At 63.9% G+C, this 197,383-nt stretch carries 178 protein-coding genes, 3 tRNA genes, 7 pseudogenes and 1 riboswitch; of the genes and pseudogenes, 71 read left to right on the top strand and 117 right to left on the bottom strand.

The features are described from left to right. Window positions 1–199 precede the first annotated feature (199 nt). Genes F462_RS02310 through F462_RS02300 form a run of 3 tightly spaced genes read left to right on the top strand, consistent with a single transcriptional unit; the run spans window position 200 to window position 4,964 of the window. Entirely contained in the window at window positions 200–1,837 is a 1,638-nt protein-coding gene (locus tag F462_RS02310) for an alpha-D-glucose phosphate-specific phosphoglucomutase (RefSeq protein ID WP_018139960.1), read from the top strand. A 21-nt stretch (window positions 1,838–1,858) separates the two neighbouring features. Next, window positions 1,859–3,247, top strand: a complete 1,389-nt coding sequence (locus tag F462_RS02305) for a sodium-dependent transporter (RefSeq protein ID WP_038051294.1) — start codon at window positions 1,859–1,861, stop codon at window positions 3,245–3,247. Between the two features lie 49 nt (window positions 3,248–3,296). Then, the gene (locus F462_RS02300) at window positions 3,297–4,964 is read left to right on the top strand and encodes a Na/Pi symporter (RefSeq protein ID WP_018139962.1); all 1,668 of its coding nucleotides are present in this window, start codon (window positions 3,297–3,299) and stop codon (window positions 4,962–4,964) included. 98 nt (window positions 4,965–5,062) lie between these two features. Here F462_RS02300 and F462_RS02295 read toward each other — a convergent pair whose 3' ends face one another. The 19 genes from F462_RS02295 to F462_RS02205 form a co-directional block, all read right to left on the bottom strand. After that, window positions 5,063–6,259 carry an aminotransferase class I/II-fold pyridoxal phosphate-dependent enzyme gene (locus tag F462_RS02295; protein WP_208854119.1) on the bottom strand — a complete coding sequence of 399 codons (1,197 nt, stop codon included), beginning with the start codon at window positions 6,257–6,259 and terminating at the stop codon, window positions 5,063–5,065. Between the two features lie 8 nt (window positions 6,260–6,267). Then, window positions 6,268–7,725 (bottom strand): ribosome biogenesis GTPase Der, encoded by a 1,458-nt coding sequence (der, locus tag F462_RS02290; protein WP_038051290.1) that lies wholly within the window; start codon window positions 7,723–7,725, stop codon window positions 6,268–6,270. 49 nt (window positions 7,726–7,774) lie between these two features. After that, window positions 7,775–8,935: an outer membrane protein assembly factor BamB gene (gene bamB / locus F462_RS02285; protein ID WP_018139965.1), complete on the bottom strand. Its 1,161-nt coding sequence runs from the start codon at window positions 8,933–8,935 to the stop codon at window positions 7,775–7,777. Between the two features lie 45 nt (window positions 8,936–8,980). Then, complete coding sequence (locus tag F462_RS02280; protein WP_018139966.1) at window positions 8,981–9,595, bottom strand: YfgM family protein; 615 nt, start codon at window positions 9,593–9,595, stop codon at window positions 8,981–8,983. 33 nt (window positions 9,596–9,628) lie between these two features. Further along, window positions 9,629–10,900, bottom strand: a complete 1,272-nt coding sequence (gene hisS, locus F462_RS02275; RefSeq protein ID WP_038051286.1) for a histidine--tRNA ligase — start codon at window positions 10,898–10,900, stop codon at window positions 9,629–9,631. A 397-nt stretch (window positions 10,901–11,297) separates the two neighbouring features. Further along, entirely contained in the window at window positions 11,298–12,503 is a 1,206-nt protein-coding gene (locus tag F462_RS02270; protein ID WP_038051284.1) for a helix-turn-helix domain-containing protein, read from the bottom strand. Then, window positions 12,500–13,270, bottom strand: a complete 771-nt coding sequence (gene pilW, locus F462_RS02265; RefSeq protein WP_038051282.1) for a type IV pilus biogenesis/stability protein PilW — start codon at window positions 13,268–13,270, stop codon at window positions 12,500–12,502. The genes F462_RS02270 and pilW overlap by 4 nt, the downstream gene beginning before the upstream one ends. After that, on the bottom strand, window positions 13,267–14,400 hold the full coding sequence (gene rlmN / locus F462_RS02260; RefSeq protein WP_038051280.1) for a dual-specificity RNA methyltransferase RlmN: 1,134 nt from the start codon (window positions 14,398–14,400) through the stop codon (window positions 13,267–13,269). Before rlmN ends, pilW begins: the two co-directional genes overlap by 4 nt. 104 nt (window positions 14,401–14,504) lie before the next feature. Further along, a complete protein-coding gene (ndk, locus tag F462_RS02255) occupies window positions 14,505–14,936 on the bottom strand; it encodes a nucleoside-diphosphate kinase (RefSeq protein WP_018875048.1) in 432 nt (143 codons plus the stop codon). 364 nt (window positions 14,937–15,300) lie between these two features. Then, a complete protein-coding gene (gene iscX, locus F462_RS02250) occupies window positions 15,301–15,504 on the bottom strand; it encodes a Fe-S cluster assembly protein IscX (RefSeq protein ID WP_026181409.1) in 204 nt (67 codons plus the stop codon). Window positions 15,505–15,518: 14 nt separating this feature from the next. Further along, a complete protein-coding gene (fdx, locus tag F462_RS02245) occupies window positions 15,519–15,857 on the bottom strand; it encodes an ISC system 2Fe-2S type ferredoxin (protein WP_018139973.1) in 339 nt (112 codons plus the stop codon). A gap of 2 nt (window positions 15,858–15,859) precedes the next feature. Next, window positions 15,860–17,743 carry a Fe-S protein assembly chaperone HscA gene (gene hscA / locus F462_RS02240; RefSeq protein WP_038051278.1) on the bottom strand — a complete coding sequence of 628 codons (1,884 nt, stop codon included), beginning with the start codon at window positions 17,741–17,743 and terminating at the stop codon, window positions 15,860–15,862. Window positions 17,744–17,759: 16 nt separating this feature from the next. After that, a complete protein-coding gene (hscB, locus tag F462_RS02235; protein ID WP_038051276.1) occupies window positions 17,760–18,302 on the bottom strand; it encodes a Fe-S protein assembly co-chaperone HscB in 543 nt (180 codons plus the stop codon). 94 nt (window positions 18,303–18,396) lie between these two features. After that, window positions 18,397–18,720, bottom strand: a complete 324-nt coding sequence (gene iscA, locus F462_RS02230; RefSeq protein ID WP_018139976.1) for an iron-sulfur cluster assembly protein IscA — start codon at window positions 18,718–18,720, stop codon at window positions 18,397–18,399. A gap of 8 nt (window positions 18,721–18,728) precedes the next feature. Further along, window positions 18,729–19,136 carry a Fe-S cluster assembly scaffold IscU gene (gene iscU / locus F462_RS02225; RefSeq protein WP_018139977.1) on the bottom strand — a complete coding sequence of 136 codons (408 nt, stop codon included), beginning with the start codon at window positions 19,134–19,136 and terminating at the stop codon, window positions 18,729–18,731. A 55-nt stretch (window positions 19,137–19,191) separates the two neighbouring features. After that, on the bottom strand, window positions 19,192–20,415 hold the full coding sequence (locus F462_RS02220) for an IscS subfamily cysteine desulfurase (RefSeq protein ID WP_018875045.1): 1,224 nt from the start codon (window positions 20,413–20,415) through the stop codon (window positions 19,192–19,194). A gap of 6 nt (window positions 20,416–20,421) precedes the next feature. Next, window positions 20,422–20,934: an Rrf2 family transcriptional regulator gene (locus tag F462_RS02215; RefSeq protein ID WP_018139979.1), complete on the bottom strand. Its 513-nt coding sequence runs from the start codon at window positions 20,932–20,934 to the stop codon at window positions 20,422–20,424. A 58-nt stretch (window positions 20,935–20,992) separates the two neighbouring features. After that, window positions 20,993–21,820 carry a serine O-acetyltransferase gene (cysE, locus tag F462_RS02210; RefSeq protein WP_198005384.1) on the bottom strand — a complete coding sequence of 276 codons (828 nt, stop codon included), beginning with the start codon at window positions 21,818–21,820 and terminating at the stop codon, window positions 20,993–20,995. Between the two features lie 56 nt (window positions 21,821–21,876). Then, window positions 21,877–22,617, bottom strand: coding sequence for an RNA methyltransferase (locus tag F462_RS02205; protein WP_038051274.1), 741 nt, complete (start codon window positions 22,615–22,617; stop codon window positions 21,877–21,879). Between the two features lie 163 nt (window positions 22,618–22,780). On the opposite strand from F462_RS02205, the gene F462_RS02200 reads away from it, so the two are divergent. Then, complete coding sequence (locus tag F462_RS02200) at window positions 22,781–23,593, top strand: inositol monophosphatase family protein (RefSeq protein WP_038051271.1); 813 nt, start codon at window positions 22,781–22,783, stop codon at window positions 23,591–23,593. Between the two features lie 220 nt (window positions 23,594–23,813). Here the strand turns inward: F462_RS02200 and F462_RS02195 are convergent, their stop codons facing one another. Next, the gene (locus tag F462_RS02195; RefSeq protein ID WP_051918100.1) at window positions 23,814–25,724 is read right to left on the bottom strand and encodes a thioredoxin domain-containing protein; all 1,911 of its coding nucleotides are present in this window, start codon (window positions 25,722–25,724) and stop codon (window positions 23,814–23,816) included. A gap of 128 nt (window positions 25,725–25,852) precedes the next feature. Here F462_RS02195 and F462_RS02190 point away from each other — a divergent pair, with 128 nt between their 5' ends. The 6 genes from F462_RS02190 (at window position 25,853) to F462_RS02165 (ending at window position 34,725) form a co-directional block, all read left to right on the top strand. Further along, a complete protein-coding gene (locus F462_RS02190) occupies window positions 25,853–26,851 on the top strand; it encodes a MerR family transcriptional regulator (RefSeq protein WP_038051267.1) in 999 nt (332 codons plus the stop codon). A 27-nt stretch (window positions 26,852–26,878) separates the two neighbouring features. Beyond that, the gene (locus tag F462_RS02185; RefSeq protein WP_208854118.1) at window positions 26,879–28,441 is read left to right on the top strand and encodes a cryptochrome/photolyase family protein; all 1,563 of its coding nucleotides are present in this window, start codon (window positions 26,879–26,881) and stop codon (window positions 28,439–28,441) included. Then, entirely contained in the window at window positions 28,441–29,847 is a 1,407-nt protein-coding gene (locus F462_RS02180) for a cryptochrome/photolyase family protein (protein ID WP_018875040.1), read from the top strand. The genes F462_RS02185 and F462_RS02180 overlap by 1 nt, the downstream gene beginning before the upstream one ends. 17 nt (window positions 29,848–29,864) lie before the next feature. Next, complete coding sequence (locus F462_RS02175) at window positions 29,865–30,128, top strand: hypothetical protein (RefSeq protein ID WP_026181413.1); 264 nt, start codon at window positions 29,865–29,867, stop codon at window positions 30,126–30,128. A 155-nt stretch (window positions 30,129–30,283) separates the two neighbouring features. Next, window positions 30,284–30,775 carry a DsrE family protein gene (locus F462_RS02170; RefSeq protein ID WP_018875039.1) on the top strand — a complete coding sequence of 164 codons (492 nt, stop codon included), beginning with the start codon at window positions 30,284–30,286 and terminating at the stop codon, window positions 30,773–30,775. Window positions 30,776–30,906: 131 nt separating this feature from the next. After that, window positions 30,907–34,725, top strand: a complete 3,819-nt coding sequence (locus tag F462_RS02165) for an AAA family ATPase (protein WP_038051265.1) — start codon at window positions 30,907–30,909, stop codon at window positions 34,723–34,725. An 85-nt stretch (window positions 34,726–34,810) separates the two neighbouring features. Here F462_RS02165 and F462_RS02160 read toward each other — a convergent pair. From F462_RS02160 to gltX, 4 genes are all read right to left on the bottom strand, one after another. Next, window positions 34,811–34,886, bottom strand: a tRNA-Glu gene (locus F462_RS02160). Between the two features lie 18 nt (window positions 34,887–34,904). Then, entirely contained in the window at window positions 34,905–35,129 is a 225-nt protein-coding gene (locus F462_RS13585; protein WP_018139993.1) for a hypothetical protein, read from the bottom strand. A 26-nt stretch (window positions 35,130–35,155) separates the two neighbouring features. Continuing rightward, a tRNA-Ala gene (locus F462_RS02150) sits at window positions 35,156–35,231 on the bottom strand. A gap of 42 nt (window positions 35,232–35,273) precedes the next feature. Continuing rightward, window positions 35,274–36,680: a glutamate--tRNA ligase gene (gene gltX, locus F462_RS02145; RefSeq protein ID WP_038051263.1), complete on the bottom strand. Its 1,407-nt coding sequence runs from the start codon at window positions 36,678–36,680 to the stop codon at window positions 35,274–35,276. 147 nt (window positions 36,681–36,827) lie between these two features. Here gltX and F462_RS02140 point away from each other — a divergent pair, with 147 nt between their 5' ends. Next, window positions 36,828–37,277, top strand: coding sequence for a DUF4399 domain-containing protein (locus tag F462_RS02140; RefSeq protein ID WP_038051261.1), 450 nt, complete (start codon window positions 36,828–36,830; stop codon window positions 37,275–37,277). Window positions 37,278–37,347: 70 nt separating this feature from the next. On the opposite strand, the gene F462_RS02135 is transcribed toward F462_RS02140, so the two are convergent. The 7 genes from F462_RS02135 to F462_RS02105 all read right to left on the bottom strand — a co-directional run bounded on the left by F462_RS02135 (window position 37,348) and on the right by F462_RS02105 (window position 46,118). Continuing rightward, window positions 37,348–38,352: a cytochrome-c peroxidase gene (locus F462_RS02135; protein ID WP_038051259.1), complete on the bottom strand. Its 1,005-nt coding sequence runs from the start codon at window positions 38,350–38,352 to the stop codon at window positions 37,348–37,350. Window positions 38,353–38,513: 161 nt separating this feature from the next. Next, window positions 38,514–39,122 carry a cob(I)yrinic acid a,c-diamide adenosyltransferase gene (gene cobO, locus F462_RS02130; protein ID WP_018875034.1) on the bottom strand — a complete coding sequence of 203 codons (609 nt, stop codon included), beginning with the start codon at window positions 39,120–39,122 and terminating at the stop codon, window positions 38,514–38,516. A 66-nt stretch (window positions 39,123–39,188) separates the two neighbouring features. Next, window positions 39,189–40,040, bottom strand: coding sequence for an ABC transporter substrate-binding protein (locus tag F462_RS02125; protein ID WP_038051257.1), 852 nt, complete (start codon window positions 40,038–40,040; stop codon window positions 39,189–39,191). After that, a complete protein-coding gene (locus F462_RS02120) occupies window positions 40,007–40,567 on the bottom strand; it encodes a cob(I)yrinic acid a,c-diamide adenosyltransferase (RefSeq protein WP_018875032.1) in 561 nt (186 codons plus the stop codon). The genes F462_RS02125 and F462_RS02120 overlap by 34 nt, the downstream gene beginning before the upstream one ends. Window positions 40,568–40,573: 6 nt before the next feature. Beyond that, entirely contained in the window at window positions 40,574–42,424 is a 1,851-nt protein-coding gene (locus tag F462_RS02115; protein WP_038051255.1) for a TonB-dependent receptor domain-containing protein, read from the bottom strand. 139 nt (window positions 42,425–42,563) lie between these two features. Further along, window positions 42,564–42,804: riboswitch (cobalamin riboswitch) on the bottom strand. Window positions 42,805–42,864: 60 nt separating this feature from the next. After that, on the bottom strand, window positions 42,865–44,769 hold the full coding sequence (locus tag F462_RS02110; protein ID WP_018875030.1) for a hypothetical protein: 1,905 nt from the start codon (window positions 44,767–44,769) through the stop codon (window positions 42,865–42,867). A gap of 110 nt (window positions 44,770–44,879) precedes the next feature. After that, the gene (locus tag F462_RS02105) at window positions 44,880–46,118 is read right to left on the bottom strand and encodes an SAM-dependent methyltransferase (protein ID WP_026280170.1); all 1,239 of its coding nucleotides are present in this window, start codon (window positions 46,116–46,118) and stop codon (window positions 44,880–44,882) included. A gap of 262 nt (window positions 46,119–46,380) precedes the next feature. On the opposite strand from F462_RS02105, the gene fnr reads away from it, so the two are divergent. The 3 genes from fnr to F462_RS02090 all read left to right on the top strand — a co-directional run bounded on the left by fnr (window position 46,381) and on the right by F462_RS02090 (window position 48,552). Beyond that, complete coding sequence (fnr, locus tag F462_RS02100; protein WP_026181420.1) at window positions 46,381–47,112, top strand: fumarate/nitrate reduction transcriptional regulator Fnr; 732 nt, start codon at window positions 46,381–46,383, stop codon at window positions 47,110–47,112. Then, entirely contained in the window at window positions 47,105–47,611 is a 507-nt protein-coding gene (locus F462_RS02095) for a DUF2390 domain-containing protein (protein ID WP_018875027.1), read from the top strand. Before fnr ends, F462_RS02095 begins: the two co-directional genes overlap by 8 nt. A 371-nt stretch (window positions 47,612–47,982) precedes the next feature. Continuing rightward, window positions 47,983–48,552 (top strand): DUF2058 domain-containing protein, encoded by a 570-nt coding sequence (locus tag F462_RS02090; protein WP_038051253.1) that lies wholly within the window; start codon window positions 47,983–47,985, stop codon window positions 48,550–48,552. A gap of 48 nt (window positions 48,553–48,600) precedes the next feature. Here F462_RS02090 and F462_RS02085 read toward each other — a convergent pair whose 3' ends face one another. The 4 genes from F462_RS02085 to apbC all read right to left on the bottom strand — a co-directional run bounded on the left by F462_RS02085 (window position 48,601) and on the right by apbC (window position 51,521). After that, window positions 48,601–48,822 (bottom strand): hypothetical protein, encoded by a 222-nt coding sequence (locus F462_RS02085; protein ID WP_018875026.1) that lies wholly within the window; start codon window positions 48,820–48,822, stop codon window positions 48,601–48,603. Window positions 48,823–48,905: 83 nt separating this feature from the next. Beyond that, a complete protein-coding gene (locus tag F462_RS02080; RefSeq protein ID WP_018875025.1) occupies window positions 48,906–49,811 on the bottom strand; it encodes a carbamate kinase in 906 nt (301 codons plus the stop codon). Between the two features lie 28 nt (window positions 49,812–49,839). Continuing rightward, a complete protein-coding gene (dcd, locus tag F462_RS02075; protein WP_018140014.1) occupies window positions 49,840–50,406 on the bottom strand; it encodes a dCTP deaminase in 567 nt (188 codons plus the stop codon). 23 nt (window positions 50,407–50,429) lie between these two features. Beyond that, a complete protein-coding gene (gene apbC / locus F462_RS02070; protein ID WP_018875024.1) occupies window positions 50,430–51,521 on the bottom strand; it encodes an iron-sulfur cluster carrier protein ApbC in 1,092 nt (363 codons plus the stop codon). Window positions 51,522–51,979: 458 nt separating this feature from the next. Here apbC and metG point away from each other — a divergent pair, with 458 nt between their 5' ends. The 13 genes from metG to F462_RS02005 all read left to right on the top strand — a co-directional run bounded on the left by metG (window position 51,980) and on the right by F462_RS02005 (window position 63,108). Further along, the gene (gene metG / locus F462_RS02065; RefSeq protein WP_018875023.1) at window positions 51,980–54,019 is read left to right on the top strand and encodes a methionine--tRNA ligase; all 2,040 of its coding nucleotides are present in this window, start codon (window positions 51,980–51,982) and stop codon (window positions 54,017–54,019) included. 101 nt (window positions 54,020–54,120) lie between these two features. Then, window positions 54,121–54,741: a methylthioribulose 1-phosphate dehydratase gene (gene mtnB, locus F462_RS02060; RefSeq protein WP_038051251.1), complete on the top strand. Its 621-nt coding sequence runs from the start codon at window positions 54,121–54,123 to the stop codon at window positions 54,739–54,741. Then, complete coding sequence (locus F462_RS02055) at window positions 54,738–55,436, top strand: HAD family hydrolase (protein ID WP_038051249.1); 699 nt, start codon at window positions 54,738–54,740, stop codon at window positions 55,434–55,436. Before mtnB ends, F462_RS02055 begins: the two co-directional genes overlap by 4 nt. Before the next feature lie 403 nt (window positions 55,437–55,839). Continuing rightward, window positions 55,840–56,418, top strand: a complete 579-nt coding sequence (rsxA, locus tag F462_RS02050; protein WP_018140019.1) for an electron transport complex subunit RsxA — start codon at window positions 55,840–55,842, stop codon at window positions 56,416–56,418. Continuing rightward, complete coding sequence (gene rsxB / locus F462_RS02045; RefSeq protein ID WP_018875020.1) at window positions 56,415–56,999, top strand: electron transport complex subunit RsxB; 585 nt, start codon at window positions 56,415–56,417, stop codon at window positions 56,997–56,999. The genes rsxA and rsxB overlap by 4 nt, the downstream gene beginning before the upstream one ends. Window positions 57,000–57,031: 32 nt before the next feature. Further along, window positions 57,032–58,678: an electron transport complex subunit RsxC gene (gene rsxC / locus F462_RS02040; protein ID WP_038051247.1), complete on the top strand. Its 1,647-nt coding sequence runs from the start codon at window positions 57,032–57,034 to the stop codon at window positions 58,676–58,678. Beyond that, window positions 58,678–59,739 carry an electron transport complex subunit RsxD gene (rsxD, locus tag F462_RS02035; protein ID WP_018875018.1) on the top strand — a complete coding sequence of 354 codons (1,062 nt, stop codon included), beginning with the start codon at window positions 58,678–58,680 and terminating at the stop codon, window positions 59,737–59,739. Before rsxC ends, rsxD begins: the two co-directional genes overlap by 1 nt. Continuing rightward, complete coding sequence (rsxG, locus tag F462_RS02030; protein WP_018875017.1) at window positions 59,732–60,427, top strand: electron transport complex subunit RsxG; 696 nt, start codon at window positions 59,732–59,734, stop codon at window positions 60,425–60,427. The genes rsxD and rsxG overlap by 8 nt, the downstream gene beginning before the upstream one ends. After that, window positions 60,424–61,119: an electron transport complex subunit E gene (locus F462_RS02025; RefSeq protein ID WP_018875016.1), complete on the top strand. Its 696-nt coding sequence runs from the start codon at window positions 60,424–60,426 to the stop codon at window positions 61,117–61,119. Before rsxG ends, F462_RS02025 begins: the two co-directional genes overlap by 4 nt. 123 nt (window positions 61,120–61,242) lie before the next feature. Then, on the top strand, window positions 61,243–61,680 hold the full coding sequence (locus F462_RS02020) for a hypothetical protein (protein WP_018875015.1): 438 nt from the start codon (window positions 61,243–61,245) through the stop codon (window positions 61,678–61,680). Between the two features lie 66 nt (window positions 61,681–61,746). Then, the gene (gene nth / locus F462_RS02015; protein WP_038051246.1) at window positions 61,747–62,394 is read left to right on the top strand and encodes an endonuclease III; all 648 of its coding nucleotides are present in this window, start codon (window positions 61,747–61,749) and stop codon (window positions 62,392–62,394) included. A gap of 25 nt (window positions 62,395–62,419) precedes the next feature. Further along, on the top strand, window positions 62,420–62,845 hold the full coding sequence (locus F462_RS02010) for a DUF1841 family protein (protein WP_038051244.1): 426 nt from the start codon (window positions 62,420–62,422) through the stop codon (window positions 62,843–62,845). An 80-nt stretch (window positions 62,846–62,925) separates the two neighbouring features. Next, window positions 62,926–63,108, top strand: a complete 183-nt coding sequence (locus tag F462_RS02005; protein WP_018875012.1) for a hypothetical protein — start codon at window positions 62,926–62,928, stop codon at window positions 63,106–63,108. A 55-nt stretch (window positions 63,109–63,163) separates the two neighbouring features. Here F462_RS02005 and F462_RS02000 read toward each other — a convergent pair whose 3' ends face one another. From F462_RS02000 to F462_RS01990, 3 genes are all read right to left on the bottom strand, one after another. Beyond that, window positions 63,164–63,562 (bottom strand): SRPBCC family protein, encoded by a 399-nt coding sequence (locus tag F462_RS02000; RefSeq protein ID WP_018875011.1) that lies wholly within the window; start codon window positions 63,560–63,562, stop codon window positions 63,164–63,166. 23 nt (window positions 63,563–63,585) lie between these two features. Next, window positions 63,586–64,065 carry a VOC family protein gene (locus tag F462_RS01995; protein WP_018140030.1) on the bottom strand — a complete coding sequence of 160 codons (480 nt, stop codon included), beginning with the start codon at window positions 64,063–64,065 and terminating at the stop codon, window positions 63,586–63,588. Between the two features lie 87 nt (window positions 64,066–64,152). Beyond that, on the bottom strand, window positions 64,153–64,878 hold the full coding sequence (locus F462_RS01990) for a DUF3012 domain-containing protein (RefSeq protein ID WP_038051243.1): 726 nt from the start codon (window positions 64,876–64,878) through the stop codon (window positions 64,153–64,155). A gap of 294 nt (window positions 64,879–65,172) precedes the next feature. On the opposite strand from F462_RS01990, the gene F462_RS01985 reads away from it, so the two are divergent. From F462_RS01985 to F462_RS01965, 5 genes are all read left to right on the top strand, one after another. Continuing rightward, the gene (locus tag F462_RS01985) at window positions 65,173–65,868 is read left to right on the top strand and encodes an MOSC domain-containing protein (protein WP_038051241.1); all 696 of its coding nucleotides are present in this window, start codon (window positions 65,173–65,175) and stop codon (window positions 65,866–65,868) included. Between the two features lie 301 nt (window positions 65,869–66,169). After that, window positions 66,170–66,562 carry a sulfur globule family protein gene (locus tag F462_RS01980; protein ID WP_018140033.1) on the top strand — a complete coding sequence of 131 codons (393 nt, stop codon included), beginning with the start codon at window positions 66,170–66,172 and terminating at the stop codon, window positions 66,560–66,562. Window positions 66,563–66,866: 304 nt separating this feature from the next. Beyond that, a complete protein-coding gene (locus F462_RS01975; RefSeq protein ID WP_018140034.1) occupies window positions 66,867–67,367 on the top strand; it encodes an HIT family protein in 501 nt (166 codons plus the stop codon). 192 nt (window positions 67,368–67,559) lie between these two features. Further along, window positions 67,560–68,690 (top strand): GGDEF domain-containing protein, encoded by a 1,131-nt coding sequence (locus F462_RS01970; protein WP_244270839.1) that lies wholly within the window; start codon window positions 67,560–67,562, stop codon window positions 68,688–68,690. A gap of 394 nt (window positions 68,691–69,084) precedes the next feature. Continuing rightward, the gene (locus tag F462_RS01965; protein ID WP_244270838.1) at window positions 69,085–70,074 is read left to right on the top strand and encodes an HDOD domain-containing protein; all 990 of its coding nucleotides are present in this window, start codon (window positions 69,085–69,087) and stop codon (window positions 70,072–70,074) included. A gap of 162 nt (window positions 70,075–70,236) precedes the next feature. Here F462_RS01965 and F462_RS13925 read toward each other — a convergent pair. Both F462_RS13925 and F462_RS01955 read right to left on the bottom strand, forming a co-directional pair. Next, window positions 70,237–70,578: pseudogene (locus tag F462_RS13925) on the bottom strand (PAS domain S-box protein); the annotation flags it as partial. Window positions 70,579–70,654: 76 nt separating this feature from the next. Continuing rightward, the gene (locus tag F462_RS01955; protein ID WP_244270837.1) at window positions 70,655–71,953 is read right to left on the bottom strand and encodes a sialidase family protein; all 1,299 of its coding nucleotides are present in this window, start codon (window positions 71,951–71,953) and stop codon (window positions 70,655–70,657) included. 376 nt (window positions 71,954–72,329) lie between these two features. Here F462_RS01955 and F462_RS01950 point away from each other — a divergent pair, with 376 nt between their 5' ends. Then, entirely contained in the window at window positions 72,330–73,448 is a 1,119-nt protein-coding gene (locus F462_RS01950) for an alpha/beta hydrolase (RefSeq protein ID WP_038051235.1), read from the top strand. A 34-nt stretch (window positions 73,449–73,482) separates the two neighbouring features. Here F462_RS01950 and F462_RS01945 read toward each other — a convergent pair whose 3' ends face one another. Both F462_RS01945 and F462_RS14050 read right to left on the bottom strand, forming a co-directional pair. After that, on the bottom strand, window positions 73,483–74,262 hold the full coding sequence (locus tag F462_RS01945) for a nuclease-related domain-containing protein (RefSeq protein WP_038051233.1): 780 nt from the start codon (window positions 74,260–74,262) through the stop codon (window positions 73,483–73,485). 31 nt (window positions 74,263–74,293) lie between these two features. Then, window positions 74,294–74,485 carry a DUF2442 domain-containing protein gene (locus F462_RS14050; protein ID WP_081911341.1) on the bottom strand — a complete coding sequence of 64 codons (192 nt, stop codon included), beginning with the start codon at window positions 74,483–74,485 and terminating at the stop codon, window positions 74,294–74,296. Between F462_RS14050 and F462_RS13070 the strand changes: the two are divergent. Further along, window positions 74,448–74,561 (top strand): annotated as a pseudogene (locus F462_RS13070) (cytochrome c4); the annotation flags it as partial. The gene F462_RS14050 and the pseudogene F462_RS13070 overlap by 38 nt on opposite strands. 36 nt (window positions 74,562–74,597) lie before the next feature. Here the strand turns inward: F462_RS13070 and F462_RS01940 are convergent. The 9 genes and pseudogenes from F462_RS01940 to F462_RS01900 form a co-directional block, all read right to left on the bottom strand. Further along, window positions 74,598–75,341, bottom strand: a complete 744-nt coding sequence (locus tag F462_RS01940) for a TolB-like translocation protein (protein WP_081911346.1) — start codon at window positions 75,339–75,341, stop codon at window positions 74,598–74,600. Window positions 75,342–75,479: 138 nt separating this feature from the next. Then, window positions 75,480–75,911, bottom strand: a complete 432-nt coding sequence (locus tag F462_RS12940) for an adenylyltransferase/cytidyltransferase family protein (RefSeq protein ID WP_018875004.1) — start codon at window positions 75,909–75,911, stop codon at window positions 75,480–75,482. Continuing rightward, the gene (locus F462_RS01930; protein WP_156100386.1) at window positions 75,908–76,834 is read right to left on the bottom strand and encodes a LicD family protein; all 927 of its coding nucleotides are present in this window, start codon (window positions 76,832–76,834) and stop codon (window positions 75,908–75,910) included. The genes F462_RS12940 and F462_RS01930 overlap by 4 nt, the downstream gene beginning before the upstream one ends. Window positions 76,835–77,410: 576 nt before the next feature. After that, window positions 77,411–77,770, bottom strand: a complete 360-nt coding sequence (locus F462_RS01925; RefSeq protein WP_038051230.1) for an antibiotic biosynthesis monooxygenase family protein — start codon at window positions 77,768–77,770, stop codon at window positions 77,411–77,413. Between the two features lie 59 nt (window positions 77,771–77,829). Beyond that, window positions 77,830–78,014 (bottom strand): annotated as a pseudogene (locus tag F462_RS13065) (hypothetical protein); the annotation flags it as partial. 188 nt (window positions 78,015–78,202) lie between these two features. Beyond that, window positions 78,203–78,838 carry a hypothetical protein gene (locus F462_RS01915; protein WP_038051229.1) on the bottom strand — a complete coding sequence of 212 codons (636 nt, stop codon included), beginning with the start codon at window positions 78,836–78,838 and terminating at the stop codon, window positions 78,203–78,205. A 346-nt stretch (window positions 78,839–79,184) separates the two neighbouring features. Then, complete coding sequence (locus F462_RS01910; RefSeq protein WP_038051304.1) at window positions 79,185–80,246, bottom strand: hypothetical protein; 1,062 nt, start codon at window positions 80,244–80,246, stop codon at window positions 79,185–79,187. A 619-nt stretch (window positions 80,247–80,865) separates the two neighbouring features. Continuing rightward, window positions 80,866–81,702 (bottom strand): hypothetical protein, encoded by an 837-nt coding sequence (locus F462_RS13920; RefSeq protein WP_244270836.1) that lies wholly within the window; start codon window positions 81,700–81,702, stop codon window positions 80,866–80,868. 323 nt (window positions 81,703–82,025) lie between these two features. Continuing rightward, a pseudogene (locus F462_RS01900) lies at window positions 82,026–82,367 on the bottom strand (nuclease-related domain-containing protein); the annotation flags it as partial. A 263-nt stretch (window positions 82,368–82,630) separates the two neighbouring features. On the opposite strand from F462_RS01900, the gene F462_RS13060 reads away from it, so the two are divergent. Both F462_RS13060 and F462_RS01890 read left to right on the top strand, forming a co-directional pair. After that, entirely contained in the window at window positions 82,631–83,374 is a 744-nt protein-coding gene (locus F462_RS13060) for a histidine phosphatase family protein (protein WP_167549477.1), read from the top strand. Window positions 83,375–83,879: 505 nt separating this feature from the next. Further along, window positions 83,880–85,349, top strand: coding sequence for a metal-dependent hydrolase family protein (locus tag F462_RS01890; protein ID WP_038051223.1), 1,470 nt, complete (start codon window positions 83,880–83,882; stop codon window positions 85,347–85,349). A gap of 57 nt (window positions 85,350–85,406) precedes the next feature. On the opposite strand, the gene F462_RS01885 is transcribed toward F462_RS01890, so the two are convergent. Together F462_RS01885 and F462_RS01880 are read right to left on the bottom strand one after the other, a co-directional pair. Continuing rightward, on the bottom strand, window positions 85,407–85,661 hold the full coding sequence (locus tag F462_RS01885) for a DUF6868 family protein (RefSeq protein WP_038051221.1): 255 nt from the start codon (window positions 85,659–85,661) through the stop codon (window positions 85,407–85,409). Window positions 85,662–85,784: 123 nt separating this feature from the next. Continuing rightward, entirely contained in the window at window positions 85,785–87,782 is a 1,998-nt protein-coding gene (locus tag F462_RS01880) for a S9 family peptidase (protein WP_038051219.1), read from the bottom strand. Window positions 87,783–88,116: 334 nt separating this feature from the next. On the opposite strand from F462_RS01880, the gene F462_RS01875 reads away from it, so the two are divergent. After that, window positions 88,117–88,866 (top strand): lipoprotein, encoded by a 750-nt coding sequence (locus F462_RS01875; protein ID WP_038051217.1) that lies wholly within the window; start codon window positions 88,117–88,119, stop codon window positions 88,864–88,866. A 458-nt stretch (window positions 88,867–89,324) separates the two neighbouring features. Here the strand turns inward: F462_RS01875 and F462_RS01870 are convergent, their stop codons facing one another. The 9 genes and pseudogenes from F462_RS01870 to F462_RS01835 form a co-directional block, all read right to left on the bottom strand. Further along, the gene (locus tag F462_RS01870; RefSeq protein ID WP_038051215.1) at window positions 89,325–89,711 is read right to left on the bottom strand and encodes a cupin domain-containing protein; all 387 of its coding nucleotides are present in this window, start codon (window positions 89,709–89,711) and stop codon (window positions 89,325–89,327) included. A gap of 655 nt (window positions 89,712–90,366) precedes the next feature. Continuing rightward, window positions 90,367–90,957 carry a hypothetical protein gene (locus tag F462_RS01865; protein ID WP_018861575.1) on the bottom strand — a complete coding sequence of 197 codons (591 nt, stop codon included), beginning with the start codon at window positions 90,955–90,957 and terminating at the stop codon, window positions 90,367–90,369. Window positions 90,958–91,044: 87 nt separating this feature from the next. Then, a pseudogene (locus F462_RS14045) lies at window positions 91,045–91,143 on the bottom strand (transposase); the annotation flags it as partial. 128 nt (window positions 91,144–91,271) lie between these two features. After that, a pseudogene (locus F462_RS01860) lies at window positions 91,272–91,655 on the bottom strand (transposase); the annotation flags it as partial. A gap of 172 nt (window positions 91,656–91,827) precedes the next feature. After that, complete coding sequence (locus F462_RS13575; RefSeq protein ID WP_156100384.1) at window positions 91,828–92,022, bottom strand: hypothetical protein; 195 nt, start codon at window positions 92,020–92,022, stop codon at window positions 91,828–91,830. A 17-nt stretch (window positions 92,023–92,039) separates the two neighbouring features. Then, window positions 92,040–92,360, bottom strand: coding sequence for a hypothetical protein (locus F462_RS01855; protein ID WP_038051214.1), 321 nt, complete (start codon window positions 92,358–92,360; stop codon window positions 92,040–92,042). Between the two features lie 400 nt (window positions 92,361–92,760). Further along, window positions 92,761–94,656: an ATP-dependent nuclease gene (locus F462_RS01850; RefSeq protein ID WP_081911339.1), complete on the bottom strand. Its 1,896-nt coding sequence runs from the start codon at window positions 94,654–94,656 to the stop codon at window positions 92,761–92,763. A gap of 123 nt (window positions 94,657–94,779) precedes the next feature. Beyond that, window positions 94,780–96,018, bottom strand: coding sequence for a ribonucleotide-diphosphate reductase subunit beta (locus tag F462_RS01840; protein ID WP_038051208.1), 1,239 nt, complete (start codon window positions 96,016–96,018; stop codon window positions 94,780–94,782). A 109-nt stretch (window positions 96,019–96,127) separates the two neighbouring features. Next, entirely contained in the window at window positions 96,128–99,022 is a 2,895-nt protein-coding gene (locus F462_RS01835; RefSeq protein WP_038051206.1) for a ribonucleoside-diphosphate reductase subunit alpha, read from the bottom strand. 883 nt (window positions 99,023–99,905) lie between these two features. Between F462_RS01835 and trxB the strand changes: the two genes are divergently transcribed. From trxB to gloA, 5 genes are all read left to right on the top strand, one after another. Next, entirely contained in the window at window positions 99,906–101,036 is a 1,131-nt protein-coding gene (gene trxB, locus F462_RS01830; RefSeq protein WP_038051203.1) for a thioredoxin-disulfide reductase, read from the top strand. Between the two features lie 3 nt (window positions 101,037–101,039). Then, entirely contained in the window at window positions 101,040–102,284 is a 1,245-nt protein-coding gene (locus F462_RS01825; protein WP_038051202.1) for a GNAT family N-acetyltransferase, read from the top strand. Between the two features lie 135 nt (window positions 102,285–102,419). Next, window positions 102,420–103,175, top strand: a complete 756-nt coding sequence (aat, locus tag F462_RS01820) for a leucyl/phenylalanyl-tRNA--protein transferase (protein WP_038051200.1) — start codon at window positions 102,420–102,422, stop codon at window positions 103,173–103,175. A 413-nt stretch (window positions 103,176–103,588) separates the two neighbouring features. Beyond that, entirely contained in the window at window positions 103,589–104,263 is a 675-nt protein-coding gene (locus F462_RS01815; protein WP_038051199.1) for a transglycosylase SLT domain-containing protein, read from the top strand. A 483-nt stretch (window positions 104,264–104,746) separates the two neighbouring features. Beyond that, window positions 104,747–105,247 (top strand): lactoylglutathione lyase, encoded by a 501-nt coding sequence (gloA, locus tag F462_RS01810; protein ID WP_038051198.1) that lies wholly within the window; start codon window positions 104,747–104,749, stop codon window positions 105,245–105,247. Window positions 105,248–105,480: 233 nt separating this feature from the next. Here gloA and F462_RS01805 read toward each other — a convergent pair. The 9 genes from F462_RS01805 to F462_RS01765 form a co-directional block, all read right to left on the bottom strand. Then, window positions 105,481–105,571, bottom strand: a tRNA-Ser gene (locus F462_RS01805). A gap of 95 nt (window positions 105,572–105,666) precedes the next feature. Beyond that, window positions 105,667–105,921, bottom strand: a complete 255-nt coding sequence (gene csrA / locus F462_RS01800) for a carbon storage regulator CsrA (protein ID WP_038051196.1) — start codon at window positions 105,919–105,921, stop codon at window positions 105,667–105,669. Window positions 105,922–105,989: 68 nt separating this feature from the next. Next, entirely contained in the window at window positions 105,990–107,234 is a 1,245-nt protein-coding gene (locus F462_RS01795; protein ID WP_038051193.1) for an aspartate kinase, read from the bottom strand. A gap of 336 nt (window positions 107,235–107,570) precedes the next feature. After that, window positions 107,571–110,180 carry an alanine--tRNA ligase gene (gene alaS / locus F462_RS01790; RefSeq protein ID WP_038051192.1) on the bottom strand — a complete coding sequence of 870 codons (2,610 nt, stop codon included), beginning with the start codon at window positions 110,178–110,180 and terminating at the stop codon, window positions 107,571–107,573. Between the two features lie 390 nt (window positions 110,181–110,570). Continuing rightward, complete coding sequence (locus F462_RS01785; protein WP_038051191.1) at window positions 110,571–110,861, bottom strand: GIY-YIG nuclease family protein; 291 nt, start codon at window positions 110,859–110,861, stop codon at window positions 110,571–110,573. Between the two features lie 380 nt (window positions 110,862–111,241). Continuing rightward, entirely contained in the window at window positions 111,242–111,730 is a 489-nt protein-coding gene (locus tag F462_RS01780; protein ID WP_038051190.1) for a regulatory protein RecX, read from the bottom strand. Then, the gene (gene recA / locus F462_RS01775; RefSeq protein ID WP_018141554.1) at window positions 111,705–112,751 is read right to left on the bottom strand and encodes a recombinase RecA; all 1,047 of its coding nucleotides are present in this window, start codon (window positions 112,749–112,751) and stop codon (window positions 111,705–111,707) included. Before recA ends, F462_RS01780 begins: the two co-directional genes overlap by 26 nt. A 184-nt stretch (window positions 112,752–112,935) precedes the next feature. Next, window positions 112,936–113,469: a CinA family protein gene (locus F462_RS01770; protein ID WP_038051188.1), complete on the bottom strand. Its 534-nt coding sequence runs from the start codon at window positions 113,467–113,469 to the stop codon at window positions 112,936–112,938. Window position 113,470: 1 nt separating this feature from the next. Then, window positions 113,471–113,776 carry a PilZ domain-containing protein gene (locus F462_RS01765; protein WP_038051186.1) on the bottom strand — a complete coding sequence of 102 codons (306 nt, stop codon included), beginning with the start codon at window positions 113,774–113,776 and terminating at the stop codon, window positions 113,471–113,473. Between the two features lie 134 nt (window positions 113,777–113,910). Between F462_RS01765 and mutS the strand changes: the two genes are divergently transcribed. Continuing rightward, window positions 113,911–116,556 carry a DNA mismatch repair protein MutS gene (gene mutS / locus F462_RS01760; protein ID WP_051918098.1) on the top strand — a complete coding sequence of 882 codons (2,646 nt, stop codon included), beginning with the start codon at window positions 113,911–113,913 and terminating at the stop codon, window positions 116,554–116,556. A 212-nt stretch (window positions 116,557–116,768) separates the two neighbouring features. After that, entirely contained in the window at window positions 116,769–117,092 is a 324-nt protein-coding gene (fdxA, locus tag F462_RS01755) for a ferredoxin FdxA (protein WP_038051185.1), read from the top strand. Between the two features lie 70 nt (window positions 117,093–117,162). Here the strand turns inward: fdxA and F462_RS01750 are convergent, their stop codons facing one another. The 5 genes from F462_RS01750 to F462_RS01730 form a co-directional block, all read right to left on the bottom strand. After that, window positions 117,163–118,689: a methyl-accepting chemotaxis protein gene (locus F462_RS01750; protein ID WP_038051182.1), complete on the bottom strand. Its 1,527-nt coding sequence runs from the start codon at window positions 118,687–118,689 to the stop codon at window positions 117,163–117,165. 140 nt (window positions 118,690–118,829) lie between these two features. Further along, a complete protein-coding gene (locus F462_RS01745; RefSeq protein ID WP_038051181.1) occupies window positions 118,830–119,792 on the bottom strand; it encodes an arsenic resistance protein in 963 nt (320 codons plus the stop codon). 36 nt (window positions 119,793–119,828) lie between these two features. Beyond that, on the bottom strand, window positions 119,829–120,218 hold the full coding sequence (locus F462_RS01740; RefSeq protein ID WP_018141566.1) for a DUF4870 family protein: 390 nt from the start codon (window positions 120,216–120,218) through the stop codon (window positions 119,829–119,831). A gap of 60 nt (window positions 120,219–120,278) precedes the next feature. Next, complete coding sequence (locus F462_RS01735; RefSeq protein WP_038051179.1) at window positions 120,279–121,169, bottom strand: DMT family transporter; 891 nt, start codon at window positions 121,167–121,169, stop codon at window positions 120,279–120,281. Window positions 121,170–121,210: 41 nt separating this feature from the next. Then, entirely contained in the window at window positions 121,211–121,717 is a 507-nt protein-coding gene (locus F462_RS01730) for a hypothetical protein (RefSeq protein WP_038051177.1), read from the bottom strand. Between the two features lie 95 nt (window positions 121,718–121,812). Between F462_RS01730 and F462_RS01725 the strand changes: the two genes are divergently transcribed. The 6 genes from F462_RS01725 to F462_RS01700 all read left to right on the top strand — a co-directional run bounded on the left by F462_RS01725 (window position 121,813) and on the right by F462_RS01700 (window position 128,324). Next, complete coding sequence (locus F462_RS01725; RefSeq protein ID WP_256378269.1) at window positions 121,813–122,721, top strand: decaprenyl-phosphate phosphoribosyltransferase; 909 nt, start codon at window positions 121,813–121,815, stop codon at window positions 122,719–122,721. After that, complete coding sequence (locus tag F462_RS01720) at window positions 122,718–123,692, top strand: lysylphosphatidylglycerol synthase transmembrane domain-containing protein (RefSeq protein WP_038051175.1); 975 nt, start codon at window positions 122,718–122,720, stop codon at window positions 123,690–123,692. Before F462_RS01725 ends, F462_RS01720 begins: the two co-directional genes overlap by 4 nt. Before the next feature lie 375 nt (window positions 123,693–124,067). Beyond that, window positions 124,068–125,369, top strand: coding sequence for an FAD-binding oxidoreductase (locus F462_RS01715; protein ID WP_038051173.1), 1,302 nt, complete (start codon window positions 124,068–124,070; stop codon window positions 125,367–125,369). A 5-nt stretch (window positions 125,370–125,374) separates the two neighbouring features. Then, window positions 125,375–126,127 carry an SDR family oxidoreductase gene (locus F462_RS01710; protein WP_371180485.1) on the top strand — a complete coding sequence of 251 codons (753 nt, stop codon included), beginning with the start codon at window positions 125,375–125,377 and terminating at the stop codon, window positions 126,125–126,127. Between the two features lie 2 nt (window positions 126,128–126,129). After that, the gene (locus tag F462_RS01705; protein ID WP_038051169.1) at window positions 126,130–126,813 is read left to right on the top strand and encodes an HAD-IB family hydrolase; all 684 of its coding nucleotides are present in this window, start codon (window positions 126,130–126,132) and stop codon (window positions 126,811–126,813) included. Then, the gene (locus tag F462_RS01700; protein WP_038051167.1) at window positions 126,810–128,324 is read left to right on the top strand and encodes an ArnT family glycosyltransferase; all 1,515 of its coding nucleotides are present in this window, start codon (window positions 126,810–126,812) and stop codon (window positions 128,322–128,324) included. The genes F462_RS01705 and F462_RS01700 overlap by 4 nt, the downstream gene beginning before the upstream one ends. Window positions 128,325–128,352: 28 nt before the next feature. Here the strand turns inward: F462_RS01700 and F462_RS01695 are convergent, their stop codons facing one another. Beyond that, a complete protein-coding gene (locus F462_RS01695; RefSeq protein ID WP_038051165.1) occupies window positions 128,353–129,720 on the bottom strand; it encodes a sigma-54 interaction domain-containing protein in 1,368 nt (455 codons plus the stop codon). A 725-nt stretch (window positions 129,721–130,445) separates the two neighbouring features. Between F462_RS01695 and F462_RS01690 the strand changes: the two genes are divergently transcribed. The 4 genes from F462_RS01690 (at window position 130,446) to F462_RS01675 (ending at window position 134,998) form a co-directional block, all read left to right on the top strand. Next, window positions 130,446–130,760 carry a c-type cytochrome gene (locus tag F462_RS01690; protein WP_018141576.1) on the top strand — a complete coding sequence of 105 codons (315 nt, stop codon included), beginning with the start codon at window positions 130,446–130,448 and terminating at the stop codon, window positions 130,758–130,760. A gap of 13 nt (window positions 130,761–130,773) precedes the next feature. Next, window positions 130,774–132,069, top strand: coding sequence for an NAD(P)/FAD-dependent oxidoreductase (locus F462_RS01685; protein ID WP_018141577.1), 1,296 nt, complete (start codon window positions 130,774–130,776; stop codon window positions 132,067–132,069). 148 nt (window positions 132,070–132,217) lie between these two features. Beyond that, entirely contained in the window at window positions 132,218–132,769 is a 552-nt protein-coding gene (locus F462_RS01680; protein ID WP_038051164.1) for a methanogen output domain 1-containing protein, read from the top strand. 30 nt (window positions 132,770–132,799) lie between these two features. Further along, window positions 132,800–134,998 carry a putative bifunctional diguanylate cyclase/phosphodiesterase gene (locus tag F462_RS01675; RefSeq protein WP_244270835.1) on the top strand — a complete coding sequence of 733 codons (2,199 nt, stop codon included), beginning with the start codon at window positions 132,800–132,802 and terminating at the stop codon, window positions 134,996–134,998. 335 nt (window positions 134,999–135,333) lie between these two features. Here F462_RS01675 and F462_RS01670 read toward each other — a convergent pair whose 3' ends face one another. The 4 genes from F462_RS01670 to F462_RS13045 all read right to left on the bottom strand — a co-directional run bounded on the left by F462_RS01670 (window position 135,334) and on the right by F462_RS13045 (window position 139,766). After that, on the bottom strand, window positions 135,334–135,780 hold the full coding sequence (locus F462_RS01670; RefSeq protein WP_038051160.1) for a group I truncated hemoglobin: 447 nt from the start codon (window positions 135,778–135,780) through the stop codon (window positions 135,334–135,336). A gap of 10 nt (window positions 135,781–135,790) precedes the next feature. Continuing rightward, a complete protein-coding gene (locus F462_RS01665; protein ID WP_038051159.1) occupies window positions 135,791–136,606 on the bottom strand; it encodes a DUF3034 family protein in 816 nt (271 codons plus the stop codon). Between the two features lie 85 nt (window positions 136,607–136,691). Next, window positions 136,692–139,022, bottom strand: a complete 2,331-nt coding sequence (locus F462_RS01660; RefSeq protein WP_244270834.1) for a putative bifunctional diguanylate cyclase/phosphodiesterase — start codon at window positions 139,020–139,022, stop codon at window positions 136,692–136,694. Window positions 139,023–139,064: 42 nt separating this feature from the next. Further along, window positions 139,065–139,766 (bottom strand): methylamine utilization protein, encoded by a 702-nt coding sequence (locus F462_RS13045; RefSeq protein WP_244270833.1) that lies wholly within the window; start codon window positions 139,764–139,766, stop codon window positions 139,065–139,067. A gap of 1,652 nt (window positions 139,767–141,418) precedes the next feature. Between F462_RS13045 and F462_RS01650 the strand changes: the two genes are divergently transcribed. From F462_RS01650 to F462_RS01610, 9 genes are read left to right on the top strand one after another with little or no spacing between them, the layout of a single operon-like run. Further along, window positions 141,419–141,955, top strand: coding sequence for an invasion associated locus B family protein (locus F462_RS01650; RefSeq protein ID WP_038051155.1), 537 nt, complete (start codon window positions 141,419–141,421; stop codon window positions 141,953–141,955). A gap of 36 nt (window positions 141,956–141,991) precedes the next feature. Next, window positions 141,992–142,555: a Na+/H+ antiporter subunit E gene (locus F462_RS01645; protein ID WP_038051148.1), complete on the top strand. Its 564-nt coding sequence runs from the start codon at window positions 141,992–141,994 to the stop codon at window positions 142,553–142,555. After that, window positions 142,552–142,869 (top strand): MrpF/PhaF family protein, encoded by a 318-nt coding sequence (locus F462_RS01640; protein WP_038051146.1) that lies wholly within the window; start codon window positions 142,552–142,554, stop codon window positions 142,867–142,869. Before F462_RS01645 ends, F462_RS01640 begins: the two co-directional genes overlap by 4 nt. Next, the gene (locus tag F462_RS01635; RefSeq protein WP_018141587.1) at window positions 142,859–143,155 is read left to right on the top strand and encodes a cation:proton antiporter; all 297 of its coding nucleotides are present in this window, start codon (window positions 142,859–142,861) and stop codon (window positions 143,153–143,155) included. Before F462_RS01640 ends, F462_RS01635 begins: the two co-directional genes overlap by 11 nt. Then, on the top strand, window positions 143,152–144,147 hold the full coding sequence (locus F462_RS01630; protein WP_038051144.1) for a hydrogenase subunit MbhD domain-containing protein: 996 nt from the start codon (window positions 143,152–143,154) through the stop codon (window positions 144,145–144,147). The genes F462_RS01635 and F462_RS01630 overlap by 4 nt, the downstream gene beginning before the upstream one ends. After that, window positions 144,144–144,569: an NADH-quinone oxidoreductase subunit K gene (locus tag F462_RS01625; protein WP_038051142.1), complete on the top strand. Its 426-nt coding sequence runs from the start codon at window positions 144,144–144,146 to the stop codon at window positions 144,567–144,569. Before F462_RS01630 ends, F462_RS01625 begins: the two co-directional genes overlap by 4 nt. Further along, entirely contained in the window at window positions 144,566–146,050 is a 1,485-nt protein-coding gene (locus F462_RS01620) for a complex I subunit 5 family protein (protein WP_038051139.1), read from the top strand. The genes F462_RS01625 and F462_RS01620 overlap by 4 nt, the downstream gene beginning before the upstream one ends. Continuing rightward, window positions 146,050–147,570 (top strand): complex I subunit 5 family protein, encoded by a 1,521-nt coding sequence (locus F462_RS01615; protein WP_038051138.1) that lies wholly within the window; start codon window positions 146,050–146,052, stop codon window positions 147,568–147,570. Before F462_RS01620 ends, F462_RS01615 begins: the two co-directional genes overlap by 1 nt. Then, a complete protein-coding gene (locus F462_RS01610; protein ID WP_038051137.1) occupies window positions 147,567–149,282 on the top strand; it encodes a complex I subunit 5 family protein in 1,716 nt (571 codons plus the stop codon). Before F462_RS01615 ends, F462_RS01610 begins: the two co-directional genes overlap by 4 nt. A 78-nt stretch (window positions 149,283–149,360) precedes the next feature. On the opposite strand, the gene F462_RS01605 is transcribed toward F462_RS01610, so the two are convergent. The 5 genes from F462_RS01605 to F462_RS01585 form a co-directional block, all read right to left on the bottom strand. Then, on the bottom strand, window positions 149,361–150,263 hold the full coding sequence (locus F462_RS01605) for an alpha/beta hydrolase (protein WP_038051135.1): 903 nt from the start codon (window positions 150,261–150,263) through the stop codon (window positions 149,361–149,363). 136 nt (window positions 150,264–150,399) lie between these two features. Continuing rightward, on the bottom strand, window positions 150,400–151,446 hold the full coding sequence (locus F462_RS01600; RefSeq protein WP_038051134.1) for an HlyD family secretion protein: 1,047 nt from the start codon (window positions 151,444–151,446) through the stop codon (window positions 150,400–150,402). Next, window positions 151,430–153,490, bottom strand: coding sequence for a TolC family protein (locus F462_RS01595; RefSeq protein WP_038051132.1), 2,061 nt, complete (start codon window positions 153,488–153,490; stop codon window positions 151,430–151,432). Before F462_RS01595 ends, F462_RS01600 begins: the two co-directional genes overlap by 17 nt. Before the next feature lie 22 nt (window positions 153,491–153,512). Next, on the bottom strand, window positions 153,513–154,850 hold the full coding sequence (locus F462_RS01590) for a glycosyltransferase family 2 protein (RefSeq protein ID WP_038051131.1): 1,338 nt from the start codon (window positions 154,848–154,850) through the stop codon (window positions 153,513–153,515). Continuing rightward, window positions 154,847–156,280, bottom strand: coding sequence for a TackOD1 domain-containing metal-binding protein (locus F462_RS01585; RefSeq protein WP_038051130.1), 1,434 nt, complete (start codon window positions 156,278–156,280; stop codon window positions 154,847–154,849). The genes F462_RS01590 and F462_RS01585 overlap by 4 nt, the downstream gene beginning before the upstream one ends. 408 nt (window positions 156,281–156,688) lie before the next feature. On the opposite strand from F462_RS01585, the pseudogene F462_RS14040 reads away from it, so the two are divergent. Further along, a pseudogene (locus F462_RS14040) lies at window positions 156,689–156,799 on the top strand (isoaspartyl peptidase/L-asparaginase); the annotation flags it as partial. Window positions 156,800–156,876: 77 nt separating this feature from the next. Here the strand turns inward: F462_RS14040 and crcB (F462_RS01575) are convergent. The 3 genes from crcB (F462_RS01575) to F462_RS01565 form a co-directional block, all read right to left on the bottom strand. Then, the gene (crcB, locus tag F462_RS01575) at window positions 156,877–157,293 is read right to left on the bottom strand and encodes a fluoride efflux transporter CrcB (RefSeq protein WP_038051128.1); all 417 of its coding nucleotides are present in this window, start codon (window positions 157,291–157,293) and stop codon (window positions 156,877–156,879) included. Next, window positions 157,290–157,727, bottom strand: coding sequence for a fluoride efflux transporter CrcB (gene crcB, locus F462_RS01570; protein ID WP_038051127.1), 438 nt, complete (start codon window positions 157,725–157,727; stop codon window positions 157,290–157,292). Before crcB (F462_RS01570) ends, crcB (F462_RS01575) begins: the two co-directional genes overlap by 4 nt. A gap of 102 nt (window positions 157,728–157,829) precedes the next feature. Continuing rightward, window positions 157,830–158,735: a LysR family transcriptional regulator gene (locus F462_RS01565; protein WP_038051125.1), complete on the bottom strand. Its 906-nt coding sequence runs from the start codon at window positions 158,733–158,735 to the stop codon at window positions 157,830–157,832. 115 nt (window positions 158,736–158,850) lie between these two features. On the opposite strand from F462_RS01565, the gene F462_RS01560 reads away from it, so the two are divergent. The 3 genes from F462_RS01560 (at window position 158,851) to ettA (ending at window position 162,309) form a co-directional block, all read left to right on the top strand. Next, window positions 158,851–159,723: a pirin family protein gene (locus F462_RS01560; RefSeq protein WP_038051124.1), complete on the top strand. Its 873-nt coding sequence runs from the start codon at window positions 158,851–158,853 to the stop codon at window positions 159,721–159,723. A gap of 70 nt (window positions 159,724–159,793) precedes the next feature. Further along, entirely contained in the window at window positions 159,794–160,420 is a 627-nt protein-coding gene (gene ycaC / locus F462_RS01555; protein WP_038051122.1) for an isochorismate family cysteine hydrolase YcaC, read from the top strand. A gap of 221 nt (window positions 160,421–160,641) precedes the next feature. After that, entirely contained in the window at window positions 160,642–162,309 is a 1,668-nt protein-coding gene (ettA, locus tag F462_RS01550) for an energy-dependent translational throttle protein EttA (protein ID WP_038051121.1), read from the top strand. A gap of 150 nt (window positions 162,310–162,459) precedes the next feature. Here ettA and F462_RS01545 read toward each other — a convergent pair whose 3' ends face one another. From F462_RS01545 to F462_RS01415, 27 genes are all read right to left on the bottom strand, one after another. Then, complete coding sequence (locus tag F462_RS01545; RefSeq protein WP_018141606.1) at window positions 162,460–163,026, bottom strand: SgcJ/EcaC family oxidoreductase; 567 nt, start codon at window positions 163,024–163,026, stop codon at window positions 162,460–162,462. 158 nt (window positions 163,027–163,184) lie between these two features. Then, complete coding sequence (locus F462_RS01540; RefSeq protein ID WP_038051119.1) at window positions 163,185–164,162, bottom strand: LysR family transcriptional regulator; 978 nt, start codon at window positions 164,160–164,162, stop codon at window positions 163,185–163,187. Window positions 164,163–164,235: 73 nt separating this feature from the next. Beyond that, window positions 164,236–166,557 carry a nitric oxide reductase activation protein NorD gene (locus tag F462_RS01535; RefSeq protein WP_038051118.1) on the bottom strand — a complete coding sequence of 774 codons (2,322 nt, stop codon included), beginning with the start codon at window positions 166,555–166,557 and terminating at the stop codon, window positions 164,236–164,238. A 21-nt stretch (window positions 166,558–166,578) separates the two neighbouring features. Beyond that, window positions 166,579–167,382 (bottom strand): CbbQ/NirQ/NorQ/GpvN family protein, encoded by an 804-nt coding sequence (locus F462_RS01530; protein ID WP_018141609.1) that lies wholly within the window; start codon window positions 167,380–167,382, stop codon window positions 166,579–166,581. A gap of 59 nt (window positions 167,383–167,441) precedes the next feature. Continuing rightward, the gene (locus F462_RS01525; protein ID WP_038051116.1) at window positions 167,442–167,828 is read right to left on the bottom strand and encodes a hypothetical protein; all 387 of its coding nucleotides are present in this window, start codon (window positions 167,826–167,828) and stop codon (window positions 167,442–167,444) included. Beyond that, complete coding sequence (gene parA, locus F462_RS01520; protein ID WP_038051114.1) at window positions 167,828–168,460, bottom strand: ParA family partition ATPase; 633 nt, start codon at window positions 168,458–168,460, stop codon at window positions 167,828–167,830. The genes F462_RS01525 and parA overlap by 1 nt, the downstream gene beginning before the upstream one ends. Window positions 168,461–168,520: 60 nt before the next feature. Beyond that, on the bottom strand, window positions 168,521–168,802 hold the full coding sequence (locus tag F462_RS01515) for a 4a-hydroxytetrahydrobiopterin dehydratase (RefSeq protein WP_038051111.1): 282 nt from the start codon (window positions 168,800–168,802) through the stop codon (window positions 168,521–168,523). Window positions 168,803–168,836: 34 nt separating this feature from the next. Further along, window positions 168,837–169,259, bottom strand: a complete 423-nt coding sequence (locus F462_RS01510) for a ferritin-like domain-containing protein (RefSeq protein WP_038051109.1) — start codon at window positions 169,257–169,259, stop codon at window positions 168,837–168,839. Window positions 169,260–169,269: 10 nt separating this feature from the next. Then, complete coding sequence (locus F462_RS01505; protein WP_026181629.1) at window positions 169,270–169,584, bottom strand: BMC domain-containing protein; 315 nt, start codon at window positions 169,582–169,584, stop codon at window positions 169,270–169,272. Between the two features lie 67 nt (window positions 169,585–169,651). Then, window positions 169,652–169,945, bottom strand: coding sequence for a BMC domain-containing protein (locus F462_RS01500; protein WP_012982276.1), 294 nt, complete (start codon window positions 169,943–169,945; stop codon window positions 169,652–169,654). 31 nt (window positions 169,946–169,976) lie between these two features. Further along, window positions 169,977–170,276 carry a BMC domain-containing protein gene (locus tag F462_RS01495; protein ID WP_012982275.1) on the bottom strand — a complete coding sequence of 100 codons (300 nt, stop codon included), beginning with the start codon at window positions 170,274–170,276 and terminating at the stop codon, window positions 169,977–169,979. 41 nt (window positions 170,277–170,317) lie between these two features. Next, window positions 170,318–170,650 carry a carboxysome peptide B gene (locus F462_RS01490; protein ID WP_038051107.1) on the bottom strand — a complete coding sequence of 111 codons (333 nt, stop codon included), beginning with the start codon at window positions 170,648–170,650 and terminating at the stop codon, window positions 170,318–170,320. A 4-nt stretch (window positions 170,651–170,654) separates the two neighbouring features. After that, window positions 170,655–170,906: a carboxysome peptide A gene (locus tag F462_RS01485; RefSeq protein ID WP_012982273.1), complete on the bottom strand. Its 252-nt coding sequence runs from the start codon at window positions 170,904–170,906 to the stop codon at window positions 170,655–170,657. A 17-nt stretch (window positions 170,907–170,923) separates the two neighbouring features. After that, window positions 170,924–172,468 carry a carboxysome shell carbonic anhydrase gene (locus F462_RS01480; RefSeq protein WP_038051105.1) on the bottom strand — a complete coding sequence of 515 codons (1,545 nt, stop codon included), beginning with the start codon at window positions 172,466–172,468 and terminating at the stop codon, window positions 170,924–170,926. A gap of 24 nt (window positions 172,469–172,492) precedes the next feature. Then, on the bottom strand, window positions 172,493–175,432 hold the full coding sequence (locus F462_RS01475) for a CsoS2 family carboxysome shell protein (protein WP_208854120.1): 2,940 nt from the start codon (window positions 175,430–175,432) through the stop codon (window positions 172,493–172,495). 160 nt (window positions 175,433–175,592) lie between these two features. After that, entirely contained in the window at window positions 175,593–175,925 is a 333-nt protein-coding gene (locus F462_RS01470) for a ribulose bisphosphate carboxylase small subunit (protein ID WP_038051103.1), read from the bottom strand. Between the two features lie 68 nt (window positions 175,926–175,993). After that, the gene (locus tag F462_RS01465) at window positions 175,994–177,415 is read right to left on the bottom strand and encodes a form I ribulose bisphosphate carboxylase large subunit (protein WP_018141619.1); all 1,422 of its coding nucleotides are present in this window, start codon (window positions 177,413–177,415) and stop codon (window positions 175,994–175,996) included. A 313-nt stretch (window positions 177,416–177,728) separates the two neighbouring features. Continuing rightward, a complete protein-coding gene (locus F462_RS01460; protein ID WP_026181632.1) occupies window positions 177,729–180,827 on the bottom strand; it encodes an efflux RND transporter permease subunit in 3,099 nt (1,032 codons plus the stop codon). A gap of 15 nt (window positions 180,828–180,842) precedes the next feature. Beyond that, on the bottom strand, window positions 180,843–181,952 hold the full coding sequence (locus F462_RS01455) for an efflux RND transporter periplasmic adaptor subunit (protein WP_018141621.1): 1,110 nt from the start codon (window positions 181,950–181,952) through the stop codon (window positions 180,843–180,845). 78 nt (window positions 181,953–182,030) lie between these two features. Continuing rightward, a complete protein-coding gene (locus F462_RS01450; protein WP_038051102.1) occupies window positions 182,031–182,768 on the bottom strand; it encodes a TetR/AcrR family transcriptional regulator in 738 nt (245 codons plus the stop codon). A gap of 369 nt (window positions 182,769–183,137) precedes the next feature. After that, window positions 183,138–183,812: a type 1 glutamine amidotransferase domain-containing protein gene (locus F462_RS01445; protein ID WP_018141623.1), complete on the bottom strand. Its 675-nt coding sequence runs from the start codon at window positions 183,810–183,812 to the stop codon at window positions 183,138–183,140. Between the two features lie 160 nt (window positions 183,813–183,972). Further along, complete coding sequence (locus tag F462_RS01440) at window positions 183,973–184,980, bottom strand: NAD-dependent epimerase (protein WP_018874544.1); 1,008 nt, start codon at window positions 184,978–184,980, stop codon at window positions 183,973–183,975. A 4-nt stretch (window positions 184,981–184,984) separates the two neighbouring features. Then, window positions 184,985–185,242, bottom strand: a complete 258-nt coding sequence (minE, locus tag F462_RS01435) for a cell division topological specificity factor MinE (RefSeq protein ID WP_026181633.1) — start codon at window positions 185,240–185,242, stop codon at window positions 184,985–184,987. A 2-nt stretch (window positions 185,243–185,244) separates the two neighbouring features. After that, entirely contained in the window at window positions 185,245–186,054 is an 810-nt protein-coding gene (gene minD, locus F462_RS01430) for a septum site-determining protein MinD (RefSeq protein WP_018141626.1), read from the bottom strand. A 91-nt stretch (window positions 186,055–186,145) separates the two neighbouring features. Continuing rightward, window positions 186,146–186,916, bottom strand: a complete 771-nt coding sequence (gene minC, locus F462_RS01425; protein WP_018874545.1) for a septum site-determining protein MinC — start codon at window positions 186,914–186,916, stop codon at window positions 186,146–186,148. A gap of 138 nt (window positions 186,917–187,054) precedes the next feature. After that, complete coding sequence (locus F462_RS01420) at window positions 187,055–187,777, bottom strand: DUF1295 domain-containing protein (RefSeq protein WP_371180484.1); 723 nt, start codon at window positions 187,775–187,777, stop codon at window positions 187,055–187,057. A 54-nt stretch (window positions 187,778–187,831) separates the two neighbouring features. Continuing rightward, window positions 187,832–188,869: an SAM-dependent methyltransferase gene (locus F462_RS01415; RefSeq protein ID WP_038051100.1), complete on the bottom strand. Its 1,038-nt coding sequence runs from the start codon at window positions 188,867–188,869 to the stop codon at window positions 187,832–187,834. Window positions 188,870–189,014: 145 nt separating this feature from the next. Between F462_RS01415 and F462_RS01410 the strand changes: the two genes are divergently transcribed. Both F462_RS01410 and F462_RS01405 read left to right on the top strand, forming a co-directional pair. Continuing rightward, entirely contained in the window at window positions 189,015–191,171 is a 2,157-nt protein-coding gene (locus tag F462_RS01410) for a DUF1631 family protein (RefSeq protein WP_026280091.1), read from the top strand. Window positions 191,172–191,264: 93 nt separating this feature from the next. Next, window positions 191,265–191,795, top strand: coding sequence for a lipocalin family protein (locus F462_RS01405; protein WP_038051097.1), 531 nt, complete (start codon window positions 191,265–191,267; stop codon window positions 191,793–191,795). Window positions 191,796–191,805: 10 nt separating this feature from the next. Here the strand turns inward: F462_RS01405 and F462_RS01400 are convergent, their stop codons facing one another. Beyond that, complete coding sequence (locus F462_RS01400; RefSeq protein ID WP_038051094.1) at window positions 191,806–195,456, bottom strand: hydantoinase B/oxoprolinase family protein; 3,651 nt, start codon at window positions 195,454–195,456, stop codon at window positions 191,806–191,808. A 96-nt stretch (window positions 195,457–195,552) separates the two neighbouring features. Between F462_RS01400 and F462_RS01395 the strand changes: the two genes are divergently transcribed. Continuing rightward, entirely contained in the window at window positions 195,553–196,680 is a 1,128-nt protein-coding gene (locus F462_RS01395) for a metal-dependent hydrolase (protein WP_038051092.1), read from the top strand. 59 nt (window positions 196,681–196,739) lie between these two features. Further along, window positions 196,740–197,003: a hypothetical protein gene (locus F462_RS01390; RefSeq protein ID WP_038051296.1), complete on the top strand. Its 264-nt coding sequence runs from the start codon at window positions 196,740–196,742 to the stop codon at window positions 197,001–197,003. Window positions 197,004–197,383 lie beyond the last annotated feature (380 nt).

Raw genomic sequence — 197,383 nt, 5'->3', positions numbered from 1 at the left:
AAAACGGGCGTGGGAACGGCGTTGCGGTTCCCTTGTGCAGAATGACTGCACGGCAGTCACCGCGCCTTGTTCGCACGCAAAAGCGACTCGAGCGCGGACGAGCGATTAAGTCAGCGTCTACCTAGACTTTTTGGTAACTTCGAATTCGTAGACCCCCGTCCTCGCGGGCGGCCTCAGACCAACAAGGATGCGCGACCCCATGGACATCAGTGTCGTCACGACCCGCTCGTTCAGTGATCAGAAGCCCGGCACCTCCGGGCTGCGCAAACGTGTTCGGCAGTTCCGCCAGCCGCACTACCTCGAGAACTACGTGCAGAGCCTGTTTGATGCCTGCCCGGAACTCACCAATGGGGAGCTGCTTCTGGGTGGCGATGGGCGTTTCTACAATCGCGAAGCCATCCAGATCATCCTCCGTATGGCCATCGCCAATGGTGCAGAGAAGGTCGTTGTCGGCCTGGGTGGCCTGCTATCCACCCCCGCAGCATCGCATCTGATCCGAACCCGCGGGTCGAACGGCGCCTTGATCCTCTCCGCGTCGCACAATCCAGGCGGGCCAGAGGGCGACTTCGGGATCAAACTGAACACGGCCAACGGGGGACCGGCACCGCCGTCGGTGACCGATGCCGTTTTCGAGAAGAGCATGCAGATCCAGCATTATCGGATCGCCCAGGGTGCCGAGCATGTGGACATCGATCACCTCCACATGCAGACGATCGGCGACACCCAAATCGAGATCCTGGACCCGGTCGCACCCTACGCCGACTACATGGCCACGCTGTTCAATTTCGAACGTATCGGCGAGCTGCTGCGCTCGGATCACTTCGCCATGCGATTCGATGCAATGCACGCGATCACCGGCCCGTACGCCGAGGAAATCCTGGTCAATCGGCTGGGCGCCCCTATCGACACCATCCTCCGGGCCGAACCGCTGGCGGACTTCGGCGGCCGCCACCCCGACCCGAACCTGTCGCATGCCCGGGAACTGCGCGAATCCCTGTTCGGCCGCGACGCTCCGGACTTCGGCGCCGCCTCCGACGGCGACGGTGACCGCAACATGATTCTCGGCCGCCACTTCTTCGTGACACCCTCGGACAGCCTGGCGATCATGGCTGCCAACGCCCACCACATCCCGGCTTTTGCCGATGGGCTGAAGGGGGTTGCCCGCAGCATGCCCACCAGCCAGGCCGTGGATGTCGTCGCCGAGAAACTGGGCATTCCCTGCTTCGAGACCCCCACCGGCTGGAAGTTCTTCGGCAACCTGCTGGATGACGGCCGCATCCGCCTGTGTGGAGAAGAGAGTTTCGGTACCAGCTCGGACCACGTCCGCGAGAAAGACGGGCTGTGGGCCGTGCTGTTCTGGCTCGATCTGCTGGCCGCGCGCCGCCAGTCCGTGGAAGAGATCGTGCGCGACCACTGGCGCCAGTACGGCCGCCACTACTACACCCGACATGATTACGAAGGCGTGGAAAGCGATCGCGCCGAGCAGGTCATGGCCCGCATCCGAGAACAACTGTCGGTGCTGCCGGGGCAATCCCTGGCCGGCATGCGGGTCGCCCGCGCGGACGACTTCGCCTACCGCGACCCGGTCGACAATAGCCTGACGGAGCACCAGGGCCTGCGGGTCCTGTTCGAGGGTGGCGCCCGGATCATCTTCCGGCTATCGGGTACGGGTACCGAGGGCGCCACACTCCGCCTGTACTTCGAGCAACACGAAAGCCATCCGGATCACCTGGACGCCGATCCGCAGGAACTTCTGCGCCCGCTGATCGAGGCCGCCAGCCGGATGGGCGACATACCCGGCCGGACCGGACGCCAGGGGCCCGACGTCGTAACCTGAACGGTTACGCGTACCGGCTCGATGGACGTCATTGCCACCCGGCAGCGCTGGACGCACAGCTATGCCTTCGTACTCGCCGCCACGGCGTCGGCGGTGGGGCTCGGCAATATCTGGAAGTTTCCTTATATCCTTGGCCAGAATGGTGGCGGCGCGTTCCTGCTGATCTATCTCGGCTGCATCGCGCTGATCGGCATACCCGTAATGATGGCGGAGGTCATGATCGGCCGCCGCGGGCGCCGCTCACCCGGATATGCGGCCCTGGCGGTGGCACGCGAAAGCCATGCCCACGACACCTGGACCCTCGTCGGCTGGATTGGGATTCTCGCCCTGTTCCTCATCATGACCTTCTATGTCGTGGTCGCCGGATGGGTCTTCGCCTACATACCCCAGGCCGCCAGTGGTGCCTTCGCATCGGCCAGCCCGGATGACGTCAGCGCCACCTTCCAGGCGATCACCACATCAGGCTCGGGGATGCTGTTCTGGACCACGCTGGCCATTCTCGCGACGTCTGCGGTGGTCGCCCTCGGACTGCGTCGCGGCCTGGAACGCTGGGCAGGCTGGCTCATGCCGATCCTGTTCCTGCTGCTCCTGGTTACGATGGGTAGTGCCATGATCATGGGGGATCTCTCGCAGGCCCTAGGGTTCATGTTCTACCCGGATTTCTCGGCTCTCGACGGTCACAGCATCCTGATCGCGGTGGGTCACGCGTTCTTCACCATGACCCTGGCCTCCGGCGTGCTGATGATGTTCGGGGCTTATCTACCGCAGCAGACCTCCATCGCCGGCACCGCAATCGGCGTCGCGATCGCGGATACCCTGATCGCCCTGATCGCGGGGCTTGCAATCTTTCCCATCGTGTTCGCCTATGGACTGAATCCCGCCGCGGGGCCGGGTCTGATGTTCGAGGCTCTGCCCCTGGCACTCTCGGCCATCCCGGCGGGCGTGCTGCTCGCGACCGTATTCTTCGTGGTCCTGGGTATCGGGGTATTCAGCACCATGATTGCCAATGTGCAGGTCTTCGTGCACCTGCTAAGGGAGCGCTTCGGGATGCATCCGGCCGGGGCTGCGATGATCTCCGGACTCGCCATCTGGGGGCTCAGCCTGATCACCATTGCCTCGTTTACCGATGCCGAATGGGCACAGATCGAGCTCACCCTGCTGGGGCGGGAATTGCCCACGCTCTACCACCTGATCGAGCATGCCTCGATCAATATCCTGCTACCCATAAGCGGATTGCTGATCGCCCTGTTCGCGGGCTGGGTCATCCCCAACCAGATCGCCGCCAGCGAGATGGGACAGTGGCGAATCACCCACTCGGTATGGCGCACGCTCCTGCGGTATCTCGCGCCCGCGGCCCTGCTTGGCCTGTTTTGGCAGCTGTCGGACCTGAGCGGCCATCTGCCGCTGTGAACCGAAGCCCGCTGCACGTTGCATCCTCAGGCACCGTTAGAATACGCCCATGAATGATGAATGGATCGTCACGTTCGAGATCGCCGCCACCCTGTTCGCGGGACTCGGGCTGTTCTTCGTCGGCATCCGCCTGATTAGCGAACATCTGCGCCAGTTGGCGGATCGGCGCCTGCGCACCCTGGTCGGACGGGCAACTGCAAGCGATCGTTCCGCTGCAGCGCTGGGACTGGTAGGCGGCGCCATCAGCCAGAGCATCCACGCCGTAATCTTCGTGCTGATCTCGCTAGTGACCGCAGGCGTGCTGGATGCACGCCGTGCCCAGCCGGTCATCAACTTTGCCAATCTCGGGACCTCGCTGCTAGTGCTGATCGCCGCCCTGGACCTGAGCCTGATGGTGTTCATCCTGGTGGGGGTGACCGGTCTGCTGTTCTACTTCGATCGCGACCAGTCTGCTCGTCTGCGCCACCTGATCCGCGCGCTGCTCGGCATTGGGCTGCTGTTTCTGGGCCTGATCTTCATCAAGGATGGGGCCAAGCCGCTGGCCGACCTCCCCTGGATGACCGAACTCATGTCCCTCTCGGCGCAATCCCTCCTGATCGCGTTCGTGACGGGGCTGGTATTCGCGGTCATCGCCCACTCCGCCTCCAGCATCACCATCGTCACCATGGCCTTGGCCGCCAGTGGCGTGATCGATCTGGAGTACGGGCTGATGGTGGTCTATGGCGCGGGCTTCGGCACGGGCATCAGCACCCTTGTGCTAGCCGCCTCGCACAAGGGGCTCGGGCGTCAGCTAGCGCTGTACCAATTCATCCTCAAGGCCATGGGGTTAGCTCTGCTGCTCCCACTGTTCTGGATCGAGTTCTACGGCGGCATCCCGCTGGTCGCGGCCTTGCTGGCCGCACTCCCGGTCGGGATTGGCTTCCAGATCGCGTTCTCCTATGTGCTCTATCAGATTGCCTGCGACATGGTCATGCACCCGTTCCACCACCGCGTCGCCGACTATCTCGAACGCAAGGCCCCACCCACCGCGGAGGAGACCCTGGGGAAACCGAAGTACCTCTACGCCGGGGCCCAGAACGACGCGGGCAGTGCCCTGATGCTGGCTGAGCAGGAGCAGCTGCGCCTGCTGCGGCACCTGCCGGAATATCTCGACGGCGTACGCGACGAGATTCCGCAGCCCCGTCACGACCGCGTTAGCCTGCAGCGCGGCGGAACCCAGGTCGCGGACGCGACGGCACAATTCCTGGACGAAATCCTGTCGGGCGCCCTCAGCGGCGCCACCCTGGACCATGCGATCGTGTTAAAGAGCCGGAACGAACTGATCGCGTCGCTGCAGGAGACCCTCAACGACCTGGTCATCGAGGTCGAACGCGCGCGCACGGGCAAGGACTCGGCCGAGGCGCGTGCGCTGACCCATGGCCTGATCGAGACCCTCCACATGATGCTGCTGACGCTGAACGATGCGGCACGTACCGGGGATGCCGACGACATCGAACTGCTGCAGTCGCTGACCCATGATCGCTCGGAACTGATGGACTCGATCCGGCGCCGTCTACTGACCGGCGGCGAACTCGTCGGCAGCACGCGCGACGCAGTGTTCGGTGCCACCAGCCTGTTCGAGCGCGGGGTCTGGCTGCTGCGCCGCTACTCCCTGCTGCTGGCCTCCCCGGAGGGCGCCCGCTACGAGGCCCCTGAAACCGCCGCCGCCAGCGCATAGGAGCCGAGTACTTTCGGCGATCGCGGCCGCGCCAGCCCCCCTTCGGCCAGAGGGCTAGCCTCCTACAGTGCGATGGTCACCGAACCGCGAGCGCCGTGTCACCCGCGGGCGAACACGGTTTGCAGGCGCTCCAGCGCCTCGCGCAGGCGGGACTCGGACTGAGTGTAAGCAATGCGCACGTAATCGCGACCGCTGGTGGGGCTGAAGTCCGTGCCCGGAGTCAGGGCCACTCCCGTCTCGTCCAGGATTCGGGCACACAGGGCCTCGGAATCCACTCCATGCGCCCGACAGTCGGTCCAGACATAGAACGCCCCCTCCGGGCGTGCCTGCACTTCCAGGCCGAGCCTCGGCAACGCATCCAGCAGCACATCCCGGCGCGCCTTTAGTTCCTGGACCTGGGACTGCAGCAGGTCCTCGGTTTCGGGGGCGAAAGCCGCGAGTGCGGCGGCCTGCGCCACAGTGCCCGGGGCCACGAAGAGGTTCTGCGCCAGACGCCGTACCGGGTCAACCCAGGCTTCCGGCACCACCATCCAGCCCAAACGCCACCCCGTCATCGCGAAGTACTTGGAAAAGGAATTGATCACCACGACATCCGGAAACCCGGCTACCGCACTGGGCTCCGGCGACTCGAACACGATCTGGGCATAGATCTCGTCCATGATCACCAGCCCCCCGCGCTCGCGAACGACTTCCACGATGGCGGCCAGGCGTTCGCGGGACAGGCAGGTGCCGGTCGGGTTGGCCGGGGAGCCGAGAAGCACGGCCCGGGTGTTCGCACCCCAGGCGGCGGCAATCGTGTCCGCAGTCGGCTGAAAGTCCACCCCTGCCGACACGGGTAGACCGACGGGGATGGCGCCACGGGCCGAAACGAACTGGCGGTTACAGGCATACCCCGGGTCCGGCAGCAGGACCTCCTCGCCCGGGTTCACCCCGGCCGCCAGGGCCAGAAGGATGGCGGCGGAGGCCCCGGCGGTAATGACAATCCGCTCCGGGTCGACCTCGGCCCCGTGACGCCGCTGATAATCGGCCGCCAGGGCCTCGCGCAGGGCCTGGGTGCCATGCGCAGGGGTGTACCGGGTATCCCCGCCCGCCAGCGCGGCCCGGCCCGCCGCAATCACCGGTGGCGGGGTCGGGAAGTCGGGTTCGCCCACCTCCAGGTGAATGATGTCGCGTCCGGCTCGCTCGGCGGCCTGCGCCCGCGCCAGAATATCCATGACGCGAAATGGCTCGACGACCTTCGCGAATGCCGACAGCGCCGGGGGTCCGGCTGGATACGCAGGGGGCTGCGAGGCCATGCCGATGCTTAGCGGCGCACGTGCCGCATCAGGCGCTTGCGCTTGTGCTGCTGCCTCGGGGTCAGCTTGTTGCGGCGGCCGGCAAAGGGATTACGCCCGGAGCGGAATTCCATCCGCATCGGGGTCCCGACCAGCTTCAAATGCTTGCGCAGGAAGTTCTCCAGGTAGCGTTTATAGCTACCCGGAAGGGAATCCGTCTGGTTGCCGTGGACCACGATCACTGGCGGGTTCTGCCCCCCCTGGTGAGCGTAGCGCAGCTTGATGCGGCGACCGCTCACCATCGGCGGAGCATGCTCCGCCACCGCGGCCTCCAGCAGGCGGGTGAGTTCCGGCGTGGAGACCTTTCGAAAGGCGCTGGCGTGGGCTTCTTTCACATCATCCAGCAAGTGCCCGACGTTGGTTCCGTGCAGCGCCGAAATCAGGCGCATGCGGGCGAAGTCCACGAAGCCCAGGCGGCGATCAAGCTCGTCCCGTATACGCTCGCGGGCATCGTCCCGCATGCCGTCCCACTTGTTCACCGCCAGGACCAGGGCACGCCCGGCCTCGATCACCATCCCCAGCAGGTGCGCATCCTGATCGGACAGCCCGGCATGGGCATCGACCACCAGGATCACCACATGGGCGGCCTCGATGGCCTGCAGCGTCTTGATCACACTGAATTTTTCGATGACCTCGTGCACCCGGGCACGCCGCCGAACACCCGCGGTGTCGATCAGGGTGTAGTCCTGGCCGTCGCGCTCGAAGGGGACAAAGATGCTGTCGCGGGTCGTCCCGGCGACATCGGTCGCGACCACACGCTCGTCACCCAGGATGCGGTTGACCAGAGTCGACTTGCCCACATTGGGACGCCCCACAATGGCCACGCGGATACCCGGCCAGTCGTCCAGGGCCGCCTGCTGCGACGCCTCGTCGAGACCATCCGTTTCGGCCTCGTCGCCACTGGCCGTGCCCGCCGCCTGGGATGCCCGGCGTTCGGCCGCCACATCCTTGCGCACCGCCTGCATCAGGCCCTGCACACCGCGCCCGTGAGAGGCCGCGATGGAGGTGACCTCGCCCAGACCCAGCGCATAGAACTCGGCACTGACGGAATCGGCATCCAGACCGTCGGTCTTGTTCACGACCAGGCGTGCCTTGACCCCTGAGGCGCGGAGCTGGTCGGCAATCACCTGGTCCTGCGGTGTCAGTCCATCGCGGGCATCCACCAGCAGCAACACGTGATCGGCTTCTTCGACCGCCCGTTGCGTCTGCTCGGCCATGGCGCGGTCCATCGCCGCACCTTCCCCGGACAGACCGCCAGTATCCACCACCAAATAGGGAAAATCGCCGACCTTGCCAATCCCGTACTGACGATCACGCGTCAGCCCGGCGACATCGGCCACCAGGGCATCGCGCGAACGGGTCAGTTGGTTGAATAACGTCGACTTCCCCACGTTGGGGCGCCCGACAAGGGCGATAACGGGGATCATGAGTCGTTGCGGTCCGCGCGTGGTAGGCGCGTGTCAATCCAGGCGCTACTCACTCGCTGCCCCCAATCTCGGGGTTCACCGCCGTCAGCTGACCGTTGTCGGTGATGACATACAAAGTCCCGTTGACCAAAGTGGGGCGTGTGACCACCGCCCCGGAACTGGCCCGCAGGCGGGCGACAATGCGGCCGTCTTCGAGGTCGACCCAGTGCAGATAGCCCTCGTAGTCTCCGACGATCGCATGCGGACCCACCACCACCGGGGCCGTTACCCCACGCAGGCGCAAGCCGTCCATCTGCCAGAGGTCACCGCCGCTGCGAGGATCCAGTCCCCAAACATGGCTCTCGGCATCGGTCACCACCAGGACATCGGAGTCCGTATCCACGTCCCCACCCTGGTACGAGGAGAAATCACGCGCCCAGAAGATCTCACCGGAGTTCAGGTCCAGTGCGGCCAGGCGACCCTGGTAGGTGGCCGCGATCGCAGCCCCGCGGTACAACGGAATATGCCCGTCCACGTCCACCATGCGTTCGACCTCCGTGCGGCCGGTCGAGACCCCCAGGGTCGTCTCCCACAACACGTTGCCACGGTTGAGCCCGAGCATCAGCAGCCGCCCATTATCGAAGCCAGCCAGCACGCGGCCCGAGGTAATCTGCGGGCGCTGCCCACCACGCAGGCTCAGCGAGGGTGTGGTGCGTAGCGCGGTCCACTGGGTCGCCCCGGAGGAGGCATCCAGGGCATGGATACGCCCGTCATTGGTCCGCACCACGACAAGCCCGCCGGAAACATCCGAAACCGCGAGGACCTCGCTGGATAGCGCAGACCGCCAACGCTCACCACCATCAGCCAGATCCACACCGATGGCGTGACCATCCAGCGTTCCGACCACTGCAATCTCTTCACCAACACCCACCCCGGCCGAGACCCGGGCATTGTCGAGACGGTTCTGCCAACGCTGGCTGCCTCCATCCGGATTCAGGCCCGAGACGCGACCGGCCGCATCACTCACCACCACCAGGTCCTCGGCGATACCCGGGTATACCTGCCACAGGAAACGCTCACCCCCGCTACCGATGGAGCGCGACCAGAGGCGCTCCGGCTGACCCTCAGCCTCGAACTCCGGAAGGTCCGCAGGCGGCTCCGTAGTATCACGCTGCCAAAGCCCGCAGGCACTCAGGGACAGGATCAGCGCGCTGGCAATCAGCAGACGCACGGCCGGACTCGTTAGGGAAGGCACAGACATCAGGCGACGGGTCCTCTAGACGGAAAGTTCTTCGTATTTCAGGCGCAGATACTCCGGGCTATGCCCGGCATCGAGCGCCGCACGGTAGTGCTCGCGGGCCCGGTCGCGGTCGCCGCGGGCATGCGCCAGATCTCCTTCCAGCTCGCGCTTCAGTCCGGTGAATGCCTCGCTGCGAACGTCGGCCAGAGTCGCTTCGGCGTCGTCCAGACGCTCGGCCAGGATCATTTTGCGAGCCAGACGCAGGGTGAAGACGTCGCGGTAGCCCCGATCCGGTGCCGCATCCCGTGCCGCCTGCAGCGCATCGATTGCGCCCTCGATATCGTCCTGTGCGATGGCTGCGTCGGCTCGATAAATCCACGCCAGGGCACGGTACGGCGTCCCCCGGCCCTGCTCGATGACCGCATCAGCAAGCTCGGCGGCGCGCTCGGTTTGCCCCGTCTGGCCGGCGACCTGCAAGGCCTGATACATCTCCGAAGCGGCCTGCGCCCGCGTTTCCTCGCGGTCACTCCACCAGTTCCAGCCGAACAGGCCGCCGATGCCCAGCACCAGGCCAGCCGCGATCGCCAGGCCGTTATCCGCCCACCATTGTTTGATTCGTTCCGCTTTCTCTTCGTCGGAGAGGTCGCTCATCGTCTTCTCTATCCGTTACGTTGCGTCGTCGCGTTATTGCAGCGCCGTGCGTAAATGATCGGCCAGGGCTCCGCGTTCGACAGATACCTGTTCGCCGCCCTGCGATCTTAACGGCTTCACCGTAACCGTGCCCGCAGCGTGTTCGTCACTCCCGAGCACCAGGGCATACTGAGCACCCAGACGGTCGGCTCGCTTCATCTGCGACTTGAAACTACCGCCACCGCAGTGCTGGACCAGGGTCCGTCCGGGCAGTTCACCGCGCAGTGTTTCAGCCAATTGCAGCGCTGGGCCCGTGAGCTCGTCACCACCAACAATCAGATAGACATCCGGGCCAGGGGCCGCCGGGGCATCTTCGCGCGCCTCGAGCAGAGCCACCAGTCGCTCCAGACCCATCGCCAAGCCAATCGCCGGAGTCCCGCGTCCGCCCAGCTGCTCGACCAGGCCATCGTAACGGCCGCCGGCACAGACCGTGCCCTGGGCGCCGAGATCATCGGTGATCCATTCGAATACCGTGTGCGTATAGTAATCCAGCCCACGCACCAGCCGTGGGTTGTGCTCGAACGGGATACCCAAAGCCGCAAGGTGGTTGCAAAGGCCGTCAAAATGGGCCCGGGAAGCATCATCGAGATCATCCATCAGGCTCGGGGCCTGGGCCACGACCTCCCGGGTTGCCGGGTGCTTGCTGTCGAGAATGCGCATCGGATTGTCGTACAACCGCCGCTGCGCCTCTTCGTCCAGGGCGTCGCAATGCTGCTCGAAAAAGGCAATCAGGTGGTCGCGATAGCGCTGACGACTCTCAGGGGTGCCCAGGGTGTTCAGCTCCAGGCGCACGTTGGCCAGCCCCAGCATCCGCCACAGACGGGCCGTCATCGCCAGCATCTCGGCGTCGACGTCCGGCCCCTGCAGGCCAAACACCTCGACTCCCACCTGATGGAACTGGCGGTAACGTCCCTTCTGCGGACGCTCGTGGCGGAACATCGGCCCGAGGTACCACAGACGCTGCACCTGGTTGTGGAGCAACCCGTGCTGGATACCGGCACGCACGCAGCTGGCGGTCCCCTCTGGGCGCAAACTCAGGCTGTCGCCATTGCGATCGTCGAAGGTGTACATCTCCTTTTCCACGATATCCGTCACATCCCCGATGGAACGCTTGAACAACTCGGTCGCTTCCACGATCGGCATGCGGATCTCGTGGTAACCGTAGCCCTCCAGGACCTCGCGCAGAATGGCTTCCAGATGCTGCCAGACGTGAATGGACTCGGGCAGGATGTCGTGCATCCCGCGGATGGATTGAATCGATTTCATGACTTCTTCTGATTATTTCGTGATGAACGCGCCGAAACACATCGGCAACGACAACGGCCTGCAGGCCCCTAGGGAAACACTGATTAATGTACGCGCTCGCGCTCGAGTCGCGTTTGCGTGCGTTTAATGCGCGGTGACTGCCGTGCAGTCATTCTGCACAAAGGAGCCGCAACGCCGTGCGCATGCCCGTTTTCGACAACAACGGGCGGACGAGCCTCTGCTTTTAATGGTTTGCGGGGTTGGCACCCCAGGTTCCCCGATCCTGCGTTGCGCCCCGAATCCATCAGAAACGGGCGGGTAGAACCACTACCCGCTACGCGACGCGCCTTGTCTCGGAACGCTTTGTCTCGAAAACTGGGGGGTACCAACGCGAGTGTGTACATTAATCAGTGTGTCCCTAGCCTTCCAGGTCGAAACGGGCGGTGCGGTCACCCCGGACATGCGGCTCGATGTCGACCGCTTCACCGTCCAGGGTGAGCGAGACGCCGCTGGCGTTTCCCAGGACCACGCGACCCGGAAGCTCCAGACGCATCTCCTCGCGATCGCCCTGGCTCAGTACACCGGTCAGGACCACGTCGTCTGCGGCGTCGCGGATTTCCACCCAGGAGGTCTCGCTAAATTCCAAAACCAGTAGCGCGCCACCGCTGTCATTGGCTGATACCGACGGCGAAGCTTCCGCTGCGGCCAGCGGCGAGAACGATTCCTGCGTATCCGCCGCTGCTCCCGCATCCTCCGACTCCGCGGACTCGGCCCGCGACACGACGAGCTCGGTCAATTCCTCGGCGGAAAACGTCGGTTCGGAAGACGCTGTCGGCGCCGCTTCGGCCTCGCCGCTGGGGGTCGGCGCAACGACGGGCTCCGGGCTGACGGCCTCCGCGGATTCGGATGCCTCACTCGAGGACGCTGGGGCCTCAGAATCCACACCTTCCTGGGACGAGGCCTCCTCGGCCGCGCTTGCGTCCTGGGTACTCGCGTCGTCACCGCTGGTCAGTCCATGCAACACATCCTGTGCATCCCCTAGGTTCAGCGAGGGCAGCACAGGGCTTTCCGTGCGTTCGTTCCAGGCGTATACCCCCAGACCCAGCAGCACCAGCAATAGCAACAGGGCGAGCCAATAGATGCCTCGCCCCCGGCGACGCCTAGGACCACGTGCAGAAGGCGTCGCCACGGCACGCAACTCTGGATCCTCCAGCCCATGACGCTCAAAGGTCTGAATCCAGGGCGTTACATCCACGCCCAATTCGCGGGCACAGGAGCGCAGATATCCGCGCACATAGGCGGGTGGCATGTGGTGAAATCGGTTCGCCTCCAGGTCCTCCAGCGTGCCCCGCCCAAGGTGGATGCGACTCGCAAGCGTTGCCGTATCCAGCCCAGCCAACTCGCGCGCGCGGCGCAGGCTTGCACCCGGTTCGTAATCACCTTCACCGACATCCGCCTCCGAAGGAGTCGGTCGGTCGCGGCTGGTCAGCCCATTGGCCGCAGAGAAGGATGGCTCGGGATCGGGGTCCGCCGAATCCGTCCTGAGTGGGGCCACATTCCCTGTCGAATCATCCACCTCATCAACGCGTCCCAATCCTGGCTCGTTGTCATGCGGTTCTTTCACCCTTCACGCTCCAGTCGCCGTACCTCGTTGTTTTCCGCACTGTCGGGGTACTGACGATTGAGGCGTTCGGCACAGGCATTGGCTGCGCGACGGTTGCCCAGCGCAGTTTCCGCCTGATAGCAGAGCAACAGGGTTTCGGCACTCTCGACATTCTGGCTATCCAGGCGCTGCAGGAAGGCGCGCGTCTGCATCGGCCGGTCATCCTCGTAGGTCAGGCGCGCCAGTTCCAGCAACGCGCGCGGGTATTGCGGGTTCAGTTCCAGCGCTCGGCGCAGCTGGCGTTCCGCGGACTCGATGTCACCGGCATCGGCATGGCAGACGCCCGAGTTCATGTACGCGATGTCGCGACGATCATAGTCGGGATTGTCGATCGCCTTCGCGAACAACTCCTGAGCCTCGTCGAAGTCCTCCCGACCACACAGCAGCGCACCGAGGTTGGTCTGCGCAAAGGGGTTACCCGAATCACGCCGCAGGGCACGCCGATAGTGGTCTTCGGCCTGCGCGGACTCGCCTTTGCGCTCCATCACCGCGGCCATCCCAATGTTGGCCAGCGCATCGCCAGGATCGTAATCCAGCGCGCGCCGCAGGTTGCGTTCCGCCTGTTCGAACTCACCTTCACGCAGGTACCCAATGCCCAGCTCGGCGTGCACCTCGGCCGCCTCCTCGCGCTCGCCGGATACCGGCCGGTCCGCCGTCGCCGCACAGCCACCTACCAGTAGCGCCAGGGCGAGCACCCCGGCGATCCGCAAACCTGTGCGTGCGGTCATGAAACCCTCCGGTCAGTCTGCGGCAACTCGGCGTGCAGGCGGAACATCCGCATCCCACGATTCGTTCGATCCTCAACCTGCCCCACCAACTGGCCACAGGCGGCGTCGATGTCGTCGCCCCGGGTCCGGCGAACCGTGGTGACATAACCCGCCTTCTGCAAGCGCCGTTCAAAGGCCAGCACATCGGACTCCTGCGGACGATCAAAAGGCGCCCCCGGGAACGGATTGAACGGGATCAGATTGATCTTGCCCGGGATACCCCGCAGCAGTCCCGCCAACTCATTGGCGTGTTCGGGCTGGTCATTCACCCCCGCCAGGAGGACGTACTCGAAGGTCACGCCACTGTGGGCGTCGGTCGCCTCAACGTAGCGGCGGCAACTGTCCAGTAGCTGGGCAATCGGATACTTGCGGTTGATCGGCACCAGACGATCGCGCAAGGCGTCGTTCGGGGCGTGCAGGCTCACGGCCAGGGCAACATCCGTGTGTTCGCTCAAGCGGTCCAGCGCAGGCACCAGACCGGAGGTCGACAGCGTCACCCGCCGGCGGCTCAGGCCGTAGGCGTTGTCGTCAGTCATCAACTGACAGGCCGGGACGACTGCATCGAAATTGGCCAGCGGCTCGCCCATGCCCATCAGGACCACGTTGCTGACCGCCCGCTTGCGACCCTCGGGGGCCGGCAGGCGCTGCATGGCCAGCCAGACCTGGCCAATAATTTCAGCGCTGGTCAGGTTGCGGTTGAAGCCTTGCTGGGCGGTGGAGCAGAAGGTGCAGTCCAGCGCGCATCCGACCTGGGAGGAAATACAAAGCGTGCCGCGTCCGCCCTCGGGAATGAAGACGGTTTCAATGGCATTGCCATCGGGAAGCCGCAGCACCCACTTGACGGTGCCATCGGAGGAGGCCTTTTCCAGGCCAATCTCGGGCACTTGGATCTCGGTCTCGCGTGCCAGACGCTCGCGCAACTTGCGCGAGACGTCGGTCATTTGATCGAAGTCGATGACCCCGCGCTGATGGATCCATTTAATCAGCTGGGTGGCACGAAAACGCGGCTCGCCCCACTGCGCCAGCAGCTCGACAAGCTGTTGGTGGCTGTAGCCCAGAAGATTCAGTGGGGTAGTGGATGCGCGTGCCATAAGAGGGACCAATTGATTCAAGCCCCTAGTGTACTGCGCCAAAGGGATGCCTGCCTACGGGGCTGCGTGCATCGGCCCCGTACCGTAGGAGACAAAACCCGGTACTACCGGGTGCGCGGGCAGACGCCGTCGTCGCCGAAGAAGAAGGCGATCTCGCGCTCGGCGGTTTCCGGGGCATCGGAGCCGTGCACGGCGTTCTCGTCGATGGAGACGGCGAAGTCGGCACGGATAGTGCCCGGGGCGGCTTCCTTCGGGTTGGTCGCGCCCATGATGTCACGGTTCTTGGCGATGGCGTCATCGCCTTCCAGGACTTGCACCAGCACCGGGCCGGAGATCATGAATTCGACCAGATCGTTGAAGAACGGGCGTTCCTTGTGCACGTCGTAGAAACCCTCGGCCTGTTCACGGCTAAGGTGCATCATGCGCGCACCGACGATCTTCAGGCCGGCCTTCTCGAAACGGCCGATGATGTCGCCGATCGCGTTCTTGGCAACGGCGTCGGGCTTGATGATGGAAAGGGTGCGTTCAACGGCCATGGGACGGCTCTCCTGCTACTTGGATTGAAGATCGGTCGCCGAGTCCGCCCTGGAAACGAGAGAACCCGCCGAACAGCGGGTTCCCAACGCAAAATCAACGCGGACACAACGTGCGGCGCGTAGTCTAGCGACCTCCAACGCCTACGGCAATCGACCGCGCCAAGACCTTAGTGCACCGCCAGCGTCGTACCGAAGGTCAAAAGCGGTTCACAGGAAGATGGGAAGACTGGAAGGAATCATTATGTGTGGCCATCGGGTGGTTCTTGCCGGGGCGGACCACCGTTGAATTCTTCCAATCTTCAAACCTTCCTGTGAACCGCTCTAGACCTTCAGGGCGCTGATGCGAAACCAGGCTTGGGCGTCGTCAGTCGTCGACGTCGGCCTCGTCCATCCACGCGGCCTGGATCGCTTCGAGGATGCGTTCGCCGGAGCGTTCCGGGTCGTCGTCGAATTCCGGCAGGTTCATCACCCACTGGCGCAGGTCCATGAAATTGATGTTGCGCGGGTCAACGTCCGGGTGTTCATCGGCCAGCTGCATCGCGATTTCCTGGGTGTCGGTCCACTTCATCGCCATCCCCTCGCTCAGTGGTTTTCGGAAACCTGGTTGATGGTGTACTTGGGCAGTTCCACCACCAGGTCAGTATCGGCCACCAACGCCTGACAGGACAGGCGCGAATCCGGTTCCAGGCCCCAGGCCTTGTCCAGCATGTCCTCCTCGTCCTCGGTCGGCTCCTCGAGGCTGTCAAAGCCTTCGCGCACGTAGACGTGACAAGTCGTGCAGGCACAGGACTTCTCGCAGGCGTGTTCGATCTCGATGCCGTTCTTCAGCGCGAGATCGCAAATGCTAATGCCCGGATCGGCCTCGATGGAGGCCCCCTCCGGGCAGATTTCCTCGTGGGGCAAAAAGATTACCTGGGGCATGTTCAGTTCCCTGCGTCGTATTCGCTAACGTTATGGCCGGCCAGCGCCCGCCGAATGCTGTCGTTCATGCGCCGCGCGACAAAGGCCTCGGAGGCCTTTTCAACCCGCTTGCGCGCGACCTCGATGGCATCGGGGTCGCTACCCTTCTCACGCTCCTCGCGCAGCGCGTCGCGCGCCTGTTCGATGGTGTTGCGCTCTTCCGGCTCCAGGTAGCGGTCGCCGTCGGTCGCGAGCGCGGCATCCAGCGCCTCGAGCACGCGATCGGCCTCCACCTGCTGCTCGCGCAGGCGGCGGGCCTCCATATCCTCGCGGGCGGAAGACGCGGAGTCGCGCAGCATCTGCTCGATCTCGGAGTCGGTCAGTCCGTAACTCGGCTTGACCTCGATATGCGCCTCGACCCCCTGGGTCTGCTCGCGCGCGGTCACGTTGAGCAGGCCGTCCGCATCCACCTGGAAGGTGACCCGGATGCGCGCGGCGCCAGCCACCATCGGCGGGATACCGGACAGGGTGAATTGCGCCAGCGAGCGGTTGGCATCGACCACATCGCGTTCGCCTTGTAACACGTGCAGCGACATCGCGGTCTGGCCATCCTTGAAGGTCGTGAACTCCTGGGCCCGCGTGACCGGGATCGTGGTATTGCGCGGCACGATGAACTCGACCAGCCCGCCCATCGTCTCCAGCCCCAGGGACAACGGGATCACGTCCAGCAGGAGCAGCTCGGTGTCCGGCTTGTTACCGGCCAGGATATCGGCCTGCTGGGCCGCACCGATCGCCACCACCCGATCGGGGTCAATGCCCGCATGCGGGGCGCGGCCGAAGAAACTCTCGACGGCTTCGCGTACAGCCGGCATACGAGTGGAGCCCCCGACCAGCACGACCTCGTCGATCGCCCCGGTCTCCAGCCCAGCATCCGCCAGCACCTGCTTGCAGGCATCCATGGTGCGATCCAGCAGGGGCTGTGCAAGGGTCACCAGCGTCAATCGGTCCAGCGCGCCCGACCAGGTGCTGTCATCGGCGCGAACCACCTCGACCGGAGTGCTCTCCGCCTCGGTCAGGGCTTCCTTCGCCTGACGGGCGGCCATCAGCACGCGCCGCAGGAGCTGGGGATCGGTCTCGCCGGCCATCCCGGCCTGGTGTAGCAGCCAGTCGGCAATCGCACGGTCAATGTCGTCACCCCCGAGGGCCGAGTCACCACCCGTGGCCAGCACCTCAAACACCCCGCGTCGCAGCTGCAGGATGGAGATATCGAAGGTGCCGCCACCCAGGTCGTACACCGCAATGGTGCTTTCCTCGCCCTGGTCCAGCCCGTAGGCGACCGCAGCGGCGGTAGGCTCGCTGATCAGGCGAAAGACGTTCAGGCCGGCCAGTTGCGCCGCGTCTCGCGTGGCCTGGCGCTGGGCGTCATCGAAGTATGCCGGCACGGTGATCACCACACCTTCCAGTTCGTCGCCCAGGGTGGCCTCGGCGCGCTGGCGCAGGGTATGCAGGATGTCAGCCGAGACCTCGACGGCGGTCTTGTCACCGGCCGCCGTCTCGATCCGAGGGACGCTGGATTCGCCGGTCTTGAGCCGGAACGGCAGTTCACCGGAGAGCCGCGCAACATCATGGGCCCCGCGCCCGATCAGGCGCTTCACCGAGGCGATCGTGTTGTGCGGATCATCTGCGGCGTGTTCGGCCGCTGCGTGCCCCACGGTCACCGCGTCCGCGGCGTAGTGCACCACCGACGGCAAGATGTGACGACCCTCTGCGTCCGGCAGGGTATCCGCCTCCCCACTACGCACGGTGGCCACCAGCGAGTGGGTGGTACCAAGATCGATCCCGGCGGCCAGGTGGCGCTGATGCGGCGCCGATTCGGCTCCGGGTTCGGTGATCTGCAATAACGCCATCGGGTATTCGGCTCCTTCACTCGGCCGCGGATTGATTACCGCGCGCCAGGCTTTGTCGGGTACGTTTCAGTTCATCCAGCAACCGGTCGAAGAAACGCAGCTCCAGCACCCGGTCCTTGGCATTTGCCCTCGGTGCTTCCGGATCTTTCAGGGCGTCGGCGACCTTCGTCCGCGCCTCAGCCCGAGCCTGTTCCAGCTCGGCGCCGGCGGCCTCAACGGCTGCGACATCCTGCGTGGACTCCGCCTCTTCCAGGCGCTCGCGCCACTCGATCTGGGCCTCAATGAACTCGATGTCCTGGCTGGTATCACGCTCAGGATCGAAGTCCACACCGGTACGCTCCAGCATACGGACCGCACGCCGGTAATCGTCCGCCAGGATCGCGTAGGCCTCGTTCACATCGGCGGCCACAGCCGCGGCCATGCGCCGCGCCTGATCGCCCTGGCGCACAAAGCGGTCCGGATGCAGCTCCGCCTGCAGGCGACGAAAACGCTCATCCAGCTGCGACCGGTCGACCTCGAAGGCCACCGGCAGATCAAACTGTTCGAATGGATCGGTCATCACATCCCCGGTTTGCGGGCAGGCAACAAAAGAAAAGGGGTGGGACGACAACTGGAAGCCAGTCGCCATACACCACCCCGGATGCGATGCTCAGTCAGATGCTGAAGCTTTCACCGCAGCCGCACCGGGCTTTCTCGTTCGGATTATTGAACCTGAACCCTTCGTTCAGGCCTTCCTTGCCAAAATCCAGCTCGGTCCCGTCGAGGTACACGAGGGATTTCGGATTGACCACCATCTTCACGCCACGATCCTCGAAGACGGTATCGGTCTCCTCGACATCGTCGGCGAACTCGACCACGTAGGCCATGCCCGAGCAGCCGGTCGTCCTGACGCCCAGCCGGACGCCCACTCCCTTGCCTCGTTTCTCGAGGAAGTTGTGGATACGCTCGGCTGCGGGTTCGGTCACTGTAATCGCCATTGGGTGCCTCAGGCAGACTTCTTGTCGGCTTCCGCGGCGCCGTGGCGCTCCTGGTAATTGGACACGGCGGCCTTGATCGCATCCTCGGCCAGCACCGAGCAGTGGATCTTCACCGGCGGCAGGGCCAGTTCTTCCGCGATCTGCGTATTCTTGATCTGGCTCGCCTCTTCCAGAGTCTTGCCGCGCACCCACTCGGTCAGCAGCGAGCTGGAGGCGATCGCGGAACCGCAGCCGTAGGTCTTGAACTTGGCGTCCTCGATGATGCCTTCGTCGTTGACCTTGATCTGCAGCTTCATCACATCACCGCAGGCCGGAGCGCCGACCATGCCGGTGCCGACCGTGTCGTCGTTCTTGTCGAAGCTGCCGACGTTGCGCGGATTTTCGTAGTGGTCCAGAACCTTGTCACTGTAAGCCATGACCGTTCTCCTCTTGCGTGTGTACGCGTTGCGTTCGTGTTGCCGAGTCGGAGGCCTAGTGGGCCGCCCACTCGACGGTGCTCAGATCGATGCCGTCCTGGTACATCTCCCACAGCGGCGAGAGTTCGCGCAGCTTGCCGACCGCAGCGCGCACAATCTTCACCGTATGGTCGATCTCCTCCACGGTCGTGTAGCGACCGATGGAGAAACGAATGGAGCTGTGCGCCAATTCGTCGTCGCGGCCCAGAGCGCGCAGGACATAGGACGGTTCCAGGCTCGCCGAGGTACAGGCCGAACCCGATGACACGGCGATGTCGCGCAGCGCCATGATCAGGCTCTCGCCCTCGACGAAGTTGAACGAGACGTTCAGGTTGTGCGCCACGCGCTGCTCCTGGTCGCCGTTCAGGTAAACCTCTTCCATGCCATCAAGACCGGCCCACAGGCGATCCCGCAGCATGCGGACACGCTCCAGTTCGGAACCCATCTCGGCGCCTGCGAGGCGGAAGGCCTCGCCCATACCCACAATCTGATGCGGCGCCAACGTGCCGGAACGCATACCGCGCTCATGGCCACCACCATGCATCTGGGCCTCGATACGCACCCGCGGCTTGCGGCGTACGAACAGCGCACCAATGCCCTTCGGGCCGTAGGTCTTGTGCGCGGAGAAGCTCATCAGGTCCACCGGCAGATTGGACAGGTCGATCGCCACTTTGCCGGTCGACTGGGCCGCATCCACATGGAACACGATCCCGCGCTCGCGGCACAGGTTGCCGATGGCCTCGATGTCCTGGATGACGCCGATCTCGTTGTTCACATGCATCACCGAGACGACGATGGTGTCATCGCGCATCGCGTCTTCCAGCTCCTGCAGGTCGACCAGACCGTTTTCCTTCACGCCCAGGTAGGTCACCTCGAAGCCTTCTCGCTCCAGCTGGCGCGTGGTATCGAGCACAGCCTTGTGCTCCGTCTTCACGGTGATGATGTGCTTGCCCTTGCGCTGGTAGAAATGCGCGGCACCCTTGATCGCCAGGTTATCGGCCTCGGTCGCACCGGAGGTCCAGATAATCTCCTTGGGATCGGCCCCTACGAGCTCGGCGACCTGGCCGCGAGCGTTCTCCGCAGCTTTCTCCGCGGCCCAGCCGAAGCTGTGGCTGCGCGAGGCCGGGTTGCCGAACAAGCCATCCTTGGTCAGACAGCCCGTCATTTTTTCCGCCACACGCTCGTCGACCGGCGTGGTCGAGGAATAGTCGAGATAGATCGGCAGTTTCAGGTTGCTCATTGCGCGTTAGCTCCTTTCCGCAGCCGCCTTGACGGCCGCATTGCTTTGTTCGGTCGAGGTCTGCCGAGCAGCGCCGTGCATCACGACCTCCTGCACACCATCTTTTTCCATTTGTTCCCGGTGGCGCTGCAGCACATCGCCCAACGAGCGGGTGCTGAGGAAGTCGTAGACCTGCTGGCTCAAGTCGGTCCACAAATCATGCGTCAGGCAGCGCGAGTCCTTGTTGCAGTTGGCCTTGCCACCGCAGCGCGTCATATCGACCGGCTCGTCCACGGCGACCACGATGTCGGCCACACTGATCCCTTCCGGGTCACGGCTGAGGGCATACCCTCCGCCCGGACCACGGCTGCTGTTCACCAAGCCCTGGCGACGCAGCCTGGAAAAAAGCTGCTCCAGATAGGACAATGAGAGCTTCTGCCGGCGCGCCACCTCGGCCAGGGATACCGGGCCATCGGTAGTGTGCATCGCCACATCCAGCATGGCGGTGACGGCGTAGCGGCCTTTGGTCGTCAGTTTCATGGTTGAGTGCACTTGTCGGTCATTTGCCGGCAAGCTTAGCAATACCTGACCAAAACGATCAAGTATTCCCTTGCTGTTTACGTTCTTGTTCGTCTGGCGCGCTCCCCGGGACCTCGCACTCGTCCGGCTCCAGACCCTCCAGATCGCAAGCCTCAAGCGGTCCGGAGTCGTCTTCGCCCAGCGCCTCGCCCGGATCGATACCGGCGCGTTTGAGCGCCTGGCAGGCCCGCTCCATGCGTTCATCCAGGTCATGCACCCGCTGCACGATGCGATGGATCGCATTCGCCACCGGGTCAGGCATGTCCCGCGACAGGCCGTAGGCATCGAAGCCCATACGGTCGGCCATCTGCTGGAAACGCGGGTCTGGCTCCGGGCGCGGCCCAATCACTCGCGCCGGAATCCCGACCGCGGTGGCATCCGCCGGCACATCCTTCAACACCACCGCATTGGAACCGATGCGCGCGTGATTACCGATATGAATCGGCCCCAGCAGCTTGGCACCCGCCCCGATCACGACCTCGTTGCCGAGCGTCGGGTGGCGCTTGCCGCCCTCCCAGGTCGTCCCGCCCAGGGTGACCTGGTGGTAGATCGTGCAGTCATCGCCGACCTCGGCGGTCTCGCCGATCACCACGCCCATGCCGTGGTCGATAAAGAATCTCTGGCCGATCGTCGCGCCCGGATGGATTTCGATCCCGGTCAGCCAGCGGCTGAAGTTACCCACCACCCGACCCAGCCAACGCATCCGGTGGGTCCACATCCAGTGCGCGAGGCGGTGATACCACAACGCGTGCAGGCCGGGGTATGCGGTCAGCACCTCGAAGGCGTTGCGTGCCGCCGGGTCGCGGTCAAATACGCAGCGAATGTCCTCGCGCATCCTGTCAAACATTGTCCGGCCTCATTCCTGAGTCATCCACTAAGGTATCACGCAGCTCGTGCGCTCCCTCAGCGGCCCCTTTCCGTGTGCGTCAATATACCGCGCAGCATACGGACCTCACTCGAACTGAGCTCGGCACGCTGGTACAGGTGGCGCAGTCGTCGCATCAGGTTGCGGGGATTCTCCGGGTCCAGCACGTCGATCGTGGTCAGGGCCTGCTCGAAATGCGCGAACAGCCCCTCCATCTCGGCCTGCGTGGCCGGCGGGTCGCGCTCCTGGGCCGCGGCCGCAACGGTGGTGGGAACGGGCGCGCCGGCGAGCGCAGCCATGCGCAGCGCATAGGTCATCACCTGCACGCTGCCCGCGAGATTGAGGGAGGAGAAATCCGGCACCGTCGGCACCTGCACAAAGGCATTGCAGTGATCCAGATCGGTGTTGGTCAGCCCGCTGTGTTCGCGGCCGAAGACTACCGCCACCGGGCCTTCGTCCGCATGCCCAAGCGCCTGGTTCGCTGCGACATCCGGCCCCAGCACAGGCACCGAGTGGGTGCGCAGCCGGGCACTGGTCCCCACCACCCACACACAGTCGGACAGCGCATCCGCAAGGTCGGCCACCACTCGCGCGTTTGCCAGCAGGTCATCGGCACCGGAGGCCAGCGCGGTTGCATCCGCATGGGGAAACTTCTCCGGCGCCACCAAGACCAGGTCGGTGACGCCCATGGCCTTCATTGCCCGCGCGGCGGACCCGATATTGCCCGGATGGGTCGTCCCCACCAGGACCACCCGCAGGCGTGCCAAACGTTCTTCCATCGAGCCTTCGCTCCCCGAACCCCGCGCCCCGAACGGCGCGGCCGGATTGTACACGGCACGGGCCACGACTTCCCAAGAAAGAGCCGCTTGTGTATTGTTCGCGGCCTTCCCGCAGTACCAGCGCGCACCCGCGGGACACCCCGCAGAACACCAGGAGACACCCATGCACCCCATGCTGAACACGGCGGTATCGGCGGCCCGCGAGGCCGGACGCATCACCACCCGCGCCTGGGGCCGGCCGGATCGCATGAACACCCGCGAGAAGGCCCGCAACGACTGGGTGTCGGACGTGGATCTCAACGCGGAACAGGTGATCGTGCAGACCCTGCGGCGCGCCTACCCCGACCACGCCATCATGGCCGAGGAAGGCGGCGAGCAAAGCGGCAAGGATGCCGACTTCGTCTGGATCATCGACCCGCTGGACGGCACTACCAATTACCTGCGCGAGATCCCGCAGTACGGCATCTCCATCGCCCTGCAGCACAAGGGCCGTCTGGAACAGGCGGTGGTCTACGACCCGCTCAAGGAAGAGCTGTTTACCGCCACGCGCGGCGCCGGCGCCTTCCTCAACAGCCGCCGCATCCGCGTCTCGGAACGCAAGGACCTGAATGGCGCCCTGCTGGGCACTGGCATCCCGTTTCGCGAGGGACAGGACCTGGAGCGCTATCTGAGCAGCCTGCGCCATCTGGTGCCGGGCACTGCGGGTGTGCGCCGCCCCGGCTCCGCCGCACTGGATCTCGCTTGGGTCGCGTGCGGGCGCTTCGATGGCTTCTGGGAGATGGGCCTGCAGCCCTGGGACATGGCCGCGGGCCTGCTCCTCGTGCAGGAGGCCGGCGGTGTGGTGAGCGACTGGCAGGGCAACCCCGACGTGATGCGCCGGGGCGATGTCGTCGCCGCCAACCCCAAGGTCCTCAAGGCCATGCTCCAACGCCTCCACAAGGCCGAAAAGGAAGCCACTAGCCCCTCCAACACCTGAAAGGCCTGCTCACCACGAAGCACACGAAGGCACGAAGAAGGTCAAGGTCAAAAGCATTCGACAGGAAGAAAGGAAGGCTGGAAGGAATGATTCTGGGATGGCCCTCCACCTGTTCCATCGCGTATCAATTTATCGATTTTCTTCTGAACTCCCAACCTTCCTGTCAGCCGCTCTTGACCTTCTTCGTGCCTTCGTGCGCTTCGTGGTGACAAAAAACCCGTCAGCGCGCGCGATGCTGGAGCCAGAGGATCAGGCGGGCGTGATGGTGCGGGTCGCTCTCGATGGCGCGTCCCGGGCGCAGGTCATAGTCGGTGAGTGCGGCCTCCAGCGTCTCGTGGTTCTCGGCCAATTCCTCGGTCAGCGCCAGGATGAGCGTGGTGGGCGAAGGCCGATGCACGGCTGGATGGAAGCGCTGCGAGATCATGCCCGGTAGCGGGGGCTCTGGTTCCGGGCGAAAGCCGTCCGCGTCGAGGAAGCGTTCCCAGGCGTTCTCGAGCAGGGCCGCGACCACCTCGGTGCCACCCTCCCCCTGCTGCCGCTCCCAGTCGTTCAGGCCCTGGGCAACGAAGGCATAGTCGTTCAACGTCGCCGCACCCGCCTGGTCTGCGGGCAACCCCATCAATGCCGGTAGTGCCGCCGGGTCATCGGCCACCTCCAGCAACCAGTCCCGTACGGCCTCGCCCGCCTCACGGAAGCGTTCGTCATGGTCGGCGGCCACTGCCAGCGCCGACAGCAACAAACCGTGAGCGCCCGTCAGGACCTTCTCGTCGCGCGGCAGACCCCGCTCTTCGCGAGCTCGAATGAGCGCCTCTCGACCGGCGTCGATCTGCTCCTTCACGGCGTCCTGGTCGAGGTCGAAGCGTTCGACCAGCTCGGCCTTGCTGTCGCCACTTCGGGGCAGATGCCCGAGATCAAAAACCGAGGACCCTTCCATGCCGAACCATGCACGCACGAGCTCGGGATTCTCGTGACCCTCCAGTGCCGTCTCCAGGTCTTCCTCTGGCCAAAGATAGGCACCGCCTTCCCGACCCTGGTCGTCCATGGCCGATAGGCTGGAGGCAAAACCGCGGAATCCGTCCGCCGAGGTTTCGGCCTGCTCGCCCATGTCGTCCTCGCGCAACGCCATGTCCCGCTTAACAAAATCCAGGTTTTCGAGTCCAAGCTCGATCCAGTCCTCGCGGCCGTAGTGCTCGCCGGCCTGAAGATACAACCAGGCTAGCTGCGCCTGATCCTCCAGCATCACCTCGAAATGGGGCTCGTTCCAGTCAGGGGACTCGGAATAGCGGAAAAACCCGCCCCCCAGCACATCCCGCAACCCGGATCCGGACATTTCATCCAGCGTGATCTCGAGAAACTCGGGGATCCAGTCCGGGGCATCGTCCGCCTGATCCGCTTCCAGCATGGCTCGAAGCCAGGGCGAATGCGGGAACTTGGTGGACTGGCCAAAGCCACCCTCAAGGTCATCCGCCTCCCTTTCAAATCGGCTCCACAACACCTGTGGCAGACGCCCGGCGCGGCTGTCGGACATCGGCTCCTCGCCTTCGCGCAACTGGGTGGACAACTCCTCACTCCCACGGCGTGCCAGATCCACCAGCGCGTCGTAGTCCGCATCCAGACGCTCGGTGATGCCATCCAGGAATTCGGCAAACTGATCGCGCGGGGCATACACCACGCCGGTCAGCGCATGTCCGTCAGGGGTCACCACGACGTTCAGGGGCCAGCCGGCACTGCCGGCCGTGGCCCGCTGGAATTCCAGCAGGTAGCTATCCAGGGCACCATCGACTTCGCGGTCAACCTTCACCGGGATGAAATGCTCGTTCAGACGCTCGGCAATGCCCTCATCCTTGAAACTCTCCTCCTGCATCACGTGGCAGTAGTAACAGGAGTAGTAGCCGCTGGAGATCAACAAGGGCCGCTGCTCTTCACGCGCCTTGTCGAGCAGGGCCGGGTCCCAGCCACGCCACTTGACCGGATCATCTACGTGCAGGCGCAGATAGGGCGAGATGCTGTCCGCCATTTCCGGATTGGCCTTGGCCACACTCGGCAGAACCATCGCACCCAGCAACAAAGCGGTAATCAGGGCAACCCGGTACCTTCCGAAATGCACAAACATGTCGACTCCCAGCATCATATTGTGAAGATTGCTACTCTTTGGTGGACGGACGTGTACCAAAGGTTCATCCCGGCCTGGACGATCGGACACATATCCGAGACGCGGCGACGCGAAACGGAGCACGGCCTTGTACATCTGCTGTATAGATGTCGTACAATTACTTCATGGCGAGCGCAACGCACATCGGACTCCAAGATCAGGAAGGGCTTTACCCGATCCGGCATGTCTGTTCGGAGACGGGTATCAATGACGTCACCCTGCGCGCCTGGGAACGCCGTTACGGGCTGATTCGCCCGATGCGGACGCCCAAGGGGCACCGGCTATACAGTACCGGGGACATCGCCCGCATCAAACGCATCATGGAGCTACTGGAAGAAGGCATTCCGGTGTCCCAGGTGCACCGCGTGCTCACCGACGAGCCGAAAGCGGCGGATCCCGCATCCACTCGCCAGGAGCCATCTCCGGCCGCTCAGCCAGACCGCCGCGAGAGCCCAGGTCCCGGGATCGCACCCCACACCATGGACCCGATCGCGGAAACGCTCTATGAGTCGGTGACCCGTCTCGATATCGGCGACCTGGACCGCACCTATTCACGCCTGGTCATGCGCCACGGCTGGAACGGGGTACACGAGAGCGCCTTCCTCGAAATCTACCGGCGGCTGCGCGAGGAGTCGCGGCATAACGCCGAGGGCGAGGCCCGCCTGGCCGTCTTCGCTGCCTGGGCCACGGCGGCCTTCTCCGACCAACTGCGGGCCGCGCTCCGCGCCTGCGAGGGGCCATCCTGCCCCTGTCTGGTATTGGGTGGCGGACACCAACAGGTCGGCGGGATGCTCCTGCAGCTGGCCTGCGCACGACAGGATCTCCAGACCCTGCCCCTGTTCGATGTCACCAGCCCTGCCGGACTCGAAACCCTGATCCAGCGCCTGAATGCACCGGCGTTCATCATCCACGCCTCATCGCAGCTGATGCGCAGCCCGGAACTGCCGCGCGTGGAGGCAATCCTCCAGCAACCGGGGCCGACCTGCTACCTCGCCGGCTCCGCCGCGCTGGAACTGTCGCAACTGGAGCATGCCCGGGAGGTTGAAGTCCTGCCCGGACCGCCACTTGAAGCCGCTGCCCGGCTTGCCCGGCAGCTCAACGCTTAGCCCACTGCCGTTCGGACCACCGGCCCAGTGCCTCCTCCTCCCAAGGGCATCCGCCGCCTGCTGGTCATCCTTGGCGATCAGCTCGACCCGAACCAACCCAGCCTCCAGGAACTGCACCCTGACCACGACGCCCTGTGGATGGCTGAGGTGGTGGCGGAGTCCCGGCATGTGCCTTCGCACGCAGCACGCACCACCGCGTTCCTTTCGGCCATGCGCCATTTCGCCAGGGATCGTCACAATGCCGGCCTGAGCGTCCACTACCGTCGTCTCGGCGAACATTCGGAGGAAACTCTCGGCGCAGCCCTTAGAAAGAATCTCCTGCGGCTGCAGCCACAACAGGTACAAGTGCTACAGCCGGGTGAACACCGCATCCAGCGCGAGCTGGAACAGGCCTGCAACGCCTGCTCCATCCCGCTCGAGATCCTCGACGACCCGCACTTCCTGGTCACCCTCGAGACCTTCACCACCTGGGCCCGGGGGCGCAAGCAACTGCGCATGGAGTACTTCTACCGCGAACAGCGCGCACGCCTCGGCATCTTGATGAACGATGGCGAACCCACCGGCGGACAGTGGAACTTCGATGCCGACAATCGAGGCCATTTCGGCCGTGACGGACCCGGCCTGCTGCCTGCACCCCTGGGATTTTCGCCGGACGCCCTGACCCAGGAGTGCCTGCGGGACGTCGCCCAGCATCTGCCCGAGCTTCCAGGGGGGACCGACCACTTCGACTGTCCCGTCACCACCGAACACGCCCAACAGGTCCTGGACGACTTCATCACGCACCGCCTGCCCCACTTCGGCACCTACCAGGACGCGATGTGGACCGATCACCCATGGCTCTATCACGCCCGCCTCTCGGCGGCGCTGAACCTGCACCTGATCCATCCGCGCACCGTGATCGACGCGGCCGAACAGGCCTGGCGCAATGGACACGCGCCTCTGGCCGCTGTCGAGGGCTTCATCCGCCAGATCCTTGGCTGGCGGGAGTACGTGCGCGGGCTGTATTTTCACTTTGGCGAGGCCTGGCACGACTGGAATGCCCTGGAGGCCGACGAGCCGCTCCCCGCCTTTTACTGGGACGCCGACACGTCCATGCAGTGTCTGCATCAGGCCGTGGGCCAGACCCTGCAATACGGCTACGCCCATCACATCCAGCGGTTGATGGTCACCGGTCTGTTCGCACAGCTGCTGGGCGTGCGCCCCGAAGCGATCCACACGTGGTATCTAGGCATCTACGTGGACGCCGTCGAGTGGGTGGAACTCCCCAATGTGATCGGCATGTCCCAGTATGCCGATGGCGGCCGCATGGCCTCCAAGCCCTACGTGGCCACCGGCCGCTACATCCAGCGCATGAGCAACTACTGCCGGCACTGTCCCTTTGACCCGGCCGAGGCCCTGGGGGAAAGCGCCTGCCCCTTCACCACGCTGTACTGGGACTTCCTCGCCCGTCACCAGGACCGCTTTGCCCGCCACCCGCGCACCGCGTTGCAGTGGAAACACCTGGAGAAGATGGACCCCGACCGCCTGCGGGCCATCCGCAAACGGGCCGGCACGATCCGCGATACCCTGAGACGAGGAGACCGCATCTGATGGCCAAGAGCCCGCCCACCCTGGTCTGGCTGCGGCGCGACTTGCGCCTGGCCGACCAGCCCGCACTGCACGCCGCGCTGGCGAACGGCGGCCCGGTCATCCCGGTCTTCATCCACGCCCCGGACGAAGAGGCCCCCTGGCAACCCGGGGCCGCCTCCAACTGGTGGCTGCACCACAGCCTGGAGGCCCTGAACGCGGCGCTGACGCGACAGGGAAGCCGCCTGGTCCTGAGAAGCGGCCCCACCCTCGATACACTGCGCGCCCTGGTCAACGAGACCGGGGCTACGGCCGTCTACTGGAACCGCCTCTACGATCCCGCGCTGGTATTGCGCGACCAGGACATCAAAGCTGGCCTGCGCGCCGACGGGCTGGAGGTGCGAAGTTTCAACGGCCACTTGTTGATCGAACCCTGGGAGGTCGAGACCGGACAAGGTCGCCCGTACAAGGTCTTCTCGCCCTTCTGGAAGGCCTGCCGCCAACGCGGCATCGACCGCGATCCGTTGCCCGCACCCGAGACACTCCCGGCACCCCGGGCCTGGCCGGACTCGCTGTCCCTCGAACAACTCGAGCTGTTGCCCACAATCGACTGGGCCGCAGGGCTGCAGGCCACCTGGTCACCCGGCGAGGCCGGCGCCCACCAACGCCTGGAACAGTTTCTCCCCGAGGCCGCTCGCGACTACGCCGAGGGTCGCGAGCGGCCGGACCACGACGGCACCTCGCGCCTGTCACCGTATCTGCACTTCGGCGAGATCAGCCCGCGCCAAGTCCTGCGCGCCCTGCGCGAGGCCGGGCTGGACCCGGAGAGCGGCGGCCCCGAAGCCTTTGTACGCGAGCTCGGCTGGCGCGACTTCGCCCACCATGTGCTCTACCACTTCCCGCACACCCCGGAACAACCGCTGAACCCGCGCTTCGAGGCCTTTGCCTGGCGCGAGTCACAGCAGGATCTGGTCGCCTGGCAACAAGGCCGCACCGGTATCCCCCTGGTCGATGCCGCGATGGGCCAGCTGTGGGAAACCGGCTGGATGCACAATCGGCTGCGCATGGTTGTGGGGTCCTTTCTCACCAAGAACCTGCGCCTGCACTGGCATCTCGGCGCAAGTTGGTTCTGGGACACCCTGGTAGACGCCGATCTGGCCGCCAACACCCTGGGCTGGCAGTGGGCCGGTGGTTGTGGCGCAGACGCCGCACCCTACTTTCGGGTATTCAACCCCCAGCGCCAGGGCGAGCAATACGATCCCGAAGGTACCTTCGTACGCCGCTACCTGCCCGTGCTCAAGGACACCGAAACGCGGTATATTCACGCCCCGAGCGCCGGCGGCACCCGCGGCTATCCCGATGCCATCGTTGACCTGAAGGCCAGCCGCCTGGCCGCACTCCAGGCCTTCGAGGCCGTTAAGAACACATGATCCAACAGGGCCCAAGCATGAACTTTTCCGAACAGAACCTGCAGTACCCGAAGGGTGTGAGCTACAACTTCAGCCGCTACGACAGCACCTCGCCCGTGCGCCTGAACCACGAGGGCAAGCGCTATGTCGGCCAGTTGCTGAACAACCAAGCGCCCTACCGCATCCGTCTGACCGAAGAGATTGTCGGCCCGGGTTCCTCGCGCTACACCCCGATCCGCGAGATCCAGCTGCAAAGCCTCGAAGGGGTCGAATACCTGCACAAGGGCCACCACGGCCACTAACGGATCTGGGGCCAGCGCGGGCCCCGGCTCTCCGGTGCGGGTCCAATCGACCGGGTACGCAGGCGATTGGCATGGTACGGCAGCCGACCAAACGTGCAGTTTGGTCGATTCGCCCCTATTCTCGAGACATGACGTGCAAGTAAGGGACGAACACCATGAAAATGCTGCTGACTAGCCTCCTGGGCTTCAGCCTCTTGCTGCCGACGGCCGCCCTCGCCGACAAGCCTTCCGACGAGCGCGCAATTGCCGGCCTGGAAAACGGGCGCATCCTCTGGGACATCACCATCGGCGATCCCGAACGCCTGATTGCTCGCCTCAGTGTGATCGAGGAAACCTACGACGACATGGTCCGCCAAGGCCTGGAACCGGAAATGATGTTCGCGTTTCGGGGTGGTGCCGCGGGAATGATCGCTGCTTCCACCGATCACCTGGAGCTTGAGGACGTCTCTGCCGTACGCCACATCCATGAGCGACTGGAAGACCTGCTAGCGCGCGAAGGCGTGCACATGGAGGCCTGCAGCATCGCCACCCGGCGGTTCGATCTGACGCAGGATGATCTGCTGCCCGGCATCCAACTGGTCGGCAACACCTTCCTGTCCATCATGGGCTATGAGAGCCAGGGCTACGCCACCATCCGGATCGACTAACTGCTGTCCCCGAATCCCGCTACAATCGAATCGGGCTGCCCAGTAACACCGAATAACGCGGCAGGCGCCATCCAGTCGCCCGCTGCAGCCGGACGAAAGCGAAGCAACAGAAGGGAGGCCACTTGGCGCATATGGAAATCACGACCTTCGGCACGGTCGGCGTGCGTGTGGGAGAACGTGACATACCCGCTCTGTCCGGGACCAAGCTCGGCCTGCTCCTGACCTACGTCGCGGCCGAAAGCCGGCGGCGCATCCCGCGCGAGGAGATCGCGCGGCTGTTCTGGCCCGATCTGGACGCGGACAGCGCCCGGGTCAACCTGCGCCAGGGCCTGTTCCAGCTGCGTCGACAGCTGCCCAACAGCGATCCGCCTCTGCTCGACACGACCCCGCGCTATGTACGCTTCCAGCCCCAGACCGGATCACGCGTCGACTTTCTGACTCTGCAACGCGCACGCTCCGAGCGCCGCACCACGGAGGGCCGCGAGAGCAACGCCCCGCCCCCCGATCTCGCCATCGTCTCCGATTACCGCGGGCACTTCCTGGAAGGTCTGCGGCCCCTGCAGGATCTCCCCGAACTCTGGACCTGGGCGCAAAACCAACGCGAACAGCACTGGCAGAACCTGCTGGTCTTCATCACTCACAACCTCGCCGAGCTGGCCAAGCCCAACGAGGGCGAACCCCTGCTCGCCGAGCTCCATCGACTGCTGGCAATGGAGCCGCACGACGAGACTCTCCACCACCTGTTAATGAAGGCCCTGGCAGTCACTGGACATCCCAAGCGCGCCCTGGAGCATTACGCCCACCTGGAGGCCGAGTCCAGCAAGCCGCTCGGCGAACTCCTGAGCCGCACTCGCGAAGAGATCCTGGGCGCCGAGCGGGCCGAGAACTCCAGCCAGCACGCCTCCGCCGAAGACGCCGAGCCGCCTGTCCTGCGCCCCGAACGGCGCCGTGTCACCGTCGTCGCCTGCCACGTCCATCCGGACCCATCGGCCGACATCGAAGTCCAGCAACAACAGGTGAACCGCGCCCTGGAGCACATCGACTTCGTGCTCCTAAGCCATCACGGACACGTCGTACCCGCCCCCGGCCATGGCCTCCTGGCCTATTTCGGTTACCCCGCCGGGCGCGAGGAGGCCACAGTCGACGCGGTCCACGCCGCCTGGCAGGCCCTGGAGACCGCCCCCGGCGACAGCCAGCTGCGTCTCGCCGTCGATAGCAACCTGATCGTCACCGGTGCCGATCCCGACCTCCCCGACCCGACCGGCCAGCTCACCGCCCGGGTCCATGAGCTTGCCCAGCATGCGGACCCCGGCACCCTGCTTGTCAGCCATGACGCCCATGCTCGGATCTCCGGCTATTTCACGTTCCGGCCACTGGACGATGGCTCCGGCGCCTATCACGTCACCGGGGACCCGGGCCCGTTGGATCGAGTGGATGCCCAAAGCCAGCTCGACCAGACACCCCTGACCGGCCGTAATCCCGAACTGCAGGACCTGCGCAAACAATGGGACCACGTCCTGGAGAACGACGAGGTTCGGTACATTCTGATTCAGGGGGAAGCCGGGCTCGGCAAGAGCCGCCTCGCGCGCAGCCTCGACCTTCAGGTGCGGGCCCAGGCCCGCTCCCGCTACCTGCTGAAATGCCGCGAGGACCGCGCGCGCCAACTCCTCGCGCCAGTACGCCAGGCCTTTGCCGCATGGGTGGGTCGCGACCGCCTGCGAGAAGCCCGTCTGCGGCGCCTCGCCGGGGCGTTGCAACAAGCGGGAACGCCCGCCAAACTCGCCGATCAGCTCGGCCGCTGGCTCGCCCACCCCGATGCCGAAGGGCCCGAGAGCCTTCTACACGAGGGGCTGGATCGCGACCGCATCATCGACATCCTGGTGGAGCTGATCCACCGCCGGGGGGCGCACGGCCCCACGCTCTTGATCTGCGATGACCTGCACTGGATGGATTCGGGAACCTCGGAATTCCTGCGCCGCCTGTATCAGCGTTCCCGCCACCGCCCGATCATGGCGATCCTCACGGCCCGCATGAGCTTCCGGTCCTCCTGGCGCGATTTATCTCTCAAACACGTCCGCCTGCACGCCCTGGACCACGACGCGGCTCGCGCGCTCGTAGACCGCCTAGATGCCCACGGGCGCCTCCCCGGCACGTTACGCGAACAGCTGATTGAACGAGGCGAAGGGGTTCCCCTCTTTCTCGAAGAGCTGACTCGCTATGCGCTTGAGGGCGCGCGCAGCGGGCAGCTACCCGACACCCTGCCGCCGGGGCTGTCCAATCTGTTGGTCGCGCGTCTGGAGCAGCTGGGAAGCGCCCGCGAGATTGCCCATTTCGCGGCCGTCATCGGACGCGACTTCGACACCCGCATCCTGAGCCGACTGCGCGGGCAACCGGCAGACGCCATTCGCCGCCAGCTCACCCGCCTCACCGGCAAGGGATTCATCGAACCGGCCGGCATGGTGGATGGTGTGCGCTATCGCTTTCGGCACGCGCTGTTCCTGCAGGCCGCCTATGAATCCATGCTGGTCTCGGAGCGTACCCGCCTGCACGGGCAATTGGCCGACCTGATGCGCGAAGACTCCGAGAATGGCATGCAGTCAGCCGACTGGGGTCGCATCGCCAATCACCTGTTTCATGCCCATCGCTATCCTGAAGCCGTCGCGGCCTGGCTAGACGCGGGCGAAGACGCCTTCGCGCGCGGGATCCTCCCGGAGGCCTCGCACTACTTCGAGGACGCTCTCAACTGCCTGGATCGCCAGCAGGCCGAAGAAGGTGACCAAGGACCCGAGCACGAAAGCACGACCCTGCGCGCGCTGGGCGGCCTGGGCGCCTCCAATCTCGCCCTCTTGGGCTACGGATCGCGCACAGTCAACAACATCTTTGAACGCGCGATGCGTCTGACCGCGCCGGAGCAGGACCCGGTACAGTATTTCCGCGTCCTGTGGGGCCTATGGCACGGGGCGGGCTCCTGGCACGGTTTCGAAGAGGCCCATCGGCTCGCCAACGAGATGGAACGCCTCGCCGAGCGATCCGGCGACCGCCTGCTGCAAATCGCCGCGCACTACGTCCAGGGCAACACCCACTTCTGGACGGGTCGATTTGCCGAGGCGCTGGAGCACCAAACCCGGGCGGTCGAGCTCTACCAAGACGAAGACCATCCCGCTTTAGTCGCTCGTCACACCGAAAACCCAGCCATCAGCGCCCGTGGCTTCATGGCCTGGACCCTGCTCTACCTCGGCAATCACGCCCGCGCCTGGGCCGAGATGGATGCCGCCTGCGAGCAGGCCGACCAGCTCGGGCATCGCCCCACCGAGGCCTTCGTCCACAGTTTCCGTGCCGCGCTCGGCTTCTACGGCAACGATCCCGACTCGGCCCTTCCCGCGGCCCGCCGCGCGCTGGCCATCGCACGCGAATACGACTATCCGTTGTGGCGTGCGGCGGGCATTACCCTGGAAAGCTGGGCCCTGACGCGCCAGGGACAAGCGACCGCCCACGAGGTGATCGAGCAGCAAGTGGATGCCATGAGCCACATCATGGATGGCGTGAACACGATCTTTCAGTTGATCCTGCTGGACGCCCTGCAGGCCGCCGACGCGCCGGCCCAACGCCGCCTTGAGGTCGCCGACGAGGCCCTCGCAAGTTGCAGAACACGGGGTGACCTGGGCTTCGAAGCGGCCATTCGCCGGTTACGCGCCAACGCCCTGCTCAGTCTTGGTCAAGGCAAGGAAGCCGAAGGCTGGGAAGAACTCGAATGCGCTCGCCGTACCGCGCATGAGCAGGGCAACCCCAACATTGAACGCCTGGCGCTTCTGGACTATGCCCGCCTCGCGGAAAAAGAAGAGGTCCAGACCTGGGCGGAACGCGAACTCCTGCGCATCAACCATTGCATCATTCCGCGACCACACCCTGACGAGGACGAGCCGCGCCAACGCGACCCCCGCCTCGCCTGACCGGAATAGCGGTGCTCGACTCAGCACCGGCTACGGCTACAAAAAGAAAAGGCCCGAACCTTTCGGCTCGGGCCTTTTCGGGATATGGCGTCCCCACGGGGATTCGAACCCCGGTCGCCGCCGTGAAAGGGCGGTGTCCTAGGCCTCTAGACGATGGGGACGTAGAGGCAACGTCTTCGTTACTCGGGTGGGCCCTTGGGCCGGTCTTCTTCGCTACCCGGTGCGCGATGCAGAAGCGTCGTCACCAGACCACTGAATACCAGCAAAAACCCGATCGGTACCAGCGCGATGAGAGGTTTGGACCAGGTCTGTTCCCCGGAAATCATCAACCCAAATCCGCCGATCAATCCGACTACTGCAATCACCAGCCCCACATAGAGGGATATAACGCCAAAACGGTGCATTGGTGAACTCGCAGTACGCCTAAATTTGGTGGAGCCAGGCGGGATCGAACCGCCGACCTCCTGCATGCCATGCAGGCGCTCTCCCAGCTGAGCTATGGCCCCGTGTCAGGCGAGCGCGTACTGTAGCCAGCACCCCCAAATGTGTCAACCCGCAGCGACCGAAATTTTCTTGAGCGCACGATCGATCCGGGCCAGTGCCCGCTCGCGCCCAATCAGCACCAGCGTATCGTCGATCGGCGGCGACACCGTACCCCCCGTCAGCGCTACACGCAGCGGCTGCGCGACCTTGCCAAGCTTGAGATCCAGGCGTTCACCGGTATGCACCACGACCTCGTGCAGGGGCTCTTTGTCCCACGCCCCCAGGGCACTGAAACCATCATGCAGCGTCTGCAGCACCGGTTCCGCCTCGGGCGTGAGCTGCTTGCGGGCGGCCTTCTCGTCGTAGTCCTCGAACTCGCGATAGAAGTACACGCTATTCTCGGCCATCTCGCGCAAAGTCCGTGCGCGTTCGCACTGGGCGATCACCACGTCGCGCATCGCTGGGCCATTGGACGGGTCAATCCCCAACTGTCCCAGGTGCCAGCCAAATTCCAGGGCCACGTGGTCGGGATCCAGCGTCTTGATGTAGTGCTGGTTCAACCACAGCAGTTTGTCCGGGTTGATCGCAGAGGCGGACTGGTTCACGTCCTCGATATCGAAAAGGCGCACCAATTCGTCCAGTGAAAAGATCTCCTGGTCGCCATGGGCCCACCCAAGACGCACCAGGTAGTTCAGAAGGGCCTCCGGAAGATAGCCCTCGTCGCGGTACTGCATCACCGATACCGCGCCATGACGCTTGGACAGCTTGGCCCCGTCCGGGCCCATGATCATCGGCAGATGGCCGTAGCGCGGCGGCTCAACACCCAGCGCCTTAAGGATGTTGATCTGTCGCGGGGTATTGTTCAGGTGATCGTCGCCCCGGATTACATGGGTGATCTCCATATCCATGTCGTCGACCACCACCGTCAGGTTATACGTCGGCGAGCCATCGGAACGGGCAATAATCAGGTCATCGAGTTCACTATTCTGGAAGGCGACCTTTCCCCGCACCATGTCGTCGACAATGGTCACGCCCTCGTCCGGGGTGCGGAAGCGGATCACCGGCTCCACACCTTCGCGCGGCTCGGTGCGCGAACGACAGCGGCCGTCATAGCGCGGCTTCTCCTTGCGCGCCTTTTGCTCCTCGCGCATCGCATCCAGCTCTTCCTTCGAACAGTAGCAGCGGTAGGCGTGGCCCGAGGCCATCAGCTGGTCGATGATCTCCTTGTACCGATCAAAGCGCTCGGTCTGATAGAACGGCCCGTGATCGTAGGTCAGCCCCAGCCAGTTCATCCCCTCCAGGATCGCATTCACGGACTCGGCCGTACTGCGCTCCAGATCGGTGTCCTCGATGCGCAACACGAACTCGCCGCCGTGATGACGGGCATACAGCCAGGAGAACAGCGCGGTACGCGCACCACCGATATGCAAATAGCCGGTGGGACTGGGGGCAAAACGGGTACGAAAGCTCATGCGAAAGACACTCGATTACGGTGGCAGGTGAGGCGCATAGCCTAGCAGAACGCGGGTCTACGATGCCCCGGCAAATCCGGACCACACACCTATACTCAAGGAAGGCGATGACCCCGTGGCTTGCGCAAGACGCGCAAAGAAGATGTTATGCAGGACTTCCGCTTCTCTCTTCTCGCCACCGCTGTACTGATCGCCGCAGGGTTCGTGCTGGGCAGTGGCGCGTTGTCCGCCAGCGACCGTGTCGCGGCACCCGAGGACGCCAAGGTCTACTTCATCGCCCCGCAGGATGGATACACCCTGGAGGGCCCGGTCCGCGTCAAGATGGGCCTGCGCGGCATGGGTGTCGCCCCGGCCGGCGTGGAGATGGACAATACCGGTCACCACCACCTCCTGGTGAACAAGCCCCTGGACGAGGTCGATCTGGATGCCTCGCTGCCCTTCTCCGATCACAAGCGCCACTTCGGCGGCGGTCAGACCGAAGGCGAACTGGAACTCGAACCCGGCGAATACACGCTGCAACTGCTGTTCATGGACTACCGGCACATCAGCTTCGACCCGCCCGTCGTTTCCGAGAGGATCACGATCACGGTCGAATAGAAAGACCCCACGAAAAAGCCCCCTCCGCAGACGGAGGGGGCTTGGTTTCCTCGACTCCGGATGCGGCTGCTTACGGCAGGGCCGGGATGTCGAACTGCGGCATCTCACCCGTCAGGGCGTGCATGAAGGCTTCGATATCCGCAACCTCATCATCCGTGAAGTCCTGCCCCAGCATTTCCTCGCCCATGATGCGGATCGCTTCTTCCAGCGTCGCGGTTTCCCCGTTGTTCATGTAGGGGTAGGTCAGCGCCACGTTGCGCAGAGTCGGCGTCTTGAACGCGAAGCGATCGCTCTCCTCGCCGGTGACCAGGTAGCGGCCCTCGTCCTCGGAACCCGGCACCTGGATACGATGGAAATTGCTGTCGGTCAGCGCCGGGCCCGCGTGACAGGCGACACAACCATTGTCGGCAAACAACTTCATCCCTCGCATCTGCTGCTCGGTCATCGCGCCCTCGTCTCCGACCAGCCAGCGATCCAGCGGCGAGTTCGGGGTGTTCAGCGTGCGCTGGAAGGTCGCCAGGGCCTTGGCCACGTGGTCGGTATTGATCACGTTGTCGCCGTCATAGTCGGGATAGGCGGCCTCGAACTTCTCCTGGTACTCGTTGAACTCCTCCAAGCGCGCGATCGCCTCCTCCAGCGGCATCGCCATCTCGATCGCGTCCTGGATCGGGCCCAGCGCCTGGCCTTCCAGATCGTCCTCGCGGCCATCCCAGAACTGCGCGGTGAAGAAGCCGGAGTTCAGCACAGTCGGGGTGTTGCGCTCGCCGACCTGGCCGTCATGCCCCACCGCGCGCGGAATACGATCCGCCCAGCCCAGCGCCGGGTTATGGCAGGTCGCGCAGGAGATCACGCCGGAGCTGGAAATGCGCGGCTCGAAGAACAGCATCTTGCCCAGCTCGATCTTCTCCTTGGTCATCGAGTTGTCCGCCGGGATCGGCGGCAGCGCCGGCAGCGGCTCGAACACGTCGCGATACTGCGAGTAGTCGGTATCCGCCACGGCGGGCGCGGCCACGCCCAGCGCCAGGGCGGTGCAGGCCGAAAAGATGGCGCTGCGAAGATAAGAACGTCGGATCATGGCGGGTCTCCCTGAGATTGGATCGGTGTCGGCGAAGACCGATATAGACTCGGTCCAAATCACCTGAATCCCACCCTACAGACGCGGGAACCGGGTCGCGATGAAAACCTGCATGATCGTTGATCTGGATCAACCGGCCCCTTGTGCAGAGGCCAGGGCAATCAGAGTTCGATGCCCTTCTGCGCCTTGATGCCGGCCTGGAAGGCATGCTTGACCGCATCGATCTCGCTGACCGTGTCGGCCGCCTCGATCAGGGCCTTTGGCGCGGCGCGGCCAGTGGTGATCACGTGCTGCATCTCCGGCCGTGCGGCGATGTCTCGGAGCACCTCGTCGCGATCGAGGTAGCCGTACTTGAGCGCGATGTGCAGTTCGTCCAGCAGCACCATGTCGAACGCCGGGTCCGTGAGCATGTCGCGGGCATGGGCCCAGGCCTCGCGCGCAGCTGCAGTGTCCTGGTCGCGATCCTGGGTCTCCCAGGTGTAGCCCTCGCCCATCACGTGGTACTGCACGCGGTCCTGCGCGCGGAAAAACGCCTCCTCGCCGGTGGCGAACTGGCCCTTAATGAACTGCACGATCCCCACCTGCATGCCGTGACCCAGGGCGCGGGCCACCATGCCGAATCCGGAAGAGCTCTTGCCCTTGCCGTTGCCGGTCAGGATCAGGAACACACCCTTCTCGTCCTGGGCTTCCGCGATCTTGCGGTCCACGATCTCCTTCTTGCGCGCCATCCGCTGGGCGTGGCGTTCTGCACGCGCGGCTTCGTCGTCCATGGTGAACTCCTGTTACCGATCGGTTTGTGTACGGTTGTTGTGCCTGGGGAACGGGCCCGCCTGAGGTTATGGCCCGACGGACCAGCGATCCTGCTCCTTTGTCAGTCGCTCCAGCCCATGCACGATCACCGGGGCCGGATGCTGAAACGGCTCCGTGGGCAATGACACCACCCGGAATGGCCGCTCGGCGGTAATGGCCCTGCATTCCTCTGCGGCATCGGCATTGAAGGCGAAGACCACCTGCGCCCGGCTGTGATTGATCAGATCCGCAAGGTCGTCGCGCTGGTCGCTGAACTCGAGGTGGGTCACGCCCGACTGGTCGGCCACCACATCGAATCCCGCCGCGACGAACGCGTCGAACAGCCAGGTCCCAGGGCCATAGGTGTAGCCCTGCCCACTGCACGAGGATAGCAACAGCACCCGCTCGCCGGAGGCCGGGACGGCTTCCGCGGCCGCTCGCCACTTCTGGTCGAAGCGCTCGGCACGCGCCGGCCCGTCCTCGCGCCCGACCGCTCGGCTTACGCGCTCCACATTCCGGACCACAGCGTCCATCCCGCCGAAACCACCGAGCACCAGGGCACGGGTATCCTCCGGCAGGACCGCTTCCCACTCCTTCTGGTCCATCCACTCGGATGTGATCGCCAGTTCCGGCGCGAGGGCTGCAATCGCCTCGGCATCCGGGTCATAGACGCCACCCGTATCCGGATGGGCGGGATCATAGCTGCTGGACCCGACAATGCATCCGTCCAGGCCCAGGTAGTCCAGCGTGTGGGTGACAAAGGGTGACTGGCTGACAATCGTCGGGCAGTCGGAGTCCCCGGGGCCGGACAGCACCGTCCCCGGGAACACGACCAGACCGAACAGCAGCGCAAATGCCCGCGCGGTCACGTACTCCCCCGGCGATTCGCCGGCTGCCACAGGACTTCCGCACCATTCTCGTGGCGCGCCAGCACTCGGCAGAGCACGAACAACAAATCCGAGAGGCGATTGATGTAGGCGAGTGAACTCGGCCGCAGCGCCTCGTGGTGATTCACCGCCACCAGCCGGCGTTCCGCGCGCCGGCAGACCGTGCGCGCGATATGGCAGTCGGCCGTCGCCGGGCCACCGCCCGGGAGGATGAACTCCTTGAGCGGCGGCAGATCGGCGTTGAAGCTTTCCAGCTCCACGTCCAGGCGCTCCACCGAGGCCTCCGGCAGGGCCTGATGCCCCGGCACCGCCAGCTCCGCCCCGAGGTCGAACAGCTCGTGCTGCACCATGGCCAGTACGCGGCGAATTGCTTCCGGCAGGTCGTGGACCAGGACCCGGCCCACGACACTGTTCAGCTCGTCCACGTCGCCAAACGCCTCGACGCGGTGGCTGTCCTTGTCCACCCGCGAGCCGTCGCCAAGACCGGTACGGCCTTCGTCACCCGTGCGGGTCGCAATCTTCGACAGTCGATTACCCATGATCCATTACCTCTGCTGATAGCGAAGCTTCACGAATACCGTGCGCCCCGGCTGGTCATAGTCGATGCCCATGAAGTTGCGGCCCAGGGAGTAGTCCCGATCAAAGGCATTTCGTACCGTACCCTGAAGTGTCCATTCCGAAGTCAGGGCATAGCTGGCCCGCAGGTCCACGGTCGCGAAGCCGGACAGGCGCACGTCATTTTGCGCATCGTCATAGCTGCGGGCCTGGGCCGCCACGCCGGCACCCAGCGTGAGATCACCCATCCGCCGGTCCAGATCCACCCGTCCCGACACCGGCGATCGGCGGGGCAACTCGTTACCAGTCGAACGGTCCTCCGCGTCCAGCAGTGTCAGCGCCCCTCTCAGGCTCCACACGCCATCTTCGTAACCGGTCTCCAACTCCAGACCCTGCGCCCGGGCGCGACTGAAATTTTCCGGACGCAGCCCGCTGCCCGTGTCGGTGTTCACGATCAGGTCGGTGAAGCGAGTTTGAAATAGCGCAGCGTCCCAGTAATAGGTGGAGCGCTGGTAACGCGCACCCAGCTCGAAGGTCTCCGACTCCTCGGGCTGCAGATCGGGATTCGCGAACCCGGGATAATAGAGATTGTTGAAACTCGGGGCATTGAAGGCCGTCCCGTACGAGGCCCGCAGCCGCAGGTCATCGGTGATGTCCCGCCCCCAGGCGACCTGCCCGGTGGTCTTGCTGCCGAACTGTTCGTTGTCGTCGTAGCGCAGGCTGCCTTCCAGGTCGTGCTGCCCCACACGCGTCTGCAGTACCGAATAGACGCCCGTGTTGGTGCGGCTGGAAACGTCAAGCGAATCGAATCCCAGCACTTCGTCCTGACCGTCGACGCGCTCCTTCTGCCAGTCCAAACCGGTAATCAGCAGGGTGTCGCGCCCCAACGCGATGTCGTTGCGCCAGTCCACAAGGTCCCGGCGGGTGTCAAAGGTCGATCGATACTGTCCGAACTCGTAGCCGTCGTTATCGTCGCGGCTCTGGCTGAGACTGAGTTCGGTATCCCAGATATCCGTTACCGGGAATCGGATCCCGCCACGAATGGCGGCCTGCACGTAGTCGGTATATTCATCCTCGGCCCCACCGTCGAATTCGGTACGGCCCTCGGAATACAGCAGGCTCCCGAACAGCTCGGCGCCACCGCCGAGCCGATGCGTGACGCGGGAGGAGAGTGAGGTGTTCTCGTACCCGTCCCGATCGTCGTCCCCATACCCAGGCAGGACATCCACCCCGTCCGTCTCGAAATGGCTGACCGAGACACTGTAAGTGGTGTCTTCCGTACCACCGGCCACACCAACCCCAATCTCGCGCGTCCCGTAGCTGCCACCTCCAACGAATGCGTTGACGCGCGGCGGGCCTTTGCGACCCTCGCGGGTCATCACCTGGACGACCCCTCCTATCGCATCAGAACCATAAATGCTGGTACGAGGACCGCGAACGACCTCAATGCGTTCGATCTCCTCGGGGGGCAGGAACTGCCAGCTCGGCGCGCCAGCCGTCGCCGAAGCCGTTCGTACCCCGTTGATCAGCAAAAGGCTGTGGTCGGAATTGGCACCCCGGATTGAGACCCGACTGGTCTTCCCGAAGGGCCCGTTATCGGACACGTAAAGGCCCGCGCGGCCGCGCAGGAGGTCCGTAAACTGCTGCGGCTGTGTGCGCTCGATCTCCTCGCGGTCGATGACGGTGACCGAGGAGAGAGACTCGTCCACGGTCTGCGCGAAGCGCGCGGCCGTGACCTGAACCACATCGAGGGTGTGTGCTTCGGAATCGGTGTCCGGCGTCTCGGCCAGAACCGGGGTGGTGGCCAGCAGGATGGCCGCGGAAAGTGCTGTGCGTTTCATGTCGTCCGTGTCTCCCGGCGAGCCGCCCGCACGCCGTTGATTCGTCGGGATCGCGGGACACGGGAATACGAGACACGAGGGGGACGACACCGAGAGCAAGGCCACCGGGATCATTATCCGCCTCGCATGCCCTCCGCATGCCGCGCGATCATTCCCTGGCCGGTCTCCGGGCTGACGAGCGTTCCGGTGCGGCGCCTTCCCGAGCACAGGGCTCAGTGGCATTTGCCGCGACCATCAGAGGCCCAGAGGCCTCTCGCTCGATCACCGTTGCGGGGGCAGCGTCGGATTCACCCCTCACCTGCGACGAGGCGGGTTCACCGAACTTCCCGTTTAACCCGCCGAGCCAACGTCGGTCGGGCACCAAGGAACGCCGCGAAGACTACACACTTGGGTGCAAAATTACCAGTTACTGAAATGCCAGGCCGTCCTCGATATCGCAATCAACGCCGCCGACGTTCCTCGGCGTTGAGATAGCGGGCACCCCGCTTGACCAGTCGGCCCCAGTCCTTGTCCTGCAACATGGCGTCGAACTCCGGGGAACGCTCGGCTCGCAACGCAATCGGTTGTGACGTCGACTCGTCGTCCGAGTGCGTGGCCAGCATATCCATACGTTCACGGTTCGCCCCATAGCGGGATACCAGGAAGTCGCGCATGGAATCGCTCAGTGGCAGGTGATAGATGCGAGTCAGCCGCATAGCCAGCCATTCGGCCATACGGCCCAGATCCTGGCGTACCTTCCGGACCATGGCAGACCCCAGACCGGCCTTCGCGTCGGCGCTCATCCCGACATAAAGCCCCCCGAGGTAAGCGGCAGGATTGGCGTAGATGGCGCGCTGGATGCTGGGATTGGTCAGGTCGACCAGCGGCTCAAGGATCAGCGCCAGCTGGATGCCGAGACGCTTGGCAGTTTCCGCGTCCAGCACAGACCCGCCCAGGTAAAAAAGCTCCCCCTGACGCTCGATCTTCAGTTCGCTGAGATAGTTGCAAAAGGCATTCGCCAGCTTGAGCTTCTGGTCATCGCTTAATTCGATCAGCTCTTCGCTGACCCGAATACCGCGCACGCTGCGCTTGAACCAACCCTTCGCGCCCTTCTTCTCGACCTGTGCGCGCCGCAGAGCCTCCCAGCGCCCCACTGCATTCGTATAACGGCTTTGAGCCTGCATCAGCTGGTCACGCGCCTCGCGCAGATCCTCCACCCGCCGCAGGGCAAGACCCAGCAACTGACCCTCGGGCGAATGTTCCTCTGGTTCGAGGTCCTCAAGCCGCTGCAGCGCTTCGAGCACCTGCCGCCCCAGACTCACCACCGGCTCTCGCAAGGCTTGAGGTTCCAGGCCGGATGCCTCGCTCTGTGCCAGCAGCATGCCCAGGGAACGAAGGCGGCTAACGACTCCCGCCTGTGCCACCCGAAAGCGGTTGCCCTGCGATTCCAGGCGATCCAGCGCCGCGCCCAGCTGCCAGCCCCCGGACCACTCGAAACTCAGGCGTTTGATCTGGCGGCCGTTGACCAGCTCGAAGGCAAGCACGAAGATCGCCTGCACGTCCTCCAGGGTGCAACGCACGAGGTCGTCCGAATCCGCCGCCGAAAACAGCCGATCGAGGAATTGATCGACTCGACGCACCCCGTCTTCCTGGGTCGGTGCCAAGCCACGCAGGCGGGCACGCAGCAGCTCGGCCACCTCGGGTGCCTCGTGATGCAGCTTCTCCAGGGCCGCGAGCCGGGAATCCTCGGTGGCATCCACAAGATCGCCTACCCGTGAGCGCAGGCCCAGGCGGCGATAGATCTCGATCTGCTCCGCGGCGGCCGCCAGACTGGCGTCGCCGGTCATCTCGCGCACCGCGACCGCGACCGCTTCCGGCGAGATGTCCACCTCGTGCAGCAGGACCTCGGCCGACTTGCGCCGGCGCATGTCCGGGGCCAGCTCGCTCATCGCCAGATCGCGGGTCACAAACAGTAGGTCCGGCAAGAGATCGATGGTGTTGCGCAGCTGGTCGCGCGACTGTTCCTGGCGTTTGCCACGGGTGGCATCCGCCACAAAACGCGCGACTAGGCCGATCACCCCGAACAACAGGGTATAAACAGCGAAGAAAATGAAGTTCTGCGCGGGTGCGGCGTGTCCGAAGCCGAGGAAGTACCCCCCCTGCATCGCCAGGAAGGTGACCGGGCCTGCAGCCCACAGCAGCTGGAGGAAATTCAGCGACCAAGGCACTCGCCGGGCACTGGCCGCCACTTCGGTGATTCGGCTGCGGCCGGCCGCCTCGATCAGGACGTGCTCCTGCGAAGGTCCGGTCGCCTCCGGGGCGGATTGGGCTTGCGTATCCCTGCGTTTGCGAATCCGACCGAACACCCGCCCCTGCTCCAGAACGTGTCACCGTACCCGGCATGGGCACCTACGTGCCCCTAGTGTAGGGAAAGCTGGCGCCGTTCGCCCGGAATTGGGGCCAATGCCCGCTACGATCAGGCGGCGTCACTACGCCCGGTCTGAGCATCACCGGGCGGGGTCGAAGTCACCGGTTCGGGGTCGTCGCGGTAGAGGTAATCCCGGGTCAATGGAACGGCGTCCTGCTGCTTGGCCATCTGTAGATGAAAGACGACCTGGCCCCACCAGCGGAAGGTACCCTCACAGCTCGCCAGGTAAAACTCCCACATGCGGCAGAAGCGCTCGTCGAAACGCCCCACCGCCTCGGAGCGGGCCTTCTGGAAGCGCCGATACCATTCGCCCAGGGTCTCGGCGTAGTGCAGGCGCCAGTATTCGATATCCGTGGTGTATAGCGGTGTGGGTTCCAACGCGGCCATCACCTCGGACAGGGCCGGCGTATATCCACCAGGGAAGATGTACTTGCTCAGCCAGGGATTGGACGTAGCCGGCGGCTCCTGGCGCCCGATCGTGTGCAGTACCGCAATGCCTTCGGGCTTCAGCAAGTCGTGCACGCGCTGGAAGAACGTCCCGTAGTTGGGTGTCCCCACGTGTTCGAACATACCAACACTCACAATGCGATCGTACTGGTCATCGTGTTCGCGGTAGTCCTGATAGAGGAAGCGCACTCGATCCTCCAGCCCGCGCCGCTTGGCCTCCTCGCGGGCAACGCGCAGCTGCTCTTTCGATAGCGTCACGCCATCCACCTGGACATCGGCGTGCTCCGCCAGATGAAAAGCCAGAGCACCCCAGCCACAGCCAATATCCAGCACGCGCATGCCCGGCTCCAACATGAGCTTCCTGCGCAGCATGGCGGACTTGGCCTGCTGGGCCTCCTCCAGGGTCATATCGGGCCGTTCGAAATAGGCACAGCTGTAGAACATGCCCTCGTCCAGAAACTGGCGATAAAGCCATTCATCGACGTCATAATGATGGGCGATGTTCTGGTAGCAGCGCGCCACCTTGTTGCCTTGCTCAATCAAGGCCCGCAGCATCCGCACCGCGGGATTGACGCGTTGCCTGAACATGGGCGCGAAATTGCGCATAGTGGCGTCCAGGAAGACCTGTAGACCCTCCGGCCCCGGAGACCACAAACCATTCATGTAGGTCTCACCAAGCTGGAAGCCGGGGTCGCGTGCAATCTTGCGCAGGGCAACGGCATCGTGCAGCACCATCGAAACCTCGGGGGCCCCGCTACCGAACCGCTGCTCGCGACCGTCCGGGTACCGCAGCACGAAGGTGCCATAGCGAATGTACTGTTCCAGCAACCTCTCGATCATCTCCACCCCTGTCCTTGTTCAGCTGGCTGCGACACCCTCCTGATCGTGCGCTGCTCGTTGGATCATCTGGATCATCTCTGTTTGGACTCAGTCTAAGTATAGGATCGCTGGGATGTCCATGCCCGCCTTCCAAGGCGCCGAGGAGCCGACCTGCCCCAAGAATACTCACACTCTCAACAGGGACAGTAGCGCATTTCAGGCCCGGATGGCACGCCTCGAAAATCGCTTCCCCAAACGCCGGGAAAACGGCTACCCTGAAGGTATGACGCTTCGACCCACGCACGCCTGCCAGCACTGCACCCTGCGCCAACTGTGCCTCCCCATGGGCCTGCCGCAGGAAGAACTCTGGCAGCTCGACGAGATCGTCCAGCAACGCCGCCCCATCGCCAAGGGTTCCGCGCTATTCAGTATGGGCGCGAAGTTCGACACCCTGTTCGCAGTTCGCACCGGCGCCCTGAAGACCGTACTGATCGCCAACGACGGGACGGAACAGATCACCGGCTTTGCCCTGGCGGGCGATCTCCTGGGGCTGGACGCGATTCATTCCGGCAAGCACCCGGTCAGCGCACTAGCCCTGGAATCCACCAGCGTGTGCGCCGTTCCGTATACCCATGTAGACGATCTTGCCGGGCGCCTGCCGACCTTTCGCCAACACATGATGGGCGTGATGAGTCAGGAACTGTCGCAGGACGAAAGCCTGCATGCCCTGCTCGGCCAGCGCAGCGCCGAGCAGCGCCTGGCCACCTTCCTGATCACCCTCTCCGAGCGGCATCGCGCCAGGGGCTTGGCGCCGGACCACTTCTATCTGCCAATGTCCCGGGCGGACATCGCCAATCACCTGGGGCTGACCCAGGAGACGATCAGCCGCCTGTTCACCCAGTTACGCAACCAGGGTGTGATCAACCTGCATACCCGCGATCTCCAGATCCTGGAACCCGACACTCTGCGCAACACCGCCGGCGTCACCCTCACCTCCGCCGCGAGCAGTGCCTGACACGGACTCGCCGGCAGGCGACTTCGCCCGCTTCTGGCAGTACGCCAACCGCGTCTGGAACCATCCGGCCGCCCGCGACCGGCTGCTGCACTGGCAGGACACGTTCGGGGTCGACGTGATGCTGCTCCTCTACGCGCTCTGGTTTCCGGCCCTCCTTGCACCCGGCCACTGGCATCAGCTCCAGGCCGAAGCCCGCACTTGGCAGGACTCGCGAACCCAACGCATTCGGGCCCTGCGCCGCCGCCTGCGAACACCGGAACGCACTTCCCTTTATCGCGCAGTGCTCGATCTCGAGCTGCGCTGCGAACACCTGGAAGGCCAGCTGCTCCACGCCCGCGCCCGGCGGATCCCGCATATCACGGCATTCCCTATCGACCACCGGGAACGCCTGGACCGGCTGTTTCCCGAGGTCCCCAAGGACGAACGTAAGGCCCTGCTGGGGACGCTGCAGGCCGCGGCGAATAACTTCGGGCCCGGCACCACGGATCGCACCCCTTAGGGAAACACTGATTAATGTACGCGCTCGCGTAGGTACCCCAGGTTTTCCTAGACAAGGCGCGTCGCGTAGTGGGTAGTGGTTCTACCCGTAAGCGGCGCAACGCAGGATCGGGGAACCTGGGGTACCAACCCCGCAAGCCATTGAAAGCAGAGGCTCGGCCGCCCGTTGTTGTCGAAAACGGGCATGCGCACAGCGTTGCGGCTCCTTTGTGCAGAATGACTGCACGGCAGTCACCGCGCCTTGTTCGCACGCAAAAGCGACTCGAGCGCGAGCGTGTACATTAGTCAGTGTTTCCTTAGGAAACACTGACTGCACGAAGGGCCGCATTCCAGCTATGCTCCCCGGCACATTGACCGAATACGGCAGGATTCATGTCCGACGATCTGCGCAGCCAGCTCCTGAAGACGGGGCTGGTGGACGAAAAACAGGTTCGCAAGGCCAAGACGCAAAAGCACAAGGCCCAGAAGGGGAACCAGAAGAAAAAGAAGGACCGTCAGGCACCGGAGCCCGGCGTGGCCGAGACGCGCAAGGCCGAGCAGGCCGAGCGTTCGCGGCAGAAGAATCGCGAGCAACAGGAACGCGCCGAGCGCCGGGCGCGTCATGCGCAGATCCGTGAACTGGTCAGCAAGCATCTGGCGCCCATCCCGACCGGCGATGCAGCCCTGGACTATCACTTTCAGCAGGCTGGGCAGATCCGCCACATCCCCGTGACGGCCGACTTGCAAACACGCCTGATCGACGGCCGCGCCGCGATCGCAGGACTCGAGATCCGCCCGGAGAAGGGATTCCGCGTGATTCCGCGTGATATTGCCGATCGGATCCGCGAACGCGACCCGGAGTGGCCTCTGGTGATCCCGGCAGAGGGCGACACGGGTGGCTCGGAACCGGACCCGGATGATCCGTACAAGGACTACGTCGTCCCCGACGACCTCATGTGGTGAACGCCCAAGGGGAGTGCCCACTCCCCATGCAACTCTCTGAGAAGCCGTTTAGTCCGTCGTGCGCTTCACATCCGCGTTGGGCATGCCACTTTGCTGCGGACGCCGGGCCTCGTCGTTGGACATGTCCTGCGGCGTAAAACCGCCCTCGCCCAGGTTCTGCGCCGGACCGGCTTCGGATTGCTCCGGTTCGCCGCTACCACAGCCGAGGACCAGAAGCCCGATGGCGGTTAACCCGATCACCAGGGGTGCGGCTCGCTGAATCTCTCGCATCACTCTCACTCGTTTCGCTTCCGGTGGGACAAGCCTGCAACCTCAACGCCCCGCGCGCAAGAACCGCTCCAGCCGGCACGGCTTCAGTGGGCGCCCACCGGCAAGATCCGGGTACCGGCCCGACCGGCCACAATCGCGGCAGCATCCTGCAGTGACCCAATGCCGGTGCGAATGCCAGCCTGCGCCGCGCGCCGAGCCGCCTCCATCTTGGGCCCCATGGAACCCGCCGAGTACTCACGTGGATCCACCGCCGTCACCAGCAAGGCCTTCAGCCGATACGCATCCAGCGTGCCCCAGTTCAGATAGACCCCATCGACATCGGTGAGCATTAAGAGCCAATCGGCCTCGAGATGCTCCGCCAGTCGCGCGGCCGTCAGGTCCTTGTCCACCACCGCCTCGATTCCGTAGAGGCGTCCGGCGCGATCGCGCGCGACGGGTACGCCACCGCCCCCGGCACAAATCGTGAGCGTCCCGGCTTCAACCAGGACACGAACCGCCTCCATCCCCAGCAGGCGTTGCGGCTCCGGCGCGGCCACGACACGCCGCCAACCTTTTCCATCGGGCGCGATGTCCCAGCCCCGCTCGTCCGCCAGCGCTCGCGCGCGGGATTCATCCCAGGTGGGACCAATAAACTTTTCCGGGTGATCAAAGGCGGAGTCGTTCGGGTCGACTTCGGTCTGGGTCAGCAGACTCGCGACCCGGTCGCTGCCCAGGGCGTTGTGCAGCTCCCGCGCCAGGATGTAGCCAATCATGCCGTGGCTCTCCGCCCCGACCACGTCCAGCGGCCAGGCAATGCGGTCGCACTCCGCCTGATTGGCCAGCAGCCCGACCTGGGGGCCATTGCCATGGGTCACCACGACCTCGTGCTCTTGCGCGAGGGCGGCAATGGATTCGGCGGCTATGCGGGCATTGCGCTGCTGCGCCTCGGCCGAGGGCGACTCGCCACGTTGTAGCAGGGCGTTGCCGCCCAGCGCGATCACAATGCGCATGGCGGGCCTCCGTACATTCGGAACGGGGTCAGGTACGCGGCAGCGTAACGCCGCGTTGGCCCTGATATTTTCCGCCACGATCCTTGTAGGAGGTCTCGCAGACCTCGTCGGACTGCAGGAACAGCATCTGCGCCACTCCCTCGTTGGCGTAGATCTTGGCGGGCAGCGGCGTGGTGTTCGAGAACTCCAGCGTCACGTGCCCCTCCCACTCGGGTTCGAGGGGAGTGACGTTCACGATGATGCCGCAGCGGGCATAGGTCGACTTACCCAGGCAAATGGTCAGTACGTCGCGCGGGATACGGAAGTACTCGACCGTGTGCGCCAGGGCAAAAGAGTTCGGCGGGATGATGCAGACATCCGACTGCACATCCACAAAACTGCCTTCGTCGAAGCCTTTCGGGTCGACAATGCTGGAATTGATGTTGGTGAAGATCTTGAAGTGGTCCGAGCAGCGCACGTCGTAGCCGTAGCTGGACGTGCCGTAGGAAACGATGCGCTGCTCGTCCCGATAGCGGATCTGACCGGGCTCGAAGGGCTCGATCATCCCCTCACGCTCGGCCATCTCCCGGATCCAGCGGTCCGACTTGATACTCATGGGCCTGTCCCTGGTGTCCCGAATCAGTTGTTCTGAATGACGATATTCGGGAACTTGCTGCTGTAGTCCTTCGACTGTTCGGCCAGCTTGGCACCGGTGCGGCGCGCAATCTCGCGGTAGATCTCCGCGATACGACTATCCGGGTTCGCGACGACGCTCGGTTCACCACCGTCCGCCTGCTCGCGGATGCGGATATCCAGCGGCAGCGCACCCAGCATGTCCACACCGTATTCCTCGGCCATGTTCTCCGCGCCACCCTGGCCGAAGATGTATTCCTCGTTACCGCACTTGGAGCAGATATGGATGCTCATGTTCTCGATGATGCCCAGCACCGGCACCTCGACCTTCTCGAACATGAGAAGTCCCTTGCGGGCGTCCAGCAAGGCGATATCCTGCGGGGTGGTCACGATGATGGCCCCCGACACCGGAATCTTCTGCGACAGGGTCAGTTGAATATCGCCCGTGCCTGGCGGCAGGTCGATGATCAGGTAGTCCAGGTCCTTCCAGTTGGTTTCGTTCAGCAGCTGTTCCAGCGCCTGGGTCACCATCGGACCACGCCAGATCATCGGCGTGTCCTCTTCGATTAGAAAACCGATCGACATTGCCTGAATGCCGTGACCTTCCATAGGCTCCATGGACTTGCCGTCCTTGGACTCCGGGTTGCCCTTGATGCCCAGCATGCGGGGCTGGCTGGGACCATAGATATCTGCGTCCAGGATACCCACCTTGGCGCCTTCGGCGACCAGTGCCAGCGCCAGGTTCACCGCCGTGGTGGACTTGCCTACGCCGCCCTTGCCGGAGGCGACGGCAATGATGTTCTTGATCCCGGCCATCGGTTTGAGGCTCTTTTGGACCGCGTGGCTCGTGACCTTCGTGTTGATGGTCACTTCCGATGACTCGAGACCCGCGACACCGGCGAGTGCGCCCTGGATAGCGGCGCGCAACTCGTCGTGATAGCCATTGGCGGAATAGCCCATCTGAATATCGATGGCCGCTCGCGCACCGTCCACGCGGATATCCTTGACCGCTCCAGCGGCGACCAGGTCCTGTTCGAGGTATTTGTCCTGAACGGTCTTCAGGGCGGTTTCGATCTGCTCTCGCGAGAGTTCGGCCATGGGTATCGTCGTATCCGGTGTTTGGGAGTGATCGCGCGATTCTACTGGTACCGGGATGGGACGCCAATGGCAACACGCGCGACCCGTCCTTTCCATCCAACCAACCGGCGCTATCGGGGCCATCTGTCAACCCCCTTTGGTGCTTTTTATGCACAATCTCTGTGCAGTAGACGGGTAACCACCAGGATAGGTGCACAATCCCATATTCCGCCACATAAAAGTCTACTATCTATCTGTTAAATAAGACTTCTTACAGGTTGGTCGATTTTTAACCAATTTGTCACACGGCCTTGCGTGACAAGGCTTGGCGGGGAATTCCACCGGGTTTCCCACAGACTTATCCACAGGTTCTGTGGACAATACACGGAAGCCTGCGGCACGCCTCGACAAGCTGGCAGGCACACCGGACAATAGCCGCTCCCGCGAACCCGGACCCCCGACCGAAGGCCCAAGCCCAGATGACCGACACCCCGCGCAAGATCCTCGTCACCAGCGCCCTGCCCTACGCCAACGGCCCGATCCACCTGGGCCACCTGGTGGAATACATCCAGACGGACATCTGGGTACGCTTCCAGCGCTCGCGCGGGCACGAGGTGATCTACGTCTGCGCGGACGACGCCCACGGCACCCCGATCATGCTGAAGGCTCGGGCCGAGGGCATCGAGCCGGAGGAATTGATCGCCCGGGTGCGCGAGGAACACGAGGCCGACTTCGGCGAGTTCCTGATCGGTTTCGACCATTACCACTCGACACACTCCGACGAGAACCGCGCCCTGGCCAGCGAGATCTACACCGCCCTGCGCGACGCCGGCCATATCGAGACCCGCACCATCGACCAGGCCTATGACCCCGAGGCCGGGATGTTCCTGCCGGATCGCTTCATCAAGGGCACATGCCCCAAATGCGGCGCGCAGGAACAATACGGCGACTCCTGCGAGGCCTGCGGCGCAACCTACAGCCCGATGGACCTGAAAGACGCGGTCTCGGCGATCAGCGGCGCACGCCCCGAATCCCGCGCCTCGGAACACTACTTCTTCAAGCTGGGAGACTTTGAGGCCTTCCTGCGCGACTGGACCCGCTCCGGGCGTCTGCAGGACGCGATCCGCAACAAGCTGAACGAATGGTTCGAGACCGGCCTGAGCGACTGGGACATCTCCCGTGACAAGCCCTACTTCGGTTTCGAGATCCCCGACGCGCCGGGCAAGTACTTCTACGTCTGGCTGGACGCCCCGATTGGCTACATGGCCAGCTTCCGCGCCTTCGCCGAGCAGCAGGGCCTAGACTTCAACGCCTGGTGGGGCGCGGACTCCGACGCCGAGCTGTACCACTTCATCGGCAAGGACATCGCCTACTTCCACACCCTGTTCTGGCCGGCCATGCTGCATGGCGCCGGCTTTCGCACCCCGTCCGCGGTCTTCTGCCACGGCTTCCTGACGGTCAACGGCCAGAAGATGTCCAAGTCGCGCGGCACCTTCATCCGCGCCCGCGACTACCTGGACCACCTGAACCCGGAGTCCTTACGTTACTACCTGGCCGCCAAGCTGGGCGACGGCGTGGACGACCTCGACCTCAACCTGGACGATTTCACCCAGCGCGTGAACTCGGATCTGGTGGGCAAGGTGGTCAACATCGCGAGCCGCTGCGCCGGCTTCATCAACAAGCGCTTCGACGGCCAACTGGCCGCCGAACTGCCACGCCTGGACCTGCACGAGGCGTTCGTAGCCGAGGGCGAGACTATCGCCCACGCCTTCGAGCAGCGCGAGTTCGCCCAGGCGATGCGTCGCATCATGGCCCTGGCCGATCAGGCCAACCAGTACATCGACGAGGCCCAGCCCTGGGTACTGGCCAAGCAGGATGGCCGCGAGGCCGAGGTCCAGGCCATCAACACACAGGGCCTGGACCTGTTCCGTATCCTGATGGTCTACCTCGCCCCGGTGCTGCCGAAGCTGGCCGCCGACGCCGCCGCGTTCCTGAACCTGGAAGACATGCACTGGGCCAGTCGCCAGCCACTGGTCGGCCGTTCCATCCAGAAGTTCAAGCCGTTGATGACCCGCATCGAGCCGGAAACCATCGAAAAGCTGCTGGAGGCCTCGAAGGCCTTCCTAGCCGCAACCGAGGCCCCCGCCACTCCCGCTCCCGCCGCGCCGGAGACCCACGTGGACCCGATCGCCGAGACCATCGACTTCGACACCTTCGCCCAAGTGGATCTGCGTATCGCCCGTATCGCCAATGCCGAGCACGTGGAAGGCGCCGACAAGCTGCTGAAACTGACGCTTGATATCGGCTCCGGGACCCGCCAGGTGTTCGCCGGCATCAAGTCGGCCTACGCGCCGGACGATCTGATCGGTCGCCACACCGTGATGGTCGCCAACCTTGCGCCGCGCAAGATGCGTTTCGGCGTCTCCGAGGGCATGGTGCTGGCCGCCGGCCCGGGCGGCTCGGAGCTCTACATCCTGAACCCGGACGAGGGCGCCCGCCCCGGCATGCGCGTCAAGTAGTGCCGGCCGCATCCCGCGAGATTTGGTCCCTGACCACCGCGGTCATGGATTTGCACTCAAGGCTCGCGTAAGCTGCCGCTCTTTTCTCGACCCCCGGACGCATGGAACAAAGCCCAGAATTCAAAGCGCAGGTCCGCCTGCTGGCCGAAGCCGGACGCGAACTCGCGGACCGTGGCTGGCTCCCCGCGCGCACCGGGCACTTCTCCGCGCGCCTTGATGATCAGCACATCGTGATTACCGCACCCGGTCGCAGCAAGGACCTGCTGGATGCGCACGACTTCATGGTCGTCGACCTGGAAGGGCACCTGATCGCCGGCAGCGGCGAACCCAGCCCCGAGACCTTCCTGCACATCATCATGTATCGCCGCGACCCCAAGCTCGGGGCCGTGCTGCATACCCACAGCATTCATGGCACAGTGCTGTCGTGTCAGGTCAGTGGAACGCTGATGCTGCGCGACTACGAGGCCCTGCGCGAACTCCCTGGCTGCAAGCACCCGACCCAGGGCATCCGGGTCCCCGTATTTGCCAACCACCCGGAGATGCGCCAGTTGGCCGCCCAGGTGGATGCCGCGATGGACCGCGACCCGGCGCTCGCCGGCTACCTGATCAGCGGGCACGGCCTCTATACCTGGGGCCAGACGGTGGAGCTGGCCATGCAGCGCACCGAGGCCTTCGAGTTCATGTTCGAATGCGAGACGCTGGCGCGCCAGCTAACCCAATGACCGATACCGCACCCCTGCCGACCCCTCAGGCCGTGATCCTGGCCTTCGAGGGCATCCTCGCCCCGTCCGGCGTACTGCGTGACACCCTGGAACCGCACGCGCTGGAGGCGTTACCGGACTTTCTCGACCGCCATGCCAAATCCACGGCCGTCCAGCGCGCGCTGTCGGACATCCTTGCGTACTCCGGACGTGAACTGGACGTGGACGGCATGCTGTCTCAGATCCGTGCCTGGATTCGAGGTGGGCAGGACATCACGCCCGTTCGTCAGCTGCAGGGACTGGTCTGGGCCGACGCGCTGGAGGCCGGCTCGCTGCAGCCCGAACTCTCCGACGCCACTGCCGAGGCGCTGGCACGGCTGCATCAGGCCGATGTCGACCTGTACAGCTTCGGCGCGACCCCGGCACCGGTCCAGCGCGACTGGCTGCGGCATGGCCCGCACCCGGAGACAGAACAGCTCCTGAGCGGCTGGTTCGACACCCGCATCGGTGGGCGTCGTGACGCTGGCAGCTACCGTCGTCTGGCGGACGAGATTGGCCTCACCCCGGAAACGGTCCTGGTGCTGTCGACCCGCCGTGACGAGCTGGACGCGGCCCATCAGGCCTGGCTGCTGACGGGCCGGCCCACCCCCGACCCGGACGCCACAGACCACCACCCGCTGCGCAGCCTGGACTCACTCGTCCCGAAAAACGGCTAGGGAGACGCTGATTTAATTGCACGTCCGCGTTGGCGCCCCCTGTTTTCCGAGACAAGGCGCGTCGTGCAGCGGGTAGTGGTTCTACCTGCAAGCGGCGCAACGCAGGATCGGGGAACAGGGGGCACCAACCCCACAAGCCATTGAAAGCAGGGGCTCGGCCGCTTTTGCGTGGGAACGGCGTTGCGGTTCCCTTGTGCAGAATGACTGCGCGGCAGTCACCGCGCCTTGTTCGCACGCAAAAGCGACTCGAGCGCGGACGTGCAATTAAATCAGCGTCTCCCTAGGAGACGGCAGGATCATCGGCATCCCCGCGCATCCCGAAGGGTTGAGTCGGTGATGGCGCTCCCCGATACTGTGTTGTTGACCTGACGCCTCGGAATTAACCCGAACCCGCGGAACGAACTTGGAATACGTCCTGATCCTCATCAGTACGATCCTCGTGAACAACTTCGTACTGGTGAAGTTTCTGGGCCTGTGCCCGTTCATGGGGGTCTCGCGCAAGGTCGAGACGGCCACCGGCATGGGCCTGGCCACGACCTTCGTACTGACGTTGTCCGCCGTTAGCTCCTACGTGATCAACGAATACCTGCTGATCCCGCTCGGGCTCGAGTACCTGCGCACCATCGCCTTCATCCTGGTGATCGCCGCCGTGGTTCAGTTCACCGAGCTCGTCGTGCGCAAGACCTCGCCGCTTCTGTACAACGTGCTGGGCATCTTCCTCCCGCTGATCACCACCAACTGTGCGGTGCTGGGCGTGGCGCTGCTGAACGTCCAGGAAGCGCACAATTTCGTCGAATCCGCGCTCTACGGCTTCGGCGCGGCGGTCGGCTTCTCGCTGGTCCTGATCCTGTTCTCCGCGATCCGCGAACGCATCGCGGTGGCCGATGTGCCAGTGATGTTCCGCGGCAGTGCCATCGCCATGATCACCGCCGGGCTGATGTCGCTGGGCTTTATGGGCTTCTCCGGGCTGGTGCGGCTGTGAGCGTGCTCTACGCCATCCTCGCGATCGGGGGCCTGGCGGCCCTGTTCGGGATCATCCTGGGCTTTGCCGCCCAGCGCTTCCGGGTCGAGTCCGATCCCGTCGTGGACCAGATCGATGCCCTGCTCCCGCAGACCCAGTGCGGCCAGTGTTCCTACCCGGGCTGCCGCCCGTACGCCGAGGCCATCGCCGCCGGTGAGGCGGACATCAACCGCTGCCCGCCCGGCGGCCAGGCCACCGTCCAGGCCCTGGCCGACCTGCTCGACCGCGAACCGACACCGCTTGAAGAGGAAGAGCAGGAGAAAGCCGTCGCGGTCATCGACGAGAACATCTGTATCGGCTGCACCCTGTGCATCCAGGCCTGCCCGGTCGATGCCATCCTCGGCGCCGCCAAGCAGATGCACACCGTCATCGAGGAAGAGTGCACCGGCTGCGAGCTGTGCATCGAACCCTGCCCGGTGGACTGCATCACCATGGTCCCCGTCCACACCGACATCACCGAATGGCGCTGGTCGGAACCGGAATCCTCGCCGATCGAGCGGCCCATACATACGGTCGTGGACGGTTCGCGGCAGTCTGGCTAAGCCGGATCGCCGCAAACCGTTAGAATGTCCTTATGCAGCTGCATCGTTTCCACGGGGGCCTGAAACTGGCCGACGCAACCGACGCCAGCACCCGCGATCCGGTGCTGGTGATGGGCGTGCCGTCACGCCTGGTCATCCCCATGGGCCAGCATATCGGCGAGGCGGCCGAACCCTGTGTAGCGGTCGGGGACCACGTCTCCAAGGGCCAGCGCATCGGGCAGTCCAAGGGCTACATCGCGGCCCACGTGCACGCCCCCACTTCGGGCGAGGTAGTGGAGATCACCGATCACGCAGTGCCCCACCCATCGGGCCTCAGCGCGCCCTGCGTGATCCTGCATAGCGATGGCCACGACGACTGGGGCGATAGCCGCATGGAGCCCTGGCTCGACTGGGACACCCGCGACCCCCGCCGCCTGCGCCAGCGCATACGCGATGCCGGGATCGTCGGGCTGGGAGGCGCCGCCTTCCCCACTGCGGTCAAGATGAACCCGCGCGCCGGCCAGCACATCCACACGCTGATCGTGAACGGCGCCGAGTGCGAGCCCTACATCAGCGCCGACGATATGCTGCTGCGCACCGCCCCCGATGCGGTCTTCGAAGGCATCCGCATCGTTGCGCATCTGCTGAATGTGGAAGGCGTACTGTTCGCAGTAGAAGACAATATGCCCGAGGCCATGCGGGCACTGACCGAAACCCTGCCGGACGAACTGCGCTCCCTCATCCGGCTGGTGTCGGTCCCGTCGATCTACCCGACCGGGGGCGAGCGCCAGCTGATCAAGGTCCTCACCGGCCAGGAAGTCCCCAGCGGCGGCCTGCCCGCGGACATCGGGATGGTCTGCAATAACCCAGGCACCTTCAAGGCCATCTGCGATGCGGTCATCCAGGGGCGTCCGCTGCTTTCACGCATCGTGACTGTCACCGGTCCTGGGGTACAGCATCCGCGTAATGTCGAGGCCCTGCTGGGCACACCCTTCGCCGATGTAATCGAGGCCGCAGGCGGCTATGCCGAAGGCGTCGACCGCCTGATAATGGGCGGCCCGATGATGGGCTTCGCCGTCCACGACGACGCCATCCCCGTCATCAAGGGCACCAACTGCCTGTTGGCCACCCGCCCCCAGGACACGCCCCCACCCGGCCCGTTGATGCCCTGCATCCGCTGCGGTGAATGCGCGGCGGCCTGCCCGGCCCAACTGCTGCCACAGCAACTGTACTGGCAGGCCAAGGCCAAGGACTTCGACGCAATTCAGGACTACGGTCTGTTCGACTGTATCGAATGCGGCTGCTGCGCGCATGTCTGCCCCAGCAACATCCCGCTGGTGCAGTACTACCGCTACGCCAAACACGAGATCTGGGCGCGCGAGAAAGAGCGGCAGAAATCCGATCTTGCGCGTGAACGCTACGAGTTCCGTCAGGAACGCATCGAGCGCGAGGAGAAGGAAAAGGCCGAGCGCATGGCCAAGAAGCGGGCCGCGGTCAAGAAAAAGGAAGGAGGGGAAGGCGGCGGCGACGAGAAACAGGCGGCGATCCAGGCCGCACTGGAACGCGCCCGCGCGAAGAAGGCAGCACGAGCCGCCGAGAAGAAGGGCGAGCCGGGGTGCGAAGGGGCCTCCGGTGAACGGCCGGACGAGACTTCTAACACCACCTCCAACACCTCTCCCACGGACGGGGACAGCCGCTGATGCGCTTTCGCACGGAATCCTCCCCGCACATGATCCCGGCCCACTCGGTGGGTGGGGTGATGCAACAGGTACTGATGGCCCTGGTGCCCGGCACTCTGGCCATGGCCTGGTTCTTCGGCTGGGGCGTACTGGTCAACGTGGTCCTGGCGGTGCTGTTCGCCGTGGCCTTCGAAGCCGCCATCGTGGCCGCCCGCAAGCGCCCGGTGATGGCCACCCTGGGCGACAACTCGGCCATTGTGACCGGCTGGCTGTTCGCCCTCGCAATACCCCCGCTCACGCCCGTCTGGGTCACCCTGATCGGCATCGCCTTTGCGATCATCGTGGCCAAGCACCTGTACGGCGGGCTGGGTTACAACCCCTTCAACCCGGCGATGGTTGGTTACGTGGTGGTACTGGTCTCGTTCCCGCGCGAGATGGCCCTATGGCCCGCCCCCGAAGCCCTATCGGATCTGTCGCTCGGCCTCGGCCAGACGCTGCAGACCGTCCTCACCGGCAGCCTCCCTGCCGCCCTGGAATGGGACACCCTCTCGCGGGCGACACCCCTCGATGCGATGCGTGAGGGGCTAGGCTCGGGGCGCACCGTCGGCGAGGTCACCGCCAGCCCGCTGTTCGGCAGCTTCAGCGAAACCCAGTGGGAATGGATCGGAAACTTCTTCCTGCTGGGCGGGCTGTACCTGCTGTTCCGGCGGATTATTCACTGGCATATCCCGGTGGCCGTGATCCTGGGTGTTGCCATCCCCGCCGGCTTTTTCTGGATGCTGGACCCGGACTCCTTCGCCTCGCCCGCCTTCCACGTGTTCTCCGGCGCGGTCATCATCGGGGCCTTCTTCATCGCCACCGACCCGGTCTCCGCATCCACCACAACGCTGGGACGCATCCTGTATGGCGCCGGAATCGGCCTGTTGATCTTCGTTATTCGCACCTGGGGCGGCTATCCGGACGCGGTGGCCTTCGCCGTGCTGCTGATGAACATGGTGGCGCCGACCCTGGACCACCTGACGCGCCCGCGCATCTTCGGCCGTTCGCGCCGGGGGCCGCCTCCGGGGGACGGGCATGCGTAACCTGAAGGCCCGTGACATTGCACTGGCGACCGTGCTGCTCGCCGGCTTCGCCGCCGCGGGCGCCGGGATCGTCGCGCTGGTACAGGACTCGACCCAGGCGCGCATCGAGGAAAACCGCATGGAGGTCAACCGCAACCGCATCGCGGAACTGACCGGCGAACTCGACTATCGCAACGACCCGGTGCACGACACCACTACACTCGGCCACGAGCTGCTGGGGGGTAACAACCTTCCCGCCTGGTTCGCCCGCGACGCGGACGACGAGGTCGTCGGCATCGTGTTTTCCGCAGTAGCCCCGGATGGCTACAGCGGAGACATTCACCTGTTGATCGGTGTCGACCGCGACGGTGAGTTGCAGGGCGTGCGGGTGTCCGCACACCGCGAGACGCCTGGGCTGGGCGACGCCATCGAGTCCGAACGCTCCAACTGGATCCGCGACTTCGACGGCCGCTACCTGGGCAATCCCCCGGCGGATGACTGGACCGTCCGCAAGGATGGCGGTGTGTTCGACCAGTTCACCGGCGCCACCATCACCCCGCGTGCGGTGGTTCGCGCCGTGCGCCGCACGCTGGAATACTTCGACGAACACCGCGACGACCTGCTGGCTACCCGCCCGGAAGAAGGCACCTCGCCCACCGAGCCGGTCCCGCAGGCAGACGCCAACGCAGAGGACGAGGCCACTCGATGAACCCGACCCTCACCGAGATCATTCGCGACGGGCTTTGGCACAACAACCCGGGGCTGGTACAGCTGCTGGGCCTGTGCCCGCTGCTGGCCATCTCCGGCACCATGGTCAACGCGATCGGCCTGGGCATTGCCACGACCCTGACCCTGCTGCTGTCCAATGTGCTGGTCTCGCTGATCCGCAACCATGCCCGTCCGGAAATCCGCATCCCGGTGTACGTACTGATCATCGCCTCCATCGTCACCGCGATCGAGCTGGCGATGAACGCCTGGTTCCACGGGCTATTCCTGATCCTTGGGATCTTCATTCCGCTGATCGTGACCAACTGCGCCATCATCGGGCGTGCCGAGGCCTTCGCCTCACGCAACTCTGTACCCCGCGCTGCACTGGACGGCCTGATGATGGGGCTTGGCTTCACCGGCGTTCTGATCGCGCTGGGGGCCCTGCGCGAGGTCCTCGGTCAGGGCACGCTGATGGACAATGCCCACCTGCTGTTCGGCGAATGGGGCCATGGCATGACCCTGCAGCTGTATCCGTCCGAACATGGCTTCCTGCTGGCCCTGCTACCCCCGGGCGCCTTCATGGCCATGGGCCTGCTGATCGCCGCCAAGAACTGGATCGACAGCCAGTTCGAAGCCGAACCCGCGCCCAGCGCCGAGGACACCGCAGCCGAGCCCGAGGCCGGCAATACCTGATTCTCACACCCCGGTTCATTCCGGGCGGCCTTGATTCCTGGCCGTCAGCCGGTAAACTTCCGGCGCCACGAATCCGTTCTACCGGGGCAAGCCCCGGACACTCAAACATTCCAGGAGATAGGCATGGCTGGACATTTCCCGTTTGCTGGCAAGCGCGGCACGCGCTACGGCCTCGCCCCGCGCGGCACCATCGCCGCCTTTTTCGAGAACCACGGGTTCAATGACGAGTTGCAGGAGAAGTACTACAAATGGTGGTACGACTTCGCCAAGGACTTCGTCGAGAAGGATAGCGACCTGTCATTCACCATGAGCACCAAGTTCACGAGCTATCCGATGGGGACCCATGCCCATCACGCGTTCCATCTGAACGACAAGTACTGGCCGAGCTGCCTGGACGAGCTGGGTTCGTTCATCCGCGACGTGATCTTCCCGAAGATGGACGAGAAGGCGATGGAAGACCTGGAGAAGAAGCACGCCAAGCTGATCAAGGACCTGGAGAAGGAATCCGAGTCCAATCCGCGCGATGCCGCGCCGGATGTCGGCCTCTTCCGTCACGTCTAATCTTGGCCTGACGAAGACCGTTCCGGCCCCGCTTCTCGCGGGGCCGGTTTGCGTTGGAACCACGGTATGAACGCCGCAAAGCGAGAAGCCATCTTCGAGCGCCTCAAGGCGGCGAATCCCGAGCCGACCACCGAGCTCGATTACGACACCCCGTTTGAACTGCTCATCGCGGTCATCCTGTCGGCCCAGGCCACGGATGTCGGCGTCAACAAGGCCACGCGCCGCCTCTATCCGGTCGCCAACACCCCCGAGGCGATACTCGCACTGGGCCTGGACGGCCTTAAGGAACACATCAAGACCATCGGCCTGTACAACGCCAAGGCCGAAAACGTGATCAAGACTTGCCGCATGCTGGTCGAACGTCATGGGGGCGCAGTCCCCTGCGACCGCGAATCGCTGGAGGCCCTGCCAGGCGTCGGCCGCAAAACCGCGAACGTCATCCTCAACACCGCCTTTGGCGTTCCGACGATCGCAGTCGACACGCACATCTTCCGGATCGCCAACCGCACCGGCATGGCCCCCGGCAAGACCGTGCTGGAGGTCGAAAAACGCCTGATGCGCCTGACACCCATGGCCTACTTGCAGGACGCCCATCACTGGCTGATCCTGCACGGTCGCTACGTCTGCAAGGCGCGCAAGCCCGAGTGCTGGCGCTGTCCCATCCAAGACCTTTGCGAGTACAAGGCCAAAACACCGCCACCCGCGGGCGCCTGACGCTCCCAACCCCGAGGACACTCCTATGTACGGCAACCGCGACCAGATCCGCACCCAGTTCGTCGATGCCTGGCTGAAGGCCCAGGCCGGCGAGCCCCTGACCGATCTGGAACAACAGCTGGTGGACGTGATCTCGGAGCACCCCGAGTACCACGACTACCTCAAGGACCGCGAGACGGCCCTGACCGGTGAATTCCCGCCCGAGCTCGGCACCTCCAACCCGTTCCTGCACATGGCGATGCACTTGAGCCTGCGCGACCAGGCCCGCACCGACCGCCCGGCCGGCACGCGCGAGATCCACCAGGGTCTGTGCGCCCGCTTCGGTGTCATGGACGCCGAACACCGGATGATGGAATGCCTGGGCCAGACCCTGTGGGACGCCCAGCGCAGCAACAAGGCCCCGGACGAGAACGCCTACCTCGAGTGCCTCAAGCGCCTGGCCAGCCGCTAACGCGACGTCGCTCCAGCGACCCGCAGCGGGACCGCCCACGCACCACTACCGTTTAGCCAACCCGTTCGTGTGGCCGGCGCATGGAACATCCGGCCTACCAGGACGATCCAATCGGCATGGACATTACCCTGCTCATCCTCGGCGCCCTGCTGGTCGCCAGCCTGACCGCCTTCTTCTCCGGCGTCCTGCCCTACCCGATCGGATGGATCATCCTCGGCGTGGCCTTCATCGGCCGTCTCCTCTATCTCGCCCAAAAAACGTGAACACAGGGACAACCCACGCCCATGTCCACGGCGCGCCATCCGTACCGCGGTGCGATTAGCCGCTTTCCAGGTATTCCTTGAGCCGTTGCAAGTCGTGCTCCACGGCCCGCCGGTCCACCGCGTACTGCTCATCGGTCATGCCCGGCTGGCGCATCAGGCTGAACACAAACTCGCTACCCGCCTCGTTGGGCAGCACGCGCATGGGGTTGTGAAACACGGCGCCCGTGGCCAGCTCGACATCGTGATCCATCACCCCAAACGCATTGGGTTCCACAAACCGTACCCGCGCCGCTCCCGAAGGGGTCTCGATCCGCCACCACGGGCCCGCCTCCGTCACTTTGCCCTGGGCAAGACCTTCGGCCCACAAGGGCAGGTTTCGCGGGTTCGAGGCAAATGCGTAGACATCCTCCGGCGGACGAGCAATGTAGACACTGATATGCACGACCTCAGCCACGACGTATCCAAGCCTCCCGTTGCTCAAGGGCCGGCATAGGCGCGCTCCAGAGCGACCAGATCGAACTTGCCCATCCTCAGAAATGCCTGAGTCACACGGGCCACCGCCTGTGGGTCGCTGGATTGCAGCATCAAGTCCAGAACGGAGGGGACCACCTGCCAGGACAGGCCGAATTGGTCCTTCAACCAACCACACTCCACTTCCTGCCCGCCTCCAGCCGTCAGACCGTGCCAGTAGTGATCGATCTCCTCCTGCGTATCGCACTTCACCATGAAGGAGATCGATTCGTTGAACGAAAATAGCGGACCGGCACTGATGGCCTGGAACGGCTGCCCCAGGAGAAAGAAGGTCACGACTTCCACCGCGCCCGAAGGCGTGTCTTCCAGGGTCACCGTGTGTTCGATCCAGGCGTCGTCGAATATGGAGGTGTAGAACTCCGCCGCCTGCCGGGCCTCCTGGTCGAACCACAGATGGGGAACGAGTTTCTGTCCAATGGTTGCCATCGTTGTACTCCCTTAGGGAGACGCTGATTGAATGCACATGACCCAGGGCGTGACCCGATGTGCCAGTCGGCTTCGGTGCATCGGCTATCAACCGCCCGTGCAGTGGTTCGCAAAGGCGAAGGCATCGTTCATGGTCCATTGGGCTTGCGGTGTGTTCGCCATTCGCTGGCACCAGGCCGGCGAGCCTACCGATTCCGCCGGCGTGGCCTCGACAGGCCTCGCGCCCGTTTCTGGCGAAAGCAAATGATCCAGTGCCAGCACACGCTCGTCCTGCATGAAGGCCTCCACGTTGTCGCCTAGGGCGAGCATCCCTTCGAGTACCGCCTGCCCCTGCTGGGGGTTGCGCATCATCAGGAGCTCAAGCTGCTGGCCCGCCCGATCTGTAGCGCGATCGAACCGCATTCCAGCTTCCTCGAGGTTCGCAGACTCCGCGAAGAGCCCGTCAAGCTCCTGGTCGAGCAACACCCGATCCGCGGCGTCGACCGGAACCAGATGGGCCTCCGCCCAGATGACCATGTCTTCGATCTGCGCAATCGTGCGGGCTGTGTACTCACCCGCCAGGCGACTCCCGAGTGCATCGGCCGCCCGCTGATCATCAATCGCGTCAATCTGATCGCCAATCTCCTCGAATAGCGCCGCCTGGTCGTGGATGTTCCGCACAATGCGGTCGGCGATCATGTTTGCCTCCACTGCGGCGGGCGCCGAGGCGACCGGCGCCGGATCGGTTTGCGTGTCTGCTGCCTGTTCACTTCCGCAGCCCAATGGCAACAAAATCATCAGGCCCAACAGGGCCCACCACTTTGGGATATTCATGTCTGCAGCCCTCCGTCTATGGGGCTGTCGGACGACGGATGGGAGTGCGTATCCGCCGTCCGGCGGGCCGTCCTCGGACCCTGGCCTGAGGACCGGGGGAAATGAGAATCCTGCGAGGGCGGCCCCTGTCATCCCAGGTGCTCGCCTGACCCGCCCAAAACACTCCGCACTAAATGAGTATAGATCCGCAAAAACCACGCGTGACTCGGCGCCATATCGGGGACGCATCCAACCACCCCGACTGTTGTATCGTCGACGTCTTCAAGCCTGCGCATTACACCCCGGATGGCCCCAATGACGACCGTCACGATCCACGGCATCTACACCGGCCGCATAGCCCCGAATTACGCCAAGGGTCGCGCCAGTGCCATCGACAAGCAGCCGGTTCCCGGCAACATTACGGTGGGCCACCTCGGACTGACCGGTGACGAGCAGGCCGACCCGGACAACCACGGCGGCCCAGAGCGCGCACTGCTTCACTACAGCCTCGACCATTACCCTGGGTGGCAATCGGAGTACCCGGCGCGTGCCGTCCGGTTCGCGGCCCCCGGTTTCGGTGAGAACCTTGCCAGCCACGGCATGGACGAGCACAGCGTCCATATCGGCGACATCTACCGTATCGGGACCGCCTGCGTGGAGGTCAGCCAGCCCCGCACCCCATGCTGGAAGCTGGACGTGCGCTTCGACATCCCGGGCCTGGCACGCCAGGTCCAGGAAACCAGCCGTTGCGGCTGGTTCTACCGCGTACTGCAACCGGGCACGCTTGCCGGCGGCGATGCAATCGAACTCCTCAAGCGTCCCCCCGGAAGCCTCAGCATTGCCACCGCCATGGCCGCGGTGTATCAGCAAGCGAACCGAGAACACCTGCAACAGCTCGCCGACTGCGCACCCCTGGCCCTGAACTGGCGCGAAAAGGCCCGTAGAAAGCTACGCGGCGCGCCCGACTCCAGTAGTGATCGGCGACTCAGCGGCGAACCGCCCCCGACCTAAGCCGCTTCCAACCTGGTCGGAGCTGGGTCGTTCATAAAGTGCCGAAACGGGACGGTTTCAGGAGAATGCAAGTTAGGTCCCTGTTCTCGCTCGACTTCTTTCCGCCGAAAATTTGATCTACATCAGCATATCGGTACGTACTTATTTTAACCTGCAGATCACTTGAGAGGCACTGATCCAACGTCAGCACCTCCCAAGGTGCTGGTGGGCCCGGAAGCCCCGCGCCCCGGCAAAGGGACATCATCCATGTCCCGAAGCGTCTGATCTTGTTAAATGGTCTCGATTTTTAGGAGGTAATGCCATGAAAAAATGGGCCATAGCACTTTCTTCCGCGGCGCTGATCGGCGCCTTCGCCGTCCCGCTGCAGGCCTCGGCCCAATGGTGGGGCCCGGGCTACCAGGCTCCGTATCACGGCCCCTACCACGCGCCCTACTATGGGCCTCGTTACGGGTACGGTCCCGGCTGGGGTCGCGGCATGGGCGACTGGTTCGGCCTCGGCGATATGTTCGGCGACTTCGACTTCAGCATGCGGGGTCGTGGGCATGGGTATGGCAGCGGGCATGGATACAGCGACTACTACGGCCGCCATTACGGGTACCGTCCGTATTACGGGTACGGCCCCTACTACCATCCCGGCCCTTACCATGGTGCGCCCCAGGCGCCTCAGCAGGAGGCAGAAGAACAGGACAATTGATCCTTTTCTCCAACCTCGACCCGCTGGCCCGGCCTGCCCACGCAGGTCGGGCCAGTTACCTTCTAGGTGTGATCTCTCAATAGGTTGTCCACGGGACGACTCCGAAGGATGCGCGGCCACGCCTCCACCCAGTCCTCCTGTATCGGGGGAAACGCCGACCCGACCCTCGCCTTCCGAGAACACCGGCTTTCCCGTTTCTACCGGAATTCCGAACCCCCTCCGGGGCGCCACCCGCTAGACCACAGAATGCAGTAGAATCGGCCACTTACATCGTTAGCCAAGCCAATCAAACCCAGGCCACGTGATGACCAGCCCCGCCCCCAAAAAGGACTGCTACTTCTGTCGCGTGTCCGCCGGCCTCGCGGATCCGTTCATCTACGAAAACCGCTCATTCGTCGGGCTGTTCGACACCAACCCGGTCAATCCCGGGCACGCCCTCATCATTCCCCGGAGGCACGTGGTATCCCTGTTCGAACTCAACGAAACCGAGCAGGCGGACTACTTCGACACGATCCACGGTGTCCGCGAGGCCATCGAGTCCACCGACATGACTGACCTGTACCAGAACATGCTGCACCGCGACTACTTGCGCGACCGCCCGAAGGATCATATCGAGGCCGTCCTGAAACTCCCCTTCCTGAACCAGAAGCCAGATGCCTACACCGTCGGCAACAACGACGGCCGCGCCGCCGGCCGGAGCATCGACCACCTCCACGTGATCCTGCTCCCACGCTACCAAGGCGATGTACAGGACCCCCGGGGCGGCATCCGAAACGTCATCCCGGATCGCGCCAAGTACCACTAGCCTCGGCCGCGAAGCGACGAAGCAACACCTAACATCGCCCCAGAGGTCTCCACCGCGAGCGCCACCGCAGAACCGCGACTGGAACTGCGTTTTTTCATTGACTCCGGAAGAATCCCTGACGAGGATGGAGCCGGAATTCCTGTCCAGACTCAGGGGTAAGGGCGTGCAAAGGACCACCATGCGAGCCGTCCGATGAGATGGACCGGAGGACACAGCAACCCCCTGGACTGGTGGTTGAACCTGGGCGTTTCACCCCAGGACCCGCCCGATCTGCGTCTCAAGAAGGTGGTCATGACCCTCGTATCCACGGGGATCGCCACCCTCGCGATCTTCTGGGGCATCCTGTACATCGCAACCGGCTACCCGCTCTCCGGCGCCATCCCGCTCGGCTACTCCGTTGTCTCCTTCGCCAGCATCCTGCACTTCTTCCGCAGCAAGCAGTTCGACCTGTTCTGCTTCAGCCAGCAATTGCTGATTCTGATCCTGCCCTTCGCGCTGATGTGGAGCCTGGGCGGCTTTGCCAATGGCAGCGTCGTGATGATCTGGGCCTTCTTCGCCCCGCTGGCCGCCCTGTTCTTCCTGGACCTGGAAGCGGCCCGGCGCTGGTTCATTGCCTTCATCGCGCTGTTGATTGTTTCCGCAATCCTGGATAGCTGGCTGCAGGGCCTTGCGCGGCCCATGCCCACCACACTCAACACCCTCTACTTCCTGATGAACATGGGCATGGGCTTCATCCTGATCTCGCTAGTGCTCTATTACTTCGTCAAGGACCGCAACAAGGCCTACCGGGAGCTCGAACAGACCCAGGAACATATTCATCACATGATGATGACCGACCCCCTAACCGGTATGCCCAACCGCCGCCACCTGGAACAACGTTTCAACGAGGAACTGGACCGCAAACAGCGCTACGGCGAACCCCTCTCGGTGCTGATGACCGACGTGGACTTCTTCAAGACGATCAACGACCGCTATGGCCATGCTGTGGGGGACGAAGTGCTCAAGGCCTTTGCCAAGACCCTCCAGGGAGGTCTGCGCTCCTCGGACTTCCTGGCTCGCTACGGCGGAGAAGAGTTCATCGTTCTACTACCCGCCTCGGATCTGGACGCCGCACGGAACCTGGCCGAACGTCTGCGCAAGACCGTCAAGTCCACCCCCATCGAGGGCTACGACATCCAGCTCACGTCCAGCTTTGGCGTGGCCGAGGTTCAGACCGGAGAATCCCCGGAACAGGCCATCAGCCGGGCCGACAAGGCTATGTATAACGCCAAGCACGAGGGCCGAGACCAGGTATCATCCAAAGACGACTCGGCGCACATCTGAGCACCCTTCAAACAGGAACGAGCAGCGGTCCGGGCACACACTCCCCTCAGGAATACACCGATGCAGTCGACCCTTGGCTCGTCGTTTATCAAAGATTCGCCAGGCGTTACGCCCATCCGAAACGCTTGATGTGTTGGCCGCGGGCCCCGTTGGTTTGATGCTGACAAAGTGGACCTTAACGTCCCCTTCACGTAAGTCACGCGGTCTGCCCCACTGACCTGTCGTGAGCACGTACCCTGCCCCTAATCCGCGACCACCATGGAGGGGGCCGCTACAGCACGGCTTACGTACGCCCACCGGATTCCGGGCGGACGTTTGCACAGAACGCGAACAGGGACACTCTCAAGTGTCGTTATCAACGCTTCTGCGGTGGTTTACCCGCAACCAAAATCGTTTGCCCACCGCCTCCGCCAGCGATCCTGCCCAATCCGGGCGCGCAGCCGTCACCCACCCGCTGAAAGTGCCTGGCGGCGAGGTGCATCCCGTTGAGGATCCTGAACTCGCGTTGTCGTACTGCTCGGGCCTTTTTGACGCCAGGCATTACCAGAAGGGTCGCTCAAGCACGGCGGAACGCGCCTGGATCCACCACTACAGGGAGCTTCTCGCGACCAACCCGGATGCGTTCTCCGCCGAGGTGCCACGGCTGCCACGGGTCGTGCCAAGACTCATGTCCGCGCTTCGCGAGCCCGACAGTACCAGCACGCGGAAGATCGTCTCCCTAATCGAGACCGACCCGGTCCTGGCCGGAAACGTGCTCAAGGTGGTCAACAGCCCCGCCATGCGCCTACACCGCCGCCAGATCGTGAGCCTCGAGCACGCCGTTACACTCATGGGGAACCAACGCCTACGCGAGATCATCTTCGCCGCCCTGATCAGCCCCCTGGCCACGTTCGACAAAGATGCCCGCGTGAACGAAGAAAGCCTAAAACAGATCTGGCCCGAGACCCTGCAAACCGCGATGAACGTAAAGATTGGCGCGCGACACCTGGGAGGTGGAACCGAGGGATTTGCGCTCTATCTTGCGGCCCTCACTCATAGCAGCGGGCTCATTGTCTTGTTGCGTGGGCTGGAAACGCTCAAGGCGACCACTGTGTCCTCGGAATTTGTCGGTCAACTCGAAGCGCTTGCCCGCACCGCGTCGGTCGCTATCGCCCGCAGTTGGGAGTTCGACCATTCCAGTGTTCAGCTGCTGCAGAATTGGGCCGACGCCGACCGGTCGACCCTGGAGACCGCGCTGTTAGCCGATGCCATCGCGTTCACCCGACTCAACAGCCTCTGCCAACGCGGCGCGCTGGAGAGCACGTCCTTGCTTACCTTCCGCGAAACACTGCCCCGATATGCACAGGAATGGGCCGACCTGCCCCCGCCCTCACCTTCACCCTAAGACTAAGTTCTCCCACCGGACGCAGTGGCACCCGATCAAAGGCAACTGCGCGAACCGGGTACCCGCGAGTCGCCGTACAAGATCATGACGACCCTTTACCCCTTTTTCGCTTCACCCGGTAGATTTCGCCATCCGCGCCACTGCGCCCGCCTCCCGCACGCAGTCCTCCTCCGCCCGCCAGAGCGCTGTCACGTCGCGCCCGACGCCAATCCGAACCCCTTCCTCCTCGACCCAGTGTGCCGACTACAGGATATGCACGACGACGCCGCTCTTGCGGATCTAACGGTTCCGGAAATCGACTCGTGGCTTGCCCCCCATGACCCGGACACAATCGAGGCCAGTGAGGCGGCCAGGTCGTCCGGATGCATGTAGTCGGTGATCGTGGTGTCGATCAGCCCTTTGGCCCAATAACCGAGCAGGTCCTCTCGGGCGACGCTCACGAAGACGGTGTCGTGGATCACGATTGATCAGCCTGGAGGAAGCTGCTTTCAGTTTAACCGGCATGGATCAGCCCACCCATGCGGAGAACCGCCTTCGGCGCACGCCCATACGCCCAGCCCAAAACCGCCGGTCAAGGCGCTCACTCACCCGACTGCACCTGACCTCGAATCAACAGGATGTCGCTATGGCTGCCCGGCACGAAGCGGCTCTGGGCAATCGCGATCTCGCCACTTGCGTTCACCGCCATGCGGCGTTTTAGCTGGCCCTGCAGACCTCCGCTGTAAGGGGTCTCGGTCGTACCCGGAACCGCCTCGATCGAGCTGAATGCGGTGAAATCCAAAGGGGCGTACGTAAATGCCAGGCCGAACGGGCGGTCGGTCGGGTGGGGATAGCGCTGCCATACCAGGTACAGGCGCTGGTGGTCGTGCGCAAGGGTCGGGAACCCGCCGGGCCAATCATCGGCATCCAGCTTCTGCGCGGGTCCAAAATCCAGATCCTCGGCATCCGCCTGGCTGATGTGTAGCCGGCGGTGGTACGGCTGCCGATAGTCTTCCACATCGTTTGCCGGGATCGCGCCAAACGCGAGATGCACCGTGCCGTTGTCGTCCACCACCCACGAGGGCGCGTCGGCATGCCCTGGGTGTTCCAGTGCCGTTTCGGGTGCGGAAAAGCCCTGGTCGAGGTCATCCGACCAGGCCATACGGATATCGGCATACGGACTGTCGCCCTCCGACCAGGCCAACAGGACCCGCCCGGAGGGCGCCAGGGCCAGCGTCGGGGCACGAGCCGGCACCTCGGCTCCGGCATTCACCGTGACCGGCTCCGAAAACGAATCGCCACCATCCCTCGAGTAGGCCACGCGCAAAGGCCCCTGGTACTCGGTCCATGCCGCCACGACATGACCCTCGGATGTGCCGAGCAGGTCCAGGCTACCGTTGTCCCAGCGATGCGCAGTGATACGCCCCTTGCCCGCGCCATCGCGCACATTGGACAGGTTTTGGTGGTCCTCGAACGTCTCGCCACCATCCTGGGAGCGTGCGTACAAGATCTCGCCCCCGTGGTCGCCCCCTGTAAACAGAATCTCCTGCCAAAGTAGGTGGACGGTGAACGCCTTGCCCTCCTCGGAAGCCTCGTCGATCACCACACGTGGCAGCCAGGAGAAGGTATCCACCTCACCACCGATCCGGGTGGGCTCATCAAATACCGCGTGACCCTCTCGGTCATAACGCTGCAGGAAGATCGCCTGCTCCACCTGGTCGGCCCATACAACCACCACCTCGCCGCGCTCGCTGATGGCCACCGAGGCATCATCCACGTAGCGGAAATCCGATGCGTTCATCCGCCAAGGCCCACGGTAGGCCTCACCGCGAGCCACTTCGATTGGCGCTTCCCACACCACCTGCGCCTGCGTGTCGGTATCGGCCAAGACCGGTGCCATCCAAAGGCATAGGGCAAGCAGGACGGGCAAGACAAGCGTTCGGTTATCGCTACGCATACGACCTCCAGACTTCCATTATGGGCCTTCGCGCATATTCAAACCGGGTTAAAGCTTCTGGATAGGGGGTTCCGGGCGCCTCACCGGCCATTCATGATGACGAACACGGGGCACCTCCGTCAGCACATCCAACCGGTCCGAAACAGGAAAGTATATCGGCCACCTTCTTGTAGACTCCCCTTTCGCCACCCAGGATCCCCACCCCATGACTCAACGCATACACCTGCTACCCATCGCGCTCGTCGTCTCCCTCGCGAGCTTCGGCGCCAGTGCGTCCGACTACAATGAGTGAACCAGAACCCCCAGAAGGTCAGGACTAGTGCTTCGCATCGCTGCCGTGTTGCTGGGCCTTGTGATGCTTGCCAGCTACATCGGAGTGCAAAACTGGGAGGCCATGCGGGTGCTCCAGGACATCGAGGCCGGTGACGGACCGAGCGCGCTGAAGGACCGCACCCCGGAACCCGCGCGCGAAACGCTTACGGTCACGACGAGCGAAGGGGCCATCGAAGCCGACCTCTACCATCCCCGGCAGGATGTCGGCGCCCGTATTGTCCTTGTGCCGGGCTTTACGCCGGAGGGCAAGGACGACCCCCGCCTGGTACAACTCGCCAATACACTGGCCCGGGCACGCTTCCTGGTGCTGGTCCCCGATCTGGAGGGCACGAAAGCCCTGAGGATCCGCACCCAGGATGCCGCCGCCATCGCAGATGCCGCTGCCCAGCTGTCCCGCATGGAGGCAGAACGCACGCCGGATGACCAGGCTGTCGGGGTCGCAGCAATCTCTTACGCCGTGGGCCTGGCCGCGCTCGCGACGCTAACGCCACAGGGAGAAGCGAGCATCGACTTCCTGGTCGGGATCGGCGGCTACTACGACACGAAGAACGTCATCACCTTCGCCACTACCGGGGCCTTCCAGGAACCTGGGTCAGACCGCTGGATGACCAGGACGCCCGATCCACTGGCGAAGTGGCTATTCCTGCGCGGCAATCTGCACATGCTCGATGATCCCGCAGACCGCGAAATCCTCGACGAAATTGCCTGGCGGCGCATGCACGATCCCGGGGCACCGATCGACGAGCTGGCCGCCGGTCTCGGCGAAGAGGGGCGAAGCCTATTGGCATTAATCCGGAACGATGACCAGGAACGCGTGCCAGGGCTCCTCGAAGACCTACCTGCAAGCGCACAGGAGGCCATCGAGAGGCTATCCCTGGCCCATCGGGACCTCTCGCACCTTTCCAGCGGGGCGCTCCTGATCCACGGCCGCGACGACAACATGATTCCCCACACCGAAAGCGAGCGCCTCGCCCATGCAGTCGGCGAGACCGACCTGCATCTGATCGATGGTTTCTCCCACATCGATGCGCGAGGCTTGGGCCTGGTGGGCCAGTGGCAGCTCATCCGTGCCGTAAGCAACCTGTTGGATCGGCGGGACAACTGACTGCGACAGGGGCATCTTCTCGCCCGGTCACCGCCTACTGGACGGCCTTCGTCCCGCGGCAGGCGGGATACTGCGTGCACCCCCAGAACTCCTGCCCCATATTGGAGCCCCGACGGGCCTTGCGCTTCACCATGGCGCTGCCGCATTTCGGGCAGGCTTGACCTGGCGGCGCCTCGTGACGCTCTCGAAGCTGCTGCACATGGGCCCGGTGCGTCTGCCGCGTGGGTTCCAGCCGACACATCTCGAGCGTCTCGTGCAAAGCCTGTACTTCTTTCTCGCTTAAGGTCTCGGTACGGTACGAGCGCAGATAGCGCAACAACCCTAGACCGCGGACCACGTTATCCGGCATGGGTGTCTTGAACGTGCTCCCCCCGATGAACACCACCACCGAATGGACTGTATCCGGGTCCACCGCCAACGCGTCGGCAAGCGCTTGTTGGTGACGGTAGTTCTGCCGCAGCGGATTCTGGAAGCGGAACGAGTTGCGGTAGATTCGCTGGGTCCACTGAGCCTGACGTGGACCGCCGAAGATCCAGCCGCGCATATTCTTCGTCTCGATGACAAAGATCCCGAACCGCCAGATCAGCACATGATCGATTTGCGTTGTGCCGTTGTCCGTTTCCAAGGTGACGTTATGAACGACTCGGCCCGACTTGCCGTCGAGCCCAAACGCCAGGATCAGGCGGACCACCCACTCTCCCAGCCATCCCTTCACCACCGGCAACCGGCCGATCGCCAACGCCAACAACAGGGGCCAGACCCACCACCAGTGAAGGAGTCCCTGTAGAAACGCCGCGCCTAAGTCGAACTCCATCGCCCCCTCCCAATTGTTCCGAGTTCAGCCTTCACCGCACGGGCGCTGGGGCTCCAAACAGCAGCCCTTCGGTGCGGAGGTCTTCGTCGAGTTTCACCCAGTGGATGCCGTCGCCTCCGCCACAGATCTTCCAGGTCCGCAGTTGCTCCGGGAGAAGATCGTGGGTGTCCTTGTCTTCCCCAAGGGCGCGCGAGACGTCCCTTGCCGGTCTGATGCAGGGCATCGTGAGCGAACGGGAAGAAGAAGAAATGGCGGCCCTGGCGGCCTACTACGCCTCTCTGCCGGCCAGCGACCAGTAACCAGGGCTCGCGGCAACCTGTCCGTTCGGTCTGGCACTATTCCGCTTCAACCGCCTCCGTAGCCGGATCAAACACCCATGGTTCGTCGCCGAGTCGGAACCGAAGAATCCCCCCCACCCAGCCCAGAACCTCGTAGCGTTGCGCCTCCGGGCCCAACTCCCCGTGGTGATCAACGTGCACCAGGATTGCATTCGCTTCCACCGAATCACCCAACGATTCGCGATCCACGACCGTCAGCGTACGGTTCCCGGCCGGCCCTTCCCGCGCGAACACCACGTGGCGCCCATCATCGCTCCAGGGACCGATCGTGACGCGGCCCCCGTACTGAAACGCAGCCGGGCTCGCCTCCCCGCTGTCCGCCCGTACCAGCCAGCCGGCGCTGTGGGCGGCACCACTGGAAACCACCGCTACCCAAGCATCGTCCGGGGATGCCTGGGCCTCCCTGAATCGCATCGTCGCCCCGAAGGCGTTCTGCGCGTCCACCTGGATATCCTCGGGCAGGTCTTCAATGCCAAGGAGCGTGGTGCCCTCTGCCGTCCGAACAGACGCCTCACGGATGTCGAGCGGCGCCAGCACGGACGCCTCCCCATACCCGGACGGTTGCTCGACCTCCCCCCACGGCGTGCAACCACTGGTCACGAGCAACGTGACGACCACACCCGCGGCTACCCGGGGCGCGAGGCGTCGAACCGAGCGGCCGTGTCCAGGCCAGAATGCGCCCGCGCGCGACCGCTCCGCCAGCGCATCCTCGCGTTCTCGACTGTTCGCGCGCTCCCGCATCAACCCTCCATCGACACGCACCTGCATCCGAAGAAATCATAGTGGGTGTCCTCATTGTGGTGCTTTGTGTTGTCTCTCTTTGAAGTTGTACGGCGTTCAAGCCTTGACCCGGCCCCTCGCGTGAATCCACGCGGATTCTTATTTTTTCCTCGCGTATTCTTCCCTCCGCTCCAGCACCCGCTGTATCAGCTCCGTCGTGGAGATGCCGTCCGTATACCGGCAGGGCACCACCCTTTCGGGCGGCAGATCCGGACATTGCGAGCGCTTGACCCCAAGCTCCGCCTCATCGCAGTAGGAAAACGCGTAGGCAGCGAAGCCCTCCGCGTCCAGAAACTCCCGCGTGATGTAAAAAGGCCCGTGCGCCCGCGCCTCGTCCACCCAGCGACAGGAGGAAATCACCGCGATACGCTCTTCCTGCGTCATCACAGGCCGGCGCTTGAAATCCGTCACCCGCGCGTCGTCCACCACGTGCACCACAAGACGGTCCCCGTATTCCCGTGCCTGTTCGAAAAATCGAGCGTGGCCATGGTGGAACAGGTCACCGACAATCTTTGAATAAATGATCCTCATGACTCCACCCGCGACATAGCCGGGCAGGGCAAACGCTGCCAGAGCGGATCGGACGGAATCGCGCGCATGCCGACATGCTTCAAGCCGCGATACTGCCGGTCGTTTCCCTGCACCAGGTGAATAAACAGAAGCGACTTGAGCATCAGCTGGACGCTCTCCCTCGAGAAATCGGTCAGTGGCGAGGTCAGGATGTAATGGTGGAACGCGCTCCTCTCCTTCCAATCTTCATAGTTTTCATCCAGGAAGAGCTCTGGTGGCGACGGAATCCGAACCAGCACTCCGTCCAGCTCCGCCCTCTCCAGGCCGAATGGGGATCGATTGCGTATCAGCAGATCGCCGTAGCATCGGGTATATGTCTGCAGACGGTCGCCGTCTCTTCTGAAGAACACGATGTCCAGAACGGGATCGGTGGCAGTCCGCTGCGCCTTCACTCGGCAGGGCCATGGATCGCGTTGAAAGACCAGGATCTTGTACCCCGCCTTCTTCAAGGCCGCCCTCGTGGCGGAAGCGCTCGTTTCCGGCCAGAAAACGCCCAGATCAATGTCCCCGTCATGCGCCATGAACGCACCCTCGCGCACCAGGCCCAAGAGCGTACCAAAGCAGATGAACACGGATATCCCCTCCGCTTCCAGGGCCCGCAGAGCCCCATTGAGGGCATCTCGCATGTCCGGGCTCGAGTAGGTACCTGTGGCATTCGAGCCATCCGGTTTACGGGTCCGGTAAAGGTGAGGGTTCTGCAGGTAGGCACCGAACAGCCCGTCAATGAGCTTCAGAGAATCGGCGGGTGCGAGGCGGTGGTTGCATGAATGGATCCAGCGGCCCAACAGCGCGATCGGGAGCCGCCGACGGACCCACTGCAGGTGCGCCACCTTCTGGCGTGACGGCAAAGGCCAAAGCGCACGGATATAGAGCTCGAATGCCAAGCCCGCAACATTCCCAGCGACCTTTCGCAAGCGCAAAGCCTGCCCCCTTGCGTATCGGCTGCCCCCCGGAATTAGGCTCGTGGGCCTCAATGACGCTCGGAAACGATATCTACCCGGCACTTCTGGTTCCACGAAATTACAGGGTAACGCGTATGTCACCCAAACGCCTTAACGAGAGGAACAAACCGCAGGGTCATGCCATGCACAAGCCACTGTGCCACTTCTTGCGCGCGTGATGCATAACCAGACTGGGAGAGCGAGACACAAGACCTGACCCACTGTGCTGGATCCCGATGCCTCCGTGAAAACAAGACGGCCCAACTCAGGCCGTCATGAAGTGATGGGCCCTCCCCTTCATTCCATTTCTTGAATGGGACATAGCGGGTGCACTCTGCTTCGTTGCTGGCCCATATGGACAGACCTGTTTTACCGGTGTGGCGCGTTATCGGACCGGCGAAAACGTTGACACTCTCATCCGTTGAACCGATTAAGCGCTGTACAACGCGGAGCGTTCAGGCCGCGACCAAACGGTCATTGCCTACGGTGGGGCCACGTAACCTTTCATTCCGGTCGTGCTCAAGATCGGGCCCCGACATCCAAAGGTCCGGGACGACTCGCGTCATCCGCTCCAGGTGGATCCACGTACCATGCAGGGTCCTCGAACTCGCCAATGACCCGGACGTCCACGCACGCCGCCTGCTCCGCAATGATGCGGAGTACGTCGTCCGGCTGGTCCGCCTCCATCGCATCGCGCTTGTCCTTCGATTCCCAATGCGCGATAGCCAGGAGTACGTGCGGATCGCCAATCTTCCGGTGCAACCGGGTGCCACGGGCACCGGGGGCCTGCTGGATGGTGCGGCTGGCCCGCACCCAGGCATCGGCATACTCCTCGGCGGAAAAGCCCGGACGGAGATGGATCTCGAACACAAAGATCATCCGTTCCCCTCCGCAATCGGCAAGGCCATGCGCTTGCTGCGATGTCGCTTCCGGACGCGTCAGTCGTAAAACATAATGCGAGTATGGGCCGGATCGATATCCGCACGACAACTCGCGTACTCGCAGGCGTCCGCAACGTTGTTGAGCTCGGCCAGCTTCCGCAACAGACCTTCACCCTCCCAGCCACGCTGCATCCCGCTGTGCCGGGCAGCCGTGCACCCGAACCCGCTCCATCCACCGACCAGCGATAGCCCAACCGCCCACAGCGCTACCCGTCTCAGCCCCGTGATCATCCTGCCGCTCCCTGCCCCGTCGCCCAGGCCAAACGAGCCTGAGCCAGTCCGTGCGAATATGCCAACGGAACCCTCGGGGCATGCCTTTGGCGAGACGCGTTTGTAAGCAACCCTGAGTGTCCTCTTCCCTGCCTCTCAACTAGCAGCCACCACCCCCGCCACCTCCGGGGCCTCCACCGCCCCCGGCGCCTCCCGATCCCCCAACGCTTTCTTCCAGCCACATGGCCATGTGGCTGGCGATTGCGATCGCGGCCACGGGGAGGGGCCGCGACGCCTCGAGGAACCAGCCGCGTTCGGACAATAAACCCGTCTTCGGGTCGAATGTGGCGACAGGCCCTTGAGCATCGTAAAGGGTATAGGCGAAATGGTAATGCCAGTCCGCCTGCTGGCCTTTTAACACGTAACCGACATCACGCAAGCGAAATCCGCCACTCAGGGTATTGCGATCTTGGCTGTTTTCCTCGATGCGGGTCACCGTGCCAGCTCCCGCTCGCCACTCCCGTTGACGTCGGGGCATGGAACCAAAGAAACTGACCTCCTGCCGCAGGGTTTTCAGAATCCCACGGTCCGAGCGTCGTGCCAGCCGCATACGGGTCGTGGCGAAGTGCAGTTCGTGTTCCCCGAACAAGGCTGCGAATGTCCCGGGCGGGCGTCGCAGTCGCGCGATCGTGGTGCCGGACATCTTCAGTTCAGCGACCGTGCGGCCATCATTCTTGCCCACAAACGGCAGCCGCTTCAGGGACGACAGCAAGACAAACTCCAGCGACCCCTCCACCGTGGTCTGCTCGCCTGGAGGTGGCGCGGTCTCGGTTCCCGATCCGGTTCTCTTACCAGGGGTCCCAGCGGAGGAACGATCGATCGATTGCCAACGACTAGCTGGTCCAAAACCACGCCTTGCCATGCTGGACTCCTTTCCCTGCGTTGAGACCGAGGTCAGACCTCGCTAACCGCCGGTTCTCACGAGCAAGAATGATGGGTGTCATCTTCTCGCCCACCCCTGAAACCTAGACAGCCCGCCTCAGGCCGTCAAGAAATCATGGCTGTCCCGTTCTGCGCCGCTTCTGCGCCGCTCGTGAGGTGAAATGCTGCGTGCCCTCCTCTCTTGGCATTTGCCGCTGCGTTCAAGGAGACCGAACGCTTGCGAACGCGCGCAGTTCGACTTCGGGGGCATCAGGGTTCAGCGGGGCCACTACGCGCAGTTCCAGCTCCGAGCTTGCACCCGGAGGCAGCGCGGGCACGACGGGGCGTAGCCCATCTGGCCCGGGAAAGATCTCCGCTACTGAGACGCGCCAATCGGGACCGAAGGCCGCCAGCACGGTCGGGTGTCTAACCCGCCCAGTCCCCACCAGTACGGGCTCCGCCTCGGCGGACTGCCCGATGACCAGGTAGAGCGGCCCGACCAGCGCAACGTCGGAGTGGTTGGTGACCCGGACCGTCTGACGAAGCGCAAAGCCACCGGAGGGCCCCGGCTCGCGCGGCTCATCAACTCGAAAGATCACACGGTCGGTCACATCGGCTGGCCGGGAATCCCTCCCTCCGTCGTCACTCGATACACGAACGCCGATCCACTGCGTGGCCGCTCCGGCACGGACCTCGACGGCACTGGTGCCGGGCGCCAGAGACTTGAGTGCCCAGCGATCCCCCTCGGGCGCTCGAACGACTTCTACGACCGAAGGATCCGAGACACGCAGGCGAACCCCCTGGCTCGGTCGGGAGAGATTCGAACGACTGCCCGGGAACCTCCGCCCGTGTACCTCCAGCGTTCGTGTCTCGTCGGGCCCCAGATGAAGCGTATCGGGGCGCACTTCAAGATGTCGGGGCTGACCGAGAACTCTCAGCGCCGCGAGCCCCGGCCGGGTGGCAAGGGGCTCCTCGAGTATCCGGCGCCCTTCATCGGCCCAGGCAACCGAACTCGACCGGATCGTATCCGCCACCGGGAAATGCACCATCCATCCGAGGGTGCCCGCGACCAAGGCGACGCCAAGGAAGGCTGGACCACCGGAGCCCCGAGGACGAAACCATAGCCCCATAAGCCCGGCCAGCAGCAGGGCCGGCCATGGCCACCCTCCAAAAAGCGCTCCCAGTTTCCACCCGAGGTCGCCCAGAAAGCCCGTGGGCACCCCCAGAGCGGCCCGGGTCCAGAAAAGCGCCGTGAGCATGAAACCGGCGAGCCCAACGGCCACGAGCAACCACACTCCCGGAGCCTGCACCGGGGCAGCCGCAAATCGACGGCCAAGCCACGCACTCGTCAGTGCGACCCCCCAGGCACAGACAACAAGCAAAACAACACCCCATCCCCACCGACCCCAGACCTCAGCCGGAGGCAGCGCTACAAGGAGGAGAGTGACCCCGCTCGTTACAGCGAACGCACTCCACCTGAGTGCACCGACGCGCCTCCGGGCTGGTCCCGCCGTCACGCCTGCACGACCCACCGGACAATCCTCCACAGGTAAAGACTCAGGGGCCAAATCACGGGTGTCATCATCTTCGCCTCTTGCCCGACGGGCCCTTGCACCTCACAGCAGGCGGTGAACCTTGCCCGGCCCGTTAACGCCAGTCATTAGCGGCGGCTCGCCTTCTCGTTCACAAGCATGGGCGCAAACATCGGGAGAAAGACTGAGAGTCCTCCCTGTTCCTCTCCGCCATGGTCGACCTTCTCCATGATCGGAAACAGGCCAGTCCCCAGATGTTTTGTGGCCAGGGCCGTACAAGTGAGACAGCAGTAGCCGGCTCCTGGCCTTGAGGATACTGGCTTTTACCTTGGGGGTACTCGAATCACATCGAAGCCAACAGCGTCCGGAGCTAGTCGAAGGGAGATTGCCAGGCGAAAACCGCCGACTCTGATTGCCCGGGTCGCCTCAGGCACAGATGCAGTTCCTGATCATTGCGCCATTGCATGGCGTAGACGGCACCGCTGAGCAGTTGCACGGGCTCGGCGTCGACAGCCGTCAGCCAGGTATGCGACAGCCCACCCCAGCTTCCGCGCAACTCGCGAACCACGTAGGCAAGCTGCATCTGGTCAGGTGACCAGGCGTGGTCAGATACCATCAGCGAGCGCGTACTCCAGCGAACGGGTCGATGTTCACCCAGCACGCGGCCACCCGATAGTTCCAGCCTGATCAGGCGCGGATCCACCTTCTTGACTTGCGCCTTGCCCAGTTGGGTCCAGTCATCCTGATACGGCGGCTCAAATCGCCAGTGACCGATGTCTTCAGCACCACATGCAGCGGTATCGACTCGTTCCATTCGATCGGGCCGGTCAAGGTCGATTGCGTGAACCACAGCCGGTCGTTGCTGGCCGCGCGGTTTCACTCTCAACGATGCGGAGGACGGCTGTACGGGCGTCGCCTCGTTGGCGTCGGGAGGCAACACACCGGTCAGGAGGCGTTGTCCATCACGACTCCAGCAAAGCTTGTCGATTCGTGGTGCGGCGGTTGCCGCGTCACCGTTGCTCTCGCGCCCATCGGGTTCCGGCAGATGGCGGATGCCAGTGTACAGATCGAGCAAGGCCAGCCGATGCTTGGGAGGTGCATTTTCACCGCGATTGGTCCATAGCCAGAACGCCAACCATTGCCCATCGGGCGAATAACTCAGCGGCAGATGATCGCCGCAATCGATGCCCTCGGTACCGGCTACCATCTCACCGCCGGTGCTGGCAGGTTCGGTGTTCGGGTGACATCCTCCCAGGCCAACAACCAGCAAACCGACCAGTGCCAGCCCCGCCAACGCCCGTTCGAAACACCGCATAGACAACTCCACCAAAAGCCCCCGTCCACAAAGCCGCCCTGAACGGCATGCCTGACTCTCGAAAACATGCGCTCAAGTAGCTGGCTCAGTCCAGCGGTAACCACATCATGACGCGCCTTGCAGCAGGAAAGCCCGCGCAAGCAAATGTCGGAGTCTTTTCATACTCACTGCTTTCTTGCCCCCTGATCCCGCGACACGCGGGATACTGCGAGCCGCCCCAGAACCTCGGCCACCGCCCGTTCGTGGCGATGGTTCTGGCGCAACGGGTTCTGGAAACGGAACGACCGGCGATAGGTCTTCGGTGTCCACTGGGCCTGGCGCTCACTCCCAAGGATCCAGCCCCGCATGTTCTTCGTCTCGACGACGAAGACCCCGAATCGCGACACCAGCACATGATCGACCCGCGTGGTGCCGTCCGCGGTGCGGAGCATGACGTCGTGAACCACGCGGCCGGACTTGCCGTCCAGGCCAACCGCCAGCATCAGGCTTACCCACAGCTCGCCGAGCCAGCCCTGCACCTTTGGAAAACGAGCGACTTCAACCAGCGCCGCAAGCAACCAGGCCCACTAGAACTGCAGAGCCGCGTTCACGAAGGCTGGGCCGAGGTCGATATCCAATTCGATTTCCTTAACGTTACTTCCGATGTTTACCGTGGTCCGACCCCGTTATTCAACCGGTCACGTGGGAAAATCCGCGATGGTCTCAAAGGTAACTGGATCGTCATATCGTCGAAACCTAGGTACAACCTCTTTGTGGGACGGTGACTTAGTCGATGCAGCTAGAAGTCGGCACGAATCTCTCACACATGAGGAGACGCTCAATGCTTAGTGCAACGCGTAAATCACTTTCTCTTCGCCACTCCATCTTCGCCCCGCGGCACCTTCTGATGGCTGCTCTAATGGCCTTTTTCGTGGCCGCGAGTTTCGTTCCCGCCATCGCGACGAGCGCCCCGGGTGCACACGATGAGCCTTTAACCATTTATCTCGTTCGTCACGGGCAGACTGACTGGAACAAGGAGGGCCGCCTGCAAGGAGATACAGACAATTCTCTAAATGCGACCGGCCGTTCACAGGCTTACGCAAATGCCGAAGCCCTTGCCAATGTACAGGTGGATCACATTTATCCGAGCGGCTTGGCGCGAGCAATCGAAACAGCCGAAGTGTTTGCGGCACGAGCACCAATTACTCCCCTTACGATGCTAAACGAACGATCGCGCGGCAAATACGAGGGTGAAGTTGCAGAAGAAGTGGCGGACGAGTTTCGCCCGCGGTTTACGGACCTGGACGACGACATGGATGGAGGCGAGAGTCTGTCTTCCATCGCGAATCGTGTAGGTCTTGCAACACGCGAAATTGTTGCCAGCCATCCGTCGGGCACCGTGATGATTGTCGGTCATAGCGGCGTCAATCCACTGGTCATCGCCGAACTCATCGGTATCTCACCCGTAAAAGCTATCGAGGAAATTCGCCAGGGCAATGACGAGGTGATCAAGCTCAAGGTCTTCCCGAACGGACATGTGAGCATGTGGAAGATGGTTCAAGAACATGAACTCGAAATGTTCTGAGAACGGGTTCCGATGCTTCCGACATGAGCCCTTCTAGAAGGAACGAAGTGGCCGAGCCGATCAGCTTGATCGGCCCGGCCCTTTGGTTAACACGGGGCACGTGTGGGGGGGCAGGCCTTGTCTTTTGCCCCTCATGCCCAAAGCGAGCGCAATAAAAGGGCGCCTTCTTGCGGCACCCACTTCTGTTACTACATCGCCATTTGCCTGGCTCCGCTGCGTTGGGTCTCGGCTTCGCCGGATCAATCTCACCCTAACAAGACATCATAGGTGTCCTCTTCTTCCTATCTTCGACCTGGCCCGACAGTCCGGCCGGAGAACGCGGCACCGCGCCCCGGTCAGGCCAGTAGACGCGCGCCCGATCTTGGGTATGCTGCAGGTATGCCCCGGCTATCGCTCGCGATCGGCAGCGGCCGGGATTCCGGCATCCGTGCGGGCGTCGGGAGCGCCGCGATCCGCTCGGTGCCGTATCCAGATGCCGCGCGCGTTAACGAGGAGCCTCACCGTCATGGGCATGGCCTGTTGTGCACCGCACGGCGCGAACGCCGACATCAACCCCTGCCACTGTGGCGCGGCCCATACCCAGGCGGCCCTCCGGCGCATCGAGGCCGACCTGAACCGGCGCCAGTTCCTCGGCGGTGCCGCCGCCGTGCTGGGCATGTTCGCGGGCTTCGGCCTCGCCCCGCGCGAGGTCAAGGCCGGTGAACCCGGGCAACCGCTGCTGCTCACACACCTGCGACTGTTCGACGGCGAGACCCTCGAGATGCGCGAGGACGTGGACATCCTGATCGAGGACGGCCGCATCGCCGCACTACCCCGACACGGCGAGGGCCCGACCGCCGCACGCACAATCGACTGCGGCGGGCGCGCGGTCATCCCCGGCCTGATCGACGCCCACTGGCACAGCACGCTGGTCGGGGTTAGCCAGATGACCGCCATGACAGCGGACATCGGCTTCCTGCACCTGATGGCCGGGCGCGAGGCCGGCGCGACCCTGATGCGCGGCTTCACCACTGTGCGCGATCTCGGCGGCCCGGCCTTCGGCCTGAAGATGGCCATTGACCGCGGCGCGGTGGCCGGCCCGCGCATCTTCCCCTGCGGCGCGATGATCTCCCAGACCTCCGGGCACGGCGATTTTCGCCAGCGCCACGAATTGCCACGCATGCCGAGCACCCCGCCGAATTACATCGAGAGCAGCGGTGTCGCTGCGATCGCCGATGGCGTGGACGAGGTGCTGCGCCGCACCCGGGAACAACTGATGCAAGGCGCCAGCCAGATCAAGATCATGGCCGGGGGCGGCGTCTCCAGCCTGTACGACCCGCTGGACACCGCCCAGTACCTGGAAGAGGAGATGCGAGCCGCCGTACGCGCCGCCGCGGACTGGGGCACCTACGTATGCGCCCATGTCTACACGCCGCAGGGCATCCAGCGCGCGATCCGTGCCGGGGTGCGCTCCATCGAGCACGGCCAGCTCGCGGACGAGGAGACGGTGCGCATGATGGCGGACGCCGACGTGTGGTGGAGCATTCAGCCCTTTCTGGACGACGAGGACGCCAACCCAAAGACGGACCCCGTCTCCCGGGCCAAGCAGCTCCAGGTGAGCGCGGGCACCGAGCGCGCCTTCGAACTGGGCCGCCAGTACGGCGTGCCCATGGCCTTCGGCACCGACATCCTGTTCAGCCCCGAGGGCGCCGCCAGCCAGGGCCGCCAACTGGCCAAGCTGACCCGCTTCATGTCCCCGCTGGAGGCCCTGCACATGGCCACCGGAGCGGCCGGCCAACTGCTCGCCCTATCCGGCGACCGTGCCCCCTACCCCGGCCGGCTCGGCGTCATCGCCGAAGGGGCCCTGGCCGACCTGCTCGTGGTCGATGCCGACCCGTCGGCCAGCCTGGACTGGCTCGATGCACCCGCCGACCACCTGGACCTGATCATGAAGGGCGGCAGCATCGTCCGGAACGAACTGGACCGTACTCTGTAGATCAATATCCGTTGGTCTTCCTGACCAGGAATCGTGGGTGTCCTCTTCTTCGTTCTCTCAGCTGACACCGCGCCCCACTAGCCAGAGAGCCAGTAGCGGGACGGCATTGAACAGGATGATTCCGAGCTTGTAAGCGCCCATGAGGCCATAGTGAATGGCGTCAAACTGCTCCGGCTTCAGCCGAAACCACTTGCTATGAAGTCTATGAATTGAGTCCCGCGCAAACAGAAAGGCAATGAACCAGAAAACAAGAATCCCGTAGTTGATCGCCAGTGAGTACAGCAGGAAATTCCAGAGGAATGCATCGTGCATGGGTCTCTCCTGTGGCAGTTAGCGCTTCCAACACGCGAGGCTTTGTAGAAGGAATTATGGGTGTCCTCTTATCCCTCTCCCCGACTGGCCACCCGCCTCACAATCAATGCCTCGCACTGCGGCTCACGGTTCATGGCGCTCAAACCACTCGAGGATGAGCTCCAGGCGTTTGACCAGATTCACCGGGGTGCCGTCCCGGGACAGGTTGTGGCCTTCGCCATCGAATACCGCCAGTTCACTCTCCACGTCGTTGTTGAGTAGCGCGTAGAACCATTCCTGGCCCTGTCCAATCGGCGTGATCCGGTCATCGGTAGAGTGGATGATCAGCGTCGGCGTACTCACCTGGTCGGCATACTTGAGCGGTGAACGTCCCCAGTAATAGTCGTAGTTCGTCCAGATCGTGCCGCCAAACTCGGCATTCATCCGTGCCGGCACGTAGTCCTGGGTGCCGGCCTCGGAGATCCAGTTGGAGACACTGCGCTGGGTCACCGCCGCGCGGAAGCGGTCGGTCTGCGTGGTGATCCAGTTGGTCAGGAAGCCGCCATGGCTGCCGCCGGTCAGAAACAGGCGCTCCTCGTCGATCCAGTCGAAGCGCTCCAGCGCCGCGTCCAGGGCCTGCATGTTGTCGCGATAGTCGACCCCACCGTAGTCCTGGTGCACCGAGGCCTGGAACTCGTGGCCGTAGCCGGTCGAACCCCGATAGTTGGTGAACAGCATCGCGTAGCCCGCGCCCGCGATCATCTGGAACTCGTGGAACCAGCGATGGCCCCACATATGCGCCGGGCCGCCACGAATGTTGAGTACCAGTGGCCAGTCATCGCCGGCGTCAAATTCTTTGGGCCGCAGCAGGAACGCATCGACCGTCCGGCCGTCCTCGACCTCGTAGCTGAAGCGTTCGAGCTCGGTCCGGTACCGCGATTCCAGCAGGGCGTCGTTGAAACCCGTCAGGCGTCGCGACTCGAACCCGTCACTGTCGGCGACGTGCACCTCCGGCATCCGGGTTTCGTCTTCGACCAGCAAGGCAAGGGACTCGCCATCGGCGGCAAAGTCGACATCGCTGAGAGCGGCTTTGTCACCGAGGACCACCTCGCTATCACCATCGGGGTGCAAGCGAATCAGTGGACGGCTGCCGCGGAAATCCGCCCATACCAGGGGACGATCGAACCCCTCGGGCCACCAGGCCTGCGTGACGGAGAAGTCCATGCCATCGTGCAGTACCTCGTGGTCGTCGTTGCCGATCCCGATGCGGTGCAGTTCCACGGGACGAAAGCGGTCTGACTGATAGAGGAAGGCGACCTGGCGCCCGTCGGGCGAGAACAGTGGGCCGGTGGCACGCCCGTCGGGCGCGGCCAGCTTGCGTTCCTCACGGCTTTCAAGGTCGAGCAGGTAGACGTCCTGATTGAAGCTGCCGTCGTACTCGCGGCCGCTGCGGTCGGCATTGAACGCCAGGAAGCGGCCATCGGGCGAAACCGTCGGGTTGTTGTAGTTCCACTCGGCGTCCCCTGCCAAACGCTCGAGCTCGCCGCTTTCCGCATCCAGCAACCACAAGGTGCGACGGCTCTCATCCAGCCACCCCTGCGACTCACGACGGCTGAGCGGCCGCGAATAGATCTTCACATCCGCCTGCGGTGCGTCATCCCCCCGCTCCTCCTGCGCGGGATCCTCGACGGCCGGGTCGATGGTCAGGGTAACGATCAGGTGTTGACCATCAGGCAGCCATGCAAAGTCCGCGATACTGCCCTGTTGAATCTCGGTGATGGCATGGGCTTCACCACCGTCAACAGGCATCAGATGGATCTGGGCGTCCTCGTCGACGGTCCTCAGAAAGGCCATTTGCCGCCCATCGGGAGAAAAACGGGGATGCCGATCGGAATCACCCTGGGTGAACTGCCGTGCCGATTCGGAGCCATCGGCTGGCACCATCCAGATACTCGATTCCCGATTGTGGCGTTCATCGTCCACGCGACTGCGCACGAAGGCGACATGGCCCGCATCCGGCGAAAGCCGCGGCTCGGTCGCGAACACGAAGTCGTAATAGTCGACGGGCACCATCGGCTCCGGCGCCTCCGCCCATACCGACGGCGTGTAGAAGAGGACGATCAGCAACAGTGTTCGGGTCATGGAGTCCTCGGGGGAAGGGAAATGCGCCCGAGTTTGCCGCAACGAGATCATGGGTGTCCTTTTCTCCCTTTTCTCACCCTGTTCCTTCCGCGCCGGGTGTCAATATTTTTTACGCGCTCGCCCGGACCAAGGCTGATGAAGGCCGATCGGCGTAAAGCAGGATTTACACTTACCTCGATGCTCATCTTGGCCGCTCCGGTCACGAGACACGTGGGCACCGCCAAACGCCCGTCATGGGCGCCCCTCAGCGACACCCCCACTGAATGGCACATCATTTGCTTTAAGAAACATAGGCTTACAGTCGAAATGTAGCGGGGTTCCCAAGATGATCTCAATGAAACGCTGGAAGGCACCCACACTGTTCGCGATAGCGCTCTCCGTACCGGGTGCGTTCCTGTCGAGTACCGCCTCTGCCGCACCAATTAATGTTGGCGAAGAGCTCGACGGACTGAATTGCATTCCCTTCGGCTGCGATCTGGCGCAACAGACGCAATACATCTACGGAGCGGAACTGTTCTCCGAGCCCCTTAACATCGATGCGTTCGGATTCTGGTCGGTGGCAGGACAGGGCAATCTGGTCAGCGGATCGTTCGACATACGTTTCTCGATCACCGACGCCGACCCCGCCGACACCAACCTTCCGCTGGAAGACAATTTCGGAGAAGTGGACCATTACTTTACCGATCTGACTCTGGATGGCAGTAGCGATCACCCATTTACCATCAGTGGCGAAACGTTCTACTACGACCCCAGCGATGGCAACCTACTGATCGATATCCGTGCCGATGGCGAGCTCACCCATGAGGGGGATTGGGCCAACTTCCAGTCAACGGCGCACGAAGAAAGCACCGAACACATGTGGCGGGGACGAACTCGCGACGATGAAGACCCGGGAGTGCCAAGTTCGGACTGGGGGATGACAACGACTTTCTGGGACCTCACCGAGGATGATCCTGTAGCGGTCCCGCTCCCTGGTAGCCTGGCCCTCATGATTGCGGGCCTGATGGCCATGTTCTCCGCTGCCTACATGTTTCGCGGGCGCCCGAGGAGAAACAACGACATTGAACCCGCGCGGAAGACTTAACGGGAGCTCAAAGGTCATGCGGGGTCCTCTTCGTCGGCTCTGGCTCTTGTAACGGCCTTCCCAGAGCCGGCCCCGCAACCATCCTCCGCATTCTTCCTCCGCGCCGTTTGTTCGTTCAGGCTTGCGCATTAACCAGCCAGCCTGTGCAAGCGTGCCTGCCACCTGGCAACCTGGCCCGCTCGGTACCAGGCTACAAGACCCCGCACCGAGGTCAGCCACGCCAGTGCTCATCGTTCTAACCTCACCAGGAAGCCACGCCGTACAGGAACGCACGGCGTACACAGCGACAGATACAGGGGTAATACGGCGTCACCTCAGCCGAGACGCGCTCCTTCCTGGCTCGCGTCATCTGCGGACCCTCCCTGGTCCATCCACTCCCCAACACACCTAGACAGCCCGCTTCAGACCGTCAAGAAATTTTGGGCGTCCTCTTCTGCTCTGCCACCGGTAAAGGAAGATCAGCTTTCGATCTGCTTCTTCAGGTGGTTCAGGGTCTCGCAGTGCTCATGCTGCGGACTGAAGAGTATGATCTCGGCGTCCTCTTCCACCCGGAGGGTGTGCCCAGGAGGCCAGTAGAAGAGATCCTCACCGGATACCGCCTCCTCGCTACCATCCCCGTACGTCATGATCAGGCGGCCCTGAATCATGTACCCCCAGTGGGGTGACTGGCAGAGGTCCTCCTTCAAACCGTGGAGCAGCGGGGTAATGTCGGTGCCCGCCTCCAGCGAGAAGTACTCCCCCGTCATCTGCGTGTAATCGGTTGCGTCACCGAACTCCAGGGCCTGACGCGCGACTGCCCCCGGTGCGCTGAACACCTCGGGCACTTCGGACTTTGCCATGCGCATGACCTGCCTCCTTCCCGTCCTGCAACGGGCTTGCCTCGAGACCGAATGGTCCCCCCACGGAGTCTAGAAGAAGAAATCACGGATGCCCGCTTATTGTTGGCCCGCCTCGGACCATAGAAATCATCGGTGTCCTCTTCTTTCCAGACATGGCCTCGCAACCGATGGCGATTCGCCCGTGGCACAGCTTCCCTCCCTGGAAAACCCATTTCCTAGCCAAAATGGCCGCGATAAGCTCCAATCACACCCTCTCTAGACCATTTTCCTTGGATCTTTCCGAGGGTTACCGTGGTCCGACCCCGTTACTCCTCTCGCCACAACCGGCGGTCGCGCGCGAACTTCAGCAGAAACTCCTGCTTATGGCACCGGTGCGTGATATGCCAGACATGGCCCGGCAAGTGATGGCGATTCGCCCGTGGCATGGCTTCCCTCCCTGGAAGACCCATTTCCTGGCCAAAATGGCCCCGATAAGCTCCAATTACACCCTTTCTATACCCTTTCTCTTCGATCTTTCCGTGGGTTACCGTGGTCCGACCCCGTTATCCGCACAAACCTAGACAGCCCGCCTCAGACCGTCAAGAAATCATGGGTGTCCTCTTCTTTTCCTGTTCCCAACGCGAAGCTCAGCCGCAGCGAAGCCGTCGGCTGCAACTTGAGGTTAGAACTCTGCTTTCACAGATTGAAGGAAGCGCGACCCGGCACGCGTAGCGAGGTAGAGCGAGCCTCCTTGTGAATTGTAGTCGAGCCGGAGAAGCCCTAACCCCACTAGCGTTTGAAGATCGTCCTCAAGGAAACGATGCTCCTGGTAGTCAATTTGCCCCTCACCATCGAGTGAGAGAAGGATCGGCGGCCTGTTAAGCGCTTCGGACACCAGAAACCCCTTTGACTCCTTCGATTCCAACTGCTGGAGAACCGAAACCGCCTGATCCGACAGCTGCTCCTCCGGCCGCACGGCCTGAGCAAGTGGACCCAGCACCTCAACATGTGCCGCAAGGGCGCTCAACATTTGATCCAAACGACCCAACTGAGCAAGTAGAACGTCCGTCCGCTCCCTGAGGAGGGCCCTTATGCTCACGCTGAGCTGCGTGTTCCTCTCGAGCTCCGCCGTAAGCTCCTGGAAGCCATGGTCGCTTAGCCACCTCAGGAAGTCATCTAGGTCGGCGCTCTCGTTTGCCCGCCGTTCTGACCGATATGTCCCCATCAGACCAACAATGGTCGCCAGGGATGTTGCCAGAGTAATGGGTTCCATTTTGCCCTCTTGTTCTAACGCTTGGCACAGCGGACGTTTCGGAGCGACGAAGGAGCGGAGAACAAATCATGGGTGTCCTCTTCTTCCACGGTCGCGCGAGAACTTCAGCAGAAACTCCCGCTTATGGCAGCGGTGCGTGATGTGCCAGACATGGCCCGGCAAGTGATGGCAATTCGCCCGTGGCATGGCTTCCCTCCCTGGAAGGCCCATTTCCTGCCCAAAATGACCCCTATAAGCTCGAATTACACCCTTTCTCGACCATTTTCCTTCGATCTTTCCGGGGGTTACCGTGGTCCGACCCCGTTATTACTGGTCGCCTGCATCAGTTTGTGCTGAAGGGCCCAGGCGGTGCGGTAGCTGACGCCCAGCTGGCGTTTGAGCGCCAGCGCCGAGAGCCCGGTCTTGGCCTGGCTGAGCAGATGGATGGCCAGAAACCAGGTGGTCAGGGGCAGCTTCGTTCCCTGCATCACGGTGCCGGCGATCAGCGAGGCCTGATGCCGACAGGCGTTGCACTGAAACAGCTTGCGCGGGCTGCCGTGCAGGACACAGTGGGCTTGGCACCCGCAACGCGGGCAGCGGAAGCCGTCCGGCCATCGGGCCCGCTCCAGCGCCGCCTCGCACTGGGCCTCGGTGCCGTACTGGGCGATCAATGCCGGCAACGACATCCCCGGCTGAAACTGAATCCGATTCTGCGCCATGGTGGCACCCTCCGCTCGCTGTGTAGCCTCAGCGTACGCCCGGGGGTGGCTCACCCTGTGAGCCTGGCTGACTCTCGTCGCTAATCAGGAGAAATCATGGGTGTCCTCTTCTTTTATGGGTGTCCTCTTCTTTTCCTTCTTTTCTGCCGGTCCGACCCCGTTATTGGACCTCTCAAAGCGCATATGCACCTATAGCAACCGCCACCGCAGCAAGTATCACTTTGGTAGTGATCGCAGCAGATAGATTTGGAGTAACTCCCGCAGCTATAGCTTTTCTTACGTACCAATCAGGATTTGCCAGAAGCACGACAATCATGATCGCGCTATGGGCGGCCACTATAAATGCGATAATGCTCACAATAGACATTTATCTCTCCCGCCGCTTCAAGAGAGCAGCTCAATTTGACCCTTGATATAGCTTGCATCTGCCCTGGAAAACCCCATGCTCATCAAACTGCCATAGATCATCCCGAGAAATTGATTCTTTTTGTACCAGCCCATGCCCTGCTCTCGAACTACAGATGCCGCCATTTGAACAAGCTGATTCATGCTTGTTGGCGCGCCTTCACTGCGCATGCTCGCCAAAATGGCTTCTCTTTCCGAGCCTTCAGACTGCTGGAGCATCTGAATCTGCATGGCTACAGCGGCAATGCCCTGAGACATAGTTAATAGAGTGCCCTTAGAAGGCCCGCCGAAGAATCCCATACCCCCTCCTTTGCATATAACGTCTTGGTTCAGGCGCGTTTGAGGCGGTGTGAAGCCTTGCGGCGTCAAGAAATCATGGGTGTCCTCTTCTTCGCCCTTACCAAGACACCCAGGATAGATTCACTAGATCCCGAACTCTTCTTAACCTTTGTAAAACGAAATCATGGGTGTCCTCTTCTTCCTTCTTCTTGAAAATGGGCAGCCGAAACACCGATCGAGGTGTCCGAAATCACTTGACCACTACACATCAAGCACCCTGGTCGAAACGTACGCTTGCAAAAGAAATCCTACAACAAATAGCACGCACCTAGACACCCCGCATCAGACCGTCAAGTAATCATGGGTGTCCTCTTCTCCTCCATCCGAGGCTTACCGTGGTCCGACCCCTTTATTTCAGCCATTACGTAATCGCCAACCTTTCTTCAAGCGTGGCAAACACCGCCGCAATGCGAGCGCGGAAGTGTGCCCCAAGATCCACAACATCCTCCCTAGCCAACCTCTCCTGAAAAAACCTGCGAACATGCTTCTTATTTGGCCGCCCATCGAGCGCCAAAGCTTCAGCGATTCTTCCTTCTGCCTCGTCGTCCAAAATATCTTCAATCTCGCAGACACCAGTGAGAAGCTCGTCTAGCGTCGCCGCACGATCCGCGGACATACCAAAGTCTACAACATAACGGTTCTTTTCGGTCTTGCCTTTTGAGTCACCATCTAGGAGAAAAACCATCTCTAGCCCCCAACCAACTTGAAGCGCCACCAGCGCGCCAAGCGTCCCAGCCCCAAGCCCCGGAAGAATCGCACAAACATCCTTTTCGAGAAGATGCGAACCATACCTCAACACATAATAATCGGACCTCCCTTCCACCACTATGGAGGGCTGCTTCATATCGAAACGAGAAGGCACCACTTCAAGCCTATCCAAAATGGGCTGAAAGTAACTGGTGTTACCTGGATTCCGGTTTACGAACTGACGATAGGGAGTTGCTCTAATATCTAGCGCCTCTTCCGACAGCGCGGCAGACTCAACTATTGACTCAGGCGGCGCGTCCATTCTGTTAGTAACAATGAATGTCTGCTCCAACCATTTGGGCTCTACCATGTAATGGCTGTGAGTTGTATACGCCAGGCTGTTCTCGTTCTTGGCCACCTCAGGAAAGCTCTCGATCAACTTCTGCTGCGCAGCTGCGTGAAGATTTGAAGCAGGCTCATCAAAAAGAAAAAACACCGGGCGCGAATTCTCCCGGGCGACCCGGAACTGTGTGAACAACATAAAAGAGAAAAACCAACGAAACCCGAGACTTCGATCGTTTACGCTGAAACGTCTCGTTCCATCCTTTATCTGAAACTCGATGTACAGATCATGCTCCCCCGTCTTGGTTATTTTTCCCGTCTCATCTCGAACTTGGCCCTCGACCGGCTCAAAGGATATATTAACCTCTTTACCTTTCGGGTCCTCACCGAATATTTGGTTCCACCTACCAAAAACTACCTGAGTAACGACTGAGCCAGCGCGATCCATCACATGCTGAATTTTCGCTTTATCGTCCCCCGAGTGCCATGACGGCAAGAAATCAGTCCAGTCCCCCACATTTTCGTCACTTCGGATACGCCGCACAATCGATCCTTCAATGGTGTCGCCCTTACCATCGTAATCCAGGATGTCTTGAAAGACTTTTCGGTAGAACTGATTTACCTTTCCCGCATCTTCTCTGGTCAAAAATATCTTTTTGGGGAAATCAAAAACAAATGTCGGGAAATACGCTATCCCCGGCATTCTCTTGTGCATATGTTGTAGAATTAGTTTTCTTTCTTCAGCATTGGGCTGCCTCCAGTTTTTCTGCCTTCCAGTTTTCACGGAAAAGCCGGTCTCAAGAAGAATCGCGCTTTGTTGATGATCCCCCTTTTCGAATCGATGGACTCTTTTTACTTCTATCTCATCCGGAAACGAATCTATATCGACCACCAACCCACGCTGTTTAATGTCAGCAATGAGAGCACCCTTCTCATCATTAGACATACCCAGCGCCGCGGTGACGGATATCTCATCAGAGAAATTGGACAACAGGTGCTTAGGAACTTGATCTGCCACAGATGGACCAATACCTCGGTTGGCCTGGCCGATGAGATCCTTGGTCTCGGTATCTGGCAAGAAGCTATGTATAGCCTCCAGAATGGTGGTTTTTCCGCTTTCGTTTAGGCCGACAAATGAGAAGACGCTAGTAGAGCCATTCCTAGTGAGTCCAACTTTGGTGTCCTTGATTCCTTTGAAGTTTTTTATTCGAAAGGATTTGTAATACATGGCATTTCCCTATTTTTCTGAGATCGCACACAAATAAAAAAGGGCGCCGTATTGCGGCGCCCTCTTCTGTTGCTGCACGGCCATTTCCCTGGCTCCGCTTCGCTGGATCTCGGCGTCGCCGCCTCAATCCCAGCTCAACGCCCCACCCGTCTGATACTCCGTAACCCGCGTCTCAAAGAAGTTCTTCTCCTTCTTCAGATCGAGCACCTCGCTCATCCACGGGAACGGGTTATCGGCCCCCGGGTACAGCTCGGCGAGCCCGATCTGCGCACAACGGCGGTTGGCGATGAAGTGCAGGTATTCCTCGAACATCCCGGCGTTCATGCCGAGCACGCCACGCGGCATGGTGTCACGGGCGTACTGCGCCTCCAGCTCAACAGCATCCGAGATCAGGGTGCGCATCTCGTTCTTGAAGTCTTCGGTCCACAGGTGCGGGTTCTCGAGCTTGATCTGGTTGATCACGTCGATGCCGAAGTTCATGTGCATGGATTCGTCGCGCAGGATGTACTGGAACTGCTCGGCCACGCCGGTCATCTTGTTGCGCCGGCCCATGGAGAGGATCTGCACGAAGCCGACGTAGAAGAAGATGCCCTCGAACACGACGTAGAAGGCGATCAGTTCGCGCAGCAGCTTCTGGTCCGCCTCCGGCGTGCCGGTGCGGAAGTTCGGGTCCGCCAGGTGCTTGGTGAACGGCAGCGCCCACTCGGCCTTGGTGGCCACGGAGGGCACCTCGCGGTACATGTTGAAGATCTCGCCTTCGTCCAGGCCCAGAGACTCCACGCAGTACTGGTAGGCGTGGGTGTGCAGCGCCTCCTCGAAGGCCTGGCGCAGCAGGTACTGGCGGCACTCGGGGTTGGTGATGTGGCGGTACACGGCCAGCACCAGGTTGTTCGCCACCAGCGAGTCGGCGGTGGAGAAGAAGCCCAGGTTGCGCTTGACGATGGTGCGCTCGTCCTCGGTCAGACCATTCGGGTCCTTCCACAGGGCGATGTCCGCGTTCATGTTGATTTCCTGCGGCATCCAGTGGTTGGCGCAGCCGTCCAGGTACTTCTGCCAGGCCCACTTGTACTTGAAGGGCACGAGCTGGTTGAGGTCCGCGTGGCAGTTGATGATCTTCTTGTCATCGACGCGGATGCGCTCGGCACCCATCTTGATGTCTTCCAGACCGGTGCCGGTCAGGGCGTCTTCGTTCGGCTCGGCCAGCGGCTGGCCGGCGTTTTCCGGGTCCGGCGAGACGCTGGGTGCGGCGCCGGCGGTGCTCATCAGGGCCTCGTTCTCCTGAAAGCCCATGCCGGGGCGGACGGCGGGTTCTTTCTGGCCTTCGCCTTTGATGGCTGCGATCGGATCGTCCCAGGAAAGCATAGTGTCCCCTCTTCTTTTCGGTGGCGGTCCGGCGCGGTGGCCGGGCCTTTTGTTCAGTGCGTTGTGATCAGTGCGTGCTGCGTATTCGGTGCCCGTGGGCGGGGCTGCCTTACTGGCAGGCCTCGCAGTCCGGGTCGAGGATGGAACAGGCCTTGGGCGCCTCCGGCTCGGCCGCCTGCTGGCCGCCGGAGACGGCGTTCAGCTTGTTGCCGCGCGAGGTGTCGGCCACGGTGCTCTTTTCCACGTGGGTCGCGCCCATGGAGCGCAGGTAGTAGGTCGTCTTCAGGCCGCGCACCCAGGCCAGCTTGTACAGGGCGTCCAGCTTGGGCCCGGAGGGCTCGGCCATGTATAGGTTCAGGCTCTGCGCCTGGTCGATCCACTTCTGCCGGCGCGATGCGGCCTCGACCAGCCAGCGGGTGTCCAGCTCGAACGCAGTGGCGTACAGGGCCTTGATGTCCTCCGGCACGCGGTCCAGCGGCTGCACGGAGCCGTCGTAGTACTTGAGGTCGTTGACCATCACCTCGTCCCACAGCTCGCGGTCTTTCAGGTCGCGCACCAGATACGGGTTGATCACGGTGAACTCGCCGGACAGGTTCGATTTGACGAACAGGTTCTGGTAGGTCGGCTCGATCGACTGGCTGACCCCGCAGATGTTGGAGATGGTCGCGGTCGGTGCGATCGCCATGGTGTTGGAGTTGCGCATGCCGACCTTCTTCACCCGCTTGCGCAGCTTGTCCCACTCCAGTCGCTGGGTGGTGTCCATCTGCAGGTAGTCGCCGCGGGTCTCGGCCAGCTTGTCGATGGAGTCGATCGGCAGGATGCCCTGGCTCCACAGGCTGCCGGGGAAGCTCTCGTAGCGCCCGCGTTCCTCGGCCAGGTCGGTCGAGGCCTTGATGGCGTAGTAGGACACCGCCTCCATGGAGGTGTCGGCAAACTCCACCGCCGCCTCGGAGGCATACGGCACGCGCAGCTTGTACAGCGCGTCCTGGAAGCCCATGACCCCCAGCCCCACCGGGCGGTGGCGCAGGTTGGAGCGCCGCGCCTGCGGCACGGAGTAGTAGTTGTAGTCGATCACGTTGTCGAGCATGCGCATGGCGGTGTTCACGGTCTGCTCGAGCTTGGGCAGATCCAGCTCGCCGGCCTCGTTCACATGCGCGGCCAGGTTAATCGAGCCCAGGTTGCACACCGCGATCTCGTCATCCGAGGTGTTCAGGGTGATCTCGGTGCACAGGTTGGAGCTGTGGACCACGCCGGTGTGGCTTTGCGGGCTGCGCAGGTTGCACGGGTCCTTGAAGGTCATCCACGGATGGCCGGTCTCGAACAGCATGCCGAGCATCTTCCGCCACAGGTCCACGGCCTTCATGGTCTTGTGCACGCGCAACTCGCCGCGCGCGGCCTTCTCTTCGTACTCGCAGTAGCGCTTCTCGAACTCGGTGCCGACCAAGTCGTGCAGGTCCGGGGCCTCGTTCGGGGAGAACAGGGTCCAGTCGCCGTCCTCGGCCACGCGCTTCATGAACAGGTCCGGGATCCAGTTGGCGCTGTTCATGTCGTGGGTGCGGCGGCGGTCGTCGCCGGTGTTCTTGCGCAGCTCGATGAACTCCTCGACATCGATGTGCCAGGTCTCGAGGTAGGCGCACACGGCGCCCTTGCGCTTGCCGCCCTGGTTCACGGCCACGGCGGTGTCGTTCGCCACCTTCAGGAACGGGACCACGCCCTGCGACTTGCCGTTGGTGCCCTTGATGTGAGCGCCCATGCCGCGCACGCGGGTCCAGTCGTTGCCCAGGCCGCCGGCAAACTTGGACAGCAGCGCGTTGTCGCGAATCGCGCTGTAGATGCCGTCCAGGTCGTCCGGGACACTGGTCAGGTAGCAGCTGGAGAGCTGCGGGCGCAGCGTGCCGGAGTTGAACAGCGTCGGCGTGGAGCTCATGAAGTCGAACGAGCTCAGCAGGTTGTAGAACTCGATCGCGCGCGCCTCGCGGTCGATCTCGTTGATCGCCAGGCCCATCGCCACGCGCATGAAGAACGCCTGCGGCAGCTCGAAGCGGGTGCCATCCGAGTGGATGAAGTAGCGGTCGTACAGGGTCTGCAGGCCCAGATAGGTAAACTGCAGGTCGCGCTCGGGCTTGATCGCCGCGCCCAGCTTGTCGAGGTTGTAGCGGGTCAGCTCGCTGTCGACCAGCTCCAGGTCAGCGGCGCGCTTGATGTAGGCGCCGAAGTACTCGGCGTAGCGCTCGGCCAGCTGGGCCTGGGTGGCCTCTTCCGGGCGGCCGTGCACGAAGCTCAGGGCCTCGCGGCGCAGGGCATCCATCAGCAGGCGCGCAGTGACCTGCGAGTAGTTCGGCTCCTGCTCGATCATCACGCGGGCGGCCATTACCAGCGCGGTGGAGACGTCCTTCTCGGCCACGCCGTCGAACAGGTTGCGGCGCGCCTCGGTCAGGATCTTCTCGCCATCGACCTGCTCGATGCCGTCACAGGCCTCGGCCACCACCGCCTGCAGGCGCTCCTCGTCCAGCGGGGCCTGGCTGCCGTCGGCACGGGTCACGTTCAAGGCCGGGGCAATCTCCTGCTCGTCCACACCCTGCTCGGCGGCCTCGGCGGCGCGCTTTTGCGCCTGCTGTTCGCGGTAGATCACGTAGGCCCGCGCGACCTTGTGGTGGCCGCCGCGCATCAGGGCCAGTTCCACTTGGTCCTGGATGTCCTCGATGTGCACCGTCATGCCCTGGGTACCGGCACGGCGGAACAGGCTGTCGACCACCTGGCCGGCGACCTCCTTGGAGATCTCGTGGATGCGACGGCTGGCCGCGGCATTGCCACCCTCCACCGCGAGGAAGGCCTTGGTCACCGCCACCTCGATCTTGGACGCATCGAAGCCGGTGACCTTGCCATTACGGCGAATCACCTGATGCTGGCCCGGGCTGGTCGCCAGGACCTCGGCCGACGGTTCGGCTTGCGGCGGGTACTGGGTGCCCTCGTGGGCTTCGGCGGTGTAGGGTTCGCTGTTCATGACGGGCCTCGTGCGCTGGTGTTGGATCGAACGTGGAATACTATAGATCGGGGATCGGGAACTTCATAGCCACTACATATTGTATCCCGAGAGAGAACAACAGGCGGACAAGCCGTGGGCAAGCTGTGGATAAAAACGGCCATTGCCCGTCCTGTCGCCATTCCCGGGCGGGCACCCGAGTTATCCACCAAACCCTGATGTAGTGACTCACGGGCCGGTCTCTCCGGGCGGCGCAGTCATGAAAATGTCTTATGGTCCGCGATTACTGAAATCGAGGGCCCTAACCGTTGGATGCCGACAGCGATCCCGCCGTTCCCGCGATGCCTGTGACCCCGTTGGACAAAGCCCCGCGCCGTCCCAATAATTCCCGGCATTCGAGGCCCTAGGGAAACACTGATTAATGCACGCGCTCGCGTTGGCACCCCAGGTTTTCCGAGACAAGGCGCGTCGTGCAGCGGGTAGTGGTTCTACCCGAAAGCGGCGCAACGCAGGATCGGGGAACCTGGGGTGCCAACCCCCACAAGCTATTGAAAGACGGGGCTCGGCCGCCCGTTGTTGATCAAAAACGGGCGCGCGCACGGCGTTGCGGTTCCCTTGTGCAGAATGACTGCACGGCAGTCGCCGCGCCTTGTTCGCACGCAAAAGTGACTCGAGCGCGAGCGCGTGCATTAATCAGTGTTTCCCTAGATCCGAACCCGGCCACTACCACGAGCTCGGCGCACGCCGCCGGCCTCCACGTGGGCCATGGGCCGCAACGCGACTCACGCCAGCAGCCCCCGGAACCCGGACACTGCGCCGTGATCAGGTATCGTGTGCAACACCCGCAGTGACGGCCCGACCGCCACTGCCACCAAATTCAATATGACTTCAGAAGGAAAGCGCGATGAGCGACGGCAAGAAATCCAAAAAGGACAAGAAGAACAAAAAGAGCGAAGCCGCCCAGGCCCCAGACAAGGCACCGAAGATGGCCACTGCCACCGGGGCCATGCAGTCCGCCGCAGGCGCCGTGCAGCTGGGCGGGCCATCCGAGGCCAAGTCCGACAGCAAGGGGAAGGATAGCGGGAAGGAAGCCCGCCATTGCCCGCTGCTGATCCTGGGCTCCGGCCCGGCCGGCTGGACCGCCGCCGTGTATGCCGCGCGCGCCAACCTGAACCCGGTCGTGATCACCGGCCTGGAACAGGGCGGCCAGCTGATGACCACCACCGACGTGGACAACTGGCCCGGCGACAACGACGGCGTGCAGGGCCCCGAGCTGATGGAACGGATGAAGAAGCACGCCGAGCGCTTCGACACCGAGGTCATCTTCGACCACATCCACACGGTGCAACTGAAGGACAAGCCCTACCGACTGACCGGCGACAGCGGCGAGTACACCTGCGATGCGCTGATCATTTGCACCGGCGCCTCCGCCCAGTATCTGGGGCTGGAGTCCGAGACCACCTTCGCCGGCAAGGGTGTGTCCGCCTGCGCCACCTGCGATGGCTTCTTCTATCGCAACCAGAAGGTGGCGGTGATCGGCGGCGGCAATACCGCGGTCGAAGAAGCGCTGTACCTGTCCAACATCGCCTCCGAGGTGACCCTGGTCCACCGTCGCGATTCCCTGCGCGCGGAGAAGATCCTGCAGGACAAGCTGTTCGAGAAGGAAAAGAACGGCAACGTGACAATCGAGTGGAACCACACCCTGGACGAGATCCTGGGCGACGACTCCGGAGTGACCGGCATGCGCATCAAGCACGCGCAAAGCGGCGAGACGAAGGATGTCGAGCTGATGGGCGTGTTTATCGCGATCGGCCACAAGCCGAACACCGATATCTTCCAGGGCCAGCTGGACATGGCCGGGGGCTACATCAAGGTGCAAAGCGGGCTGAAGGGCAACGCCACCGCCACTTCGGTACCGGGCGTGTTCGCCGCCGGCGACGTGATGGACCATGTTTATCGCCAGGCGGTGACCTCCGCCGGCACGGGCTGCATGGCCGCATTGGACGCGGAGAAATACCTCGAAGAGAACGGCTAGGCCGTGAACGCCGAGGGCGACACCGGGGCACCGAGCCCACCGGCGGAGGAACCAGCGGAGCGCATCGAGTTGCGTGATGGCCTGGCGGACGTCGACCCGGCCGCCTGGGATGCCCTGACCGGCGGCACCGAGCCGTTCCTGCGTCATGCCTTTCTGGAGGGCCTGGAGCGCCACGAGTGCCTGGGCCGCCAGTTCGGCTGGTTCCCGCAACATGTGCTGATCTTCCGCGACGACCAGCTCGTCGCGGCCGCACCCGCCTATGCCAAGACCAACAACTACGGCGAGTTCGTGTTCGACTTCGCCTGGGAAGGCGCGTGGAACCGCCACGGGCTGAACTACTACCCCAAGCTGGTCGTCTCCGTGCCCTACACCCCGGCCACCGGGCCGCGCCTGCTGGTGCATCCGGAGGCGCCGGACTTCGACCACCTGCGCACCCTACTCGTGCGTGCCCTGGTCACCCATGGGCGCGAGCTGAACGCCTCGGGCGTGAACATCCTGTTCCCGACCCAGGACGATTTGGAGGTGACCCGCGAGATGGGGCTGCCCGAGCGCATGGGCTGCCAGTACCACTGGACCAATGCCGACTACGCCACCTTCGACGACTTCCTGGCCGCGCTTAGCTCGAAGAAGCGCAAGAACATCAAGCGCGAACGCCGGCGCGTATACGAGGCCGGCATTCAGTTCCGTACCCTGACCGGGGCCACCGGATCGCGCGAGGACTGGGCGCGCTTCCATCGCTTCTATGTCGACACCTTCGAGAAGCACATGGGCATCCCGACCCTGTCGGAGGCCTTCTTTGTAGAGAGCGCGGCCGAGCTTGGTGATCAGGTCGTGCTGTTCGAGGCACGACGGCCAACCGGGACGGGATCAGACGCGACCGACAAAGGCGAAACCATCGCCGCGGCGCTTTGCTACCGCAGCCACGACACCCTTTACGGGCGCTTCTGGGGCTGCACCGAGGAGCTGGCCGACCTGCACTTCGAGACCTGCTATTACCAGGGCATCGAGTTCTGCATTCGCGAGGGGCTCACTCGCTTCGAGCCCGGCGCCCAGGGCGAGCACAAGATCCCGCGCGGCTTCCTGCCGACGCCCACCTACTCCGCCCACATGATCCTGACCGAGGGCTTCGAACAGCCGGTACGCGACTTCTGCGAACGCGAGGCGGCCATGATGCGCGCCCAGTGCGAACGCCTGCACGAACACTCGCCCTACCGCCAGCCCCAACCCGACGATGCCCCCAACACCTGACCAACCCCCACCTGTGGGAGCGGGCTTGCCCGCGAAGCCCCTGCCCGCGCTGGAGCCCGCCACGGACCATTCGCCTGCTAGCAGGCTCCCACGGAACACAGGTCTCCCATCTCCTGCGCCAACAGGAGCCACCCCATGAACTCCGGCCCACAGATCACGCTGCCCTGGCTGGACCCCGAGCACCCGGAGGCGCCGTTCCCGGACCCGGAGCTTGCCCTGCCTGAGCCCAACGGCCTGCTCGCGGCCGGGGGCGACCTCTCCGTGCCGCGGCTGCTGAACGCCTACCGCCACGGGATCTTCCCCTGGTTCGAGGCCGGGCAACCGATCCTGTGGTGGAGCCCGGACCCGCGCGCGGTGCTGGAACCGAGCCGGTTCCACCTGCACCGCAGCCTGAAGAAGGCGATCCGCAATCGTGGTTACCGCGTCAGTTTCGACTGCGCCTTCGAGGCGGTCATCCAGGGCTGCGCGGCGCCGCGCGAATACGCCGAAGGCACCTGGATCACCTCCAGCATGCAGCAGGCGTATATCGCACTGCATCGCACGGGACACGCGCACTCGGTGGAGGTGTGGGACGGCCCGCGCCTGATTGGGGGACTGTACGGGGTGAGCGTGGGGCGGCTGTTCTGCGGCGAGTCGATGTTCTCCCGCGAGCGGGACGCCTCCAAGATCGCCCTGGCCTGGCTATGCCGCCACCTGGTCGCCTGGGACTGGCCGCTGATCGACGTGCAGATGGAAACCCCCCACCTGCTGAACCTGGGCGCCGAACGCCTGCCCCGCCACGAATTCCTGGCGCGCATCTGCGAGATCGCCGACGCGCCCATCCCGCCAGACCCCTGGCAAACCGATCCCGCCTTGAGCCCTCTCGACCCTGGCTGGAACGCTGCCCTCTAGCAGAAGCGTCGCAAGTGCGCCTTGTGGGAGCGGGCTTGCCCGCGAAGGGGTCTTGCCCAGTTTCGACGCGGGCGGGGGCTTCGCGGGCAAGCCCTCTCCCACAGACCTCTCCCACAGCCCCCGCCACAGAGCCCCCTCCCCGTTCGCCCCCGCCCCCGTCACTGCGAGGAGGCGCAGCCGACGTGGCAGTCGGTTGGGGGTATCCCGGCACCGAGGACTGTATTGGGAGATTGCTTCGCGATGCTCGCAATGACGGGATGGTGGAGCAACCGGGAGCCCGTATGCGCGTCGCTGCGAGGCGCCGCAGGGGCCGGGGCAACCTCCGAAACCGGGCACGTCATCCGGCGCACCCTTGGCCCCCGTTGCGGGTACTTTATACTCCCGGCCATCGGGGAACCGAACGGGAGATTCGGGTGGGCAAGGCATATCAGGGGGAATGGCGGACCATAGCGCTCAACGGCCTGCGCGCGGGCTTGCTGCTGGCGCTGGCCACGATCACGGCAGGGTGTGCGATGCTCGCGCCCTCCCCGCCCCAGGACCAGAGCAATATTTGCGAGATCTTCCGCGAACAGCCGCGCTGGTACGACTACGCCCGCGATTCCGAGCAAGAATGGGGCACGCCCATCGCGACCCAGATGTCCTTCATCCAGCAGGAGTCTTCGTTCCGCAGCCATGTGCGCCCGGATCGCGAACGCGTGCTGGGCTTCATCCCCTGGAGCCGCCCCTCGTCCGCCTATGGCTATGCCCAGGCACAGGACCCGGTCTGGGGCGAATACCAGGAACAGGCGGGCAGCCGCTTCGCGCGGCGCACGCACATGAAGCACGCCACCGACTTCATCGGCTGGTACAACGCCCGCACCCAGCGCATGACCGGCGTCGCGCTGAATAACCCCGAGCACCTGTACCTCGCTTACCACGAGGGCCAGGGCGGCTACAGCCGCGGGAGTTACCAAAACAAACCGCAGGTGCGATCCGCAGCCCAACAGGTCGCCCAGCGCGCAAGCCGCTACGAGTCCCAGCTCTCCAGCTGCGAATCCGAGTTCCAATGCCGCCGCTTCTACCAGATCTGGCCGTTCTGTCGCCAGTAGCCGAAACCACCTCCAGAGTCGTTCAACAGATCGTCATCGCGAGCACCCTGACGCGATCTACCGGGAAACCCCAACGTCGGGGCCACCCCGCCGACTGCCACGTCGGCTGCGCCTCCTCGCAGTGACGGGCATATGGTTCCCCGGCCAATCCACCATCCCGTTATTGCGAGCATCGCGAAGCAATCGCCCGACGCATCCCCCGGCGCAGGGATAACCCCCAACCGACTGCCACGTCGGCTTTGCCTCCTCGCAGTGACCGAGGGGCATATTCACGAGGGCTCCAACACCCGGTCATTGCGAGCGCCGCGAAGCAATCTCTCGGGGAACCCCAACGTCGGGGTTGCCCCGACCGACTGCCACGTCGGCCGCGCCGCCTTGCAGTGACGGAACCTGGGCCCGAGGCGTGACGGGCGCACTTGAGGGAACCTGCCCCATCGTGTTCCTGTCTCCGGATTACCCTTTTTCGGAATACAAGGACGAACCATGAGCGAGCAACCGACCACCGGCTTCCGCCTCAACCACACCATGCTGCGCGTGAAGGACCCGCAGAAGGCCCTGGATTTCTACCAGCGCGTCTTCGGCATGCAACTGGTCAAGACCCTCGATTTCCCCGAGTTCGAGTTCACGCTCTACTTCCTGGCGAAAATCGGCGAGGACGAACCGCAGCCGCCGAAGGACGAAGGCGAGGCCACCCGCTGGATGTTCAGCCAGCGCGGCATCCTTGAGCTGACCTATAACTACGGCACCGAGAAAGACGCGGACTTCCACTACCACGACGGCAACGAAGAGCCCCAGGGCTTCGGCCACATTTGCTTCTCCGTGCCCGACCTGGACGCGGCCGTGCGCTGGTTCGACGACAACAATGTGGAGTTCGTGAAACGCCCGGACGAGGGCGGCCTGAAGGACATCGCCTTCGTGAAGGACCTTGACGGCTACTGGATCGAGATCCTCGAACCCAGCCGTCTGACGGGACTGGGGCGGTAGCCCCCACCCCCAACCGACGAGCGGGTGACGCCGTCAGGTATTGCCCGCCACCAGCGCTGGCGGGGGCTTCGCGCGCGAGCGCGCTCCTACAGGGTTCGGGCTAGGCCTGGCTCATTGGGAAAGGCCAGCGATTCACCGAAGTTGAACCATCGTGCTCATATCTCGGGTTCGAATCCCGGATATCTCGGGGGCCAGACGTGCGAAAGGGGCCACTCGGGCCCCTTTGCAGGATTTGGCGGAGAGTGAGGGATTCGAACCCTCGATGGGCTTTTGACCCATACTCCCTTAGCAGGGGAGCGCCTTCGACCACTCGGCCAACTCTCCGGAAACGGGGCACAGGATAAGGCCTTGGGCCGCCAAATGAAAGGCCCGGCAGGCCGATTCGGGCCTCCGGGCCGTCTACTACCCCTGCGGTAGGTTCAGTCTTCGCGTGCGGCTGCCGCGGCACCACCAGCGCCGGTGTTTCCACCGCTGGAGGTTCCGCCACCCCCTTCGCTATCCGCCACGTTCGATTCCCGCTGAATGCGCTGGAAGATCTCCTCGCGGTGGACGGCGACGTCCTGGGGCGCATTGATGCCGATACGAACCTGATTGCCCTTGACCCCCAGGACGGTGACGGATACGTCTTCGCCGATCATGAGGGTCTCGCCCACACGTCGAGTCAAAATGAGCATGCTCTTCTCCGCAGTGCCTGTGTCGGACGCAGTCGGTCGTCCGGTAACCGTTTTACGGTCTGTCATCCTTAACCGTCCTCCTGTTGACCGACAGGTTCCTGCTCAAGTTCAAAGGCATCATGCAGAGCACGTACTGCAAGTTCGAGGTACTTCTCATCCACGACCACGGAGATCTTGATCTCGGAGGTGGAGATCATCCGGATGTTGATGGTTTCGTGTGACAAGGCCTCGAACATCTTGCTTGCGATCCCGGCGTGCGAGCGCATTCCCACGCCCACTACCGAGATCTTCACGATATGAGTATCGCCGGAGACTTCGCGTGCACCAAGCGCCTTCGCGGCGGCTTGCAGGATCTCCAGGGCCTTGTCGTAGTCGTTCCGGTGGACCGTGAACGTAAAGTCGGTAGTCTGATCGGCACCGACGTTCTGCACGATCATGTCCACCTCGATGTTGGCCTCCGCAATCGGCCCGAGGATGCGATGCGCGACCCCCGGCTGATCGGGGACGCCCTGAACCGTCAATTGGGCTTCGTTCTGATTGAACGCGATACCCGCAACCAGCGCCTGTTCCACCTGCGCATCCTCCTCCGTGGTAATCAGGGTCCCCGGTCCTTCCTCGAACGAGGACAGCACTCTAAGAGGGACGTTGTACTTGCCGGCAAATTCCACCGCGCGGATCTGCAGCACTTTGGAACCCAGGCTCGCCATCTCCAGCATCTCTTCGAAGGTGATGCTGTGCAGGCGACGGGCATGCGGCACCAGACGCGGATCCGTGGTGTAGACACCATCGACGTCGGTATAGATACGGCACTCGTCGGCCTTTAGCGCCGCCGCCAACGCCACGGCCGTGGTGTCCGAACCGCCACGACCCAGGGTCGTGATGGCGCCATGCTCGTCCACACCCTGGAAGCCGGCCACGACCACCACACGCCCGGCGTCCAGGTCCGCGCGCACCCGGGCGTCGTCGATGCTGCGGATGCGCGCCTTGTTGTGGGCGCTATCGGTGCGGATGGTGACCTGCGCCCCGGTATAGGACCGCGCCGGGCAACCCTGCGCCTCCAACGCCATGGACAGCAATGCAATGGTGACTTGTTCACCCGTGGACAGCAGCACGTCCAGCTCGCGGCCATCGGCGCGCGGGTTGAGGGCATGGGCCAGCCCCAGCAGACGGTCGGTTTCGCCGCTCATCGCGGAGACCACGATCACCAGTTGATGGCCTTCCTCGCGCAGTTTTAGCGCGCGTTCGGCCACCGCCTGGATACGTTCCGGCGAACCCACCGAGGTGCCACCAAATTTGAGTACCAGCAACGCCATTTGAAGATTCCATTCACCGCCGCCTGGGAAGGCGGCGCATTAAACACTATTCGTCCCCTCGTTGCGAGGCCCCGTGAGGCGCCGTGGCAACCTACGCCCGAAACCATCGACATCGTTGATGGCTCCAACACCGGGGCCTGCCCCCGGAGATCGCCGCGGCGCTGCGCGCCTCGCGATGACAAGACCATCGTCATTGCGAGGCCCCGACCGGGGCCGTGGCAATCGCCATCCGAAGCCACCGGATCCATCTTCTGCCTTCCAGCGCCGGGGCCACCCCTGGAGATCGCCGCGGCGCTGCGCGCCTCGCGATGACAGTGTTGGCATGTATTGGGCCGGTCAGGCGCGTTCGCGCACCCAGTCCTCGACCGAGGCCAGTGCGGCATCCAGTTTGTCCGGGCTCTGGCCGCCGGCCATCGCCATGTCCGGGCGACCACCGCCCTTGCCATCCACCTGCGAAGCAACATGACCCACCAGGTCGCCGGCCTTGAAGCGCTCGGTCTCGGCCTTGGTCACACCCGCCACCAGACTGACCTTGCCCTCGCCGGTCGAGGTGCCTAGCACCACCACGGCCTGGCCCAGCTTCTGCTTGAGCTGGTCCACCATGTCGCGCAGGGCCTTGGGCTCCACGCCCTCGACCTTCGCCGCCAGCACCTGGATGCCGCCAATGTCCTTCGCCTGAGAACCGAGATCGTCCCCGGCCTGACTGGCCAGCTTGCCCTTGAGTTGTGTGACCTGCTTCTCCAGTTCGCGGGTACGCTCCTGCAACTGGCCGACCTTCTCGGCCGCCTCGCCGCGCCCGGCACGCAGGCGGTCGGCGATCGCGTCGAGGTGCCCCAGCTGCTGGTCGACCCAGCGCAGCGCGACCTCGCCAGCGACCGCCTCAATACGGCGGATACCGGCGGCGACACCGCCCTCGGAGGTGACGCGGAACAGGCCGATATCGCCGGTGCGATTGACATGGGTGCCGCCACACAGCTCGACGGACGTACCGATCTTCAGCACGCGCACCTGGTCGCCGTATTTCTCACCGAACAGGGCGACCGCGCCGGATTCCATCGCGGACTCGATGTCCATCACACGGGTGTCGGTTGCCTCGTTGGCCAGGATCTCGGTATTCACCTGAGCCTCAATGGACCGCAGCTGCTCGGCGGTTAGCGGCTCCATATGGGTAAAATCGAAACGCAAGCGGTCCGGGTCCACCAGGGAGCCCTTCTGCTGCACGTGATCGCCCAGCTGGTCACGCAGGGCCTTGTGCAGCAGGTGGGTGGCGGAGTGATGGCGGCGGATATTCTCGCGGCGCGGGCCTTCCACTGCAGCCTGCAGTGTCTGGTCACGCTCCAGCGTACCGGCTCGCACCTGACCAATATGGATGTGCGCGGCGCCCTGCTTGCGGGTGTCGGAGACCTGAAAACGTACGCCGGAACCAGACAGCGTCCCGACATCGCCGACCTGACCACCGGATTCGCCGTAGAACGGTGTGCGGTCGAGCACGACCAGACCCTCGGCTCCGACCTCAAGCCGCTCCACGGGTTCGCCTTTTTGGTACAGGGCGACCACACGGCCCTCGTCGTCCACCGTGTCATACCCGGAGAACGTGGTCTCCGCATCGACCTGGGGCAGACCACCGCCCTCCATGGAGAACTGACTCGCGGCCCGCGCGCGGGCGCGCTGGTCGCCCATGGCGGCCTCGAAACCTTCCATGTCCAGTTCCAGGCCCCGCTCGCGGGCGATGTCGCCGGTCAGGTCCACCGGGAAGCCATAGGTGTCATAGAGCAGAAAGATCGTCTCGCCGGGGATCACCGTGCCCTTCAGGTCACGCAGATCGTCTTCCAGGATCTTCATGCCCTTGTCCAGGGTTTCCAGGAACTTGCGCTCTTCCTTCTCCAGTACCGTCTCGACCTGGCCTTGTGCCTCGGCCAGCTCCGGGAAGGCCTCGCCCATCACGCGCACCAGATCGCCAACGATCTGGTAGAGGAAGGCGTCCTGCGCCCCCACCTTGAAACCGTGACGGGCGGCGCGGCGGATGATGCGGCGCAGCACGTAGCCACGGCCCTCGTTGGAGGGCAGCACACCATCGGTAATCAGGAACGCGATGGAGCGGATGTGATCGGCGATCACGCGCAGCGAGGCGGAATCCTTTTCCTTGGCTCCGGTCACGCGGGCAGCGGCCGCGATCAGGTCCTGGAACAGGTCGATCTCGTAATTGGAGTGCACGCCCTGCAGCACAGCAGCCAGGCGTTCCAGGCCCATGCCGGTGTCCACCGACGGGCGCGGCAGCGGGTTCAGCGTGCCGTCCGCATCGCGGTCATACTGCATGAACACGAGATTCCAGATCTCGATGTAGCGATCCCCGTCCTCTTCCGGGGAACCGGGCGGGCCGCCCTCGACGGCGGGGCCGTGGTCATAGAAGACCTCGGTGCAGGGGCCGCAGGGGCCGGTGTCGCCCATCTGCCAGAAGTTGTCGGAGCCGCCATCCGGGTCGTCGCCGATGCGGATGATGCGCTCGGCCGGGACCTGGATCTCGTTCGCCCAGACGCTGTAGGCGTCCTCGTCGGTCTCGTAGACCGTAATCCAGAGCTTTTCCGGCGGCAGACCGATGGTCTCGGTCAGGAATTGCCAGCAGTAGTGGATCGCATCGCGCTTGAAGTAGTCGCCAAAGCTGAAGTTGCCCAGCATCTCGAAGAAGGTGTGATGCCGTGCGGTGTAGCCGACGTTTTCGAGATCATTGTGCTTGCCGCCAGCGCGCACGCAGCGCTGGGTGGATACGGCTCGGGTATACGGGCGCTTCTCGCGCCCGAGAAACACGTCCTTGAACTGGACCATACCCGCGTTGGTAAACAGCAACGTGGGGTCGTTGGCGGGGACCAGCGGGCTGGACGGCACGATGCTGTGGCCGTGCCCTTCAAAAAATTCGAGGAAACTCCGGCGAATGTCGGCGCTTTTCATGCGGTTCCGATGGCGTCTGGGATCAAACCCGGAATGCTATCACGCCGACCCGCCACCCGCGTATTGCCGGGCCCAGCTTCTGGCCATGTTGCCCGTCATTGCGAGGCCCCGGAGGGGCCCTGGCAATCGTCGGTGGGTCTCTCGGCGTCTGGATCGGGTGGCCGTGGATGCAGATTGCTTCGTCGCTTCGCTCCTCGCAATGACGTCGTCTTTGTCCCGTCATTGCGAGCGTAGCGAAGTAATCTCTTTACGGAACCACCTGATCCCGATTCTGGCCAGGTCCAGCCGATTGCTACGCCCTTTTCGTAGCCTCGCAATGACGCAGCATGATCGCCGTCAGTGCGAGGCGCCCGGCGCCGTCGCGATCGGCAAGGAGCTCCCCAGTCGCGTTCAACCCACAATGTCGTCGAACATATCCCGCCACCCGGGGTTTACCTGCTCGATCAGCGCAACCTTCCTGCGCCGCGGACCCGCCTTCAGCTGCTTTTCGCGTTCAATCGCGGATTCCATCTCCACGCATTGCTCGAACCAGACGAGCCGATGCAGACCGTAGCGGCTGGTGAACCCGGACACCTCTCCCGAGCGATGCTGCCAGACCCGCTGCACCAGGTTGCTGGTCACACCCACGTAGAGGGTCCCGTCACGACGGTTGCTCATCATGTAGACACAGGGTTGTTTCATCGCTCCCTCCCTGGGCGACTGCACATTGGTACTCAGCGGCCGAGACTCCTTTCGGCCCTTCACCACCGGCACATTGGGCGTGCCCCCAGCACAAGGATGTCATTGCGAGGCCCCAAAGGGGCTATGGCAATCGCTGGTGGATCACTCGGCGTCTGGGTCGGGTGGCTCTGGACACAGATTGCTTCGTCGCAAGGCCCCTCGCAATGACGGGGTCAGAAATACGTCATTGCGAGGCCCCGCAGGGGCCGTGGCAATCGGTTGGGTCGTCGGCCGGACCCCGGATCTGGTGGTTCTCTCGGAGATTGCTTCGTCGCTTCGCTCCTCGCAATGACCTTCCTCCAAACCCGTCATTGCCAGGAGCAGCGCGACGAAGCAATCCGTCAGGAGTCGCCTGCGTCGTCCTTCCAGGCGGCCAGGGCCTGGTGGGCGATGCCACCGGGGAACCCGCGGCCAGCGAGGTGGCGCAGGTAGCGGGCCTCGTCCTCGCGGGTCTCGGGGGAATGACGGAAGTGGCGTTCGAGCTGGGCACGGGCCTGGTCGAGCCAGTCGACATCGAGCGCCTCAAGGGCGGCGTTGACGGTTTCGTTGCCGATCCCGTTGTGGGCAAGTTCGGCGCGAATCCGCTGTTCGCCGTAGCCCTGCTCCGTCCGGTGCCGGGCCATGAAATCGGCATAACGGGTATCGCTCAGGTAGTCGAGCTCGCGCGCGCGCTCCAGCGCGGCGTCGACCGCATCCCTCTCGAAGCCGCGCTCGGCCAGCTTGCGGCTCAGCTCCAGCGCGGAGTGTTCGCGTCGAACCAGCAACCGCAGGCCGGCTTCAAGCGCGGCCTCGGGGTCGGCTGGGTCAGCCTTGCTCCTCGATCGGGGCATCGACCGGGGCGTCCTCGTCCGAGGCCTTCTTGCGCTTGGGCAGCAGGCGTTCGCGCAGGGTCTTTTCGACTTCCTCGGCGATATGCGGGTTGTCCTTCAGGTACTGGCGGGCGTTCTCCTTGCCCTGGCCGATGCGCTCGCCGTTGTAGCTGTACCAGGCGCCGGCTTTGTCGATCAGGCCTTCCTTCACGCCCATCTCGATGATCTCGCCCACCCGCGAGATGCCCTCGCCATAGAGGATCTCGAAGTAGGCCTCGCGGAATGGGGGGGCCATCTTGTTCTTCACGACCTTCACGCGGGTTTCGTTGCCGATCACCTCGTCGCCCTTCTTGATCGCGCCGATACGGCGGATGTCCATGCGCACGGAGGAGTAGAACTTGAGCGCGTTACCGCCGGTGGTGGTCTCGGGGCTGCCGAACATCACGCCGATCTTCATGCGGATTTGGTTGATGAAGATGACCAGCGTGTTCGACCGCTTGATGTTGGCGGTCAGCTTGCGCAGGGCCTGCGACATCAACCGCGCCTGCAGGCCGACGTGGGAGTCGCCCATCTCGCCCTCGATCTCGGCCTTGGGCGTCAGCGCGGCCACGGAGTCGACGATCACCACGTCCACTGCGCCGGAGCGCACCAGCATGTCGGCGATCTCCAGCGCCTGCTCGCCAGTATCCGGCTGCGAGACCAGCAGATCGTCGACGTTCACGCCCAGCTTCTCGGCATACGTCGGGTCCAGCGCGTGCTCGGCGTCGACAAAGGCGGCCGTGCCACCCGCCTTTTGCGCCTCGGCCACCACCTGCAGGGTCAGGGTGGTCTTGCCCGAAGACTCCGGCCCGTAGATCTCGACCACGCGGCCACGCGGCACGCCACCGATGCCCAGCGCGATGTCCAACGCCAGGGAACCCGTGGAGATCGCCGGAACGTCCACCGCCTCCTGATCGCCCATGCGCATCACGGCGCCCTTGCCGAATTGGCGCTCGATCTGTCCCAGTGCGGCGGTCAGGGCCTTCTTGCGATTCTCGTCCACGGTATGCCTCCCGATACGTACAGCGATGGTTGCCGACCCGGGTCCGGGTAACGGCCGGCGGGTGCGGGGCCGCAGTATCCCACAGGGAGGGAGACGACCCAACCCGCGCGAGTCCTAGTACGGCCATGATGAAGTTCAGGGACGATGGGGCAGGCGAACACCGCCCCGACAACGCAACGCCGCGTCAGGCCGCCTCGTGGGCCAGCAACTCGCCCAGGGCGTGTAGCATGGCCTGCAGGCGGACCTCGTGACGCTCACCCTCGAAGTGGAGGGTGTGCACGCGCGCTTCCTGGCCGCGCGCCTGCCAACCGAAGCAAACGGTGCCCACCGGCTTCTCCGGGGTGCCGCCGGAAGGCCCGGCGACCCCGGTCACGGAGAGCGCGAAGTCGGCATCACTGCGGGCCAAACCACCCTCGACCATGGCCCGCGCCACGGCCTCGCTGACCGCGCCCTCGGCCTCGATCAGCTCGGGGGGCACATCGAGCATGTGGGCCTTGGCGGCGTTGGAATAGGCAACCCAGCCGCATTCGAACCATTGCGAACTCCCGGGGATATCGGTCAACGCCTGGGCGATGCCACCCCCGGTACAGGATTCCACGGTACACAGGCGCTGGCCGCGCGCCATCAGGCGCTCGCCCAGGTCGTACACCAGAGCCGAAAGGCTCGGGGCATCGGCCTCGCGCAGCGTCAGGATCGTGGTGGTGGATTCTGCTTCCATGTCAGGACTCTCCTTCGGGATCAAAGGCAATGGCCACCCGCCAGCCACCACCAGCCTCATCCACGGGCTCACAGCGCACGACCCGACCATGACGCTCCAGCCCCTGCAAGCGACCGTCCGGGCTCGGTACCGTGACGCTGACCTTCACACCCGGGTCGGTCTCCCGCTGCACGACGAAACTGCAGCCGGTGGCGGAAAGGTCTTCCAACTGCACATCAACGGATTCTCCGCTGGAGCGCCAGGTCATGCGCGCCTCGGCCGACACCTGCATCCTTCGGTGATCGCGCCGGTCCTCTTCCCCGATCATGGCCCCTCCTCCCTGATGTTGCGTCGCTTGCGCTGCCCCGAGTGTGGCACAACTCACTCGGACAGCCCCACCTGCCATGTCGCGCCCGGCATCCGTATACTGCGCGTTTGCCCGGATCGAGCGTCGCCGAACCGATGAGCACCGCCGAAGCCCTCTCTGCCCATACGCCAATGATGCAGCAGTACCTCGGGATCAAGGCCGAGTACCCGGATACACTGCTGCTCTACCGCATGGGCGATTTCTACGAGCTGTTCTACGGCGACGCCGAGCGCGCCGCGGGCCTGCTGGACATCACCCTGACCCGGCGCGGTGAGTCGGCCGGGCAACCGATCCCGATGGCCGGTATCCCGGTGCACACCCTGGAGAGCTACCTCTCGCGCCTGCTGAAGCTGGGCGAGAGCGTCGCGATCTGCGAGCAGACCGGCGCGGTCGGCGCACAGAAAGGTCCGGTCAAGCGCGAAGTCGTGCGCGTTGTCACCCCCGGAACGGTGACCGAAGAAGCCCTGCTGGAGGCCCGCAGCATCAACCGCATGGTGGCGGTCTGCCCGGCCGCCTCGGCGGCGATCAAGGGCCGCACGGAGGGCTTCGGCATCGCCAGCCTGGAGTTCGCCAGCGGCCAGTTCCGCCTGCTGGAGGTACGCGACGCGACCGAGCTGGCGGCCGAGTTAGCCCGCCTGGACCCTGTGGAATGCCTGATCCCGGATCAGGCCGGACCGATCCCGGGGATCGAAAGCTTCGCCCCGCAACGCCACGCGGACTGGCACTTCGATGGCATTTCCGCCCGGCGCGTACTGACCACCCATTTCGGCACCCGCGACCTCTCCGGGTTCGGCTGCGAGAGCCTGGATCTCGGCGTGGCCGCGGCCGGCGCACTGCTCGCCTACGTGCAGAGTCGCTACCGCGGGGATCTGGCCCACATCACCGGCCTGGCGCATGAACTGCGCAGCCACATGCTGGTGCTGGACCCAGCCACCCGTCGCAACCTCGAACTGACCCGCACCCTGTCGGGCGAGCGTCGTGGCTCGTTGCTGGAGCTGCTGGACACCACCCGCTCCGCGATGGGCTCGCGCCAGCTGCTGCAATGGCTGCACCAGCCCCTGCGCGATCGCACCCTGCTGCGCGAACGCCAGACCGCGATCACCGCGCTCTTGGAGGCGGACGCCTGGGAGGCGCTGCGCGAGGCCCTGTCCGGAAGCGCGGACGTCGAGCGCATCCTGTCGCGCATTGCTCTGGGCAGCGCCCGGCCGCGCGACCTGACCGCCCTGCTCGCCAGCCTCGAACGGCTGCCGCCCCTGCACCAGGCCCTGGAGCCCCTGCAGACGGCCGGCGGACGTCTCGAGGCCTTACACGCGACGCTCATCCCGGAACACGAGCTAAGCGCGACGCTGGCCGCCGCACTAGTGGAGGAGCCACCGCTTCGGGTCACCGACGGCGGCATGATCCGCACCGGTTTCGATGCCGAACTGGACCGCCTGCGCGCACTGGAGAACGACGCCGACAGCTTCCTGCGCGAGATCGAGGCGCGCGAGCGCGAGGCGACCGACATCCCTACGCTCAAGGTCGCCTATAACCGGGTCCACGGGTATTACATCGAGGTCTCGCGCAGCCGTTCGGCCGAGCTGCCCGGGCGTTTCATGCGCCGCCAGACCCTGAAGAACGCCGAGCGCTACACCACCGAGGAGCTCAAGCGTTTCGAGGACGAGATCCTCTCCGCCCGGGAGCAGGCGATGGCGCGTGAACGCACCCTGTTCGATGGCCTGATCACCGAGCTTCAGGGCCGTATACCGCGCCTGCGGGCGATTGCCGAGGCCCTGTCCGAACTGGACGCCCTCACCTGTCTGGCGGAGCGCGCCCAGCGCCTGGACTGGCACTGCCCGGAGCTGGTGTCGGAGCCCGGCATCCAGATCGAGCAGGGCCGCCACCCGGTAGTGGAAGCGGGGCTGGACGCCCCGTTCGTCGCCAACGATACCGAACTGGACCCGGAGAGACGTCGCCTGCTGGTCATAACCGGCCCCAACATGGGCGGCAAGTCCACCTACATGCGTCAGACCGCGCTGATCGTGCTGCTCGCCTGCATGGGCAGCTTCGTCCCGGCGACGCGCGCGCGCATCGGGCCGGTGGATCGCATTTTCACTCGTATCGGGGCCTCCGACGACCTGACCTCCGGACGCTCCACCTTCATGGTGGAGATGACCGAGGCGGCGAATATCCTGCACAATGCCGGTCCGGAGAGCCTTGTATTGATGGACGAGATCGGTCGCGGTACCAGCACCTTCGACGGTCTTGCCCTGGCACTGGCCTGCGCCGAACGCCTGGCGCGCCACAACCAGGCCTTGACGCTATTCGCGACGCATTACTTCGAGCTCACCGCCCTGGCCGAGCGCGAGTCGGCGGTGGCCAACGTGCACACCGATGCCATGGAGCACGAACACAGCATCGTGTTCCTGCATCAGGTGCGCGAAGGCCCCGCCAATCAGAGCTATGGCCTGCAGGTCGCCCATCTGGCGGGTGTGCCAGCCGACGTGCTGAAGCTGGCTCGCCACCACCTGCGCGAGCTAGAGGACCGCGCGGCCACTGCCGAGTCACCACAGCTGGGCCTGTTCACCCCGACGCCGAGCGAGCCGCCCGTCGAGCCGGAACCGGACATACACTCCGCGCCGGCCCCGGAAGAACGCGCGCTGAAGGCCCTGTTCGACACCCTGGACCCGGACGAGATGTCCCCGCGCGAGGCCCTGGACGCCCTGTACCGAATGAAAGAGGCCCTGCGCAGCCCGGATTAGCCGCGGCACGCCGACGTCGGTTTTGTCTCGGGCGCTCGCCGCGTCGCTTTACGCCAGAAGGCGGGGAAAAGTGAACAGGCTTCTCCGGGGATTCCCGAACGGTGGTCCCGAGGCGTTACAATGCGGCGAAATCCTGCCGGATGGCGGCGCAACAGGCCGACCGGTCCGAGGAAGCGACCGGTCACAAGAGTGAATTTCAAGGGAGAAACAGCATGACGTTCGTCGTTATCGATAACTGCATCAAGTGCAAGTACACCGACTGCGTCGAGGTCTGCCCGGTCGACTGCTTCCATGAAGGCCCCAACTTCCTGACGATCGATCCGGACGAGTGCATCGACTGCACCCTGTGCGAACCGGAATGCCCAGCCGAGGCGATACTGCCAGAGGATGACGTACCCGAGGATCAACTCCACTTCATCGAGCTAAACGCCGAACTCGCCCGGACCTGGCCGGTGATCACCGCACGCAAGGACCCGCCGGAAGACGCCGAGGAATGGGATGGCGTCGAGAACAAGCTGCAGTACCTGGAACGCTAGCCTGGAAACGGACGGCTGCGCGCCCTCGCGCGTGCGGCCGTCCTGGCCACCCGCAAACGCCCGTCCAAACTCAGGCGCGATTGTCGTCGATCCGGAAGCGCTCCATCCCCGCACCCAGCTCCTCGCTCAGGCGCTGCAGCTGATCCGCTACCTCACGGCTGGCGGCCGCATCCTCGGCCACTGAACGGGCCACCTCGGACACGTGCTCCACGTTTTCCGCGGTTTCGCCCGTCACACGTGTCTGTTCCTCGGCGGCCAGGGCAATCTGGTCGTTCATTTGCCGGATATGGGTCACAGCATCGGCAATGGTCTGCAGGGCATCCGTGGCCTCGCGCACCCGATTTACCCCGGCCGCCGCCTGCTCGCCGGCCTCGCGGCTCGCCACCTCCGCGCGCCTCGCGCCTTCCTGCAGGCGTTCGACGATGCCCCGGATCTCCTGGGTGGACTCACCGGTCTGCGAGGCCAGCCGGCGCACCTCGTCGGCCACCACCGCAAAGCCACGACCCTGCTCGCCGGCCCGTGCGGCCTCGATCGCGGCGTTCAGGGCCAAGAGGTTGGTCTTCTCGGCGACTGACTGGATGACCTCGAGCACGCCGCCCACCGTCTCCGCCTGAGCCACGAGATTGCGCACCCCCGCGCCGGAGGTCTCCACCTGCTGCGCCAGGGACTCGATCATGGCAACCGTATCCTGCAGCTCCGCCCGCGCACTACGCCCCTGTTCATCCACGCTGCCGGTGGCCGCCGCGGCATCGCGGGCATGGCCCGAGACCTCGCGCGCGCTGGCCTCCATCTCGGTGACCGCCGACGCGATCTGGTCGGTATCCGACTGCTGGCCCCGTGCCGCCTGTTCGCTGCGGTTGACCGTCGCCCCCAGCCGCACCGACATCTCATCCAGAGCCGTGGCGGTCGCACGGGTCTCCAGCACCGCACGCCGTACCGCGGCAAGGTAATCGCCCAGTTGCCGGGCGATGGCGCTTTGCCCCTGCGCCGCATCCAGGTTCAGGTTCACAACACCATCCCGGACCTGGAGCTGACCAGTGATCGCATGCAATTCTTCGGCCTCTTGGCCCTCGCGCTGCAGCAGCCGGGCCATGTACACCAGCAAGCCGGTCTGGAACACCACGAACGCCGCGTGCAACATCACCAGCCCCAGCCCGTGTGCATGGCCCGCGTGCGGCGGGAATACGTAAACCCCCACCCCGGCCTCCTGCAGGTAATGAAACGACAGGTGATGGATCGCGATCACGGCCGCGGCAAATACCAATACGCGCCAGTCGCGGTAGTAAAGCAGGAAGGCCAGCAGCACGAAGATGGCAAAGTGCATCTCGATCATGCCCTGCCCCTGATGGATCAGAAGCGCCGAGAAGCCCATCAGCAGCCCGCCAATCACCAGACGCGTCAGCAGGCAGCCAGGACAGAACCCGACCAGGAGCGCGGCCACCAGAAACCCGGGCACCCCGAAGGCCAGTGCGGAAACCAGCGTCCCGTGCCAGCCAGAAATCCCCAGGGAAAGAAGCAGCAGAAAGCCGAGCACGGCTACCATGATGCGGTCGCCCTGACGGTACAGGCGGTCAAGGGTGAATCTTTCAGAGGCCATGCCATTCTCCGGTTGACGGGGTAATGCGACAGAACAGATCCCGAATCCACCGCCCGGGTTCCCCGTTTTCGGGGCAGGCGGCGAACGCGCCAATATCGGGCAGATCGTATATGTCCGTTAACGGCCGGCTGGAGACAGATTCAAGCGCCTTTTTCCGGAAACAGGTGTCGCGGCACCCACCACAGGAACAGGGCCATGCCGATCAGCTCCACCAGCGACTGAAACACCACGACCACCACCGCCAGCTCGAAACCGGCCGGCAGCGCCAGCGCCAGCGGGAGCACCACAAATGAGTTGCGTGAGGCCAGACTGAACGCCAGCACACGCCCCTCCGGCGGGTCCAGCCGGAAGGACCGAGCCAGGCCCCGGGCCAGCACCCCGGCTGCAAGCAGGAAGCCCGCGAACACAACCAGCAACACTGGCAGCAGGCCTGCCCCTTCCAGCACGGTGCTTGCCTGCGACAGTGCGACCAACCACACCACCACCGCCAGCAGCGGCACCGGCAGCCAGGCCAGCCTATCGATCACGCGCCCCCGGCCACCATCGCCCCCCGCCCAGCGCTGGGTTGCGTAGGCCGCGAGCAACGGGAGCACGATCACCCCGGAAAAGGCCAGCAGCAGGTCACCGCTTCCCAGTGCTCGGGTGAACTCGCCACCGAAGATCAGCCAAAGATAAGCCGGCAGCAACAGCATCTGCAGCAGCAGCGACACCGGCGCAAAGGCGATCGCCTTGCGGGTATCGCCACCACCGAGATGGGTAAAAGTGATGAACCAGTCGGTACAGGGCACCAGCAGGACCAGGGCAATCCCGAGCAGCACCACCGGCGGCAGGGGGAGCAGCCAGACCAGCAGCGCCACCAGCAGAGGGATCAACACAAAATTGCCAACCACGGCCGCTACCAGCAGCCGCGGCTCGCGCAGCGCCACACCCAGCTGATCCAGCCGCGTCTGCGTGAACGTGGCGTATAGCAGAACGGCCAGCAGGGGCCATAGGGCCGGCTCCAGCGCCGTCCCAATCTCGAGCGCCGCCCGGCCCATCCAGAGCCCCAGGCCGATCGCGCCCAGGAAGATCAGGACCTGGTATTGCTCCAGGCGCTCACGCATTCGCCAACGCCGCTCAAGGACGGCGCACGGGAATGATTACCAGAGCCAGGTTTCGGGCTGCTCGATGGCGCGGTTGTCGTTGTTCGCCAGCAGCCCCTTGATGCAGCGCACCAGCATCCAGATGAGCAGGGCTAACAGAATCAGGAAGCCGATCCCGATCGGGGACGTAATCACACCGAGGACTGCGAACAGCAGCCCGATCCAGAAGGTGCGGATCTGGTAGGTGAAGTGAGAGACGCTGACGGCATCACTCTCGCCCCGTTTGATGTAGGCAATGATAATCCCGGCAATCGCCGTAAGGGCGGTCAGGAAACTTACCAGGTAGAGAACGTACACCACGGTCACCATGGTGGTGTCCTTGCGCGGACCCACTGCAGGCTCACTGACATCACTGCGCACGACTTCCGGTTTCGGATCTTCAGACACCTTGCACCTCCTGTGGGGGTTCACAACACGCGCCCCGAGATTATCAGACTCTACCGCTGACTATCCGGGACCGCCCAGCACGATCAAGACGATGCCGGCGAGAGCAAAGACAAAACCGGCGAGCTGTACCCACGACATACGTTCGGCCTGGAAGAAGCGTGCCATCAGCGCGGTCGGCGCCGGCGACAAGGCCCCGGCGACGGCGATGATGGACAGAAGCCCCATGCGCACGGCCACTACGAAGGCCAGGGTCGCGGCGGCCTGAAGCAGACCCGCCAGCGACAGCAGCACGAGGGTCGAGCGACTCATGCCGGTCTGCGGGCGGCGGATCAGCATCACCCCCATCAGGGTCACCGCACCCACCGCCGAGGTGGCCACCACCGGCCACAGCGGCGAACCGGCCTCCGCCTCGTTCAGAAACACGAATATCAGACCGAAGCAGACCCCGGCGATCGTCGCGTCCACCAGCCCGCGTACCGGGTGCTGGCCCCGGGCCAGCGCCATCAGACCACGTACCGGTTCATCCAAACGCCGCGGGCTCGCCTTGCGCGAACCGCCGGAAATCATCCCGATGGCGATCACGATGGCGGCAATGCCAACGAGTGCAAGCAGACCCGGCTCCTCGCCCAGTGCAAGCCCGACCAGCAGCGGCACCAGTGCCGAGATCACACCCGTCACGGCGGCCACCAGACCCATCGAACCCTGGGCCAGGCCGTGGTAGTACGCCAGCAGGCCCAGCGCCAGAGCCAGCCCCGCGGCCCCACCCCAGACCAGGGCCTGCGTTCCGGGCAGCCCGGCGAACGGGAGGGCAATCACCAGCAGGGCCGCGGTTGCAAGGATCTGCGAGTAGCAGGCGACCACCAGCGCCGGGATGCGCCGGGAGGCCAGCCCACCGAAGAAGTCGCCGGCACCAAACCCGAGGGCCGTCAGCAGGCCCAGGAAGAAGGCCACGTCAGACCCGCAACCGGGCCCGGTCGGTCAGGCGACGACGCCTATTCACCGGCGTTGGCGAGCATGTCCTTCAGGGCCTCTTCACTACCGGCATGGCCGACATCGGTGACCACGCCCTCGTCATCCAGCAGGATCACGGTGACCTGTTCGCGCTCATGCGGCAGGAAGCCGGCATCGGCCTCACTGTTGGTGACCACGATGGAGTAGTCGCGCGCCTGCATGCGCGGCAGCACGACGTTCTGCATGGGCTGCGGCGGCATCTCGTGGATATCGGCGATATAGACGATACCTTCACGTTCCTCGGCACTCATCTCGCCCAGCACCGCATTGGCAATATCGGCGGGCGCCATCTCCACAGTCTTCAGGATGACACGGGCATTGCCCGGCAGCTCCACCGGGTTGCCGTGCTGGTCATTCAGGGTGCGCTCGGGGAACGGCTGACCCTCGGCAAACTCGGGCTCCGGGCCTCCGCCCGACATGCAGCCGCTCACCAGCACAAGCGAGGCCAGAAAGACAGCCGGGAAAACGAATTGGGAAACACGGGACATGGGGATTCTCCAGTCACTCGACTAAATGGGTCGGCCGCCCATATGTGGCGGCATGGAAGCGACGCCGATGGTAACGCATCGAAGGCGTCAGTAGACTGCAATCACCTCCACGGACGACCGCCCGTATGCTGCACTCGCTGATCAAACTGCTGCGCCCGCACCAGTACATCAAAAACGGGTTCGTGTTCCTCGGCGTGGTGTTCGCGCACGAGTGGGGCGAGCCGGATACCGTGCTCGCGGCCAGCATCACCTTTCTGGCGTTCTGCGCCATCGCCAGCGCGGTGTACGTGCTGAACGATATCGTGGACGTCGAGGCCGACCGCCGCCACCCGACCAAGCGCGATCGGCCGATCGCCAGCGGCAAGATCCCGGTCTCCACCGCCTGGGCGATCTTCGCCTCCGCAGCCGTAATTGCTCTGATCCTGGCGGCGATGGTCAGCACCTGGGTGATCGGACTGATCCTGACCTACTTGGTGCTGAACGTGGCCTACTCCTGGTCGCTCAAGCACATCGTGATCCTGGATGTATTCAGCATCGCCGCCGGCTTCATGCTGCGCATCCTCGCCGGGACCCTGGGCCTGGGCATCGATCCTTCGCAGTGGCTATTGCTATGCGGCCTGATGCTGACGCTGTTCCTGGGCTTCTCCAAGCGCCGTGCGGAGCTCGCCGATGCTGCGATCGAGCGAGTGCCGGATGAGGACGGTACGCGCCGCGTACTCGACGACTACAGCGTCAGCCTGCTGGATCAGTTCATTGCCATCAGCGCTGCCTGCACCGTGCTTGCCTACGGGCTCTACACGGTCAGCGCCGAGACCATCGCCCTGCACGGCACGGACGGGCTCATCTATACCCTGCCGTTCGTGATCTACGGGATCTTCCGCTACCTGTTCCTGCTGCATGCGCGGGGGGCCGGCAACGACACCTCGCGCGACCTGGTCACCGATCCCCACCTGCTGGCCACGGTCGCGGTCTGGATGGGCGTGACCATCGCCGTGCTCGCATGAGCGCCGTCCTGCTCTCCGGCTGGCGCCTGCGCGCGGTGATGGCCTCCATCATCCTGGCTGTGGCGCTTTATCTGGGGATTGCCCTGTGGGCCGGCGCCGACGAGGTCTGGCGGGCCCTGCAAATGGTCGGGATCGGCGGCCTGGCCCTGGCATTGGCGCTGTCGCTGGTGAACTATTCGTTGCGCTTCACCCGCTGGCAGCTCTACCTGCACACCCTGCATCACCGGGTGCCCTGGATCGCCAGCCTGCACATTTACATCTCCGGATTTGCCCTGACCACGACCCCCGGCAAGGCCGGCGAGGCCCTGCGCGGGGTCCTGCTCAAGCGCCGGGGGCTGCCCTATCCCGACAGCTTCGCGGCCTTTGTCTCCGAGCGCCTGTCGGACCTGATCGCGGTGGTGCTGCTGTCGATGCTGGGGCTGACCCTGGTGGCCCAGGGCATCTGGCTGATCGCGGCCGGCGCGGCCTTCATCCTCGCGGCGCTGATCGTGCTGTCCTGGCGGCGGCCGCTGGCCTGGCTGCAGCGCATCAGCGACCGCCCGGGCCAGCGCCTTTGGCGCAGCCTGCACCATATCGCGACGATCCTGTTGCAGGCCCGGCGCTGCCATCGGCCCGGACTGCTGGCCGGGGCCACGGCCCTCAGCGTAATCGCCTGGAGCGCCGAGGCCCTCGCCTTCTGGTGGATCCTCAATGCGATGGGCTTCGAGGTCAGCTTCGCCTTCGCCGCCTTCGTATTCGCTCTGGCCATGCTGGCCGGGGCCCTCAGCTTTCTGCCCGGTGGGCTGGGCGGCACCGAGGCGGTCATGGTCGGCCTCCTGCTCCTGCATGACATCCCCGCCGCCGACGCAGTCGCGGCCACCATGCTGATCCGCTTCACCACGCTGTGGTTCGCGGTGATCCTCGGCCTGATCGCGTTGGCCACCAACCCCGAGGCCCGCGGCCACGAACGCCCGGTGCAGCCCCATGCGTAGGCGCCTCGCTCTCACCACGTCATGGCGAAGCCCTGTAGGAGGCCAGCCCCCTGGCCGATGGGGTGCAACCAATGCCCCAATCGCCCGGAGGGCCGGGCTCCTACAGGTTCGAAGCCACAGAGCCGCAGGGGCCGCAAGATTATCCTGGTGCCATCCCGACATCGTCGTGCGCAACCGACATTCCACAGCCCCGTCATTGCGAGGCCCCGCAGGGGCCGGGGCACAAAAGCGCGTAGCGCGTCGAACGGTCGCTGGCCGGCCCGAAGGGCGAGTGCAGCGAGTTATCCCCCGATGCCGGGAACAGCTTCGGGAGATTGCCGCGGCCCCTGCGGGGCCTCGCAATGACCGGTACGGGAAAGGCGCCGGAGGCCTTGCATGACTGCCAGCTGGAACCGCATCCCGCGGGTCGAGCATGCCGCCGAGGTCGCGCTTGCACGCCGCGGCCAGCCGCTTCCCCTGGACATTCCGCGCCCATTGCTCGCCCATGGCCTCGGGCGCAGCTACGGAGACGTCTGCCTGAACCCGGGGGCCTCGTTGCTGCACACGCCGGGGCTGGACCGCTTCATCGCCTTCGACGCCACCACCGGACAGCTCACGGCCGAAGCCGGGCTGTCTCTGGATGCGCTGCTGCGCTTTGCCGTCCCCCGTGGCTGGTTCCCCCCCGTGGTCCCCGGCACCCGCTTCGTGACGCTGGGCGGCGCGGTCGCCAATGACGTGCACGGCAAGAATCACCACCAGGCGGGGAGCTTTGGCGACCATGTGCTCGGCGTGACCCTGCGCCGTTCCGACGGGCAGGTCATGGAGATCACACCCGATTCCAGCCCGGACTGGTTCGTCGCGACGGTTGGTGGACTGGGGCTGACCGGCCTGATCGAGACGGTGACCCTGCAACTGATGCCGGTGCGCACCGGCTGGATGCGCGCCTGGTCGCAGCGTTTCGACAGCCTGGGCGCCTTCTGGGAACTGAATGCCCAGGCCGAACGCGAGTGGCCTTACACCGTCGCCTGGATCGACTGCCTGAACCCGGGCCCGGATGGCCGCGTCGGACGGGGTATCTATAGCGCCGCCCGCCACGCCACCACCGTGCCTTCGCGCAGCGAATATCGTGAACGCCGCCGCAGCATTCCGCTGGATCCGCCGGTTTCTCTGGTGAATCGCCTGACGCTGCGAGCCTTCAATCACCTCTATTACCGACAGCCGGTGCACGCCACTCCGCGTGCAGCCCATCATCTGCCCTGGTTGTTCCCGCTGGATGCGATCCGCCACTGGAACCGCATCTACGGCCACAAAGGCTTCTATCAGTACCAGTGCGTCCTGCCACCTCATACCGCGAAGGACGGCGTACAAGCCCTGCTGGACGCGATCGCCGCCAGCGGCCAGGGGTCGTTTCTTGCGGTCCTCAAGACCTTCGGCGCAAGCGCCGCGTCGGGCATGCTGTCGTTCCCGCGCCCGGGCGCCACGCTGGCACTGGACTTCCCGGAGAAGGGCCGCGATACCGAGCGCCTGTTCGCGCGCCTCGACGCGATCGTGCAAGAGGCCGGCGGTGCCCTGTACCCTGCGAAGGACGCACGCATGCCGGCGGCCGTCTTCCGTCAGGGCTTCCCCGACTGGGAGACCTTTGCCGAGTATGTAGACCCCGAATTCTCCTCCGGCTTCTGGCGCAGGATGACTGCATGAACCCGATGAAAAACGTTGTCCTCTTTGGTGCCACCTCGGCCATCGCCAGCGCGGTCGCCCGCGATCTCGCGGAGCAGGGGGCGCGGCTGTTCTGCGTCGCCCGCGACGCCGAGGCCCTGGAGGCCCTGCTCGCCGATCTGCGCGTGCGTGCCGACGACCCGGATGGCGCCCGCATCCTGGGCGCCACTGCGGATCTGGCCGACATCGACGGCCACGCGGCCCTCTGGCAGCAGGCGCAGGAGGGCCTGGGCGAGGTGGACAGCGTGCTGCTGGCTTGGGGCACCCTGCCCGATCAGGCGGCCTGCGCCGCCTCCGTGGACGAGACTCTGCAGGCGATCCATGTGAACGGCACCAGTGCCATCGCCCTGCTCGCCCGTATCGCGCCGGACTTCGAGGCGCGCGGGCGTGGCGTGATCGCCGCCATCGGTTCGGTCGCCGGCGATCGCGGACGCCAGAGCAATTACACCTACGGCACCGCCAAGGGAATGCTGGCCACCTACCTGCAGGGCCTGCGCAACCGCCTGTTCTTCAGCGGCGTGGACGTGGTCACCATCAAACCGGGCTTCGTGCGCACGCCGATGACCGAGGGCCTCAACCGTGCCGGGGCCCTGTGGGCGGAACCGGAGACCGTTGCCCGCGGCATCACCCGCGCCATGCGACGCGGACGTGAGGTCGCCTACCTGCCCCGGAAGTGGTGGGTCATCATGACGATCATCCGCCTGATCCCCGAGTACCTGTTCAAACGCCTCAAGCTGTAGTCGTGAGCTCCACACCCAACCAATCCGGGCCCGCGCGGCGCATCGTGCTGTTCGATTTCGATGGCACGCTGACCCGGCGGGACAGCCTCTTCCCGTTCCTGCGCCATGCCCTGGGGACCGGCGAATTCCTGCGTCGCCTGCCCGCCTGTGTCCCGGCCCTGACCGGCCTCGCGCTGAAGCGCCTGTCCAACCAGGACGCCAAGGAGGCCGTGCTAACCCGAATGCTGGCCGGCGAGACCCTGGCCCATCTGCAGGCCAAGGGGCGCGAGTTCGCCGATCGCAAGCTGGATCGCCTGCTACGGCCCGCCGGCATGCGCGCTCTGCAGGCCCATCAGGCGGCCGGGGACGAGTGCGTACTCGTCTCCGCCTCGCTGGACGTCTGGTTGCGGCCATGGGCCGAACGCCATGGCATCCAGGGTGTGGTCAGTTCGCGGCTCGCCGTGGATGACGCCGGGCGGGTTACGGGCCGTCTGGATGGAACCAACTGCCGCGGCGCGGCCAAACCGGCCGCCGTGGCCGCCTGGCTCGCCACCCTGCCACCGGAGGAAACCGTGGACATCACCGCCGCGTATGGCGACAGTACGGCGGATCGGCCGATGCTCGAACTGGCCCGCAGCGGCTATCTCCTGCGCCTGGGTCAATTCCGCGCAGCCCACGGAGCCGACACGGAGAAACACCCCGCGTGACCAACCCAAGCCCCACCTGGCCCTGGCTGGCTCGCCACTACGGCGCGATCCTGCTGGCCGTCCTCCTGGTGAAGATTCTGATGGCCTGGTGGGTGCCGATCACCGGCGACGAGGCCTATTTCCTGGTCTGGGGACGCAACCCGGATCTCGGCTACTACGACCACCCACCGATGATCGGCTGGTGGCTCAGCGCGATCCTGCCACTGTCGGATCACCCACTAGCGATCCGGGCCCTGGGCATCTTCGTCTCCATGGCCCCGGCCCTGGCGATCTTCGCCTGGTGGCGGCATACCGATCCGGTTCGGGCACGCCTGGTCTCGCTGCTGGCGCTGTTCATGCCGCTGTTCTTCATCGCAGTGATCACCGCCACCGACACCCCGCTGATCCTGTTCAGCCTGCTGGCCACCGCACTGACCTGGCAGGCCCTGCGCTCGGGGCGTGCGGCGTGGTTCCTGTTGGCCGGCTTCGCGCTGGGGCTCGCGTTCCTGTCCAAGTATTTCGCGGTGTTGCTGGGGATCGCGCTGGGGCTGCACATCCTGTTGTTCGCGCCGCGTCACTGGCGCGGGCTGCTGCTGATCATCCTGGGCGTGGTCCCGGCGGTCGCGGTCAATCTGTACTGGAACTGGGGCAACTGCTGGTACAACGTGATGTTCAACGCCGTGAACCGGCATGGCGAAGGCGGCTTCGATCCCGGCAACTGGCTCACCTACGCGGTGCTGCTGGTTTATCTGTTCACGCCCTGGCTGCTGTGGTTCTACGCTCGCCAGTGGCGCGCCCTCGGTATCGGCATCCGCGAGCACCGCTTCGGCGTCTTCCTCTCCGCCGGGCTGATCCCACTGCTGGTCTTCGCCCTGCTGGCCCCGTTCAAGAGCATCGGGTTGCACTGGCTGGCCGCCTTCGCCCCCTTCCTGCTGCTACCCGCGCTGTTCTTGACAGGACGCGCGCTGAACATCAGTGCCTGGCTCTCGGGTGCCCTCGCGCTTCTGCATGGCGTGGTCATCCTGACCATCGCGCTGATGCCGGTGGAATGGCTGAAGAGCCAGGTCCGCTACGCCGACGCGGTGTTCTACCTGGCGCCGGAATCCGTCGCCGAGGCCGTGGCCGGGTATGACGACGACTGGCACCTGTTTACCCGCAGCTACTCCCGCTCCGCGGTACTGGCCTACTACGCCGGGCGCGAAGTCGGCGTGTTCGGGCCCGGCTCCCATTACGGCCGCCAGGACGATCTGCTCACCGACTTCCGCGCCCTGGACGGCGCCAACCTCCTCTACCTGCCCACGCGCGGCGAGCTGGACCTGGACCATGTCGAGCCCTTCTTCGACGAGGTCCGGGTCAAAGAGATCACGATCCGCGGGGTCGAATGGTCGCTCGCCGAAGGCCACGGCTTCGACTTCACCGCCTACCACGAGCAGGTCCTCCAACCGATACTCGAGCACTACTACGACTTCCCGGCCTGGCTGCCGGAGGGCCGCTGTGCCTTCACCGACCGCTACACCCGAAAGGCGGACTAATCCCCCTGGCAACCGGCTTCTGCAGGGTTCACGCCAGGTTGTGGCGATGCATCTTGCGCCAAAGGGTCGAGCGATCCATCCCGAGTTCCTGGGCAGTACGGGTACGATTTCCGGCGTTCGCGATCAGGGCCTCGCGCAGGCGACGGGCTTCCGCATCTTCGGAGGCACGAGCCAGGCTGCCTCCGGAAACCGCATCGGGCGAGTTCATCGCGTCGGCACCTTCGCTATCATTCGACGGCAGGTTGGCGGCCGCCGACTGGATACCGGAGGTCGCTTGCACCAGTGGATCGGACAGTTCGAAGTCACGAATCTCGCCGTTGCGTGAGCGCAGGCACATGCACTGGAAGGCGTTCTCGAGCTCGCGAAAGTTTCCGGGCCAAGAGTACGCCATCAGCTTGCTCCGCAGATCGGGCGCGAGACGGAGTTCATTGGCCGACTCGAACTGATCAAGCGCCTGCTGCAGGTCAAGAGGGCGTTCGCGCAGCGGCGGAAGGGAAACCGTCGCTACGGCCAGGCGGTAGTAGAGGTCGCTGCGAAACTCACCAGAAACAACGAGCGACCGCAGATCCTTGTTCGATGCGGCCACGACGCGCACATCAACGATCCGCGACTGATTCTCACCCACCCGCTCGAACGTGCCGTCCTGAACCGCTCGCAGCAGCTTGGCCTGCAGCTTCGGGCTCATCTCCCCAATCTCGTCCAAGAACAATGTACCCGCGTGGGCGGCCTCGAACCGCCCCTCGCGGTCATTCACAGCTCCGGAGAAGGCCCCACGAACGTGGCCGAACAATTCGGATTCCAGGAGTTCTTCCGGGATGGCGGCGCAGTTCACCTCGACGAAGGGTTTGCCCGCCCGCGGGCTGTGCCGATGCAGGGCGCGGGCGACACGCGTCTTGCCAGTGCCGGACTCGCCCAGAATGACTACTCGCACGTCACTGCCGGCCACCTTGCGGGCAAACGCGAGTGCCTTGCGGCACTCGCTGTCCAGCGAGCGCAAGGTCTCCGTCGGCCAGGCCCGGGCCGTGGTCACCGTCTCCGACTCTTCGCTCCGCCGTCGCAAGGGCTGCAGGGTGATCAAGCGCAGCCGCTCGTCGCCCTGCATACGCACCGACTGCTCGATAACTCGCAACGGCAGGGACTCCCCGTCAAGGTCGACGGACAGCGTGAAATCCACGTTCGCCATGGGGCCGGCATGAGCGTTCGTACTCGCATCATCCAGCGCTCGGCGCAGATCGAGCGGCCCCAACTGGGCCAGGGTAAGAGAGGCGTTTTCCGGGAGATTAAAGAGGGTGTGGAAGGCAGGGTTACCGAAAACTACGTTGTCTTGATCGTCGACGATAATGTGCGGGTCTCGACTGTGTCGAATGCATATCTTCGCCAATTCCGTTCCGGTCATGTCGCCTCCCGCCCCACAAGACGTTGGTGGGGACGAGCAGGACGTTACATGCAGAATTTATTTCACCGCAACTATTTGCAGACATCTGTGAGGGACTTTGCCGGCTGCCGGATCGAGGCCCAATACGTTGCACTGTTGCGCGCTGTTGTTGCGAAAGCGTTGCAACGAAAATCCGCGTTAAAAAAGGGATTTATGTACGGAGACCCGCAGCCACACACGCTCCGCCGTACATGGCATGTTAATTGCTCTACTCCTCCGTAGGTGATTCGTCCCCTAGTAGCCGCGCGCCCCCTCTCTCCAGGTCACGCGTCTACCAGCGAATCGTCTTACCTATGGACAGGGCCTGGAAGTGCCGTCGGAACCGCTCTTCGCGGTTAAGTCGATTACCAAGCCCAAGGCAGTGCGGGCCGGAAGCCCGCGCTCTCCGAGCGAATGGAGGGCTGTTTACCACGTTTGTTCTCCTTTCGGCCTGCTCCGTGGGAGCAGGCCTCTTTTAGAGAGCAGGATGGCTGCCAAGCCGAAATACAGGGCGCTTCGCCCGCGTTCCCGGGGGCCAGGGGGTCCACGCCGGTAACTCGGGCCACGCTCCCGAAATGCGCAACGAGCGGGCTTGATCCCGACGGCGCGATAAAGGTCTGGACTATGTAGCCAGACCCGAGGATGAAGGCAGTTTTCGAAAGCTGCCGCCCAATGAGTCAGCCCATTCGATACAGAGGAGTCTGTTCATGAACACACGTACCTACATTGCGGGCATCTTTTCCGCGCTCGTGCTCACCAGCGCGGCTCCAGCCGTGGCCGCCGATGCCAACGACGAGATCACTCGGGGCCAGTTGATGGCCGCTTCCTGTCAGGCTTGCCATAACGCGGCAGGTGCTAACGACGGCGTCACTAATTTGTCCACCCTTTCGGAAAACCTGATCGCCAGTCAGATGCGCGCATTTCGGGATGGCCAGCGCGACGGGACGATCATGGATCGTCACGCCAAGGGGTACACCGATGAAGAAATCGACGCCATGGCAGCGCACTTCGGCAATCAATAACAGGGGATAGATCATGAGTCATTTCACACGACGCAGTTTTCTCAAAGTGGCCGGAATCACCGGGGCCGCGACATTCACCGGCATTGGCTGTGCACCTGGCGATTCACAAGCATCCAACGGCGCCCATGTGGTGGTGGTCGGCGGCGGGTCTGGCGGCGCCACTGCCGCGAAGTACCTAAAGCAGTTCTCGCCGAACCTGCGGGTTACGCTGATCGAGCCCAACGCCACGTATTACACCTGCTACGGCAGCAATTGGGTCCTCAGTGGTTTCGCCTCGATGGACGACATCGCTCAAACCTACGACAGCCTGCGCAACAATCATGGAATCGAGGTGGTGGCAGACCGCGTAACGGCCGTCGATGCCGAGAATCGTCGCGTTCACCTGCAAGGTGGCGATCGCGTCGACTACGACCGCCTGATCATGTCTCCAGGCATCGACTTCAACTACGATTCGGTAGAGGGCATCGACGAATCCGATGCGGAAGCGATTCCCCATGCCTGGAAGGCCGGCGACCAGACCCGCCTGCTGCGCGACCAGCTGGAGGATATGCCGAATGGCGGCGTGTTCGTAATGGTCGCGCCGCCCAACCCCTTCCGCTGTCCTCCGGGACCCTACGAACGGGTCTCACTGATCGCCCACTACTTCAAACAGCACAAGCCGCGCTCGAAGATCATCGTGCTAGATGCCAAGGACGGCTTCTCCAAGCAGGGGCTATTCGAAGAGGGCTGGGCTCAACACTACGGTGAAATGATCGAATGGCGAGCCGCGTCTGAGGGCGGCCTGGTCGAAACTGTAGACGTGGCGGAGAAAACAGCCCGTGCCGACAGCGGATTTGAACGCGTCAAGGCCGACGTCATGAATTTCATTCCTCGCCAGCGGGCCGGACAGATCGTCCGTGACGCGGGGCTTGTCAACGAAGAAGGCTGGGTGCCGGTCAATCAGCAGACCTTCAAGACCGAGGCCGACGCCAATATCTACGTCCTGGGCGACGCCAGCGTGGCCGGCGCCATGCCGAAGTCCGGCCATTCAGCCAACAACCAGGGCAAGATCGTTGCGGCGGCGGTTGTCCGCGAATTGGCTGACCAGGAACCGTTGAATCCTTCCTCGGCCAATACTTGCTATAGCTTGGTGACCCCGGACCACGGGATCAGCGTGGCCGCGGTATACCAGTACAAGGACGGAGCGCAGTCCGGCGTTGAAGGTGCCGGCGGCGTGAGTCCCTCCGGAGCCAGCGAAGAATTCCGTGCCCGCGAAGCCGGATACACGCAAGGCTGGTACAACGGCATCACTGCGGACATCTGGGGCTAGCAAACCGCAAAGCATTGTGCTGGAGGCGTTTCAGCTTCAGCCGGGGACAAGCGACGCTTGTCCCCTTTTTTATGTATGATCGAACGAGCCTTGTACAAATCTTTTGCACAATCATTACGAATGATAGATACAAGGCAACGGAGCCATTATGTCGGACGAACTGCCTCACAAAGCGGTCTCAGACGCGCTGTCACAACTCGAGGCGCTGGATTTACCGCTCGAGCGCGATCTTTTCCTGCGCAAATTGATATCGGAACTAGCCTTCGCTCTGGAAAAGACCGTCGGAGTGGAAGAGGCATCCGGTTTCATCAGCCTCGTAGGGCAGGCAATCGGTGAATGGATAAACCGGGAGTACCGGGATGCCTACGGCCAACTTCAGCTGGATCCGGTCCAGGTCGCATCCGCATGCGTCGATCTGAAACGACGCATTCAGGGCGATTTTTTCGTCATCTCGATAGACACAGATAAAATCATCTTTGGGAATCGCGCGTGTCCCTTCGGCAACGCTGTAAAGGGTCGTCCTTCACTCTGCATGATGACTTCCAACGTCTTCGGAACCATCGCGGCGGAGAACCTTGGGTACAGCAAGGTCCGAATCGATGAATCGATCGCTCAAGGGCACGCCGGTTGCCAAGTCACACTCTTTCTGTCAGCGGGCACCGCAGCGGGTTCCCAAGGTCGCGAATACTATGGCCTGTGAATCAGGCCGTGCGAATGAGGCAACCGGAACATGAGTGACCTGTTTCGGAAAGCCTACGACCCTCTCGACGAATGCGCACTACTGGTTTCGTCATGCGGAACAATTTTAGCTTGCTCTCGGGCACTCGCCAGGCGGCTCGAACGGTCACCGGCGGAACTCACATCGACACCGCTCACATCCTGGCTCGAACATGGCTCGGATCTTGGCCCGGATGATGTGGCGAACCTGCTGGCTCGTGCCCAGCGAACGCCAGAACCCGTCCCTATGCCGTTGCGCCTGGCGAATCACACCAAACGGTTCGGTGGGCATAGAAGCAAGGCCTTTCGCGCCCCAACGGCCTTCGTTGACGATGCAGGTTCCGGTGTCGTGATCGTCTGGGTATCGAGCGAATCCGGCTGGGATCGCAAGTTTGCCCTGCTGAACGAAGAACTGGAGAAGACGCGCGCGCTACATCAGCAGATCCGCGCCGAGCGGGATCTGGCTGAACAACGGAGGGAGACCCATCGCATAACGCTGGAAGCGCTCAGCGAAGGCGTCCTCACAACTACACCTACCGGGAAAATAACCTTCATTAATGACGCCGGGTGCAAGATACTTGGGTTACCCCGCGCGGCACTCGTGGACTGCCCGGTGGATGACTGCATGGCGGTGTACGCGGACGTTCGGAACATCTCTCTTATCCAAACGCAGGAAGACCTCAAGGAACGCATCGCATCCAGCACCATCCGCACCGGATCTTTCCTTCTGGCAAGCGCCGACGGAGGGATTCGTAGCGTCGAAATCGAAAACAAGGACTTTGACGAACACGTTCGAATCGGCAACGTTTTTGTACTCCGTGACGTCACGGCCGACCGAATTAATGAGCGCCAGCTCGAGTATCAAGCGACGCATGACCACCTGACGGGTCTGACGAATCGTCATCACTTCGAAATCGCTGTGAAGGAGCGTATCGGCCGCTGTGATCCGGCCGGGTCGAAGACGGCGGCACTGATTGCGCTCGACCTGGATCGCTTCAAACTGGTTAATGACAGTGCCGGCCATGCCGCGGGCGATCAGCTGCTGCGAATGGTGAGTGAAGCGCTGCGCCGCCACCAACGTAGCAGCGATGTGGTCGTGCGGCTTGGTGGTGACGAATTCGCCATGTTCATGCCGGGTGTAGGCCGGAGGGAACTGCCAGCCATCATTACGCGGCTCATGCAAAATATCGCCTCCATCCGCATCCCCTGGGGCGACGGCGCGATTTCGGCTTCAGTGTCAGTGGGTGCGACGATGTTCACGCCGGCCACCGAGCCCCTTGACCGTGCGCTGCAAAAGGCCGATATGGCCTGTTATGTGGCGAAGAACCAGGGGCGTAACCAGTTCCATATCTTCACGGATTCCGACGAGCTAAACGAGGTCGCCGGGTCCAGCGAGCTCGAGATCCTTGCCAGAGTGCGCAGCGCGCTGGAGCAAGGTACCTTCTTTCTCGAATTCCAAACGATCCAGGCCCTCGGACAATCGCGCCCCCCGATGGTCGAGGCGTTGCTCCGAATCCATGATGCAAAAGGCCTGCTCATGCCCGGACAATTCATTCCACTGGCGGAAACGTACGATTTAATGCCGGACGTCGATGCTTGGGTTGTGCATCAGGTTCTCGAACGCCTCGGACAGGAGAACGATTTTCGGGCGGCCGGAGGAATGGTCTCCGTCAACGTATCGGGGCGGTCATTGAACAACAAGGCATTCCTCAAGGCGATCACGGAGACCTTGAAACGCTTGCCCGAGTGTGCACATCACCTGGTCGTCGAGATTACAGAGACCGCCGCCCTGGAAAGTCTTGATCGAACGTCCGAGATCATCGGGCAACTGAGCGTACTTGACGTTCATTTCGCGATCGACGATTTCGGGTCGGGCTACAGCAGTTTCAGCTACCTCAAAGCCTTGCCAGTCAGCTTCGTCAAGATCGATGGCGAGTTCGTTCGTGACATGCGGAACGACCGCATGAGTAGCGCCATGATTCGAGCCATCAACGAGATCGCTCACTCCGTCGAGCGCTTGTCGATCGCCGAGTATGTCGAGGACGAGGAGACCCTTGAGACGCTGAGATCAATGGGGGTCGACTACGGACAGGGGTTTCTTCTCGGTCATCCAACCACGTTCGAAGAAGCGGTCAGTTCACCGCCCCTTAAAGTTAGTGGTGACGAGATTTCTCCACAATCCCGCTCCGGTGACATCGAACGAGCCCCCTAAGGAGACGCTGATTTAATCGCACGTCCGCGCTCGAGTCGCTTTTGCGTGCGAACAAGGCGCGGTGACTGCGGTGCAGTCATTCTGCTCAAGGGAGCCGCAACGCAGTGCACGCGCCCGTTTTTGATCAACAACGGGCGGCCGAGCCCCTGCTTTCAATAGCTTGCGGGGTTGGTGCCCCCTGTTCCCCGATCCTGCGTTGCGCCCCGAATCCATCGAAAACGGGCGGGTAGAACCACTACCCGCTGCACGACGCGCCTTGCCTCGGGAAACAGGGGGCACCAACGCGGACGTGCGATTAAATCAGCGTCTCCCTAAGCAAGGCAGAACGTCGCAAATTACTGATGAATAATGTCAGAACGCATTTCTGCCAGCTTCCGTAGCAGACGGTTTTGAGCGGCAAGCGGGACACGCGCCGTATCCATCGCGGTGATGAGATTTTCCACTAGGGCGTTGAACTCGGCCTCGGTAATCTCCATGCCGCCATGCACAAGCTCCATGCTGTCTCCGGAGTATTCACAGGGACCGCCCGAAATATCGCAGATCTGCTCAACCAGAAGACGCCTGAAGCGCTCGACGTTCGTTTCGGCGAACTGTTCCACGATGCGCAAATCGCGCGAAATTTCGACCAACAGCTCCTCAACGATGAGGTCAATGCCACCCATCCCTCCAAGTTGCTGAAACAGTCGGTCATCGCGCTCAGATTCGTCCGCCAAGATCTGCGCCGGAGCGATCAAGGACAGTGCGACCATGCTCGCCGCGACGCTGGCTACCCATCGATTCATCGGTATTCCCCTAAAAGCTCGCCTGGAGGGACACGTAAGCCCCGGACTGACGTTCCAGACCCGCTACCGAACCGAGATCCACGAATGCGCCGATGACCGAGAAGTTCTTGTTCGGGAAATACCCGATAAACACGTCCCACCAGTCATCCTCGTCGACCCCCGAGAGATTCGCTCGCTTCTGCCGATACTCAACGCCAATGGCAGTGTTGCGACTCAGAAACAGGGCCGCAGAGGCCTCCCCGACCAGCCGGTGGCTATCGTTCTCTGCACCCCCGAATCCCAGGAGCCCCGTCTCGTTCGCATTCGTGGCCCGGACAGTACCGTTCAGCAACAGACTGCGGCCACCCGGTCCCGCCAGGAAGAGTTTGCTAGCCGACAGGTAGACATCGGTACCAGAACTCGAACGCGCCCCCAGCGCAGAAGGGATCACGAAATCCTGCTGACGTTTGTGCTGCACCCCTAAAGAAATCTGTGGCATATCCGTGTAGATCAAATCGCCGGCGAGTCGCATCTTGGCCCCAAATACGTTCTGCCGCACCTGAGTATCTAGCGGACCCACGTCAAGACGCTGATGCCCGAAGCTGAGTTCGAAGCGATTATCGAATCCCACGCTAAGCGCCAATACCGAGAGATCGAGGTCGCGCGTGGTGGCATATGAGACCGTCGCATCTGCGCCAAACTCGTCCTCGGCCCCATAGCCCGCGATCACAGCCCAGGGGACGAGTCCTCCACCGGCAGCACCCTCAATCTGGGTTCCACCACCTGTCGCCAGCAACCGCCCCCCAGTATCTGCGGATACCGGAACGGAAACCGCGATCAGCGTCATTCCTGCCGTCCATCCAGCCACTAATCTGCGCCAGTGCATCATCACTGCGTTCTCCCCTATTTGATTTTTGTCTCAGCTTTGTCGCCTAAGGCGGAGTGGTCATCCATTCTTTGTAGGCACGCGCGGACATCGGCTTCGCGATACCGAAGCCTTGAGCATAATCACACCCCAAGCTTGCAAGCTGCTCGCGAACGATGTCCGTCTCGACACCTTCGGCGACGACGGTCATGCCGAAATCGTGACCAACACGAATCATGGACTGGACGACTTTCCAGCCGTCAGCACTGTCATCAAGGCGAAGCAGAAATTCGCGGTCGATCTTCAACTCGTCCGCCTGGACACGTTGCAGCTGGGCGAGGGAAGAATACCCGGTGCCAAAATCGTCGATTGAAATCGCCAAACCCAGAGACTTGAGTGCAGCCACCGTCGCCAGCGCCTGCTCCAAATCTTCCATTAGATACGTTTCAGTCACCTCAGCCACCAATCGGTCACCCGACACGCGATGGGCGCGCAGAATACCATCCATCCGTGTCGCCAGACGTTCATCCTGGAGGTCTCTACCCGAGAGGTTGATCGAAAGTCGTATGTCCAGCCCTCCTGCCTGCCACGCGGCGATCTGAGCGACAGCCTGCCCTAGCACCCAATCGGTCAGTTCGGTGATCGTCCCCGACTGTTCAGCGAGAGGAATGAACTCGGCCGGCGAAATGTTCCCTAGTGTCGGGTGTGTCCATCGAAGCAACGCCTCCGCCTGATTGGCGTTCCCCTGGGCTAGATTCAATTTCGCCTGATACGCCAAATGCAGTCCGATGCCGGGCTGGCTAACACCTTCTGGGGATTGAAGTGCTTCCGCAAGCTGGCGCAGGGCGGCGACAATCTCCAGCGATCGCAGGTAGCGGTTCTCTTCGCCCGCAGCGTAGACGCCAAACGGCTGCCGATCATGCTTGGCGCGGTTTAGCGCGATGTCGGCCCGACGCAAGATGGCTTCTACCGAGTCGCCATCCTCCGGCACACTCAGTAGGCCGACAGCCACCTCAAGCTGAACCTTGGCTTGGTCGAAGGCGTATGCTCCGTTTAGCCGTTCAAGAAGCCTCTCCCCCTCGGAACCGCATCCGGCGGCCTCGCGGTCGGATACCCAGACAAAGACATCTCCACCGATCCGCGCCACCAACAAGGGGTCGAGCTCGGACAGTCGCTGCGCGACAGCCTGCAGCACTCGGTCGCCAACATCCGGCCCCATCACGTTGTTGATCTCACCAAAGTCCCGCAGATCGATCAGCGCCACCGTCAGCCTGCGCTCCGGACCCAGGGTCGCCAACGTATCCGCCAGATCGATAGCCAGGCGCGTGCGATTGGGAAGCTGCGTCAGAGCGTCATGATAAAGTCGAAACAATAGCTTGTCTTCACGATCGCGAACGGCCTCGCTCATCGCATTAAAGGCGCGCCCAAGTTGCCCCACTTCGTCCCGGCGACGCGTGGGCACCGGCGTATCGTAGGAACCGTCGGCGATCTCGCGCGCCCGCCCGGCTAAATCAGCGATGGGCCGCGAGATGAGCTTTCCCATCCACAACGCAAAAAGAATCGCCAGCAGCAACGCAAACGCACCAACAAGCACCATTTGATTCCGTAGCGCGAAAAAAGCGCTCATGACTTCCCGCATATCCTTCTCGAGCAGGACCATCGGTGCGCCCGCATGCGTGGGGTCAAGGCTGACTACACGAGCCAGCTTATCGTCCGAAAAACCAAAAAGTCTCGTTCTTACAGATGAGCCATCATCATCAGATTCTAAGGTATACGGACGCTTTCGGTTGACTTGTTCGCCCAGCGAACGCCGCGAGTCTGCGAGCGCAGCCGAGCTCTCTTCATCCGAAGACCAGACACTCACGTGCGGGCCTGTAAGCTTCTTGATACGTTGAGCGTAGTCATCGCCAATCTGAAACCCGAAGCCTACCCAACCGATTCTTCGCGGCGCATCGACCGACACAAGAACCGTCTCGAAGGCTCTGGCATCTAATTCATATACCCCCGCCGACCCGCCCAGGCGCCGCGCCTGGCCAATCAGAACCGCTTCGGGAAACGCCTCCCCCTCAGGGACCGCGCGATCATCCGTCGATGCCATGACTTGACCATCCGCATCGAGAACGAAACCAAAATCGGCATTCACCCGATCGCCAAAGTTGTCTAGCGCTGACCGAATGGTCGCCGTATCACGGCTCGCTACAGCCTCGCGGAACCCGAAATCCCTCGAGGTGAGCTCAGCGTTTTGCACCGCCTTTAAGAGGTCGGCAAGCACCAGCTCCTCGAAAACGGCCGCTGCACGATCAAGCGCTTGCTGGCCCTGCTCCAGGGCCGAATTCTGGGCAACGGTCGTCACGGCGAGCGTCCCTCCGGTCACAACCAGTAGCAGGACGACCGCCATGGAAAGAAAAATCCGGGTTGCGAAACTGCTTAGCACCTTTAACTACTCACGGGTTCGGAAGCGACGGAATCGGTCTTCTAGGCCGGGCGAATCACTAGCTTCGCTGTCACCGGCATGCCCATGATCGTGATGTCGATCACGCTCCGGACTGACCGAGATCTCAACGTCGATGACCGACTCATCTCGATCGATCAGATCCGCAAGTTCAATCACTTTAGAAGGCCCATCAGACCGCGGATGCCAGAAATGCACCGCCGTTGCCGCTGCGGGCAAACCATCGAGCCGAACTCGGCCATCGGGACCTGATCGCGCAAACACTGAGGTCTCGACTACGTAAATGTAGCCCAGCATCTGGTCGTGGATGTTGCACCCCAAAACCACTTCACCAGCTTGATCGAAGACAACCGGATCCGACGGCACTCCTGAATAGAGTGGCAGTTCAAATGTCTTTGCTTCAGAAAACGAATACACGTGATGCCGAACATCGTCACTGTTCGGGAAGTCGACTGCTGCTCCACGCTGCACTGGGAGCACATGCGGAACAAATGCGTGGTCCACCTGATCCATAATCGCTGGCGATGCAGAACCCTTGTCATTATCAGGCAAAGCATAAACGACAGCATTCGCCAATGGCTCGCTATGTTGATCAGTCACCAAGAACGAAAGTCCTTGCCGTGTGTCCGCGCCAGCCGGGACCACCACCAGAACCAATCCCAAAACGATCAAAACGTTCCTGAAGAACATCCCGGACTCCTTCACTCAACCTAAAGTATTGGCACGGTAATCTCTATCCGCATTCCCAGCCTCGTGGAACGAAAATGGATTCGAGGAACACGGTGTCTCTGCATTTGTAATGAACAGCCACAGGCTCGAGAAAAAAATAAGAACGTGAAATTTTTTTAATACATGAAGATGGCAATCCATATTAGGATCGAGGTTTACCTCTCACTACCATTTGCAGCGCTTCGTACAACCCGGGAAGTAAAAACAGGTTAACCAATGCCTGAGAACCGGGACCACATTAACGAAAAGCCTTTGGTCAAAGGCATAGTAAGCCCCTATGCCAACGTGGAAGAAAACCCTGAAATTAGGCATGGCCATCCACACTTTTTGGCGAGTCCGCCGCGGCCCTCTTTGACGAGCGTGCCCTGACGGTCGTCGACCGTCCCCGTGCCAGCAAGGGATGACAACGTAGAGTACCCCGAGGAGCCGCAGACGCACTGTGCAGCCGGAACCGGGGAGCTGGGTCTAAAAAAACACTGGGAGGCCACCACCTGTTCAGGACCCCGCAAGGCGAGCGCGGGCGGACAAAGCGGACGTTGCAGATCGAGGTAAACTTTGAGTCATGTGCACGTTCGCGCTCGAGTCGCTTTTGCGTGCGAACAGGGGGCGGTGACTGCCGTGCAGTCACTCTGCACAAGGGAACCGCAACGCCGTGCGCGCGCCCGTTTTTGATCAACAACGGGCGGCCGAGCCCGCTCTTTCAATCACTTGTCGGGTTGGTGCCCCCTGTTCCCCGATCCTGCGTTGCGCCCCGAATCCATCAGAAACGGGCGGGTAGAACCACTACCCGCTGCACGACGCGCCTTGTCTCGGAACGCTTTGGCTCAAAACTGGGGGGCACCAACGCGGACGTGCGATTCAATCAGCGTCTCCTTAAGCGACACGCGTACAGCAGGGCTGCGGGGATAGGCACTTAAAGGGCCGCCGATGAGCGCACTGCGGGGCAGTCAGTCCCTGAGTGCGGCCATCTGCTCCCCGCGCCAAGAGCAGCCGCTCCGCTTTGATAAGTCCCTGATTGGCCTAAACAACGCTAACAACCGGTCGCAATCGCCAATAGCTTTGCAACCTGAAACCCAGCACGTTATCTCACGGTAATTCGCCGGATTGCGCTACGAAGGCACCGCACACCGAACTGCACCAGCGACCAACCTGCGCTGGTGGGCCATTGCCAAACGCCACGACTTCGACAACGCCGGCTACCACGACCAAGTGCTGGAAGCACAATGCCCACCCGCAACTCCGACTTCCCGACCTGGCTGCCACCGGGCCTCTGCGCCTTCACTGACTGTTACCGCGCGAACTGAACCTGCGTTTGCCACCGCGGTCTCGTTTTAGGGGAACACTGATCAATGTACGCGCTCGCGCAGGTACCCCAGGTTTTCCCAGACCAGGCGCGGTGCGCAGCCGATAGTGGTTCTACCGGCTGCGCACCGCAGGATCGGGGAACCTGGGGTGCCAACCCCAAAGGGGCTCGGCCGCCCGTTGTTGACAGAAACGGGCGTGAACGCGAGCGCGTACATTGATCAGTGTTCCCCTAACACCCTCAATGGTTGCGACCGAGGGTCGCCATTGGCCATTCTGTACGGCTTAATACATGTTCCGGAGCACACCGAATGACTATCCGCCCCCTGCGCGCGGGCCTGATCCCGGCCCTGTTTCTTCTCCTGCCCGGCCTGGCGCAGGCCCAGCAGGCCGATCCGCAGATGCAGCAACAAATGCAGCAGCAGGAACCGGAGACCACAATCCACCAGGACTGGGAGGTCGCCTGTTTCGACACCCAGGAAGGCGAGCGCTGTCGTATGCAGCAGACGCTCGAGATCCAGGACGAACAGGCACAGGGGCTATTCCTGCAGGCCACGGTCCGCCGTGAAGGCGACCAGCACGTGATTGAGGTACTGGTCCCGCTGGGTGTGGACCTGCGCCCCGGCATCCGCATGCAGGTCGATGATGCCGGCGAGGAAATGGATGCCGGATTCGTGACCTGCGTGCAGCAGGGTTGTGTGGCGGGCCGTGAACTCAGCAGCGACCAAATGAGCGCACTGCGCGGGGGACGCGCGCTGACCGTGGCCTTCCGCGCACTGCAACAGGAACAGCCGTTTGTGTTCGACATCTCCCTGATGGGCTTTACCGACGCGAGTAACGAACTTTAGGGGTTCAGCCAACGCGGTCTGCACCACCTGCACAGAATGACACCCACGACCCGATCGGGACCCACCAAAACCCGCTTCGCCGGCCGCACACGCTCGCGCGCCCGGCGAGCCTTGGCGACCGCAGCGGGCGCGGCATTCTTGTGGTGGATTCTGGCCGGCCCGGAGGCCCTGCTTGAGCCGCTGGCCCTGCTGGCGATGCTTCTGGCGGGCGTCGCCAGCTTGTTGCTGCCAGTCAGGCGCCCGTTGCCGCTGCGGCCGCGAGCCATCCCTGTGCTATTGGGATTCTTCCTGCGCAGCTCCTTCGTGGGTGGGCTGGATGTTGCTCGCCGGGCCCTGCACCCGCGTTTGCCGATCGAGCCGGCCTTTGTCACATACCGCAGCGAGCTGGCCCACGGCCCGCCACTGACGCTGTTCATGGCGGTGGTGAGTCTGCTGCCGGGTACGCTTAGCGTGCGCCTGGAGGGGCGCCTGCTGACGCTTCATGTGCTGGACCGTAATGCGGACACCCGATCCGCGTTGATCGCCCTTGAGGGGCGCATCCGGGCGGCCTTCCGCGACCCGCGCAAGGAACGGGGACCTCACGAGGAGAAGAACGCATGAGTGCTTTTTATCTGGCGGCCGCGCTATTCCTGCTCGCCACCATCCTGCTTGGCCTGATCCGGGTCCTGCGCGGTCCGGGCTCCGGCGACCGCATGCTCGCGGCACAGTTGTTCGGCACCACCGGTGTGACCATCCTGCTCCTGCTGTCGATCGCCCTGGGCGAATCGGCCCTGGTGGATGTGGCCCTGGTCTTCGCGCTGCTGGCCGTGGTCGCGGCCGTCGCCTTTGTCCGTCAGCACGGCTTGCCGGAACCGCCGGATACACCTGTCCATCGTCAGCATCCCGAAGATGCCCCCCCCCGCGATGATCGCTAACACCCTGACCGTCATCCTGGTACTCGCGGGACTGGTCTTCTTCGCAGCGGGAACTGCCGGGCTGCTGCGCTTCCCGGATGTCTACTCGCGACTGCACGCGCTGACCAAGGCCGACAACGTCGGGCTGGGCCTGGTCATCCTCGGACTGATGTTCCAGGCGGGCGGGCCGGCGGACATCCTCAAACTGATACTGATCTGGGTGCTGGTCCTAGCCGCCGGGACCACCGCCGCGCACATGGTTGCCCAGCGCACCTGGACCCACGGGGAGTTCGAGTCGGACCGATGAGCTTGCTGCTGGTGATCTTCGATCTGGTCCTTTTGGCCGGGATCATCGGGGTGGCCTGGCGCTGCCTGGCAAGCACGGATCTGTTCCGGGCGGTGGTGCTGTTTATCACCTTCGGGCTGTTGCTGGCCCTGGCCTGGGTGCGCCTGGAGGCCCCGGATATCGCGCTGGCCGAGGCCGCGATCGGCGCCGGCATCACCGGGGCCCTGCTCCTGGTCACACTGGAACGCCTGCGCAGCATCATGGCGGAGCGCCGTAGCGGGCGACCCCACACACCCCCGCCCGACCCAAGCGGACCGCATGCCCTGCTACGCGCGCTGCATGACCCACCACCCGAACGCCACAGCTTCTTCCCGGCGATGATCTTTGCGCTGGTGGTGGGCAGCCTGCTGGTGACTGCCTTGTGGCATCAGCCGCAATCCACCGGGCTGGAGCCCGTCGTCGATGCCCACATGGATGTCTCCGGTGTCGATCACCCGATCACGGCGGTACTACTGAACTTCCGTGCCTATGACACCTTCCTGGAATTGGCGATCGTGCTCATCGCGCTGCTGGGCGCCTGGTCCCTGGGGCGTCATGACCTGATCCCGGCGCGCCCGGCACCGGGGCCGATCCTGCCCGGCACGCTGCGGCTTCTGGTCCCGGTGGCGATCGTCACCGGGGTATACGTGCTCTGGGCCGGGAGTCACGCGCCCGGCGGGGCCTTTCAGGCCGGGGCGATCCTCGGCGCGGCGGGTATCCTCCTGGTGCTGGCGCGGCCCCGGCAGTTGCCAATGGCGCCGGGCATTCCTCTGCGCCTGGGAATTACTGCCGGAGTCGCACTGTTCCTGCTCGTGGGGCTGTACGGCCTGGGCGCTGGGCACGGATTCCTGGGCTATGCCGACGCCTGGGCCTATCCACTGATCATCCTGATCGAGGTCGCCGCGACACTCTCCATCGCGCTGACCCTGGTCGCCCTGTTCGTGGCCGGGCGCCCGGCGGGAGATGATGCATGAACGGTCTGGCCGAACTCGCGCATACGCTGGCCCCGGGCCTGCTGTATCCGACTGGCGGTGCCATCCTGTTTGCCCTGGGGCTGTACGGACTGATCCGACGACATCACCTGGTGCTGCGCATCCTCGCTCTGAACATCATGGGCTCGGGTGTATTCATGGTCCTGCTCGGGGTTGCCGCCCGCGGCGAGGGCCCGCCCGATCCGGTGGCGCAAGCACTTACGCTGACCGGCATCGTGGTCGCGGTCAGTGCCACCGCCTTCGCCCTGGCCCTGGTCGTACACCTCACCCGCCTGACCGGTCATGCGGTCATGCTGCCCGGCCCACCGGACGACGACGCCCCGGTGGAGGACATCTCGCGCGAGGAACACCACGCCGACGGCGGGCCTGCCGCACCGCACCCGGATCAGGACCGCAACCCGTGATCGAGGCCCCTGACACGTGGTTGCCGACGGCCATCGCCGGACTGGTCGGCCTGTCGCTGGCGGTCGCCGTAGTGGCCACCGCCTGGCCGCGCCAGGCGCATCGTATTGGGCTATTCGGGGCCCTGGCGGTATTCGCCTGGGTGCTCGGACTCAGCGCGCTGTTCGTGGCGGCAGGGCCCGAGGCCGAGGCCGCCGCAACCCGCGTGGCACTGGGTGGATGGGAGGCGCCTCTGGGTCTGATGCTGCACCTGGACGGACTCTCCATGACCCTGCTGGTACTGACGACCATCGTGGCGCTGGCGACCAGCCTTTACAACCTGGGCTATATCCACGACCGCATCGAACGGCGCCAGTTCTGGCCCCTCTGGTTGTGGCTCTGGGCCGGGCTGAACATGCTGTTCCTCTCCGGGGATGCCTTCAATCTGTACATTACCCTGGAGGTGGTCTCGCTATCCGCGGTCGCGCTGGTCGCCTTCACCGGGACGGCCGCGGCCGTCTCCGGCGCCGTGCGCTACCTGCTGATCAATATTCTCGGATCGCTCAGCTTCCTCATGGGCGTGGTGTTGCTGTTTGGCGAGCACGGGGTGCTCGATCTGGTGCTGCTGGAGGCGCGCAGCGAGGCGGGACCCACCGAGCGCATGGCGGCGGTACTGATGACGGCCGGGCTGATGTTGAAGGCGGCGTTATTCCCACTGCATGTATGGCTGGCGCCGGCCCATGGCTCCGCCCCCGCTCCAGTCAGTGCAGTGCTGTCGGGCCTGGTGGTCACCGGGTCGTTCTATCTCCTTTTGCGCCTGTGGATGGGCGTATTCGCCCCACTGGCGACGCCGGCCTTCGGCATCCTGATTGGCCTGCTGGGGGTTGCCGCCCTGACCTGGGGCTCCGCGCAGGCCCTGCGTGCCGGGCGCCTGAAGTCGATTGTGGCCTACTCCACGGTTGCTCAATTCGGCTATCTGCTCGTGGCCTTTCCGCTGATGCTGGTCGATCCCGGCGCGTGGCGCGTGGTGGTGTTCTTCGCGGTGGTACACGCCCTGGCCAAGGCCTCGGTGTTCCTGGCCGCTGGGACCCTGCAACATGCCGCTGGCCATGACCGCCTGGCGGAACTGGGCGGCGTGCTGCGCGCCCGACCGCGAACGGTCTTTGCCCTGGGACTGGCCGGCGTCAGCCTGATGGGACTGCCGTTTACCGGCGGCTTCATCGCCAAGTACCTGTTGCTGGAGGCCGGCCTGGGCACGATCTTGGCGGGAAGCGTGATTGGCGTGCTGTGGGTGGTGGCGATCGCCGGCGGCGGCCTGTTGGCCGCCGCCTACGTGCTGCGCATGGTGGCCCCGGCGTTCCATCGCGGCCCTGAGCGCGCAGGTGAAGCGGTCTCGCCCTGGATGGACTGGGTTCCGCTGGGTCTCGCAACGGTCGCCGCCCTGGCCGGCTTTGCCGGCACCCTGACCCTGCACACCCTCACGCTGACCCCAGGGGCCCCGTAATGGATGGCGGTTGGCTGCTACTCGCGATCCTGTTCAGCTCCCTCGGGCCGGGGATCGCGATCTTCTTCCTGCCGGAACACCGGCACCGACTGCGCATCACGCTGAACCTTGGCGGTGCGGGTATCAAGCTGGTCCTGGTCGGCGTTCTGCTGGCCGGGGTCCTGCGCGGCGACGAGTACCAATTCAGCCTGCCCCTGATGCCGGGGATCGACCTGGTGCTGGCTGCGGATGCCCTCTCGCTGCTATTTGCCTCGCTGTCCGCGGTGCTGTGGTTCGTGACCACGGTCTACGCGATCGGCTACCTGGAGGGATCCCCTCGGCGCAGCCGTTTCTTCGGATTCTTTTCGCTGTGCGTCAGCGCCACGGTGGGGATCGCGCTATCCGGCAACCTGATCACCTTCCTGATCTTCTACGAGATGTTGACCCTGGCGACCTGGCCACTGGTGGTCCACCGCGGGACCCCAGCCGCGTTGCGGGCCGGCCGGCTCTATCTTGGCTACACCTTGACCAGCGGGCTCGTGCTGTTCACTGCCATCGTCTGGCTTACCCTCCTGGCCGGGGCCGAGGGCTTCACGCCGGGTGGCTACCTGGGTGACCTGAGCGAGACCCACGCCCTCTCGCTCCAGGTGCTGTTCGTGCTGCTGATGATCGGGTTCGGGGTCAAGGCTGCGTTGTTTCCCCTGCATTCCTGGCTGCCGATCGCCATGGTGGCGCCGGCCCCGGTGAGTGCGCTGCTGCATGCGGTGGCCGTGGTCAAGGCCGGGGCCTTCGGCATCATCCGCGTGGTCAACGACGTCTATGGCGCGGAGCTCGCGATCGAGCTGGGGCTGACGGCCGGACTTCTGGTCGTCGCGGCCTTCACCATTATCTACGGGTCCATCCAGGCATTACGGGCCGACGACCTGAAACAACGCCTGGCCTTCTCCACCGTCAGCCAGGTCTCCTACATCATCCTGGGGGTGGCACTGGCGGGACCGCTCGGGATCATCGGGGGACTGGTACACCTGGTGCACCAGGGCATCACCAAGATCACTTTGTTCTTCTGCGCGGGCAACTTCGCCGAGACCCTGGGGATTCACCGCATCAGCGAGCTCAACGGGATTGGGCGGCGCATGCCGTTGACCATGCTCGCCTTTACGCTCGGGGGGCTGGGCATGATCGGCCTGCCGCCGCTGGCCGGGTTCGTGACCAAGTGGCACCTGGGGCTGGGGGCACTGGAGGCCGAGGCCCACTGGGTACTCGGCGTCCTGGTGCTGAGCAGCCTGCTGAATGCGGCCTATTTCCTGCCCCCGATCATCCGCGGCTGGCTGGGTGAACGCCGCGAACCCTGGCACGAACCCCTAAGAGATCACGCGGGTCCGACCCGCTTCGAGACCCACTGGATGCTGTTGTTCCCGGTCGTCTTCACGGCCGTGTTGGGCATGGCCGTCGGCTTGTTCTCCGGGTTGGGCCTGAGCCCGCTGGGCTGGGTTAGCCTGATCGTGCAACGCGACTATTCCCTCCCGGAGTTCAGCCTGTGACGGCCGCGCTGCTCCTCACCGTCCCCTTGCTACCGCTGATGCTAGCGGTACTGATCGGGCTGCGTCCGGGCCGAACTCGCCTCAACCATCTGGTGCCCTGGGTCGCACTGCCTGGGCTGTTGCTCGCCGCATTCGCGCCGCCCGGTCTCGAGGCCTCGATCGATGGCCTGTTGATGGGGACGCAGCTGGCCCTCGACCCGACCGGCCGGGCCTTCCTTGCCCTGACCGCCGGACTGTGGCTGGCCGCCGGCCTGTTCGCGCTAGGCGATCGCGGCCAGGACCCTCAGCGCCATCGCTTCTACGTGTTCTGGCTGCTGGCCTTGACCGGCAACCTGGGGTTGATCCTTGCGCAGGACGCCCTGAACTTTTATCTGTTCTTCGCGCTCATGAGCCTGTCCGCGTACGGGCTCGTCGTACATTCGGGCAAACCCGAGGCCTGGCGGGCCGGACGCATCTATCTGATTCTCGCGGTGCTGGGCGAGGTGCTGCTGTTCGCGGGCCTGGTCCTGGCCGTCCATGCGGCCGGGCAATCGGGGCTTGCGGCGGTCGCGGCGGCGCGCCCCGAAGGCTGGGCACTCGCACTGTTGGTCCTGGGACTCGGAATCAAGGCCGGCATGCTACCCCTGCATTTCTGGCTACCACTGGCTCACCCAGCAGCCCCGGTGCCCGCCAGCGCGGTACTATCCGGGGCGATGATCAAGGCGGGCCTGCTCGGCTGGATGCGCCTGCTCCCCTTTGACGCCACGGGTCATATGATTCTGGGCGAGCTCCTGGTCGCACTGGGCCTCACCGCGGCCTTCCTCGGGGCAGTGATCGGCGCACTTCAGGTCCGTCCGAAGACCATCCTGGCCTACTCCAGCATCTCGCAGATGGGCCTGATGACAACGGGCATCGGACTGGCCCTGCTGCTGCCGGAAGTCCGTGGCTGGCTGCTGGCCGCGGTCACGCTCTACGCCGTTCACCACGGGCTGGCCAAGGGGGCGCTGTTCCTGGCGGCCGGCATGCAGGATCAGCGGCCGACCGGGCCATTGGCCAGCCGTCTGTTCGCGTTGTTCGTCCTGTTACCGGCCGCGGCCTTGGTCGGTGCCCCTCTGACCAGCGGCGCAGTAGCCAAGAATGTCCTCAAGGGACCACTGGACGCCGAGGCCCTGCCGGGCTGGCTGGCCCACACGGAGCTGCTGCTGACCCTGGCCGCCACCGCAACCACCCTCGTGCTGCTGCGCTTTCTGTGGCGCTGGCGAGCCGGACTCCAGGCGCCCATCGAGGGACTCGACCATAGCCGGTGGTGGGCCTGGGGGAGTCTCGCCCTGATGGCGCTGTTGATCCCGATCTGGATCGTCTGGACCGCACCCGGCGCGTTGCCTGCCGAGGTCCACGATCTGTTTGGATTCAGCCTACTCTGGCCCATCGCCCTCGGGCTCGGACTTGGATGGCTCACCTATCTTCGTGTGCGGGACCGCGCCAACCCACGCCTGCCGGAAGGCGACCTTGCGATCCTGATGGAGGCCGCCTGGAGGACGGCCCGGCACAAGCGCCGGAGCCTGGCCCTGCCCCCTCCACGGCCGCGCCGCATTCCGGCACGCCTGCGTGGCATCCGCTTGCTCTGGCGCGCACGCCTGGAGGCCGCCGAACGCGTATTAACCCGCTGGGAGACCATCGGCCTTTTGTTCGCCAGCGCCCTGCTCGGCCTCTACCTGACCTTGCTGCCGTAGCAATCAGAGGCGGATGGGCGCGCACAAAAAAGGCCGGCTCCAAGCCCGGAACCGGCCTTCAGGGTCAAAGCGTAGCGATCACTGCTGGTTGATGAAGTCCGCCGCAAAGTCGGCCACGTCATCGGCGAAGAAGTCGCGGAAGAAGTGATCCGCACCGTCCACCGTCATGACGCTGATATCGCCAGAGTCCTTCACCGCCTCGACCTTCTCCGGCAGATCCGGCACCACGTCATCCTCGGAACCCACAATCACCAATGTCGGGGTCTGAATGCCACGAATGACAGTCGGAGTGTCGTTCTCGCTGGTCGGCTCGTAGGAGCCCAGGAAGGCGCGCGGGGTGACGTCCAGTTCCTCGCAAAAGAGGAAGCGCACGTCTTCCATCAGGGTCTCTTCCTGATCCATGCGCTGGAGCTCCTTGGCACGGTCCAGCAGCACCTGCAGTGGCGTCCCGGCCTGCTCCTCGTACTCGGCGGCGGCCTCTTCCTCGTCGAAGGTGGACGCTGCCACCAGCACCAGCCCCTTGATGTCCTCCGGTTCGTGCGCGGTCAGATAGCGCGCCATGTGGTTGGCACCGCGGGAATGCCCGAACAGGGTCACGGGGCCATACCCCTCATCCTGCAGCCACTGGTGCCACAGGCTCACTTCCTGCATGTGATCATCGATACCGTGGCGCACTGGGGCGTCGCATTCAAACATCCCTTCGCGGGCATCGATGCCATAGCTAAGATTGATGGACAGGGAATTCAGCCCGTGGTCGGCCAGGAGGTCCTGCACCGCAGCCATTACCTCCATTCGGCCATGGGCCAGGGTGCCGTGAAGCATCAGCACCACGCCATCGGACGGACTGGCCCCCATGCCCTCTTTCATATGCCCGACCAGCGTCAGGTCGTCGTGCTCTAGCGTGACCTTCTCCGCAGCCATGGCAGAAGAAGCGAAAAGGCCGGCAACCGCCAGAGCGGTTGTTGCAATCCATCGAGACATGGGAACCTCCTGATTGTGGAATCTTAAAATAGACTCACTGGCTGCAGGAAAATTCCCCGGAGACGTATCGCGCTCGGCACAGCACTTGCCGGAGATCGCCCTCAACAGGTTGTCCACGCCCCGCCAACTGTCGGATTCAGAACTTCACTCGAACCGGCAGACGATCCACTCGCCAAATCTCGGGCAAGGCCTCTTCCGGCTCCACGATCACAGGTACCGCACTCTGACCATCCCCAATGCCCGTTCGCAACTCGGCGGGCAGTCGATTTGCCGCACCGAAGGTGTCCCGCACCACCGCCGCCCGCTGCGTGCGGTCGGGGAGGATGAGCGTCACCTCCCGACCGGGGACGATTCGCCGCTCCAGATGGCGCGGCTCGATGTACGCCACGATACGCAGCCGGGTGCCGCTGTAACGCAACAAGGGGGTTCCAACGTTCACGAACTGCCCGGGCTCGATGAGCTGCTCCGTGATCACGCCATCCAACTCGGCCTCTTTCACCAGCAAGGCCCGCTCTTGCTCAAGCCCAGCCCGTTCAGATTGGAGCTGGGCGTGGCGAATTTGCATGGTATCGGGCCAGGTGGCGACAGAATCGACCTCCGGAAGGCTTTGCAAGTCGCCTTCTAGCTCGGCCAGGCGCTCTTCGAGCCGCCCCCGCTCGGAGCGAATCGGTATCCATTCCCCCTGATTGGCCGACCCCCGTTCAATCAAGCGACCCAGGCGTTCTTCGTGGTCGCGAAGGTCGGCCAAATTGACCTCCAGGAGACCGATCCGTCGCTCCAGGTCCGACTGTTGCTCGCGTCTTGAATGCGCCACGCGTTGCCGCAAATCCACGAGATCCACCTCAACCTGCAGCAGTTTGCTGGTCAGTTCCGGACTCCGCAGCGCCACGACCTGATCACCCTGAGTCACGCGGTCCCAGGGCTCGACTTCGACCGAGTCGACAAACCCCGGGACCCGAGCCAGAAGTTGGTGCTGCGGATACCAAATCATCGCCGGGACCTCGGTCGATACTTGGTCACTGATCAGCGAGTACAGGAAGTACAGGACCGGACTGGCCACCAGTAGCAGGATCAGATACCAGCGCAGGCGGAACGCCGCCCTCCGCGCGGGCCCATAGCGAACGCGCAGCCCTGAGTCCTGGCCTGCTCGCCGCCGCTCGTTACCATCAAAGCGAATCTTCATCTGCCCACATGTCCTTCAAATCCGAATAACTCTGGATGGCGATCGGGAGCTGCGACTGTCCCAGTGGCTCCAACGCCGCCTGCAATCCCTCGCGCATGGCCGACCAGCCGTGCTGGAACCAGCTGTTCTCCGGCGGCAACACCCGCTCCACACTTTGCGCCAGCACCCAGTCCAGTCCCGGTTCGCGTGCGAGGATGGGCTCCAGGCGATCTCGCAGGCTCGCGGGGCGCGTCACATAGGCCATCAGCGCGATCTCATCCACGCCACGATCGGCGAATTCGCAACTCAAGCAGCGATCCGCCTGCCCAAAATCCCGTGGATGCGCACTAATGCCCACCCGCCATGGAGAGACTCCGGTTGCGGCAGCGACGGTCGCCAGCCATTCCTCCAGGAGCCAATCGCGGTCGTGGGGTTCGGAGTCGAGCTGATCAATCTCGATATCCAGGTGCAGATCGCTGAACCCGATATGGGCCAGGTCCCGGATGGTGTCCAGGAGATCATCGCGGTAGTCCGGCAGCGTCCAGGTGGGCTCGCCCAGAAGGAGGCCGACATCGACCCCCTTGCCTTCGGCCTCGCCCAGGAATCGTTCCAGATCGGTCGCGGTCTCTCCGTACCGATCGATCTGGTCACGGTCGAGTGACAACCAGACATGGTCCACGCCGGCTCGTTCCACGATGGGCCAGAAATCCGTGTCACGGCCGGTGATGACCGGCTCGCTCTGCCAGACATAAAGGCGTGCCGGCCCGCTAAGTGGGAGTGTGGCCTGCACGGGTTCTCCGAGCTGATGGCGTGCCTGCGCCTCACGCTCGAGGCTGCGCGGCTGATCCGTTGCCAGCTGATCGCATCCAACCTGCGCCAACCAAATCTCCAGGCTGGCATCCAGCCAGTCTTTGGCGGCGCGGTAGTAGTCCGCGCGGGCGGGCAATACCTCCTCCCACGGTACCGCGAGGGCCTCTTCGGTTCGATCCTGCGCCACGCGAAGGGACCGCGCAGCCCGATCGACCTCGGCCGCCCGGTTCTCTAGCCGGCGCTGGTGAACACTGAGTCGCCGTTCGGCCAGACTCTGGCGCTGCTGGACGGAACCGCGCGCCTCGGTCTTGAGATGTTCAAGGCGGCGCTGTTCGGCTTGCAGCTCGCGCCGGAGAGGACTATCGCCGCTGAACGATCGCAACGGGATCGACACGGTCCAAATAAACTCGAGTCCGCCACCCAAGCGGCTCACGTCGTCTTCATAGGTCGACGAATAGCGAAACTGCAGATTGGACTGCAACGTATCAAAGCGTGTCAGTTCCTCGCGGTCCACCGCGCTTTGCAGCTCCACCTCTACGGCCCTGACCTCGGGCGCTTGATGGGCCTCCTGGAGCGGACAGGTCGTCCGGTCAGGATCGAACCAGGCCGGCACTTGCCGCAAATGGACGGGGCGTCCGAGCAGACTCTCCAGTTCAAGAAGGGCTTCTTCCTCATCGATCGCGGCCTGATCAGCATCCATGCGCGCAGTGTCGAGCGTTTGCTGCAAACGTCCGATCTCGTCCTCACGCATCACCTGCTGATCGCGGCGTTCCCTCAGGGCGCCCTCGAGGTCTGCCTCCACCGACTGCAGCGCACGGCTAAGCGCCTGAACACGGCGGGCATGCCAAACCCGGGCATAGGCCTCGGCGATATCGCGGCGGATCTCTTGGAGCTGTTCCCGATAGCGGTATTCGGCCGCCCCCGCCTCCCCTTGCGCCTGCAGAAATGCCCGCCGCTGCTCCTCGTCGCTTCCCAGCAAGGGGCGTTGCACCCCAACCGATGCGCTCGTGCCGGTGTAACGGCGGTTAATACCCGCGGCGACAGGCTCTTCGAAACGCCCCGCACCTGCGCTGCCGAACAGCTCCCAGCCGTGGCTTTCATACTGGCGATCTTGTTGTGCCCGCAAACGATCGGCCTCGGCCTGTTCCGCCAACAACGAGGGCGAATAAACGGCGTCCTCCAATAGCTCCGGCAAGCGATCCCCGGCGCCCACGCTTCCACCCAGGGCAACCCCCAACAGACAGCAAACACCCATGGAAAGCATTCGTAGCGTCATATCAGCGCTTGCCCTTGCGGAGCACCCACCAGGGGGCCATGGAGGATTCCTGATTCGAATGACGCCACCACTCGTTGATGATGGCCACCAGTGACCAGATCCGCATGATCATCGCGAAGAAGGGGAAGATCGGGATGAGCCAAGCCAGGCGCACGTCGCGGCTGCGACGCTCCGAAATAAACACGAGGGCTGTGATGTACATCAGGAAGGTCAGTACCGCGTACAAACCCATGATGAGCGTAAAGGTGGCCACGACAACCGCAGGCGCCACCGCGATGACCAGCCACAGCGTGTACATCACGATCAGGACGGGCATGACCATCTGAAACAGCATGCCGTACCACACCCCCAGCAGTACATTCCAGAAGCCCATCTGCCGCACCGAAAACGCCGATCGGTGCTTGCGCATGTACATATAAAAAAGATCCCCGTCCCAGCGCAGACGCTGCATCAGGAAGCCCTTCCAGGTTTCAGGACAATCGGTGTGCCCTATGGCTCGGGGCTCAAACACGATACGAAACCCCGGGTAGCGGCCGAAGTACTGCTTGAGCCTCAGGGTAAGGTCGAGGTCCTCCGCCGACCCGGTCGTCCAGCCCCCGATCTTGCGCACCATTTCGGTCCGAAACACACCGAACGCACCGGAGATGTTGTTCACCCCGTGCAACTCTCCCAGCCCCACTTTGGCCAGGTGAATCGTGATCATGTATTCGAGTGCCTGGAACCGAGTCAACAGGTTGCGCCGCCAGTTCCGCACTCGCAGTGAACCCGCCACGGCAATCACGTTGGGATCGCGGAAATGCCCGGCGACCTCGGTCACCATGGTGTTATCGAATGAGGTGTCCGCATCCAGCGCCAGCAAGATCTCACCCCGCGCCATGGCCAATCCTGCATTGAGGGATGAAACCCGCCCGCCTCGAGGCGTCTTGGGCACAACCACCAGACGCCGACTGGCGTACTGTTCGACCTCGGGCATCATCTCGCGCAAGGCGCGCAACGTACTCGGATTCTGGTCCGCCCCGTCCACTACCGCGATGATCTCGATCTGTCCCGGATACATCTGTTCTATAAGGGATCGCACCGTCCCCTTGACCGCATCGCCCTCGGAGTAGCAAGTCACAACACAGGTCACTCTCGGGGTGAAGGGGTATTGCGTGGGAACGGCATAGATCCGGCGCGTGTAGTAGCGCAGCACACCCAGCCAGATCATCAGGTTGAGAGGAAGCTCGAGAAACAGCACAAACGGGATAAACATGTACGCCAGTGCCAGCGCATCCGTCTCGTAGAATAGCCCGCCGAGGATAGTGGCCACCTCGGCGAAAAATTCGAGGATTGCCGTCATTGCGAGAGGGAGACCATCCGCGCCATCACGGCCGCTGCGTTTTCTGCCTCGCTCATGCCGAACGAAGACTCGTGATACACCCGCCCCAGCCGATCAAGTCCGGTCCCTTCGACACTGTCCTCCATCAACTGGTCCAAACGGCCGGCCAGCACATCCACCCCATCCGCAGAGGTCTGCGGCAGCAAGAGCCAGATCCGGTCATCGGCGGTACGAGTGACCAGATCCGTGGTGCGCACCAGTGCCTTGACGCGCTCAGCAAATGCATCCACCAGCGCGGCCCCCCGGCTATGCCCCAAGGTGTCGATCACACGCGCCAGGCCATTGAGGTGCAACAGAATCAGGCCAAAGCGCATCTCATCATGGCGTTGGCGCAGCTTCAGAAGCCAGTCACAGGAAAACTCGAAATGCTCCGGCGTAACGTAGTTGATCTCATCGAAGACCCCATAGAGATCGCCAATATCACCGGTACGCGCCAGCAGACGCCCGGCTTCGGACAGGCGGTAGCAGTAAATCCCAAACGCCTCGAGCTCATTCGGGTCATGCGCCTGTCCGCAGGCCATGCACCGAGCCAGCACCCGCCCATCCATGAACATATGCTGGCAGCTGCCGCATACATGGTTCTCCAGCGGACGGTCGTAATCCTCGCCAATGTGGCGCAACACCGCCGAACAGTTCGGACAGCTCAGCATGCCGTTGTCCTGGAACAGCCGTTGCGGCCCGACATGCCCGCAACTGAAGCAATGCAACCCCGACTCGGTCCGTATATCCAAGGAGTCGCACTCCGGACACACATCCACAAAACTGAGGTGTCCGTGGCGACACCCCGGACACAGGCGCACCCGGTCGACAAGGTCCTGTCCCTCAATCAACCGTCGATGCTTCAACCCGCGCAGCCAGAACTCGGTAGTGTCTTCCTCCAGCAGCGCATCCAGTAACGGATAGCGATAAAGTTCCGGCGCCGACCAATCCCGCAGCGGCTGCAGACTCAGCGAAGGGTGACTCCACAACAACGACAGCAGGAGTTCGTCCTGGCTGCGCATCGGCTGTCCACCGTTCGCCGCCGCCAGGCGCGCGGCACAGCTTTCAATCCGCTCGCGCGGGTTGTCCACCGTCCGAAACTCCCCGTCGGTTAGGGCTTTAATCTCCGGGCCCGCATCCCCCTCGGTCCAGATCAATCGCAACTGCCAACCTGGATGGCGGCGAAGCGCCCGTACCAGTTCCAGCGCACCAGACAGCGAATCCAGATCCACCACAAAGGCCAACGTGGCTTGTTCCAGGACCTCTTCCAACCCCTCGGAGTGGAGTTCCTCAAGCGAGGCGAACTGATCCGTTGGCAGAGGCGCACCGAGCGCGTCGGAGAATCCCGGACGCCGGGAAAAGGTTACGACCCGAGAGGCGCCTTCTATGTCACGTTCCTGTTGCTTCGCCATTGAATACCTTGGTATTTCGATACGCCGTCTCCTATGCAAAAGGATAAGAGGCGGCAGGTCCTATTGATCACGTCATGCGGCCCGCAGGGGCCTATCCCTGTGATGCCCGTCACATTTTAACGGGACAGGTGAGCGATTGCTTCGCCCGCACTCAGCAGTACCTTTCGCGGCGGCCACCCACGTCCGCCGGCCGGGAGTGAAGGCATCTTGCGGGGTGCGCTACTAGTGAGGTGCGCAGACACGCGGCGGGGGCTCCCTGGCCGCCCCACCCAAATCGAGTTTTTCAGGAACACCATGGCGCAGCACATCTTCACCATGAACGGCTTAGGCAAGATCGTCCCACCGAAAAAATACATCCTCAAGGACATCAACCTGAACTTCTTTCCGGCCGCCAAGATCGGCGTGCTGGGTTACAACGGGGCGAGCACCACCACCCCGCGCATGCTCCACGGCCAGATGAAACACGCGGGCCCGACCCGGACCCGCATCGAACCACCCGCCCTCCCGCCGGTCCGTTGACCGGGCCACGCCAGCGTCCCCGGAATCACCCGACGCGCGGGTCGTGAACCGGCGCTCAGTCTCGCGCCCCGCGGGGTTCAACCCTGCGCCGCCGCGGCGTTCAGGCGCCGTCCCATGCGGCTGCCCAGCCACACCCCGATAATCCACAACACCAGGGAGACGGCGACATAGAGCGCGGCCCGGCCCGGATCCCCGGTCTGCACCAGCCACAGGCTCTCCAGGCTGAACACCGAGAAGGTCGTAAAGCCGCCGCAAACACCCGCCAGCATGAAATGACGAAACACCGGGTCGGCCGGGCGGCAGCCGCCCGGCGCGCTGATCACCGCATACAGCCCGATCAGCCACGATCCGGCCACGTTCACGGCCAGCGTGTCCCAGGGAAAGCCAGTGCCGGCCAGGTGCAGCCCGGTCCAGGAGACGCCATACCGCGCCATGCTGCCGAGCGCGGCCCCCAGCGCCACGAACAGCGAGAGACGCAGCGAATACCCGGTCACGCCGCGCCCCCCGCCAGGCGGCCCAGTGCGTGCCCGATGGCCACCAGCGCCAGCCCCCCGCCCAGGGTCAGCAGGACATAGACGAGCGCCGGGCGCAGCCCGTCCTGTTCGGCGACCCCGACCACCTGCAGGCTGAACGAGGAGACCGTGGTGAAGCTGCCGAGCACACCCACCACCAGCAGCAGCCAGAGCCAGGAGGTCCACGCCGGCCCCGAGGTCCATCCCAGTGCCAGCCCGATCAGCAGCGCACCGGAGGCATTCACCACCAGCGTCCCCCACGGGAAGCGGCCGCCCCCGGTGCGGTTGTCGATCCACTGCGACAGCCAGAAGCGCGCCAGCCCCCCCAGCGCACCCCCTGCTCCCACCAGCAACAGGCCCTCCCACCACGCGATCATGGCCCCATTGTCAGCGACACCGCCCAACCTGTCGAGCATCGGGCCAACACTGACTCGTAGCCCCCGCCGACCAAAGCAACACCCCGTCGACTGAGGCGCGATGGCGACTGACCGCACGTCCAGACAGCCGCGCCGCAGAGCTCAATCCTCGTCGAGAGCGGCAAAGCCTTCGGCCAGATGATCGATCAGGCCGCGCACGGCCGGCAGCTGACCGCGCCGCGACGGGAACACCGCATGCACGATTTCGCGCGGCGGGGCCCAGTCCTCCAGCACCGGAAGCAGACGGCCCTCCGCCAGCTCCGTGGTCATCATCATGGTCGGCAACTGCACGATACCGACCCCGTGGCAGGCGGCAATCCGCAGGGCCGTCATGCTGCGCGTGACCAGGCGCGGCTGGTGGGCAATCCAGGCCTCGCCACCGTCGGGCCCGACAAGGTGCCACTGATAGCGCACCTGCGGCCGGCTCAGTGCGAGGCTGGGGAGTTCTGCGAGATCCGCGGGCACCTGCGGCGAGCCCCCACGCTGAAGCAGGTCGGGGCTCGCCACCAGCCGCTGGGTCCGGTCGGCCAGGACGCGCAGGACAAGGTCGCTGTCCTCCAGCGGAGGCGGCTCCACGCGGATGGCGATATCGAAGCCTTCCTCGATGACATCCACGCGTCGGTTGGTCGCGTCCAGGTGCAGCTGCACCCGCGGGTAACGGCGCTGGTATTCCGCCAGCATGGTCGCCACCCGGGCATCCAGCAGCGCGACCGGACAGCTCAGCTTGACCGTGCCACAGGGCTCGTCACGCAGTCCATCGATGGCGTCCTGCGCGGCCTCCGCCTGCACCAGCATGGCCTTGCAGAAGGAATGGTAGATGCGCCCGATCTCGGTGACGCCGACATGCCGGGTGGAGCGCTGCAACAGGCGCACCCCCAGGCGTTCTTCCAGCGCCGCGATCCGGCGACTGAGCTTGGACTTGGGCTCGCCCAGTGCCCGTGCAGCGGGGGCAAACCCGCCGTGTTCGACCACGCGAGCGAAATAGTAGAGATCGTTGAGGTCCTGCATCTTTATCGTTCCGATTATGGAACGGTGAGTGTAATTTTTATGTACTACCAGCGCAATCGTCCCGCTGTCAGGATTATTGTCAGGTCATAACCCACGGCCTTTCGAGGAGGACGACATGAAGACCATCCTGGGTATCTACAGCGCCCCACCCCGCCACTGGGTCGGCAACGGCTTTCCCGTGCGTTCGCTGTTTTCCTACCAGAGTCACGGTCGCCATGTGAGCCCGTTCCTGTTGCTCGACCATGCCGGGCCCATGGACTTCGAACCCGCGACCCAGCCGCGCGGCGTCGGAGAACATCCGCACCGGGGGTTCGAGACCGTCACCATCGTGCTGGATGGCGAGGTGGAGCATGCCGACTCCACCGGGGCCGGCGGCATTATCGGACCGGGCGACGTGCAGTGGATGACCGCCGGCGCCGGGATCCTGCACGAGGAGTTTCGTTCCCGGCGCTTCACCCGCGCCGGCGGGCGGCTGGAGATGGTGCAGCTCTGGGTCAACCTTCCGTCCCGATACAAGATGACCGCACCGGGCTATCAGCACCTGGGCGTCGCCGACATCCCGGAGATCGAACTGCCGGAAGCCGCGGGGCGGCTGCGAGTGATTGCCGGCGAATATACGGGGCAGCCGGGGCCAGCCCGCACCTTCAGCCCCATGCAGGTGTGGGACCGGCGCCTGGAGCGCGATGGCGAAGTCCGCCTGGACCTGCCGAACGGCTGGAACTCCATGCTGGTGGTACTGCACGGCACCGTTCAGGTGAACGGCAGCGAGATCGCGCGCGGCGGCCAGCTCGTGATGCTGAGTGCAGAGCACGAGGGGGTGATCGTCGAATCCAACAACGAGGCCACTGTACTGGTCCTGTCCGGCGAACCCATCGACGAGCCCATCGTCGGCCAGGGGCCCTTCGTCATGAACACCCCGGACGAGATCCACCAGGCCATCCGTGACTACCGCGAGGGCCGCCTGCAGCACTCCGCCCCATGCACTTGACCAAACCCCGCGGCGCACCCGCGTCGCGGCATTTCATGCCTGCCCGGCAGGCCTGCACAAGGAGAACGACATGAATCACGACTACACCTACCGCCGCCTCGACAAGGATGATGCCGCGCTGCTGCTGGTCGACCACCAGTCCGGTCTGATCTCGCTGGTCCAGGACTTCGAACCCAGCGAATTCAAGAACAACGTGCTGGCCACGGCGGCCTGCGGCCGGTACTTCGGGTTGCCCACCATCCTGACCACCAGCTTCGAGTCCGGCCCCAATGGGCCACTGGTGCCGGAATTGCAGAAGATGTTCCCCGACGCCCCCTATATCGCGCGTCCGGGCAACATCAACGCCTGGGACAACGATGAATTCCTGGCTGCCGTGAAGGCCACGGGCAAGAAGCAGCTGATCATCGCCGGGGTCGTCACGGAGGTCTGCGTGGCCTTCCCGGCGCTGTCCGCCATCGAAGAGGGCTACGACGTGTTCGTCGTGACCGATGCCTCGGGCACCTTCAACAAGACCACCCGCGATTCCGCCTGGTCCCGCATGGAGGCCGCCGGCGTACAGCTGATGGGCTGGTTTGCGATGGCCTGCGAACTGCACCGCGACTGGCGCAATGATGTCGAAGGCCTGGGGGCGCTGCTCTCAGAGCACATCCCCAACTACCGCAACCTGATGACCAGCTACTTCGCACGCAACGCCTGAGCCATTAACAATGAGCCATCGGGGCGGGCAGCCATCGCGGCGCCCGCCCTGTTCCGTGTTCAGCAATGACGTCCCGCCGACCTGACACGCTGGAGGCCTTCACAAGGTCCGGCATCACCGGGGACATGCGCCTCCGGATTGCCGGGATGTTAAAGTGCGGGCCCAGCGCGGGTCGTAAAGGGCCTGCCCCTCATTCAAACCGCATTGGTCGCAGGAGCATCATGGCGCAGTACATCTTCACGATGAACGGCGTGGGCAAGATCGTCCCGCCGAAGAAGTACATCCTCAAGGACATCAACCTGAACTTTTTCCCGGGCGCCAAGATCGGCGTGCTGGGCTACAACGGTGCGGGTAAATCCACCCTGCTCCGCATCATGGCCGGCGTGGATACCGAGATCGTCGGCGAGGCGCGGCCGCAGCCGGGCATCAACATCGGCTACCTGCCGCAGGAGCCGCAGCTCGACGAGACCAAGGACGTGCGCGGCAACGTCGAGGAGGCCGTGGCCCCGATCAAGGAGGCGTTGGCCGAGCTGGATCAGGTGTATGCCGCCTATGCCGAAGCGGATGCGGACTTCGATGCCCTGGCCGCCAAGCAGGGCGAGCTGGAGGCGAAGATCGAAGCGGCCGACGGCCACAACCTCGAGCGCAAGCTGGAGGTCGCCGCGGACGCCCTGCGCCTGCCGCCGTGGGATGCCGAGGTGAAGAACCTGTCCGGGGGTGAGCGCCGCCGGGTCGCGCTGTGCCGTCTGCTGCTATCCAACCCGGACATGCTGATTCTTGACGAACCGACCAACCACCTGGACGCCGAGTCCGTGGCCTGGCTGGAGCGCTTCCTGCAGGAATTCCAGGGCACCGTGGTCGCGGTCACCCATGATCGCTACTTCCTCGACAACGTCGCCGGATGGATCCTCGAGCTGGACCGCGGCCAGGGCATTCCGTTCCAGGGCAACTACTCGCAGTGGCTGGAACAGAAGGAAAAGCGCCTAAAGCAAGAAGAGAAGTCGGAGGCCGCCCGCGTGAAGGCGATGGAGTCCGAACTGGAATGGGTACGCTCCAATCCCAAGGGCCGGGGCGCGAAGAGCAAGGCGCGCCTGAAACGCTTTGAGGAGATCGCCTCCACCGATTTCCAGAAGCGCTCGGAGACCAAGGAAATCTACATCCCGCCGGGCCCGCGCCTGGGCGACAAGGTGCTGGAAGTGGACAACCTGTCCAAGAACTTCGGCGACCGCGTGCTCTACCAGGGCCTGTCCTTCAGCGTTCCGCGTGGGGCGCTGATCGGCGTGATCGGACCGAACGGCGTCGGCAAGACCACCCTGTTCCGCATGATCTCGGGGCAGGAACAGCCGGATGATGGCTCGATCGAATTGGGCGAAACCGTGCAGCTCGCCTATGTCGACCAGAACCGGGACGCGCTGCAGGACGAGAAGACCGTCTGGGAGGAGATCTCCAACGGCCAGGACATCATCCAGGTCAGCAACTTCCAGATGCCTTCACGCGCCTACGTCGGCCGCTTCAACTTCAAGGGCACCGACCAGCAAAAGCGCATGAAGGAACTGTCCGGCGGGGAACGCAACCGCGTGCACCTGGCCAAGCTGCTGCAAAGCGGCGGCAATTTCCTGCTGCTCGACGAACCGACCAACGATCTCGACGTGGAAACGCTGCGCGCGCTGGAAGAGGCGCTGCTGGACTTCCCCGGCTCCGCCATCGTGATCTCGCATGATCGCTGGTTCCTCGACCGCATCGCCACGCACATCCTCGCCTTCGAGGAAGACGGCAACGTGGTGTTCTTCGAGGGGAACTATCAGGAGTACGAAGACGACCGCCACCAGCGCCTGGGCGCCGCGGCCGATCAGCCCCACCGGGTCAAATACAAGCGTCTCGCCTCCTGAGGCTCCCCCGAACAAGGCCCGGCATTGCCGGGCCTTTTCATTGTCCGCGACGGCTACCCGTGATTCCCGGCCGATATTCGAGCATTGTTGGCTGTTGCCCGCGCAATGGTCCAAACCGCACAGAGGCGTCTCCCTAGGCAACGTGCATGGCTACGCAGTCGGCATCATCGAAGAGTGGTGATGCACGATCTTCCACTCCCCGTCTCGGTTCTCGTAGACGAAGGTGTAGCGTGCGGGGACCTCTTTGGTCTCGCCGCCATCGGTGACGCGGAAGGTATAGGTGCCGGCATCGGTCAGCTTGTTGCAGCCCAGCTTCACATTGCGGGTATTGATCGTCCCGAAGGGCTTTTTCTCCAGGAAGTGCTCGAAGTAATCCTGGATTTCGGCATGACTGGTCCGTGGAACATTGGACACCGTCGGCAACAAGACCGCGTCTTCCGCATAGCGCTCGGCTACCTTATGCGCATCACCGGTCTGAAGGGCATCATTCCACCCTTCGAAAAGCTCTTCAGCCAGGCGGCGGGTGGCCGGAGCACAGACCACGCAGCTTTCGTTGGCCGGAGTGTCGATCGCCCCGAACCCTGGATCACCGCCGGTGCCGGTCACCGGGTGGTGTTGGTCGCGGTGGGAGGCGCTCAGGCTCAGGCGCGAACGGGGCGCCTCATCGGCGCTGATAAACTGGGTACCGCTGATCCGCGGCCGGGTGCTCGTGCTCACTGACTGATCTCCGCATACGGCCGTCTCCGGCCGGGAAAGGTGTGAATTGTAAGGGACCCTCTCGGGGCTGTCATGCCGCAGTGCATCACTGCTAGCGCCGGTATCAAGCGATGCAGCTTGCCTCGCGGCACTCGCCGCGATGGGACATCCGGACACATTCAGCTCGCCTGCGCCTTGAAGGCCGCCAGCAGGTCCTCGACCTGGCCGCGTACACGGGCCTCGTCCTGAATGGCAAAGTCGAGGAAGGTCTGTGCAACCACCGACAATACCTTCTGCTTTGGGTGGACAATGTGCCACTGGCGATGGATCGGAAAATGCTCCACGTCCAGCAGCGCGACCGGTCCACCCGCCCCCTCGGCACTGAGGGTATGCAACGACAGCACGGCGATCCCCAGCCCGCCAATCACCGCCTGCTTGATGGCCTCGTTAGACCCGAGCTCCATGCGCACGGTCGGATTGATGCCGTGCTCCTGAAACAGTTTCAGGGTCGCCTCGCGGATGCCGGAGCCGGGCTCACGCATCAGGAAGGTCTCCCGCTCCAGTCGCTCGATCGGGATGTTGCGCTGTCCGGCCAGGGGATGATCGCGGCTGGCCATCACGACCAACGGGTTCGGGGCAAACGGGTACACCGCGATATCGGTCAGCCGCTCCGGCACATGGCCGATGATGTAGAGATCGTCATCGTTGCTGGCCAGGCGATGCAACACCCGGTCGAAGTTGCTGACCTCCAGTGACAGCTCGATGTCCGGATAGCGCTTCGCGAACTGCCCGAGAATGGTTGGGGCAAAGTACTGCGCAGTGGTAATCACCGCCAGGCGCAGGCGCCCTCGCTTCAGGCCGTGCATCTCCGCCAGCTTCATCTCGAGGTTGGTCAGTGCCCCCAACATCTCACGGCAGGTGTCATACAGCAGCAGCCCGACCTCGGTCGGGAAGGCCTTGCGCCCGACATACTCGAACAGCGGCAGCCCCAGGGCCCCGGAGAGTTTCTTGATCTGGATGGAGACCGTCGGCTGGGTCAGGTAGAGCTCTTCCGCCGCGCGCGTGAAGCTGCCCAGGCGCACAATCGCCTCGAACACCTGCAACTGGCGCAAAGTGGCATGCCGGATCAAATGGGCCGGCAGCTCGGACTTCAGCATCACTTGGGGAAGGCTGGGATCCTTCGGCGCGGTCGTGCTGGTCCCTTTCCTGGCCATGTTCGTATCATGACCCCTATCGGGTCAGGCCCGCGTACAGCATGGGCAGTTTTTCCGGCAGGCGCTCGATCTGGTCGAGCACCATGAAATGCTGCGGACCGAAGATTCGTTCAACGTATTCGTCGGCATTCGGGTCCAGGCTAATGCAGAAGCTATAGACACCGTTCTTCCCGACCTCCTCCACCGCGCGCTTGGCGTCCTGGCGCAGGTACTGTGGATCACGCACATCCGTGTCCGCGGGTTCTCCGTCGGTGATGATCAGCAACAGCTTCTTCTGGGTGCCCTGCTGATGCAACAGGTTCCCGGCGTGACGGACGGCGGCCCCCATGCGGGTCGAGAGCTGCCCCTTCATCCCGGCCAGTCGGGCACGGGCGTTCTCGTCGTAGGGGGCGTCGAAGTCCTTGAAACGGTAATACTCGACGTCGTGCCGCCCGTCGGAGGCAAAGCCGTGAATCGCAAAGGGGTCACCGATCTTGGAGATGGCCCCGCTCAGCAACGTGGTAGCCTCACGCGCCAACTGGACGACGCTGGTCTCCGTCCCCTGGACCATCTCGTTGGTCGACTCGGATAGATCCAGCAGTACCAACACAGAGAGATCCCGCACCTGACGGATATTACGCACGTAGATCCGCTCATCGGGCTGGCGACGCATACGCAAATCAATCTGCGCCTCCACCAGGGCGTTGACGTCGAGCTCGTCGCCTTCGGCCTGCTTCCGCATGCGTTTCACGCCCTGCGGCTGCATCGCCTCGATCAGGAACTTCAAACGCGAGATCAACGGCTTGTGCTTCTCGTTGATCGCGTCGACCTCTTTTACATCACCCTTCTGCGGGCGCCGCTCCAGCAGGGTTACCCAGTGCGGGCGTTCCAGCTGCATCTGGTAATCCCACTCATGGTAGTGATAGGGCAGCGAGATCGGCTCCTTGCCCTCCTGCTGATTGATGCTCTCTTCTTCCCCGTCACGGAACCACTCGGTGGCCAGCACCATGATCATCTGGGCATCGTCGCCCGCCCCGGGCACATCCAGGGTGTTGATCATCTCCATGGGCGAGACATAGACACGCTCCTGGTTGGTGCGGCTCGCCATGAGCGTCTCGAAGTCGTCTTCCTCGCGGCCAAACGCCCACATATAGCGGTTGTCATCGCGATACTGCACATCCGGTGCGACCTGGCGCGGGTTCATATAGCCCTGTTCGGGAAAGTCCGGTGCCAGCGCCTCCGCCAGCTCGCGAGCCAGCCCCGGCGCCTCAAGATTTTCTGTACGCTCCGCCAGCGCCGATCGGGCCTTGCCCACAAACGGGTGTTCGTCACGGTAGTCCGGATCCAGCAGCGCACGCGCCGTACGCGCCAAGAGTGCCTGCGGACTTTCACCCTCCTCCGGTGTCGCGATGTGCAACGGCGTCCACAGGTTGCGCAAGCCGGGAAAGCCCTGGATCGCCAGGCCTTCTACCCGCGCATCCTCGAACAGCTCGGTCAGAACACCGACGACACCCCGCGGGGCCTCGTCCGGCTGCATCTCGCGGGTGTGGACCACATGCGCCGCCGCATGCGCGGCCGCAGCCCGGTACAAGTCCAACCCCGTCAGGCCTTCCCAGTCGTCAAAGGCATCCGGGAGGAACATCGTAAAGCCCTCAATATAGGGCTTGTATCCCTCGCGCGACTCGAAGTCGCCACTGGTCGGCCGCATAAAGAAATCGCGCGCCCACAGCGACCGCAGGTAGAGATTGATCCGACGCTGGACATCGACAAACAGGGTTCCCCGCCGTTCCTTCTGGAACACCGAACGCGATTCCGGAGATTCCAGACCGAAATAGGCCACCTGGGCTTCGAGGTCCGTGCGGTGGGCCTGCGCGCCCCAACTCGCCCAGCGCCGAAGCCCGCCCAGCGTTAGGTGGGACAGCAATTCGTCCAGACGCTCCAGCATCGGACGCACACCCCGTGGTGCCTGCGCAAGGAGGCTGTCCAGCAACCGCAGATAACCGGAGAAGAGGTTGAAATCGCCCAGCCGGCGGGCTGCGATCGGGCCCGTTGCAATCACCAGGGTGATGACTGCGGCACTGGTCTTGGAGTACATCTTGATCGCCGAACTGACCAGCTCGGCCACGGCGTCTTCGCCCAACTCCTGAGCCAGGTCCGGCGCCTCCTGAATGAACGCGGTGACCATGTCCGAACCACGTCCGAGCGAGTGCAGGCTGCGCGCGCCTTCCAGGTAGTAGCGTTTGAGACCCGTCGCACTGAACGCCCGAGTGGCTTCCTGCCATGAGGCTTCCAGCAATCCGCCAGCGTGATCCCCGAGGTCTTCGAGGAGGTCTTGATAGTCCTCCAGATGGATGCTCATCGCGCTGGGCTCGGGTTCGGCCTAGAAGAACGTCGTCACGGCGGAATCGAGCGCGTCGCGCATGTCCGGGTCGTCCGTAATGGGACGCACCAGGGCCATACGGCAGGCGGCCAGGGGGGCCACGTTCTTCGCGATCAGGGATGCGGCATAGACCAGCATCCGAGTGGAGATCCCTTCATCCAGCCCGTGCCCCTTTAGGTTGCGTGCCCGTTCCGCGACGCTGACCAGTTTACCGGCCATCTCCTCGTTCACCCCGCCCTCATGGGCCACGATGCGGGCCTCGGTCTCGTGATCGGGATAGTTGAAGTCCAGCGCGCCGAAGCGCTGCTTGGTGGATTCTTTCAGATCCTTCATCAGGCTTTGGTAGCCCGGGTTGTAGGAGATCACTACCTGAAAATCGGGGTGCGCTTCCACCATCTCGCCCTTCTTCTCGAGCGGCAGCACTCGGCGGTTGTCCGTCAGCGGATGAATCACCACGGTCGTGTCCTGACGCGCTTCCACAATCTCGTCGAGGTAGCAGATCGCGCCGAAGCGCGCGGCCTTGGTCAAGGGACCGTCCTGCCAGCGGGTGCCATCGGCATCCAGCAGGTAGCGCCCAACGAGGTCAGACGCCGTCATGTCCTCATTGCAGGCGACGGTAATCAACGGCTTCCCAAGCTTCCAGGCCATATGCTCGACGAATCGCGTTTTCCCGCAACCCGTCGGGCCCTTGAGCATCATCGGCATGCGCACCGAATAGGCCGCCTCGTACAGCTCCACCTCATCCGCGGTCGGCTGATAGTACGGCTCCTGGGTAATCAGGTGATCGCGTAATTCGTCCTGCATTTTTCGACTCCTCAATCAGAAAGGCCGGGGCAAGCCCCGGCCACCGGCGCGGATATGCCTTAATCCGGCCAGATCCGTTCCGGGTGCAGCTGGCTACCGGTGTGACCCGATTTTGCCGCCTTCTTGGCGGCCGGCTTCTTCTGTGCCGGGGTACTCTTGGCCGCAGTGCTCTTCGCCTGGGTGGTCGATCCGGTCTTGCGGGCAGCAGCCGGCTTCTTACGTGCCGTCGTACGCTTGCGCGCAGGTGCCTTGCGGGGCGTCGTTGCCGCCTTCTTGGTGGCAGCGTTCTTGGTGCTGGCCGCCGCACGCGGCGAACGGCTCGCGGGTTCCTGGCTCGTATCCTTCGGCGGTTCGGCCTTGGCCGTGTTGCCCTGGGTGCTGTCCTTGTCCTGGTCCTCACGCGCACTGCGCACACCGGCTGCCAGCTTGTCTTGCAGATTGCTCATTACGACACCTCCTCGATGATGGCTTCGATCTCCGCGGCTGCGGCTTCCCCGGGCTTGCCAAGGTCAAAGACGGAACACCCTTCCAGCGCAGAACGCCGATAAATTGCCCGCCGACGCAAGGCCTGTTCCAGGGCGGGGATGTCAATCTCCATCAGTGCGTGTTTCATCGCACGCGACAGCGCACTGCGGACCTCAAGCTGATTGACGACGATGAAGGGGCGCAGGTTAGGGTTTTTCAGTCGGGCCTCTTCCAGCCCTCGACCCATACGGACGCTGCCCCACAGATCGACAGGGGACGGCAACACGGGAATCAGGACCACGTCGGAAGCCGCAAGTGCGCCGTTCACGGCGCCGCCTTCCAGGGTAGGCGGGCAGTCGACGACGATATTGTCGTAGTCCTTGCGCAGGGCCTTCAGCTCGCGGTCCAGGGGACCTGCGACGGAGAACACCGAGGCCGGGAATGGGCGTTCGTCCGTCGCCATACGCGCCCATTGGCCGGCCGAACCCTGGGGATCCGCATCCACAACAAGGGTTCGCCCTGCGCGCGCCAGACCGGCGGCGAGGTTCATGGTGAGGGTGGTCTTGCCCGTCCCACCCTTCTGATTGACTACCGCGATTACCCTCGAACCCACGCAACAGCCTCCTGCAGCAGGGAGCCGGGACGGCTCCCTCGAATCACCAGCGCCGCCGGTTCAACCACTGGTCGCCTCGGCTAGCCGGTCCACCTCAAGGGCAAACCCCTTGTCGGCTTCACCCAGCTTTTCCCCGTCGCGAGCATCAATGGTGATGTTCACATAGGTCGTGCCGAAGCTGATATTGGGATGATAGCCATCCTGCTCGGACAACTCGGCCACACGGTCCAGAAACTCCCGCGTAATGCCGTAGCGGTCGAATGTGAACTGCTTGCTCATGGACGCCGAAGTACCCTTGCCAGGCTCCCACCCGGACGGGACGACGAGATCGGAATCCGCCATTGGCTACTCCATTCGTATGACTGGACCGACGTACCTACGCCGGCTGGCCCTGGGCATCGATCTCGCGCACATGTTCCAGCTCATCCTCGAGGATACGCTCGAACAGCGCGGCATCGTCCTGCGCGCCCACCCGGCGACAGTAGACGGCGGCCTCGTCGTACAGACGCACGGCCTCCATCTCCAGCTCACGGTTGCGGGCCAACAGTTCGGCCATAGAACGACCAAGCCGCACCGGGGCCAACTGGCTCCCATTCGGGGTCACCCCATAGTGAAACATGCGGGTTATGAAACGATCCGCATGGTCCAGCTCTTCCTGGGCATCCCGACGCAGACAGTCACTCACGTCGACCATGCCCCACATGGCGGTAAGCCGCGCCTGGGCCAGATATTGCTGAACCGCCGACAGCTCATGCGCCACCGCCCGGTTCAGGTACCCCACGATCCGTGGATCGGACATGGGCGTCGCCTCAGCTAGCCGAACCGCTTGCGGTCGGGGCCGTCGGCAGAATGCCTTCCACCTCGGAATGCACGCGGGCAATGATATGCGCAGCCACCAGGCCGTCACCCACACGCTCGCAGGAATCCGCACCCGCACGAACCGCAGCGTTCACCGCACCGGTCTCACCACGGACCAGCACGGTCACGTAGCCGCCACCAACAAACTGACGACCGATCAGGCGCACTTCAGAGGCCTTGGTCATCGCATCCGCCGCTTCAATCGCCGGCACCAGGCCGCGGGTCTCGATCATGCCGAGGGCCACACCAGAAATTTCCCTAGCCATCACTTACCTCTTCTCGATAAAGCCAGCGAGCCCATCCACGAGCCCGCTGGCGTTCAACTACCGTGAGTTACGGCTTCTCCGGGAGGATGTTTTCCACCTCGGAATGTACGCGAGCAATGATGTGCGCAGCCACCAGGCCGTCGCCCACACGTTCGCAGGAATCCGCACCGGCACGCACCGCGGCGTTCACGGCACCGGTCTCGCCACGAACCAGCACGGTCACATAACCACCACCGACGAACTGACGACCAATCAGGCGCACCTCGGAGGCCTTGGTCATCGCGTCGGCGGCTTCAATCGCCGGCACCAGACCACGGGTCTCGATCATGCCGAGGGCCACACCAAAGTTTTCGCTAGCCATTACTCAACTCCTATCAAGCGTTACTGATGAATTACTTTTCAACCTGCTCGGGCAGGATGCTTTCCACTTCGGAATGCACGCGGGCAATGATGTGCGCAGCCACCAGGCCGTCACCCACACGCTCGCAGGAATCCGCTCCGGCGCGGACCGCAGCGTTCACGGCACCGGTCTCACCACGGACCAGCACGGTCACGTAACCGCCACCGACAAACTGACGACCGATCAGGCGCACTTCAGAGGCCTTGGTCATCGCATCCGCTGCTTCAATAGCCGGGACCAGACCACGGGTCTCGATCATGCCCAGCGCCACACCAAAACGTTCAGTTGCCATTGTTTTCTCTCCTGGATTAACAGTTTTTCAAAAAATGACGCTCACGCCGCCTTGCGGGGCCCAGCAGAGCGCTGTGCATCGGTCTGGTCTCGTCCAGCCTCGTCCTTCGACCCTTCCGTCTTCTTCCCACCATCGTCCCAGTGGTCGATGATGCCGCCGATCGTCAGATCGGTTGTTACCTTTGGATCATCAAGCGCGTAGCGCGCGGCCGACCCGGAGATCGTGAACACCCAGTTGCCCGGGTGCGCACCAACCGGATCCACGGCGACGCTAAGCGCGCCCCGCTGATCCACTAGCACGCGCAGCGACATGGTCTGGAGGCCGTCCACTCGACGGGTCACCACCAACTCGTCCTGCACCTGCATGATTTCCATGGAGCTACTGCTCCTCCCAGTAATCGATGATCCCTACGATCGTCGCGTCACTCGGGTATTCCTTGCTGCCGGCGGCCTCGCGCGCGGCCGACGAGCCGACCACGATCACCCAATCACCGGGGACGCAGCCAACGGCATCTACCGCCACGGTGCGCGGACCACCGGCCTTCTCCTGGACCACCAGCAACGGCCGGTGTCCGAGATCGCGGATACGGTTGGTCGAAACCAGTGTCTTCTCAACCTTGCAGATCTTCATTCCTGTTCCCGTATGCGTCAGGCGACCAGCGGTTCCAGGCGGCTGCCGCTGCGCTTGTCGCGAATGACCATGTGGCAGCCAATCAGGCCCTTCTCTGCCAGGTCTCGGTAGCGCTCCATGATCGTTCTGCGGATCCGGCGACACCGTGCCTCGACTCGCTCCCGCGATCCCGGCACCTTGCGGTCGTAGCGGTAATGAATCACCACCGGCACCGGCAGGCCACGTTCAACATTCAACTTCCGAAAAATCTTGTTCACCCCGACATCGATCCCTTCGGAGCCTTCTTCCATCGTCTCCAGGTGTGCGAAGTACGCGAAGTTCCGTACCTGCATCTCCTCGATCTCCTGACCGACGATGATCACGCGCTCCCGATGGCCGACATCGGCGTAGTGGCCTCCGTGATAACGCGCCACATATTCAAGCTGCGAGATATTGTTCAGCAGCAGCCGCGAGATCAATCGCAACATCCCTTCATGAGGCGCCCCATTCCCGCGTCCCCAGCCTTGCTGGTGGATCGCATCCTGGATTGCCTGATACACCCGCAGGGAGGCCGATTGCTCGTCCAGACCCTGCGTTTCCCGATAAAGCGCCGCACTGTCCACAAACCGATACAGGCTCATGCGCGTGTCGCCATCGGGGATATGGATCTTCACCGCATCCGTATCCGTATCCACGCCAATGAGCAGCGTGTCGACCGACGCCCCACAGCAGAAGGTGTTCTCGATCGCCTGACGGAAGGCCCGCAACTGGTGCAACGCACCATCCGCTGCATCGCGTTCGCTATTGCCATGTGCCGCACACCCCTGGTGCAGCGGATCGGCCCCACTGTAGTGGTACGCCGCAATCTTCAGGTACCGACTCGGCACGTCCGCCGTGGTCGGGCGCCCCTCGCGGAAGCGCAGCAACTCGCGCTTGGTCCAGTGCCGCACATCTTCCTCGATGTCGAACTGCGCACCCGCATAACTCTTCACTCGGACCGCCAAGTCCGGCAGCCGCAGGATAAAACGCCGCAACCCCAACAGCCGACCATCGGAACAGGGCGAGATGTCCACCTCGTGGAAGTCACAGTCGAGGAAATACGCAATGGCGCTTTCCGCTTCCGCGACCAGATCATCGCGTCCGGCCCAATATTCGTTGACCACCTGATCGAACAGCTCGAACGTGCCATGCAGGTACAGTTCGCGCGTGTCCAGATCATTGATCCAGGCATCTTCCAGCGCCTCCTCCGGCAACTGGTAGCCCAACCGATCAAGCACAATCCGTTGCGCCCGCTCCTGAAAATCGCGCTCGTGCTGCAGCGCATGCACTTCCTTCAACACCGGGACCAACTGGGCGAAGCGCTCACGAAAGCCCTGCTCGAACGCATGCAGGCGATCGTTCATCGCGGCGTCCGCCAGCGGATGCCCCGGGCGCAGTTCACCAACCGCTTCAGTTCGCGACACCGACGGCGCGGGTACCGGGGCCACCGGACCCGGCTCCGTCACCGTCGACCGGGCCGCACCCACCCTTGGCTTCACAAAGCGTGAGCCAAATGGGCTGTTCTTGCGGCGACCGCGCACCATGGCTTCCGGGGACCTGTGCAACCCTTAACCGCGTGCCCCACCGGACAGCGTCACCAGAGAACCGGCATCGCTGTTCCCGGAGGAACCCGTGATCTTGCTCGCGGGCACATCCTTGCGCTCCAGTTCCCGGTTGACGTAGGCACTACGGCCCTCGCCCCGCGGGTTCCCTTTCTGTGTGGCGTTGCGGCGGGTCGACATCCCCTCGGTACCGGTCACCCGGTCGCCGCGACCCCAATCATCGCCGGTAATGGAAATACCATTGCTGCTGCCATTCACCGTCACACGATCGGCGCCGATCTTCTGGCCCTCGTCCACCGGGGCCGAGGCCACCTGCTGCTGGCCCCCGTTGTAGCGGAATTCTTCGGTGCCAGACACCAGGCCCATCGCTTTGTTGATCGAGCCCGTCAGACGGCCGCTCGTGCCATAGGCGGTGCCCGTCACGCGTTCACGGCGTTCGGCCGCTGTGCGCGCGGGTGTCTCCACGCTAAAGCCTGCGTTCGGCATCGGTCGCGCTGCGGCCGGCGCCGGCGCGGCTGCTCGGGCCGGGGCCCCCTGCATCCCTTCCGGACGCAGACGCGGATGCAGATTGCCAGCCACGTTGGCGCAGGTCTGGGCAAACTCGGTGGCGCCCACATACGGGGCCCCGGAGACGTCCTGGCAGGCGCCGCGCTCGGTGCCGGTCACACGCTCGTCGTAGCCCGGCTGACTCCCGGAGACCGGGTGCCCTGGCGTCGACTGACGGTCGGCCACGCGCACCTCGGCGGCCTGCGAATCCTGGGTCTCGCAGAACTGGTCATACTGGTCGGGGCCGATATAGGCGGTCCCGCTCACGGGCTTGCAGGCGCCATACTCATCGCCCGTTACCCGAGCCGAACGGCCCACGGCGGTCCCGGAGACCGACTGCTGGTTCCAGGTGCGCCCGACCGTAACCTTTTCCGGCGCCGCATCCGGGCGTTGACCGCCACAGAACGCATCGTAATGCTCGGAGCCCGCGTATTCGGTTCCGGTTATCGGCTTGCAGCCGCCGTACTCGTCGCCGGTCACGTGGATGGAATGATCCACCTGCGTACCCGATACCTCGCGACCCCGCAACGTGTGCATCACCGCGACCTTCGGCACACCACCCGCGGCGGGCTGGTCACACAGATCGCCAAAGTCCGCCTTGTTGTAGTACGGCGTCCCGGTGAGCGACTTGCAGGAACCGCTCTCGTTGCCGGTCACCTTAGAGCTGCGGCCAACGGCCACGCCCGTCACGGTCTGGTCTTCCATCGTGTAAGACTCCTGGACCTTGGCCGGCGTCGGCTCCGGGCGGGTACCACAGAAGCCCTGGAACTGTTCCGTACCGAGATATTCGGTGCCGGTGACCGGCTTGCAGCTGCCGTACTCGTCACCGGTGACATGCACGGAGCGCCCGACTTCAGTTCCGGTCAGTTCACGACCGCGAAGCGTGTGCATGACGCCAACCTTCAGCGGCGCTCCGTTCGACTTTCCCGAATTGCAGGGCACCTCGCTCGCGGCCGTATTCAGGTACTCGGTACCGGTTACGTCGCGGCAGGAGCCCGATTCATCACCGGTCACCTTCGGGCTGCGCCCCACTGAGGTCCCGGAAACACCCTCACCGTGACGGGTGACCATCACGCTAGTGCGGGCCGGGCCGGCCTCCGGGCGGGTGCCACAAAAGCCTTCATACTGTTCAGTGCTGAGGTACTCGGTACCCGTAATCGTCTCGCACGAACCCCGTTCGTCGCCGGTCACGCGCGAGGAACGGCCGACTTCGGTGCCACTCACGGACTGACCGTGCGCGGTGTGCGAGGCACCCACCTTCGGCGGGTTGCCGGCGGGGCGAACACCGCAGTACCGCTCGTAGTGTTCCAGGCCCAGATACTCGGTCCCGGTGATCGAAGAGCAGCTACCGGCCTCGGTACCCGTGACGCTGGAGGTCCGTTCGACCTGGGTGCCACTCACATGGCTACCGGCAAGGGTCGTCCCTTCTTCCACCTTGGGCGGCGCATCACCTTCAATGGGGCGCGGCCGACCACAGGGCCGCCCCGGCTCCGAAGAACCTCGGCCCAGCTTGCAAAGCTCTTCACGACGCTGGCGCGCCACCTCCCGGGTGGACATGCCCTTACGCTTTGCTGCCTTCCAGGCACCTTCCTGCGGCAGCGTGCCGCGGGCTTGACCGCCCTTGAAGCGACGGCGCAGGGCCTGCTTGCCGTTCTGCGCCATCGCGTCGCGGCGCGCCATGCAGATCGCACGGACTTCGGAGATCATTGGGTGCGGGCCAGCGGCCTCGCCCCCGGACTCGACCTTGTCGCAGAGCTGATCCAGCCCGCTCTCGACCACCGTCTCTTCGCGAGTCGGGGTGGTATCAGCCGATGCACCCTTCTCGCCCTTGCAACCGCAGCCGCAATCCTTCTTGGACGATTCGCTCGTGGAGGCGACCGGTTCCGATCCCTTAAGACGATCTTCGCGGCGCGGCTCGGGCGCCACGGCCTTCTTCCCATCGGTCGACAACGCCTGGCGCCGCAGACGGCAGATCTCGCGACCGCTCATGTTCGAGCAATCGACTTCCACGTTCTGCGACTGGGCCAGCGCTTCCAGCTGGCGCGAACGGTCTGCACCGGCTCGCGCCATGCCGCCGGAAACCTGGGCACGGGTATTGGTACGGCCAACGGCCTTCTTGCCCTGGCGCGCCATTTTCTGGCGACGCTCAAGGGCGGCCTGGCGACCGTTGGAGGCCCCCGCGTGCGCGCCTGGCTCAGGACGCCGCTCGGGGCTGGCATCGCGGGTCTCGAAGGAGACCTGCGACGAGGATTCACTGGAGGGCATTTCCGGCTCCCGCGCCTGGGGTGCCGGAGCAGAGGCCGATTTCGCCTGGCGCGCGTCATGCGCAGCCGAGGACGAGCGGGCGCTCGCCTTGTTTTGGCCGGTCGATTTCACGGCAGCCTTGCCATTGTGAGACATGGCCTTGCGCCGTTCCCGAGCGAGTTCACGACCCGAGAGACCTTCAGACGCAGATGTCGGATTACTCATGGCACTTCCTTACAGTTGGCGGCAGCAACGGTAAATAACGCTGAACTGAACTACCGGGCCCGCATGCCGGGCCCGGCAGGTACCGGGGTCCTTAGCGACCGCGGTCGACCACGAAGGCCATGCCCTGGCTCTGGGCGTAGTTATCGTAGGCAATAAAGCGAACCATCATGCCCGGATTGGCACGGCGGCACTCTTCAATTTCCTGAAGGACGGACTCCACGGACTGCTCACCGAAGAACGGCAGCTTCCACATGTACCAGTAGTGGGCCATGGCGTTGGCCTTCTCGCTGTACTCGATGGCCGGGTTCCAGCCCTGGGCGAGGCAGTATTCGATCTGCTTGCGCACCTGGTCGGCGTTCATCTCCGGCAGGTAGGAGAAGGTTTCGTACTTCTGCGACTGCTTGAAGTTCTGAATATCAGACATGTCGGTAATCCTGTGCTCTTGTTCTGTCAGGGCGCGGACGGCCCATCAGGCCGCCCGCACTCGGGCGATCACTTGTGCTGGGTGTCCAGCTTGTCGACGGTATCGAACTCGAACTTGATCTCCTTCCAGGTCTCCATCGCCACTTTCAGCTCGGGGCTGTGCTGGGCGGCCTGGGTCAGGATCTCCTTGCCTTCCTTCTCGATCTCGCGACCTTCGTTACGCGCCTGCACACAGGCTTCCAGCGCAACACGGTTGGCCGCCGCGCCCGGGGCATTGCCCCACGGGTGGCCCAGCGTACCGCCGCCGAACTGCAGCACGGAGTCGTCGCCGAAGATGGCCACCAGGGCCGGCATATGCCAGACGTGGATACCACCGGAGGCCACGGCGAACACGCCCGGCATGGAGCCCCAGTCCTGATCAAAGAAGATGCCGCGCGAGCGGTCTTCCGGCACAAAGGATTCGCGCAGCAGGTCGATCCAGCCCAGAGTCGCGGCACGGTCGCCTTCCAGCTTGCCGACCACGGTACCGGTGTGGAGATGGTCACCACCGGACAGACGCAGGATCTTGGCGAGCACACGGAAGTGGATACCGTGCTTCGGATGACGGTCGAGCACGGCGTGCATGGCGCGGTGGATGTGCAGCAGCACACCGTTGTCGCGGCACCAGTTGGCCAGACCCGTGTTGGCGCAGAAGCCGCCGGTGATGTAGTCGTGCATGATGATCGGTGCGCCAATCTCCTTGGCGAACTCGGCGCGCTTGTACATCTCTTCCGGGGTCGGCGCGGTCACATTCAGGTAGTGACCCTTGCGCTCGCCGGTTTCGAGCTCGGCCTTTTCGGTCGCTTCCTGCACGAACTCGAAACGATCACGCCAGCGCATGAACGGCTGCGAGTTGATGTTCTCGTCGTCCTTGGTGAAGTCGAGACCACCACGCAAGCACTCGTACACGGCACGGCCGTAGTTCTTCGCAGACAGACCCAGCTTCGGCTTGATGGTGCAACCCAGCATCGGACGGCCGTACTTGTTGAGCTTGTCGCGCTCGACCTGGATACCGGAAGGCGGACCACCGCAGGTCTTCACGTAGGCGATCGGGAAGCGCACATCTTCCAGACGCAGGGCACGGATGGCCTTGAAGCCAAACACGTTGCCGACCAGCGAGGTGAACACGTTCACGACCGAGCCTTCTTCGAACAGGTCGATCGGGTAGGCGATGAACGCGTAGAAGGACTCGTCGTCACCCGGGACGTCCTCGATGGAGTACGCCCGACCCTTGTAGTAATCCATGTCGGTCAGGAGGTCGGTCCACACCGTGGTCCAGGTCCCGGTGGAGGATTCGGCCGCCACAGCGGCTGCCGCTTCTTCGCGGTCGATGCCCGGCTGCGGGGTGATCTTGAAACATGCCAGCAGATCGGTATCCAGCGGCATGTATTCCGGCATCCAGTATGTTTCGCGGTAATCCTTGACACCCGCGGAGTACTTCTTGGCGGCCATGTGGCTTTCTCCTACGCGTTGGTTAATCGTGACGGTCGACTAGATTAGGGAGGGCAATCGCTAATAACAAATAAATAATCTAGATGCGACCAATAGACTATCGTTTATATAAAAGCCGGGCAGCGGGAGGACCGCTGACCGGCAGGGGTTCGGGTTCGCGATGGCACAGCCAGGCGCCGGAACGTCGGCTTCGCCACAATGCGGACGTCGATTGTAGTCCAAGACCGTAGCGCTTGCATGCCTTTTGCGCGACGGAGTGCAAAGCCCCGCCTCAGGGGCCGCCAAACACGCTTCTGTGGCCTGCCTCCCGAAGTCAGGAGGCCGCCGTGGTCACCGGCTCGCCGCTACCCGCCGCACGGTGATCCCGCGCGAGGTACAGGTAGATCGCGGGCACCACGAACAGAGTGAACAGCGTACCGATTGCCATGCCACTGGCGATCACCAGGCCCATCGCGAAGCGCGAACCCGCGCCGGCGCCGGTGGCCATCAGCAGCGGCACCATGGCGACCACGGTGGCGGTCGTCGTCATCAGAATTGGGCGCAGGCGCAGCGAAGCCGCCTCCTCGATTGCCTCACGCAAGGTACGCCCCTGACGTTGAAGCTGGTTGGCGAATTCCACGATCAGGATGCCGTGCTTGGCGATCAGACCGATCAGGGTCAGCAGCCCCACCTGGGTGTAGATATTCAGCGAGGTCACCCCGAGGCTGATGAAGATGAGCGCCCCCGCGATCGACATCGGTACGGTCGTTAGAATGATCAATGGATCACGGAACGACTCGAACTGCGCCGCCAGCACCAGGAAGATCACGACCAGCGCGAAGAAGAAGGTCACGATCAGGTCGCCACCCTCCGCCTTCAGCTGACGGGACTGTCCAGCGTAATCGACGTTGACGTCCGGCGGGAGCACCTCGGCCGCAATCTCGTCGACAATCGCCAGGGCCTCACCCAAGGTCACGCCGGGCCGCGGCACACCGGACAACGTCACCGCATTGAGCTGCTGGAAGCGCTGCAGCGAACGCGGCGTCACGGTCTCCTCCAGCATGACCACACTGGACAATGGGATCGGCTCGCCGTCCCGCGTGCGGGTAAACAGTTCTTCCAGCTGTTCCGGATTCAGTCGCTCGGCACGCTGCACCTGCGGGATCACGCGATAGCTACGATTCTCCATCGCAAAGCGCCCGGCAAACCCGCCGGAGAGCATCGTGGAGATATCCGCGTTCAACGTCGCCATGTCGATGCCCAGCTGCGCGGCGCGCTCGCGGTCGATCTTCAGATTCACCTGCGGTCGATCAAAATCGAGATCGGTGTCCATGAAGATGAACCGCCCGGTCGCCATCGCCCGCTCCATGATTTCCTGGGCAAATTCGTCCAACTCCTCGAACGACCCAGTTGAGCCCAGGACCACGCTGACCGGCGTACCCCCTCCGGGGGTGGGGAGCTGCGGTGGCTGGACCGCGAAGACCTCCAGACCCGGCAGCTGCTCCAGACGGGGCTGCAGATCCTCCTGCAGGATGGTCTCGGTATCGCGTTCGCGCTGATCCCAGGGCGCCAGCACAAAGCCACCCAAGGCCTGGTTGCCCACCCCGGCGATGCCGGGGCCGCCGCCAAAGCCATTCACAATAAAGATGTTCTCGAGTTCCGGGATCTCGTCGAAGAAGCGATCGGTCAGCGCCGTATTACGCTCCAGCCAGTCCAGTCCCATCTGGGCGTCACCCTCCATTATGGAGAAGGCAAAGCCCTGATCCTCCGGCGGCTCCAGCTCGGTCTGGGACGTCACAAACAGGAAGTAGCAGGCCACCAGCACGATCGCACCGAACACCGCAATGGTGAAGCGATCGTTCAGCGCCCCATGCAGGCGCTTGCGGTAGCGTTGCTGCAGGCTGTCGAAGCGCGCATCCAGCCAGCTCTCAATGCGCCCGCGCCGCTCGACCGAACCGTCGCGCAGGATCTTCGAACACATCATCGGCGACAGCGTGATCGCCACGATGCCGGATATGACCACGGTCGCCGCAAGCGTGAAGGCAAATTCGATGAACAGCGTACCGGTCAGTCCGCCGATAAAGCCCAGGGGCAGGAACACCGCGACCAGCGTGGTCGACATCGCCACGATCGGCCAGGCCAATTCCCGCGCCCCCTGGATCGCTGCATCCATGCGCGACATCCCCTCCTCGATATGGCGGGAGATGTTCTCCAACATAATGATCGCGTCGTCGACCACGATGCCGATGGCCAGCACCATCGCCAGCAGGGTCAGCAGATTCAGCGAGAACCCCATCAGCAGCATCAGCATGAAGGTGCCCACAAGCGACAGCGGTACCGCCACGGCGGGGATGATCACACTGCGCAACGAACCCAGGAACAGGTAGATCACCACCAATACGATCGCCAGAGCCAGGCCAATCGTCAGCAGCACCTCGTCGATTGCACTCTGGATATAGTCGGTTGAGTCGTAGACGATCTCCCCTTCCAGCCCCGACGGGAGGCGCGGCTTGATGCGCTCGTCGAACACCTCGCGTACATCGGCGATCACGTCCAGTGCATTCGCATCCGGCGCCAGCTCGATACCCACGAAGGTCGCCGCCTCGCCGTTGAAGCGCACCGAGGTGTCGTAATTCTCCGAGCCCAGCTCGACCTCCGCGACGTCACCCAGACGCACCAAGTCGCCATCGGCCTCGAACAGGATCAACTGCTCGAACTGCTCGGGTTCCTGAAGATCGGTATCCGCGGTCAGGTCCAGTCCGACCATCGAGCCACGCGTCTGACCCACGGCCGAGAGCACATTGTTGCGCTCCAGTGCCTCGCGCACATCGCGTCCGGTCACGCCAAAAGAGGCCATCCGATCGGCGTCCAGCCAGGCCCGCATCGCAAAGCTCTGGGCCCCCAGGATCTCCGCGCGCTGCACCCCGTTGATGGTGGCCAGCTCCGGCTGCACCTCGCGGATCAGATAGTCGGTGGTCTGGTTGTTGGATAGCCGTTCCGAATAGAACGACATGTACATCGCCGCAACATCCTGGCCCACGGAGAGATCCACAACGGGATCCTCGGCCTCGGCCGGCAAGTCACTGCGGATCTTGTCCACCTGTGCGGAGATCTGGGTCAGGGCCTGATTGGGGTCGTAATCCAGCTCCAGATGGGCCTCGACGATACTGATCCCGGCCCGGCTGGTGGAGACCAGGTAGTCGATCCCTTCGGCCTCGGCCACCTCGCGCTCCATCGGCGTGGTAATAAAGCCCTGCACCAGGTCGGCATCGGCCCCGATGTATGCGGTGCTTACGGTGACGACCGCGTTCTGCACCTCGGGGAACTGGCGCACGTTCAGGTCAAAAACGGCCCGCACCCCAAACAGCAGGATGAACAGGCTCACCACCGTGGCGAGCACCGGCTTCTGGATGAAGATGTCGGTAAAACGCATGGCCATCGCCCTGACCTAGCGGTTAGCCGGGCGCGGATCGCGCTCGGCGTCGGGTTGGGCGTCCTCGGTGATCTTCACCGGGGTATCATTCTGCAACTTCAGCAGGCCGCCCGCGGCGACCCGCTCGCCCGGCTCCAGTCCATCAAGGATGCGCACCAGATCGCCACGGCGTTCACCGGTCTCGATCAGACGCTGCTCGACTCGCAACTGGCCATCGTCGTCCTCGTTGATCACGAACACCGACTGCCCCCAGGGCGCAAACCGGACCGCCGTCTGCGGGGCCACCACGGCCTCCTCGGCCTCGCCACGATCCAGCGTGACGCGGGCAAACTGTCCCGGACGCAAACGCCCCTCCTCGTTCTCCAGACGCGCCTGCACGCGGAACATGCGCGAGGCGGCGCGCACGCGAGGCTCAATGGCCGTGACTTCGCCGATGAACCGATCGCCGTAGGCGTCCACATCCACGGTCACCTCCTGCCCCAGCGCAACCTCTCCCAAGCGCCGTTCCGGCAGGGTGAAATTCACATACAACGGCTGCAGGGCCTCCAGTACCACGATCGGATCGCCTGGGCCAACGAACTGACCAACGTTCACCTCGCGAATGCCCAGCTCGCCCGCGAACGGCGCACGCAGGCTCTTCTGACGTATACGGGCCTCCTGCGCCTTCACCGAGGCCTCGGCCTGCTCGGCCTCGGCCACGCGGCGCTGGAACTCGGAATCGGAGATATCGCGGCGTTCGATCAGGCCACGGGCCCGTTCCAGCTCGCGCCGCGCCAGGCGTTCGGCGGCGCGCAGGTTTTCGAGCTCGGCCTCGTCCAGTGTGGTATCCAGATCCACCAGCGGATCGCCGGCCTCGACCCGCGCCCCGTTCTCGAAGTGAATGGACTGCACGATGCCCTGTGCCTCAAAACTGAGCGTTGCGCCCTGCACCGCCTCCAGGCTGCCGATCGCGCGCACCTGGGGGGTCCAGGTATCGGTCGTGACCTCGGCGGCGTTGATGGTTGCCACCGGCTCTTCCATCTCGTCGAAGTACTCGCCGATCTGTTGATCCACAAAGGCCTTGAAGCCAAAGATCCCGCCCAGCACGACGGCAACCGCCAACAGCATCAGGATGAAGCGTTTCATCGAGTTCTCCCTGGCCTGTCGGGCATCGCCCCACAGGCATGATTACGTGCGTTAACGCCAGCGAGTGGGTCGCTAGCGCTACGCAGATTCAGTCGCGATTCCGGCCACTCGCATGGCCGTCCGGACACGCTCGGTTTCAGCGCGCACTACCGAGGGCTCGTCCGGGTCCAGGCGCGGCTCCCAGCGCCAACCGGTCATCAGCGCATGGAAGTGGCGGATCAGATGTTCGTAGGGCCGATGGATGTCGTACGCATCCAGCAACCCCTGGGCATTGGCCAAATTCTGCATCCCGACGTTAAGCGCCCAAGGTCCAAGCCCCATCTCCTCTTCGGAAATCCCCTGCACCGGCGGTAGGTCGCCGCTCTCGCGGGCCTCCGCCACCACCGCATGGACGGCTTCGCTAATGGGATTGCCAGCTTCCAGCAATGCGACCCGCCGCGCGGGCGAGACGTTGGCCCACACCACCTCCGTCACCAGGTACTGGACCAGCCGGTGGTAGTCCGGGTTGGCAGTCGCGAAATCGAGGTCCGACAGTACGATCGCCAGCATCCGCGAGCGCGTCCCCAGCGGTAGCCCCGGTACTTGGGCAAAGCCCTCGGCTCGGCGATGCGTGCTGCGGGTGGCGACCGCCGCCAGCAAATCCTCTTTGGAGGTGAAGTGCTGATACAACGTCCCGGTCGCATACTCGCAGGCGGCCGCCAGGCGCGACATCTGCAACGCCAGCAAACCCTCCTCGCGAATCAGCTCGTAGGCCTTTTCGATAAACAGCGCCTCACGCGCCTCGCGCTCGCGCTGCCTGCGATCCTCGGTACCCATCACGGCACCATACCGAACTTGCGCCGATTATTGAACCCTGTTCACGAATGTCCCGGAAAATGCACTAGGGCAAGGTCAAGGACACGTCACAGGAAGACGGGGAGTTGATGAAGGTTGTGGATGTGGATGCGGCTGGGGACCGGGTAGCATCGGGGCATTCCGGCCGCAGCTTAGAGCCGGGATCTCCCAGGGCTGGCGCTACCTCGGTGGTAACCCCGGGAGATCCCGGATAACGGCTTTGCCGTTTCCGGGATTGTCTGTTGCAGAGGATGTGGCTGCCCCGCTTTGCGCAATGGCACGCTCGTGCCAATCCTGCCACCAACCGTGCTTAGTCGGCTTCTGCGCCTCGCAGCAGAGACAGGATGGGCGCTATGCACCCTGGCGCAGGAGGCGCACGATGGCGTCGGCAACGCTCTTGCTGGACTGCGGGTTTTGGCCGGTTACCAGCTTGCCGTCGACCACCACGTGGTCCGCCCAGTCGTCGGCGGTCTCGACCTCGCCGCCCAGTTCCCCAAGCTTGTCCTGCAACAGGAACGGCATCGCCGTGTCCAGTTGCACCGCCTTCTCCTCGCTATTCGTAAAGGCCGCCACCTTGCGCCCCTTCACCGCGGAACTGCCGTCCGCCAGCATCGCCCCGACCAGGCATGCAGGCCCGTGACAAACCGCGCCCACAATCTTGTCGTTCTCCATGAACTCGGCCACCAGGCGCTGGACATGCGGGTTGTCCGGCAGGTCGAACATGGTCCCGTGCCCGCCCGGGAAGAAAATAGCGGCGTAGGCCCCGTGATTCATGTCCTCATCCAGGGCAATGGTGTCATCCAGGGCCTCCTGGGCCGCGACCACCGCCGGCCCCGAATGACTCGATTCCAGGCTTTTCGGGTCCAGTGGCACCGGCCCGCCCTTCGGGCTCGCCACCTTGACCTCGAAGCCGGCCTTGCGGAAGCGGTCGTAGGGTTCGGCAAACTCGTCAAACCACACCCCGGTCGCCTGGCCGGGCGTAATTTCGTCGTGACTCGTCACAACCATCAAAATGGTCCGGCTCATCCTGATACCTCCTTGCTCATCCTGTCTCCGGTGGACTCGGTGTATGCATACAGGTTCCTGCTCTCCATGCCTCGCGAACATAAGGAGACATCGAGCGCAGGGAGATACCTGGGAGGGGGAGAATAGAGCAGGCCGGACCCGAACGGCCCGGCCAGGACCATCAGGCGCGGTAGTACTCGCGATACCACTCGACGAAGCGGGCGATGCCATCTTCTACTTCGGTGGCGGGCGCGTAGCCCACATCCTGGCGCAGGGCCTCGACATCGGCGTAGGTGTCCGGGACATCGCCTGGCTGCAGCGGAAGAAGGTTCTTCTCGGCTTTCTTGCCGAGACAGTCCTCCAGCACCTCGATGTAGCGCGTTAATTCTACCGGCTCGTGGTTGCCGATGTTGTACAGGCGGTAGGGAGCCGCACTGGTGGCAGAATCCGGCTCGTCCCCGTTCCAGTCCGGATTGCGCGGGGCCACACGGTCCAGGGTGCGGATCACACCTTCGACGATGTCGTCGATGTAGGTGAAATCACGCCGGTGATGGCCGTAGTTGAAGACGTCGATCGGCTCGCCGGCCAGGATCTTCTTCGTGAACATGAACAGCGCCATGTCCGGACGGCCCCAGGGACCGTAGACGGTGAAGAAGCGCAGCCCAGTCACCGGCAGGTCATAGAGATGACTGTAGGTATGCGCCATGAGCTCGTTCGCCTTCTTGCTCGCGGCGTACAACGAGAGCGGGTGATCGACGTTGTCGTGCACCGAGAACGGCATGGTGGTGTTGGCGCCGTAGACCGAGCTGGAGCTGGCAAACACCAGGTGCTCCACCCCATTGTGACGACAACCCTCCAGGATGTTGCCGAAGCCCACCAGGTTGGTATCGACGTAGGCCGCCGGGTTCTCCAGCGAGTAACGTACCCCCGCCTGCGCTGCCAGGTTAACTACCCGCTCGGGCCGGTGCTCGCGGAAGACCCGCTCCATCGCGGCGCGGTCGGCGATATCCTCGCGCACATCGGTGTAGTTCGCGTGATCCTGGGTGCGCGCCAGACGCGCCTCTTTCAGCGTGACGTCGTAGTAATCGTTCAGGTTGTCGACGCCGATCACCTCGTCGCCGCGCTCCAGCAGACGCAGGCTCAGGGCACTTCCAATGAAGCCGGCCGAGCCAGTCACAAGTACTTTCATCTTGCTAGTCCCGATCGTCCGGCAGGGTAATGTTCAGTTCGAGGACCTCGCAGTCGCCCTCACGATCGACGTTCATTTGTACGGCCTCGTCGTCCACCTGCACGTACTTACGGATCACCTGCAGCAGCTCCTGCTGCATGGCCGGGAGGTAGTCGGGCCCGGAACGCGCCGCGCGCTCGCGCGCCACGATGATCTGCAGGCGTTCCTTGGCGACACTCGCGCTCTTCTGCCGCGGCTGGCGGAAGTAATCGAAGATCCCCATGATCACCCCTTGAACAGGCGCCCGAAGAAGCCCTTCTTCGGTACGTCGACAAAGCGTAGCGGACGTTCCTCGCCCAGGAAGCGTGCAACCGCATCCAGATAGGCCTGCCCGGCGTCGGATTCCTCGTCCAGCACCACCGGCAAGCCGGCGTTGGACGCATTCAGTACCGCCTGCGATTCCGGGATCACACCGAGGAGTTCGATCGCGAGGATCTCGCCCACGTCCTCGATGCTTAGCATCTCGCCGCGCTCGGCACGCTCGGCGGAGTAGCGGGTCAGCAGCAGCTTGCCCTCGATCGGCTCGCCGCCCTGCTCCACACGACGGGTTTTGCTCGCAAGGATGCCGAGGATACGGTCGGAATCGCGCACCGAGGAGACCTCGGGGTTGGTCACCACGATGGCCTCGTCGGCAAAGTAGGCCGCCATCAAGGCACCGCGCTCGATCCCGGCCGGGCTGTCGCAAACGATGTAGTCAAAATCTTCGGACAACTCGTTCAGCACACGCTCCACACCGTCCTGGGTCAGGGCGTCCTTGTCGCGGGTCTGCGAAGCCGGAAGGATGTACAGGTTGTCCACCCGCTTGTCGCGGATCAGGGCCTGCTTCAGGTTGGCGTCACCGTTGATCACATTGACGAAGTCGTACACCACGCGACGCTCGCAGCCCATGATCAGGTCGAGGTTGCGCAGACCCACGTCAAAGTCGATCACGGCGGTCTTGTGGCCACGCTGGGCCAGGCCGGTGGCAATCGCGGCCGAGGTGGTGGTCTTGCCCACCCCACCCTTGCCGGAGGTAATCACTACGATACGTGCCATGTTGGCTGCAGCTCCTTGTCGCCTTGCACGCCGGCGTCGGTACCGTGGCGTGCGGACGGGTTCCTGTCATTCGTCATCGGCGCGTGGCCGATCAGATCTCCGCGATCTTGAGGCTTTCGCCGTCCAGTGTCACCAGCCGATTCTCGCCGCGCTCCACTTCCGTGATGTCTTCGGCGATCCGGTAATGCCCGGCAATGGACAACAACTCCGCATCCAGGCGCCGGCAAAAGATACGCGCCGTCACCAGGCCGCGCACCCCGGCCAGCGCACGCCCACGTAACGGTCCCAACACATGGATATGGCCATCCGCCAGCAGCTCTGCCCCCGGCGAGACCGCGCCGGTCACGATCAGGTCGCCCCCACGGGCGTAAATCTGCTGCCCGGAACGCACCGGCTGATCCACGATCCGGGTCGAGCTATGAGCCGCCGCCACCGCAGCGGGCGTGCTTTCGCTCTCAGGATCGGCGACCTTCTCGGGCGCCGGGGGCTCGTCTTCCAGCGGGACCTCGCCGGTGGGCGAGCCGCCACGGCCCCCCAATTGCAATACCGGCAGGACATCGAACAGCTCCGCATAACTTTGCAGGCGTTCGGCAGCCTCCCCTGCGTGCAACCCGATCAACTTGAAACCCTCGGCGCGCACGCGCTCGATGGTCGCCTGCAGGTCGGACTCCGGGGCCTCCGCGACCGCCTCCAGATCGAGCACGATGGGCATGTCGCGCATCAGCTCAGGGGCCTGTTCGCGGCGGGCGGCCAGGGCATTGCCGAGCGTCTGGGGATCGGTCTGGTACACCCGCAGCACCGAGACCAGCATCATGCGCCCTTTCAGTTCAATGGCCTGGACGGAACTCGGGGTCGCACTCATCAGATCGGCTGGCTCGCTGGCAGTGGCACATAGATCATAAAGAGATAACGTCCGGAATCAGAGACGCCGGACAGGTGCGCTTTATAGCGCGGAGGGGGAAAGCACAGCAAGGGACGCGGGACCGCCAAGGGGTCCGAGTCAGCCGCGGGGCGGCCCCGGAATCAGCGTGTTGGTGCGGCGCACGTAGTCAGCGTACCCGGGACGCGATTCATGCAGACGTCTTTCCAGCAACGTGACGCCGGACACGCGCAGGATCAGCAGGATCATCAGGACGGCCGAAGGCACGGCCCACCAACCACCGGCGGCCAGGGCCAGCAAACCGAACCCGACCCAGACCACGATCTCGCCGAAGTAGTTGGGATGACGGCTGTAGCGCCAAAGCCCTCGATCCATCACCTGCCCGCGGTTGCCCGGGTCGCGGCGAAAACGCGCCATCTGGGCATCGGCCACCGCCTCGAACCACAACCCCACACCCCAGGCCAGAAGCCCGGCGACAGCCAGCGGCCACCACAGGCCATCGGCCTTTATCACCGCCAGTATCGGCAGGCCGATCACGGCCACCAAGGCCCCCTGCAGCCAGAAGATGGTCACCAGGCTGCGAGCGGCAAAGGCCGTGTCTCTGCGCCCTGCCCGCATGTCGGTATAGCGCCCGTCCTCGCCATGCCCCCAGTTGCGCCAGGTAATGAAGGCGGACAGACGCAAACCCCATAAGAACACCGGGACCACGATCCACAGGCCCTTTAGCGGCCAGCCGGCCAGGCCCCACCACACCAGCGTAACCAGCACGAAGCCCAGCCCCCAGTAGCGATCCACCAGACTGGCATCGTGACGCACCACACTGGCCGCCCAGACCCCCGTCATCAGGGCCAGGGCCGCGCCCAGCCCGGCGAGAAATACCGCCCAGCCTGCCACTCGCTAGGCCTCGGGCCGGCGAAACAGGATGTGCGACACAAACCACTCGTTGCCGCCGCGATAGGCGAACAGCTCGGCGCAGGCCATATAGAACATGCGCCAGCGCTGGAACCACAACCCCGCGTCCTGCTCGCCATAGGTCTGTTCGAACAGGGGCATCAGCTCGGCCTTGGCGGTGTCCTGGCGCTCCAACCAGGCATTCAGGGTGCGCGCGTAGTGCAGGCCGTTCACCCGCCACTGGCGGACCACCCGCAAATCGTCCTGGAAGTGCCGCGCCAGGTCATCCGATGGCATCAGCCCGTCGCGGAAGAAGTACTGCCCCATCCAGTCGTGGGCGCCCTCACTCTCGAAGAAGTACGCGAATTCGCGGTGAGCAAAGACATGCATGAAGAATTGGCCACCCGGACGCAGCCAGGTCGCTATCCGCCGCAACAGCTCGGGCCAGTTACGCATGTGCTCAAACATCTCTACCGAGACCACCCGGTCGAAGCCGGTCTGATCCGGTGCGAAGGTGTTCATGTCGGCGGTCACAATCGTCAGGTTGTCCAACCCACGGGCATCGCGCCGCGCCTCAATAGAGGCCCGCTGCGTCGCGGAATTGGATACCGACACAATGCGCGACTCAGGGTATTGCTCCGCCATCCACAGTGACAGCGAACCCCAGCCACAACCCAGCTCAAGCACCTGTTGCCCATCTTCCAGGCCGGCACGCTCGCAGGCCAGCTGCAGCATGCCGACCTCCGCCGCTCGCAGGTCGTCCACACCCTCGGGCCACCAGGCGCAGGAGTACTTCAGCCAGGGCCCCAGGCAGCGCTCGAAGTATTCCGTAGGGACCTCGTAGTGCTGCTCGTTGGCCACCTCAGTAGACAGCGCCACGGGTGCCGCTCGCATCGCCTCGATCAAGGCATAACGACGCTCCATCGCCTCCTCGGCCGGGGCCCCGCTTTCGCGTAGTCGCTCGGCCAGCAACCGCCGAATCCCGGCCCGTACCAGCGGGTCGGGCATGCGCCCTTGTTCCGCCCACTCGATCATATGCTGCATATGCTGGAATCCCCCGCCTCGATGGATCGTTGACCCAGGGATACGGGAGCGGTTCCCCGACTACTGAAGTATGGGCATGGCATACAGGTCACACGTGCAGCCGCAGGGGTGCTAAATTGTGACCTGGACCAGCTGCAAACCCATGATGGCACAACGTCACCGGATCCCGGCCCGAACTCTGCATCGCGTGTGGGCGCCTTTCTCCAAGGGCGTTCAGGCGCGGCTTGAAAGCTTCCTGGGCGAGCTTGACGATCGCCTGATGGAGGCCTCCGAGCGCGCAATCGACTCCCAGCGCTCCGCTCAGAATCTCGCCCTGTCGCGGCAGATCCGTATGGCCGGCGGCGCCATTCTCCAGCATTTCCGTGACCGGCTTCTCAATGCCGTGACCCCGGAAGAGGCGCCCGAAGAATCCGCTGGCGAGATCGAGCCCGAGCTGAGCTTGATGGACGCGGCCGACACCGAACGCGAGGTGGCACTGCGCAAACTGGTCGCCGGCGCCCGCTCGGTCATGGCGGCCGAGATTGATGCGCTGGAGACCGTCACGCGAGACTACCGCCTGGCCCCCACGCCCGAGGATGCCCCGTGGCATCCACACGCGCTAGGCGAGGCCTTTCTCGAGGCATTGGAGGCAGTGCCCCTGCCGCCGGAAGACTGCCTGATGTTGCTGCACTGGTTCGACCGCGACGTGATCCGCGAACTGCAACCGGAGATGCAGACCCTGCTGCAGGCATTTCGCGACGCTGGCTTCGCCGTACCCGAGGCGCGTTCCAGCGCCCGCACCCGTCCAGGTGCCACGGCGCCCTCCGGACCCGCGGCTCAGGGACCCGTGGGCGGTGATGGACCGCCACCCACCGGCGCCTATGGACCCGCCAGCGGCCCCGCCGGTGCCGCGGGCAACTGGGCACAATTCGGCTACCAGGTCCCCGTCGCCGGACAGGTCATCACCACCACCGGCGCCGCTCCGACCGGGGCGGGCGGTTACGCCTCGCCCGGCGAGGCAGTCGCAACGGTGCTCAACAGTGCCTCGCCCAGCACCCTGGAACCTTTCGTGATGGACTTGCTGCAGGGTCTGTTCGACATGATCCTGAAGCGCGACGACCTCAATCCGGCATTGCGGGAACCACTGTCGGACCTCCAGATCCCGCTGGTGCGCATTGCGATGCGCGAAACGCACTTCTTCCGCGACCGCACCCACCCGGCCCGGCAGATGACCGGGCTGCTGCTGAATATTGCGCTGCGCATTGATCCCGACTTACCGCTGGACGATGCGCGCCAGCTCCCCCTTAGCCGCCTGGTCTTCGAAAACGTCGAGCGCGTACGCAACGAAGGCCTCGGCGATAGCGAGGCCTATGAAGAGGCACTGACCCGACTACAGGACGACCTGGCCGAGGTCGAGGAAAAGATCGTCCACCAGGCAGCAGACGAACAAGCCGAGGCCCAAAGAGAAGAACGCGCGCTGGAGATCACCTACGACGTGGAAGCCACGGTGGAACGCACCGTGATCTCCATGGGACAGGACATCCCCGACGAGGCGCGCGAGCAGCTAATGGACGCATGGGTCCCGCTGATGACGGCGCAGAAGACCGCCGCGGCAGAGGACGACCGCTCCGACGCGAGCCCCGCGGCCGCAGCCGGCGACGGGGAAGCGGCGGGCGACAACGATGGCATGGCCTTGCTGCACGAACTACTGGCGTTGATGCAGCAAGAACCCGATTTTCAGAAGTCCGCTCCGCTGCTGGCCCGAATCCGCAGCTTTCTCGATAGCGCCCCGCTTTCCAAGGAGGAGCGCGCCCGGATCAAGCAGGACCTGGTCAGCGCCCACCTGGTGGCTGCCGGGAAGCGCCGCTCGGCACCAACGGAAAGCAACGAGTCCGATGCGTCCAAGAGCGGGGGCGCGGCAGATCGCGCCCCCGAGTCGAGCGAGGAGCGTCTGGACCAGGCGCGCAAGCGGGCGGCCAGCCGCAGCGGCTCCGTCTTTGGCAACTCTCCGCGCCATGCCGATGACGACCCGTCCCTGATGCGCGACCACGACGACGAGCACGTCGAGCATGCCGACAACCTGATCTCCGGCACCTGGATCCAGTTCACCTCCCCGGCCGGCACCAAGGTCACCCGCATGAAGCTCGTCTGGCGCGGCAGCCATGCCGGACGGCTGCTGTTCACCGATGCCGCTGGCCGCTCCAAGCGACAGCACAGCATCCAGGGCCTGGCCCACGAGTTCCGCAGTGGGCGCGCGCAGATCATCCCCGAGGAATCTCTGTTCGACCATTTGATGGATCAACGCCTCGGCCAGACCGGCTGAACGTTTGCCTGACCCGCCACCGGGAAACCTTCATCGCCGGACCTTTTCCCCGCGCCAGCGGTCCATCTTCCGAAACCACTCTCGGATACGCCGATGCCACGCACATTGACCGCTCTGCTCGCAGGTCTGGCCATGGGGATTTTGATGACCGGATGCAGCTCGCCGCAAAAGATGCCCACCGTCGACCACGTCGATCTCGAACGCTACATGGGCGATTGGTACGTGATCGCGAATATCCCGACCTTCCTCGAGCGCGATGCCTATAACGCCCTGGAGCAGTACGCGCTGAACGACGACGGCACCATCGACACCACATTCTCGTTCAACAAGGGCGGCTTCGACGGCCCTCGCCGTGAGTACAACCCCACCGGCTTCGTGCGGAGCGACGACAACGCCGAATGGGGCATGCGCTTTGTCTGGCCCTTCAAGGCTGAGTTTCTCATCGTTTATCTTGACGAGGACTACAGCCAGACCGTGATCGGTCGCAGCAAACGTGACTACGTCTGGATCATGGCGCGCGAGCCGGAGATGCCCGAGGAGGACTACCAGTCCATCCTCGCCTACCTGGACGAACTCGGCTACGACACCGATGCCATCCAGCGCGTACCACAGCGCTGGGACTAATCGCGAGCTTTCACGCCTGGCCGAAGCCACCCCCGCCAGGCGTGTGAATCTCGATTGCATCGCCCGGCTCGACCTCGCACCGGTCACAACCCTCCATCCGCTCGCGGCGGCCGTCTGCACGCAGGATCGCGTCTTCACCGAGCGCACCCGCTTCGCCCCCTTCCAGGCCAAAAGGCGGCACCCGACGCCGGTTCGCCAAAAGCACGACTTCCATCGCCTGATCAAAACCCAGGCGTCGGATCACGCCGTCTCCGCCCCGATGTCGCCCCTTTCCACCCGAGCCGCGGCGATAGGCAAAGCGCTCCACACGCACCGGGAATCGGCTCTCCAGCACCTCGGGATCAGTCAGACGCGAGTTGGTCATGTGCGTCTGCACCGCGCTGGCGCCATCGAAATCCGGCCCCGCCCCGGCGCCCCCGGCAATGGTCTCGTAGTACTGGTGCTCGGCATTGCCAAAGGTCAGGTTGTTCATCGTGCCCTGGGCCGCGGCCTGCATCCCCAGCGCCCCGAACAGGGCATCGGTGACCACCTGCGAGGTCTCCACGTTGCCCGCCACCACTGCGGCCGGGGGCTCGGGGTTCAGCAGACAGCCCTTCGGAATCACCAGGTCCACCGGCTCCAGGCAGCCGTCATTCAGCGGTATAGCGTCTTCCAGTAGCGTGCGCAGCACGTACAGCGTCGCCGCTCGCACGATCGAGGCCGGGGCATTGAAGTTGTCCCCGCGCGCCGCCGAGGTGCCGGTAAAGTCGATGCGCAATCGGTCACCGGTGTGCTCCACCGCCACATGAACCTCGGCGCCATTGTCCAGTGCGTAGACGAACGACCCAGGGGAGAGCCGGGGGATCAGCCGCTGCACCGCTTCACGGGCGTTATCCAGGACATGGCGCATGTAGGCCGTGACCACCCCGAGCCCGTACTCGTCCAGCAGCCGCCCGAGCTCCTCCAGCCCCTTGCGGTTGGCCGCTACCTGGGCTTGTAGATCGGCCCGATTCTGCTCTGGGTTGCGCGCCGGCCATTCGGCTTTCGTCAGCCGAGCGCGCAATGCGTCCGCGGCAAACTGCCCGTCGCGCAGCAGCCGGGTTGGCGGGATCAGCACGCCCTCCTCGGCGAGCGTGCTGGAGAAGGCCGGCATCGACCCTGGGGTGATCCCGCCGACATCCGCATGATGCCCGCGCGAGGCCACATAGAAGGCCAACTCCGCCGAGCGGTCCTGCAGATTCTCGGTCACCGCGCCGGTATCAGCCACGAACACTGGCGTGACCACGGTGATGTCCGGCAGATGGGTGCCCCCGTTGTACGGGTCATTCAGCACATAGGCATCCCCGGGGCGCAGGTCATCCGCAAAGGCCTCCGCCACCGCACGCACGCTCGCCCCCATCGAGCCCAGGTGCACTGGCATGTGCGGGGCATTCGCCACCAGGTGGCCGTCGGCGTCGAACAGCGCACAGGAGAAGTCCAGGCGCTCCTTGATATTCACCGAGTGCGCGGTGTTGCGCAGGGTGAAGCCCATCTGGTCGGCGATCGCCATTAAGCGATTGTTGAAGACCTCCAGCAGCACCGGATCGCGCACCGCATCCGCGGCCGGGCGCTCGGCGCTCCGACCACTCGCCTCGGCACGCTCCAGGCGCAGCGTCCCGTCGGGCTCGATCTGTCCGTCCCAGCCGGGCTCCAGCACCAGGGTCGCGGTGGATTCGATCACGATGGCCGGCCCGGCAAGGCGCATGCCCGGCTGCAACACCTCTCGTCGGTAGAGCGGCACATCCCGGCACGTGCCGGCGACTACCATCGGCACACAGTCGGCCTCCGGCGCCGCCCCGACCGAAGCCGCCCTACGAGCCGCTGACTTGGCTTCCACGGGATCGGCTGCAGCGATGGCCTCGGCCGCCGCGATCGCCACCACCAGCTCGCGATCGGGTGGGGCAAAGCCGTAGCGGTCACGGTAGGCGGTCGCGAACGCCTGCATCATCGTCTCGAGGTCGCCAGCGGGAACCTCGAGCGCGGTATCGGAGCCGGCCAGGCGCAGGTGCAGACGCTGCTCGACCCGCATCGACGCGGGCGCCACACCCTGCTCCGCCAGCGCCGCCGTCGCAGCCTCGCTCTCGGCCGCCAGCGCCTGCTTGATCGCGGGCAGGTACTCGGTACCCAGGGGTTGCTCCAGGCTGCGCTCGCGCAATGCTCGCAGCTCGCCCAGGCCCATGCCGTAGGCCGACAGCACGCCACCCAGCGGATGGAACAGGATATGCCGCATACCCAGCTGCTCGGCGACGCGGCAGGCATGCTGCCCGCCGGCCCCGCCAAAGCACACCAGGGCATAGCGCGAGACATCGTGGCCGCGCTGCACCGAGATGGTCTTGATCGCCTGCGCCATGTGTTCCACCGCGATCTGCAACAGACCCTCGGCCAGCGCCTCCGGGGTCGGGCCCTCGTCGGCGGCCTGCGCGACCGCATCCGCCAGTTCGGCGAATTGCTGCTTCACCGGCTCGGGGTCCAGGGGTCGGTCCCGATCCGGGCCGAACACGGCCGGGAAGTATTCCGGGCGCAGCCGCCCCAGCAGCAGGTTGCAGTCGGTTACCGTCAACGGCCCTCCCTGCCCGTAGCACGCCGGACCAGGCCGGGCGCCAGCCGATTCCGGGCCCACGCGCAGGCGGATCCCGTCGAAGCGGCAGATCGAGCCGCCCCCCGCCGCCACGGTGTGGATATCCAGCATCGGTACCCGCAGCCGGGCCCCTGCGACTTCGCTCTCCTGGCGCCGCTCCAGTTCGCCCGCCAGGTGTGCGACATCGGTGGAGGTCCCGCCCATGTCGAAGGTAATCAGGCGATCGAAGCCCAGCGGCTGCGCGGTCCTCAGCGCGCCGACAATGCCCCCGGCCGGGCCGGACAGGATTGCGTCACGACCGCGAAAGCGCGCGGCATCGACCAGACCGCCATGCGACTGCATGAAACGCAGCGGCACCTCTCCCAGCTCGCCGGCGACCTGATCGACGTAGCGGCGCAGAACCGGCGACAGGTAGGCATCGACCACCGTGGTCTCGCCGCGCGGCACCAGCTTGATTAACGGGCTGGTCGCGTGGCTGGTGGCCACCTCGTCGAACCCCACCTCCCGAGCGAGGGCCGCGACCGCCTGCTCGTGGGCGGGATAGCGATAGCCATGCAGGCAGACGATGGCCACGGCGCGAATACCATCGTCCAGCGCTGCCTGCAGTCGCGGGCGCAGCGCCTCCAGGTCCGGCACTTGCAACACCTGCCCAGCCGCATTCACACGCTCCCGTACCGGCTCGACGCGCTCATAGACTGGCGGCAGCAGGCGAATCGCGCGGGCAAACAGGTCGGGGCGGGCCTGATGGCCGATGGCCAGCGCGTCCTCCAGCCCCTCGGTGATCACCAGCAGTGCCGGCTCGCCCTTGCGCTCCAACAAGGCGTTGGTGGCCACCGTGGTGCCCATGCGCACCTCGTGAATCGCCGCCGTCGGGATGGCTGCATCAGCCGCCAGACCAAGCAGATCGCGAATGCCCTGTACGGCGGCATCCGCGTACGCCTCCGGGTTCTCCGACAGCAATTTGCGAGTGTGCAATCGGCCTTCCGGGTCGCGCGCCACCAGGTCGGTAAAGGTCCCGCCCCGGTCGACCCAGAAATCCCATCCTGTCAGGCTATTGGGGTGCATGAATCTCCGTGAGCCTTTGGCCACGCGAACTTGCCCGGCGCCTGCCGGTCGCAGGCTCAAACCAATCGCGTCCGCCACAAAGGAATTTGGTCCCGCATGGATCCCATCACCCACGCCAGTTTGGGCGCCGTCGTTGGCGGCCTCGTACTCGGCTCCCGCCTCGGGCGAAAGGCCGTGTTGTTAGGCGCCGCCGTTGCGCTGCTGCCGGACCTCGATACCTTCATAGCTTACGGGGATGAGCTCTCCGATTTCATCTATCACCGGGGATTCACCCACTCGGTCCTGTTCCATCTCGTGTTCGCGACCGCGATTGCGGCCCTGCTGGCGCGACTGCCGCGCACCGGGGAGATTGGATTCGGACGCTGGTGGCTCTTTTTGTTTCTGGTCCTGGCGACACATGCCGTCAATGATCTGTTGACGACCTACGGGACGCAGATCCTGTGGCCCTTGCCGGTAGGACCCTTGTCGACCGGCTCGATCTTCGTGATCGATCCGTTTTACACACTGCCACTGCTCGTCGCGGCCATCGGTGCGTTGTTCTACCGATTTGCGCCCCGCTTGCTGGTCGCCGGTCTGGTGTTGTCGACACTCTATGCCGGTTCGGGCCTGGCCCTGAAGGCATGGATCGACCACCGCATCCAACCGGTGCTGACGGCGATGGAGCTGGACGAACAGCCCCGGCTCGTGCAGCCGACCCCGTTCAATCTGCTGCTGTGGCGGATCACGGTGATCAACGACGACGAGTTCCTGGAGGCCTGGGTCGGGATCTTCGACACCCCGATCCGCCCCGACTTCGAGCACTTCGAACGCGGTGATCGCGAGCTTCGCGAGGCCGCCCTGGCACTGGAGGATGGTCAGCGTCTGCAAGGGTTCTCGGGTGACTTCCTGCGGTTCCACCGCGCCGAACGCCCGGACGAGCCCGACCGTCTGATCGCGACCGACATCCGACTGGGCGCTCCCGGTTATTTCCCGTTCGGTTTCGAACTGGCACAAGAAATCGATGGCGAATGGCAGCCTGTCACACCACGGCGTGTCGCCGAATCCACTCGCAGTGAACGCCTAGACGCCATCCAGGCCATCGTTCGGCGCATCGTCGACCCGGAAGGGGCCCCCTGCATGATGGACCTGACCGAACCCGACTACGCCATCGAGCAGCCACCCCCGCGCTGCCGCATGGACTGGCCCTCGTCCGCTGACCCGAGCGACGATGCGGAACAGCCATGAACGCAGAAGACCCGCAATCGCAGGAGGGAGGCCCGGCCTGCGAACTCTGCGGACGGGTCATGGACGACCTGACACGGCATCATCTGATCCCCCGCAAGCAGCATCGACGCAAGCGCATCCGTCGCCGCTACAGTCGATCCGAGCGCGAAAGCCGTATTCTGTGGGTCTGTCGGCCCTGCCATGACCACATCCACAAGCATTTCGACGAGCAGACCCTGGCCGAACGCCTGAACAACCGCGAGGCCCTGATCGCCGAACCCGTGATCCGCGACTTCGCGACCTGGATCGCACGCCACCCACCCGGCTTCAAGCCACGCGGCTAGGCCCCAGGCACTGGACGGCCACTTTTCGAGCCCCGATCCCTTTCGCCTACGCTGGCGGTAGTTGGTCCCGGTTCATCCTCCGGTGTTTACGTGCCTTCGGTCCACGTACTGCCGAGCGCTGACTCGCCAGCGCGCCCCGAGTGACTTCTTTGCTCGTGCAAAGAAGTCACCAAGAAACACGCCCGACTGCCGCGACCCCGGCCCGCTGCGCGGGCCGGGGTTTCCCTCGCTCCGAGGGTTTTCGCGGGCGGCGCTGAACTCGCTGCGCCTTCGGCTCCGCTCAGACATCCAGCGCCCCGTTTGTATTTAGAATCGTCCCGCGAAAACCCTCTCCGCTCGGCGCGACGACAACGGGGGGATCAAGGTCAAGACAACGGCCA

This window comes from Thioalkalivibrio sp. ALJ1, from assembly GCF_000745395.1.
Lineage (GTDB): Bacteria > Pseudomonadota > Gammaproteobacteria > Ectothiorhodospirales > Ectothiorhodospiraceae > Thioalkalivibrio.
The sequence above is the reverse complement of the archived record's forward strand: the minus strand, read 5'-3'. Positions and strand labels throughout refer to the sequence as shown.

Coding starts and splice junctions, on each gene's coding strand:
- F462_RS01955 (WP_244270837.1), bottom strand. CDS start 71,953: ATGGCACCGGTCTTGGCCGATACCGACACGCAGGCGCAGGTGGTGTGG.
- F462_RS01890 (WP_038051223.1), top strand. CDS start 83,880: ATGGGCATGGCCTGTTGTGCACCGCACGGCGCGAACGCCGACATCAAC.
- der (WP_038051290.1), bottom strand. CDS start 7,725: ATGATCCCCGTTATCGCCCTTGTCGGGCGCCCCAACGTGGGGAAGTCG.
- F462_RS01495 (WP_012982275.1), bottom strand. CDS start 170,276: ATGGCAACTGAACGTTTTGGTGTGGCGCTGGGCATGATCGAGACCCGT.
- F462_RS01650 (WP_038051155.1), top strand. CDS start 141,419: ATGACTATCCGCCCCCTGCGCGCGGGCCTGATCCCGGCCCTGTTTCTT.
- F462_RS02090 (WP_038051253.1), top strand. CDS start 47,983: ATGTCCGACGATCTGCGCAGCCAGCTCCTGAAGACGGGGCTGGTGGAC.
- crcB (WP_038051127.1), bottom strand. CDS start 157,727: ATGCTCGACAGGTTGGGCGGTGTCGCTGACAATGGGGCCATGATCGCG.
- F462_RS01440 (WP_018874544.1), bottom strand. CDS start 184,980: ATGAAAGTACTTGTGACTGGCTCGGCCGGCTTCATTGGAAGTGCCCTG.
- F462_RS02080 (WP_018875025.1), bottom strand. CDS start 49,811: ATGCGCATTGTGATCGCGCTGGGCGGCAACGCCCTGCTACAACGTGGC.
- F462_RS01460 (WP_026181632.1), bottom strand. CDS start 180,827: ATGCGTTTTACCGACATCTTCATCCAGAAGCCGGTGCTCGCCACGGTG.
- rlmN (WP_038051280.1), bottom strand. CDS start 14,400: ATGGCACGCGCATCCACTACCCCACTGAATCTTCTGGGCTACAGCCAC.
- F462_RS01730 (WP_038051177.1), bottom strand. CDS start 121,717: ATGTCCCGTGTTTCCCAATTCGTTTTCCCGGCTGTCTTTCTGGCCTCG.
- F462_RS13920 (WP_244270836.1), bottom strand. CDS start 81,702: ATGGTAGCCGGTACCGAGGGCATCGATTGCGGCGATCATCTGCCGCTG.
- F462_RS02280 (WP_018139966.1), bottom strand. CDS start 9,595: ATGAGCGACCTCTCCGACGAAGAGAAAGCGGAACGAATCAAACAATGG.
- F462_RS01585 (WP_038051130.1), bottom strand. CDS start 156,280: ATGGCGAAGCAACAGGAACGTGACATAGAAGGCGCCTCTCGGGTCGTA.
- F462_RS01695 (WP_038051165.1), bottom strand. CDS start 129,720: ATGACCGGAACGGAATTGGCGAAGATATGCATTCGACACAGTCGAGAC.
- F462_RS01400 (WP_038051094.1), bottom strand. CDS start 195,456: ATGCACCCCAATAGCCTGACAGGATGGGATTTCTGGGTCGACCGGGGC.
- F462_RS02175 (WP_026181413.1), top strand. CDS start 29,865: ATGAACTTTTCCGAACAGAACCTGCAGTACCCGAAGGGTGTGAGCTAC.
- F462_RS01445 (WP_018141623.1), bottom strand. CDS start 183,812: ATGAGCCGGACCATTTTGATGGTTGTGACGAGTCACGACGAAATTACG.
- F462_RS13585 (WP_018139993.1), bottom strand. CDS start 35,129: ATGCACCGTTTTGGCGTTATATCCCTCTATGTGGGGCTGGTGATTGCA.
- F462_RS13575 (WP_156100384.1), bottom strand. CDS start 92,022: ATGTCTATTGTGAGCATTATCGCATTTATAGTGGCCGCCCATAGCGCG.
- F462_RS02120 (WP_018875032.1), bottom strand. CDS start 40,567: ATGGGTAATCGACTGTCGAAGATTGCGACCCGCACGGGTGACGAAGGC.
- F462_RS02310 (WP_018139960.1), top strand. CDS start 200: ATGGACATCAGTGTCGTCACGACCCGCTCGTTCAGTGATCAGAAGCCC.
- F462_RS02055 (WP_038051249.1), top strand. CDS start 54,738: ATGACCGATACCGCACCCCTGCCGACCCCTCAGGCCGTGATCCTGGCC.
- F462_RS01975 (WP_018140034.1), top strand. CDS start 66,867: ATGACCAGCCCCGCCCCCAAAAAGGACTGCTACTTCTGTCGCGTGTCC.
- F462_RS02115 (WP_038051255.1), bottom strand. CDS start 42,424: ATGAAACGCACAGCACTTTCCGCGGCCATCCTGCTGGCCACCACCCCG.
- F462_RS01480 (WP_038051105.1), bottom strand. CDS start 172,468: ATGGTGCGCGGTCGCCGCAAGAACAGCCCATTTGGCTCACGCTTTGTG.
- F462_RS02170 (WP_018875039.1), top strand. CDS start 30,284: ATGAAAATGCTGCTGACTAGCCTCCTGGGCTTCAGCCTCTTGCTGCCG.
- F462_RS01770 (WP_038051188.1), bottom strand. CDS start 113,469: ATGGAAGCAGAATCCACCACCACGATCCTGACGCTGCGCGAGGCCGAT.
- F462_RS01995 (WP_018140030.1), bottom strand. CDS start 64,065: ATGGCAACCATTGGACAGAAACTCGTTCCCCATCTGTGGTTCGACCAG.
- F462_RS02020 (WP_018875015.1), top strand. CDS start 61,243: ATGGCTGGACATTTCCCGTTTGCTGGCAAGCGCGGCACGCGCTACGGC.
- rsxD (WP_018875018.1), top strand. CDS start 58,678: ATGCGCTTTCGCACGGAATCCTCCCCGCACATGATCCCGGCCCACTCG.
- fnr (WP_026181420.1), top strand. CDS start 46,381: ATGACGCTTCGACCCACGCACGCCTGCCAGCACTGCACCCTGCGCCAA.
- rsxG (WP_018875017.1), top strand. CDS start 59,732: ATGCGTAACCTGAAGGCCCGTGACATTGCACTGGCGACCGTGCTGCTC.
- F462_RS01835 (WP_038051206.1), bottom strand. CDS start 99,022: ATGAACAGCGAACCCTACACCGCCGAAGCCCACGAGGGCACCCAGTAC.
- F462_RS01985 (WP_038051241.1), top strand. CDS start 65,173: ATGACGACCGTCACGATCCACGGCATCTACACCGGCCGCATAGCCCCG.
- ettA (WP_038051121.1), top strand. CDS start 160,642: ATGGCGCAGTACATCTTCACGATGAACGGCGTGGGCAAGATCGTCCCG.
- apbC (WP_018875024.1), bottom strand. CDS start 51,521: ATGGCCGAACTCTCGCGAGAGCAGATCGAAACCGCCCTGAAGACCGTT.
- F462_RS01765 (WP_038051186.1), bottom strand. CDS start 113,776: ATGATCGGGGAAGAGGACCGGCGCGATCACCGAAGGATGCAGGTGTCG.
- F462_RS14050 (WP_081911341.1), bottom strand. CDS start 74,485: ATGCCCTGCATCAGACCGGCAAGGGACGTCTCGCGCGCCCTTGGGGAA.
- metG (WP_018875023.1), top strand. CDS start 51,980: ATGACCGACACCCCGCGCAAGATCCTCGTCACCAGCGCCCTGCCCTAC.
- F462_RS01795 (WP_038051193.1), bottom strand. CDS start 107,234: ATGGCGTTGCTGGTACTCAAATTTGGTGGCACCTCGGTGGGTTCGCCG.
- F462_RS01885 (WP_038051221.1), bottom strand. CDS start 85,661: ATGCACGATGCATTCCTCTGGAATTTCCTGCTGTACTCACTGGCGATC.
- F462_RS01785 (WP_038051191.1), bottom strand. CDS start 110,861: ATGAAACAACCCTGTGTCTACATGATGAGCAACCGTCGTGACGGGACC.
- F462_RS01940 (WP_081911346.1), bottom strand. CDS start 75,341: ATGCGGGAGCGCGCGAACAGTCGAGAACGCGAGGATGCGCTGGCGGAG.
- minE (WP_026181633.1), bottom strand. CDS start 185,242: ATGGGGATCTTCGATTACTTCCGCCAGCCGCGGCAGAAGAGCGCGAGT.
- F462_RS02195 (WP_051918100.1), bottom strand. CDS start 25,724: ATGATGCTGGGAGTCGACATGTTTGTGCATTTCGGAAGGTACCGGGTT.
- F462_RS01715 (WP_038051173.1), top strand. CDS start 124,068: ATGACTGCCAGCTGGAACCGCATCCCGCGGGTCGAGCATGCCGCCGAG.
- F462_RS01615 (WP_038051138.1), top strand. CDS start 146,050: ATGGATGGCGGTTGGCTGCTACTCGCGATCCTGTTCAGCTCCCTCGGG.
- F462_RS01410 (WP_026280091.1), top strand. CDS start 189,015: ATGGCACAACGTCACCGGATCCCGGCCCGAACTCTGCATCGCGTGTGG.
- F462_RS01680 (WP_038051164.1), top strand. CDS start 132,218: ATGTCGGACGAACTGCCTCACAAAGCGGTCTCAGACGCGCTGTCACAA.
- iscX (WP_026181409.1), bottom strand. CDS start 15,504: ATGAAGTGGACCGACACCCAGGAAATCGCGATGCAGCTGGCCGATGAA.
- dcd (WP_018140014.1), bottom strand. CDS start 50,406: ATGAGTATCAAGTCGGACCGCTGGATCCGGGAGATGGCCGAGCGTGAG.
- trxB (WP_038051203.1), top strand. CDS start 99,906: ATGAGCGACGGCAAGAAATCCAAAAAGGACAAGAAGAACAAAAAGAGC.
- F462_RS13045 (WP_244270833.1), bottom strand. CDS start 139,766: ATGTTCTTCAGGAACGTTTTGATCGTTTTGGGATTGGTTCTGGTGGTG.
- F462_RS02105 (WP_026280170.1), bottom strand. CDS start 46,118: ATGATCGAGAGGTTGCTGGAACAGTACATTCGCTATGGCACCTTCGTG.
- F462_RS01565 (WP_038051125.1), bottom strand. CDS start 158,735: ATGCAGGACCTCAACGATCTCTACTATTTCGCTCGCGTGGTCGAACAC.
- hscA (WP_038051278.1), bottom strand. CDS start 17,743: ATGGCGTTATTGCAGATCACCGAACCCGGAGCCGAATCGGCGCCGCAT.
- F462_RS01840 (WP_038051208.1), bottom strand. CDS start 96,018: ATGCTTTCCTGGGACGATCCGATCGCAGCCATCAAAGGCGAAGGCCAG.
- mutS (WP_051918098.1), top strand. CDS start 113,911: ATGAGCACCGCCGAAGCCCTCTCTGCCCATACGCCAATGATGCAGCAG.
- F462_RS01540 (WP_038051119.1), bottom strand. CDS start 164,162: ATGCTGAAGTCCGAGCTGCCGGCCCATTTGATCCGGCATGCCACTTTG.
- F462_RS01590 (WP_038051131.1), bottom strand. CDS start 154,850: ATGACGGCAATCCTCGAATTTTTCGCCGAGGTGGCCACTATCCTCGGC.
- F462_RS02220 (WP_018875045.1), bottom strand. CDS start 20,415: ATGAGCAACCTGAAACTGCCGATCTATCTCGACTATTCCTCGACCACG.
- rsxC (WP_038051247.1), top strand. CDS start 57,032: ATGCAGCTGCATCGTTTCCACGGGGGCCTGAAACTGGCCGACGCAACC.
- cobO (WP_018875034.1), bottom strand. CDS start 39,122: ATGGACGACGAAGCCGCGCGTGCAGAACGCCACGCCCAGCGGATGGCG.
- F462_RS01490 (WP_038051107.1), bottom strand. CDS start 170,650: ATGGAAATCATGCAGGTGCAGGACGAGTTGGTGGTGACCCGTCGAGTG.
- alaS (WP_038051192.1), bottom strand. CDS start 110,180: ATGAAAAGCGCCGACATTCGCCGGAGTTTCCTCGAATTTTTTGAAGGG.
- mtnB (WP_038051251.1), top strand. CDS start 54,121: ATGGAACAAAGCCCAGAATTCAAAGCGCAGGTCCGCCTGCTGGCCGAA.
- F462_RS02140 (WP_038051261.1), top strand. CDS start 36,828: ATGCAGGACTTCCGCTTCTCTCTTCTCGCCACCGCTGTACTGATCGCC.
- F462_RS02300 (WP_018139962.1), top strand. CDS start 3,297: ATGAATGATGAATGGATCGTCACGTTCGAGATCGCCGCCACCCTGTTC.
- F462_RS01530 (WP_018141609.1), bottom strand. CDS start 167,382: ATGCAGGACGAATTACGCGATCACCTGATTACCCAGGAGCCGTACTAT.
- F462_RS01455 (WP_018141621.1), bottom strand. CDS start 181,952: ATGAAACGCTTCATCCTGATGCTGTTGGCGGTTGCCGTCGTGCTGGGC.
- F462_RS02135 (WP_038051259.1), bottom strand. CDS start 38,352: ATGATCCGACGTTCTTATCTTCGCAGCGCCATCTTTTCGGCCTGCACC.
- minC (WP_018874545.1), bottom strand. CDS start 186,916: ATGAGTGCGACCCCGAGTTCCGTCCAGGCCATTGAACTGAAAGGGCGC.
- F462_RS01675 (WP_244270835.1), top strand. CDS start 132,800: ATGAGTGACCTGTTTCGGAAAGCCTACGACCCTCTCGACGAATGCGCA.
- F462_RS01850 (WP_081911339.1), bottom strand. CDS start 94,656: ATGTATTACAAATCCTTTCGAATAAAAAACTTCAAAGGAATCAAGGAC.
- F462_RS01710 (WP_371180485.1), top strand. CDS start 125,375: ATGAAAAACGTTGTCCTCTTTGGTGCCACCTCGGCCATCGCCAGCGCG.
- F462_RS01525 (WP_038051116.1), bottom strand. CDS start 167,828: ATGAGCAATCTGCAAGACAAGCTGGCAGCCGGTGTGCGCAGTGCGCGT.
- gltX (WP_038051263.1), bottom strand. CDS start 36,680: ATGAGCTTTCGTACCCGTTTTGCCCCCAGTCCCACCGGCTATTTGCAT.
- pilW (WP_038051282.1), bottom strand. CDS start 13,270: ATGACCGCACGCACAGGTTTGCGGATCGCCGGGGTGCTCGCCCTGGCG.
- F462_RS01450 (WP_038051102.1), bottom strand. CDS start 182,768: ATGGGTACCGAGGATCGCAGGCAGCGCGAGCGCGAGGCGCGTGAGGCG.
- F462_RS01560 (WP_038051124.1), top strand. CDS start 158,851: ATGAAGACCATCCTGGGTATCTACAGCGCCCCACCCCGCCACTGGGTC.
- F462_RS01870 (WP_038051215.1), bottom strand. CDS start 89,711: ATGCGCATGGCAAAGTCCGAAGTGCCCGAGGTGTTCAGCGCACCGGGG.
- F462_RS02180 (WP_018875040.1), top strand. CDS start 28,441: ATGGCCAAGAGCCCGCCCACCCTGGTCTGGCTGCGGCGCGACTTGCGC.
- F462_RS01990 (WP_038051243.1), bottom strand. CDS start 64,878: ATGAATATCCCAAAGTGGTGGGCCCTGTTGGGCCTGATGATTTTGTTG.
- F462_RS01865 (WP_018861575.1), bottom strand. CDS start 90,957: ATGGAACCCATTACTCTGGCAACATCCCTGGCGACCATTGTTGGTCTG.
- F462_RS01780 (WP_038051190.1), bottom strand. CDS start 111,730: ATGCCCCGATCGAGGAGCAAGGCTGACCCAGCCGACCCCGAGGCCGCG.
- F462_RS01485 (WP_012982273.1), bottom strand. CDS start 170,906: ATGAAGATCTGCAAGGTTGAGAAGACACTGGTTTCGACCAACCGTATC.
- F462_RS01605 (WP_038051135.1), bottom strand. CDS start 150,263: ATGTCTCGATGGATTGCAACAACCGCTCTGGCGGTTGCCGGCCTTTTC.
- ndk (WP_018875048.1), bottom strand. CDS start 14,936: ATGGCCGTTGAACGCACCCTTTCCATCATCAAGCCCGACGCCGTTGCC.
- F462_RS01465 (WP_018141619.1), bottom strand. CDS start 177,415: ATGGCCGCCAAGAAGTACTCCGCGGGTGTCAAGGATTACCGCGAAACA.
- F462_RS01660 (WP_244270834.1), bottom strand. CDS start 139,022: ATGGCGGTCGTCCTGCTACTGGTTGTGACCGGAGGGACGCTCGCCGTG.
- F462_RS02010 (WP_038051244.1), top strand. CDS start 62,420: ATGTACGGCAACCGCGACCAGATCCGCACCCAGTTCGTCGATGCCTGG.
- ycaC (WP_038051122.1), top strand. CDS start 159,794: ATGAATCACGACTACACCTACCGCCGCCTCGACAAGGATGATGCCGCG.
- F462_RS01475 (WP_208854120.1), bottom strand. CDS start 175,432: ATGTCTCACAATGGCAAGGCTGCCGTGAAATCGACCGGCCAAAACAAG.
- F462_RS01395 (WP_038051092.1), top strand. CDS start 195,553: ATGGATCCCATCACCCACGCCAGTTTGGGCGCCGTCGTTGGCGGCCTC.
- iscU (WP_018139977.1), bottom strand. CDS start 19,136: ATGGCTTACAGTGACAAGGTTCTGGACCACTACGAAAATCCGCGCAAC.
- F462_RS01670 (WP_038051160.1), bottom strand. CDS start 135,780: ATGAATCGATGGGTAGCCAGCGTCGCGGCGAGCATGGTCGCACTGTCC.
- F462_RS01750 (WP_038051182.1), bottom strand. CDS start 118,689: ATGGCCTCTGAAAGATTCACCCTTGACCGCCTGTACCGTCAGGGCGAC.
- F462_RS01510 (WP_038051109.1), bottom strand. CDS start 169,259: ATGTCCGATCCACGGATCGTGGGGTACCTGAACCGGGCGGTGGCGCAT.
- F462_RS01500 (WP_012982276.1), bottom strand. CDS start 169,945: ATGGCTAGCGAAAACTTTGGTGTGGCCCTCGGCATGATCGAGACCCGT.
- F462_RS01420 (WP_371180484.1), bottom strand. CDS start 187,777: ATGACGGGGGTCTGGGCGGCCAGTGTGGTGCGTCACGATGCCAGTCTG.
- F462_RS01665 (WP_038051159.1), bottom strand. CDS start 136,606: ATGACGCTGATCGCGGTTTCCGTTCCGGTATCCGCAGATACTGGGGGG.
- hisS (WP_038051286.1), bottom strand. CDS start 10,900: ATGAAATCGATTCAATCCATCCGCGGGATGCACGACATCCTGCCCGAG.
- fdx (WP_018139973.1), bottom strand. CDS start 15,857: ATGCCCCAGGTAATCTTTTTGCCCCACGAGGAAATCTGCCCGGAGGGG.
- F462_RS01415 (WP_038051100.1), bottom strand. CDS start 188,869: ATGCAGCATATGATCGAGTGGGCGGAACAAGGGCGCATGCCCGACCCG.
- hscB (WP_038051276.1), bottom strand. CDS start 18,302: ATGACCGATCCATTCGAACAGTTTGATCTGCCGGTGGCCTTCGAGGTC.
- F462_RS01635 (WP_018141587.1), top strand. CDS start 142,859: ATGATCGCTAACACCCTGACCGTCATCCTGGTACTCGCGGGACTGGTC.
- gloA (WP_038051198.1), top strand. CDS start 104,747: ATGAGCGAGCAACCGACCACCGGCTTCCGCCTCAACCACACCATGCTG.
- aat (WP_038051200.1), top strand. CDS start 102,420: ATGAACTCCGGCCCACAGATCACGCTGCCCTGGCTGGACCCCGAGCAC.
- F462_RS02025 (WP_018875016.1), top strand. CDS start 60,424: ATGAACCCGACCCTCACCGAGATCATTCGCGACGGGCTTTGGCACAAC.
- F462_RS02085 (WP_018875026.1), bottom strand. CDS start 48,822: ATGCGAGAGATTCAGCGAGCCGCACCCCTGGTGATCGGGTTAACCGCC.
- F462_RS01630 (WP_038051144.1), top strand. CDS start 143,152: ATGAGCTTGCTGCTGGTGATCTTCGATCTGGTCCTTTTGGCCGGGATC.
- minD (WP_018141626.1), bottom strand. CDS start 186,054: ATGGCACGTATCGTAGTGATTACCTCCGGCAAGGGTGGGGTGGGCAAG.
- nth (WP_038051246.1), top strand. CDS start 61,747: ATGAACGCCGCAAAGCGAGAAGCCATCTTCGAGCGCCTCAAGGCGGCG.
- F462_RS12940 (WP_018875004.1), bottom strand. CDS start 75,911: ATGAGGATCATTTATTCAAAGATTGTCGGTGACCTGTTCCACCATGGC.
- F462_RS01640 (WP_038051146.1), top strand. CDS start 142,552: ATGAGTGCTTTTTATCTGGCGGCCGCGCTATTCCTGCTCGCCACCATC.
- F462_RS02165 (WP_038051265.1), top strand. CDS start 30,907: ATGGAAATCACGACCTTCGGCACGGTCGGCGTGCGTGTGGGAGAACGT.
- F462_RS01945 (WP_038051233.1), bottom strand. CDS start 74,262: ATGGAGTTCGACTTAGGCGCGGCGTTTCTACAGGGACTCCTTCACTGG.
- F462_RS01470 (WP_038051103.1), bottom strand. CDS start 175,925: ATGTCTGATATTCAGAACTTCAAGCAGTCGCAGAAGTACGAAACCTTC.
- F462_RS01875 (WP_038051217.1), top strand. CDS start 88,117: ATGAAACGCTGGAAGGCACCCACACTGTTCGCGATAGCGCTCTCCGTA.
- F462_RS01970 (WP_244270839.1), top strand. CDS start 67,560: ATGAGATGGACCGGAGGACACAGCAACCCCCTGGACTGGTGGTTGAAC.
- F462_RS01405 (WP_038051097.1), top strand. CDS start 191,265: ATGCCACGCACATTGACCGCTCTGCTCGCAGGTCTGGCCATGGGGATT.
- F462_RS01880 (WP_038051219.1), bottom strand. CDS start 87,782: ATGACCCGAACACTGTTGCTGATCGTCCTCTTCTACACGCCGTCGGTA.
- F462_RS01390 (WP_038051296.1), top strand. CDS start 196,740: ATGGACGACCTGACACGGCATCATCTGATCCCCCGCAAGCAGCATCGA.
- F462_RS01745 (WP_038051181.1), bottom strand. CDS start 119,792: ATGCGTGAGCGCCTGGAGCAATACCAGGTCCTGATCTTCCTGGGCGCG.
- F462_RS01980 (WP_018140033.1), top strand. CDS start 66,170: ATGAAAAAATGGGCCATAGCACTTTCTTCCGCGGCGCTGATCGGCGCC.
- F462_RS01685 (WP_018141577.1), top strand. CDS start 130,774: ATGAGTCATTTCACACGACGCAGTTTTCTCAAAGTGGCCGGAATCACC.
- F462_RS01595 (WP_038051132.1), bottom strand. CDS start 153,490: ATGGGTGTTTGCTGTCTGTTGGGGGTTGCCCTGGGTGGAAGCGTGGGC.
- F462_RS02205 (WP_038051274.1), bottom strand. CDS start 22,617: ATGGAAGAACGTTTGGCACGCCTGCGGGTGGTCCTGGTGGGGACGACC.
- F462_RS02190 (WP_038051267.1), top strand. CDS start 25,853: ATGTCGTACAATTACTTCATGGCGAGCGCAACGCACATCGGACTCCAA.
- iscA (WP_018139976.1), bottom strand. CDS start 18,720: ATGGCGATTACAGTGACCGAACCCGCAGCCGAGCGTATCCACAACTTC.
- F462_RS13060 (WP_167549477.1), top strand. CDS start 82,631: ATGCTTAGTGCAACGCGTAAATCACTTTCTCTTCGCCACTCCATCTTC.
- F462_RS01720 (WP_038051175.1), top strand. CDS start 122,718: ATGAGCGCCGTCCTGCTCTCCGGCTGGCGCCTGCGCGCGGTGATGGCC.
- F462_RS01625 (WP_038051142.1), top strand. CDS start 144,144: ATGAACGGTCTGGCCGAACTCGCGCATACGCTGGCCCCGGGCCTGCTG.
- cysE (WP_198005384.1), bottom strand. CDS start 21,820: ATGTTTGACAGGATGCGCGAGGACATTCGCTGCGTATTTGACCGCGAC.
- F462_RS01690 (WP_018141576.1), top strand. CDS start 130,446: ATGAACACACGTACCTACATTGCGGGCATCTTTTCCGCGCTCGTGCTC.
- F462_RS02005 (WP_018875012.1), top strand. CDS start 62,926: ATGGAACATCCGGCCTACCAGGACGATCCAATCGGCATGGACATTACC.
- F462_RS02295 (WP_208854119.1), bottom strand. CDS start 6,259: ATGGCCTCGCAGCCCCCTGCGTATCCAGCCGGACCCCCGGCGCTGTCG.
- F462_RS01515 (WP_038051111.1), bottom strand. CDS start 168,802: ATGGCGGATTCCGATCTCGTCGTCCCGTCCGGGTGGGAGCCTGGCAAG.
- csrA (WP_038051196.1), bottom strand. CDS start 105,921: ATGCTCATTTTGACTCGACGTGTGGGCGAGACCCTCATGATCGGCGAA.
- F462_RS01600 (WP_038051134.1), bottom strand. CDS start 151,446: ATGAAGATTCGCTTTGATGGTAACGAGCGGCGGCGAGCAGGCCAGGAC.
- F462_RS02305 (WP_038051294.1), top strand. CDS start 1,859: ATGGACGTCATTGCCACCCGGCAGCGCTGGACGCACAGCTATGCCTTC.
- fdxA (WP_038051185.1), top strand. CDS start 116,769: ATGACGTTCGTCGTTATCGATAACTGCATCAAGTGCAAGTACACCGAC.
- F462_RS01855 (WP_038051214.1), bottom strand. CDS start 92,360: ATGGGATTCTTCGGCGGGCCTTCTAAGGGCACTCTATTAACTATGTCT.
- F462_RS01925 (WP_038051230.1), bottom strand. CDS start 77,770: ATGATCTTTGTGTTCGAGATCCATCTCCGTCCGGGCTTTTCCGCCGAG.
- F462_RS01645 (WP_038051148.1), top strand. CDS start 141,992: ATGACACCCACGACCCGATCGGGACCCACCAAAACCCGCTTCGCCGGC.
- F462_RS02200 (WP_038051271.1), top strand. CDS start 22,781: ATGCACCCCATGCTGAACACGGCGGTATCGGCGGCCCGCGAGGCCGGA.
- F462_RS01505 (WP_026181629.1), bottom strand. CDS start 169,584: ATGGCTAGGGAAATTTCTGGTGTGGCCCTCGGCATGATCGAGACCCGC.
- F462_RS01535 (WP_038051118.1), bottom strand. CDS start 166,557: ATGAGCATCCATCTGGAGGACTATCAAGACCTCCTCGAAGACCTCGGG.
- F462_RS02215 (WP_018139979.1), bottom strand. CDS start 20,934: ATGAAACTGACGACCAAAGGCCGCTACGCCGTCACCGCCATGCTGGAT.